Annotated in this window: 188 protein-coding genes, 1 pseudogene and 1 riboswitch (1 of these 190 only partly in view); of the genes and pseudogenes, 26 read left to right on the forward strand and 163 right to left on the reverse strand. The window is 48.3% G+C overall.

From position 1 onward, the window contains the following. Positions 1-818, forward strand: partial view of a sugar phosphate isomerase/epimerase family protein gene (locus tag QQK89_RS11550; protein ID WP_284238720.1) — the 3' portion only. It extends 16 nt beyond the left edge of the window; the window shows 818 of its 834 coding nt (coding positions 17-834); its start codon lies off the left edge, out of view; it ends in the stop codon at positions 816-818. 48 nt (positions 819-866) lie between these two features. Here the strand turns inward: QQK89_RS11550 and QQK89_RS11555 are convergent, their stop codons facing one another. Together QQK89_RS11555 and QQK89_RS11560 are read right to left on the reverse strand one after the other, a co-directional pair. Continuing rightward, positions 867-2,216, reverse strand: coding sequence for a YheC/YheD family protein (locus tag QQK89_RS11555; RefSeq protein WP_284238721.1), 1,350 nt, complete (start codon positions 2,214-2,216; stop codon positions 867-869). 131 nt (positions 2,217-2,347) lie between these two features. Next, positions 2,348-3,358 carry an SDR family oxidoreductase gene (locus QQK89_RS11560; protein ID WP_284238722.1) on the reverse strand — a complete coding sequence of 337 codons (1,011 nt, stop codon included), beginning with the start codon at positions 3,356-3,358 and terminating at the stop codon, positions 2,348-2,350. Positions 3,359-3,482: 124 nt separating this feature from the next. Between QQK89_RS11560 and QQK89_RS11565 the strand changes: the two genes are divergently transcribed. Next, positions 3,483-4,499, forward strand: a complete 1,017-nt coding sequence (locus QQK89_RS11565) for a ParB/RepB/Spo0J family partition protein (protein ID WP_284238723.1) — start codon at positions 3,483-3,485, stop codon at positions 4,497-4,499. A 2-nt stretch (positions 4,500-4,501) separates the two neighbouring features. On the opposite strand, the gene QQK89_RS11570 is transcribed toward QQK89_RS11565, so the two are convergent. From QQK89_RS11570 to QQK89_RS11590, 5 genes are read right to left on the reverse strand one after another with little or no spacing between them, the layout of a single operon-like run. Continuing rightward, positions 4,502-5,596, reverse strand: a complete 1,095-nt coding sequence (locus QQK89_RS11570; RefSeq protein ID WP_284238724.1) for a GerAB/ArcD/ProY family transporter — start codon at positions 5,594-5,596, stop codon at positions 4,502-4,504. 34 nt (positions 5,597-5,630) lie between these two features. Continuing rightward, a complete protein-coding gene (locus QQK89_RS11575) occupies positions 5,631-5,861 on the reverse strand; it encodes a hypothetical protein (protein ID WP_284238725.1) in 231 nt (76 codons plus the stop codon). 36 nt (positions 5,862-5,897) lie between these two features. Continuing rightward, positions 5,898-7,106 (reverse strand): Ger(x)C family spore germination protein, encoded by a 1,209-nt coding sequence (locus tag QQK89_RS11580; RefSeq protein ID WP_284238726.1) that lies wholly within the window; start codon positions 7,104-7,106, stop codon positions 5,898-5,900. After that, on the reverse strand, positions 7,103-8,548 hold the full coding sequence (locus QQK89_RS11585) for a spore germination protein (protein ID WP_284238727.1): 1,446 nt from the start codon (positions 8,546-8,548) through the stop codon (positions 7,103-7,105). The genes QQK89_RS11580 and QQK89_RS11585 overlap by 4 nt, the downstream gene beginning before the upstream one ends. Positions 8,549-8,575: 27 nt before the next feature. Beyond that, positions 8,576-9,799 carry an MFS transporter gene (locus tag QQK89_RS11590; protein WP_284238728.1) on the reverse strand — a complete coding sequence of 408 codons (1,224 nt, stop codon included), beginning with the start codon at positions 9,797-9,799 and terminating at the stop codon, positions 8,576-8,578. A 134-nt stretch (positions 9,800-9,933) separates the two neighbouring features. Here QQK89_RS11590 and QQK89_RS11595 point away from each other — a divergent pair, with 134 nt between their 5' ends. Next, the gene (locus tag QQK89_RS11595) at positions 9,934-10,134 is read left to right on the forward strand and encodes a hypothetical protein (RefSeq protein WP_284238729.1); all 201 of its coding nucleotides are present in this window, start codon (positions 9,934-9,936) and stop codon (positions 10,132-10,134) included. Here QQK89_RS11595 and QQK89_RS11600 read toward each other — a convergent pair. From QQK89_RS11600 to QQK89_RS11650, 11 genes are all read right to left on the reverse strand, one after another. Continuing rightward, on the reverse strand, positions 10,131-11,066 hold the full coding sequence (locus QQK89_RS11600) for a glycerophosphodiester phosphodiesterase (RefSeq protein WP_284238730.1): 936 nt from the start codon (positions 11,064-11,066) through the stop codon (positions 10,131-10,133). The genes QQK89_RS11595 and QQK89_RS11600 overlap by 4 nt on opposite strands. A gap of 133 nt (positions 11,067-11,199) precedes the next feature. After that, entirely contained in the window at positions 11,200-12,867 is a 1,668-nt protein-coding gene (locus tag QQK89_RS11605; protein ID WP_284238731.1) for a thiamine pyrophosphate-binding protein, read from the reverse strand. A gap of 22 nt (positions 12,868-12,889) precedes the next feature. Further along, positions 12,890-14,680 (reverse strand): GAF domain-containing sensor histidine kinase, encoded by a 1,791-nt coding sequence (locus QQK89_RS11610; protein WP_284238732.1) that lies wholly within the window; start codon positions 14,678-14,680, stop codon positions 12,890-12,892. A gap of 22 nt (positions 14,681-14,702) precedes the next feature. After that, a complete protein-coding gene (locus QQK89_RS11615) occupies positions 14,703-15,584 on the reverse strand; it encodes a GGDEF domain-containing response regulator (RefSeq protein WP_284238733.1) in 882 nt (293 codons plus the stop codon). A 21-nt stretch (positions 15,585-15,605) separates the two neighbouring features. Continuing rightward, positions 15,606-16,652 carry an HD-GYP domain-containing protein gene (locus QQK89_RS11620; RefSeq protein WP_284238734.1) on the reverse strand — a complete coding sequence of 349 codons (1,047 nt, stop codon included), beginning with the start codon at positions 16,650-16,652 and terminating at the stop codon, positions 15,606-15,608. A gap of 123 nt (positions 16,653-16,775) precedes the next feature. Further along, positions 16,776-17,450 (reverse strand): DUF4166 domain-containing protein, encoded by a 675-nt coding sequence (locus tag QQK89_RS11625; RefSeq protein WP_284238735.1) that lies wholly within the window; start codon positions 17,448-17,450, stop codon positions 16,776-16,778. After that, positions 17,447-18,382 carry a DoxX-like family protein gene (locus QQK89_RS11630; protein ID WP_284238736.1) on the reverse strand — a complete coding sequence of 312 codons (936 nt, stop codon included), beginning with the start codon at positions 18,380-18,382 and terminating at the stop codon, positions 17,447-17,449. Before QQK89_RS11630 ends, QQK89_RS11625 begins: the two co-directional genes overlap by 4 nt. Positions 18,383-18,667: 285 nt before the next feature. Next, a complete protein-coding gene (locus QQK89_RS11635; protein WP_284238737.1) occupies positions 18,668-19,297 on the reverse strand; it encodes a response regulator transcription factor in 630 nt (209 codons plus the stop codon). A 9-nt stretch (positions 19,298-19,306) separates the two neighbouring features. Next, positions 19,307-20,638 (reverse strand): sensor histidine kinase, encoded by a 1,332-nt coding sequence (locus QQK89_RS11640; RefSeq protein ID WP_284238738.1) that lies wholly within the window; start codon positions 20,636-20,638, stop codon positions 19,307-19,309. Continuing rightward, positions 20,639-21,700, reverse strand: a complete 1,062-nt coding sequence (locus tag QQK89_RS11645; RefSeq protein ID WP_284238739.1) for a M42 family metallopeptidase — start codon at positions 21,698-21,700, stop codon at positions 20,639-20,641. It abuts the gene before it with no gap. Between the two features lie 15 nt (positions 21,701-21,715). After that, positions 21,716-22,267, reverse strand: coding sequence for a GNAT family N-acetyltransferase (locus tag QQK89_RS11650; RefSeq protein WP_284238740.1), 552 nt, complete (start codon positions 22,265-22,267; stop codon positions 21,716-21,718). Between the two features lie 130 nt (positions 22,268-22,397). Here QQK89_RS11650 and QQK89_RS11655 point away from each other — a divergent pair, with 130 nt between their 5' ends. Then, positions 22,398-23,615, forward strand: a complete 1,218-nt coding sequence (locus tag QQK89_RS11655) for a chloride channel protein (protein ID WP_284238741.1) — start codon at positions 22,398-22,400, stop codon at positions 23,613-23,615. A gap of 114 nt (positions 23,616-23,729) precedes the next feature. On the opposite strand, the gene QQK89_RS11660 is transcribed toward QQK89_RS11655, so the two are convergent. After that, the gene (locus tag QQK89_RS11660) at positions 23,730-24,608 is read right to left on the reverse strand and encodes a radical SAM/SPASM domain-containing protein (RefSeq protein WP_284238742.1); all 879 of its coding nucleotides are present in this window, start codon (positions 24,606-24,608) and stop codon (positions 23,730-23,732) included. Positions 24,609-24,706: 98 nt separating this feature from the next. Here QQK89_RS11660 and QQK89_RS11665 point away from each other — a divergent pair, with 98 nt between their 5' ends. Then, positions 24,707-24,910 (forward strand): hypothetical protein, encoded by a 204-nt coding sequence (locus QQK89_RS11665; protein ID WP_284238899.1) that lies wholly within the window; start codon positions 24,707-24,709, stop codon positions 24,908-24,910. Between the two features lie 52 nt (positions 24,911-24,962). Here QQK89_RS11665 and QQK89_RS11670 read toward each other — a convergent pair whose 3' ends face one another. From QQK89_RS11670 to QQK89_RS11690, 5 genes are all read right to left on the reverse strand, one after another. Continuing rightward, entirely contained in the window at positions 24,963-25,172 is a 210-nt protein-coding gene (locus QQK89_RS11670) for a hypothetical protein (RefSeq protein ID WP_284238743.1), read from the reverse strand. A gap of 130 nt (positions 25,173-25,302) precedes the next feature. Further along, positions 25,303-26,610, reverse strand: coding sequence for a stalk domain-containing protein (locus QQK89_RS11675; protein ID WP_284238744.1), 1,308 nt, complete (start codon positions 26,608-26,610; stop codon positions 25,303-25,305). Between the two features lie 179 nt (positions 26,611-26,789). Next, a complete protein-coding gene (locus QQK89_RS11680; RefSeq protein ID WP_434481663.1) occupies positions 26,790-28,637 on the reverse strand; it encodes an ABC transporter ATP-binding protein in 1,848 nt (615 codons plus the stop codon). Then, complete coding sequence (locus tag QQK89_RS11685) at positions 28,624-30,366, reverse strand: ABC transporter ATP-binding protein (RefSeq protein WP_284238745.1); 1,743 nt, start codon at positions 30,364-30,366, stop codon at positions 28,624-28,626. Before QQK89_RS11685 ends, QQK89_RS11680 begins: the two co-directional genes overlap by 14 nt. 61 nt (positions 30,367-30,427) lie before the next feature. Further along, on the reverse strand, positions 30,428-34,810 hold the full coding sequence (locus tag QQK89_RS11690) for a DEAD/DEAH box helicase (protein ID WP_434481671.1): 4,383 nt from the start codon (positions 34,808-34,810) through the stop codon (positions 30,428-30,430). A 205-nt stretch (positions 34,811-35,015) separates the two neighbouring features. On the opposite strand from QQK89_RS11690, the gene QQK89_RS11695 reads away from it, so the two are divergent. Further along, on the forward strand, positions 35,016-35,348 hold the full coding sequence (locus QQK89_RS11695) for a DUF5658 family protein (protein ID WP_284238747.1): 333 nt from the start codon (positions 35,016-35,018) through the stop codon (positions 35,346-35,348). Here the strand turns inward: QQK89_RS11695 and QQK89_RS11700 are convergent. The 12 genes and pseudogenes from QQK89_RS11700 to QQK89_RS11750 all read right to left on the reverse strand — a co-directional run bounded on the left by QQK89_RS11700 (position 35,339) and on the right by QQK89_RS11750 (position 42,266). Continuing rightward, positions 35,339-37,453, reverse strand: a complete 2,115-nt coding sequence (locus tag QQK89_RS11700) for a WG repeat-containing protein (RefSeq protein WP_284238748.1) — start codon at positions 37,451-37,453, stop codon at positions 35,339-35,341. The genes QQK89_RS11695 and QQK89_RS11700 overlap by 10 nt on opposite strands. Positions 37,454-37,585: 132 nt before the next feature. Beyond that, positions 37,586-37,786, reverse strand: coding sequence for a DUF6954 family protein (locus QQK89_RS29725; protein WP_434481672.1), 201 nt, complete (start codon positions 37,784-37,786; stop codon positions 37,586-37,588). Then, positions 37,786-38,154, reverse strand: a complete 369-nt coding sequence (locus QQK89_RS11705) for a glyoxalase superfamily protein (protein WP_284238749.1) — start codon at positions 38,152-38,154, stop codon at positions 37,786-37,788. Before QQK89_RS11705 ends, QQK89_RS29725 begins: the two co-directional genes overlap by 1 nt. Beyond that, complete coding sequence (locus QQK89_RS11710; RefSeq protein ID WP_284238750.1) at positions 38,144-38,638, reverse strand: VOC family protein; 495 nt, start codon at positions 38,636-38,638, stop codon at positions 38,144-38,146. Before QQK89_RS11710 ends, QQK89_RS11705 begins: the two co-directional genes overlap by 11 nt. A gap of 29 nt (positions 38,639-38,667) precedes the next feature. Then, the gene (locus QQK89_RS11715; protein ID WP_284238751.1) at positions 38,668-39,135 is read right to left on the reverse strand and encodes a pentapeptide repeat-containing protein; all 468 of its coding nucleotides are present in this window, start codon (positions 39,133-39,135) and stop codon (positions 38,668-38,670) included. A gap of 59 nt (positions 39,136-39,194) precedes the next feature. Beyond that, positions 39,195-39,527: a hypothetical protein gene (locus QQK89_RS11720; RefSeq protein WP_284238752.1), complete on the reverse strand. Its 333-nt coding sequence runs from the start codon at positions 39,525-39,527 to the stop codon at positions 39,195-39,197. Between the two features lie 45 nt (positions 39,528-39,572). Next, positions 39,573-39,785, reverse strand: a pseudogene (locus QQK89_RS29655) (class I SAM-dependent methyltransferase); the annotation flags it as partial. Further along, positions 39,755-40,003: a hypothetical protein gene (locus QQK89_RS11730; RefSeq protein ID WP_284238753.1), complete on the reverse strand. Its 249-nt coding sequence runs from the start codon at positions 40,001-40,003 to the stop codon at positions 39,755-39,757. The pseudogene QQK89_RS29655 and the gene QQK89_RS11730, both read right to left, overlap by 31 nt. Next, on the reverse strand, positions 40,003-40,890 hold the full coding sequence (locus QQK89_RS11735; RefSeq protein WP_284238754.1) for a class I SAM-dependent methyltransferase: 888 nt from the start codon (positions 40,888-40,890) through the stop codon (positions 40,003-40,005). Before QQK89_RS11735 ends, QQK89_RS11730 begins: the two co-directional genes overlap by 1 nt. Before the next feature lie 14 nt (positions 40,891-40,904). Beyond that, the gene (locus tag QQK89_RS11740) at positions 40,905-41,636 is read right to left on the reverse strand and encodes an SDR family NAD(P)-dependent oxidoreductase (RefSeq protein ID WP_284238755.1); all 732 of its coding nucleotides are present in this window, start codon (positions 41,634-41,636) and stop codon (positions 40,905-40,907) included. 5 nt (positions 41,637-41,641) lie between these two features. Beyond that, positions 41,642-41,845, reverse strand: coding sequence for a hypothetical protein (locus QQK89_RS11745; RefSeq protein WP_284238756.1), 204 nt, complete (start codon positions 41,843-41,845; stop codon positions 41,642-41,644). Positions 41,846-41,867: 22 nt separating this feature from the next. Further along, positions 41,868-42,266: a hypothetical protein gene (locus QQK89_RS11750; RefSeq protein WP_284238757.1), complete on the reverse strand. Its 399-nt coding sequence runs from the start codon at positions 42,264-42,266 to the stop codon at positions 41,868-41,870. Positions 42,267-42,417: 151 nt separating this feature from the next. Here QQK89_RS11750 and QQK89_RS11755 point away from each other — a divergent pair, with 151 nt between their 5' ends. After that, a complete protein-coding gene (locus tag QQK89_RS11755) occupies positions 42,418-42,975 on the forward strand; it encodes a hypothetical protein (protein ID WP_284238758.1) in 558 nt (185 codons plus the stop codon). A gap of 40 nt (positions 42,976-43,015) precedes the next feature. Here the strand turns inward: QQK89_RS11755 and QQK89_RS11760 are convergent, their stop codons facing one another. From QQK89_RS11760 to chrA, 6 genes are all read right to left on the reverse strand, one after another. Next, positions 43,016-43,549: a GNAT family N-acetyltransferase gene (locus QQK89_RS11760; protein WP_284238759.1), complete on the reverse strand. Its 534-nt coding sequence runs from the start codon at positions 43,547-43,549 to the stop codon at positions 43,016-43,018. 24 nt (positions 43,550-43,573) lie between these two features. Beyond that, a complete protein-coding gene (locus QQK89_RS11765; protein WP_284238760.1) occupies positions 43,574-44,488 on the reverse strand; it encodes a serine hydrolase domain-containing protein in 915 nt (304 codons plus the stop codon). A 23-nt stretch (positions 44,489-44,511) separates the two neighbouring features. Beyond that, positions 44,512-44,979, reverse strand: a complete 468-nt coding sequence (locus QQK89_RS11770; protein ID WP_284238901.1) for a DinB family protein — start codon at positions 44,977-44,979, stop codon at positions 44,512-44,514. Positions 44,980-45,152: 173 nt separating this feature from the next. Further along, entirely contained in the window at positions 45,153-46,160 is a 1,008-nt protein-coding gene (locus QQK89_RS11775) for a phosphotransferase enzyme family protein (protein WP_284238761.1), read from the reverse strand. Between the two features lie 11 nt (positions 46,161-46,171). Continuing rightward, entirely contained in the window at positions 46,172-47,101 is a 930-nt protein-coding gene (locus QQK89_RS11780) for a phosphotransferase family protein (protein ID WP_284238762.1), read from the reverse strand. Positions 47,102-47,182: 81 nt separating this feature from the next. Then, complete coding sequence (chrA, locus tag QQK89_RS11785) at positions 47,183-48,361, reverse strand: chromate efflux transporter (RefSeq protein ID WP_284238902.1); 1,179 nt, start codon at positions 48,359-48,361, stop codon at positions 47,183-47,185. 106 nt (positions 48,362-48,467) lie between these two features. Here chrA and QQK89_RS11790 point away from each other — a divergent pair, with 106 nt between their 5' ends. Then, positions 48,468-49,085 (forward strand): NUDIX hydrolase, encoded by a 618-nt coding sequence (locus tag QQK89_RS11790; protein WP_284238763.1) that lies wholly within the window; start codon positions 48,468-48,470, stop codon positions 49,083-49,085. Positions 49,086-49,217: 132 nt separating this feature from the next. On the opposite strand, the gene QQK89_RS11795 is transcribed toward QQK89_RS11790, so the two are convergent. The 10 genes from QQK89_RS11795 to QQK89_RS11840 all read right to left on the reverse strand — a co-directional run bounded on the left by QQK89_RS11795 (position 49,218) and on the right by QQK89_RS11840 (position 55,252). Further along, complete coding sequence (locus QQK89_RS11795) at positions 49,218-49,868, reverse strand: Holliday junction resolvase-like protein (protein WP_284238764.1); 651 nt, start codon at positions 49,866-49,868, stop codon at positions 49,218-49,220. A gap of 202 nt (positions 49,869-50,070) precedes the next feature. Further along, the gene (locus tag QQK89_RS11800; RefSeq protein WP_284238765.1) at positions 50,071-50,706 is read right to left on the reverse strand and encodes a DUF4304 domain-containing protein; all 636 of its coding nucleotides are present in this window, start codon (positions 50,704-50,706) and stop codon (positions 50,071-50,073) included. 112 nt (positions 50,707-50,818) lie between these two features. Then, positions 50,819-51,277, reverse strand: a complete 459-nt coding sequence (locus tag QQK89_RS11805; protein ID WP_284238766.1) for a hypothetical protein — start codon at positions 51,275-51,277, stop codon at positions 50,819-50,821. 44 nt (positions 51,278-51,321) lie between these two features. Then, positions 51,322-51,954: a hypothetical protein gene (locus QQK89_RS11810; RefSeq protein ID WP_284238767.1), complete on the reverse strand. Its 633-nt coding sequence runs from the start codon at positions 51,952-51,954 to the stop codon at positions 51,322-51,324. Positions 51,955-52,063: 109 nt separating this feature from the next. After that, complete coding sequence (locus tag QQK89_RS11815; protein ID WP_284238768.1) at positions 52,064-52,786, reverse strand: class I SAM-dependent methyltransferase; 723 nt, start codon at positions 52,784-52,786, stop codon at positions 52,064-52,066. Between the two features lie 85 nt (positions 52,787-52,871). Then, the gene (locus tag QQK89_RS11820; protein ID WP_284238769.1) at positions 52,872-53,378 is read right to left on the reverse strand and encodes a hypothetical protein; all 507 of its coding nucleotides are present in this window, start codon (positions 53,376-53,378) and stop codon (positions 52,872-52,874) included. Then, the gene (locus QQK89_RS11825; RefSeq protein WP_284238770.1) at positions 53,375-53,758 is read right to left on the reverse strand and encodes a hypothetical protein; all 384 of its coding nucleotides are present in this window, start codon (positions 53,756-53,758) and stop codon (positions 53,375-53,377) included. Before QQK89_RS11825 ends, QQK89_RS11820 begins: the two co-directional genes overlap by 4 nt. Before the next feature lie 40 nt (positions 53,759-53,798). Beyond that, positions 53,799-54,236, reverse strand: a complete 438-nt coding sequence (locus QQK89_RS11830) for a hypothetical protein (RefSeq protein WP_284238771.1) — start codon at positions 54,234-54,236, stop codon at positions 53,799-53,801. 18 nt (positions 54,237-54,254) lie between these two features. Next, the gene (locus tag QQK89_RS11835) at positions 54,255-54,764 is read right to left on the reverse strand and encodes a hypothetical protein (RefSeq protein WP_284238772.1); all 510 of its coding nucleotides are present in this window, start codon (positions 54,762-54,764) and stop codon (positions 54,255-54,257) included. 32 nt (positions 54,765-54,796) lie between these two features. After that, positions 54,797-55,252 carry a hypothetical protein gene (locus tag QQK89_RS11840; protein WP_284238773.1) on the reverse strand — a complete coding sequence of 152 codons (456 nt, stop codon included), beginning with the start codon at positions 55,250-55,252 and terminating at the stop codon, positions 54,797-54,799. A gap of 143 nt (positions 55,253-55,395) precedes the next feature. Between QQK89_RS11840 and QQK89_RS11845 the strand changes: the two genes are divergently transcribed. Both QQK89_RS11845 and QQK89_RS11850 read left to right on the forward strand, forming a co-directional pair. Next, positions 55,396-56,217, forward strand: a complete 822-nt coding sequence (locus tag QQK89_RS11845) for a stalk domain-containing protein (RefSeq protein ID WP_284238774.1) — start codon at positions 55,396-55,398, stop codon at positions 56,215-56,217. Between the two features lie 488 nt (positions 56,218-56,705). Further along, complete coding sequence (locus QQK89_RS11850) at positions 56,706-57,200, forward strand: DUF2716 domain-containing protein (protein WP_284238775.1); 495 nt, start codon at positions 56,706-56,708, stop codon at positions 57,198-57,200. A 173-nt stretch (positions 57,201-57,373) separates the two neighbouring features. On the opposite strand, the gene QQK89_RS11855 is transcribed toward QQK89_RS11850, so the two are convergent. The 3 genes from QQK89_RS11855 to QQK89_RS11865 form a co-directional block, all read right to left on the reverse strand. Next, positions 57,374-57,652 (reverse strand): hypothetical protein, encoded by a 279-nt coding sequence (locus tag QQK89_RS11855; RefSeq protein ID WP_284238776.1) that lies wholly within the window; start codon positions 57,650-57,652, stop codon positions 57,374-57,376. A gap of 168 nt (positions 57,653-57,820) precedes the next feature. Next, a complete protein-coding gene (locus tag QQK89_RS11860) occupies positions 57,821-60,871 on the reverse strand; it encodes a DEAD/DEAH box helicase (RefSeq protein WP_284238777.1) in 3,051 nt (1,016 codons plus the stop codon). Next, the gene (locus QQK89_RS11865) at positions 60,868-62,298 is read right to left on the reverse strand and encodes a hypothetical protein (RefSeq protein ID WP_284238778.1); all 1,431 of its coding nucleotides are present in this window, start codon (positions 62,296-62,298) and stop codon (positions 60,868-60,870) included. Before QQK89_RS11865 ends, QQK89_RS11860 begins: the two co-directional genes overlap by 4 nt. A 30-nt stretch (positions 62,299-62,328) precedes the next feature. Between QQK89_RS11865 and QQK89_RS11870 the strand changes: the two genes are divergently transcribed. Beyond that, positions 62,329-62,460 carry a hypothetical protein gene (locus QQK89_RS11870; protein WP_284238779.1) on the forward strand — a complete coding sequence of 44 codons (132 nt, stop codon included), beginning with the start codon at positions 62,329-62,331 and terminating at the stop codon, positions 62,458-62,460. A 304-nt stretch (positions 62,461-62,764) separates the two neighbouring features. Here QQK89_RS11870 and QQK89_RS11875 read toward each other — a convergent pair whose 3' ends face one another. The 4 genes from QQK89_RS11875 to QQK89_RS11890 form a co-directional block, all read right to left on the reverse strand. Next, on the reverse strand, positions 62,765-63,580 hold the full coding sequence (locus tag QQK89_RS11875; RefSeq protein WP_284238780.1) for a hypothetical protein: 816 nt from the start codon (positions 63,578-63,580) through the stop codon (positions 62,765-62,767). A gap of 881 nt (positions 63,581-64,461) precedes the next feature. Beyond that, complete coding sequence (locus QQK89_RS11880; protein ID WP_284238781.1) at positions 64,462-64,728, reverse strand: hypothetical protein; 267 nt, start codon at positions 64,726-64,728, stop codon at positions 64,462-64,464. Positions 64,729-64,868: 140 nt separating this feature from the next. Next, positions 64,869-65,282 (reverse strand): GNAT family N-acetyltransferase, encoded by a 414-nt coding sequence (locus QQK89_RS11885; RefSeq protein WP_284238782.1) that lies wholly within the window; start codon positions 65,280-65,282, stop codon positions 64,869-64,871. Positions 65,283-65,373: 91 nt separating this feature from the next. Continuing rightward, positions 65,374-65,853: a hypothetical protein gene (locus QQK89_RS11890; RefSeq protein WP_284238783.1), complete on the reverse strand. Its 480-nt coding sequence runs from the start codon at positions 65,851-65,853 to the stop codon at positions 65,374-65,376. A gap of 595 nt (positions 65,854-66,448) precedes the next feature. Between QQK89_RS11890 and QQK89_RS11900 the strand changes: the two genes are divergently transcribed. Continuing rightward, on the forward strand, positions 66,449-67,228 hold the full coding sequence (locus tag QQK89_RS11900) for an alpha/beta fold hydrolase (RefSeq protein WP_284238784.1): 780 nt from the start codon (positions 66,449-66,451) through the stop codon (positions 67,226-67,228). 155 nt (positions 67,229-67,383) lie between these two features. On the opposite strand, the gene QQK89_RS11905 is transcribed toward QQK89_RS11900, so the two are convergent. The 19 genes from QQK89_RS11905 to zwf form a co-directional block, all read right to left on the reverse strand. Beyond that, on the reverse strand, positions 67,384-67,644 hold the full coding sequence (locus QQK89_RS11905; RefSeq protein ID WP_284238785.1) for a DUF4190 domain-containing protein: 261 nt from the start codon (positions 67,642-67,644) through the stop codon (positions 67,384-67,386). Positions 67,645-67,718: 74 nt separating this feature from the next. Next, positions 67,719-68,153, reverse strand: a complete 435-nt coding sequence (locus QQK89_RS11910) for a hypothetical protein (RefSeq protein ID WP_284238786.1) — start codon at positions 68,151-68,153, stop codon at positions 67,719-67,721. 171 nt (positions 68,154-68,324) lie between these two features. Beyond that, positions 68,325-68,663 carry a hypothetical protein gene (locus tag QQK89_RS11915; protein ID WP_284238787.1) on the reverse strand — a complete coding sequence of 113 codons (339 nt, stop codon included), beginning with the start codon at positions 68,661-68,663 and terminating at the stop codon, positions 68,325-68,327. A gap of 604 nt (positions 68,664-69,267) precedes the next feature. Beyond that, positions 69,268-69,789: an AAA family ATPase gene (locus QQK89_RS11920; RefSeq protein ID WP_284238788.1), complete on the reverse strand. Its 522-nt coding sequence runs from the start codon at positions 69,787-69,789 to the stop codon at positions 69,268-69,270. Between the two features lie 412 nt (positions 69,790-70,201). Continuing rightward, positions 70,202-70,753, reverse strand: a complete 552-nt coding sequence (locus QQK89_RS11925) for an NADAR family protein (RefSeq protein WP_284238789.1) — start codon at positions 70,751-70,753, stop codon at positions 70,202-70,204. Between the two features lie 111 nt (positions 70,754-70,864). After that, positions 70,865-71,848: a phosphotransferase enzyme family protein gene (locus QQK89_RS11930; protein WP_284238790.1), complete on the reverse strand. Its 984-nt coding sequence runs from the start codon at positions 71,846-71,848 to the stop codon at positions 70,865-70,867. A gap of 206 nt (positions 71,849-72,054) precedes the next feature. Beyond that, positions 72,055-72,537: an NUDIX hydrolase gene (locus QQK89_RS11935; RefSeq protein ID WP_284238791.1), complete on the reverse strand. Its 483-nt coding sequence runs from the start codon at positions 72,535-72,537 to the stop codon at positions 72,055-72,057. A gap of 22 nt (positions 72,538-72,559) precedes the next feature. Beyond that, positions 72,560-73,060, reverse strand: a complete 501-nt coding sequence (locus QQK89_RS11940; RefSeq protein WP_284238792.1) for a GNAT family N-acetyltransferase — start codon at positions 73,058-73,060, stop codon at positions 72,560-72,562. 15 nt (positions 73,061-73,075) lie between these two features. After that, positions 73,076-74,086: an aminoglycoside phosphotransferase family protein gene (locus QQK89_RS11945; protein WP_434481664.1), complete on the reverse strand. Its 1,011-nt coding sequence runs from the start codon at positions 74,084-74,086 to the stop codon at positions 73,076-73,078. Positions 74,087-74,161: 75 nt separating this feature from the next. Beyond that, a complete protein-coding gene (locus tag QQK89_RS11950) occupies positions 74,162-74,848 on the reverse strand; it encodes a VOC family protein (RefSeq protein WP_284238793.1) in 687 nt (228 codons plus the stop codon). Between the two features lie 609 nt (positions 74,849-75,457). Then, positions 75,458-75,940, reverse strand: coding sequence for an NUDIX hydrolase (locus QQK89_RS11955; RefSeq protein WP_284238794.1), 483 nt, complete (start codon positions 75,938-75,940; stop codon positions 75,458-75,460). Between the two features lie 69 nt (positions 75,941-76,009). After that, entirely contained in the window at positions 76,010-76,444 is a 435-nt protein-coding gene (locus QQK89_RS11960; RefSeq protein ID WP_284238795.1) for a hypothetical protein, read from the reverse strand. Between the two features lie 394 nt (positions 76,445-76,838). Continuing rightward, on the reverse strand, positions 76,839-77,249 hold the full coding sequence (locus tag QQK89_RS11965; protein WP_284238796.1) for a hypothetical protein: 411 nt from the start codon (positions 77,247-77,249) through the stop codon (positions 76,839-76,841). A gap of 46 nt (positions 77,250-77,295) precedes the next feature. Beyond that, positions 77,296-77,811: a GNAT family N-acetyltransferase gene (locus QQK89_RS11970; RefSeq protein ID WP_284238797.1), complete on the reverse strand. Its 516-nt coding sequence runs from the start codon at positions 77,809-77,811 to the stop codon at positions 77,296-77,298. A gap of 27 nt (positions 77,812-77,838) precedes the next feature. Beyond that, on the reverse strand, positions 77,839-78,069 hold the full coding sequence (locus QQK89_RS11975) for a DUF6199 family natural product biosynthesis protein (protein ID WP_284238798.1): 231 nt from the start codon (positions 78,067-78,069) through the stop codon (positions 77,839-77,841). Between the two features lie 33 nt (positions 78,070-78,102). Continuing rightward, positions 78,103-78,645: a hypothetical protein gene (locus tag QQK89_RS11980; protein WP_284238799.1), complete on the reverse strand. Its 543-nt coding sequence runs from the start codon at positions 78,643-78,645 to the stop codon at positions 78,103-78,105. Positions 78,646-78,822: 177 nt separating this feature from the next. Then, positions 78,823-79,491, reverse strand: coding sequence for a fructose-6-phosphate aldolase (gene fsa, locus QQK89_RS11985; RefSeq protein WP_284238800.1), 669 nt, complete (start codon positions 79,489-79,491; stop codon positions 78,823-78,825). Positions 79,492-79,516: 25 nt separating this feature from the next. Beyond that, positions 79,517-81,508: a transketolase gene (gene tkt / locus QQK89_RS11990; protein ID WP_284238801.1), complete on the reverse strand. Its 1,992-nt coding sequence runs from the start codon at positions 81,506-81,508 to the stop codon at positions 79,517-79,519. After that, a complete protein-coding gene (gene zwf / locus QQK89_RS11995) occupies positions 81,486-82,997 on the reverse strand; it encodes a glucose-6-phosphate dehydrogenase (RefSeq protein WP_284238802.1) in 1,512 nt (503 codons plus the stop codon). Before zwf ends, tkt begins: the two co-directional genes overlap by 23 nt. A 125-nt stretch (positions 82,998-83,122) precedes the next feature. Between zwf and QQK89_RS12000 the strand changes: the two genes are divergently transcribed. Then, the gene (locus QQK89_RS12000; RefSeq protein ID WP_284238803.1) at positions 83,123-84,001 is read left to right on the forward strand and encodes a LysR family transcriptional regulator; all 879 of its coding nucleotides are present in this window, start codon (positions 83,123-83,125) and stop codon (positions 83,999-84,001) included. Positions 84,002-84,055: 54 nt separating this feature from the next. Here QQK89_RS12000 and QQK89_RS12005 read toward each other — a convergent pair whose 3' ends face one another. The 6 genes from QQK89_RS12005 to QQK89_RS12030 form a co-directional block, all read right to left on the reverse strand. After that, on the reverse strand, positions 84,056-84,511 hold the full coding sequence (locus QQK89_RS12005) for a GNAT family N-acetyltransferase (RefSeq protein WP_284238804.1): 456 nt from the start codon (positions 84,509-84,511) through the stop codon (positions 84,056-84,058). Positions 84,512-84,586: 75 nt separating this feature from the next. Next, on the reverse strand, positions 84,587-86,545 hold the full coding sequence (locus tag QQK89_RS12010; protein WP_284238805.1) for an ATP-dependent DNA helicase: 1,959 nt from the start codon (positions 86,543-86,545) through the stop codon (positions 84,587-84,589). 80 nt (positions 86,546-86,625) lie between these two features. Further along, positions 86,626-86,850 carry a cold-inducible protein YdjO-related protein gene (locus tag QQK89_RS12015; protein WP_284238806.1) on the reverse strand — a complete coding sequence of 75 codons (225 nt, stop codon included), beginning with the start codon at positions 86,848-86,850 and terminating at the stop codon, positions 86,626-86,628. A 149-nt stretch (positions 86,851-86,999) separates the two neighbouring features. Further along, complete coding sequence (locus tag QQK89_RS12020) at positions 87,000-87,533, reverse strand: YceI family protein (protein WP_284238807.1); 534 nt, start codon at positions 87,531-87,533, stop codon at positions 87,000-87,002. Positions 87,534-87,636: 103 nt separating this feature from the next. Continuing rightward, entirely contained in the window at positions 87,637-88,251 is a 615-nt protein-coding gene (locus tag QQK89_RS12025) for a LysE family translocator (RefSeq protein WP_284238808.1), read from the reverse strand. A 22-nt stretch (positions 88,252-88,273) separates the two neighbouring features. Continuing rightward, positions 88,274-88,744: a GNAT family N-acetyltransferase gene (locus QQK89_RS12030; protein WP_284238809.1), complete on the reverse strand. Its 471-nt coding sequence runs from the start codon at positions 88,742-88,744 to the stop codon at positions 88,274-88,276. Positions 88,745-88,903: 159 nt separating this feature from the next. Here QQK89_RS12030 and QQK89_RS12035 point away from each other — a divergent pair, with 159 nt between their 5' ends. After that, positions 88,904-89,887, forward strand: coding sequence for a YpdA family putative bacillithiol disulfide reductase (locus QQK89_RS12035; RefSeq protein ID WP_284238810.1), 984 nt, complete (start codon positions 88,904-88,906; stop codon positions 89,885-89,887). 59 nt (positions 89,888-89,946) lie between these two features. Here QQK89_RS12035 and QQK89_RS12040 read toward each other — a convergent pair whose 3' ends face one another. From QQK89_RS12040 to QQK89_RS12075, 8 genes are all read right to left on the reverse strand, one after another. Further along, positions 89,947-94,377: an S-layer homology domain-containing protein gene (locus tag QQK89_RS12040; RefSeq protein ID WP_284238811.1), complete on the reverse strand. Its 4,431-nt coding sequence runs from the start codon at positions 94,375-94,377 to the stop codon at positions 89,947-89,949. Between the two features lie 30 nt (positions 94,378-94,407). Next, positions 94,408-96,897 (reverse strand): energy-coupling factor transporter ATPase, encoded by a 2,490-nt coding sequence (locus tag QQK89_RS12045; protein WP_284238812.1) that lies wholly within the window; start codon positions 96,895-96,897, stop codon positions 94,408-94,410. Next, entirely contained in the window at positions 96,870-97,760 is an 891-nt protein-coding gene (locus QQK89_RS12050; protein WP_284238813.1) for an energy-coupling factor transporter transmembrane component T, read from the reverse strand. The genes QQK89_RS12045 and QQK89_RS12050 overlap by 28 nt, the downstream gene beginning before the upstream one ends. Then, positions 97,757-98,674 (reverse strand): DUF4430 domain-containing protein, encoded by a 918-nt coding sequence (locus QQK89_RS12055; protein ID WP_284238814.1) that lies wholly within the window; start codon positions 98,672-98,674, stop codon positions 97,757-97,759. Before QQK89_RS12055 ends, QQK89_RS12050 begins: the two co-directional genes overlap by 4 nt. A 12-nt stretch (positions 98,675-98,686) precedes the next feature. Further along, a complete protein-coding gene (locus QQK89_RS12060; RefSeq protein ID WP_284238815.1) occupies positions 98,687-100,324 on the reverse strand; it encodes an S-layer homology domain-containing protein in 1,638 nt (545 codons plus the stop codon). A 144-nt stretch (positions 100,325-100,468) separates the two neighbouring features. Next, positions 100,469-100,660, reverse strand: a riboswitch (cobalamin riboswitch). A gap of 59 nt (positions 100,661-100,719) precedes the next feature. Then, complete coding sequence (locus tag QQK89_RS12065; RefSeq protein ID WP_284238816.1) at positions 100,720-101,472, reverse strand: metallophosphoesterase family protein; 753 nt, start codon at positions 101,470-101,472, stop codon at positions 100,720-100,722. 40 nt (positions 101,473-101,512) lie between these two features. Next, the gene (gene rpiA, locus QQK89_RS12070; protein WP_284238817.1) at positions 101,513-102,184 is read right to left on the reverse strand and encodes a ribose-5-phosphate isomerase RpiA; all 672 of its coding nucleotides are present in this window, start codon (positions 102,182-102,184) and stop codon (positions 101,513-101,515) included. Between the two features lie 202 nt (positions 102,185-102,386). Continuing rightward, entirely contained in the window at positions 102,387-103,067 is a 681-nt protein-coding gene (locus QQK89_RS12075; RefSeq protein ID WP_434481673.1) for a cell wall hydrolase, read from the reverse strand. Positions 103,068-103,284: 217 nt separating this feature from the next. On the opposite strand from QQK89_RS12075, the gene xerS reads away from it, so the two are divergent. Continuing rightward, entirely contained in the window at positions 103,285-104,382 is a 1,098-nt protein-coding gene (gene xerS / locus QQK89_RS12080; RefSeq protein ID WP_284238818.1) for a tyrosine recombinase XerS, read from the forward strand. Positions 104,383-104,390: 8 nt separating this feature from the next. Here xerS and QQK89_RS12085 read toward each other — a convergent pair whose 3' ends face one another. From QQK89_RS12085 to QQK89_RS12095, 3 genes are all read right to left on the reverse strand, one after another. After that, on the reverse strand, positions 104,391-106,199 hold the full coding sequence (locus tag QQK89_RS12085) for an ABC transporter ATP-binding protein (RefSeq protein WP_284238819.1): 1,809 nt from the start codon (positions 106,197-106,199) through the stop codon (positions 104,391-104,393). Between the two features lie 18 nt (positions 106,200-106,217). Further along, the gene (locus QQK89_RS12090) at positions 106,218-107,963 is read right to left on the reverse strand and encodes an ABC transporter ATP-binding protein (protein WP_284238820.1); all 1,746 of its coding nucleotides are present in this window, start codon (positions 107,961-107,963) and stop codon (positions 106,218-106,220) included. Between the two features lie 307 nt (positions 107,964-108,270). Next, a complete protein-coding gene (locus tag QQK89_RS12095) occupies positions 108,271-108,804 on the reverse strand; it encodes an ADP-heptose synthase (RefSeq protein ID WP_284238821.1) in 534 nt (177 codons plus the stop codon). Positions 108,805-109,026: 222 nt separating this feature from the next. On the opposite strand from QQK89_RS12095, the gene QQK89_RS12100 reads away from it, so the two are divergent. Next, positions 109,027-110,004, forward strand: a complete 978-nt coding sequence (locus QQK89_RS12100; protein ID WP_284238822.1) for a YpdA family putative bacillithiol disulfide reductase — start codon at positions 109,027-109,029, stop codon at positions 110,002-110,004. Here QQK89_RS12100 and QQK89_RS12105 read toward each other — a convergent pair whose 3' ends face one another. The 11 genes from QQK89_RS12105 to QQK89_RS12155 all read right to left on the reverse strand — a co-directional run bounded on the left by QQK89_RS12105 (position 110,005) and on the right by QQK89_RS12155 (position 120,408). Continuing rightward, the gene (locus QQK89_RS12105) at positions 110,005-111,339 is read right to left on the reverse strand and encodes a DUF4129 domain-containing protein (RefSeq protein ID WP_284238823.1); all 1,335 of its coding nucleotides are present in this window, start codon (positions 111,337-111,339) and stop codon (positions 110,005-110,007) included. It lies immediately after the preceding gene. Further along, positions 111,336-112,454: a DUF58 domain-containing protein gene (locus QQK89_RS12110; protein ID WP_284238824.1), complete on the reverse strand. Its 1,119-nt coding sequence runs from the start codon at positions 112,452-112,454 to the stop codon at positions 111,336-111,338. Before QQK89_RS12110 ends, QQK89_RS12105 begins: the two co-directional genes overlap by 4 nt. A gap of 10 nt (positions 112,455-112,464) precedes the next feature. Beyond that, on the reverse strand, positions 112,465-113,424 hold the full coding sequence (locus QQK89_RS12115) for an AAA family ATPase (RefSeq protein WP_284238825.1): 960 nt from the start codon (positions 113,422-113,424) through the stop codon (positions 112,465-112,467). 66 nt (positions 113,425-113,490) lie between these two features. Then, positions 113,491-114,411, reverse strand: coding sequence for a polysaccharide deacetylase family protein (locus tag QQK89_RS12120; protein ID WP_284238826.1), 921 nt, complete (start codon positions 114,409-114,411; stop codon positions 113,491-113,493). Positions 114,412-114,458: 47 nt separating this feature from the next. Further along, entirely contained in the window at positions 114,459-115,460 is a 1,002-nt protein-coding gene (locus tag QQK89_RS12125) for a phosphotransferase (RefSeq protein ID WP_284238827.1), read from the reverse strand. After that, positions 115,457-116,146: an MOSC domain-containing protein gene (locus tag QQK89_RS12130; RefSeq protein WP_284238828.1), complete on the reverse strand. Its 690-nt coding sequence runs from the start codon at positions 116,144-116,146 to the stop codon at positions 115,457-115,459. The genes QQK89_RS12125 and QQK89_RS12130 overlap by 4 nt, the downstream gene beginning before the upstream one ends. 296 nt (positions 116,147-116,442) lie before the next feature. After that, positions 116,443-118,074 carry an amino acid permease gene (locus QQK89_RS12135; protein ID WP_284238829.1) on the reverse strand — a complete coding sequence of 544 codons (1,632 nt, stop codon included), beginning with the start codon at positions 118,072-118,074 and terminating at the stop codon, positions 116,443-116,445. 122 nt (positions 118,075-118,196) lie between these two features. Next, positions 118,197-118,493: a hypothetical protein gene (locus QQK89_RS12140; RefSeq protein ID WP_284238830.1), complete on the reverse strand. Its 297-nt coding sequence runs from the start codon at positions 118,491-118,493 to the stop codon at positions 118,197-118,199. A 52-nt stretch (positions 118,494-118,545) separates the two neighbouring features. Next, positions 118,546-119,157 carry a DUF3298 and DUF4163 domain-containing protein gene (locus QQK89_RS12145; protein ID WP_284238831.1) on the reverse strand — a complete coding sequence of 204 codons (612 nt, stop codon included), beginning with the start codon at positions 119,155-119,157 and terminating at the stop codon, positions 118,546-118,548. Positions 119,158-119,173: 16 nt separating this feature from the next. Next, positions 119,174-119,686 carry a GNAT family N-acetyltransferase gene (locus tag QQK89_RS12150; RefSeq protein ID WP_284238832.1) on the reverse strand — a complete coding sequence of 171 codons (513 nt, stop codon included), beginning with the start codon at positions 119,684-119,686 and terminating at the stop codon, positions 119,174-119,176. Then, a complete protein-coding gene (locus QQK89_RS12155; RefSeq protein ID WP_284238833.1) occupies positions 119,683-120,408 on the reverse strand; it encodes a phosphonate ABC transporter ATP-binding protein in 726 nt (241 codons plus the stop codon). The genes QQK89_RS12150 and QQK89_RS12155 overlap by 4 nt, the downstream gene beginning before the upstream one ends. Positions 120,409-120,569: 161 nt before the next feature. Here QQK89_RS12155 and QQK89_RS12160 point away from each other — a divergent pair, with 161 nt between their 5' ends. Then, positions 120,570-120,794 carry a hypothetical protein gene (locus tag QQK89_RS12160; protein WP_284238834.1) on the forward strand — a complete coding sequence of 75 codons (225 nt, stop codon included), beginning with the start codon at positions 120,570-120,572 and terminating at the stop codon, positions 120,792-120,794. A gap of 77 nt (positions 120,795-120,871) precedes the next feature. On the opposite strand, the gene QQK89_RS12165 is transcribed toward QQK89_RS12160, so the two are convergent. Continuing rightward, positions 120,872-121,009, reverse strand: coding sequence for a hypothetical protein (locus QQK89_RS12165; protein ID WP_284238835.1), 138 nt, complete (start codon positions 121,007-121,009; stop codon positions 120,872-120,874). A 143-nt stretch (positions 121,010-121,152) separates the two neighbouring features. Between QQK89_RS12165 and QQK89_RS12170 the strand changes: the two genes are divergently transcribed. Next, complete coding sequence (locus QQK89_RS12170; protein WP_284238836.1) at positions 121,153-121,896, forward strand: HAD family hydrolase; 744 nt, start codon at positions 121,153-121,155, stop codon at positions 121,894-121,896. A gap of 73 nt (positions 121,897-121,969) precedes the next feature. On the opposite strand, the gene QQK89_RS12175 is transcribed toward QQK89_RS12170, so the two are convergent. The 11 genes from QQK89_RS12175 to pdhA all read right to left on the reverse strand — a co-directional run bounded on the left by QQK89_RS12175 (position 121,970) and on the right by pdhA (position 134,738). Then, positions 121,970-124,288, reverse strand: coding sequence for a type IA DNA topoisomerase (locus tag QQK89_RS12175; RefSeq protein ID WP_284238837.1), 2,319 nt, complete (start codon positions 124,286-124,288; stop codon positions 121,970-121,972). A gap of 18 nt (positions 124,289-124,306) precedes the next feature. Beyond that, positions 124,307-125,434, reverse strand: a complete 1,128-nt coding sequence (locus QQK89_RS12180) for a hypothetical protein (RefSeq protein ID WP_284238838.1) — start codon at positions 125,432-125,434, stop codon at positions 124,307-124,309. 50 nt (positions 125,435-125,484) lie between these two features. Further along, positions 125,485-125,805, reverse strand: coding sequence for a hypothetical protein (locus QQK89_RS12185; protein ID WP_284238839.1), 321 nt, complete (start codon positions 125,803-125,805; stop codon positions 125,485-125,487). Between the two features lie 89 nt (positions 125,806-125,894). Continuing rightward, on the reverse strand, positions 125,895-127,385 hold the full coding sequence (locus QQK89_RS12190; protein ID WP_284238840.1) for a glutamate synthase subunit beta: 1,491 nt from the start codon (positions 127,383-127,385) through the stop codon (positions 125,895-125,897). Between the two features lie 219 nt (positions 127,386-127,604). Then, on the reverse strand, positions 127,605-128,099 hold the full coding sequence (locus tag QQK89_RS12195) for a dihydrofolate reductase (RefSeq protein ID WP_284238841.1): 495 nt from the start codon (positions 128,097-128,099) through the stop codon (positions 127,605-127,607). Positions 128,100-128,117: 18 nt separating this feature from the next. Beyond that, the gene (locus QQK89_RS12200) at positions 128,118-129,080 is read right to left on the reverse strand and encodes a thymidylate synthase (protein WP_284238842.1); all 963 of its coding nucleotides are present in this window, start codon (positions 129,078-129,080) and stop codon (positions 128,118-128,120) included. A gap of 75 nt (positions 129,081-129,155) precedes the next feature. Further along, the gene (locus tag QQK89_RS12205; protein ID WP_284238843.1) at positions 129,156-129,644 is read right to left on the reverse strand and encodes an acyl-CoA thioesterase; all 489 of its coding nucleotides are present in this window, start codon (positions 129,642-129,644) and stop codon (positions 129,156-129,158) included. Positions 129,645-129,746: 102 nt separating this feature from the next. Continuing rightward, positions 129,747-131,162, reverse strand: coding sequence for a dihydrolipoyl dehydrogenase (gene lpdA, locus QQK89_RS12210; RefSeq protein ID WP_284238844.1), 1,416 nt, complete (start codon positions 131,160-131,162; stop codon positions 129,747-129,749). Between the two features lie 5 nt (positions 131,163-131,167). Further along, entirely contained in the window at positions 131,168-132,454 is a 1,287-nt protein-coding gene (locus tag QQK89_RS12215) for a dihydrolipoamide acetyltransferase family protein (protein WP_284238845.1), read from the reverse strand. A gap of 168 nt (positions 132,455-132,622) precedes the next feature. Beyond that, on the reverse strand, positions 132,623-133,600 hold the full coding sequence (locus QQK89_RS12220; protein WP_284238846.1) for an alpha-ketoacid dehydrogenase subunit beta: 978 nt from the start codon (positions 133,598-133,600) through the stop codon (positions 132,623-132,625). Between the two features lie 58 nt (positions 133,601-133,658). Next, complete coding sequence (pdhA, locus tag QQK89_RS12225) at positions 133,659-134,738, reverse strand: pyruvate dehydrogenase (acetyl-transferring) E1 component subunit alpha (RefSeq protein ID WP_284238847.1); 1,080 nt, start codon at positions 134,736-134,738, stop codon at positions 133,659-133,661. Positions 134,739-135,009: 271 nt separating this feature from the next. Here pdhA and QQK89_RS12230 point away from each other — a divergent pair, with 271 nt between their 5' ends. Beyond that, entirely contained in the window at positions 135,010-135,747 is a 738-nt protein-coding gene (locus tag QQK89_RS12230; RefSeq protein WP_284238848.1) for an alpha/beta hydrolase, read from the forward strand. Positions 135,748-135,800: 53 nt separating this feature from the next. On the opposite strand, the gene QQK89_RS12235 is transcribed toward QQK89_RS12230, so the two are convergent. Both QQK89_RS12235 and QQK89_RS12240 read right to left on the reverse strand, forming a co-directional pair. After that, complete coding sequence (locus QQK89_RS12235; RefSeq protein WP_284238849.1) at positions 135,801-136,274, reverse strand: low molecular weight protein-tyrosine-phosphatase; 474 nt, start codon at positions 136,272-136,274, stop codon at positions 135,801-135,803. Further along, positions 136,271-136,894, reverse strand: coding sequence for a trimeric intracellular cation channel family protein (locus QQK89_RS12240; protein WP_284238850.1), 624 nt, complete (start codon positions 136,892-136,894; stop codon positions 136,271-136,273). The genes QQK89_RS12235 and QQK89_RS12240 overlap by 4 nt, the downstream gene beginning before the upstream one ends. A gap of 217 nt (positions 136,895-137,111) precedes the next feature. Between QQK89_RS12240 and QQK89_RS12245 the strand changes: the two genes are divergently transcribed. Continuing rightward, a complete protein-coding gene (locus tag QQK89_RS12245; protein WP_284238851.1) occupies positions 137,112-137,753 on the forward strand; it encodes a thiamine diphosphokinase in 642 nt (213 codons plus the stop codon). 21 nt (positions 137,754-137,774) lie between these two features. Here the strand turns inward: QQK89_RS12245 and QQK89_RS12250 are convergent, their stop codons facing one another. The 18 genes from QQK89_RS12250 to metH all read right to left on the reverse strand — a co-directional run bounded on the left by QQK89_RS12250 (position 137,775) and on the right by metH (position 160,423). After that, positions 137,775-139,718, reverse strand: a complete 1,944-nt coding sequence (locus tag QQK89_RS12250; protein ID WP_284238852.1) for an endonuclease MutS2 — start codon at positions 139,716-139,718, stop codon at positions 137,775-137,777. Between the two features lie 430 nt (positions 139,719-140,148). Continuing rightward, positions 140,149-140,931, reverse strand: a complete 783-nt coding sequence (locus QQK89_RS12255) for an MBL fold metallo-hydrolase (RefSeq protein ID WP_284238853.1) — start codon at positions 140,929-140,931, stop codon at positions 140,149-140,151. Then, positions 140,928-141,599: a GNAT family N-acetyltransferase gene (locus tag QQK89_RS12260; RefSeq protein ID WP_284238854.1), complete on the reverse strand. Its 672-nt coding sequence runs from the start codon at positions 141,597-141,599 to the stop codon at positions 140,928-140,930. The genes QQK89_RS12255 and QQK89_RS12260 overlap by 4 nt, the downstream gene beginning before the upstream one ends. A 166-nt stretch (positions 141,600-141,765) precedes the next feature. Further along, entirely contained in the window at positions 141,766-142,425 is a 660-nt protein-coding gene (locus QQK89_RS12265) for a GNAT family N-acetyltransferase (RefSeq protein ID WP_284238855.1), read from the reverse strand. Positions 142,426-142,454: 29 nt separating this feature from the next. Continuing rightward, the gene (locus tag QQK89_RS12270; protein ID WP_284238856.1) at positions 142,455-143,315 is read right to left on the reverse strand and encodes a carbon-nitrogen hydrolase family protein; all 861 of its coding nucleotides are present in this window, start codon (positions 143,313-143,315) and stop codon (positions 142,455-142,457) included. 24 nt (positions 143,316-143,339) lie between these two features. After that, a complete protein-coding gene (locus QQK89_RS12275) occupies positions 143,340-144,695 on the reverse strand; it encodes a HAMP domain-containing sensor histidine kinase (protein ID WP_284238857.1) in 1,356 nt (451 codons plus the stop codon). Further along, positions 144,692-145,390, reverse strand: coding sequence for a response regulator transcription factor (locus QQK89_RS12280; protein ID WP_284238858.1), 699 nt, complete (start codon positions 145,388-145,390; stop codon positions 144,692-144,694). The genes QQK89_RS12275 and QQK89_RS12280 overlap by 4 nt, the downstream gene beginning before the upstream one ends. 110 nt (positions 145,391-145,500) lie before the next feature. After that, positions 145,501-147,066, reverse strand: coding sequence for a serine/threonine-protein kinase (locus QQK89_RS12285; protein WP_284238859.1), 1,566 nt, complete (start codon positions 147,064-147,066; stop codon positions 145,501-145,503). A gap of 150 nt (positions 147,067-147,216) precedes the next feature. Further along, entirely contained in the window at positions 147,217-148,236 is a 1,020-nt protein-coding gene (locus QQK89_RS12290) for an SAM-dependent methyltransferase (RefSeq protein ID WP_284238860.1), read from the reverse strand. Positions 148,237-148,277: 41 nt separating this feature from the next. Then, the gene (locus QQK89_RS12295; RefSeq protein ID WP_434481667.1) at positions 148,278-148,616 is read right to left on the reverse strand and encodes a cyclic-phosphate processing receiver domain-containing protein; all 339 of its coding nucleotides are present in this window, start codon (positions 148,614-148,616) and stop codon (positions 148,278-148,280) included. Beyond that, the gene (locus QQK89_RS12300; protein ID WP_284238861.1) at positions 148,613-149,446 is read right to left on the reverse strand and encodes a deoxyribonuclease IV; all 834 of its coding nucleotides are present in this window, start codon (positions 149,444-149,446) and stop codon (positions 148,613-148,615) included. Before QQK89_RS12300 ends, QQK89_RS12295 begins: the two co-directional genes overlap by 4 nt. Positions 149,447-149,449: 3 nt before the next feature. Continuing rightward, positions 149,450-150,265 carry a DNA-formamidopyrimidine glycosylase gene (gene mutM / locus QQK89_RS12305; RefSeq protein ID WP_284238862.1) on the reverse strand — a complete coding sequence of 272 codons (816 nt, stop codon included), beginning with the start codon at positions 150,263-150,265 and terminating at the stop codon, positions 149,450-149,452. A gap of 44 nt (positions 150,266-150,309) precedes the next feature. After that, on the reverse strand, positions 150,310-151,122 hold the full coding sequence (locus QQK89_RS12310; RefSeq protein ID WP_284238863.1) for a TIGR01457 family HAD-type hydrolase: 813 nt from the start codon (positions 151,120-151,122) through the stop codon (positions 150,310-150,312). Next, the gene (locus tag QQK89_RS12315; protein ID WP_284238864.1) at positions 151,119-152,447 is read right to left on the reverse strand and encodes a ribonuclease H-like domain-containing protein; all 1,329 of its coding nucleotides are present in this window, start codon (positions 152,445-152,447) and stop codon (positions 151,119-151,121) included. The genes QQK89_RS12310 and QQK89_RS12315 overlap by 4 nt, the downstream gene beginning before the upstream one ends. 45 nt (positions 152,448-152,492) lie before the next feature. After that, complete coding sequence (locus QQK89_RS12320; RefSeq protein ID WP_284238865.1) at positions 152,493-154,742, reverse strand: DEAD/DEAH box helicase; 2,250 nt, start codon at positions 154,740-154,742, stop codon at positions 152,493-152,495. 125 nt (positions 154,743-154,867) lie between these two features. Further along, positions 154,868-155,839, reverse strand: a complete 972-nt coding sequence (locus QQK89_RS12325) for a metal-dependent hydrolase (RefSeq protein WP_284238866.1) — start codon at positions 155,837-155,839, stop codon at positions 154,868-154,870. Between the two features lie 100 nt (positions 155,840-155,939). Beyond that, complete coding sequence (rnz, locus tag QQK89_RS12330) at positions 155,940-156,869, reverse strand: ribonuclease Z (RefSeq protein ID WP_284238867.1); 930 nt, start codon at positions 156,867-156,869, stop codon at positions 155,940-155,942. A 110-nt stretch (positions 156,870-156,979) separates the two neighbouring features. Continuing rightward, the gene (metH, locus tag QQK89_RS12335; protein ID WP_284238868.1) at positions 156,980-160,423 is read right to left on the reverse strand and encodes a methionine synthase; all 3,444 of its coding nucleotides are present in this window, start codon (positions 160,421-160,423) and stop codon (positions 156,980-156,982) included. A gap of 146 nt (positions 160,424-160,569) precedes the next feature. On the opposite strand from metH, the gene QQK89_RS12340 reads away from it, so the two are divergent. Continuing rightward, positions 160,570-161,109 carry a 1,2-dihydroxy-3-keto-5-methylthiopentene dioxygenase gene (locus QQK89_RS12340; RefSeq protein ID WP_284238869.1) on the forward strand — a complete coding sequence of 180 codons (540 nt, stop codon included), beginning with the start codon at positions 160,570-160,572 and terminating at the stop codon, positions 161,107-161,109. Between the two features lie 98 nt (positions 161,110-161,207). Here QQK89_RS12340 and QQK89_RS12345 read toward each other — a convergent pair whose 3' ends face one another. The 4 genes from QQK89_RS12345 to QQK89_RS12360 all read right to left on the reverse strand — a co-directional run bounded on the left by QQK89_RS12345 (position 161,208) and on the right by QQK89_RS12360 (position 163,317). Further along, positions 161,208-161,996: an HAD family hydrolase gene (locus QQK89_RS12345; protein ID WP_284238870.1), complete on the reverse strand. Its 789-nt coding sequence runs from the start codon at positions 161,994-161,996 to the stop codon at positions 161,208-161,210. Positions 161,997-162,023: 27 nt separating this feature from the next. Further along, on the reverse strand, positions 162,024-162,533 hold the full coding sequence (locus QQK89_RS12350) for a hypothetical protein (protein WP_284238871.1): 510 nt from the start codon (positions 162,531-162,533) through the stop codon (positions 162,024-162,026). A gap of 76 nt (positions 162,534-162,609) precedes the next feature. Further along, positions 162,610-162,801 carry a DUF896 domain-containing protein gene (locus tag QQK89_RS12355; RefSeq protein ID WP_284238872.1) on the reverse strand — a complete coding sequence of 64 codons (192 nt, stop codon included), beginning with the start codon at positions 162,799-162,801 and terminating at the stop codon, positions 162,610-162,612. A 153-nt stretch (positions 162,802-162,954) separates the two neighbouring features. Beyond that, entirely contained in the window at positions 162,955-163,317 is a 363-nt protein-coding gene (locus QQK89_RS12360; RefSeq protein ID WP_284238873.1) for a LysM peptidoglycan-binding domain-containing protein, read from the reverse strand. 168 nt (positions 163,318-163,485) lie between these two features. Between QQK89_RS12360 and lexA the strand changes: the two genes are divergently transcribed. After that, positions 163,486-164,106, forward strand: a complete 621-nt coding sequence (gene lexA / locus QQK89_RS12365) for a transcriptional repressor LexA (RefSeq protein WP_284238874.1) — start codon at positions 163,486-163,488, stop codon at positions 164,104-164,106. A gap of 81 nt (positions 164,107-164,187) precedes the next feature. Here the strand turns inward: lexA and QQK89_RS12370 are convergent, their stop codons facing one another. After that, a complete protein-coding gene (locus QQK89_RS12370; protein WP_284238875.1) occupies positions 164,188-164,760 on the reverse strand; it encodes a hypothetical protein in 573 nt (190 codons plus the stop codon). Positions 164,761-164,942: 182 nt separating this feature from the next. On the opposite strand from QQK89_RS12370, the gene QQK89_RS12375 reads away from it, so the two are divergent. After that, on the forward strand, positions 164,943-165,503 hold the full coding sequence (locus QQK89_RS12375; RefSeq protein WP_284238876.1) for a C39 family peptidase: 561 nt from the start codon (positions 164,943-164,945) through the stop codon (positions 165,501-165,503). A gap of 49 nt (positions 165,504-165,552) precedes the next feature. Beyond that, complete coding sequence (locus QQK89_RS12380) at positions 165,553-165,747, forward strand: PspC domain-containing protein (protein ID WP_284238877.1); 195 nt, start codon at positions 165,553-165,555, stop codon at positions 165,745-165,747. A gap of 57 nt (positions 165,748-165,804) precedes the next feature. Here QQK89_RS12380 and glnA read toward each other — a convergent pair whose 3' ends face one another. From glnA to mutS, 14 genes are all read right to left on the reverse strand, one after another. Continuing rightward, the gene (gene glnA / locus QQK89_RS12385) at positions 165,805-167,133 is read right to left on the reverse strand and encodes a type I glutamate--ammonia ligase (RefSeq protein WP_284238878.1); all 1,329 of its coding nucleotides are present in this window, start codon (positions 167,131-167,133) and stop codon (positions 165,805-165,807) included. Between the two features lie 41 nt (positions 167,134-167,174). Beyond that, positions 167,175-167,585, reverse strand: coding sequence for a MerR family transcriptional regulator (locus tag QQK89_RS12390; protein ID WP_015844216.1), 411 nt, complete (start codon positions 167,583-167,585; stop codon positions 167,175-167,177). A 77-nt stretch (positions 167,586-167,662) separates the two neighbouring features. Beyond that, a complete protein-coding gene (locus tag QQK89_RS12395; protein ID WP_284238879.1) occupies positions 167,663-168,955 on the reverse strand; it encodes an aminotransferase class I/II-fold pyridoxal phosphate-dependent enzyme in 1,293 nt (430 codons plus the stop codon). Between the two features lie 43 nt (positions 168,956-168,998). Further along, positions 168,999-170,288 (reverse strand): GTPase HflX, encoded by a 1,290-nt coding sequence (gene hflX / locus QQK89_RS12400; protein WP_284238880.1) that lies wholly within the window; start codon positions 170,286-170,288, stop codon positions 168,999-169,001. Positions 170,289-170,322: 34 nt separating this feature from the next. After that, the gene (locus tag QQK89_RS12405; protein ID WP_284238881.1) at positions 170,323-171,303 is read right to left on the reverse strand and encodes an AAA family ATPase; all 981 of its coding nucleotides are present in this window, start codon (positions 171,301-171,303) and stop codon (positions 170,323-170,325) included. Positions 171,304-171,422: 119 nt separating this feature from the next. Beyond that, a complete protein-coding gene (locus QQK89_RS12410; RefSeq protein ID WP_284238882.1) occupies positions 171,423-172,082 on the reverse strand; it encodes a YdcF family protein in 660 nt (219 codons plus the stop codon). Then, a complete protein-coding gene (locus tag QQK89_RS12415) occupies positions 172,079-172,630 on the reverse strand; it encodes a DUF402 domain-containing protein (protein WP_284238883.1) in 552 nt (183 codons plus the stop codon). The genes QQK89_RS12410 and QQK89_RS12415 overlap by 4 nt, the downstream gene beginning before the upstream one ends. A 194-nt stretch (positions 172,631-172,824) precedes the next feature. Then, positions 172,825-173,442 (reverse strand): peptidylprolyl isomerase, encoded by a 618-nt coding sequence (locus tag QQK89_RS12420; protein WP_284238884.1) that lies wholly within the window; start codon positions 173,440-173,442, stop codon positions 172,825-172,827. A 69-nt stretch (positions 173,443-173,511) separates the two neighbouring features. Continuing rightward, the gene (locus QQK89_RS12425) at positions 173,512-176,043 is read right to left on the reverse strand and encodes a penicillin-binding protein 1A (protein WP_284238885.1); all 2,532 of its coding nucleotides are present in this window, start codon (positions 176,041-176,043) and stop codon (positions 173,512-173,514) included. A gap of 154 nt (positions 176,044-176,197) precedes the next feature. Beyond that, positions 176,198-176,440 carry an RNA chaperone Hfq gene (gene hfq, locus QQK89_RS12430; RefSeq protein WP_015844208.1) on the reverse strand — a complete coding sequence of 81 codons (243 nt, stop codon included), beginning with the start codon at positions 176,438-176,440 and terminating at the stop codon, positions 176,198-176,200. After that, positions 176,437-177,444 (reverse strand): tRNA (adenosine(37)-N6)-dimethylallyltransferase MiaA, encoded by a 1,008-nt coding sequence (gene miaA, locus QQK89_RS12435; protein ID WP_284238886.1) that lies wholly within the window; start codon positions 177,442-177,444, stop codon positions 176,437-176,439. Before miaA ends, hfq begins: the two co-directional genes overlap by 4 nt. Continuing rightward, on the reverse strand, positions 177,425-178,216 hold the full coding sequence (locus QQK89_RS12440; RefSeq protein WP_284238887.1) for a class I SAM-dependent methyltransferase: 792 nt from the start codon (positions 178,214-178,216) through the stop codon (positions 177,425-177,427). The genes miaA and QQK89_RS12440 overlap by 20 nt, the downstream gene beginning before the upstream one ends. Further along, a complete protein-coding gene (mutL, locus tag QQK89_RS12445; RefSeq protein WP_284238888.1) occupies positions 178,213-180,285 on the reverse strand; it encodes a DNA mismatch repair endonuclease MutL in 2,073 nt (690 codons plus the stop codon). The genes QQK89_RS12440 and mutL overlap by 4 nt, the downstream gene beginning before the upstream one ends. A gap of 33 nt (positions 180,286-180,318) precedes the next feature. Continuing rightward, positions 180,319-183,018 (reverse strand): DNA mismatch repair protein MutS, encoded by a 2,700-nt coding sequence (gene mutS / locus QQK89_RS12450; protein WP_284238889.1) that lies wholly within the window; start codon positions 183,016-183,018, stop codon positions 180,319-180,321. A 210-nt stretch (positions 183,019-183,228) separates the two neighbouring features. Here mutS and QQK89_RS12455 point away from each other — a divergent pair, with 210 nt between their 5' ends. Continuing rightward, positions 183,229-184,230: a CgeB family protein gene (locus QQK89_RS12455; protein WP_284238890.1), complete on the forward strand. Its 1,002-nt coding sequence runs from the start codon at positions 183,229-183,231 to the stop codon at positions 184,228-184,230. A 51-nt stretch (positions 184,231-184,281) separates the two neighbouring features. Beyond that, positions 184,282-185,280: a CgeB family protein gene (locus QQK89_RS12460; RefSeq protein ID WP_284238891.1), complete on the forward strand. Its 999-nt coding sequence runs from the start codon at positions 184,282-184,284 to the stop codon at positions 185,278-185,280. Between the two features lie 27 nt (positions 185,281-185,307). On the opposite strand, the gene QQK89_RS12465 is transcribed toward QQK89_RS12460, so the two are convergent. The 6 genes from QQK89_RS12465 to QQK89_RS12490 all read right to left on the reverse strand — a co-directional run bounded on the left by QQK89_RS12465 (position 185,308) and on the right by QQK89_RS12490 (position 191,010). Then, on the reverse strand, positions 185,308-186,513 hold the full coding sequence (locus QQK89_RS12465; RefSeq protein WP_284238892.1) for a putative amidoligase domain-containing protein: 1,206 nt from the start codon (positions 186,511-186,513) through the stop codon (positions 185,308-185,310). Between the two features lie 146 nt (positions 186,514-186,659). Continuing rightward, on the reverse strand, positions 186,660-187,217 hold the full coding sequence (locus QQK89_RS12470) for an outer spore coat protein CotE (RefSeq protein ID WP_284238893.1): 558 nt from the start codon (positions 187,215-187,217) through the stop codon (positions 186,660-186,662). Between the two features lie 107 nt (positions 187,218-187,324). After that, positions 187,325-188,293 (reverse strand): aromatic acid exporter family protein, encoded by a 969-nt coding sequence (locus QQK89_RS12475; RefSeq protein WP_284238894.1) that lies wholly within the window; start codon positions 188,291-188,293, stop codon positions 187,325-187,327. A 38-nt stretch (positions 188,294-188,331) separates the two neighbouring features. Then, positions 188,332-189,198, reverse strand: a complete 867-nt coding sequence (locus tag QQK89_RS12480) for an ABC transporter permease (RefSeq protein WP_434481669.1) — start codon at positions 189,196-189,198, stop codon at positions 188,332-188,334. Then, a complete protein-coding gene (locus QQK89_RS12485) occupies positions 189,191-189,985 on the reverse strand; it encodes an ABC transporter ATP-binding protein (protein ID WP_284238895.1) in 795 nt (264 codons plus the stop codon). The genes QQK89_RS12480 and QQK89_RS12485 overlap by 8 nt, the downstream gene beginning before the upstream one ends. 14 nt (positions 189,986-189,999) lie before the next feature. Beyond that, positions 190,000-191,010 carry an ABC transporter substrate-binding protein gene (locus QQK89_RS12490; protein ID WP_284238896.1) on the reverse strand — a complete coding sequence of 337 codons (1,011 nt, stop codon included), beginning with the start codon at positions 191,008-191,010 and terminating at the stop codon, positions 190,000-190,002. Between the last annotated feature and the right edge of the window lie 401 nt (positions 191,011-191,411).

Genomic DNA, 191,411 nt, shown 5'->3' on the forward strand with positions numbered 1-191,411 from the left:
TAAGTACATGGAGCCTGCACCGGAACTTGGGACCGCTTCGCTGGACCGTCTGGGACGAACAATCCGGCGAGCATCAAACCAATGTGCAAGAGCAGCCTCAGATTCATTCTTTGCTTGAGCTTCCTGCCGAAGCCGCAAGACGGGGATACCAAGCCGTTGAAGTCTGCCACTTCCATTTCCCGTCTACGGAACCTGATTATCTGGCTCAAGTGAAACTGGCCTTCCGGGAAGCCGGCTTGTCGTTGGATACGCTGCTGCTTGATTATGGCGATATCACTTCCGCCAGCTCGCGCAGGACTGACGCAGATGTTGAATATATCCGCAATTGGATCGATATCGCCGCTTTGTGCGGAGCTAAGCAAATCCGGGTTGTTGCGGGAGAAGCAGCGCCTTCTGATGAAGCGGCAATTTTTGCTTCCGCGAATAGCTTGTCCGAACTGTCGGCATACGGCCGCACCGTAGGCGTTACGGTCGTAACGGAAAACTTCAAAGCATTGACGTCAACAGGCGCAAGCTGCAAGAAGCTGCTAGACGCATGGGGCGAACAAGCCCGTACGATTACGGACTTTGGCAATTTCCACGGGCCGCTTAAATACGAAGAGATTGCCCTCACGACTCCACAGAGCGTATCCGTACACGTGAAGCCGCAATACGATACGAACGGATATCCGGATGAAGCGGAGCTGCGCAAATGTCTGGATACCGTCTCCGAGGCAGGCTTTAACGGCGCATTTGTATTAATCTACGATGGACCGGGCGATATGTGGGAAGGCCTGGACCGCGTGAAACGGATCGCTGCCGATTATATCTCCGCTTAATTCCGGGGGATGTTCCAAAGCCATCATCTAGGCATACGGAACATCCCTTTACTTTGTAAAATAGTTCTCGTTTTGCTTCCGGAATAAATAATGGCAATACGCCATCATCGTCTGATCCGATACCCGCTGCATTGGTTTTAACAAGCGATGCTTGAAAATATGTCTGCCCGGCGCGCTGTTAGCCTCGAATATCCACACCCGGCCATCCCGGTCCACCCCTAAATCAATGCCCAGATCGCCAAGCTCATGTCCATACCCTTTCTCTAGCACGTATCCGATTCGTTTGGAAACCGACAATACTTTAGATTCAATATCCGGTGCTCGCTCTTGGAACGCCTCATTTAATACATAAGTTCCCGTCTTGACCCATCCGCCATGCGTTGTGATTTTACTAGGATGATTTATGTTTGCGCCGATGGCAGTTACGACCCAATCATTTTCACCGTTTTTATTCAGCTGTACGCGCAAATCGAACAGATCGGGCCCATAACGCATCAGATCAACGCCTTGTTGTACCAGGTAGGACGAGAGCTTCTGGATATGATGGCTTAACAATAGAGATAACGATGCGTAGGATTTTCGAATATGAACATTCCCGAATTTCGCTTCGCAAAGATAAGGCGCAGTACCGATTTTTTTGCTTACTTTATATATCCCCCTGCCCCCGCTCCCCTTAAGCGGTTTTAGGAATACGGATGGCGTTATTCGCAATAGTTCCTCAATCTGATCGATTCCTGGCGAGACATAAGAAAGCGGCAAATACGCCTTCAACTGCGAGTCATTGGAGATAAGTTCGTACATTTCGCCTTTATCGAAATAGTTATGGTTGAACATTTTGGTGTCCAAGCTGTCCATGTATTTGAAAAAACGCTTATATAAAGGTGTCTGATAAGCTTTTCTGGATTTGATTTGGTTGAAAATGACGTCCGGGAACGGAACCAACGCTTTGCGCCATTGGTTCTTCTTGCGCGCGAGCAACGTTCCGTTCACTTTGCGGCTCGCCCATTTGATATCGGAGGGAATGAATTTATATAATAGCATCGGAAGCTTGGGCGTTTGCGAACGGAGAAAATGATTGCCGATTGATTGGATTTTGCTGCTATTCATAACAACGCCAACTACTGGGCCCAATCTGATCATGTCGTCTTGGCGGTACGCATAAAGCGTACATCGCCCTGTTATGCCGAGCTTGCTATTATGGAGTTTGGATAAGATGATTTGGGGTTTTCCGCTATCAAGCATCGCAACTTCAGCCCAAACCGCAAGCGGACCAATCCCGATCTTAACTTTCGCCTGTGGCTCTAATCGCCAGTCTTCCATCAAACCGCGGCTAATCGCTACTTGATCCTTCAACTGCTTATTGCTGAATGTTACCTCGACAAGCGATTCTTGGTACATGTTAAAGCTCCCCCTCTATCCTGCTTCTATAAACTATGGGGCAAATGTCCGGGGGAACACGGGCAAACGCCTAACGGCCCACAACAAAAACAGCATTCTCCGCTAGGAAAATGCTGTTGCAAAGTCAAAGTTTACTCCGGTTTCATCCCGGATGCATGCGCGGCAATGATGCGATCCATCTGTTCATTCCAAGCCTCATCTTCTCCGCAACGTTCGGGATGGGCTTCAAACCAGTTAACCGTCCGCTTAATTCCTTCTGCAAAAGGAACCGTTGCCGTAAACTCCGGCACTAACTTCTTAATCTTGCTGTTATCGAACACCGCGCTTACCGCTTTATCGCCAAGCAGACCGCCTTCAAGTTCCGGATCATAAGTGATCAAGAAGTCCGAAGAAATATGGACAAGATTTGGCTGTACGCCGGCGGCCGCTCCAATCGCTTCGTAGATTTGATTCCAAGTCAACACTTCGTCGGAAGTAATATGATACGCTTCACCAATTGCTGCAGGGTTGCCGAGCAGTCCAACAAACCCTTTGGCAAAGTCTGAATTATGCGTCATCGTCCAGAGCGACATTCCGTCGCCATGGACAATAATCGGTTTGCCTTGCCGCATACGTTCAACAAGCGACCACGGATGCGACCAGCTATTCATCGAAGCCGGGATCATCGTATCCCCATACGTGAACGAGGGACGCACAATCGTGACCGGGAACCCGGAAGCCTCGTATTCCTTCATCAAGAGCTGCTCGCAGGCGATTTTGTCCCGGGAATATTGCCAATAAGGATTTTCTAGCGGCGTAGCATGCTCGGTTATGATATAATGCGCAAGCGGCTTCTGATAGGCAGAGGCCGAACTAATAAAGATGAACTGCTTGGTCCGACCGCGGAAAAGCTCCAAATCGCTATGTATATGCTCAGGCGTAAAAGCGATCCAATCTACAACAACGTCAAATTCATAACCTTCCAGCGCCGCAGCTGCAGCCTTAGGATCACGGATGTCACCGGCAATGGTTCGTGCGCCTTTCGGAACCAATCCATCTCGGTTGCCCCGGTTGAACAAATACAGCTCAACGCCTTCTTCCATGGCCAGCTTTGACACGGCTTGACTGATCAGTCCCGTACCGCCGATAAACAATACTTTCATTTGAATCGCTCCTCTACCCTATGATTTGCCTCGCTTTGACATTAACAGTTTAAAGCTTAAACGCAACGGGAGCAATTGTTTAAGGTATAATAGAGAAACAGAACAATAGAATAGGAGAATCGTGATGGATATTACACAACTACCCTTAACCTTAATTGACGAGGATACGGACCAGCCCCGCTACCAGTTTGACGAAGAGGCTTTGGCCGAGCTGATGCGTAATATTGAGGAAATCGGCCTTCTCTCCCCTATTAAAGTCAGAACCATCGAAGGCGGAAGATATAAGATCATTTATGGCAACCGCCGTTATAAAGCCTGCAAGCGACTTGGCCTCGCTACAATTCCGTGCATCGTAACGAACATGACTGACGAACAGGACATTTATTTAGAGCAAATTGCCGAGAACTTGACCCGGGAAGGATTCTCTCCCATTGAAGAAGCCGAAGCTTTCAACAAGCTGATGACCGATCCAAAGTTTAGCCGCTCCGTGAAATTTCTCGCCAGCAAATTTGGCAAGCCGGAATCGTACATAAAGAACAAATGCGAGCTTCTTAAATTCGGTGCAGCGGTCCGCAGACTGATCATTGGCGGTACGGAGATCAAGAAAGACCGTTTGACCGAAGATCAGCTTCTTCCGCTCAAGGATTTGCCGATGGAACACCGGGATCCGCTCGCGCTTATTATGGCAAGGGATGAAATGCCAGCCACCGATGTGAAGAAAATCGCCAAGCTGTTCAAGGACAAAGACATCTCTGCTTCCACCAAGGACAAGCTATTGTACAAATCCGGACCGGGGCTGCTCGAGACATGGTCGATCCAACAGCATAACAAAGCGGAGAAAGCGAAGCCGGTCGAACCTAAATCGCCAAAAGCATCCAAGGTTAAAGATGAACCTTCGGCAGAGGAATCCGTGACGCATGCGGCTGCTCCAACAAGCCCTTATGACAGGATGGAACAAAAGCTCGAGCAATTATCGAAGGACATTATTCCTGCCCTTTCAATCTTTACCCTTGAGTCTCTGCAGCAACTTCCGCCGGTAGAACGAAATGCCATTATCAAACGCATGGATGTCTTGCTTGAACAGCTGCGCACGCATGTCGACGAGATCGACAAACTCAAAGCGCTAGCTCACGCGGAATAGAATCACGGCTGCGATACCCTTTGCTTAAATAGCCCCGTAAGCCAAATCAGAATAGGGAAAATAATCCCAAAAAACATCGAATAGAAAGGCCAAGCACGGTAAGTTGTGATCAATATCGCCGTGTTTGGCCATAATATCCCCGCGATCACGAACGTAATTAACCCAAATGGAATTAATAACGAACGATAATCCTTCAATTGAAATACCGCCGCAATCCCCTTCGCGCTCACATACATCAGCAAGGACATTCGGAAAAAAATCGCAATAAACCAAATGACAGACACCGCAATTTCAAACCGTTCAAAAAACTCGCTATAACTAATCGTTCTGACCACAAAGTAGCTCGGGAAGTTTAAACTTGTAACCACTTGTTGGCTAAGCACGGCTATGACGATAAGGGTAACGCACATAAACAGAAACCCTGAAATCAACGAGCTTTTGATAACGACTGCTCTCCACTTCTCAGGTCTGTTTGTCTGGGACACGAAATATAAGAACAAGACGCTTTCGATATAGGGGAAGGCAATATTGGTGAAGGAAGCATGAACAATAGGCTTCCAGCCAAACTCGAATACCGGCAGCAAGTTCGTAAAGTTTGCCGATGGAATCAAAGGCAAATAACCTAATGCAAGCAGTCCCATCACAATAAAAAACAACAACTCCGCTGCCCGTCCAATTGTACTCACTCCGCAATAAAGAACGTAAATTACGACTCCAAGCATAAGCACAAATATAACTTCCATCGGCGTCTCCGGCAAGATAACCGTTGTAATGTAATCGCCAAGATCGCGCAATACCAAGCTCAAGATGAGAAAAGGATACATAAGCGTAAACAGCAGCAATAACAGCTTGCCGAGCCATTGCCCTAGCAGCGTCTGCAAATGCTGGTCGAATGAAGCGCCATTGAGCTGTTTCGCAATCCCCCCGTACACGAGGATCATCAGCAGCTGTACAGCCAATACAAGGCACAAGGAAATCCATGCATCCTGCTTCGCAATCGAAGCCAGATTAGAGGGCAGAACGAGGAATGCGCTGCCAAGCTGGTACAAAATAAACCACATGGTCATCTGGCGAATGGTCAGCTTGCTTGTATCCATCGTTGTTCTCCTTCCCTCTACTCTTCATGAATTGTCATCCCAACAACCTGGTCATAAATAGATCCACCGGATGAAACAGCAGATTGATTCCTGACACCGGACTTGGTATTTTCACATGGAACTCGCGGAGGAGCACAAGACAAACTCCAACCGCCATGAAGGAGATGCTCACGACAACTTGCCGGACCTCCCGCTTCTTAAGCAAAGACCGGTATTGGACATAAGCGGCCAGCAGGAACAAAAGCAATATGATCATATTTTGCAACCGAGCATCCTCCCTACAATGAATGTAAGCAACAGCCTAAGGTTGTTTGGCAATGGAGTTGAGTATTTTTCCCGTTTTATGCAATTCGCTTTTGACAATAACATCAACCTCCAGCTCGTTTTTGAAAATTTCCGGCCATCTCTTCTTCCAACTCTGCCATAACTTCGGATATTTCCGGTGAAAAGCTTCGCCAAAACCGTAAATATCCGACCCGTATTTGTGCTGGACTTGCTTAATACCGTTTTCGAGCGTCATCTTTTGTTCCATTCTCGCTTGCTCTTGAAGCTGGCTAAATACTTTTTCGTCTGCCAGATCCGCCTTGCATTGATATTCTCCGATATTGGCTTCGCTGCGCAATACGACCGTTATTTTCGGTTTTCCGTTCCGTATGGAAGGGGTAATATCCGCATGCGAGCTATACACCTCAATAACGAAATTCTCCTTAGAATCCGGGCATTTCACATGGCCAACCGTACTGTCCACATTGTTTGTTATGTAACTGTAGCCTTTACTGTCTTGTTCATTCAGCCAACCTACAATTCGGTCATCCAGCAGCACGCCAATGCCTGTATATTTGTATTCCGAATACGCCCTTGGCTGCTTCACATTATCGATCTTCATCCCTTTTTCCCTGTTCCCGATCAATGTAATTCCCGTTAGGACAGGCTCAACGCCGTCTTTTGTCACCATCTGCATCAGGTCAACGACGTTGACGGCGGAGGTTGGCGCCCAAGCATGCTCGGATACGCTTAACGATTTATATAAATCCATAGCAGGCAATACTTCCATCGGCGTGACCATGGCTAGAACATCTTTTGCGTCGCAACCCTTGGCTACCGCCATATAGAAATCCGGGCGGACTTCATGATCTCTGAACAGAAAATCCAACGGCATCCGTATTCCCCGATTTGCAATCTCTTCATTAATAATGACGATCCGCATATGGGATAAATACATCCGCCTGGACGCTTTAGTCGTTATTTTTCGCAAGGCTTCAAAGATGGTTGGCGCTTTCTCCGTAAAAACAATCGATGGGGATCGTTGCCCGACCGAGCGGTTCATCGACATCTGGGAAGGATCCGAGACTTGTACCGTCAATTGATACTGATCGTCCACCCAATCAATGCCCATAGCCAGTACAACAGAAATCGCATTCAACTCGCGCCGGTTCCAACAACCCGTCAAGCACATCAGCATCATCATGCAAGCCGTTAACGCTAGAATGATTCTTTGGCCTCGGTTCATGACGATCTGCCTTGCTTCGTTTGCCCTTGCGTAGATTTCCAATAAGGCATGCGAAATATCGCATCGCTTTGCTGGCTGGCATGAAACGGAGCGCTTGGGCTGAGATACGGTAAGCCAAAAGAGCGCAAGTGGCATAAATGCACGACAAGAATAATAATGCCAATCGTTAAGCCGTAGACGCCAAAGGATGCCGCCAAGGCCATAAATACGAACCGGATTATACGGATGGGAATAGACATCACGTACGCCGGAATAACAAAGCTGGATATCGCAGTGATCGATACAATAATGACCATCGCTGCCGATACGATGCTGGCTTCCACGGCGGCTTGACCAATGACTATCGTACCTACAATCGAGACGGCTTGACCAATCGTTCGAGGCATGCGAATCCCAGCCTCCCTCAATATTTCGAACGTAGCTTCCATGAGCAGTGCCTCAATAAATGCCGGGAGCGGAACTCCCTCCCTCTGCGCGGCGAGACTTAATAGAAGTTGTGTCGGCAGCATATCCTGATGAAATGTCGTCAAGGCGATATAGACCGAGGGGGCTAGCAAGCAAATGGACAACGCAACGTATCGAAGCAACCGAATAAGATTGCTATAGAAAGGCCGTTGATAATAATCCTCCGCAGACTGGATGAAATCAACAAATAACGCCGGCGTCAGCATGACAAAGGGGGTGCCGTCCACGAATAAGGCAACCTTTCCTTCCATAATGCCCGCAGCGATCGTATCCGGCCGATCCGTATTGTAGATCGTAGGAAATATCGTCAGTTGCTTCCGTTCATGAAGCATTTCCTCCAAATATTCCCCTTCCAAGACCCGGTCCTGTTTGCTGTCCCGCAGACGCCCAATAAGCTTGCGAAGCTGCTTCTCATCGGCTAAACCGTCCATATACATAACCGTGACGTCGGTTTTCGTCATTTGGCCGACCTTCAGCGTAATGAGCCTTAACCTCGTATCCTTCACCCGGCGCCTGACCAGCGTCGTGTTGGTTCTTAAAGTCTCCGTGAAGGAGTCCTGCGGTCCGCGGACAACGGACTGGGTTTTGGATTCCGTAATGGCTCGGTCCTCCCATCCGGGAATCGCGACGCTTAACCCATCAACTACGCCATCGAGCATAAGAAATAAGCTGCCGGAGAAGATTTGCTCCAATGCAGCTTCCACGGTTCGGATCACGCACACATCGCCTGTATCCAGAACCTGATCCTTCAGCATCTCTAGATTGACGGATTCCACGGGCGTACGATCAAGCAAAGCGGAGATGACGCTATCCTGTAGCTCCGTTTTGTCCACCATGCCATCTAGGTAAAAAAGGGCCGTTCTCCTATTGCCCGCAATAACAAGCTCGCGAACGATAAAGTCCGAGCTATAGCCCATTAGCAGCTTCATTCTCTCAATATTGGCGTGTAATAAGGGTGAAAAACCATCCGCTGTCATGCGCGCTCCTCCTTTCAACCCCCTGGATTATAGCCGGTCCGGATCTATTCCTTTTGTTTCCCGCCCAAATATCATAACCGTAAGAGCACCGATTACGATCGCGACAAAAAAGACAATAAATACTGAGGTAATCGATGTGCCCTTATCAATCAGCAGACCTACCAGATACGGTCCAATAATGCCGCCAATCCGGCCAAACGCTGCCGCAAAGCCAACCCCGGTGGAACGTACGTTTGTCGGATACACCTCAGGCGTATAAGCGTACATAGCCCCCCAAGCCCCCAGGTTGAAAAACGAGAGAAACATGCCCGCCGTAAGCAACATGCCTGCGGTAACGGCATTGCCAAACCAAATCGCGCACGCTGCAGTCATTAGCAAATACACGCCAAGAACGGCTTTACGACCTATTTTCTCGATCAAATAAGCAGCCGTGAAATAGCCCGGCAACTGGGCCAATGTAATGATCAATACATATTGGAAGCTCTTAACCAGCGTAAAACCTTTCATGACCATAACCGTCGGAAGCCACAAGAACATCCCGTAATACGAGAACACAACGGTAAACCATAAGATCCATAACGTAAGGGTTGCCCTCTGATAACGCCCCGACCAGATCGATGCCATTCTTTCCCTAAAGCCAAGCCTCGTTCTCTCTGCCTGCTCTTTGTAACGCGGAGAATCTTCAATCGCTTGGCGGAGGAATAAAGCATAAACCGCCGGCAAAGCGCCAATGACAAGCGCCATCCTCCATCCGTAATGAGGAATGAAGAAATAGGAGATGAGCGCAGCCAGAATCCAGCCCCCCGCCCAAAAGCTTTCCAGCAATACAATCGCTTTGCCTCTCACGTTTACCGGCACCGATTCCGAGACTAGCGTAGAAGCAACGGGAAGCTCACCCCCCAGACCAAATCCGGCAACAAAACGGAGGATAGACAACACAAGCAAATTAGGAGCAAGCGCAGATAGTCCGCTGGCAACGGAAAACAATAACAAAGTCCAGAGTAAAACGGCTTTTCTGCCATAACGATCCGCAAGCGAACCGGATACCGCGGCCCCAAATGCCATTCCGGTAGAATTAATGGCAGCCAATAAGCCAATTTGTTGCGCATTAAGATTCCAATCCACGCTTAATGCCGCAGCAATAAAGGAGACAAGTCCCACGTCCATGGCGTCAAACAACCAGCTGAAGCCGGCACTTAATAGCAATTTCCGGTTCCGCGGCTCGCTCAATAAGGAAGTTTCGCTCTTCATGACAGTTCCTCCAGCCTTAACCATATCGTTATTTACAATTTGCCCGGAAATGAATGCCATTATGTAACGAGTCATGGGACAAAGAGGATCGGAAATAGGATGAGAAATAGAGCGTATTAGAGCGGAGGATGGGAATGGGAAATAAACAGGAGGTTATCGTTGTCGTAATCCCGATAGCGGAGGTAAAAAAATTCATTCTCATTGATGTGGTCATCAGCACGGCCGTGTACTATGCCCTCGTTATTCCGTTTCATTCCTTCCTTGCGGCAACAGCCGGAAGCATGGCGCTGCCCATGGTGATCCGGCGAACGTTAAAGCATCGCAACCGCCGCTAGTTGCGACTCCACTGTTCAAAGGCATGGCGGAGCAAATAAACATAGCTGTTGTTATGCTTCAACACTTCCCGAAGCTTGTCCGGATAGTCAGTAAATATGCCGTCAACTCCAAAGTCCAGCGCCCGATCCATGGTAAGTTGGTAATTAACCGTGTAGGGATAGATTTGAAGACCGGCTTTTTGTACCTTGCGAACATAAGCTCGATTAAGCTTCGGAAAATTAGGGCTGATGCCTTGCGCGTATCTTTTAATTTTTCGCAGGGAGGAATCCGTAATTCGTGCCGGCGTGTTATACCATATAAGTTGCAAGAGGATAATCCGGTCATTCATTCGGTGGATCTTCTTCAAGCTCCTCGCGTCAAACGCTTGAATGATGACATGATCTTCCAGTTGGAAACGGCGAATCAAAGCGAGCAGTTTGTCTTCGATTCCTGGGTTGTATGCCGTATCCTTAATCTCCAGTACATAATGAATGTTTCGGCCAAAAGCTCTGAATATTTCCTCAAGCGAAGGCACTTGCTGATTCGCGTACTCCCCCTTCGCGTACATCGGATGATGCTTATTGAACCAAGAGCCTGCATCAAGCTGTTTAATGGCTTCTAAGCTCATTGAAGCAACCTTCCCCTTGGCATTGGTCGTCCGATTCACCGTATGGTCATGCATCGCAATAATGTGTCCGTCTTTGGTCAACTGCAGATCGATCTCAATATAATCCGCGCCGGATGCCACGGCTTGACGGAATGCCGCAAGCGTATGCTCGGGAGCATACGCGGATGCTCCTCTGTGGGCAATAACAGATACGTCTTTGCGAGCACGCTGACCAGCGGACGCGGAAGGCTGATCGGCGACCGTCATGATCAGAATGAGGACAATGGCAACAAGCGTTCCGTGCAGCAAATAGTTATAAAAGGACGATAATTCTTTCCTTCCCATGGTTGGAAGCCTCCCTTCCTTCTATTGCCCTTAACGTGTCTCAGCCATTTTCTTTTTATGCGATTTCCACATAAATGAATGAAAAAAAGCCGCCTCCGCATGATGCGGAAAGCAGCTTCTTCTGTATATGGAATTAATACGTAGCGCCTTGCAAAAACTTAACCCGCTCCCCCATTGGCGGAACTTCGTTGCCTTCGACATTGATCTCGATCACAATAGGTCCTCTCGATTGGTCGAACCATTCCTTCGCTAGCTCAGGCCGGAGCTCGTCCAAGGAGTTGGCCTGCGCGTAACGGATGCCAAGCGCTTTGGCCACATCCGCGATTTGGGTCCGCTCTTGAGAGAAGTCTTCCAGACAACGTTTGTACTGAAGCAAATGTCCGTGGTAGACCATGCCAAGCCGGGCATTGTTAATGACGACAAACACAATCGGCAAGTTGTATTCTTTGGCTGTCAGCACTTCCATGCCGTGCATAAAGAAGCAGCCGTCACCGGTAATGCTGATGACGGGACGATCCGGTTCAGCAAGCTGAGCGCCTAGTGCTCCGCTGATCCCCGATCCCATTCCGCCAAAGTTGATATTGATATCGAAAGCCTGATTCTCGCGGACCTTAATATTCTGAATCGAGTAGGTCATGAACTCGCCGATATCCACGTAATACCGGGCATTGTCGGGAGCAATCAGATTCAGCTGGCGGATCGCCGCTTTCGTATTCCAATCCTCTGTCTCCGGTCCTGCCGATTCCGCCGTAGTTGCCGCTTCAAGATAACCCTTCGAAATCTCCTGAAGCTGCTCTTCTTGGATCCCTTGGGTAAGGCGGTCAATGATCGTCCACATTGCAAGTTCGATATCTCCATGCACCGGATAAGCCGTATCGAAGCATTTGCCAAGCTCACGCTTGTCATGGTCAATATGAATGATCTGCTTGCCGTCCACCAGCCGTTCATCCCAGCTGCTTGTAGCGGATTCCCCTAATGCGGAACCAACTATCATTAACAAGTCATGATTGTCGCCGCGCAAATATTCTACCGCGGAATCATTGCTCGCTAGTCCATAGACGCCAAGAGCTAGAGGATGATTTTCCGGGAATGCTCCTTTGCCGCGAGGCGTGGTTGCCACAGGCCAACCGGTTAGTTCGGCGAAATGCAGCATGGTTTCTTTGAAAGCCTTTGAGCCATGCCCCAGCAGCAAAGCTCCGCGTCGTCCCGCTGACACAACGGCAGCCGCAGCCGCTTCAATCTCGGCTTCATCCGGCGTAACGGGCATTGCCGCCACAGCCTTTAATTCTTCGGGCTCGCCAATCTCCGTCATTTGGATGTTGATTGGAATCGTAATATGTACCGGTCCGGGAGTACCGCTAATCGCGGTATTATAAGCTTCCGCCAGTACGCGCGGCAGTTCCATTGGATCGGTAACCGTGATGCTCAGCTTCGTAATGGAGGCGAAGATCGGATCGGCGTTTAACTCTTGTCCGCCGCCTCTACCGAATTTTGTCGTTGGGATGGCACCTGTCAGAAAAATGACCGGAAGCTTCTCGCGCCATGCATTTGCTGCAGGGGTTACCAGATTGGTTGCGCCGGGACCGCTGGAACCGACGCAAACAGATGGTATTCCTGTAATTCTCGTATAGGCTGCCGCCATATAACCTGAACTTGACTCATGCTTGGCTACAATGGATGTTAATTCTGGAAGTTCATGCAAGCAATCATACAATGCGTTAATCGAGCCCGCCGGGACTCCGAAAATGTACTTGACCCCTTGACTAACCAAAAATCTTAATCCAGCTTCGATCGCTCTCATCTTTATCCCCTTCTTCTCTCTCTTATTTCTTGACGGTAAATTTAAATACCGAACCTTCTCCTTCCGTAGAATCGAATGAAATCGTGCCCCCGTGCATCTCAATCAATTGCTTCGAAATGGCAAGGCCAAGGCCCGTGCCGTTAATTTGATTATTAACCTGATAGAATTTCGTGAAAATATTTTTCTGTTTCTCTACCGGAATGCCAATTCCGGTATCAATCACTTCAATCGTCATTGCGCCTGCTTCCATGTAAGCCTTAATCGTAATTCTCCCTCTCTCGGGAGTAAACTTAATGGAGTTGGACAAAAGGTTCAGCAATATTTGCAAAATCCGCTCACGGTCCGCGCGCATCGTTGTGTCTACGCCGGCACTGATCTCAACGTCAAGTTCAAGCTTCTTCTTGTTCACGAGAGAATCCACGATATGTATGGCTTCCTGGATCAATTCCTCGAAATCAAACTCGGAATACATAAGCTCGAACTTCCCGTTCTCCATCTTTGCAAAGTCCAGCAATTCATTCACTTGGTTAAGCAATCGCTCGATCGATTTCCCTGCCGTCTCCAGCAGATCGTGCTGGGAGTCGTTCAGTTTGCCAAGCACTTCCTTGCGCAAAATATCAACGGTTCCTTTGACCGCCGTGATTGGGGTTCTAAGCTCATGCGACAGCGTAGCGATAAAATCGCTCTTCAGCTCATTCAAGTATTCGAGCTCTTTCACAAGCCCTTCCAGCTTGAAGTTCGCTTGCTGCAGCTCCATAGAACGAACATTCACCGAATAGTCGAGATGTTCCGTATGGATCGCATTGGCCAATGCCGTTGCTGTAACGTCTGCGATCGATTGGCAGAATTCCATCTCACCTTGCTCGTATTCACGGCAGATATGCATCGTTGGAATAACAACATCGCCAAACACGCGGTCTTTCGCAACTAGCGGAATTACCAGCAAGCTCTTAATGCCAAACATTTCGCAAGCCCGGTGATCCGGTCGCGAATCGGCGTACACGTCAGAAATGGCAATCGCTTTTTTCTCCGTTACGACCTCATAGAACAGCTTGTCTTTATCGATGCTCAGCTTAATTTGTTCGCGGTGCCTATTCTTCCATTCCTCTTCCGTAACGCTAACCGAGGAAATATGATAAGGCTCAATCGTACGGTCCTTTTCATTGTACAGATGGATTCCGACCTCGTCGGAGCCTGTTGCGCGTTTCATGTAATGGAAGCAGGTTTTTAATACTTCGCGGACAGAAAGCGATTTGGACAAGGCTTTTGTCGCATCAAGCAACAGTTGCTGCTTGTCCACCAGATTTTTCGTATTCTCGAACATCTGGATGTTATGAATCGCTACGCTAACCATATTGACGAACGCTTCCGTTACTTCGATCTGTTCGCGCGTCAAATTCATTGGCTTGCCGAAATCGTGGACGAATACGACGCCAAAGATCGAATCGTTCACAATAACCGGAATGCCGAGAATGGACTGGATTTTCATGAGCAGCTTTTTGTCATCGTCAATCCGTTCGTCAAGACTGGTATCGCCGATGTAATCACTGGCTCTTCTCTCCAGAATATCGCGGACAAAGCGGTCTTTTTGCGGGTCGATCAACAGCTCGGTAATATCGATGGACATCTTATTTCCTTTGTAACCAATGAAGGTGCCGTCAGGCTGCTTAAGGAAAAAGCCGACCAGATCAGCCTGCGTAATTTCGCTAGCGATGGCATCTACGAATACTTGCAAAATATCGGAGAGCTCAAACTGCGAGTTAATTACCTTCGTCATCAGAAACAATTTCTTGAAGCTTTTTAATTCCATCATAATTATTCACCTATCCATCCGTTTAATAGATCGTGATCTGATTTTTGCCGCTTTGTTTGGAGCGCATTAAGGCTTGATCGGCGAAGCCTATGATCTGTTCAAAGGAATACTGTTCAAAACTCGTTGCCACTCCGATACTTACGGAAGCGATATCTTTTTGCTCGATGATAGAACCGATGGCCAGTTCATTAACCGTCCGGATAATTTCCTGCGCCGTTTCGACCGCGCCATCTTCTTCATGCAGCAGCACGAGAAACTCATCTCCGCCGAATCGGAATGCCAAATCGTTATCGGGCTTAATGGTCTTCTGAATGATCGAGGCGATAGCCTTCAACACTTGATCGCCTATGAGATGGCCGTAAGTGTCGTTAATGGCTTTGAAATTATCCATATCGATCATCAGCATGGCGCCGTAATCCGTTAAGTTATCGACTTCGCTTAAGTACATCCGGTTATACAAACCGGTTAAAGCGTCGGTATTGGCTTTTTCGGACAGTTTTTCTGTAACACTAAGCAGACGCTGGAGCTTCTTCTTCTGACCAAGAGCATAATTCACCTTCATCTCAAGCAGATCAAGATCGTAAGGCTTGGTCAGATAATCGAAAGCGCCTAGCTGCAGCCCTTGCAAAATATCTTTCTTCTGCACGTTGGCTGACAGGAAAATGATAGGGGTATCAAATCCGCCTTGGCTCATCCAATGCTTGCAGACATCAAACCCGGACATATCCGGCATCATCACGTCTAGAAGGATGAGATCGGGTCGAATTTCATCGTACACTGCTAATGCCTCTGTTCCGCATTCTGCCGTATGTATGCTGTAATTTAAAGAGTTCAAAAATATACGAAGAATTTGTACATTATGCGGTTCATCGTCTACGATGAGTATCTTTTCACGCAATGACATATGCCAACTCTCTTTCCGATTTCATTCGCCTTTTGTTAAGGGGCTCATCGTCATTTGCTCATCGATGATGTCAAGAAACAGCTTGACGAGTTGTTCGTCAAACTGCGTATTCGCATTCGTTATTAATTGCTTCCTTACCTCATCCACATGCAAGGAACTTCTGTATACCCGGGTTGACGTCATCGCGTCGAACGCATCGGCAATGCTGACGATTCGGACTAGAAACGGAATTTCGTTCCCGTGAAGACCATCCGGGTAACCTCTTCCGTCCACGCGCTCATGATGCCATCTGACGATTGGAAGAATCTCCTTCACTTCCGGAAGATCCTTCAGCAGCTCATATCCAATGGCAGGATGTTGCCGGATCACATCAAATTCCTCATCCGACAGCCTGCCCGGCTTCATGAGAATATGATCCGGAATAGCCAGCTTGCCAATATCGTGCAGGAGCGCCGCCACCTTCAGAAGTTCAAGTTCCGACGGATTTAGCCCGATTCTCTCTCCCAGCAAGGAGGAGTAAAAGGCAACGTTGTAACAATGGTCCACCGTAAAGCTATCCTTCATCCGCAGCGTATTGAACAGGCTTTCATAAGATTGTTCTTTCAAAAACTGCTTGCGGAAATAGATCTTGTCGATGAGCTGGTCCATATGCAATTTGTTAATTCGGCAAATTTGAAGCTCTTCGGATGTTAATGATCGCTGAGATTGGAAACAAAGCAGGAGTGTTCCGTTTGTTGCATTGCGTTTAATATGGAAGGGATATATGGTGTGGAAAGACGTCTCTGCAATTGAGATTCCGTCTATCTTATCATCTTGTCGAAGTGGCCTTCCATCAGGAATGCGTTCAAAGAAATCAGCTTGCACAGCCAGCTCTTGAAGCTGGTTGCTATCAACTTGAAGCATATTGTAAGAATACGCCACTGGCTCCTGTCGCTGTGTATCTTCCATTAGAACCAAGCAGATTTGCTCGCAGCCGATCGATTCTTTTAAAAAATGGCCAAGAAGCCCCATTGAATCAAATATGGAGTTTGAGTTAATGACGCTCTTGAAAAATACCGAATTTTGCATGCTTCAACCTCTATTTCTCAATATTACATGAAGCTTTAATCCTTAGTTCATTCGACATATAGTCTTTTTTTCCTCTATTTGCAAAGAAAAAAATGTCGTTTTATTGGGTAAATCATCTAATTGTTATTCTCTGCTCTCCACCCTTAACGGCTTTGCGTCGATTGGAATATGTTTAATCGGTATAAACTGGGATTCAAAGCTGCCTTCATAATGAAATACAAGGCCAAACAACGGATTATTAATATTTACGCGGATGCGGAATTTATCTAGCTGATCGTCGTACCATTCGATGACGTCCGCCGTAGCGGTCAGCGGCGTGGGGAAAGCAAATTGAATGAACCCTTCGTAGAAACGCTGCGCGCCCGAACGGATCCGGATTCCGCCGTTAGCAGCGGCGCTCACCTCCAAATCTACGGCTAGGTGCTGCTTATTGCCTAAATAATCGACGATTCTGTTCCGCTCCGAGCTGTAAATCATCGTCGCGTCAAAATGCCGGACCGCGTGTTTGAATTGAAACTTGCGAATCCAAGTGACGGTCTCCCGGCCTAAGCTGTCGCAATAAGCATAATTTTCAATCGTAAACGGGATGTTCCGCCCGCCTTGCGGAAACATAATATGCCTAGAAGCTCCGAGGATCAGCGGCAAAGCAGCCCACTTGGCGAACCAGATCCGCTCCATCACGCCTGAACCGATGGATGCGACCTGATCCATGCTGCTGTAGCCAAACCGCTCTTGAATGCGCGGATGCAGCTTGTAAAATTCCGTCCCCAATGCTTGCTCGTAGATTGATTTACTCATCTCTTCCACTCCCCTTGAGTTCGAATGCAGCGCCCCGCGTCCGGCAAATCCCGGCAAGTCCATAACCCTGCCAGATTCAACCCAACCATAGCAGCGCTTAGGACAAGCGGATTAAAAGGGTGAGTAAGCAATAATGGCGCGTTAATAAGCGCCCCTGCCGATAGAACTACTAATCCGAATAACTGCAAGCCATAAATATGCGCCGACCGGTGATAGAGGAGCTGAATAAACCCAAGTACAATCTCCGCGCCACCAAGCCACTTCAAAGCGAGCAGCTCCGTCCCGGGGAACAAATGAATGCCCTGCATAATCGCCAGCTCACCGGCTTCGGGGAATAGCCATTTCGGAACGAGACCTTCATACAACCACAGAAAACTGAGTAACAAGACGCACATATAGTGAAGAACGGTACGCTGCAAGCTGACTGCCGGCGGAATCTGCTTCTCCAGCCATAACCTTAAGACATCAAAGCTGAAGGCAGTAGCCCATCCGAACAAGGGGCGAAAGAGCAGCCGGTCAAACCATTGCCCCCAAACGCCAAACCGCGTTGCATAATCGTATTTCGTCAAGAAAGTAATAGAGTCCGCATTGGGTTTGGGCCGGTATTGCCAATATCCCGCTCCGTGACGGATTAACGATATCGGCTGTTCCGAACCAAAAGCAAGCGTGGACAAGCGGACACCCGTCACCCGGTGAATGGCCGATTTGGTTCGTCCGGTTCCGCTTATGCGAAGTCCAAAGCCGATGCGGGTCTCATAGCGGAAATGTTGCGGACTGCCTTCTGACTTCCGCGGTAAATACGCAATATTTGAAAACCTCAAATCCCATTGCTCGTGCAGCTCTGCGGTTTGGGTATACGCCCACAGCTTATCCATATCGGTATGAATATCCAGTTCTACGTAAATCGGCCGACTTTTCGAATTTCGTCTCATCTTGTATCCGCTCCCCTCCCTTTCATTCTAGGATTGGAGGTTGTAATCTGGCAGTTCTAACTTTTGTAGTACCCGGGGCACTCAGATTAATAAGCAGACTGCGCATTCAAATGTTCTTCCGATCGCCATTGCTCGGGGATTCCTTCGGAACTATTCCAATAGAATTGGAATCCCCTTACAAAAGCGAACGTTTCACTTCTCCAGAATCATTTGAATGCTCCGTCTGCGATTAATCTTCATTTTTGACCGAAAAAAATGGTGCAGGATTAACCCCTGCACCATTTTTTATTTTGGCGGAAGAAGTCCTTTCCGCCGTACTTTTTCTACCGCTTCTTTGCGGCTTGTTACGCCTAGCTTTTTGAGCATTTTGTTTACTTGATTTTTGAGCGTGCTTTCCGCCTTGTACAGCTTTTTCTCCATCTGGGGCTGCGTATAACCTTGCTCGATCAATTCAAACACTTCGCGTTCGGCTTGGGTCAGCTGCTTGAGCTGCTCTTCCCGCTTCAATCGGGCGTAATCCTTCAGCAGCGCGTCCATCGCCCTCGGATGCTGATGGGCGCTTCGAATAATAGGAGGCAGCTCCTTGTAGTTTGTTTTCTCCACGAAGTTAACCGCTCCAGCCGTAAAAGCCTGCATAATGATCGATTCATCCTTCATAGACGTCAACATGATAATCCTCGCCGGATGGATGTCGTTTAGCTCAATGGCCGTATAGATACCTTCTTCATTGTAATCCGTCAGCTGAATATCTAGCAGCACAACGTCAAAGGCCAGCTGTTTCGCTTTCTCCAATGCCTCATTGGATGAAGTTGCCGAGCCTACGACTTCAAAGTCAGGTTCGCTGCTCAAATAAGCGGTCATCGCCCGGATCCAGTCCGGGTCATCTTCCACGAGAAAGATTTTGATCGTGGTCATGTTAGGATCTCATCCTCCTGTTACCCGCGGGCGAAATCTTTTTGCAGGGAAATGAAAAATAACCGCCGTCCCCTCATCCACTCGGCTAAGGACTTCCACTGAACCGCCGCTTTTCTTCATCACGTTATACACGTAAGAAAGCCCCAACCCAAAGTTGCCGGACCGTCCTTTCGTGCTGAAAAACGGCTCAAACACCCGCTCCAGCCGATCGGCCGGAATCCCCGTCCCATTGTCGCATATCGTAAGCTGCATGTTTTTTTTGACGCGCTCCAACCGAATCGTCAACAGTCCGCCGACTTCCATTGCTTCAATCGCATTCGTCAACACGTTGCCAAACGCCTCGGACAGATGAACCGGATCGCCATTGACAATCAGTGCATCCTTATAATCGGCCAGCACCTGGATCCGTTTCCGGTCTAATAATCCCTGATGCAGCTGGATGCAGTCCTCGAGGAGCTGATCCAGCCTGACTGACTTCTCTTCCAGGACAATATCCCTAAGCTGGCTGTGAATCCGGTTCACCATGCCAAGCATATGCCCCGAGGCCGCTTCAATAATAGCCAAATGGCCTAACGAGTCAGGAGAAAGAGTAGACAATTCGCGCTTTAAGTTATCCGAACTGATCGCGATTTTGCCGATTTCATTCTTAATCGAATGATTAAGCTGAACCGCGCCGGAACTAACCGCCTTCATCGCGCCTTCAAAAGGGTCTTGCTCGAAACGGAGTTTGACGCCAAGCACCCCATATATAAACGTACAAATGAGAGCAACCGAAAACGAATAAATAATAAAAAACGATACATAGCGGAAGCTATCCCTATCCGGAACAAACACGGCTGCCACATTAATAAACAAAAGAGCCGCGATAATCGTTGGCACTATGATAATGGTAGCAATAAACCGGTTCCTGCGTTTGCGGCGGTTCGTCTCCTTCCACAAAGAAACAATCAGGATCGTACATGCCGCCAAATAATAAGGCGCCGCCCAGCCCAGCAAGAAACGGAAATCCATGCGGAATTCGGGCTGGACGGGAGTCGCAAACACCGTGCCGAGTGGAAGCAGAAACAGAAGCAGCTTGAGAACCATTCTAGCCTTGATGCTTGTTACCAGCTCGGAGTACACCAGGCTGAATATCAAGATCCCGTAAGGGGTAAGCGTATGGTTGAGCAGCTGCTCGATATTCGCCAAATGACCATACCCGTGTTGGTTAAGCATATCCGTCAAGCCGCCAATCGCCGCAGCACTCAGGAAAAAAGCCGCCCAACGGTTCATCTCGCCGCGGGGATTGTTCGCCAGCAAAACAATCCCCGCGGTTAGCAGCGTAAAGAAATAATAAATCATCTAGGAAACGGATAACCCCAAATAAGCGAGCAATAAGGCGGCGGTATTTACAATAGCTTCGGAATGCGTGCGCTCCATGGCATGCGAAGCATGAACTCCCGGTCCGATTAAGGCGGCGCGAATATTGCTTCCTCCCCGCAGCGCCGCAGAAGCGTCGGAGCCATATTGCGGATAAATATCCACGGCATGCGGCAACTGGTGTTGCTTCGCCAGCTCGATCAGCTTCGAAGTCATCTCGTAATCGTAGGGTCCCGATGAGTCTTTCGCGCAAATCGACACATCGTATTCGGTCGTGGACAAATCATCGCCTATTGCCCCCATATCAACCGCAATCAACTCGGTAATGTCTGCCGGCATATACGAGTTGCCATGTCCAACCTCTTCATAAGTGGAAAAAATCAGCTTGAGCGTCCGTTCCGGCCGTTTGCCGGCCCGGTTCATCCACTCCAGCAGACCAAACAAAGCGGCGACGCTTGCTTTATCATCCAGGTGACGGGATTTCACCCAGCCGGTAGGATGCATGCGAACCCTCGGATCCCAGGATACGATGTCGCCAACGGCTATCCCCAGCTTCTCCGTTTCTTCCTTGCTGGAGGTTCGTTCATCGATACGAATCTCCATATTGGCTTCCTCGCGCTTCCAGTCTCTTGCATCGGGATAGACGTGGACGGAGGTTTTGGTAGAAAGCACGGTACCTTCGTATTGCCTTCCGTCTCTAGTGTGGATCAGGCAATACTCGCCTTCAATGGTATGCATGTTATATCCGCCGATTGGCGTAATTCGCAGCATCCCATTAGGTTTGATCGCACGAACCATAGCGCCGAGCGTATCGACATGTGCCGTATAAGCAATTGCGTCTTTGGATGACCCGCTTCCCTCTACGGTGATCATGCCGTTTCCTTTTGGCGTGCGTTCCATCTTGTAACCCAGCTTCTCCGCTTCTTCCTCGAGCCGCTTCATTATGTTCATGCAATAACCGCTTGGGCTAGGCGTATTCAGCAGTTCCTCCAGAAATTTCAATATATATTTACGATTTAAAGTTTTGTTTAGCGGGTTTTCCATATGTCCAGCTCCTTCTTATTTCTTGGAATAGGCTTTTTCATGAAAGCCGGTTATGTAACGAAACAGCTTTTTACCGCTTTTGTCCCCGAGCCAGCCCGATTCCTCATTCAGCTGTTTGTACATGGCACGGTATGGTTCCGGTACCCAAATGTAGGGATGCTCATAATCGGTTAAGGTGAAACCGTTCTTCTCCCAGAATTTGATCCGCTGCTCGTTCTCCTTCTTGCGCTCCGATTCCACCTCGATTAACAACCCGTCAAGCTTCTCCTGCCTAGCCCACTCCGTTATCGCCTGAATCAACCGCGAGCCGATCCCCTCGCCTCTGCGCCCGTTATGGACCGCAATATAATCAATGAGCAGAATCCTGCCGCTGCCTGTGAGACCAGTCAAAGCCATTGCTTGAACTTCATCGTCTTCGTATAGGATATGCAGGAAACAGTCCATCTTCCTAAACATCCCGGCAATGACGGAATCCGGCTTGCGTCCTTCCTTTGGAAATGACTGCTCGTACAGCTTTTTGGCTAGTGGCCAAAACCGGTCATCCAGCACGTCTAAAGTCTTGAACATGTCTGACTCCTTTTATACTCGTTAGCTCTTAAACCTAGTGTACCACTTCTCCCGGTTATTGACGTTATTTTCAAAATATACGATAGTAAATAAATATCTTGAATGCTTAAGATGAGGAGAAACGCTACCTATGACTCATTTATTAAAAACAATCTCCTTCCGGCTCCTTCTTGCCGCGATTGTCGGCATTTGCGCCGGATCAGCATCCGCGTTATTCCTGACCAGCTTGGAATGGGCAACCGACACGTCCCTTCACCATACCTGGTTGCTATGGTTGCTGCCTTTGGGAGGAGCGCTTGTAAGCTGGTTATATCTCCAATACGGAAAAGACGCGGCAAAAGGGAATAACCTGCTGCTCGATCGGATTTATGGCGGAGAATCTGCCGTCCCGCTGAGGATGGCGCCGCTAGTATTATTCGGTACGCTTGTTACCCATCTGTTCAGCGGCTCAGCCGGCCGGGAAGGCACCGCCGTTCAGATGGGAGGAAGCTTGGCCGAGCTCATTAGCAAGAAGTTCCGGCTGGCACATGCCGAGCGAACCATTATCCTCTTGTGCGGGATCAGCAGCGGCTTTGGCTCCGTATTCGGAACTCCGGCTGCCGGAGCGGTGTTTGCGCTTGAAGTTGCGGCGATTGGAGCGATCTCCTTAAATGCCGTTTTGCCTGTTCTGCTAGCTAGTTACGCAGGTCATTTCATGACGTTAGCCTGGGGCGTGCATCATCTTCATTATTCCATGGGGCCAGTTCCTCATCCGAACGTCATGCTCCTGCTCAAAATCGCCGCAGCCGCTATTATGTTTGGTCTGACCGCCTTCTTGTTCGTCACCTTAACCCATCGCCTAAAGGCATGGTTTACGAAGCTTCTGCCCAATCCAATCATCAAAAGCTTTATAGGCGGGTTAATTATCATTGCGCTAGTCTATATAGTCGGAACCCGCGACTACCTTGGCCTTGGCTTGCCTTTGTTGCAACACTCATTCCAGGAAACGGCCGCACCGCTTGCCTTCTTGTGGAAGACCCTCTTCACTTCCATTACGCTAGGAGCCGGATATCAAGGCGGTGAAGTTACACCGTTATTCGTTATTGGCTCTACGCTTGGCAGCGCGTTAGCCCATCTATTCGCTATTTCCGTGCCGATGCTCGCCGGAATCGGCTTAATCTCTGTATTTAGCGGGGCGACGAATACGCCTGTTGCCAGCTTCATCCTCGGCATCGAGCTGTTTGGTCTTCATGGCTACGGCTGGCTGTATATGTTGATCGGCTGCGCGATTGCCTATCTCTGCTCCGGCATGCCGGCGATTTATTCAGCCCAACGTTCCCGCCGCTACTTCAAAGAATTATGGGACTAAGTACCCTTAGGCTTCTCACGTCATAGGATGGAGAAGCAGATACACGATTTGCTAACGCAAAAAAGCCGCCCACGGCGGCTATCGTCCGTAAACGGCTGATTACACAAGTGTTGTTTATTTGCCAAAGCGCTGACGATAGCCGCATTTGCGGCAAAGCTCCTCAACGGCTTCGCGTCTGGAGAACCCGTCAATTAGATTAGTCGCCCGCTGCCCTTCAATAATCTCGGCAAATGGCTGTACATTCACGTTGCCCAGATCGATTACCCCTTCGCCGTCCAGACAACAAGGCACCACCGTTCCGTCGATCAGAATTCCCGCTTGATTTCGCATTCCATAGCAGAAACCTTTCCCGTCATCCTCTTTCGCTTTCAAATCCGGCCATTCGAATTCGTAATCCTGGTTCAAATAGACGCGATCGGCGATCTTGACCCCACTGCCCGGAACGACCTTCTCTTCGATTAAATAATCGAGCTCGAATTCCTTCTCAATCAAGGACAAAATTTCGCGGTTCCGCTGTCTCTCGGCATTGGTCATATTATCTTGGGTCAAGTTCCAGAGCCGGAATGACGTAATCATGTCCGTCTGCTCTCTGGCCTCCCGGACGAAAGACAACACATTGCCGATATAACCTTCTTTATCCGTGGAGCCCGCATGACCGTCAAAGCTATGCAGCGAGAAGTTCATTTGCCTAATCGCCGGTTTGGATAACAGCTTATGTTTATTTTTCTGAAGTAACGTGCCATTTGTCGTAATATTGACCTTAAAACCTTTCTCGTGGCTAATATCGAGCAGCTCGTCAATCTTCGGATGGAGCAGCGGTTCGCCCTTCAGATGAAAATAAATATAGTCCGTAAACGGCTTAATCTGGTCTAATCGGCTGGTGAAATCTTCTATGCTAATGAATCCTTTCGCACGTTCCGTCGGCGGACAGAAGTGGCAGGACAGATTACAAATGCTCGTAATTTCAATATAAAATTTCTTGAATCTCTTCATGCTTCAAAGCTCCATTCTTCACGATGCTAACCAAGTCTATCCCCCATTATACCACTAAAATCATTCAGGAGGTTGATTCGTTTATGTTTATGCAAGGAATGTCCGTTCAGCAAAAAGCCATGATGTTAATTGGTCGCCCGGTTGGCATTTCCCTTCGCAACGGTCAAGGCGTATCCGGCGTTATCTGTACCGTGCAAGGCAACGAAGTGTATATCATGCAATATATGTACCAAAGCCAGTTCGCTACCCATCACTACAATTTCAACATGATTGCGGATATTACTCCATTCCCTCCTTGCTAAGGCCATACCATCAAAAAAACCGCGGAACCAATCCCGCGGTTTTTTGTTGCTATTATCGTACAATAATAGCTGTCACTTTGTTAAGCGCCACGTAAATCTTGGATTTAAACGCTTTAAGCACGACAACTCCCTTTTTCACGCGCAAAACGTAACCAACAATTTCTTCGCCTGATACGGTTTTCAGTACAACCAATTGATTTTTCGCTTTTGCCGCTTCCAATACTCTTACATATTCAATAGGGAACGGAATTATAACTGCCATGAGGATCCCCCCTTTCCGATCTGCTAATCTACTAATATGAGATTGCTAGAATAGCGTTCGGGCTATTTGCAAAAAAAAAAACAAAGGCAGAGCAGGACCCAATCGTCCTTCTCTGCCTCTTACATTCTGCTTATTGTTTAATGACGGATTTATTAATGGCTGAAATCATATCTTGCGAATACTGGCGGTACAAGCCAAGACGCCAAAGCGCAGCGCCTTTCAATTGATATCGTTTGGCAAGGCCAAGCTTATCGTCAATCGACTCCGGTGTTTCTGCCCTCAGATCGATCCCAAGCAGCAGCTTGGATTTCGGAACGCCGGCATTAATAGCCTGCTGAATAGCTTCATTCACTTTGTTGTTTGGCTCCGGCACTTGCGGCGCGGTTCCCGAAGGATTGTATTTGTAAGCCATCAGAATAAGATCATCGGCGAGTGATGCAAGCGTCTTGTAATCGTAACCTTTATAGGCGCTGTTAGGCGCATGGACTACAAGAGACAAGGCAATCCCTTCCGGGAGTGCTTCCTTCAGCTGCTTCACGTAAGCATTTAAGAGCTTCTGCTGTTCGATCTTGTCCAGTTGAAAACCTAGACCTTCGAAATCGAGAACAACCCCGCCAAAGCCGTAATCTCCAATGGCTTTCGTAATGCCGCTAATGGAATTCGCGCGGAGCGTGTCGCTGCTCATCATGTTCGTCAATTCGTTTTGTCCGTCCAAGGAATACACCATCAGATAAGGCTTAATCGACTTGGCAGCGGCATCACCGACAAGCGACTGAGGCGTAACCTCGCCGTTTGGCTGCGGAACGCGGTACTCCGAACCTTCAAGCGTAAAGTTGCCGTTGCGGTCAATCCGGCTCCAGCCGAAAGCTACCGAGTTGGCGTTATCGACAAGATCGCGTTCGGCATACGAAGACAAAGCGTAAAACGTACGCAGATGCATCGCTTTTTGCGGCGATTTGATGGATACGGTATTGGTTGATTGGCTCCAGCCGACTTGCGCGCCAAATTGCGTGCTGAAAAAGCTCAGCGGAATCAGTACCCGGTTATTTCTCATCATTGGAGCTGCCGGCAACTTCACGTTATCGCCGTTCACAACGGCCATGCTGCTGCCGATCTTCATCGATAGCGTAATCGCCTTGCCCTGCTTGGTACCCTCTGCGGTTACCGTCTGCGTCTGCTCGCTCCATACCACCTTCTGCAGACCAAGCGCTTCGCCAATCGTACGGAACGGCACAAAGGTAACGCCTTTGACAATAATAGGCGGACTGTCAAAAGGCAGCTCTACATCATCTAATAGAATAGTTGTTTTGGCAGGAACAGCCGTTGTTGATGCCGTCGTCACGACAGCTGCCGCGTCCGCTTGGCTTTCCTGTATGCCGCTTGTTAACAAGGCAAGCGCTAGAACAGCTGCGGCTGATTTAATTCCCCATTGGTTCATCTCGTTATGTCCTCCCATGCTTCCTCCTAATCTACTAACAAGTGGAAGTTCAGCACTGTCCTAGTATATCAATGTTTACTAGAGATCACAAATGATAGAACAGTCACGAGAGAATGACGGATTGGAAAAAAAGAGGTGCCCCTCCGTCATTTTCATGACTTATGGGACACCTTCAAGTTTCATACATTCAAATTTCGGTGCATGTTGTAATAGATGCCTTCCAGTTGCATTAAATCTTGATGCGATCCTTGTTCGGCAACCATCCCTTTGTCAATAACGAGAATCGTATCCGCATTCTGAATCGTCGACAGCCGGTGAGCAATGACAAAGCTGGTTCGACCTTCCATCATTTGCAGCATCGCTTCTTGAATCCGGAGCTCGGTTCGAGTATCGATGCTGCTAGTTGCTTCATCGAGGATGAGGATCGAAGGCTCCGCAAGAATCGCCCTGGCAATCGCAAGCAGCTGCCGCTGGCCTTGGCTGAGATTGCCGCCGTTCTCCGTAAGCGGGGTATCGTACTGCTGGGGAAGCCGCCGGATGAATCCATCCGCTCCTGCCATCCGCGCCGCTCTACGCACCTCTTCGTCGGATGCTTCCGGCTTGCCGTATTTCAAATTATCTTTCACCGTGCCGGAGAATAGATACGTATCCTGCAAGACGATGCCAAAAGTCCGGCGAAGGCTGTCTCTTGTATATTGGCGTATATCCCTGCCGTCAATTAGAATCCGCCCGCCTGTAACATCATAGAATCGGCTAAGCATATTAATGACGGTCGTCTTGCCCGCGCCTGTTGGTCCAACTAAAGCCGTGCTGCTGCCCGCTTCAGCCGTGAAGCTGATTCCTTTCAGAATCTGCACGTCGCTGCGGTAGCCGAACTGAACATTGTCGAACACAACCTCGCCTTTCGGATGGATCAGCTCGACCGCATCCGGCGCATCCTCGGGCTCTTCTTTCTCGTCCAGCACTTCAAATACACGCTCCGCGCCCGCGATCCCGGATTGAAGAATGTTGTACGTATTGGCCAAATCCATCAGCGGCCGTACAAATTGCCTGGAATAGCTGAGAAAGCTGGCAATGACGCCAACGGTGATCATTCCTTTTACCGCCATCATTCCTCCGCAAATCGCTACCGCCGCAAAGCCGATATTGTTAATTACCGCGAGCAGCGGCATCATAAAGCCGGACCAGATTTGCGCGTTGGTGCTGACTTTGCACAATTCATCGTTATCCTTGCGGAAATCAGCGATCGAGGTCGCTTCATAGTTGAACGCTTTAACGACCTGGAACCCGGTAATGGTCTCTTCAATCTGGCCGTTCAGCCGGCCAAGCTGAGCTTGCTGATTCTTAAACAACGCACTTGTGCGCTTCGTAATCGTTCTGGCTAGCATATACACTAGGGGGACGGTAATCAAGCTGGCTAACGTAAGCAGCGGACTGAGCACAAGCATCATAATAAGCGAACCAAGCAAAGCAATGGATCCGCTCATCAGCTGGGCTGCCGTCTGAGAGACTGACGTACTGACGTTATCGATGTCATTGGACAAACGGCTCATCAATTCTCCGTGCCTGCGGGTGTCGAAATAGACGAGCGGCAGCTTCTGCAGCTTCGCGAATAACGAGCGCCGCAAATGGCTAACGATTCGCTGGGAGATGCCTGCCATCAACCATCCCTGCAGGAAGGACAGAGACGCATCAGACATATACGCGGCTAATAGCGCAATTAATACGATATGCAGCAGTTTGAAATCAACGGCACCTGGGCCTCCCGCCATTGCGTTGACTGCTACGCCAATTAAATAAGGTCCTAACAGCATAATGGCCGAATCAATGAGAATAAACCCAAATACGATGGCAAGATGCTTCCGTTCTCCGCTTAAGTAACCCCATAACCGCATCATGGTAGCTTTGAAGTTTTTGGGCTTTTGCTTGGGTCCCCCGCGGCCGCCAAACCCGCCGCCTGGACGACCCGCCATCGGCATCGCCACTTCGGGGCGCGCGTTTCCGCTTGTTCCGTTAGGCTGAGGCATGACTGTCCACCTCCTTGCCGATTTGCGAGCGATAGATCTCCTGATAGACCTGGCATTCTTGAAGCAGACTGTCATGGCTGCCCATTCCGACGATTTCACCGTCATCCATAACGATGATCGTACCCGCGTCCTTCACGGACGAGATTCTCTGCGCAATGAGCAGCGTGGTCACTCCTATCGCGAATTGGCTGATCGCCTGCTTAATATTCGCTTCCGTCGCGCTGTCCAGCGCGCTGGTACTGTCATCTAGAATGAGAATATCCGGCTTGCGGACAAGCGCCCTTGCAATGGAGACCCGTTGCTTCTGACCGCCGGAGAAGTTAACGCCGCCTTGTCCAATCATCGTATCGTACTGTTCCGGCAGTTCGGAAATAAAAGCGTGCGCGGAAGCCATTCGAGCTGCTTCCACCACTTCGTCCAGCGTTGCATCCTGTTTGCCAATCCGGATATTGTCGATGACGGGACCGGTAAACAAAATGGATTTTTGCGGGACGATGGCGATTTTCTCTCTAAGCTCGTGCATGTCCAGCTCCCTGACGTCGATGCCGCTAATCTTGATCGAACCGCTCGTTACGTCATAGAAACGCGGGATCAGATTAACGAGCGTGCTTTTGCCGGAGCCGGTAGAACCGATGATGGCGACTGTCTCGCCAGGCTGGCAGCTGAAGCTGACCGATTTGAGAACAGGTTCCCCTCCCAAACCCTCGTAGGAGAAACTAACCTTGTCGAATTCGATCGAACCTTTCTCTTTAAGCACTTTCACCGGTTTCTTAAAATCCGTCATCGGATTGGTCTCGGCAAGCACCTGAATAATCCGTCCGCCCGAAGCTTTCGCCCGCACGAACATGTTGAAGATCATCGTCATTGTCGTCAGCGAGAACAAAATCTGCGTCATGTAATTAACGAAAGCGATAATATGGCCCACTTGCGTATGACCGTTGTCCACACGGATCCCGCCAAGCCAAATAACCGCCACGATCCCGATGTTCATCGTTAATGTAACCGTCGGGCTAAATACCGCCATGACGCGCTGGGCAGAGATTGAACGGGCCTCATATTGCTTGTTGATGCCGTTAAACTTATCGACCTCGAGATCGAAGCGATTGAAGGCTTTGACAACCCGCACTCCCGACAAATATTCGCGCATGACGCCATTAAGCCGGTCGAGGGCGTTCTGTACCTTTACGAACAAAGGTAAACCTACTCTCATATTGAGTACGATCATTAAGCCAACGAGCGGAATGGCACACATCAAGACGATCGATAAATACGGATTTAGCCGGAAGGCCATAATAAAGCCCCCGATGCAAAGCATCGGTGCTTTAACAAAAATCCGCATCATGCCGTTCACGAAGTTCTGCACCTGCGTGACGTCGTTCGTCAATCTGGTAACAAGCGACGCCCGGTCGAAGCGGTCAACGCTTTCGAAGCTTAAACCTTGAATTTTCTCGTATAAATCCTGTCTAAGCTCGGCGCCAAAACGCTGCGATACGATGCTTGAGACGATATTGCGGCCCGATGCCGCAAGCGCGCCTCCGAGCGTAATAAGAAGCATCCAACCTCCGAAGTGGAGCACCTTATCCATCTGCTTGCTCGCAACGCCTTCGTCAACGATATGCGACATCATCGTTGGCTGCAGCAAGTCCGCTAAAGCTTCGACGCTGACCAGCAGGACGGAAACGGTGAACAGGAGGCCGTATTTCCGAACGTATTTCATCATGTGCTGCACGTACAGATCCCCTTTCCCATAAGCAATAACGACAACCATATTGGGTTAGCGATAGATAGCCTCACTTCAACTGGCTCTGCCATAATACAAGCGACTTCTGATCGGCTTCCGCGCCAATGGTCTTCAGAAGTTCACCTTCTTGCGTAGACGCCACTGCCAAGCCGTTCCACTTCTCCACCACGATTTTGGACAGCTGCTGGCGACGCAGCAACGTAACAAAAATCCATTTGAGGTCTTCCGCCGAAGCTCCTCGCTCAGAATCTTCGACCGGTTCCATCGTATGGATTCGTTTCCCGTTGTTCTCAATCCAGTAAAGCCATTGGTCGCCCCGCAAGACAAGAAAATGCCCCGCTTTGCGCGCAAAGCCGCATTCCTGCCCGGAAGGCCAGTCGAGCAGAAGGCCAAACGGATTGGCCGGATCTACAGCCGATAGCAGCGTCAGCGTATCTTGTATGCCTGACCCGGCAAGAAACGGCTTGCGGATGGCGTCCGCCATGTCAGGCGTCGTAAATTGCATCGTAATCGAGCCGTCGATGAACAAACCGCGGGTGAGCGTCCCCCATTCCTCCAGCCTCCGCAATACCGGCTGCAGTTGGTCCCAGCCGTATGGCGTGACGGAAGAGGTCAGCTCTTTTGTGATAATTCCGTACGTATCCAGCAAATGGCGGATCCAATACATTTCCGGAGGATCCGATGCTTGTTGATCCGAAGCCTCCTCTGCCAGGCTACCGGTCCAATACCATCTGCCAAGCCCCGAGCCGGTCTTGGCGTAGTCCTTGCCCTTCTTCATCGTTAACAGACGGAGCGGTGCGAACTGGTCATTGGATGCATGGCCTTCCCACGCCAAATCAAGCAGCGCAGATAACAGTTCCGTCGGCAGCTTGCCGGTATCGCGCGATAGCCGGGTCAGGAAGCTGGCGCCGCTGCGCTTCAGCAGCTCCAGGAGTTCGGGATGCGAAGGCGGTTTGGCCTGGATGTCCGCGAGAAGAGGCTCGTAGATGGAACGGCTTCCGGCGAGGAAGAAAGCGACTTTGCCTTCTTTTTCTTCCGGTTGCTTCTTGCCAAGCCATAAAATTTCTCCGGTAGCACAGAGCTGATCAAGATCTTCCTTCCGGTAATCCGCGATACGCGTCCGGAATATAATCGATTCCCAATGCGATATCGGCAGAAAAAGCCCTTGGAGACGTTCGATGACCAGCTTCAATCCTTCGCTGCCGCGGAGCTGTGCTCCTTGCAGCGCATGTTGCCGAAGCGCGATCTGCGCGCACCACCGTATAGGGGAAGCCGCCTGCACCTGCTTGCGCGCTTCGCCTATGGACAACCGGATCATGCGCTCGGCGGCACGACGGCTTGACCAAATCCGCTCGTCCTGCGTTGCAGCGAATGGGGCTTGCTCAAGACTGCCCTCTTCTCTCAGCTTGTCGATCAGCCTTCTCGCTTCGAGCAGCGTAAGCTGCGGATAACGTTCGCATAGTTCCAGCTCCGTGAAGGAAAGCCGGTTATCCGCAAACCGCCGGATAATAAAGGATGCCGCTTCATCCGATTGAGGGAAGCCTTCATAGATTTCCAGTTCATCGCGGCAGATCCATCTCGATTCCTCTTCCGGAGTGTCCGCCGAAGGCCGGAATACCGCGAGTTCTCCAGCTCGAAGGAGCTCTTCGGCCCATCCTACGGCTCGCGTATCCGACAGCTGAATCAATTCATCCGCCGCCAGATCGCCGCGTCGCTTGAGCAGACGAACCACGTCACCCGCTTCGCGAAGCTCGGCGAATGGCTCCGATAATCGCTGCTTCTCCGCTTCGATTACCTGCTCGGGTATGGCACTCCGAAGCGCCTGCTCGCCAAATAACCGGCCGGCCAACTCCTTGCTGACGTTCATAAGCTGCATCTGAATGGCCGGATCAAGCCCGTCACCTTCATAGATGCGCATATTGACATAATCGGCGAGAAACTGGGTAGCCATCGGGGAGGGGAATTCCGTCTCTTTCACTACGACCTGAATTTCACCCGTTTGAATGGCGGTTAAGAGTGAACGAACTTCTTCGAGCGATAAATACTCGTGCAGGCAAACCTTCATCGCTTCCGTCAAATAGGGAAAATGCTCCGCGTAAGGCAGTGCCGAACGCAGCAGCTCTTCGCTTCTTAGCCGTTTCTGCCATAACGGCGTTCGGCCGAAGTTTCGGGATAATAGCAGCGAAGTTTCGGCAATATGCCGGAAGGCAATCGCAAGCAGCGGCGATCCCGTAATCGCTTCGGTAAGCAGAGCTTCGACATTCGCCGGCGTGACTTGCCAAATCGTTTGCAGCCAGGAGGAATCCCATTCCGGCAGAACAAATTCAATGCCGTTGTCTTTGGCATTGCCATATAGCCGGTAAGGAAGCAGCAGCTCGAACTGCCGTTCAATCGCTAGCAGCCAAGTCCGGTTAACCCGTCTGCCAAACGGATTATGCATAATAACATGCGTCTGGTTCATCAGATCGCGGTACGTCTCGATCACGATCCGTTTATCCGTCGGCAACTCGCATGCCGATTGTTGGGAACGAATGAGCGACAACAGCTGCTCTGCCGTGTAATCATCCATCCGGTATTGCCCGGTTAACCAATCGATCAACTGTTCTTCTTCCCCCTGTTGAAGGCGCTGGTCAATCTCCGCGATAAATGCCCCGACCTTCATGCCCAGCGAATAGGTTCTTCCTATCCCTTCAGCACGCCAAAACGGGATCTCGCTAAAGCGATTGCCAGCTTCGGAGACGTAGACCCGGTCCTTGTCGATCCGTCGGATCATCCAGCCGTTCATGCCGAGCTGGAATACATCGCCCACCCGGCTTTCCTGTACAAACTCCTCGTCCAGCTCTCCCAGATGGACGCGGCTGTCTACATGATGCACCGGGTATGCGGAGCTTGACGGGATTGTTCCGGCGCCGGTTAACGCGCCGATCATCGTGTTCCGCCGCTTCACGAGTTGATCCGTGTCGCGGTTCCAATCCAGCAGCGGCCGCATAAACGGGTAGAACCCGGCCAGCACCTGCAGCATGGCCCGAAGCTGACCGATCGGGAAGCTTCGGTAGCTGTCGCTTCGGGCGATCAGCCGATGCAGATCGCCCACCGCGATGTCCCCCGCCGCAACGATGGATATCGTCTGCTGCGAGAGGACATCCAGCCGATCCCGCGGGATCCGGATCGGCTCAATATCCCGCTCGGCAATCAACTTGCCGAGCACCGCCATCTCCGGCAGCACGCCCCGCTGCCGGGCAACCATCGCGCCGCGGCTGGCGCTGCCGACGGCGTGGCCCGCCCGGCCGATCCGCTGAATGCCGGATGCGGCTTCAACGGGCGAATCCAGCTGAATAACCAGCTCGATATGCCCAACATCAATGCCAAGCTCGAGCGATGAAGTAGCCACGATGCAGCGCAGCTCGCCTGCCTTCAGCATCCGTTCCACTTCAAGCCGCCGCTCCTTGGCAATGCTGCCATGATGGGCCCGCGCCATTTCGTAACCGGCATGGTCGTTCAGCCGCAGGCATAACCGCTCGCATAACCGGCGGCTGTTCACGAAAATAATAACCGATCGGCAATCGGACATAAGCGCAAACAGCCTGTCCAGAATCGGCAGCCATACCGCATCGCGGGTCTGCATCGGCTGCGATTGATCGGGCATCGTAAGCGACACTTCGAGCTGCTTGCTCATATGGCTCTCCACGATCGTAACCGGACGCGGCGCATACGCTAGCGGATGAACGAATCCTTCTTCTTTTTCCGCTATGCGGCCATTCGCCAGTTCCTGCCATCCGCCCAAAAATCTGGCCACTCGCTCCAAAGGCTTTTGCGTGGCCGATACGCCGATCCTTTGAATCCGTCTGCCGCACAACACTTCTAGCCGTTCTAACGAAAGGGAAAGATGCGATCCTCTTTTGTCCGCGGCCAGATCATGAATCTCGTCAATGATCGCGTAAGAGACGGTCTTCAGCATGTCTCTGCCCTTCTCGGAGGTCAATAGAATATACAAAGATTCCGGCGTTGTTACGAGAATATCCGGCGGTTTCCGATACATAGCGGATCGAACGGAGCTGGTTGTATCCCCTGTCCGCACGCCGCTCCGTAGCCCCGGCCAGTTATGATCCGCGGAGGCAGCCCGCTTGTCTATCTGCTCGATAAAGGTCACCAGATGATCGTGTATGTCGTTGTTAAGCGCCTTCAGCGGCGTAATATAGAGCAGCCTTACGCCAGATTGGCGTTGCTGCTCTTTCATTCGCGCAATGCCATCCAGGCATGGCAATACGCCCGCTAGCGTTTTGCCTGAGCCGGTCGGAGCGGCAATCAGCGTGTTGTCGCCGGCTGAAATCGCTTTCCAAGCTTGCTTTTGGACATCCGTCGGTTCACCGAACGTTGCCTCGAACCATTCCGCCAGGGACGGGTGAAAAGGAGATAATGACGGGCTTAGCATCACTTTCAGCTCCATCTGATTAAAGTCGCGTTCATTTCTTTTACTACTATATTATATCAGCACAAACAGACATTCGCCAAAACGAAAACAACGCATGGATCGTCCACAGAAACGTGTGGGACTCACCATGCGTTGGCTTGCTTATTCAAGATACAAAATGTATCATAATAATATAATATTCTTCCAAATAAAGGGATGTGCTGGAATGTCCGTTGCAACCCGATTGCCTATTCGCAGCCTATTGATTGGCCTGTTATTATTCAGCCTAACTGATGCCATATTTACCGATATCGGAATACGGCTGGAGCTCATTACCGAACTGAATCCGTTTGTTTCTTGGCTGTATAACTGGCATGCCATCGCCTATTACGGCATAAAGCTGATGTTTCCCGTATTGTTTATGCTTCTCTATCCGCGGTTAAGCTCACGCCTGTGGATCCGCTATTCCGCCGCTTTTCTGTTCCTGCTGTATCTCATCGTGAATCTTTATCACTTGGTGTGGGTAACGCTTGCCCTCGTCCATGGCCATTACGGATGAAATGAACGCCAGAAATCCCCTCGTTCATCTATGATGCTCATAATTTCCGAGAACGGGATTGTAAACGTAGGGAACCCGGCCGCATAGGGCGCAATCTCGTACGGCTCAAAATAAAGATGGAGCGCATCCTGCGTCATGAAAAACGGCTGATCGGGCTTAATCCCCTTGTACGTATCCGGAAATACATAATCGTATTGCGGATCCGTCTTAATTTGCTCGCCAATGATATCACTAAGCACTTTTACATAGTTGCTGTTTGCTTTGAACAAATCCTTCAGCGTGAACATGTCGCCGCTCGTCACATTGATATGCGCATACACTTGAGTTGGCATACCATGCGCGGCTCCGGCCGGGTAATTATAACCGGTCATCTCGATTTCCAGCAGATTTTTGTGGAAGAAAGTCACATCGAAATCCCCGCTATACGTATAACCAAGCTGCTCATCCCCCGGTATCGGCTTCACCTGCGACATGACTTTTAACGTCTCGTTCAGCCTTTCCTGAGCGGCAGGATTGGAGAGGCCTTCAACCGCCGGATAATAGACGACATAGTCTTTATTCGGCTTATACTTATGTTCTCTCACAAAATAAGGCAACCGGAGCGGAATGACCGTATTTGGCTCCCACACAATCCGGCCGCTGCGGCTCGCATATTTAATCCGTTGATCGATGTTGACCTGGATAAGATCGTCTTCCAGCTTGAGCGTGCCGCTACCTTCGAACTGCGGATATCCCGGCGCCGGCTGCCCGTTTGTATTAATGAAGAACGTTTTCTTCCCGTCACTTACCGACGCAAGCCCTTTTCTGAAATGCTGCACATCCGTGTATATGAAATCAGTCAGCCGTTTGCCATCCGAGTCGAATATCGCATACAACGAACCAAGGTACGGCTCATCCGGCTTAATCGCTTTTCCAACCGCATACCGCTGCTGCCCGATGTCCATCAGATCGTTATAGATCGTCTGGATAACCACATTTCCTTTTGTATCGATAAGACCGTACTCCGAGCCAAAATCCGCCGCGTTATTCACAATTGCCCTGCCATTCTGGAACGGAAACGCCGTCGAATACTTCGGCTCAATCTTCACCGTGCCTTTCTCGTTGATGTACCCGTATTTCCCGCCTGCGTCCTGCTGGAAAGGCAATAGCCCATCTCCCAATACCCCTACAAACGGAAAATGATACTCCGCTTCCTTCGAACCGTCATGCCTGATTAAAGCGAACTCGTTATCCTTGATCTTCACGGTTGCATGCCTGTTCGCAAAATCGCTGGCATCCTCATAACGAAGCGGTATAACCTCTTTGCCTGAGCGGTCGATATAACCATATACCGTTTTCCCGTCCGCTTGCTGATTATTGACCATAGCTCTTCCGTCGAGGATATCGGCCATATAGGAATAACCTTTGCTTGTCACAAGGTCTCCCGAATCATTCATTAACCGGTATTTGCCCTTCTCATCAATGACGACGGCTCTGCCTTCCGAGAAAGGAGAGATAAAGTTGTAGATCGGACGCACAAAATAATTGCCCATCGTATTAATCAAGCCATTTCCGTCGCCGTTACTTACAATCGCGAGCCCGTTTGTCTGAAAATCTTGCGCGTAGTCGTACCTCGGAGGGATAACCATCGTTCCAATGCCGTTGATATAGCCGTATTTGGTTCCGCCGATCATTTTCTCCGCGCCAGGATATAACGAAATCGCTCTTGTCTCGAGCTCCTCGTCATCCGGCACAATATTACGGAATCCGATCGTACTCCACTCGTAGACGGCCCGCCTTGAAAGTTCTTCTCCGGTCCGCCACTTAATTATCAAATTGTTAACCATGCGAGTTGTCACCGGTGCGGCGGTCAGCTCCATCACGCCATACCCTTCGCCTTTGGCTGCCGCCGCTATCATCCATCCGATATGTCTGTATTGCAAAATATGGACATACAGCTCATTGTCGAGCCGGTACACAACCGTCAGCTCCGGAATCCCATCCCCGCTCAAATCCTGCGGATAAATCGCATATTCATTGGGAGGATCCTCCATCATGACGAGCTCCGCACCTGGAGGCAGAGAAGATTGTGCCAATCGAATAATCTGATCATTGATCCAGTCCATTCGCCAAAGTCCCCTTTCCCAGCACATTAACTTCAACTCACTATTCGTATGCGGGAACGAGCGCGGACTATGCCTTTGTTTGCAAAAAAAAAAAGCCGGATTCTGCAACAGTGGCAGAATCCGGCAAAGCAATTATTTTCCTTTGCGTCTGAATACGAAATACGTCAAGGTTGCAAGAGCCAGATAGATTAGAATGACCACGCCTAAAGTGACCATTCTCTCCGTAAAGCTGCCATCCGCAAACAAGACGGGACCTAGCCCAAACATCGTAATGAGCAGAAATGCTATAACTAAAATAACGCCATACAGTATTTTTATAGCAATCGCCTCTATTAGTCAGATGTAGATTCGCTAAATACAACCCGGTTGCCAAACGGATCGCCGATTCTAAGCTCCAGGGTGTTCCAAGGCGTCTCCTCGAGTCCGGGCCTTGCATACTTATATTTTTTATTCAATAATGCCTTATGCCATTCTTTAATGCCGGTCATTTCGATTCGCACGGACGAACCGGGGCTGGCATCTCCGTGATGCTCGCTTAAGTGGAGCCTGACAGGGCCTTTGGATATCTGCATGTATAACGGCGTGTTTGGTTCAAACCGATGCTCCCAATCCACCGTAAATTCAAGAAAGTCCATATAAAACTCTCTAGCTTTTGCTTCATCAAAGATGCGCAGTATAGGTACAAGCTGTTCAAAGTTCATCTGTTTGGCCTCCGGTTTCCGTCCAAATCTGCTCCACTCTCCGCATCGCGCCTAATACGATGTTATATTGGTCGGGATCAAGGATATGGGCATTCTTAAATTGCCACCCTCCGTGTTCATCCATAAAAGGCTCGATTCCAATATGGCCACCACAAGCTCGAACTTCTTCCACATATTCATCAAACTCATCCCAAGCCATATGAATGTAGGTGTCCCAACCATCTTCAGGCCCTTGCCATTCGCTAGGATAACTTGAACGTTTCGCCGATACCGCATTGGGTTTGACATCTTGATCCGACACTGCTTGCTGAAGAATGAAACAAACCTCATCGCGTTCAGCGTGACCCCAATTATCGATCGTAAACCCTAGGCAATCACGGTAATAAATTTGCGAAGCCTGCAAATCCGATACAAGCCGCACCTGAATTGATTTACCAAGCTTAATGATTGACTTCGTTTGTTCATTAATTGTTTGTTCACTCATTTGCGCTTTCCCCCATTCCTTCGCAAGAATTATTGGGCTTTCAGCAAATCCGAGATCAATATACCATTTATTCGAAGACCCGTAATGTCGCAATCCGTGATTTCCACATTCGTTAGATTACAGTTATTCAATTGCGCATTCGAGAGATTGCAGTTGTGGAACCGAGTAGGCTGATAGCCTTCCGCCTTATAATGCGGTTCGCCTTCCTGCGGCAGGACAACATTCCGGAACTCGGTTCCGTGCAAGTAAACGGTATCAATTACGGAATTAGTGAAATTAGCAAGTTTAATATGGATGCCGGACATGTTCGCATCCGTAATTTGGATCTCGCTCATATTCACATCGTTAAGCTTCATCGCGTTCATATTCACATTATTGATGGACGTGCGCGCCAAACTGACGTTATCGATCTCCAGTTCCTCTGCGCGTACCTCTTGCCACTTCGCTCCTGTAATATCCGTCTTCTGCAGATCATACGGTCCCACGGTTAGACTCATCTCTTGATCTCCTCCGAACTCGAATTAGTTGCCTATGTAACTTCGACGCGACGGGAACATTACCCTTTAACGGCCCGAACCGATAACCATTGAGGAAGTGCAGCCATCGGATTCTGATGCCAATCACAATTACGTTGTACTTCTTCATCCGTTAATTGCGCGCCTTCATCCGTAGAATCGTCAACCCAGAACCAGCCGTCTTGCGCATACATTTCCTCGATCCGCTGTACGCGCAGATTAGATGTGATCATGGCATTCATAATGTCCTGCATCCGCCATTTATAAGTAGGCACTTCGCCAAATGGCCCCGTCAAATCATAAGGTTTGACGACCGTTGCGGCTTCACCGGCTTGCACGCCAAAAGGACGCATAAACGGATGGATATCATACATGAGGCATGTGCCTCCCGGCTTTAATACTCTCTGGATCTGACCGTACATAGCCGTTAAATTGTTGATCCAGACATGTACGCCATTAGAGGTGAAAACCAGATCGTATTCATTGCTGTGAATATTAGCTAATTCCATAGTGTCATCGTTAATGAAGGAAATATCCCAACCATAATGCTGCGCGATTATGAAAGCGTTCTCGATTTGTCTCTCCGAAATATCGCAGGAAGTTACTTTTGCCCCATCAAATGAAAAGCAAATACCGCGTGGTTATCACCGCTGGATGGAACGAGAACCCGAATCCCATTGAAATCCGGGAAAGATTCCTGCAGCATGGCGAACACCGTCGGATGAAAAGCGGTAGCTGGCGATTGAATGATTGTAGCTATAGCTTGCTCGGTCCTATATTTCGTGTACCAGGTGTCGGACCACTCATTCCAGCTATCACGAACCGGATTATTGCGACTTACCTTACTCATTAGGACCCGCCTCTCTCAACAATTCCCGAAGTTATTTTCATAGTAGGGGCATACACGAGAGATGAATGAAGCTGAAATGCTTTCGATAGGGACAATTCCGTGTCAAACTCCCGCTTCGCTTCTTCATACGTTGCGCCGCGGTCTATCAGTCCGGCAATAAAAGCATCTTCATCCGATGGTGCCGCCCCAAATCCATCTGCTTTGATCGATTGATAGAGATCTCTCTTCTCGTCTTCATCAATGTTTGCGTCCAGAAAATTAACTTTATCGCTTAATCTGCAATCGATTTGTTTGACTCCAAGCGCACTCAAATAAACGGGTAGTTTAATGCCGATGTTCCCATCACTACCGCTGCCGGCCGCGTCTCTCTCAAACAACTTCTGCAGGAATCCAAGCTGTACAATGTCAGAATGCGGATTACCCTCCAGATGATAGTTCGCCATCCCGGATATCCAATGAGGCTCAAAACAAATGATTCGTCCGCCTTGAACGAGAGAATCCAGCATTTTTTGCAATATAGCGTTAGGATTAGGGACATGCAGCAGGAAAGCGTGACAAACGGCAAGATCATAAGTTTGCTCGATCTCGATGGTCTGGATATCCCCTTGCATGAACCGGGTTTCAAACGGGGCATCTTGAAACAGTTCTTCACCCCGCGCTATTAATTGATCTCCGGCATCAATCCCTGTGTACGTTGACCCGGCAGGAAGCAAAGGCATCAGCTTTAACCCCATGTAACCATACCCGCAGCCGAAATCCACCATGCGCACAGGCGTCGATATTTTCCAAACTTTCTGCACTAGAAACTCTAAATAATCGTCATTGTACAAAAGCCATCTGGTCTTGCTGAGATATTCAATCTGGCTATTCCAGTAGTACTCGCTCATTGTCGGACACTCCCCTACACTTTCTGTAGTTCACCTTTTATGAGATGCTGAGAACTTATTAGGTCTATAATTTTTTGCGCGACGCTTGCCGGTTCAACCAGATTGCCTTCCTCATGCTGTGCCGCGAAATACGCCGATAAGGCCATGTCGGACTCCCTCGCCGTACGTTGCATAGCCGTATCCATCATCCCTGGGTCAATCGAAAAAACTTGAACGGGATTATTCGATTGTTCTTGCTCCATGCCTACACATCGGGAGAACATATTAATCGCCGCTTTGCCCGAACAATACAAGCTCATCTCAGGAGCAGGGTAACTACCGGAACCGGATGATATATTTACGACTCTTCTAACCGTGGGCCATTCCGCCGTAAGCCGGATAAAAGCCGAAATGAGCAACATCGGAGCCGTTATGTTTAATTGGATATTCGCTAGAATTTGCTCGTCCGTGCAATCTTCGATCCGATTAAGCGGAGTTACGGAAGCTGCATTGTTTATGAGCGTGATAGATTCTGGAGGGCTTGTCTGTAAGGCAGATATGATTTCATGAAGCACAGACGTATCTGCCTGGGTAAGGTCTATCGGGTAAAAAGAATATTGTCCCGCACCCGTAAGTTGTTCTAACACCGGATGATCCGTTCGGGATAATCCTATCACGTCGTTCCCTTCACTCAATAGCTGTGTTGCCAGCTCTGCGCCTAATCCGCCGGACACGCCCGTGATGATATACACCTGTTTCTTCGGCATCTGTATTATCCTCCATTTCGTTTCCTTAACTTGATGGTATAGTAATTAACGGTGCTGCCGATTCCAAGAACAAAAAAAGCAATGGAGAAGAACATGAGTCCGCTGATGTAATTGCTGTTCTTGTCGGCCTGAATGAGATACAACAAGGGAAGTACGGATAAAACAAATGCCGCGTTTAATACAATACTAATCGTTCTTCTCCGTTTCATAGACTATCCCTCCCGCTTATGGTTATGGAGCTATATGGATTTCCGAAGCATACCAGCGGCCATGCTTCAGCTTTGTCGTCATCTTCACGACTTCCGTTCCCCCGAACGAAACGGATTTATTCTGAAATTCAAAGCTCTGCTTGGTTGAAGTCTTCGCCACAACAAAGAAATGGAATAGAAACACCGGGCCAATATGATGATTTTCTGACTGGTACGTGTAAGTGGAATTTGTCATTCCATTACGGATAGGATTCAGTCTGTGATAAGCTTGCTCGCTCATGTAGTTATCATAACTGGAATCTGGTTGCATCCCGATCGTCAGAATAGTTCGCACATCCTTCGCAATCCACAATCCGTAAGTCACGTAGACGAGCAGGAATAAGGATACGCCTGCCAGAATCGTTAATTTTCGTTTGCTCAATCTTTATCCCTCTCAACTCTTCATTATATTTCCAGCACATACAAGACTACCACATCTTCGTTACGGCTGTATGACATTTCTGTTAGATTTTCCAAAAAGTAGGTAAATGCTATACTATTGAAAAGGATTAAAGATTCAGGAGGGCAGCGAAATGAATTTATTTAGAACTACCGTACTTCTTACTGTAGCCATCGTTATCGGGAGCTTTCTCCTGTGGAATCACGAACATAAACAGGCTGACTATGCAAACGCACGATTGGGAGGCCTTGTTGGGAGCGCAATCTATCAAATATGGCACAACTACGACGAATTCGCGAACTACCCGCCGGATGATATCAGCGTGGAACGTTTAGCTGCGATGAATGAGAAACTAATTGCCATTAGCGCCTATTCCCAGCTTGTGGACCAAGCGAAAGGAACAAATCTGCTGCTACCCGTCTCCAACCATCTGCAGACTATTTCCCGGTATTTGAATTCGCAACTTTCGAAGCAACAAACCTTGTCTCAAGAAGATCAACAAGTATACGGCTACATGCTCCAAACCGTTGCCGAAATCGAGCCTCAGATTGGATTAGTCTATTATGCTCCAGGTGTGCATGAAGGGCCCAAAGTAGCTCTCAAGCCCAACCGCTCCGCCGTACAAAAAATGGCGGCCACGAGGGACCGCCTGAAAGACTATGTTGTTCAGTTGAATGATAAAAAGCAGTAGATTTAGGATCCCATTACTGTATTGCAAGCAGCTTGTAACCCTAATCCAAAAAAGCTTGCGGGTAACGTAACTCGCCTTTGATTCCAGCGTTTGGAGATAGGATCTTCACCATAAACACCTCATTTGGCACCTCGAACTGCTTTAACTCAAAGCCGTACGGACGCGCCGGTTCGAATCCGAATTTGGGATAATATGCCGGATGCCCGATGAGAAACACATGCGAGTTACCGCGCTTGTCCGCAAGCCGCAAACCTTCGCGGATAAGCGCTCCCCCTATGCCCTGGTTCTGATAGCCCGGTTTAACTGCAATCGGCGCTAAAACGATCACTTCGTGCCTTATGTCTTCGTCCACGACTTCCGCTTGACTGAACAATGCATGACCGATTACACTACCGTTTCTATCAGTCGCAATAAGAGACAGTTCGGGAATATACCCTTTAGATGCGCGAACACGCTCGGCCATCTTAGATTCCTCTTCCCGTTCTCCAAATGCTTCATAATGAATACGATACACGCTTTCTGCGTCATTCGGTTGTTCTGCTCTTATATGGAATTCAATTTCATCATGGTTCAATGTATTTCACTCCTTGTATTTCTCTTAACGCTTACCTTTAATACAATCCAACAATAACTTATTAAATGTTAGCTGGTCATCTTTATAATCATCCGTATATTTATTTAACATCCTAACTCCAACGGTATTGTACTCAGGTAGAATAACGCAATGGCAACCCGTTGCCCCCGTGGCATAATACCAATCCTCTTGATAGTACCAGCCAAATATTCGTTTTTCAGTCTTATCATTCTTAACGTTCTCCATTAATTCGAATATGCTACTATTCAAAATCTGCTTCTCATTGAGAAAACCTTTATTTAAATGCAATTGCCCCCAAACAGCCAAATCTTTGGCACTGCAATAAAGATTACGTTCATGACCTTCATCCGATTCGATCCTAACGGAAGCATAGCCATCTGATGCTTGATAATCACAGACTAGATTCTCCTTTGGTTTAGACACCCACTCTGTATTTGCCAACTGCAAGGGATGTAATACTTTTTCTGTTATTAACTGATTAATCGTAAAGCCTGTTATTCTTTCAATTACTTTTGCCGCCAGTTCCTCACGCTCTATTTGAAGAGGTCCAAAATACTTTGGTCCTGACTTTGTAGCTAAATCGCGAAGAGTCACATCCGCTAAATATTCCTTTGGAAAATCTTCAAGCAAGTCGCTAACTAACGTGTCAATGTCAATTCCAGCCTCTACGATAGCAATAGCCGTTGCTAATCCAACGTATGTTTTCCTTGTTGAATAAATATTAAATAATGAATCGGATGTTACTTTTTGGGCACCTTTTTTGTGATGATGATATCCGTCGTACCACTCCGTTACAATTTCTTGATCTTGAATGATAACAAGAGCGCCTGCCGAAGAACCTACCCGATTCTGCGTTTGCTGCACATTATCAATCAAAGAATCAAAATGGCTATTATTCGCAATCAGAATATCCTTCATTTTCTCACCTCATATGGTCGTTTTTATTTGCCTTCTTCATCGGCTGTGGGACCGTAGAGGCCGGGCAATGGAATATCGAGTAGCCGCAAATAAACCCCAAGCTGCGCGCGGTGGTGAACCATGTGGTTTAATCCGAAGGTGCGAAGCGCGAGCGCCCGCGGTTGGCGCAGGATGATATGGTCGCCGTTACGCAAGGTCCAATCCTCGCCAAGCGTTGTCTCGTCGCATTCGTCTATAAGCTTGTTGAGCTTGATGACGTTCGCATCGAATTCCTCCAGTACGGCTTCGCGTGATTCCAGAGCTTCCCGCCGCAGCGGGACGGTCGAGAGATCAAATTCAGGGTAAAGAACAATGGCAATTTGCCAATTCAGCAGGTTGATCAGATGCGTGGACAGCCCACCTAACGTCATCGATTTCACGTGCGGCTTCCACGTCATATGCTCGTCGGGCAAGCGCTCCAGAATGCGGCGAGTATTGTTCAGTTCATGCATGACATCTCCAACGATCAGTTGTTTCACCTTCGATTCCCTCGTTTCCCTAATGTAATATGTACTCCAATTCTACTGCCGGCAATTTTCTGATGGAATTCAGCGCAGTCTGGCTAAACGCATACCATTGCCCCTCCGCAACATCATAAAACAGCAATTTCACCGCTTAATGTAAATCAATACTCATCAAATTCCCGAAATAAGAAAGGCTCTCCATTCATGAATGCTCTCAATATGGACTGAGCATACGGTTGCTCTTCAATCAGACCCTCAGTCTCCTGCTCATTCTCAGCATGGAAACTATAGGCTTCAATGATTGCCATGATGAAGAAGCACTCCAGCATCGAAATCGTATTATTGCTCAATTGTCTGACCTTCTCATAGCCTTCAATAAATAGTTTTCGTTGATGTGGCCGAAGGCCCATGACCGCTTGCGCAATATCGTAAATATGATAGCCAAAGCCGCATCTACCAAAATCAATGGCATACGGAAGATCATCGCAAAACACGATATTCCCATTATGGAGGTCTGCATGAATGATCCCGTAATTTTGTGCATGAGGTGTGTAAGTTTGAAGTTGATCCGCAACTTTAGCAGAAGCTTCTGTATACAATTTGAAAGCTTCTTTCGTTATAAAATGATTATGATGCTTCTGTAAATGTTTCCAATCCAGTGCAAAACTCTCGCTCCCCCAAATTGTGCGGGAAAAAGCGTTTCCGGGAACAAAATCAACGCTCGCCCCGTGAAGGTCCGCCATCAGTTTTCCCATCGCTCGTATATGATCCTCGTTAAGAGCATTTTTATCTAACCGATCACCCTCGATCCACCTCATCAAGGTTGCATAATATTCCGCCTTATCCTCTTTTGAAACAACGGTAATAAATTCACCATTTCGATTTAGTACGCCATCAGGTACAACAAGTCCCTTACTTCTTAAATGGGCTAACCACCTTAGTTCCGAATTTACTTCGACATAAGATTTATTCAATGCATGAACTCGCAGTAAATAGGATTCTCCCGTAATACTGTGAATGCGAAAGGTCGCATGTTCTGAAACTTGGATGAAATGTATGGAGCTCCAGTCAACATCGTATTTTTGCAAAGCATATAATGCTGCTTGTTTCGTTTGCTTAAGCGTAAGTCGGCGATTGATATCCGTATCCATTTGAAAACCGCTGTTCATGAAGTATCCCCTTAGTAGCTCTTCAAATTCAATAGAAACGCCCGTGTCTCGTCATATGCGTCTTTCCAGCCCATTTTGGCATAAAAGCGAAGACCGTCGAGCCCTTTGTAATAATAGGCACCGATTAATCTCTCCCTCAAATAAGGAATAACGATGTTTTCCTTCGCCAAATAATTCTCATAGGTTTCGATCATTCCCATCCATGGCATATGACGATCGAGAACGGCAAGATCCACGACAGGATCGCCATACATGCAATTCCCGTCAATAATGCCCGTAATCCTAGTCCCATCGGATAGCACATTCCATTGGTGAAAATCCCCGTGAACAAAACTCCTGTTCGACTCGTTATAGGTCAACCAAGACATTAATCGATTATAGACTTCTTCAAAAATGTCTCTCTCTAGGAAAGTTGTCTGAAACAGATCATGCCAGTTCTCCCAGAACGTCCCCGTCTGGTCTTCCGCATAAGCCGCCGCTACGAAGTCCCGCCAAGAACCATACGCTCCATTCCCGTCGGAACCAATCCAACCATAACCGTTGGTAGAACGGATATCCACATTTGCTAGATTCGTTAATAGACGGAACAACTCCGGCAGTTGTTGCTCCTGTTCTTCCATTGAACATTCAGATAGATTATGTCCTTGCATCCGCTCCATAATGATGTAATTTAAGAGACCGAATTGGCCACTCGCCAGACATCTTGGGAATGGAATATCATGACCGGATAGCAAATTAGAGACAAACTGATCGGTTGCATAGGCGCCATCAAGATCGCTGAATTTCACAACAAATCCTTGATCTGCGATTCGGAAGGAATATACATTGCTCATGTTACCGCCATCCATCGGCGTGATCTCAACCGCTCCAGGACCTAACTGACTTCTTAAAAGGGATTCGATATCGTTCATGGCTACTTCTGGTTTCTCATAAGCGGTCATGAAATCACCTCCAACTTCGTTGATAGATTAGGAGAACACCCAACTATTTTAGCACATATTGGAATTATTTCGCGGTCAATTTCAAGTTAATATAAACATTCCGGCAATGCCTCCGGCCGCTCCTGCCGCAACAACGAGCCACGGCGGCAGCTTCCAGTACACGAGTAGACCAAATAGCACAAGAGCAAGCACAAAATCCGCCGGCTCCCGAATAGCCGTTATCCATAACGGATTATAAAGAGCCGCAAGCAAGATGCCCACTACGGCTGCGTTGATTCCAATCAGAACTCCCTGTACGTTGGGGTTTTGTCTTAAGGTATTCCAGAAGGGCAGTGCTCCTGCCATTAGCAAATAGGCCGGAAGAAAAATCGCAATAGTGGCCGTAACCGCTCCCTTCACTCCACTGATCATCGTGCCGAGATAAGCAGCAATCGTAAACAATGGACCCGGCACAGCCTGCGCCACGCCGTAACCGGTCAGAAAATCCGCTTTGCTCATCCAATCTGCCCCTACCACTTCCCGTTCTAGCAGCGGCAATACGACATGACCTCCGCCAAACACAAGAGATCCAGAGCGATACATGCTCTCGAATAAAGCCAGCAAGCCTTCATCTCCTGCAAGTTGCCTCAATAACGGCAAGCCGACCAGCAGAAGCAGAGACAAACCGAAACAGACCACTCCCGCACGTTTACTAATGGCTACGGTTAGTCGATAATAATCTCCCGGTTGTTGTGACTGCTTGTACATAAAGTAGCCTGCTACTCCGGCAATTACCAAAACAACAATCTGACTTACAGCGGTTTGCCATAATAGAGTTATGGCTGCCGCTAGAATAGCTAGAGTTGCCCGGCTTCGATCCGGCGCTAGCTTCTGTCCCATGCTAAGAACGGCTTGTGCTACGATGGCAACGGCTACGATTTTTAAACCATGAATCCATCCGGATTGGCTAACATCGAACGCTTGCATGAATAACGCAAACAGCACGAGAAGAATAACCGACGGCAATGTAAAACCCAACCAAGCGATCGCCCCTCCAAGCCAACCTGCACGCATTAGTCCAATTCCAATTCCAACTTGGCTGCTAGCCGGTCCTGGAAGAAACTGTGCCAAGGCAACCAGATCCGCATAACTTCGTTCATCGATCCATCTTCGACGCTCGACATATTCATGATGGAAATACCCCAGATGAGCCGTTGGACCGCCAAAAGAGGTGCAACCCAGCTTGAATGAAACGGCAAATATTTCAATTAGAGTCTTCAGATATTTGTACCTCCACGGAAGTTTCCCTTATTATATTAATAGACAAGCTACACGTTAATCCCCTTTACGATTTCTTAAAGAACAAGATGAAAGAAGGTACGCCCTCATGGAATTTAAATGGTTAGACTGGGCCAAGCAGATGCAAGCCATTGCCCAAACCGGATTAACGTATGCGACAGATGTATACGATATTGAACGTTACGAAGCTTTACGGCAGATGAGTGTTGAAATTATGGCGGAATATACGTCTGTAAGCCATGAGCAAATCGCCCTTACTTTTGCCAGCGACAATGGTTATACCACGCCTAAGACGGATATTCGGGCGGTTATTTTCCGTGACGATAAGATTTTATTGGTCCGCGAGAAGATTGACGGAGGTTGGTCGATGCCCGGGGGCTGGAGCGATATCGGATATTCCCCGAAAGAGGTTGCAGTGAAGGAAACACAAGAAGAAGCCGGGTTCGACACCACGGCAGTCCGGCTGCTAGCCGTTCTGGACAAGAAGTTTCATAACCATCCGCCTAGCCCCTACCATGTCTACAAAATGTTTATTTTATGCGAGATCACGGGCGGCGAAGCAACAGCAGGCGTGGAGACAAGCGAAGTCGGATTTTTTGGCATAGACGAATTGCCCGAGCTGTCTATCGAACGAAACACTGTCGAGCAAGTACAATTGATGTTCGAGTATCTGCATGATCCAAGCAAAGAAGTTGTATTGGACTAGTTCATTGCCATAACAAAAAAACAGCGATAGCCCCTGTTTGGGACGATCGCTGTTTTTTTGCTGACAACCAATCTCTCTGTTTCAATAAAAACAAGCTCTCTATCTCCCATTAGCATCCTCCTTAACTTGTGTTTAATCTTCCTTGATGATTATCCACTTCCCATTTTCTCTAGCCATGGCATAGTTTGGATCAATTATAGTTCCGTCCTTCATAAAATACAAAACTCTTAACAATTGAACTTCCGACTTAATGTCTAACCATTCTTTTACCGCTTCGGCTCTATCATCGGGGTCATTTTGTATCCATAATATTTTCTCAACCCTATCTCGCTGATTATAAAAAGAGGTGAGAACATTCCTCTTATCCAGTTCTGCGAATTTCACCGCGTCATTCTTCTGCATTGCCTCAAACAACTCGATAATGATCGTTGAAATATCTGATGGGATAGAACGGTCAATCACAGGCCCGCCATCTCCGAACAACTGTGATACATTAGCATGCACGATTGAGTCCGATCTTTGTATGGCTTCGTTTAGCACTTTATTTTGTTCTTCATATGACTTTCTCTCCAGATCTAAATTGTACGTTAACTTGAGGAGTTCTTTCTTTTTAGCTTCCATTTCGCTCTCGATTGAACCGATTTTATCCGTCTTCTCTTCTAACTCTAGGTTCGTTTCCTTTAATTGTGACCGCAGCGATTCGATTTTTTTGTTCTGTGCCAAAAACACGGTAAGCATCACGGCAACAATTATAGCCGGAATTGTCCATCGTTTTATATGCATGACTACACCTCTAGATTGACGAAATTGGTTTATCGCTCTTAACCTCCTTATTATTTCCAGCTGAATCAACTTGAATCAAGATGTTGGTGTTACCTAATAACACCCATGAAAATAGCAGCCGCTAACTGGCGGCTGCCTGATCGTTACAGTTCATTAATAACTGTTGTTACTCTATAGATTACATATATATCTGTGCTTACGTTTATTTTTGAGTGTTGATATTAATATGAAGTTTATCTGCATAATTAACTAAATTTTCAATCGAATGCTTAGTTTTTTTACGCTTGTTATAATATTCGATGAATAGTTGTTCACCTTTTCCTCTTTTTCCTTGTGAGATTAGAATTGTACATAATTGCATCTCATGAAAAATTCTCTCTCCAGACTTTAGTGATTCTATTGAAATATCTATTATATTATCAACAGAATTAAATTTATTATAAAATGGAAAAACATAGCTCAATAAATCCTGTTCAATTTCTTGTTTTATTATTGATATATCTGTCATCTCATTAATTTCATACCAATTGTCACCTATACCTTTTAAGAACCCTATTCTTAATGGATTTAAACAATCTATAGTTTTAGGTCTCTTTGGTGGATCCTCACCTCTGTTTAACCGGTAGGCAGAGGGAATAAATATGCCGATGTTAAAAGTGAACCTAACAGAATCCTTTGTGTTAAATTGGCTTGATTGAATATTAAAGGTAAATCCGAAATCATCATACAGCTTAAAATAATTCCTACCTACTTTTTTGAAATTTTTTTCTTTGAAAAATGGTGAAATAATATCTCTAATAATTATATCAATCTGATCTTGAATTCGAATGATTATCACCTCTCCCGCTTCTACTGTTAGTTTAAACCCAACTTTTTCATAATAATGTTTATAATTTCAGATTTACATATTTGCCAAAACGATTTTTCATCTATACTTCACTATAAAAACATTAGTCTTCATACACCGTAATAAAGAGTTGCTCGTCGTATTCTACATAAATCTCTACAATAATATTTTTATCAGGAAATCTGTTGATAAAACTCATTGACCAAAATAACTTCAATGCGTCACCTAATGCAGCGATTTGCCCCTTTATATCCTCTCCCTCATCAAATGAGGTATTGATATGAAAGAAATCCGCAACTTCATATAGATTCATCATCTGTTCTATGCACTTCTTATTATCATGACAGGCATCTCTCCAGTCTTGAAAACATTGTTCATTATATTTATCCTTTAATAAAAAACATCCATTAACTTGAATAATTTCAGGGTAAAAGAACTTCGCAAATGCAAGTGCCGTTTGTAAATCAGATTTTAAATTCACAAAACTCCACCAAGTAAAATTAGTTGGATTTATTTCTTTGAATTCAGAAAATTCTTTGATCAAATCATCTCCGAAATCCAAATAGATCACCTCAAAAGTAGAACTGATCAACGAAATCATAAGTTTTAGATATAAATGAATTCATCAGCAATATTTTCTAAATTAGAAGTTTCGTCCGATGGAATGATCGTAATTGTCTTTTGCGTTTTTAATACATTTGAGCAAAGACTTAGCCTCGCACGATTTATTTCTTTAAAATCAGCATTAAACCAAGGAAAACAATAAGCAACCTTTTGGTGAGCCAAGCCAATCCCAACGGACGCATTCCATCTTTCGTTACTGATTTGTTTAATCGTTCGATCTAGTCTAGAAGGTGACAGCTCTAACAGTTCCACGATTTCCCCAACAGTGTAACTACTACTCCCATCCATTAATTGTTGCCGAATTGTTCTATTGCTTCCTCTTAACCATCGATTACGAGGTAACTCTTCGCCGATATACATACTGTTTGACTCTAACCATTGAGGGTTAACAATAGTCTCGTCTGCCAATATCTTTCCGCTATATCTTTTAATTTGACCAGTCAATAAATATGATAACGCCCAAGCACCTTGACCTGGTTGGCCAATAATCCCGTAAACACAACCTGACTTAAATGTATAACTAAAATCTTTGATCTCATCTCGAAACGAGCCGATATTAAACGATGAAGGAGTACACCTAGCAGAGATATTCTGAACAGAAAGTTCTCTAATCATTTCCAGTGTTTCACCTCTATTACCAGTCTTGCTCTTCAATAAACACAACGGCCATCTGGAATGGTGTTATGCCTGAGGATGGGAAGGAATACTCCGTTGTTCTTAAACATTAAGAATCGCAACTTCTCTTATTATTAAATAGGCCAGTTAATAATGAATTAGACCCAAATACCGATGCCGGTTGTTCGATTTCCTTCATCTCGCGAAGTTCAATAAGATCGAAATCATGGAAGATCGCAGCTAATTTTTCTTTGGTATACCCTAGACCGCCTCTTAAAGATTTCTGCCTATACACTTCCCAGTCCGAAAGATCAGAACCGCCATATTTCCCTCCAACTTTAAAGCACGTGATAGCATAAGCTCCATCTGGTTTTAACGCTTTCTTTATTATGTTTAAATAGCTCATTCTTCGGTGTGGAGGCACATAATGAAAACAACCCGAATCATAGATCAGATCATAAGACTCAGGCTCTAAATCCAAATCAAATAAATCCTTTTGAATAAAGTTAACTTGAACATTTGATTCGTATGCCCGATCGTTTGCCCATCCTATTGCTTCTGCAGATATATCCACAGCGTCGACGTTCCATCCTTCTTTCGCTAGAAAAATGGCATTTCGCCCAGGTCCACATCCTAAATCAAGAGCTCTGCCTGGTCTCAACAGGTTAGTTTGCACATATTGAACTAAATTCTCGTCGGGGGTATTTGCGAAGAAAGGTATTGGTTTCTCTCGATCGGAGTAAAAAGCGTCCCAGTTGAACGTTGATTGCTCTTTCAATAATGCATCCAGCATGGTAAGAACATCTTCAATACTCTGAATCGTTTCTTCCATAACAACCCTCCAGAGTTAAATCAATTATTTATTACTTATTTTACCATAATCAAACTTTGTCTTGCTTGATTTTCCCAACCAGCTCTTATAGCCATTCTTCGAACTCATGACACTTCCAATTTTCTTCTGATAACGATTGTTCATACTCTTTCACTGTTTGTAAGGCTATTTCAATTCCTTCTTGTCCTTGATAAGTATCGCCCTCTTGCTCGTCAATAAGTAAACCCTGATATCTCTTCGTTATAACCGCGGCCCAATACCAAGCTAATCTCATCTCAAAAGGATCTTGAGAGCTGATCGAAATGATTAATTGTTGTTTGTACCTCTTCTTTGTTCTAAATAACTTCTCAATCCATGTGTTCTTGATTGTTTCTATAGACATCTCAAATCCGGATAAAAGCATTCTTTGATTCAGAGACTCATTCGGACAATCTGTGACTATTAATTTAAAAGGTAAAAATCCAGATTGGTTCTCAAATGAGAAATCTGGATGTATTTCAACTTCTGTATTCAGTTTCTTCATATCCTCGATACATTGAATAATTGAAATTGTCCTGGCATCAGGAACATATACGGACAAAACATAACTCATTTTGATTCACTCGTCTCTAACAGCAATTGATAGACCTCTCCAGCCGATTTCTTTGATAAAGTGTAAGTAACATTTGTATTGTTCACGTTCTCTATTGTTCCCGCTTCATCAGTTAACCAAAGAAAATAAGTTTCTTTGCCCATCTCAACTTTATATTGAGGATCTGCCATATCGGCAATGCCTGAGTTCTTTGTTGCATGTTTAAAAGCTTTGCTAAAAACGGATATATCAGATGAATCCCTAAATACTTTAACCGAAATCTGATCCGTCTCTTGAAAACTAATCATTTTATATACTATGATCTGTTGGATTTTTTCAGATGTGCAGCCTGTCATAGCAAAAACAATTGCAAAAAGTAAAACAAACACACGAAACTTCATTAAGTAATCCCTTCCCTCAATCCGCGCTGTTACGATCTTCTTAATTAGTCCAGGGGAAACCAAATCCACCTAGCCCTAATGTGCTCGTTATTTGTTCAACATAACTTTCTTTATCAAAATGGAACTGTTTGCGAGAATCAAGCAATTCCCCTCCACCCTCAAGGCATGACCACGTTACGATATCATCGTCCATTTCAATAATTACCGATACAGCTCCACATCCCAGATCAGCACATGCAGGACATATGTATATTGAATTCTTTCCGTTCTCGAAATCTGGTTTACCCTGCAGAATTAACCTTCCAATATGCTCTTGTTGAAATTTCTCACTTCCCCATCCTAAGCAAGATACGAAGTCGAACTCCTTTACATACCTATCATATAAAGATTGTCCGTCAATTTTAAAATCTGCAAAATGTATCGGTCCCGGATACCCTTCCCTTAAGCGCAGTTGGATTTCAAATTTCGATTTTTTCAAGTTTAACTCCCCACTCTTTTAACAAATTTTGAATACGCCGGCCTCTTCAAAAACCAATGCGAACTCCATATTTCTTTCCTGATTTTCAATACTTAATATAAATGTTATAAAGTTTCTGAGTTTTTGTTGATCGACATACAAAAATGTAGCAATTATATCCTCACTTGAAATAAGATTCTGTAAGGCAGAAATAATTGAACTATATATGTGAGGAAACTCTCCCTTAATTGTAATTTGGTGTTGCATAAAAGCGTCCATATATTTCTCAAAATCATGGCTATCGTGAAGCTCTTTTCTTATTCTATAAAAGGGAAATCCACTTCCATCTAGCCAATCCATTAATAACCCTAAAAATGCAAGCAAAGATGCGGACCTATATCTATTAATGACATCGTCAAAGTGAAGATAGTACGGGTACAATAGCCATGTGCACCATGCAAAATCAATAAAGTCTCCTTCTTCCCGAATGCATTCATACAGCAGGCTAATTTTAGCCTCAAATTCAGTATAATTTTTTATGCTAATCACCTCAGTTGGAAACCTCTTTATTCACCCACAACTTAATAATATTTTTCTTTTATTATCTGTAATGCGCCAGGGAGAATTCCAGTGATAGTGGAGATCTTTCCAATCTCAATTCCTTCTCTTATCGCACTCCGAGCAACTCTTAGATTATGTTGTATTTTCATCATCTTTTCTCTTAGTAAAACAGCATTGAAATCGAGATAGTCATCGCCAATATCTCCATCTAATGAGAACTCAATGTCATATGTGCCGATTAGTTCCTCCAAATACAAAATATGAACAGAGCAGAAAATAACGGCTTCCTCGACTCCAAATGTATATTTCAGGTAAAGTACACGAATAAAATCTTCATATAACTTCCCTTGAAAAGTACTATGATATTCGTCTTTCTCTTCTGTACGCCATTGTCTAAAACATTTCCAAAATCCATCAATCGTAGTATTTATCGCATCATGGTTATTTTCCCATTCCAGCAAGGTTTGTTTATTCAAGCTCCCACTTCCTAGCAGCTATTTCTAATTATTCATTGGAATAAATTACAATCATGCGATTATTCGTAGTTCGCAACATAACGTTACGCTTATCGTCTATAATGACATACATAAATTTAAAGACTATCTTAGGAGAGATACTGATGAAAAGCAAGATTGTAACTAGTATTATCTTTGCTTTGCTGCTTTCTTTGACAACTACTTCATTATGGAGTAGTGCAGCCGAAGCTTACGATAAGGTTGTACAAATAAAAGCTGCCAAAATGCAAAATAATCGTATACTTATTCCATTGAGAAGTGTATCCGAAAATATGGGTGCAACGGTACAATGGGATCAAGCAGAACAAGCGATTACAATAACTAAAGGCAATACTAATATTAATTTATCTATTAATTCCCAAAAGGTAAGAGTCAATGAGACTGAATTTGAAATGGATGTATCGCCTCAACTTACATATGGTGTTACCTATGTCCCTGCACGTTTTGTAAGCGAAGCGTTTGGGGCAGATGTGAAATGGAATCAACAAACACAACAAGCTACAATAACACTGGATAGACTTCAAATGATTCTAACCTTAGAAAAGCAAAGAGTTGTGCCTCCTTCTTCCATTCGGATTACAGACCAACGATTAAAGTTATTGGTTGATCAATTAAATGAGGCAACAGATCTTTCTGCTATTAAGCAAATTCGCTCTTACTTCAGCCCTTATTTTACGGATCGATTTATTAATTCCATCATCCAAAATAAAGGTCTGAAATATAACTATAAATTTAAAATTATATTCCAATCAGGCACTAGCTATATCGATTATAATACAGCTATTGTGAATCAAGCTTCAGATAACGATTCGGAATATGGCAGCACTCAAACGTTATATCGCACCGCCACAATTGTCCGCACGGAAAGTGGTTGGAAGGTCGATGCAGTTTCTTTTGAGCTTGTGAATGAAGTAATGAATCCATAAGAAATAGCTTGGAATCTATACAAACTATTAGTGCCATAAACGTGGCAAAAATAAATATAATGATTGGCGTGACTTACAATTTTAACTTTATCGGATAAAATTACTTTATCATCATCGGATCACTCATCGAAACTGGTACTATCCACCAGACTTTTAGTTGAAATTAACTTTACTTTTGACATGCAAGGGACATCAAAATACATATCGCATACTTCCCATTTTTGCGTGAGAAAAGAGCAGATTGAGGAGTTTGTAATACGTATAGAGCAACGACGCGAGACAATACTTGATGACAATGATTCTGATGGATATATAAACATTCGATTCATCCATGATCATAATCTTATCCAGGCACAAATTGGCGGTTCACACGAAAAGAATGTTTATATCGTGTTCCTCACAAACAGTAGTGCACTATTCAAATTTACAGCAGGACTTAGAAAACTGCTTAGCTATGAGGATAAATAATATTGTCAGGAGAGAAATGAGTGAATGGCTGGACTGAACTAGATAATGATGAGCAAGAGGAAATATGGTCACGGTTCTATAAAACATTTGATTTCAAACCTAGTACTACTACTTTCCCAGCCTTTAGAATCCCCACTCCTTTTATTAAGTTCGACATCTCTAACTGCAATGCAGATGATCTGATTAGGGACTTTGAAGTCAAATTGGTTAAGGTATTCCAACTATGCACTCAACCTGGGGAATTCATCTATGCGTTAGATTGGCAACATGAGTGCTATAAAGTTGATCCTCGCTTAGAGTTTCCAAGATATGCTCCTTGGAGAGATGATAATCGTGATTGGATAATATCCATTTATCCAGATGGTGACTATCATTTCTTCTTAGCTGCAGATTTCTCATGGGGGATATTAGGTCACCCCTGGGAAAATACCATTGCTGTCTTCGGTAAGAAATTTATTGAAGGTTTATTAATTAATCCGCCTCTTATGCTTCATAATGTACTTCAACAAGGATAACCTAATGACTGGTGCAGACTTTCGAAGTGCAAAACCGTCAGGCATATTAAATTTAGCATTAAGACTGGCCCCTTGAAACGAAACAGCAGCAGTCATGGACGTCAAAATAAAGTCCTAGACTGCTGCTGTATTGTTGAATTATCGTTTTCCATCGTTTTATCACTCGATTTGTTTTATTCTATAGGAACTGGACGAAGAGTCTTATCCCCAATTCTGTTCCACCAACGCGAAGACATTCCATAATAAATGTCATAAGCCCAAAACTCAGCTGTTTCATGAAATACGATACTCTCCTCATTAATTTCATCCACATGAGACCAATGCCGATTAATCCTTTCAATGGATTCGTCATAAGTAACATTAAAATCTTCCATCATTTTTTTAGAAATATCTAAACATAACTTTAAAGCATGTTCATCCGTTACAAACATAAATGGTGACTTCAAAATCATCCCTCGCTTCCTATACAAATACCGTTCCAATATAACCCTTCAATTATCATGTTTCCACTTGCAGGTGGCGGCTGCCAAAAAATAATCGCACTTACATTCTACGCTCTTAATCATAAAGGAGCAGTCGCCGTTCCGGCAGACTGCTCCTTCGCATTTCCAAGCAAGCCGTTATTCCGACCAGTCGCGACGCAGCGTGAACAGGTCGCGCAGCGCATCCGTCGACAGTTCCGTGATCCAGCCTTCCGAGCTCGTGATGACGTCATCGCTCAACTGTTGCTTGCTCTCGAGCATTTCGTCGATTCGCTCCTCCAGCGTACCGAGCGAGATGAACTTATGCACCTGCACGTCGCGCGTCTGGCCCATTCGGTAGGCGCGGTCTGTCGCTTGATTCTCCACGGCGGGGTTCCACCAGCGGTCGAAATGGAACACGTGGTTCGCCGCGGTCAAGTTGAGTCCGACCCCGCCTGCCTTGATCGATAGGATGAACACGTTTGGCTGTTCCGCTTCCGGCAACTCCCTGGACTGGAACTGCTCAATCATCCGGTCTCGCGCTATCTTCGACGAGCCGCCATGCAAGTATAGGACAGGCTCGTCTAACTCTCGGCCGAGCACTCGCTGCAGCATTTCGCCCATCCCGATATACTGTGTGAAGATGAGACAACGCTCGCCTTCTTCGCGAAGTTCCTTCACAAGATCAAGTAGCCGTTCGAGCTTGGCTGAGCGGCTGATGAGCATGGCCGACTCAGCGGCGGCTTCGCGCTCGTCCTCCGGAACCGGAATGGCTTCCTTCGTCAGCAGAACCGGATGGTCGCACAACTGCTTTAGCCGCGTCAATGCAGAAAGGATCGCGCCTTTGCGCTGAATCCCCTCCAACTTTTTGACATCTTCCATTAGTTCCTTCACGGTCTGCTCGTAGAGCGCGCTCTGCTCGCCGGTGAGATGGATGTACGTCTTCATTTCATTTTTCTCTGGCAGATCTAGCATGATGTTCGGATCCTTCTTCTTGCGCCGGAGCATGAACGGTTTCACGAGTCGCTGCAGCTCCTGCGTTCGCTTCTCATCACGCTCGCGCTCGATCGCTTGGCCGAACCGTTCCGCGAACATACGAGCATTGCCAAGATAGCCAGGGTTGGTGAAATCGTAGATCGACCATAGCTCTGCAAGCTTGTTCTCGATTGGCGTTCCCGTCAGCGCAATACGGTGCCGGGCAGGGAAGCTCTTCACCGCCATCGCCTGTTTCGTGCCGGCATTTTTAATGTTCTGTGCCTCGTCGAGACAGATTGCCGACCATGTATAGCCGCTAATCAGTTCTTGGTCAAGCGTCGAAGTCGCATACGAGGTCAATACAAGATCGGCATTCGTCGCTTCCTCGTAGAATGCGTCACCGCTAAGTCTCTTGCTTCCGTAATGGAGCATAATGCGGAGCGACGGCGCGAATCGTTGCACTTCTTTCTGCCAGTTTCCTAGCACCGAGGTCGGACAAATCAGCAAGGCAGGACGCCGTCCTCCGTTCCCAGTCGCTTCCTCGGCGACATGCAGCAAATAGGTAATGAATTGAATCGTCTTGCCTAGCCCCATATCGTCGGCAAGAACGGCACCGAGTCCAAACTGGCGTAGAAACGCTAGCCAGGAGAAGCCGGCTTGCTGATAACTGCGCAGCTCCGCATGTAACGACAGCGGCACCGGGATCGACGGCCAGTCCGTCTGTTGCGTCAACTGCCCTATAATCTTCGTGAGGTGATCGTTTAACTCAACGTCCACCTCCAGCTCGCCAGCATCTTCGCGGTTCTCCGAAGCATCGCTTTCGGCGTCTTTGCCCGCGGAAGCCGGCATCTGAAAGCCGCTGTTGCGGCGCAAGTGCATCTGCAGGACGTCCTGGAAGGACAAACCCTGTCGCGGACCAATGTCCGCCATCGCCTTGCGGATCTGCGCGAGCAGGATAGGGTCAAGCGGCACCCATTGGCCTCGGAACTGTACGAGCCGCTCGCCGCGGGCGACCAACTCTCGGAACTCTTCCTCACTTAGATCAGCATCGCCAATAGATAGCCGCCAGTCGAAATCGATCAGCGCGTCGAGGCCGAAGAAGGATCGGCTACCGCCCGCCTTCTCGCCTTCGTTATCGCCGGTGCGCACTTTCGCGCGCAAGCGTGGCTTCTTGCGGCTCGCCTCCTCCCACCAGCCGGGCAGCAATACCTGCCAACCGGCGGCAAGAAGACGCTGGCTGTCCATGGTCAGGAACCGCCACGCTTCTTCGTCAGACATTGGAGCGTTCATCACGTCCGCTGGACTGCCAGCCAGTCTGTCCTCCGATAGGCTCGCACGCAGATGCGTAAGCCAGGCCGCGGAGCGTTCATGCACGTGCGGCATCCATCCGGAAGGCCATGTCCCGGAAGCTTTGCCGTCCGAGGTCAGACGAATCGGAGCGAGTTTCGCCGGTTCAAGCTTATCCTGTAGCAGTAGCGTGAGGCGCCAACCACCAGACTCGGCATCCTCCGGCTCAAGCAGTTGCAAGAGCGGCCGGAATGGCAGCGTGTCGGATTTCCAACCAGTAGCGACGAGCCAACCGCGCTCATCGAGCCCAGCAGCCACAGCGGCGCGATCGCGCGCGAACAGCACAGGGAAGTCTCGGCGCAGGTCGGCGGCAGCTTCTTCCGTGCCGTAATAACGCTGAAACACCGCCGCGGAGAAAGCGGCACCTAGCCCGTCCAAAAAGGCAGTGTCCTCCGCTTCCGTGTTTTGGGTTTCTTCAATCCAACCGTTTAGATCGTTGCCTCCGACCGCAAGTGCCCCAAGCGCCCGGCGAGTCTTCGCGTCGAGCACCTCTGCGTCCCACTTCCATCGTAGCTTGCCAGCTTTATAGGCCTCGAAGCTTGGAATGAAGCCCCTCTCCGCAACGACGCGCTCCATGGCTGGCGATAGCTCGGCAAGTCGCGCTGCGTCTCCTTCGAGTCTCCACGTCATGTGTATCGGCAGCAACCGGGGATCGGCGAAGAACGGCACCGCCATCTCCGCAGGCAACACAATGAGTTCCAGTTCATCCCGCAGTCGCTCAATCTCTAACTCCGTACCGTAAAATGACGGCTCATGTCGCGCGAACAGACGCTGCTTGACAAGCAGTCCCGGCACGTAGTTGCCGGATGCATCCACGCCAAAGATAAGAGCATCGCCCTGTTCGGTCAAACTCGCTTGTATCGTAAGGGTATCGGTGTACGTGTTCATGACAGCAGGCCTCCTTTGCGCAGTTCTTCCTGCAGCGCCCGCAGCCTGCTGTTCCGACTTACAAACGCGGCGAGAAACTGCTCCCACCGTTCCGCCTTCTTCAGGCGCGCGTATAGCTTGGCGAGACGTTTCAATAGCTTCGTCGCTGCTTTGTAGCCATCACGGTTCTTCTGCAAGACGTACCTTTCCACTGCTTGATGGTAGAAGGGCAGCAATAGTTCCGGCGCATCTTTCTCGACCGGCTTCAGCACGGTCACGCGGAACAACAGCGGTTCCTGGCCCATGCACATCTGCAGGTCGATCCATCTGTCCCACCTGCCATGCGCCGCCAGTGCGTCCTCGTAAATGGCGCGGGAGAACGGCAACATCGCATGGAGCGTAGGCCACATGACCGATTCTGCGTCCGGCAGATGCGTTACGACCGTCGCCCAATAGTCACCGTAAGGCGTTAGATCCTCTCCCCGAAAACCTGAGAGCAGCGGACCGATCGCCGCGAGCCAGTCGCGCAGCCGTCCCCATTGCTCCGAGCGCTCGAGAACGCCGAGTAGCGGCGTGAGATGCTCCGGCTTCAGCATTAACTTGCCACCGCTCTGGGCGAGCAGAGTCTGTGCTTCTTCATCGCGCGTCAGGTAGAGTAGGAGCAAGCATTGGGCAAGCGTCCATGGCAATCGTGATAGTGCTATGCCAAGTTCCGCTTCCGCTGTCTTCAGTTTGCGCAGCTCCTCCGCGTACAGTTGCGTATTTCCAGCCGAACTTGGACCGAGCCAATTCAACCACAACGAAGTATAGAGCGCCGAGAAGCAGTCGAGCGTCTTATCTTCGGTCAACATTTTCTTCCTAAGGAAATCCGCCGTCTCCATCAGCCGTTCCCAATACGCCGAACTGTCGTCCGTAAGTGCCAGCTTATCCTCTAGCAAGCTTCGCGCCTGGCCGCGCACCCCTTCTACCGCAAGTCGTGTATGGTAGCCCATAAACAAGCTTGATTGGTGAGAATGAGACTGGGTAGGTTTAACCATCCGCTCTAGTACGAACAGTAGTGCATGGAGCGTGAACAACTGTTCGAGCGCCCAGGGCAGTTCGGGCCGCATCGCGTGCAGATCGTCAAGCAAATCGCTGGCCTCCTGCGCCGTGCGAATATGCAAGTGTACGGGTAAGCAGCGCGCCTCGAACTGCTCGTGCCACTTGGCCACTGGAAGTTCAGTCAGTTCCACCTCCGTTAGGGTCGGCCGGACAGTCCGTAGAACTGCCGGTTTGGAAGCACCATTCGGACTTTCGTCACGGTTGTCCACTCGGGACGGCATTTCCGCGGATATTCCAGCGGTACTCGCGCGAGCAACGCCTTGTGCCCCTTTTGGCTTGTCCCCTGCGGACGCGCTCTTTAAGGTACTACGCGCGTTGGCGAGAGCCTGGATCGGTCGACCGCACATCTCCGCATAACGCATCAAGGTGGCAGCCATGTGCGTACAGGCACGGTTAGCGGAGCAACCGCATTCGCTCGCGGTGAGATCATCCAGAGCGACGGCGACGTCGTACATCCGGTTATCCTTGACGCGCGCGTCCACGTGTACGCCATCATCGCGGAGATTTAATTCCTCCACCCGTCCCTGTTTAACATATTGAAAACCTCTAATAATCGTCAGTTCGTCGAAGTACGTGGCAACGCCTTCTAGCAGAAGCCGCCACGCGCCGTCATCCAACATATATTCTATATCCATAGTCCGTTAACTCCCGGTTATCTCATCATGTATTCTGAAAACGTCGTTATCTATTATACCATCTCTTCCGATCACGGGACGACCTGAACATCCCCTAAATATGCGGGTACCGGCTACAGAAATCATCAACAAACCAACATCCAGGGCAACAACCTGCTCCTGATTTATTTGAACGTCTCTAGTGAGCTAATGTTTGCTCCTCTCGGTCATCTATTGAGCATACCATTTTACTGAAGACATCTTCCCAGTCTAGGTGCAAATTCTCAATTATATGGGTTGGAAAATGTAGCGTATCAAGCAACTTCATTTCGATTCGCTTGCGGTTTTCCATAAATTTAATATTTTGTTCCGTAGCGAAGTGAGGCTTGGAACGGATGGATGAAATCCAAACTTGCTGGTCGCGCACGCTAGGTTGGGTTAAATAGATAAAGATCGGATTCATAGCAGCAATTAGACCAGCGATTCCTTGAATATGCTGAGCAATTTGGCTATCGGGGGTTTGATAGTGCCTTAGCAAATCATGAATTTGATGCTGAAAAAACACCGCTTCAAGTACATAAACGGTATCGGTAAGGTTGGCATGATCGGAGAAACGAGCCCAATGCCGTTGAATCAAATTTGTAAATTCTGACAACGTGGCTATAGGCGTATCCGTCCAACATAACTCACGGGATTTCAGCTCTTCATAGAGTCCACTTGGTTCACTGAACTCCTTGACTCCACGATAAGGTATTAGATAATTACTACCATCATTTATGGCTCGTACACTGATCTCATTAGCTTTGTTCGGATAACGTTTCAAAAGTTCACCATATTCCTCTTCTCGAAAAAAAGCATGCCAGTTTAAACTCACCGGATGCCCTTCAGCGCCTTCATCATAAAAAAGAGACTTCTTGCCTTGTTGTATCAGGTAGTGATGCAGCCTTTCGGCAAGTGTTGATTTTCCAGTGCCGCATAAACCTTCAACCAAGATTAATTTACAATCTTTTTGCATGAAATTCCTCCTAATCGTTCAGTCCTACCCAATTGCCAATAAAAAAAGCAGTCGCACTTTTTAAGCCGGCTGCTAAGTCATGTTGGTAAAGGCTGCTGAACCTCAGCCTTACTTTTTTGGCTTTTCATTCTTACCTTTGAACGCCTTATCGTACAGATAGTAGACATAGATTGACAGAGCAATAGCTCCTGCAAACGACAAGATTTTAATAAAAACCATTTCTCTCCCATCTCCTTGTGCAAAATAAACTCGTTTAAAATTAATACATATAAGGTGTACAAAAGTTGCACAGAGTCCATGATTATCTTGCAAATAAACTGTCCCAAACGTTAATGAAACGGCAGCTGACTTGAAGTCCAGCTTCCGTACTTTTGTATAGAGCTAACGTTCTCCGCTGAATAGCAAAAACAAACCAACGATAACTAAGAATCCTCCCATAATGCGATTGACCCATACTGCGAATGAATTAGCTGGTTCAGATTCGAAAACCAATTTGCCTTCTTTTATACGAATCATAAATTGACTGACATACCATATTCTTCTTGGGAAAACAACGAAAAGAAGTCCCCAAAGAATACAGATCATCTCGGCTATCATAAAGATCCTCACTTCATGTTCTAATTAATTACAGTCTATCACTTCGCCAAAGCAAGGTGTAAGAAAATGTTGAACTACACACCCTTTAGTTGAGAAAACGGCAGCTCATCGATTGTGAGCTGCCGTAATATCTTTATTGAGCTAAAATTCTATGCCTTTTGTATTGTTTAACCACGACCACCAAAGAAGGGCATTGTCTGATAAGGGATCTATCCCTGATTTACTATCTTTAATAAAGGGAAGCAGCGTTAGTTTTTGAACTATCATTCCCAGACAGCTTAATACTATTTTTGGTTTTTAAAATGGTACAAAATAATCAGAGTGAAGCTAATTAGAATTAAAGCAATTCCTATAATAAGAAAAGGAATAACCATTACATTGTCATCCAGTTGTATAGTTACAACATCTGTAGCAATAGAGCCATCATGAGTTGCAAAACCATTCTGAATTTCACCAAACATTATTTGTCTACTAAATCTTTCGATCGAGTACATTACTCCGCTACATAAAATGAATAAAGTACCTATTAAGAAAAATATTTTTGAGTTCATCCGTTATCCCCCAAATAAAGAGTGCTATTGTTGAAGTATTTGAGATGAGAATAAACTGTCCTGTCATTTACTTCAACAAAAGCTGCAGCGGATCCATGTTCTGCTGCAGCTTTATCATTTTAATTAATTGTATAATGTGCTTACTTAATTAACCTCATGTAATTGGTGGTTGCTGGAACTTTTTCAAACCCCCATTTTTCGTAGAAAACTACTTTATTATCTTCGCAATATAAATCAACTCGTTCGATACTCTTTATTAATGTACTGTTTACGACCGTTTGGAGAAGCAATCTTCCAAAACCTTTCCCTTGAAATCGTTCCATAACGATAACGTCGTATATTGTTGCTCGGAATACGTAGTCAGTCACAACTCTCGTAAATCCTATTAGTTGATCTGATTCAGAATCACATAAACCAAATATATATGAGTTATCTATCATTGCTCGAACTTCATCAGAAGTTCTTGTCTTTGTCCATGACCTTTCACTGTATAAGTTCAATAAATCTTGAAAATGCTTTTCTGATAGCTGATTCACAATATATGTAGGATTCATTTTGTTTACTTCCTTTTCAATATTTTATTTCAATCTGGATCAACTTCCATTTTTTTGTTTTCTTAACTACGTTCGCAGATGCTCTAATAGCCTAGCTTTTTACTTTTATGATTGTATCAAAAAATCCAGCTATTTTTGGATCATCAACCTTGTAGTAGGTTAGTTTGCCCTCCTTGAACAGATCGTTTCGTGTTACGTAGACCTCGGTTTTAGCATATTGAATGCGAATTTCTCGGTCATTCTTTAATTCAATAGCGATGCCAGCGCTAATTTGTGGGTCAACCCGGTCAATCGCCGTGACTGTGGTTCCTGAACTAGAGTTCAACCATTGAATCAACTGATTTACTTGTTGCTGCGATAAACTGATGTCCTCTTGCATGGCAGTAGCGCCTTCAGCCACCCATTTGCTCATATTGTAATCGACAATGTCACTTGAATTTATCGTCTCATACACCGGACTCTCTGCTTGAATTTCATCTTTTGACTGCTGCTGTTTTTGATTGAGAAGAATGACAGCTACAATGACATTCGCGACAATCCCACTTATCAACCCTGCTTTTTTAAAGTTCATTACACCACTCCCTTCAAACAGTACATATGTGCTGATCACATCAATCCCTTTTATTTCCTTATGCTAAATGAGACGGGGCCAGTTCAAGGATTTAATGCAAGTTGGCTTATGATCTTCTTCATAAGAATTGTTGATATGACTGAATTGTTCCAGTTCCAACTCCAACCAGTAAAAGTCAGAGTCGCAATACGGTTACTAACTCATCTCCCAAAGTCTCTCCGTTGTTACGAAAGCCGAAGCTTTCATAAAGCTTCTTGGCGGCCACATTATCAGACTTATAACAAATCCAGCAATATTGTGCAGAACCAGCCGGAAAGGTGCGGATAAATTCCATGATTTTTTCCATGGCTTCCTTTCTAAGCCCCCGGTATTGGTAAATTTTCGGATAACGGTAATATGGTAACATGTAGCATGAATGAGGGTACAGAACAAATTTTATGTATTATTAAAGCCGTCTTGTACCATTCAACTCAAGCTATTCCTCAGAAATCTCTGCGTATTATCTAAACCCATTTTGATCCCGGATTAGGCACTCACCTAGCCTAGGTCGAATATCTTACTGGGGAAGTACATTTTATAAAATGAGGCGATACACTTGGGATATTTCGTTACTGTGGAACCGGGAGTAAAAGTATTTATAGAGGACATCAATCCGAAGGGAAATAAAACGATACTTTTTATTCATGGATGGCCGCTAAATCATAATCAGTTCGAATATCAGTTCAATGTCCTACCTAAGCTCGGATATCGTTGTATCGGAATGGACTGGAGAGGATACGGCAATTCAGATAAACCATTCGACGGATACAATTTCGATAGATTAGCCGATGATGTCCGCATGGTCATCGAGGCGTTGCAATTAAAAAACATAACACTGGCAGGACACTCTACCGGAGGTGCGATATCAATTCGTTATATGGCTCGTTACAAAGGGTATGGGGTATCCAAACTCGTCCTGATCGACGCTGCCTCTCCATCTAGCGTTCCAAAAGAATTTACAAATAAAATCATCGAAGATACAAATCATGACCGACCGCAAATGCTGCAAGACCAGACGAGAAATTTTTTCTTTCAGTATGTTTCCGAACCGAAATCCGATTGGTTTGTTTCAATGGGATTGCAAGCGGCGAATTGGGCGACTTCTGCCATTATGGTCACACTTAGAGATGAAAATGTTTACAACGATCTCGGTCAGATCGATGTACCCACATTAATTATTCACGGAATTCATGATAAAGTCGTTCCGTTTACCCAAGCTGAGGAAACCAATAAATTGATCAGAAATTCGAAGCTGGTTCCATTCCAATACAGCGGTCATTGCGCTTTTTTAGAGGAACGCGATAGATTCAACCAATTATTATCTTCTTTTGCATAACGATTCGGATTAGCCGCACCATCATGCCCTATGATTGGGGAAATCTGCCCTTTCGTTCAATAAAAAGCAGCCGAAATGCCGGCTGCTTTTTGCTTTGGTTAAGCTATAGTCTCCAGTTAGGTTAATATAATCCCTTTAGGCATTTAATCCACATTTTATGGACCAAAAGAAAAGGTAGAAATAACAAAAACAAACCATAGTATTACTAGTCCATACATCACGGTCCCAATAATTCCGCACACCAAGCCTGCCGTAGCGAAACCATTACCTTGCTCTCCAGATACTTTAATTTCGTTCAATGCTTTTTTTGCAAATACAATTGCAATTATACCTAAAACAAAGCCTACACCTGTTACCAATAAGGACAAAATACCAAGTATTAAGGCTACAATTGATTTATTATTTGTCTTGCTCAAATGAAATCACCTCATAGACAATAGTACCACATATTGGAACTTCACAGCCCTTTAGTTAAGCGAACGACAGCTCATCAACTTGCTTGTGCATCATTTACTGATCCATCTGAATGTATTTCAAAATTCCAAATCTCATTATTATCACCCTTATAAAAATAAGAAAACATAATTGCTTTGTTATTAATTACATTGATGTAAAGCTGATATTCTATATTCCCCTTCTTAATGTCTTCAAAAGCCACCTTTTGCAGATCTGGTTTATAAATAAAGTCATTTTTTACTTTGTCAAAAATCCATACAAAGCTACCGTCACCAAATTCTCTAAAAGCTTCATGCCCAAATAATCGAGTGATTTCAGATTCCGTCATACCGACTTTTGCGTTTTTCAGTAGGAATTCTTTAGTAATTGTTGGATTTTCACTATTAAGATTGTTCTCGGTGCAGCCACTAATAACAGTCTGGATAGTAATCAGTAGGATAAAAATGAAGAAGTATTTCTGATATTTCATAGAGCTCCCCTTTCTGATGAGAATAAAGAATTATGTACGTGGTTTTACATGAATGACAGGCTCGCTCTTAATTTAGGGATTGTTACCGGTAAATATATAGTGCCTACTCTCATTAACTTTGATGACATGTACAAGTCCCCTTCGACAGTTGATCCATCATCAGATGCCGCACTATCGTTCCTTGTTAGTTGAATTCTTGCCGACAACTGTTTTTTTATCCAAATCTATAAACACTATAAGGTTCCCCGAAGAATTAGTTTCAGTGTGATTAAAAGTCACGGAGTAGACTTCTTTCTTACTATAGTTTTTATTTATTACAGCATTTATCTCGTCATTCACGGTTACTTTATTTACAATAGAATCTTTGGGGCTTACAGGTATTAAATTAGCTTCTTCATCGGAGAGAGCACCATATGCTATCATTTCAATAGGGGTTTCATGCTTCGATTCAATTAAACCACAACTCGTCAAGGTTAATACTAAAAAAAGTACTAAAGTAATCTTTCTCAAACTATCCCTCCAGTTAATTTCCATTTTTATTAATGACGCAAAAATTTCTGAAAAGTTACTTTAAACTGTCCGTTTAACTTAATAAAAAAGGAACAGCTGCCGTTGTGGCGAAACTGCTCCTAGTGTGTTCAATCAGTATTTCCCTTATTTACTACATTTCGGACTAACGATACCAGAAAAACCATCCTGGACGTTGTTGTAAATCTAGAATGCTGATATCTAAATTGCAGCCAACACAATAAAAATAATACGTTCGTTGATATAAATCAGCACCATGGTAAGTTGATCCACCTATTTTAAACTTATCTTTCTCCAATATTATATCATGATATTTTTTTATCAATTGTCCATTACATTGAGGACATACCTTCTTATAAAACAATAGTTTAATGAATTCTTCAGGCGTATACGTTCGTCTTGTCACTTTAGGCACTTATTGCTTCCCCACTTTTTACATTAATAATCCTGTTATCATACTAACATAAGAGTGCTAAACAAAAACGTATAACGCCGGCTGCTGTCGTGTTGGTGCACTTTCGTCTCTCAGTAGAGCTCAATGATTCTTAGATAAAACGACGACTACAGATAAATTTTGAATCTAAGATTATGCGTATTGAAGTACCCATTCTTTAATTTGATTTGCTACAACAGTTACATCGGCAACCGTAGTATCGACTATAGGCATTGGCGGGCTATATTTTTCATCTGCATTATCAACTAACCATTTTGCAAATTCCTTATAGTCCTGAATCATTTCTTCTGGCCATTTTCTTTCACGTAGTCGCTTCTCACGGATTTCATCATTACAGTGTAAATTTAGATAATACACATGTTTGAAATACGCGTAATCTACACATTTTTCAATATCCCATGGCATTGCTGTTCCACATATTATTGTCATCCGTCCACTTTCAGCAGTATTTCGTGCAATCCTAAGCCATACGTTTCTTATTTGTTGTTCGTCAGAAATGCCGACTTCGCGGAGATTATCGATATCAAAGATATTGAATTGAGGTAATACTTTTCGAAGCTCATCGATAACAAAAGTTTTTCCAGAACCACTTGACCCTGTCACAATAAATAGTGGTATTTTTTTCTCCATTAGAGAGTTTTGTTCATAGCCCATATATAGTCCACCTTTTCGCGAATGTAATATTTAGAGAATAAAATAGTGAATGGAAATAGAAAAGCAGTGGATGAACAATCGTTCACCCACTGCTTCTTATTCCGTAGATATGCCTAAGAAGAAACGGCTGACGCCGCCCTAGTGCATTTCATACGAAAGCAGTAATGATGATTAGATTCATAACGGAGTACATGAACAACGACATATCAAAGCTTCCCTACAACAATAAGTAGAGTGCTTAGATCACGCTCATGTGCAATTAGGTTAGATTAACCTTTAATTTCCGTCAGAAACACCATCATCATCACTGCACTTATCCCACCATTCAACTATTTGTAATTATTATAATCCATATATTGGAACAGTCAAGTATAAATTTAAGCCTCTTTTCAAAACTAACACACCTCTTAGCTTAATCTTTATTTAACCGATCTCGGACTTCAGTCAATGCAAATCCTAGCAGGTTCTTTCCTTCCCACAATATTGGATTCATCGAATTTGGATGATTTTGTGCGAGACCAATCCCCCATACTCGATCCACTGGACTAGCCTCAACAAATACGCAATTATTATTAGACTTCAAAAAGTCCAACAGTTCCTGATTTTGCTCGAACTTAGCTAGATTGCCTCGAAGCACGATATCATAACAATTGCTTTCCCAAACCTCACTATTGAAGCCTTTTATTGCACGCCCGTATGCTTTCATCTCTTTAGGATGCTTCGAATTCATGATTGCCTCGAGCATTTCTTTATCTCCAAACAGCCTAGCTTTTTCGGCCATCATAAACTGCTCCGCGAAACTATACTGCTCGTTTTCAACTGTAAATTTGCTACCCCACCATTGGCTTAAACAACTGGCGTTAATATGACCATCTGCTGAAGGTGTGTGTCCCCAGAAGAACAGGAATTCCACTTTTTCTCCCGCTTCATAAGCATGTTGTAGATCTTTCAGAGAATAGTACATGATATACCTCCTTCCTATTGAAATAGGTTTACAAAATCCTTCATCTCTAAGCCAGCGCCTCGACTGGTGAATATACTTTGTCAAAACGCAGAGTTTCTCCTATAATTCCATTTATAATTGGATATCACACCCATCAAAAGGCAGGTCTCTTTGAATAAGTGCCACAGCGTTGACGATAGCACTTCTCTGAAATTCTGACAGCTGTCCTTCATCACCGTCCCAATCGCCTAACCACCAGAAGAAGGAACTTATATTTCTGTACTCCATAAACAAAGGAATCTGTTGGACCCAGAACGTGTCAAGGTTATTTTGCTTGAAGTAGCCCGAAAGAAACTCATTCAAAAACTGTTTTGCGAATTCACTTTTCGATTCCCGATCCTGCTTTGGTGAACCCCACCAGACTGCATGGGTAGCTGCGACTCCAATATCCATTGCAAACCAACCGTATATCGCGTCGTCGAAATCAAAAACTGTAAGCTCCCCTTGTTCTATATGGAAATTATATGGATGAAAATCATAATGGATTAGTCCATACGATTGCTGGTCTTTGGGGAGTGATGAAATCTTGCTTTCAAAGGACTGTAATCTATCAAGAAGAATCCGATAATTCCCTTCCTGCAAGTGAGGGTTATCGATTTTTGCTGGTCCCCACTCCGCTCTTCTTAAATTTGGATCACCAGAATGGTAAGATTTCGTGAGTCGATGAATCTTTCCCATTAATTCTCCCCATTGATTAAACAAAGAAGGGCACCACATTTGCGGCTCTCTGTCAAAGAAGACCCCTGGTGCCATCTGAAAGGCTGTCGCAATAACCCATTTCTCATTCTCGTTGTATACGGCGGTTAATTGTCCATCCGTTGTTGTAATTGGCAGCGAAGCTTTTATTCCGTTCTCGGCCAAATAACGCACCCAATGAACTTCCGCTTTAATGTTGTTCGCGTACTCTAATGGCTTTTCAGATAAACGTAAGATATAAGGCGAATCGTTTTTCAAGAATCGGTACACTTCATTTGTGGAATCACTAATAAACGCTAAGGTTCCTACATCAAATCCAAAGGATAAAGCTGCTCTAGATAAAATCTCAGGAGATGCCATGTTAACCCTCCACACTCAATGTTTCCCGGCCAGGTCATAACCTACTTTACATGAATTCCCAATAAAGTTATAGACTTATCTTTTTCACTCAGTTAGACTAATAATTGATCTCGAAGTTATTTTCCCTTTGATAGAACACGAGGCTGCCGGTTTCGGCAGCCTCTATTGTTTATTAAGCAGTTGTTTTCCTATCGTTCTTACGCTAATCAAGTCCCTTCAAAAGCCAATAAATCTTTTGTGCTAATATGTTTAATATCGGATGTATTTCTACTTGTAAGCATCTCATAAAGTCCGTCAGGAACAAGTTTGTATCGGTTACTTTCCTCAAAATCGTTTATATTCTTCCAAACCACTATAAAGTTTTTGTTCCCCTCGATCCCTTTTATTTCACTCTTGTTATAATCTTCCATAAGACTAAATTTTGCTTCATAAATAAAATCAAATTCATGTCCAAGTTCTCCATAACAGTGAAAGATATGTTCGATAATCCCGATCAATTTCGGTTCAATAATGTCGATACTAATTTCCTCTTTTGCTTCTCGTATTACAGCTGATTTACTATCTTCCCCATACTCAATGGTGCCTCCAACGGGGCGGAATGTAATGATTCCGTCTTCTTCTGGGAACTGTTCCAGTAATATTGATTCTCCTTTTTTTATAATGCAAAGAGAACAAGCTCTGTACTGCAATTTAGTTCACTCCTCTTAATCATTATTTCTTCAGTGACGACAACTCGAGAAAATGCGTGTCTATTTCCGAATCAGCCTTATCCAAAAATCCTATGGAGCGATAAAATAAATCAGCAACCGGATTATCAGTCTTTAATACAAGCATTTGATAGTGATTTCTAGCTTCTGCGATAACCGAATTCATGAGCATCCGTCCTACCCCAAATCGACGAGCATTAGGGGAGACATACAATCGACGAACACGACCAACCTTACTGCTATTTGCATGAAGGCCTTGATTCAATCCGCAAACCCCAACAATTTCTCCGTGTTTTATAGCGAGAAAGAGCGCTTCCCCTGCCATATCGAATTTATTTGTTCCAGCTTCATAGTCGCCTACCAATCGTTTGAGATGACGAAATCCTTCACTAGTACTCTCATCAACCAATTGTGTTAAATCATATATATCTAATTGCTTTACTTTTGTGATTATAATAAACTCATTCAGTTTGGGCACCTCCCCGATAAATACTTTGCAAACCATTCAATTTTCTGCAGGTTAGATCTTCATTTCATAAATTTTTTGCAGCGTCTGAACACATTCCTTCTTACTTTCATCCGCTGCTGAATAGAGATACCTTTCCACAAGCTTATAGCCGAAGATGAGAAGGATCATCTCATAGACACAATCATCGGCAATATGGGAGACATCCACATGCTCCGAAAAGCCTTTATAATACGCGGGGACGCATCGCTGGTAGTATTCGACCATATGATTGATGTCCGCTTCATCCGCAATTAAGCTTGCAAGATCCTCACCCATGTAGCCCCGTCCTGTCGTATCCCAGTCGATGAGCGCGATTTTCCCGTCAGCATAAATAATGTTGGTTACCCAAAAGTCTCGGTGGCATAACACGAGAGGCAATTTCTCAATACGGGCGAATATCTCTTCAGCTTGCAGGTCGATGTCGATAAGCATCTGCTGCAAATGCTGGGGAAATTCACAGTCTTTCGATCGTATATAATCGTAGACGACCGGCCAAGATCGGTAATGGAAATAATTATTCTTTATGAAATCCGCCTGACTCAGGTTGGTCAAGTTCTGCAACACAGCGGGCTGCTCTACAAAAAGTTTACCCTGATAGCGCCCTAGCTCCAGCGCAGCCTTTTCATACATGTTACCGGTCAAGTCTAATCCAGATACGCCATCGATATATTCCAGCCACAGCTGGCATTCATTTTCTTCGGCATTAATTTCCGCGTAATAACAGTTCGGCCAGCGGAAGGATTCCGAGAACGTTGCTCCTAATTCCGATGTATAAAGATCATATTCCCGACGCCATGAACCCGGATCGCCATAACGCTCCCACTTGTTTTGGACTTTTTGCACTATGCGATACGGCATTTTTTCTCCGTTCGCAGATTCAGCGATCCCTGTTACCAGATTCACAGTTCCCACCGTTCCGCCCTGCAACAGCAAAGTTTGGTAATCGGCGGCAATGATCTCCGTGTTGAACATTTGGCTTAATGCAAATCTTAAGGTCACGATTTCAATAGTTATTTCTATCATCCTTTCTATGTTCCGCGTCTATTAAATTAATAGCGCTGTTCGGATCTCACTACTATTCATCAATGAATCGTCTCCTTAATTATTAACAACGGAAAGCTTATACGGGTATTGTTCGATATCAAATACTCCTTCATAAGTTCCTTCAACAGAAATTTCTGTTCTAAAAATAGCAGCCTTCTTATCTGAACCAAGCCAGACTCTTTGATTGGCAGACAGAATAAATAAGCCGTCTTCGTCACCTACCGCAGCAAATGAATCATTGCTATCCTTATACCCGATCATAGAATGGTTTGTGCCTAAAAAGTCCTTCGTATCACTAACATGATCAACGACAAGACCGATTTCACTTATATTAATGAGTTCCGTACCTTTAATGGAAGCTTCTATCGCGTTACCAAGACTGTGCCTTGCAATAAATTCAACAATATTACCTGCTGGATCATCAAAATATATAGATGTAGCGTTCCAAGTTGAGGAATACCATTTGTAGAAATTATTGGGTAACAAGTTAACCGAAATACCTAGCGAGTTAAGCCATGTTATTGATTCATCTATTTTGTTTTCAGGGATGTCAAAAGCGAAGTGATAAAAAGGGTTTTCATCGGCAGTTTGTGTTTGTTCGAAAATTAAAGAAGAACGTCCTACTTTTACAGTGAATGTATCATCAGTACTCTCGGTTAGCGGAAGTCCAAGTATCTGCGTATAAAATTCTTTTAATTGAACCAATTGGGACGTGAGTAATTTGATACTATGTATTCTCAAGGTGTTCACTCCTTAGAATCTTTTAAGGACTGGCAGCTGCTACTCATGACTGTATGGGAACTATCTACTTCAAGATCTCAAGAAGATCCAAATTATCTGCTACAGTAATGATCTTTTCTTTATACTCACAATTTTTAATGAAATGGGGTAGCTTTTCCGAATTATATTTTTTATTCCACTCAATAAGGTTCCTTACGCTTTCAAAGGTCTCTCGTTTTGGCCCTATGGTAACTCCCGATACATAATCATCATATCGTTTCCATATTCTTTCCTCTTGGATTGACAGTGCGGGCATTAGAATGATGATCTTATCCGCAGCTAAGAAACTGGCTTCTACCCAAGATCTATATACACCTTCAATGATCCAAGAATCATAATTGATGATCTCATTCAGCCTTTGGTCACGCAGTTCCTCAGGAGCTCGCACACCATATACATCAGCTTCATTGTCCCAATAAATATCATCTAAATCGTAGTGTGGAATGTTGAGCTGTAGACTTAACAGTTCTGATATGTACGACTTACCACTTCCGGCACCACCAATAATATGGATTCTTATGATTATCCCCTCCTGTCTTCACACCAATCGCACTGTCACCCTGTCCACGATCAAATACTCCTATTTACTTTCACTTCAAAATTCGGCTTAGTCACATAATCCATATACTTCGTTGTACCGTCACAATCTAGATAGGCTTGATAGCGTGCGCGAATAGCTGGGGCTGTTATTAAATCCAGCACTTGATCCTTGTCGACCCATCGGCTTTCGGAAGTTTCTTCAGACGTACATAACTGCCCGCCAATGGGCTTGCAGACAAAGTCCAATATCACTTTCGTTGGAACTTCCGTTACGCCATCATGCCATTTGTGTTCTCCGGTATTCGAGAATACTCCAATCAAATGCGAGACCAGCACATCAATACCGCTTTCCTCTTTGATCTCTCTAATTAAAGCATCCATTAGGTTTTCACCTACTTCTACTTGCCCTCCAGGGCACACCCATCCGCCATGTTGAGTTTTCACCAAAAGCACTTGCCCTTGTTCATTTTCCACAATCCCGCTTACAGCAACAATATGTGTTGGCCATGACATAAACATTCCTCCAATAATCATCGAAAAAAAAGTCTGGTTGATGCACAACCAGACCACAGAATTACAATTTTAATCAAAACCGAAATGCTCCTCAATTTGTTGAATAACTTCAACCAAATTGTTACTCTGTCCTGCTCTCTTGAAGGCTTTAAATCTACTTTCAAGAATTTCTTTTTCTTTCTCTTCCTGCTTATAGAACATCGTTTGGAACACATTTTCAAGAGCAGCATCGGGATTCGAGAGTCCCAATATACATTCGTACATATCTCGTTTACACTCTCGATGAAAATAATCTCGCCGTACTACTTCTTCGGAAGAGAGCAAGAAAACGACTCGATTAAACTCAGAAACCTTTTCCAAAACATCTAATGAGAAAAAACCATCTACAATTATTTTTTTATCTCCCGCTGCACCTGACAGCTTTATGAGATGAGCAAGTACCATCTCGGTTTGCTCGCTAAATGTAGCCTCTAGCCATTGTGAATATTGTGCAGGCGGTCGCATGAAGTACTCTTCCCAAGAAGTAAATACAGGACGTTGGCATCAACAAGTCCCTGATACGGTTGCGAATTGTTCATCCCAGTTTAATAGTATTAGATCGTATTTATCGGCAAGATACTTGCTGACAGTGGTTTTTCCAGCACAGGCTTGACCGGTTATAATATAAACATTTTGAAGATGGTGTTTTAGAATGTTATCCGCAATGTTCATCTCTATCATCCCCTATATATTAATGAAATTTGAATAGTTCAGGGGAAAGATATCATGGCATACGTAATCCCTCCTTATAAAAATGTGATCATCGGAGGAAATTGTGTTTCATCATATTAAAGCCTCCCTCTTATTTTCTAGTTGCTATAAGTAATCCAGTTGACCAATTAAGTATTTCAATTAATCCTTAGTCAGGATAAATATCACGAATAGAAGGCAATGTCCCATTAGGTCCAATTGTTAACTTATATAAAGTCCATCTCGGAAAAAGTTTATGAACCATGGATTTGTGATCCTCTTTCATATAGACATGAATTTTACTACCACCCACTGAAGTAACTTTGTAACTAACGTTTTTGTAACCACCTTGAAAGTCAGAAGTGCGACTTACCTTTGAATCGTTTGGCAGTTCAAAAAGGTACTCTACTGTCTCTTGATCGAGTGCTAGCGCCTGAATCGCAGCTTTATCATGATTTTGAATGAGGTTATCTAATTGACTATCCAATGCATGGGTAGAAGATAACGGTCCGATCCGAAGATAAATAAATCCGGCAAACATGATAACAATGACGACCATAATCGCTGAAATTCGTTTCATTTGTCCTCCTATAAAACTTCCCTTGTCTTCCTTCGATTCTGATCAATCAGGCCATACCCGTCTCAAAAGCAAAAACCGGACCATTCCATGTCTCATTTTTCATAAAATCTTCTTGATAACGATTGTTTTGAACCTCGGAAATTACCTGTTTCCAGAACGTATAAGCTGGCAAGTTAGTGGCTGTCTGTCTTACTTCCCAGTGTCCGCTGAACGTTTCGAAGAGCTCGCGCGCAACATGCTTGCCAATCCCTTTACGACGATATTTCCTCATGATAAAAAACTCGCTTATTACGTTCGTTTTCTCAGCCGTACTTAATTGCATATATTCCTTAGGGACATCGAGCTTAACTAAAACAAAACCGGCAATCTCACCATCTGCCTTCACGAGATAGGGGCGCCGGTACTCGTCCGTCCATTGATGATCGAAAAATTTGTATAAGTACAAGCCATGATGATTAAGTACATGACCATCAAACTCACTGCTGTCGTAGCGATATAGCTGCATAAGATGATAAAGGACGGTTTTTTCTTCATAAGGTACAAGTATAAGTTCAATATTCATTTCAAGCCTCCGCAGCGTGGTTCATATTCAATGAATATAGGGTGAAATTAAAATGACAAGTCCAATAGCCGCAAAAATTCCCGATCCGATTCGAGAAAATAAGAAGTAGGCTGGCGAAGGTTCCCTTGTTGCTTTCCAGCCTTGCGTTATACTCCAAAAAGTTCTGGGCTTAATGGCGGCGAACAAAGCAGCTCCTGTCCAAAGTACAAGAAAAATGGTAATAAATATGGATATTGCTTTGACTTCAGGTGGCATCATAACCCCTCCCTAATCTTAACTCGCACTTCCATATCAATTATTTTCATTTATGATTTGCTGAGCAATACTTTGAATACGATCCTCATCCATGCCGTTAAAGTTCATAGTGATCGAACCGTTAGCAACGTTAAACACTTCAAAAGTATGCTCGCTGCTAATCACCTTTTGTACCTGAGTCCCGCTTATTTCAATCATCTCGGCACCATCCAAATTGTTCTGCATGTTGCTATGAGTGATTTCAATGACGGATTCTCCTTGATAAGGACCGTATAAAAATTCTCGCTCATCGGAAGTTTGCTGCTCCTTCGTAACCTTCTCTAACTTCCCTATATGATCGGTATATGTGATTAGAACTTCTTGATTGTTTCCAATAAAGTTGCCTTCCTTGTCCTTGGGAGGGAATGTATGCTGCACGGAACTTACCTCATACCCATCGAGCTTAGAGATCTTAAAAGACGCGGCTAGTTGATCAACATTCTTCTCAGCCTTGGATAATTCGTCGTTAGAGCTTTTTCCTTGACATCCTGATAGCAATAACACAATCGCAGTAAAACATACGAGTCCAAATTTATTCAATATTTTACACCTCACCATTTAATATCCCTAAATATGGAATACCAATGTATACGTTAATGGGAGCCCCTTTGTTGCGCTGAGTAATCCAATTTCTTTGCTAACAGCAAAAACACGCCAATCCCAATGGATTGGCGTGTTAGTTATTGCGTTAGTTATTAATGAGGTTAATATTGCTTCTTACAGCTGCGTTGTTTTTTTCCAGTCAGCCGCAAACTTCTCCATCCCTTGATCCGTCAATGGATGTTTGGAGATTTGTTCAATAACCGAGAACGGAATGGTGGCAATATGTGCGCCAGCCATCGCTACGCGGGTGACATGATCCGGATGGCGAACAGATGCCGCAATAATTTGCGCATCCAGATTGTGAATGCGGAACAGTTCCGCAACCTTCGCAACCAATTGAACGCCGTCTTCCGAAATATCGTCCAAGCGGCCGAGGAACGGAGATACGTAAGTTGCGCCGGCACGTGCGGCAAGAAGTGCTTGGTTAACCGTGAAGATCAGGGTTACGTTTGTTTTAACCCCTTTTTTCGTAAGATAACGGCAAGCTTCCAGGCCAGCCAGCGTCATAGGAAGTTTAATCGTAATGTTCTTATCGTAGTTGTTAATCTTGATCAATTCGTCGGCTTGCGCAATCATTTCTTCTGCAGTCAGAGCATCTGGCGTTACTTCCGCAGATACCGATTCAACCTCAGGAACTTCACGCAAAATCTCAGCAATGCGGTCTTCGAACTTAACGCCTTCTTTGGCAACAAGGGACGGGTTTGTTGTAACGCCGGACAATACGCCAACTTTATAGGCTTTCTTAATATCTTCCAAGTTTGCTGTATCGATGAATAATTTCATAATTAACAACCTCCGAATAATATTATTAGTTAAATTCCTTAGCCAAGCTTACTACATGTTTGGTTGTGAAGCCGAAATACTCGAGGACGTCATTGCCCGAACCGGAAGCGCCAAATGTATCGATCGACATCACTTTGCCGTCTTTGCCGGCATAACGATCCCATCCAAGCGAGATTCCCGCTTCGATGGTAATCCGGTTCGTCACCGAATCCGGCAACACGCTTTGTTTGTAAGCCTCAGGCTGACGATCGAATAATTCGCGGCTAGGCATAGCTACAACGCGAACGGATTTACCGTCTTGCTCGAGCTCTTTTTTCGCGCTAACGGCAAGCGATACTTCAGAGCCTGTACCAATGAGGATCACATCCGGCTGGTTATTTGTTTCTTCGAGAATGTAGGCGCCTTGGGCTATTGCATCCACGTTTGCTTTTGTCTGTTCATAGATCGGCAGGTTCTGTCTGCTTAGAATAAGCGCTACAGGACCTTCCTGCTGTTGCAGGGCATAAGCCCATGCGCTTGCAGTCTCGTTAGCGTCGGTTGGACGAATAACCGTCAGACCGGGAATCGTGCGCAAGGCAGCCAATTGCTCGACAGGCTCATGGGTAGGACCGTCTTCGCCTACCGCAATAGAGTCATGCGTGAACACATAAGTGACAGGCAACTTCTGCAGCGCTGCAAGGCGAATCGACGGACGAAGGTAATCGCTGAACACGAAGAATGTGCTGACGAAAGGTTTTACGCCGCCATGCAAAGCCATACCATTGCCGGCCGCTCCCATCGCATGCTCGCGAACGCCGAAGTATACGTTCCGTCCGGCATAGGAATCAATTGCAAATTTGGCTTCGCCGCGAATATCCGTCATCGTGGAATGCGACAGGTCGGCGCTTCCGCCGAAGATCGAAGGCACGATTTTCACAAAATGATTAATCGCTTCGCCGCTTGCTACGCGTGTAGAGAGTGTTTTCGAAGTATCGAAAGTTAAGATCTCTTCCGCATTCAGCGAAACCTTGCCGTTCACGACTTGCTCGAACTCGCCGCCTTGTGCCGGATATTGCGCTTTATACGAAGCAACCAGCTCATTCCAAGCGGCTTCCTTTGCAGCACCTTCCAGTTTCAACTCCGCGAAATGAGCTTTAACTTCTGCAGGTACCGTAAATTCTTCTTCGTATGTCCAGCCGTAAACGGCTTTTGTTGCGATTGCTTCTTCTTTGCCAAGTGGCGCGCCATGTACTTTATTCGTACCTGCCGCTTTGCTGCCAAACCCGATAACAGTACGAATCTCGATCAGCGTTGGCTGCGATTGATTTTGCTTCGCTTGCGAGATCGCCTTGGTAATGGCAGCGAGGTCATTGCCATCCTCAACCCGCAAATATTCCCATTGAGCGGATTCCGCTCTCTTCTGGATATTTTCCCCGAAGGACAGGTTCAAATCTCCATCCAGCGAAATTTCGTTCGAATCATATAGTACGACTAATTTGCCAAGCTTCATATGGCCGGCCATCGACATCGCTTCATAGGAGATGCCTTCCATCAAGCAGCCGTCCCCAACAAGGGCGTAAGTGTAATGGTCAACGACCGGGAAGCCTTCCTGATTGTACTTCGCAGCCAAATGCGCTTCAGCCATCGCCATACCTACCGCGTTAGCAACCCCTTGACCCAGCGGTCCGGTTGTAGCGTCCACGCCGTCGGTGTGGCCAAATTCAGGATGACCTGGAGTCTTGCTGTTCAGCTTGCGGAATTGCTTCAAATCCTCAATCGATACTTGATAACCCGTCAGGTGCAGTAGGCTGTAGAGCAAGGCAGAACCATGGCCTGCGGACAATACAAAGCGGTCGCGGTTGAACCATTTGGCATTCGCCGGATTGTGGGACAACTGTTTGCCCCATAGCGCGTAGGCCATCGGAGCTGCCCCCATCGGCAGCCCGGGATGACCGGAATTTGCAGCGTTGATTGCATCGATCGATAACGTTCGGATCGTATCGATGGATAATTGATCAATGTCCAATTTGGTAAGCATACTTATCTTCCTTCCCATTTGTTTGTTGTTCTTCCTTCGAATCGAACCACCAATGGTAGCCGTCGGCGGCAAGCAAAGCATCGGCTTCTGCCGGACCATTCGAGCCCGCTTCATAGGAATGGAGCGGAACCGAGTTGTCCCGGAACGCATCCAGGATCGGCTGTACCCAAGACCAAGCTAGCTCAACTTCATCCCAATGCGCGAAGAAGGTCGGATTGCCCGTTAGCGCATCGAAGATCAGGTTCTCGTAAGCCTCGGGAATATCCTTGCTGCTCTCATGCAGCTGGATTTGCACCGGCTTAAGTTCCCCGTTCTCCTTCGTATTGAGCTGCAGCATAATGCCTTCATTCGGATTGATATCGATCAGCAGCAGATTTGGCGCGCCGCCGAGAGCAGCCGTTGAAGGTTGATTCAAAGCTTCCTTGAATTCCACGACAATGCGCGTGGACTTCTCCTTCAGGCGTTTGCCGGTCCGAATATAGAACGGAACTCCGCGCCAGAAGAAATCATCCACTTGCAGCTTCGCCGCAATATAGGTGTCGTTCATCGAAGCAGCGGCAATGCCCGGTTCGGAGCGGTATCCTTTCACCGGATTGCCGCCCATCGAACCGGAAGTATATTGACCGCGAATTACACTCGCGCTTACATCCGATTTCGAGAGCGGAACAAGGGCTTCCATCACTTGTTTCTTATGTTTTCTTACGTCTTCTGGACTGCTGTTGTGAGGAAGATGGATAGCCAGCATCATCAGCATTTGAAGCATATGGTTCTGGAACATATCCCGCACGGCGCCTACATGATCGTAATAGCCCGCGCGTTCTTCAACGCCTACTGTTTCGCTTGCCGTAATTTGTACGTTAGCGATATAACGGTTGCTCCACAGAGCTTGAATGATCGGGTTGGCCTGCTCAAGAACCTCCAGGTTCTGAACCATCGGTTTGCCGAGGTAATGGTCAATGCGATAAATTTCGTCTTCGGCAAACGATTTACTAAGCTGCTCGTTCAAATCGCGTGCCGACTGCAAATCGTGACCGAATGGCTTCTCAATCACAAGCCGCTTCCAGCCATCCGCAGAACCAAGTCCGCTTTCAGCGATATTCGAAGCGATTGTCGTGAAATACTCTGGCCCAACAGACAGATAGAAGAGCCGGTTTGGCGGAAGCTGAAGTTCGCTTTCTCTTTCTTCAATAACCTGCAGAAGCTTTTTATAATCATCTGTACGGCCAATCTCCAGTGCCGTATAGCGGAATTTGCGTACGAAGGATTCCATCTTGCCGTGATCTTGAATCTCGCGTCTGGAGAATTGACGGAGCGACTGCTCCACATTCGATTGGAAGAACTCGTCTGTCCACTCTCTTCTGCCTAGACCAATGAGTGAAAAAGCTTCGGGAAGCTTGCCATCAACAAATAAATTGTATAGAGCGGGATATATTTTTCTTTTGGCTAAATCGCCGGTTGCACCAAATAATACAAACGTTACGGGAACCATGGTTTCTTCTCCCTCCTGTAGAACGGTCTAAAAAGTTCCGTGTTATTTTTCTGTAATTCCACTATAATACGTTTAAGAGCCATATAAGTAATTAATATATTTAACAGGAGCTATCGACCACGTCTATGACCAATAACTATGAATTGTACAAAGTGTTTTATTGGGCTGCCAAAACGGGCAGTTTGACCCAAGCCGCCAAGGTGCTCTACCTCACCCAGCCAAGCGTCAGTCATGCCATTAAACAACTCGAGGAAAGCTTTGGTCTGACGCTGTTTTACCGCAATTCCAAAGGTGTTGCCTTGACTCAGGAAGGTACTGTTCTGTACTCCTATATCGAGCAATCCCAGATTCTGATCAATACGGCCGAAGAGAAGATGAATGCGCTTAAAAATTTGGACAACGGCGAGCTTCGGATCGGGGGAAGCGACTCCTTGTTCAAACATTATCTTCTCCCTTTTTTAGAGGATTTCATCAAACGGTATCCGGGGATCAAGCTGCATTTGAACCATGGCACTACGCCAGAAGTCATTACTTTCTTAAAAGAAGGCAAGATTGATCTAGGCGTTGTCCGAATGCCGATCGTGGATCCTCAGCTTGAGGTGAAGGAGAGCTTTCAACTGCAGGACTGTTTTGTCGCGGGGGCTGTTTATAACGATTTGAAAAATCGAGTACTGTCGCTCAACACCTTGCTGCAGTACCCCATTATTTTGTTCTCCCGCAACAGCCGTGCCCGCATGACGATAACGGAGATTTTTAACAGCTACGGGTATATGATCAAACCGGAAATCGAAGTCGGAAGCGTGGACCTGCTGATCGAATTTGCGAAGAGAGGACTTGGCATCTCGTATGTGACCCGCGAATTTGTAGCAAAGGAATTGGCGGAAGGCTCGTTATTCGAGATTCAGCTCGATATTCCGCTCCCGCCATCCCATATCGGGATGATGAACATGCGGAATATGCCGCTGTCCAGTGCGGCGAAACGGTTCCTTGAGCAGGTCCGTTAATGTTAATAGGCTGTCCGGAAGTCATCAATGATGACTTCCGGACAGCCTTCTTCGTTAAATCAGCGTTTTCCCCATACACACGCTTTCTTCGCTACCGATGTAGGGTTCATAATTCTCAATCTGCACATAACCGAGCTTCTTGTATAGCGCTATCGCTTCTGGCTGACCCGATCCTGTTTCCAGGAGCGCCTTCATATTGCCGGCTTCAATCGCCCATTGCTCCAGCTCTTTGACGATCGATTTCGCGATGCCTTTGCCCCTTGCTTCTTCTTGGACAAACATTCGTTTGATCTCCACCGTTTGTTCGTTGCCATATTCCCTGTAGCAGCCGCAACCAACCGGCTTGCCGTCCAAATACGCCACAACCGCATTCGCATCGAGTTTGACTTTGTTATGTACATCAAAAAACTGCTGCGTATCCGGGTATCTGCGCCACAAATCCTCGTCCAGCAGCTTGATCAGCATTTGGAAATCTTCATTGTCGGCAGATCCTCTTACTAATTGAATCATTCCCTTACTCCCCTCCGCTCTGCTTATAACAACAAGAGACCAAGAATCGTTTTCTTGGTCTCCTTATTCATATCATTAACGAACGATATCTTCCACTCGAACGCCTTCCGGCAAAACGCTTAATACTTGCTTGCGCACCGTATCGTCATTTAATTGTTGGCCAAAAATAACGATGGAACCTTGGTCTTCGCGAGCGCGGATGAGACGTCCGATACCTTGTCTGAGGCGAAGCAGCATGTAAGGCATATCTACGTCCTGGAACGGTTTAGCGGCATCGCTGCGTTTGGCCTCAAAGACCGGATCGCGCGGAGGGAATGGCAGCGACCACATGATCACCTGGGACAAGGATGGTCCTGGGATATCTAGTCCCTCCCACAAAGTCACCGCGCACAGAACGCTGGCCTCGTCATTCTGGAATTCTCCGATCAGGTGGCTGATCTCGGCCGATCCTTCGAATAAGAAGCGATAATTGTCCGTTATTCCTGCGTTTGCCGCTTCTTCCCGGAATCGTTCAAGTTCTTCCATCGACGGGAACAGGAACAGGGTACGACCGCCTGTTTGCTCCAATAGCTTGGCTGATGCCTGCAACTTCTCCGCCCAGCTCAGCTCGGCTTCCGAAATGCGCGGCATAAGCACTTGCATCTGTTCCGAGTATTCATATGGCGAAGGAACGGAGAACGACAAGGACTGTTCGATTCCGAGGCTTTCCTTGATATAGTCGAAGGAACCTCCAACAGATAAAGTTGCTGACGAGAAGATGATCGGCATTTTTTTCGAGAAGACCTGCTCCTTCAGCACTTCCTTCACCCATCTTGGCATGATGACTAACGTAAGTCCGTCCTTGTCTTCCGATGCCCAGCTAATCGGCTTCTCCTCGCGTTTGAACAAGGATAAAGCGAACTGAATCATCTCAATATGTTCTTCGACAATCTTGAGCTGATAGTCGTCAATCGTGAACAGGCCACTCTCGAACACAAGCTCCTCCTCGATCGAGGACAACATGTCCTGCAGGCGGTTAACCTCCCGGACAAGCTCTTCGTCCCACAACACTTCCTTGCGGGAAGAAGCCGGAACATCCTTGCTATGGCTGGCAATTAACGCAAATAAATGATCGTTTTGCACAATCGCATCCTCTACCGCAAGCGCAAGCGTCTCCCGGATCTCGTCTTGCAACAGACGGGTAATGATGCTCTCGAACACGGCGTGGTTCAGCTTGTAGGTCAACGCCTTCTGCGCAGCCGTCTCGAGCAGATGTCCTTCGTCGAATACGACCGAGCTATGTTCCGGCAGAAGCGGAAGCTGGCCTTCCCGCTTGCGCGCTTCGTACGTCCATACATGCTCCATATAAAAGTCATGCGAACAGATAATCAGATCGGCAGCTTTGCGGTAATGATCGCGCGAGATCGTCTGACCGCACCGGTGTCTTCTGTCGCAAACGAGACAATCCTGGAAAACATCCCAGCCTAGTTTAGCCCATTGCCCGTCATTTAATGACGGATAATCTTTGCGGTTGCCGTAAGGCTGAAAGCTCTGCATCGTCTCCGGCTTATGAACGAAGGATGGCAAACCGCGGAATATATCGTCAAACGCTTCCGCATCCTCATCAAACGCGGATCTTGCGTCATCAAGCTTATTCAAGCAAAGATATTGATCAGGCGATTTCCCAAGCCTTGCATCAATGGTAAACTCCAAATATTTAGCCAGCTTGGCAATATCGCCTTCCGGTTTAACAAGCTGCTCAATGAGTGACTCGTCGGCACAAGCGATAATGGCTGGTTTTCTTGTATAACGCGCATAACTGATGGCGTACAGCAGATACGCTAGCGTTTTCCCCGTGCCTACCCCGGCTTCGGCGAAAATCGTTTGCTTCTCGGCATAAGCTCTCTCGAGCTGAAACGCCATGTAGATCTGTTCATCGCGAACTTCAAATCCCGCTTCCGGCAGCTGCTCATAGAACACGTCGGCGATCCAGTCGCTAGCCTGCTGGATGAACGGAAGTTTCGGATCAAATTCAAATGGATAATGATGGCTCATTTAACTTCGTTCCTCCAACTAGCACAAACGGCTGCGCTCCCAGACGCAGCCGTTTGGCTATTCCCCCATAATTTAAAAAACTACAGATCAAATTCGGATTTAGGTTTGCGCGGCTTAGGCTTTGCTTTCTTTTGCAGAGCCGGCAAATGTTTCATGCTTCGACCCATCGGTCCTTTGCACATCGGACACAATTGATCTCCCGAAGACATTTCATCACGAACCCATGCTTTGCAGTCCGGATTTTTGCATTTGAGAATTTTCGTCGGTAATAATTTCGGTTTTGTAATGTCTTCGCTTGTAGCCACTTATCTTGCATCCTTTCCTTAACGCGTAAAAACAAATCCCGATAAATATATCACTTTCAAGGCGCCTAAGTCAAAGGAACTTATTTAGGTATAAAAAAGAAAAAATCCACCCCGGAAACGAGGTGAATTATCAGAAAAATGATTCAATATCAAGCTTGTTTTGCGGCTTCGATCTCGATTGCGATTTTCACTTCGTCGCCGATTAATACGCCGCCTGTCTCGAGTGCCGCGTTATAAGTGAGTCCGTAATCGCTGCGTTTGAAGGAGCCTTTGCCGCTGAATCCCGCTTTCTCGTTGCCCCATGGATCTTTGCCTGCGCCTTCGAAGGTAACGGAGAACGTTTCCGAACGGGTAACGCCGCGCAAGCTGACATCCCCTGTTACTTCATATTCATCTTCATCAATCTTAACGATGTTCGTCGACTGGAAGTTCAGTTCGGGGAACTCGGCAATATCGAAAAAGTCGCCCGTGCGCAGATGATTATCGCGGTCTGCATTACGGGTATCAATGCTGCTCAAATCAATCTTGAAGCTAATTGTCGCCGAAGTCAGATCCGCCGGATCCGCCTCAATTTCGGCTTCGAATTTGTGGAAAGTACCTTTAACCTTTGCAATCATCATGTGCTTGATCGTAAAGTCCACGCTGCTGTGAGAAGCATCTACTACCCATTTCGAATTTGCCATGATAAGTTCCTCCGATTCGTTATCACTTACATTTTTAAATTTAATTAACAATGTATACCTAATAACGATATTATCGGAAAATAAACCCATTGTCAACGATTTCCTATACTCCCATCCGTATAGCCGATAACAGAGACCAGACGCCAAAACCAAACAGCACAAGACCGGACAAAACGTTAATCCACCTCATGATCGAATGGTTAAATGTTTGTCTAAGCGTGCCTACAATTGTTGCCAGGAACAGCCACCACAACATAGAACCAACAAAGATCCCTGCTACCAGCAAGAGAGAATCCACGGTTGTTGCTTCCGCTGTATGCTGTATACCGGCAAAGATCGCCGCAAACGATAAGATCGTCATAGGATTAGTGAGCGTTAGAAAAAACGTCGTCAGATAAGCTTTCGTAAGTCCGTTGTTTAATTGCAGTTCTCTCCCGCCACCGGGCACGGCTCGTATGGATTGATAACCTAAATACAATAGAAATAACCCGCCGATTATCCGAATCCATAGTTGCTGGTCGACAAGAATATTCGTTAACGCCGTAAATCCAATCGCCGCGATTAGCCCGTATACGGCATCGGCGGATGCTGCCCCCAGCCCGGATAAAATGCCGTATCTCCTGCCCTGCGTAATCGTTCTTTTCATGCATAACACACCAATTGGCCCAACCGGGGCCGCGATGGATAGACCTACTATTACTCCGCTCCACATGCTCATGCTGTCTGCTCCATTTCCGAATTTACAGGGTCAACTTCATAACAACGCCCGCGATTTCAACCTTCTCTTCATTCGTCACGATTCTCAAGTCATACGGTTTGAATCCAATTTGATGATAGAGAAGCAACGCTTTCGTGTTCGTATTATGACAGACCAGATGCAGTTCACGAACTCCGAATTGTTCTTTCGCCCGATTGACCATGGTTTCGATCAGATAACGGGCTGCTCCAATACGACGGTGATGCTTGCTTATTATGACGTTGCCAAGCCAGCCGCTGCCTTCCTCCACATCATAGAGCGTGGAATAACCAACGGGTTCTTTGTTGTATTCAATAACCGTCGGCGCTTTCCGAGTTAACGACACTTCGTATAAATGCTGCGAATCCATCGGAAAGCTTCCTCTCGGGAACATATAAAAGGCTTCCGAAGCGCTTGCGGGAAAATCAGCAATTCGCGCAAAATCTTCTCGTGTACTATCGCGGTATGTAAACATAACTGCCCCCTCATTGAATACCAAAGCATCCCTATTATAGCATTCTATCAAAAATATAAACGACGTAAGCACCTTGTCGCCATATAGAAATTATTGTAAAGTAGATCTGCATACTACATGTCAGATTATCTAACATTAGTTTGAAGGGGGAAGGAACAAATGCGTGAAGTCATTATTATTGGAGGAGGCCCTTGCGGACTTGCGACAGGCATGGCTCTGCAAGAAAAAGGAATTGATTATTTGATTCTGGAGAAAGGCGCCATCGCGAATTCGATCCTCTCGTTTCCATCAACGATGAGACTTTATAGTACAAGCGATCGTCTGGAAATTGGAAATATCCCTTTTCTATCCGAAGAAGAACGCCCGCTGCGTCATGAAGTGTTGCGCTACTATCGCACTGTAGCTACACGGATGCAGATGAATATATTAACGTTCCAGCATGTGACCGGTATTGAACGGCAATCCTACGGTTACTTGGTTCGCACAGTGGATCATCTTGGACGAGAAGCTGAGTTCGAAGCTCGTCGAATCGTCATCGCAACCGGCATATTCGATCAGCCTCGTCGTCTTGGCGTTCCTGGCGAAGAACTATCCAAGGTGCAGCATTACTTCACGGAGGGACATTCCTATTCGGGAAGAGAAGTTCTGGTCGCAGGCGGCAAAAACTCCGCCATCGAAGCAGCGATTGACCTGTACCGCAACGGAGCCAAGGTGACGCTCGTTCACCGTGGGACAAGCGTGTACCAAGGCATTAAGCCGACCCTATTGCTGGATATCCGTAACCTGATCGAAAAAGGCCGCATTGCCTTTTATCCCGAATCTACCGTATCGCATATCGAAGAAGATACCGTTTATCTTCAGAATGCAGAAGGATTAATTGCGTTAAAGAACGATTTTGTCTTCTCTCTTATCGGCTATCAGCCTGACCTCAACTTGCTTGAGAACTTAGGAGTCCAAGTAGATTCCGATACGAAGTCCCCTCATTATGATCCGGAGACGTATGAAACAAATGTGTCTGGCATTTATATTGCAGGCGTTATCGCCGGCGGGATTACGAACAAGGTATTTATCGACGATGGCAGGCTGCATGGACCAAAGATTGCTGACGAAATTTACCGCGATCTTCAAGTTTTGAGCAAATAAAAAGAAGCAAGGGCATTTGGCGCCCTTGCTTCTTTACCTTCATCTAATCCTTTCAAGATTCAGGCTGCTTTCGGTTGCGTATGGCTTTCCTTGTATCTAAAAGCGCGCATGGCGACAACAACAGCCATCTCGCGGGTAACGGAAACATGCGGATCAAACGTTCCGCCAAATCCTGTCATTAACCCGCTTTGAACAATCGCGGCGATATCGGATTTGGCCCAGGCAGACGCGATAGATAGGTCATTGATTATCGTCTCCGATTGACCGGCTTTAATGGCTAGCGCCCTGACAATTGTCGATGCCATCTCTTCGCGTGTGATGCTTGCATTGGGATTAAAATGCTGGTTGTAACCATTCATGAATTTTACTTGCGCTACCGCATTGACGTAGGGCGCAAACCAATCATTTGCGTGTACATCTACAAAATCCGCAGCCGGAACCGACACAGGCAAGCCAAGAGCGGTTACGAGCATTTTCGCAAACTCCGCCCGAGTAACCGAAGCTTTCGGATAGAACTTTCCTGCGCTACCTTGAACAAAGCCATGTTGTACCGCATCGGAAATAGACTGAAATGCCCAAGACGAGATAGATTTAGCGTCGGTGAACAGCTTTTTAATATCTGCCGGCAGCCCTTCGCCACTGTCTTCACCATGTTCTCCGTCACCTTCATCCCCATTATCTTCATTCCCCGGATTTTGTCCATTGCCCGCTTCTTCATCTAGATCAGCGCCTAAGTTTGTTGTATAGCGCCATTGAATAACATCGCCATCTTTCAATACATATTGGCTTGCTCCAAAACCTGGATAAACCCCATTGACGTTATACTTCCAGCCGCTTCCTTCACCATGATCGAACTCTCCGTCACCGGCAATGGATTTGACATAGACACTGTTATATTCGGAGTAATAATCATAGTCGTAGGCAATATGCTGGCTGTCCAAGATCCTTTTAAACAGTGTCCAGACGGTATCGCCTTTACGCAGCTCGATGCTTGTTGGCGCGACAACGTAACCTTTGTTAATCGTAAGCTTATCTATGGACATTGTTACTTTCTTTGTTGGCTGCGGAGTTGTCCCTCCCCCGCCGGACGACTGATCTTCTTTTAGAGTATAAACAATGTAATCAGTGAAATGATTGGTTTTGACAATCAAGTCATTGCCGCTGTTATAAGCATACTCATTTCTCCCGCTTGCTTGACCAACTTCATCGCTGGCAACAAGATCAACGACATGCGCTACTCCGTTCTCGATATAAGCAACGGACTTCCCTTTTGATCCGGCAAATGTTAAGGTAACGAATTGGTCAAACGCTACTCTTCCGTTCCCGCCGCCAAATGAAACAGCTTGATCGATTTCTTCCAATTGTTTTCCTTCGGCTATAACTTCGGAAATGCGTTCCGTTAACACTGACTCCGTTACATCCAACGACGTATTTAACTCTATAACAGAAGAGGTTGTACTCGTGATTTGCGTGCCCTTTGGAATAACTAGGGATACATTGCCTTTTACGGCCTCAATTCCCGGAAGATTTACGCCAACCGGTAGATTGGCATACAGTTTGGATTGACTGGTTTCGGGAATATCAATCCTTACTTCCTTCTCCTCCGTTACGCTATTCAATGGCAGCAAATAATCCTGACCGTCCAATGGAATAACCACTCTAGGCTTATCGCCGGAAGGCAATGCCAGTTCTTTGGAGGCAAAGCCGGAAGAAACTTGCAGCGATGATGTTGTATGAACAACTGTAGGAGCATTGTTCGCTACGTACCCCGAGACTGACACGGTATAATTGCCAGCCGGTAAATGTCCAAACACAGCCTTGCCGGACGAGTTCGCGGTTTGAGATGCCACCTGCTCACCTGTGGAACGGTAAATAGAAACTTTGACTCCATCGGCGGCAACAGGCACCAACTTAAACGTGCTGTAATCCATTTCTGTTTTGTTTACGAATACTGTGAACGGAACATCTTCATGCAAAGTGTCCCCTTTTTCCGGGATTACGGTGATCGAATCAATCGGCATTGTCATCCAATTGTTGTAATAGAAAACAACTTCATCCGAAGGCATAAGAATGACCTGATCCATCGAACCGTTGGAGGATGTAAGCCATTCGTTTCCTCTATGAATGGCAAAATCCCAAAATCCGTAATCATTGTCACCGAAATAACCGGATTGAATGTCTTGAATCGTTAAACCAAGTACACCCCAGTTCATAGATTTCTGGATATTTATTTCATTGGCAACAGCAAACTCATCAAGAGCGTTTAATGGAGTAGAACCTTGAACCGTTCCTACCGCAATGCGACTTTCCGGTCCTTCAACCCGCACATGAACCTCAGATGCAGAGATTACTTCTATGCCAGGCAAAGGATTCGTGAAATCATATAAGCGTTCGTTGTTATCTTCTTTATAAAGCTTGTAAGCATCCAAAGCTTGAAGGGCTTGCTCAGTCGCCATGCCATTGGACATTAGATCCATTGTATGGGAGAAGGTTCCGTCCTGCAGTCGGAATTGTAATAACTTATCAATAAGATTGATACCGTTTTTAGTAAAATCAGGGCTTGTCGGGTCCAATTGATTGGCCGTTAGCGCAATAATTGTTTGAGCTACGCTCTCGCTGCTATCAACGCCCCATGACAGGTAACCGCCATTGTCCTGTTGATTCTCGGACAACCATGCCAGGACTTTTTCAATCGTCCCTGCTTCAATTACGTCTTGATTATCGCGATAAGGAGCCAGTGCTGTTAGCGCCATCGCAGTTATATCAGGGTCGCTAGCGCCACCGCTTAATGAGAACCCGCCATCTTCTTTTTGTCTGGATGTAATTTCCCGGATAAGCTTCTCTCTTGTCCATACGCTATCCGCAGAAATCTTATACTTACCGGAATCCATAGCAATTAAGCCAAATATCGGACCATTTAGGCCTTGATTCGTCATCATTGCATGATTGGTCAATTTGTCAATAAGATTAATGCCATCTAAATCGGATGCATCTTCTCCGGCAACGGTAAGACCTAGAATCGTCCTCTCAAGGTCGGTGACAAGGTCGAAGTTGCCTTGGCTATATGCAACGTTATTAATTAAATGTTGAACATACGTTTCGGGAAGTTTCTGGTCCGCTCTTGCAAGACCGATCGCACTCCAATCCGAACCTACTCGCGTTGCGCTGTTTCTGAAATAATCGGAAGCAGTACGAATATATTGGTCAAGTTGTTCCGGTGTCGGGCTATTCTCTTCAGGCTCTTCAGGAGTTTGCGGGTCGGCAAGCTTGATGCGTTTCCATATACTATCACCTGCAATAATGTCGCCTAGAGCAATGATAGCTTGATAAGAAGCAAGATTATCGACCTTGCCTATTTTGAGCTGATACATGAAGCCGCCGTTTTTTGTTTGATACCGGTATAATGCATCAATAGGCGTTTTGCCGTTAACCGTCCATTTGGAGCCTGACAGATCTTCTCCGGCTGCAACAAGTCCGGAAATGACAGTAGCATCTGTATTTCCATTGTCATTTCCCCAACCTGCTACGAAATCTCCCGTTTGTAATTGTTTATCATGCAAATAATTAATTGTCTTCGTTATAGTAGCATCAACGCCGTCAATTTCTTTGGAGCCCGAAAGCGCGATTAAGGCCATACCGGCGTAATCATACGAGAATCCAAAAGAACCGCTGTCGGCCTGCATGCTGATTAGTTTTTGAACGGCAGCAGTTTTGTTATAAGGTACGGAAGGATTTGTCCCATTATAAATCTTATCTGCGTTGGCGGCATTTAGGGCAATAATCGCCCACATTTGCTGATTGCTTAAAGTTGAATAGGCCCCATCAGTTCCTTGCTTAGACGTCACCAATTCCTCTATCAGATTTTGACCGCTAGGCGTCTTATACGGATTCAATCCGACGCTAATCATGCCAAGTATAAGTCCTGCATAATCAGTTGGCTGCTTTGGCGTTAATTGACCGGTATAATCAGGGATCGAATACCCTTCAACAGAACCCCAACCGCCGAGCACAGCGCCAATGTCCCACCAGGAAGCAAGCGTTTTATTCTTATAGACATCATAGTAATATTGCGCTTGGTGCAGCATGTAAGCTGCCGTTACCTTATCGGTCGACGCAATTACCCTTACTTGGAAATTTTTCGTCAGACTTGCTTCGCCTTTCGTTATCGTAGCCGTCAGTATTGCTTGCTTATTCAGCTCTGGATACACCGGACGCGTAACTACTCCGTTCGAGTCAATGGTTGCATCATTCGAAGACCAGGAGATGCTTGAACCGTTCGAACCTGCGGTTGGCAAATTCAGATTCGAGTTGATATAACTTGTATCCCCCAGCGACAAAGCTGCATAATCATTATTTACAATGATCTGATCGTCGCTCTGCCCATCCGTGGCATGGGCTAGATTCATTTGACCCGAGCCTATTGTTTGCGGGGATAACAAAAGCGTTAATGCCATAAATAATGCTATTAATGATTTGAATGAAAATTTCATTTTGATAAATCCTACTTTCAAATTTTATTATTAATCCATCAATCCATACTTCAACTTAATCCGGTCCAGCTTCTCGAGCATGGGCTTGGCAAGAAGCAGCAGGAATATGACGGTCGCTGCGCCATGGATCAAGTCAAACGGCACTCCTCGGAGACATGCGACAATAAACATTTCAAAGGTTGCTTTGTTTTGCGTCATGAGCACAGACGAGACATTCATGATCGTCCCGTACAAAGCAAACGTTGTAATACCGCCAAACAAGCAAAGCGCAATTCTGTTTCGCCGGAGCAGACCTTTCTTGAACAATAACCCCGCCAGAAAACCGATCATGCCAAATGCGAACATCTGCCATGGCGTCCATGGTCCTTGTCCAAAATAATAGTTCGACACAAACCCGGTAACGGCTCCTACAAGAAAGCCGGCCTCCGCTCCAAACGCCACGCCGGATACAATCACGATGGCAACAACCGGCTTGAATTGGGGAATCATGAAGAAGGCCATCCGCCCGGCTACTCCTAGTCCGCACATGACCGCGAGCGTAACCAGCTCCTTCGCCTGCGGTTTTCGGCCCTCGTAGATTAGGGCAAACGGCAAGAGCGTTTCTAAGATAACTAGCATCGATATAAAATAGTACTTCCGGTCATCCAAATAATAGATTCCGAACCAAATCGTAAGCGGGATCAGGAGCAGAATCATCATCATGGCTGACAGGGTACGCTTGGGTAGCGCTCTATGCTCTACGGGCATCTGATCATTTGCGTGATCACCGACCGTAGACGGAAGGCTGTCAGATGTAGTCCTCGGAAATGCGGGAATCACCTTCGGCCGGTCTTCGTGACTTCTTTCTCCTGTATCCTCCTTGCCGCCAAAAGCTTGCACAATATCATCGGCCGTGACCGCCAGAGGAATAAGGTCACGTGCCATGCGGTTGGCCGCAGTCGTATAATAACGGTTGCCCGAGAAGAAATCCCGCGGATTCCCTTCCGATACGATTGTGCCATCAAAAAACATGGAGCACCGGTCCGCATAACTCGCGCAAAAATCGATATCGTGGCTGACCATGACGATGGTCGTGCCCTGCACGGCGAGTCTTCGCAATATCTCCGCAAGCTTTATCTTGTACCCCGCATCCAAACCTTTCGTAGGCTCATCGAGCAATAAAATAGTGGGTTCAAGCAAAAGCACTTTAGCTAACGCTGCCCGCTGCTGCTCTCCGCCGGATAAGTCGTAGGGATGACGGTCCAGCAAATGCTCCAACTCGCATAATTGAGCAATAGACTGAATTCGTTCCTTAATCGTGTCTTTATCCAGCTTACGGCCGGACAACATATCGCGGAGATCCTTTTCAACGGTTTTCCCTACGAATATCGCCTGTGGATTTTGCGGCAGTACGCCAAGTAATCTGCTGAATCGCTCCGAGTCCGAATATTTCTCGGCAGCTTTGCCGTGAAGTTTGATCTTACCTCGATAAGGTTTGCGTATACCGGCTATCAAGGAGATCGCGGTTGTTTTTCCGGTGCCGTTCCCGCCTACGATGGCATGAATCTCACCGGGATAAGCTTTTAGCCGCAATCCTTTGAGTACATCGACGGCATTCCTCTCGTACTTGAACCATATTTCATCAAGTTCGATGGAAGGCTTATTGGCATTGGCCGTATGATCCGAAATCAGGTCCTTGGTATAAGGCAACGTCTCCGCCAACTGGTGCAAGAACTCCCGTCCCTCCCGCACGGTAACTGGGCACTCCAGCTCGTTATCAATCCCTGCGTACACGCGCATCGGCGTAGGCATTGCATTAAACATTTCATGCCGCAGCTCTCTAAGCCGCTTTCCCGCTTCCTTTGGCGTACCTACTGCAATAATTCGGCTCTCGTCCATCACAATGACTCGATCGGACATCGGCAACGCCTCTTCCAACCGGTGTTCGGTAAGGAGAATGGTTACGCCAAGCTCACGATTGATTTTCCCCAGCGTTCCTAGGAATTCGGTTGCCGCAATCGGATCCAACTGGCTGGTCGGTTCGTCCAAGAGAAGCACCTTCGGCTGCATAACCATAACGGATGCTAGATTTAACAATTGTTTCTGTCCTCCCGACAATTCCGTTACTTTCTTGTGGAACCATTGCTGAATGCCGAAAAAGCTTGCCGTCTCCGCTACCCGCCTGCGAATTTCCGATTCGCTGCAGCCTAAACTCTCCAGTCCGAACGCAAGCTCATGCCAAACCTTGTCCGTTACGATCTGATTGTCCGGAGATTGCAAGACATAACCGATTTCCGAGACTTGCACGCGCCGCTCGACTTCTTCAAGCAGCATTCCTCTATATCTGACTTGTCCGCTCCTCTTGCCATGCGGCGCAAGCTCCGTCTTTAACTGCTTCAACAAGGTTGATTTGCCGCATCCGGAGTTGCCGCATAAGGTAATGAACTCGCCTTCCCGAATGGATAGAGAAATATCTTGTATAGCAAATTGATCGGAACCAGGGTAAGCAAAAGTCAAACGTTCGATTGAGAATGCTTCCATATAACTCCCTCCCGAACATTGATCACTAACGGTATTGAACATAATAGAGCGTAAGATAGAAATACGCTTGCGCTATAGGCGGTTAGCTCCACTCCGTTCATGGAAGGAAAATAACGATAATACATCGCATGAGAATACGATCCGATTAACGTATATCCGCCAACAACAGCTATGGCAGTAATGGCATAGCCGTCACGGCGATCGAACCTGAACAACGAGAAAGCCGTCCTGCCGGGCAGCCCGTAACCGCGGCTTCGCATGGACGCCGCGGTTTCTACGGCGTTTTCCAGCATCCAAGTGGTCATGATGGATAAAATCCGCGTTCCGTTCCGGATTCGGAACAATAGGCTTCCGTTAGAGACATCTCTTCCGATACAACGCTGCGCCGTAGTCACGACGGCAAGTTGTGCCTTGAACTTGGGAACAAACCTTAACACCATGGACAACACCAATGAAAGCGCCGGAATGATCCGTCCGAATAAATAAATGAATTTATCGGAAGTCATAACGGCGTTATAACAGGAGAACCAGCAGATGACCGAGATGAACATCGCGGCTGCCGCAACGCCATAAGCGATGGACTCCAACGTTAACGGATTGCCGCTTGGCAGATAGTCCAGAATCGTAATGCCTTCATGATTAAAGGCCGGGTTGATCAGTGCCGTGACAATCAGCATGGGAATCATATAGAGCAGATTAAATTTGACCGCTCTCTTCCCGTTCAGATAGATCGAATAAACAAAGGAGAACAAGATCGATATCGTAAGGCATACAGGATGCATAAACACCATCGAGCAGCCGATGATCAGCGCGAAATAGGCGAAATTAACGACCGGATGAAACCTCGAGAACTCATCCTTCACGAAGCGTCACTTCCCGCGGCGTTATACGCATCCCCGACATCGCGGCCCAGATCGCAGGTATACACCCACTCAATGACATCCCCTTGCTTAAGCTTGTAACGGCTGCTCCCATAGTTCGGAAACCAGCCATTCACCTTGTACATCCAACCGGACAACTCCCCGCAGTCGAATTCATAAAGATTGTTAATTCCTTCGATATAAGCGGAGTTGTACATCGGCGTATTTTCGAATTCCATATGTATCTTGTGCTTCTTCATTTCTCTCTGCAGCACATTAAAGACGGACTCGCCTTCGTAGAAGGCCACCTTCTGTTTGGCAAAAATAATACCGTCTTTCGGTACCAGCTCCAGCTTCTCCGGATCAAGCTTATCCAGATTGTCCAGAATCGTCGCTGCGCTCACCGTAAGGTAAGCCGTCATTTGCTTATCGGTTATGACGGCATCTTGCGGCTCCTCGGGAAGCGGCTTTCCGGAAGGAACCGGATCCGTTAAATAGTGATCCTGGCCCGTATCCGGATCAATCGACATGCTAGGCGCGGGAGACGGAGACTTTTGCGAATCCGGCTTGACCGATGGCTTATTTGTCGTCTCAGGCGTATCCTTTGCCTTATCGGAAGGCTTTGGTGTTGGCGATGGTTCCGGCGAATTGATGGGATCCGGCGATTTAGACGGCTCAGCTTCTTCAGAAGGTTGATCCGTCGGAGGTTCGGATTGGGAAGGAGTATCGCCAGAAGCAACGGAACCATCCGCTTGCGTATCCGGTGTTAATTCTGCTGTTATTGAAGCTGTTGGCTGCGAGGCAGCCGTTTCCGTTGCCTTCTTAAGGCTTCCAATAGGTCCGGTGCCGAAGTAAGCGACAAGCAAAACAGCTATGATTATGACACCTGCAATGAACTTGTTCTTAGTAAACTTCATGTTTATGTTCCTTTACAGCAATTTGGCTGCAGCGAGCAAGCGATAGAGCATTTCAGCAATTTCCGCGCGCTTTACGGCAGTGGCAGGTTCGATCTGAAGCGCATCCTGCGATAGAATATTTTCACGGTAATTGAACGCAAGGGCGTCTCTTGCCCATTCGGCCGATTTCGTGTAATCCCCGAATTGCGCCAACATATCTCTTGTTTCGGCAGGGCTCATTGCCGTATTGAGACCGGTAAGCTTTGCTGCATTCGCAATCATAACGGCCGCTTCCTGCTTCGTAATGGTGTTGTTTGGCGCGAATTTTGTAGCAGATGTTCCGTTCACGATTCCATAAGAATTGGCCGTTCCAATGTAACCCGCATACCAAACCGTGCTTTTGACATCGGCAAACTTGGCCGTAGCTTTCGGAACAAGACCAAGCCCTTTCGTAACGATCGTGGCGAACTCTGCGCGAGTCATCGTTTTGTTAGGGGCAAATGCAGCTTCCGTCATTCCGTTAATAATGCCCCGTGAAGCAAGTGCTTCGATTGCCTTCTTGCTTGGGCTAGCCGATATGTCGCTGAAGGTCTTCGCGGCATCCAACACGGGCATCTTCTTAATGTCCTTATGTTTGTTTGGCAAACCAAACGTATTATTAGTATTCGATGGGGTTACTCTCGTAACATCGGACATTCTGTACAGACCGTTTTTCCCTTCGGCCACTCGTTTGGCGTCTACTAAGCCATACAAAGCCTGCTCTGTGGACATGCCCGTTACGCCGCTGCCGTCCTCCGTATGCTGGAACCCGCTTCCTTGTTCGTAATAGGTCATCAGGTCGTCTAGAACGGTGTGGCCATTTTTTACAAAACGGCTGTCATTCACGGAAATTCCCAGCTCGCATAGCGCTACTAATACTTGAACGGAGCTTTCCGAGTTTCTGACTCCCCAGCTGGCGTAGCCTCCCGAAGCATCCTGCATCTTCGATAACCGATCAAGCGCTTTATCCGTAGCTGCCTTCACAGTCTTCCGATCCTGGTATTTCGCGAGCGCTTGCAGAGCCATTCCCGTTAGATCAGCGTCTGCGCTATTGCCAGAGAGAGCAAATCCGCCATCCTGCAATTGACGGGATAAAATTTCGTTTATGTACAGGTCTCTTGTCGCTTGAACTGTCGCACCGGTATTAATTGGTATTTCATAGTCTCCGCTGTCCAGCGCGATCAGAGCAAATATGGGGCCGTTTAATCCTTGCCAGATCGTTTTGTTGAAATCGCCGAGCGGCATCAACAGATTGTATCCGGCCACATTGGTCGGATCGGCGCCTATTGCCGTTAAAGCCAAAATCAGCCTTGAGTATTCCGTATACTTCTTGTCGTGAAGAACGCCTTTCCGTTCCGTCACGTAATCCTCTATGACCTTGTAATAATTGTCGTAATAACTTTGCGGTACGTTATAATCGGATCGCGCCAGCCCGAGTACCGCCCATTCGCCGCCAATTGAACCTACCTCCGGATGATCTACCGTTGCTAGGACGTAAGCAGCCGTCTCCTTTATGGCAGTATCTAACGCTGCCGCTGGCATTGTCGCTGCTAAGGCAGGGACAATGCCGAATACATTCATCGCCAAACATAGAACGAGTACGGCAACAAATCTTTTCCCGACTCTGAGCATCTCTTCTTCTCCTCCGCAAGAATGTCTTCTGCTGTTATTTCATTGCATCAAAAAAAGCCCTTGATTCCTAAGAATCAAAGGCTGCCGATGTCTAACCTAAATAATAGACAACAAAAAAAGCACCGCCTCCATCATCCGTAGAGTGTGTGAATACAAGTCAAGGCAGGTCTCCTGGCTTTGGATCATCGCTCCTCTGCGCCTTCCCGGCATGAAACCCCAGTGGCTATTACAGATTCGCTCCTCAATTACAGTGGCGGGACCGCGCCGGATTTGCACCGGACTTCCCTTTTAAGCATGATGGAAAACCAAACATGCACCTTAACCAATTTTATTCAATTACATAGATCATATAGGGATCACGCGATTTTGTCTATCTATCCTATCTATCTATCATTCTACTCTCGCAACTGATCCCCGTGAAATACCCGCAAGATAAACTCTCGCTCGGGAACATCCAGCTTCCCATAGGAAGCGAGAAAAGCGGTATTATCATATTCCGCTTCCTTCAGCTCTACGTTGATGCCCTGCTCATTCACCGTAACGATGGCATATCTTGCGGTCGGCTTGTTGTTGCAGCCAAGCGAGCCGGGATTTACAAACACCTGTTTGTCGCTTCGGAAATAATGCACGGGATGATGATGGCCAAAGCCGATGAAGGATTCCCGGTACCCGTCAAATAGCCGTTCCAAATTGGGCAAGCTTGGTTCGACAATCGCACTGAACGGATCCATGCTGATCGGCTTGAACATTTTGTCATCGGCAATATGATAATGCGTGAACAACATACTCTGTCCAACCATATCCGTCTGGATCATCCGGGGCATTTGTTCCAGCATAGGCAAGAAGGTCTTGTCCAATCGTTCCGCAATCCACTCATGATGCCGCTTGGAATGAAAATGGCTTTCCGGGTAGGCCTCGCCCTTGATAATAGCAAGTACGGCTTCATCATGGTTGCCGGATACAAATGACATATGACTCCTTGCAAAAAGAGTGCCAAGCACCTCATTTGTATCCGGACCAATTCCGATCAGATCGCCTAGGCAGTAGATAGAATCGACCTCGTGATCATTGTCGATCTCCTGAAGGGCAGCTCTTAATGCAGGCATATTGCCATGGATATCCGTGATCATCGCAAACGTTCTGCTCATTATCCCTTCACCCTCCCTGCATATTGGCAATCTGCGAATCCTACTTCGAGATGCTGCGGATCGATCCATCGGCGGAACCAACAATAACGAGATTCGCCATATGAATAAATAAGCCGTTATCCACAACGCCAGGAATTCCATTAAGTGTATCGTGCAGCTCCACCGGATTCGCAATCGCATCGAAGTGGCAATCGGCAATATAGTTGCCGTTATCCGTAACATACAACTGATCGCCGTTCATGCGCAGCTTAGGCTCGCAGCCCAGCTTCTTCAACTTCTTAACCGTCAACTCGTATGCAAATGGAACAATCTCCACCGGCAGCGGGAATTTCCCCAGTTGCTTCACGTCTTTGCTCTCATCCACAATGATAATCAGCTGCTTGCTGGCTGCAGCCACAATCTTCTCTCGAAGAAGCGCACCGCCGCCGCCTTTGATGAGATGAAGCTCGGGATCCACTTCATCCGCGCCGTCAATGGTCAAATCCAGCATGTCCACATCGGCAAATGGCATCATCGGAATGCCCAGCTCCTTAGCCAGCTCCTCGGATTGTACCGAAGTAGCAACGGCTTGAACCTGGAGGCCTTCCTCCTTCACCCGCCGGCCAATCGCCTGTATCGCCCAATAAGCGGTTGATCCCGTGCCAAGTCCTACTTTCATTCCGTCTTTTACGAATTCCACTGCTTTTTCGCCTGCTATACGTTTCGATTCCATCAGATCACCTTTGTTATAATGAATTTGTTCAAATGATTTAATTTTTAGTATAACAAAGCTCGGTATGTTAGGAAATATATGCTCTAAATAAAATAAATAAGGCGCATTTCCGCTGCTAAGCGAAAATGCGCCTTTGTCCATCGAAATGAACATAAACCATGCCGATACCGGGCAAACTTTAAACATGCCCCAAATGAATTATTTATACGGCAAAAATGTGATTGCCGATTTGAACGGTTTGCTTGCGGGACCAGATCCATTTCGAAGTAGCGGTCTTTGGATTAAAGTAATACAAAGCGCCGCCTGTTGGATCGTTACCCTTAAGAGCGTCTAATGCCGCCTTATAAGCAGTGGAGTTTGGCGTCAGCTTATACTGACCGTCATTAACGGCCGTAAATGCGCCGCTTTGCTCAATAACCCCTTTAATCGTTTTTGGGAACTCGTCCGAAGCAAGACGGTTAAGCACAACGGCCGCTACCGCAACTTGGCCTTTGTAAGACTCGCCGCGTGCTTCCGCATAAATAATGCGTGCCAGAAGATCAAGCTCCTTCTGATTGGCAGACGATTTTTTAATTTCTGTCCACGTTTTTTCGCCGGTTTTCCCATCCGCCTTAAGGCCATAATCGGCTTGGAACTGACGAACGGCTTCTTCCGTCATTTTTCCGTAAAACGTCGTAATTTGCTCATTATCGAAATACCCCATCGTCTTCAGACGGAATTGCAAATCCGGAACGTCTACGCTGTAATTGCCGTAGCTCAAGTTGGCCGGAGTCGCTGCTTTTGCGGCTTGAAGCGGCATCGCCACCGTCATCACAAATGCCAGTATAATGGTAATACTATATTTATAAATTTGATTATTAATCAATATTTTTTCCCCTCTCATTTTATTAATAATTGTATAAATCATTAATTGGAATTATTTTGTTTTGTAACGGCATGTTTTCAACGAGTTTAACATACACATCGAATTAAGTTAACCCGAATTTAATAATTACATTTATTTGCTAAGCTAACTTTTTCCTCCGCCGATAGTCGTTCTGATTGTTCCCTTTCAGTAGAATTGGTACAATATAGGAAGATTTGAAGCGAGGTGAACAGCATTGAATGTGATCAAAATCAAGGATCGGCAGGAGCTTGATCGGCGTGTTCCGATGATGCCCTGGTATGTGGAGAAATTTATTAACTATAAGCTTCCGGACCTGTCTCCCTCTTCATTGCTGGAGTATATTAGAGACTACGAGACGTTTATGGGCTGGCTTATTGCGGAAGGATTATCAAGCGCGGAGAAGGTAAAAGATGTTCAGCTCATCGAGCTTGAACGGCTGCATATGGACAGCATCGACAGCTTCCGGATGTTCCTGATGACGAATCCGAACCATAGCAATACAAGAACCACCATTACGCGCAAACTATCGTCTCTCCGGTCGCTGTTTCATTATTTGAGCCAGATCGCCGAGGATGAGGAGTTTTACCCGCTGCTCAAGCGGAACGTCATGGCCAAGGTCTCCATCAAACGGACGCACAAGCCGAAGGATACGGCGGCTAAGCTCGAAGGCAAGCTGCTGCAAGAAGAGGAAATCTACGAGTTCCTCGCTTATGTCCATGCCGATTACGAGAAGGATATAGCGGAGAATAAGCAAGCGTTATATTCGTATACGCTCAACAAGACAAGAGACAGCTGCATAATCAGCCTTATTCTGCACTCCGGTCTTCGGGTGTCTGAAATCGTGAACCTGAATGCGGATGATATTGACGTGAAGAAGAAGCTCGCCTATGTGTACCGAAAAGGCAAAAACGACGACACCTTCAAGACGCCCGTCTATTTCCGCCAGGAAGCGGTAGACGACCTTAGCGCGTATTTGCAAATGAGGGACACTCATTATAAGGCGCCTAAACGCGAAAAAGCCCTCTTCCTTGCCATGGCGAATGGCAAAAAAGAAGGCTCTCGAATGACGAAACGCGCCATTCAGGAAATGGTTATCAAATATGCGAAGCGCTTTGGCAAACCTTACTTAAGCGTACATAAGCTTCGCCATTCGTTCGCAACCGATTATTATTTGCGAAATGATATCTATATGACGCAGGAGCAGCTTGGGCACGCCTCTCCCGAGACGACCCAAATTTACGCCCACCTTACGGATAAAACGATGGCCGAAGCCATCGACCGCATTAAGGAAGCAAGCGAAGCTACGAACTAACACGCAGCTTAAGCTTGCACTTGCGATAATACCGCCTCTTGCATGTTAAGCTGCGTGTTGACCAGCTTCGCATACAACCCGCCATGCTTCATTAATTCATTATGCGAGCCTTGCTCGGCGATTCGTCCGTCTTGAACAACAAGGATCAGATCCGCATCGCGTACCGTCGACAACCGGTGCGCGATGATGAAGGCGGTTCTGCCGTTCAGCAAAGTCTCCAGCGCCTCCTGAATATGCTGCTCCGTTTCCGTATCCACACTGGAAGTCGCTTCATCTAGAATAAGAATCCGCGGATCCGATAACAATACCCTGCCGAACGCAAGCAACTGTCTTTGTCCGACAGACAGCTTGGAACCACGCTCTTCTACCTCCGTCTCGTACCCGTCGTTCATTTGCGCCACAACCCGATCTAACCGAACGCTTTCCGCAGCTAGAATCATCTGCTCTCTAGATGCGCCGTCATTTCCGTAGCGGAGGTTCTCCTCAATTGATCCCGAGAAAATGAACGAATCCTGAAGCACGATCCCCATCTGTCTGCGCAATGATTCCAGCGTCACATCCTTAACATCCAATCCGTCAATCGTTACTTTCCCGCCGGTTGCGTCATAGAATCGCATCAACAGGTTAACGATCGTGCTTTTGCCCGCTCCGGTTGGTCCAACAAGGGCGACTCGTTGTCCAGGGCGAACTTTAAAGCTTACGCCGTGCAGCACATCCGGCTTGGTTTCCTCATAGCGGAACGATACGTTCTCAAACGCTACTTCCCCTTGGATCGCCGGCATACGGCGGGCATCCGCAGCATCGGTAACTTCCGCGTCCGTATCGAGAATTTCAAAGATCCGTTCCGCGGAAGCCATCGCTGAGAGCACTTGGCTGTATACTTTGGACAAGGCGCTGAGCGGCCCCCAGAAACGCCACAAATAGTTGATGAAAGCCATAACGAAACCGATCGTAAGAGCTCCGTCCATCACTTGCTTCGCTCCGAACCAGATGACGATACACGTGCCAATCATGCCGACCATCTCGACCAGCGGATAGACGGTTGATTCCAACATAATCGCGCGCATGAAAGCCTGCTTGTTCCGGAAGTTAATGCCCTCGAACCTTGCGCTGTTCTTATGCTGGCGAGAGAAAGCTTGCACGACGCGAATGCCTTGAATCGTTTCATTCAGATGCCCGTTAATGGCGGACATCGTCTTGCGCGAACGTGTCCATGCCCCTTCAATCCGGGGACGCAGCCTGTTCACGATCAAGTACAGCAGCGGCATCATAATAAAGGACAAAAGCGCCAGCTTCCAATCCATCCATAGCAAAATCGCAACAATCCCGACAAGATGCGTCACTTCCATAACGGTTGTGATCAAACCGCCGTTAATAAGCTCGCCGATGGCATTCGTATCATTCGTAATCCGGGACATGATTTTCCCTGCCGGGCGTCCGTCGAAGAATCGGAAAGACAGCTTTTGCAGATGGTTAAACAATTGCTGCCGTAGATCGTAAAGAATTCGCTGGCCGGTAAAGTTAATATATTTGGTATGTACCCAGCCACAGCCCCAGCCGATCAGCTTGATGCCAAGCAAGGTTATGCCAAATAGATGAATAGCGTTGAAATCGCCTTTCGTAATCCCATCATCGATTAGGTACCCCAGTAATAGCGGCTCTGCAAGGCTCAAGATCATATTCAGCACAACAACGACCAAGATGATGCTAAGCGTCTTGCGATAAGGCTTTAAATATCCGACTAGTCTTCGCATATAGACCAGATTAAACGGTTTTTCTTCTATTTCGCTGTCGTCATCCCATTCCACTTGACTCATGTATTCCCCTCCTGCCTGTTAACGTCCTGAGGCGAGCTTCTGCCGTTCGAACAATTGACGGAAAAATCCGTTCCGCTCGCTTAATTCCTTATGAGTACCTTGTTCAATCAGACTACCTTGCTCCAGAACAAGGATACGATCCGCATGCTGAATCGAAGATAACCTTTGCGCGATAATAAAGGTCGTTCTTCCTTTCATAACTTCAAGCAGCGCCTCGTGAATCGCGGATTCCGTTGCCGTATCTACGCTGGCCGTCGCTTCGTCGAGCACTAGAATTGGCGGATTCATTAGAATCGCCCTTGCAAGCGCTACCCTTTGTCTTTGACCGCCGGATAATCCAACGCCGCGTTCGCCAATCAACGTATCGTAGCCATGAGGCATAGTTGTAATAAAATCATGAATTTGGGCTTTTCGCGCCGCATGTTCGATCTGCTCCATCGTCGCATCAGGATATCCGTACGCAATATTATCGCGGATGGAAGCGGAGAACAGGAACGTTTCCTGCGGCACAATGCCTACGCTGCGTCTTAGACCGTCCAGTTCATATTCCCGAACGTCAATGCCGTCGATTAAGACTTGACCGGACGAAGTGTCATAAAATCTGGAGAGCAGCGCAATCAAGCTGCTTTTGCCTGAACCTGTTGCTCCTAAGACAGCAATAACTTCTCCTTGCTTCACCTCGAAGGAGATATCGCTCAGAATCGGCGCATCTTTCGCTTGATCCTGATCGTTGAAGAAGAACCGGATATCGCGGAAGGAGACTTGCCCTTTCATGTTAGCCGTTGTGACGCCATTCTGCGGCGATTCAATATCGCTAGGCGTATCCAGCACTTCAAATACGCGAGGCGCGGCTTTAATCGCCTGCTGCATAATATTGATTTGCCAACCCAACATGTTGAGCGGCCAAATAATTCCCCAAGTGTACCATTGGAAAGCCATGAAAGTACCCAGCGTCATCTCCCCGCGAGCCACGTAGACCGCTCCAAGCCAGATCATGAGGACAAACGTTAGTCCGCCAAATAGACCCATTAGCGGGAAAGCTTTAGCTTCCAGCTTCGCGCGTTCCATGTTCGTCTCGAAGTTTTGCTTGTTGCGTTCCGCAAATTTCTTCTGCTCGACTTCTTCCGTTGCGAACGACTTCACAACGCGAATCCCCGCGATATTTTCCTGAAGCGTAGTTGTAAGACGTCCCGTCTGCTCCCGGATACTCGACCATGCTGGGCCTACCTTGTTGCTGAACCACCATAGAACGAGCAAGATCAGCGGAATCGTTACGGTACTAATCAGGGTCACTTGCCAATTCATCCACAACATAAAGATCATCGTGCCGACGAACGTCAATAGGCCGGTAAGAAGCCCCATGGCGCCAAACCCGACGAAGTTTTTAACGGCATCAATATCCCCCGTCATACGGGACATGAGCTGACCCGTTTGCGCTTTGTCATAATAAGAGAACGATAGACGCTGAAGCTGCGCATACATCTGTTCCCTCAATTTAAATACGACATTTTGCCCGACCAGCTCCTGGGAATAGCCTTGCAGGAACATCCCCGCGCTTTTTAACGCCTGCACTCCAATTAAGAGCAAGGTGAGCCATAAGATAAGGGATACATTTTCTTTCTTGATTCCTTCATCAAATATCTCGCGCAAGATCCAAGGCGCTACGAGGTCAAAGATGGTGGCAAAGATCAACACGACGATAGCGACAGCCGCCCACTTCGCGCTAGGCCTGACATACGCCAATACCCGTAATAGTACTTTCATTTGCTTGCGTGCCTCCCCTCTCTCTTGAAAAAAAAACAAAAAGACCCCAAGCCGCAAATAGGCTCGGGATCCCCGTATCGATGAAAGCGCATTTAAACAGATAGCTATCCGTTCAAAGGAATCTCATCGCGAAGGCGGCCTGTACGGCATGCTTGGCAAAAACGAGCGTAAACAATCATTCCCTGTTGTTGCTTCCGCATACCGGACACCCCTTCCTTCGAATGTATTTCGTATAATCTGTTCGTATCGTAACAGACGGACTCTCTCTCGTGCAATAGCTGATTTTGTCGAATCGCTATTCTTTTTTTCAGGAATCTCCGAACTGGCTTGTATCCTTGATGGAGATGCCTTCTTCAACCGCAAACTCGAAATCCTCGATATCGTATACCTGGACAGGCACTCTTGCTTCGAGCAGCTTATCTTGAAACTCGAACTGATCGGACAGCAGCGGAATTTGCAGCTTCGAACTAGTCAGAAGCAGCTCTGTCTCAATCGGATCGAAATATTCGCCATAATGCGCATTATCAACGGCATGTACGATCGTGAATTGAATCCTGTCATTCAAGATGAGCGGAGAGCTTTCCCGCCATGGCATCTGCATGGCACGCTCGATTTTTTTCCGGTTCAAAGAGTCCTCGAAAAAGATAATTAGCTCCGCAATCACGCTCTTCACATGCGCGTCATCCTCAGGATCGTCCATCACCGGCTCCGTTCCGTCTCTCATATCGTACAGCTCGAGGATGGATGAATAAGGCACGACGTAATCAATCGGACGGCTCGGAATAAGGAGATGTCCATACGTTGCTACCATAACCGCTTCTATAACAAATCGCCGTCGCATATTTGCCCCTCCTTCTCTAACCACGGTTCCACATTATTATACAATAATACATCCCCTGTACAAGATAGCCATTCGCCAAATTTGCAATAAATCCGCAGGTAGCGGTACAATGAACTTTGCTAGATTTTCATCGTTTCGCAAGACGATGCTTACGATGTCTGAATAATTACAATTACGCTATTATTTTGCTATTCGCTTATATTTATTTTAGGAGGTTGCAACATGATCACAGAAGAAGCCATTATCATCGGGGCAGGACCATGCGGCCTCGCTGCCGCGATTGAGCTGGAGAGGATCGGACTTCACCCCGTCATTATCGAGAAGAGCAATATCGCCCACTCCATATCCATGTATCCTACATATATGCACTTTTTCAGTACGCCGGAAAAGCTCGAAATCGGAGAAATTCCTTTCACCACGCCAAACGACAAGCCTTCGAGGCTGGAAGCAATCAACTATTACCGGACAGCGGCTCTCCGCAATAAGGTGCGGGTTAATGCCTACGAGAAGGTCCTTCGGATCGACCGTCAGCCTAACGGGCTTTTCCAACTTATAAGCACGGATCGTTACGGTGTTCAAAAACAATACGAAACGCCTTACGTCGTTGTCGCTACCGGTTATTTCGATCATCCGAATTACCTCGGCATCCCCGGCGAGGATCTGGATAAGGTCACGCATTTCTTCCGCGAAGCCCATCCTTATACCGGTATGGAAGTTGCCATTATCGGCGGCAGCAACTCCGCCATTGATGCCGCGTTGGAATTGGAACGCGTAGGCGCCAAGGTAACCGTGATCTATCGCGGTGCCGGTTATTCTTCCAGCATCAAGCCTTGGGTTCGGCCGGGCTTCGAGAAGAAAGTCGAGAGCGGCTTGATCCGCATGTTATTTGAGTCCCGCGTCGTAGAAATCGATAACCATCATCTCGCGGTAGAAAATCCGGAAGGCCGCCAGACCATCGCCAATGATTTCGTCCTTGCGCTTACCGGGTTCCATCCCGACCGCGAATTCCTTACCAATTCCGGTGTCAGAATCGAAGAAGAAGGCTTCCCTTGCTTCGATGAAACAACAATGGAGACGAACGTACCGGGCCTGTATCTGGCTGGCGTCGTTGCCTCCAAGCATGAAGCGAATGAAATATTTATCGAATCCGGCCGTTTCCACGGCAACAAGATTGCCGCGCATATTGCTTCGTTGCGTTAATTACTTCCCAAGCTCGTCCAGTCTCTTCTTGAGGGATTGGACGAGCTCTTCTTTTGGCTCCTGTCCGCCATACCGGGCTTCATCATATAAACGCGCCAATGCTGCCGTCTCTTCCGGCGACATCGCCTTCTTATTCCACGTCAAAATATCCGTTGTTGTTTCTTTCGCGGTGTAATGAGGCTTATGTTCATAACCTTTGCCTATTGCGGCTGCAACGTACTTGCGGTATACATAACGCATGCGTTCCCCTGCAGTAGACAATTCCTCCCATTTAGCTTCCTTCCGCTTCTTGCCTGTCTTGCGCAGACGATTGCTCCATTTCCCTTTGTCCGCCAGACTCTCTACCTCATCCGTATAGCCATCCGCATTTTCCTTGCCGCTCTCGGCACGTTCCCAGAATCTGCCCAATGCTTTGCTGATGAGCTTATAAAGCTTGCGACCGATAAAAAACAAAAGAACGGCAATTCCGATAATGAGGATTGCAATGCCGATATCTTTTGCCACCAGCTCTAGCCGCTGGAGCCAAGCCGGCGGATCATGATGCTCGACTGGAGGCAATCCGCTCTGGGGCGGCATTGGGTCTGTAGGCGTTTCTTCTACGCGGTCTCCCGATCCTTTCATCCATTCCATGATTTTATCAATAACGGCATGGAAGAAGGAATTAATAGAATGCTCCAGCTGGCGGAACAAACCTGCGATCAGCAGCAAAACGGCCACGATGGTGAGCATAAACCGGTTTTGCCTTTTGAATACCTTTGTTGTTGCCGATTGGATCGCTCCGCCGGATTGCGTCTCGTAACTCAAGAGACGTTCATTCACGAGGTACAACATGAGAATGATCGCTGCTACGCCGCAAATCGTCAGAAACGTAAAATACGGCTGCAGCTTGTCCTGAAGGTGGGCAACAATCGTCAGAACGACGTATAGAAGCACGCCGGCGAACATCACCGTATTCGGAAACGAAATGTACCAGCTCCTCGAAGCTGCTCCCATCCCTCTAGTCGCCGTAAAGGCACTAAGCAGAAACGGTACAACAATCAGAACGCCAGGCAAATCGGCTTGAAATGCAGCCAGCACGCCATATAGCGCTACAGTATGAACGGCGCCAAGCAACATGCCGAGCAGAAACCGATAAATACGGCGATTGGTTGTGATCTTAGTGATCCACAACGCCCCAGCCAAATAGATCAACGGAACGGTTAGCAGCCAAGTAACCATATAGGCATCGGTAGTTGCAAAAAACAAAGCGACAAACCATATAGGCAGTGCAAATAACGTTTCTACGCTACCATGAAATAGATGCAGCCATGACTTGTTCGCGCTTGGTTGACTCATCCGGCTTCACCTGCCTGCTGCTGTTCATCTTGATGCGGTTCATGCAAGGCCAGCATCCAATGGACAACCGCATTGCCGTTTCTCCGCAGCCGGTCCGCCTGAAGCTCCAGCTGTTCATTCCAGAAGCTCGAGATGACAAGTATATCCCGCTGGGAATAACCGCTGTCCGCTTCGCGGGTTAGAAGATCAGCAAACGGCTCCGTACGCACGAGCTCAAGCTTCGCCATCGCTTCGAACAGATCCGACAGCTGCCCGCCACCGCTGCGCGGTTCGACCATTGTGCTGCCAAACTCGCCAACCGTTGGCATATTCGTGCAGAACCCCGCTTCCATGCCGCTTTGAATAACCGCTTGCGCAGCTCCCGCCGCCCATTCGATTCCTTGTTCAATTAAGTCTTCATCATTAACGGAGCGCCACATGCTCTCGTTGTCTTCCACATTCAAATAGATCATTAGTCTGCGGTCCGCGGTGTAATCGTATTGATGAACCTGCAGATGGCCTGCCCTAGCCGTCGCTTTCCAGTTCACCATTTTGTACGTATCGCCGGAACGGTATTCGCGTGTCCCCATTACGACAAACGGATCTTCCACAATCCAGCGTCTGACCGAGAGCTCGCCTTGCCAGCTATGGGAAGGAAGCTGATGCATAGGTACTTCCGCGGGCGTCGGATAGACGATCAGCTCGCCGTCCAATGCAATTTGTTTGGTCTGATGCAGGAAGCCCACTAGATCGCCTGCCGTCATCGTCACCGATTGCAGCTTGTACCAGCCCCGCTTCGTACATACGATGCGATGTCTTCTGGTGACTTTTGTATACGGCATTAGCGTAAAGAAACTTCTATGATTCTGATACAGCTTCCCGCTGCTTACTTCAAGATTATCCTGCCGGTGGAATTTAAGATCCGACGATAATTGCGATTCGACCCGCATCCAAGGTATGGGTAGCCACTTGGCATTCGTCAGCTGCTCGACTAACTCTATCGTTTCGCCGCGATAGCTGAATTTTTTTTGAAACTTCCGTTCGTAACCAACCTGGCGCAAAGCATATCTGTGAAAAATTTTGGCCTGCAGGAAAAAGATAAGCATAGCCGCGACCGCGACCCAGAATATAATCATTCGCTCACCTCTATCGGGAGCCGATTCCAGCTTCCGCAGGCACCGCGGTTTGCCGGATAATATCTTCAATAATGGCTTCCGCATGCTTATGCGAACGTTGCATGCCTTTCAGGGACAACCGATGGGCCAGCACCGGCTTCGCCATTGCCTTGACGTCATCGGGCGTTATATAATCGCGGCCGCGCAGGATCGCATGAACTTGCGATGCCCGAAGGAGAGCTTGGCTGCCTCGCGGACTTGCTCCCACCAAAATATCTTCCCTCGTACGGGTCCGTTCGATCAGTTGAAGCAGGTATTGCAGCACTTCGTCGGAGATCCGCACTTCTGCGTAAGAACGCTGTGCTTCCGCGATATCTGCCGCTGTCGCAACCGCTTCCAGTTCTGCCAGAGGATCGGCGTTATTGAACCGTTTGAGAATCTGGAGCGCCTCTTCCGTTGATGGATAGCCCATTTGAATCTTGAATAAAAACCGGTCAAGCTGCGCTTCCGGCAGCGGGAAAGTTCCCTGATGCTCAACCGGATTCTGGGTAGCAATAACCATAAACGGCTTGTCCAGCCGTTTCGTCTCGCCGTCAATGCTAATCTGGCGCTCCTCCATGCATTCGAGCAGACTGGACTGCGTTCGCGGAGTTGCCCGGTTTATTTCATCGGCGAGAAGCAGATTCGTGAAGAGCGGCCCCGGACGAAACTCGAAGCCGCCCTCCTTTTGATTGTAGAACTGGATGCCGCTGAGGTCGGACGGAAGCAGATCCGGCGTAAATTGCACGCGGCGGAATTGAAGCTTGAGCGATTGGGCCAAGGATTTGGCGAGAAGCGTTTTCCCTGTTCCCGGTACATCCTCCAAGAGAACATGACCCGAAGTAATTAATGCGATAAACAACAGCTCGGTAACGCTTTCTTTTCCAACGATAACTCGGCCGATATTTGCATTCAGCCTCTCTGCTAAGGAACTGATCGATTGATAGGACATAAGTGCGTCTCCTTTATCGTTTATCGGGATGATTGATTTCAGATACAAACGGCGAGATAAAAGCCATTACGGCCGTCCGTATACCGACTTCTGAAGCTGTTGCAGATCTCTCCACCTGATCAAGCGAATGCCTTCCGCCTTCAGCGTTTGTTGGACGTCCGGATCGCGGAACAGCTGAAACTCCATGCCGCGTTTCTCCGGTTGGCCGTGGAAAGCGAGCAATTCGTCGGTTACGAGCGACGGGTGGAATAAAAGCTCCGTTACGCCTGGCTGGAGCTGCTTTAATTGCTGTTTGAGCTCTGCTTTGGCCGTATCGTAGGTATCGCCGGGTTTGAGAGGGAACGGCAGTCCCTGCAAATAATCAAGTACAATAACTCCCATGGCGTGCGCGAGCAGCCCAAGCTGACGCGCCTGCTCCTCCATCTCGGGCGGAACCATCTGCCCATTGGCGGCAGCCATCTTGCGGGGCATTCTGAACGGCAGGCCATACGCCGAACAGACTTCAAATACTTCCTTCAGGAAATGTCTTCCTGTTTCCAGTCCATACAGGCTGCCCATGTGGTTATCCGCATGAGTCGGCTTCATGCCAAGCTGAAGCGCCGCTTCGACTTGCGCGATCATCTCGGCTTTCACTTGATGAGGATCCGCCTGAAGCTCAAGCGTCCGGCAATCCTTCGGGAAATAACCTTCGCCCGTAACCAAAGAGTTTGTGCTCCCGCCTTTAAGAACCGGCCCCCATCGATAGGCATCCCACTCGCTTGTTAAGGTGAAATGTATGCCTACATCGTATTGGGGATGACGGGCACTCCAAAGAGCCGCCTCGCGAGAGGACTTGCATGGCATCATAATCGTAGCCGAGCTCACCGCTTGTTCCGAGAGCAGCTGCTGAATGCCTTTGTTGGTTGACTGGCACAAGCCGTAATCATCCGCGTTAATAATCAATAATCGTTCCTGACTGCCATATCCAAGCGATGCTGCGACGTTCATCCCGGCACATCCTCTCTTTAATTAGCAACATTAACGAAATACCTTGCTTACAGAAGTTCTCGCTCGAACAACTCGAGCAGTTGCCCCTCGCTCCGGTCTACCCATTCGCAAATGCGGTAGGTCTGATCGATAAAACCGGCTAAGGTCGCCTCGTCATCAAGTCCTTCCTTCCGCCGGTTGGCGAAATGAAGAAATACATCAAGCGTTCTAAGTTTAATCAGAACAGGAAGCGCCTCCACTTCAGGCGCCGTAAGCTTATCGATCCGGCCATAACCTTGACAGAACAACCTGAGCCCTTCCCAGATTTGCGAGTCCTCGCCTTTAAAAAAATCGATCAGGGAGACGACCAGCTCCATTGCCCTTACGTCTACGGTACAAAACTCAAAGTCAAGAACACCGATAATACGGTCGCCGTCCGCCACGGAATTGCTAAAATTCAGATCGCCGTGAATCCATTGATGCGGCAATTCCCGAACGGCTTTCAACTTGCCGGATAAAGTGTTCAACTGCTCTTCAATTGCCGCCGTCTTACTCGCCTTCTCTATGAATCTATTTGAAGAACGCATAAGAGCAGGCAGCTCATCTTGAATAAGCGTCCGATACGTTTCTTCCAGCAAATAATAAGGATCGTATTGCGGCTTTTGCATAATCGTGATGGAACGAAGCGCTGCAGACAACTTCGCGGCCATTTCGCCAAGAGGAACGATATGCGCTTTATTCGAAACCGATGGTCTCTTACCCCGAATAAACCGGCAAAGGGTAGCCAAGGCTCCGTCAGCAGTGGCCGAGATGCTCTCTCCATGCCGATTAACGACCGGCACCGGAACCTGAAATTCCGGCTTCTGCTTATAAAGAGCCGCAAGCACTTCATGTTCGAGCTTTACTATTTGAGAATCTCGATGATTGTTGTAGATACGAAGCACAAATCGCTCATCGCCAGCCTTAATCATTCGCGTTGTATTGTTCATCCCGCTCTCGCCCGGTACAATTGTCCAATCTCCATTTAACCGGTACTGGTCCAAGAGCAAGGCGATTTGCTGCTCCTTCAATCCTCGCGGCCTCCCTGCATCGCTTGCTGCAGCCTTTCGATCCGACTGGAGAAGGTCTCTTTCCAACTGGCGGACAGCGCCTCTACCTCAAGTAAAGCAGCCATGCCTTGCAGATCATCTTTTCCTTGATACATCACGCGGTTAGCTTCTGCCAGGGAAATAGCCGCCGGATGACGCTCCACGATCTTCAGAGCATCCCCTGACTCTACGTCGCCCTCTCTCAGAACGCGGAAATAAAACCCCGTATACCCCGTATTTTGCACCTGCATCGTCAATTCCGGACGGTTATGGCGGATTCCCAGCTTAAAACATGGTTGTCTGGGCTGGCTAACCTGGACAATCACATCACCGGCTTGCACAATGTCTCCGATGAATAAATCATGCTCCGTCCAATCGGACAATGTCCAATTCTCGCCAAAAGCACCGTAGCTGAGCTTATCGCCGAGCCATTCTTCCCAATACGGGAAATGACGCTCGAAATACGCGCATACCGCTTTATCCGGCCCGCCGTGATGCACAAGGTCCGCTTGCCCGTCGCCGGCCAAACCCGTTGCGCTTAAATAATGCCTGCCGGCGGATGATGATTTGAAAATCCCCGTCTGAATAGGTTTCTTGCCGTGCATCGCCTCTACCGGAGTTCCTACGTTTAACGAGACAATGCTGCTGTTCATTATTTCCCGACTCATCTGCTTCCCATGGCCTCCCGTCCATTTTATCTTTTCACTATTATAAGCCGAGTAGGGAGAAGATGGCAAAAACATCTTTTTGCAGTCTATTATTAATACGATTAAATAGCCAAAAACGAGTATTATTATGGGCTTTTTTTCGTTTTCAGATAGGCTTCCAATCCTATCCTTCGACACGTTTTGTGGCATTCGAGCCTGCGATGTCGAAATCGTTTTTATTGTGTAGGATTATGCGCTTCCCCGGGAAATAAAAGCCGCTTTTATTTCCTCATTTCCCGAGGGCGATGCCCACCGTTTTAATGTAGATGGAATTTTCGCTCAATTCGGATGATTTCCCCTCTTGGCCGTTTCAGGCGGCTTTGCAGCTTCTCCAAATGCTGCTTCCGGTATTTCCGGTCCATCGCCAAGGCAAGCAATAGAAGCAGCCCCGTACCCGCGGCTCCTCTCCATCCTAGCGCAAAGATAGATAATCCTCCGGACAATAACAGCCACGCCATCGCCGTTCGGTTCACGAATGGACTATAAGAGCCAAGATGCCATGGGGCATCTTCCAGCAGGCGATGCCTGTTATACAGCCGGAGCTTAATCCAGATTGGAATGACATACGCTATTTGCAAGTTCAATATGGCAAAACCCAATACGCTGGGAACTGCCTCCCCTCCCCCATCTGCGAGTCTTCCCGCTCCGAATAATACTATGGACAGTAGAGCCGCCATCCAGATGGCGGCAAGCGGCGTCTGCCGCTCGCGCGACACCTGCGAGAAGGATCCGCTGTAGGGCAATGCCCGGTCTCTCGCCAGACCAAAAAGCGCTCGCGAACAAATGAGCAATTCGCTGTTCCCGCTCCCCCAAATGGCAGCAGCAATTACAAGAACAATAAGGGAATTCCCTTGCCAGCCATCCAGTGCAGCCGCGGCGAACAGGCTATTGCCGCTGCTGAACAAAGCCGTTCCCACAACTGCAGGAAATACTAGCGTCAAGCACATAAGAAGAACAAAACCGCCGATCAGCGTATAGACCGAGGATAGGAATATTGACCACGGCACCCGAATACGCGGATCGCCGGTCTCTTCCGCGGCTTGTGCCGCACCGTCCATGCCGACAAATAGCTTTTGCAAAAGGAGAACTCCCGCAATAAAAGCCCATGGCGAAACATGGCCTTCAAGCGAGAAGTTTTGAAACGTATACAAGAGCTCCGGCGAATAAACGCTTCGTCCGAAGACGATAAACACTCCGCCAATCACCGCGACAAGTACAGCCGCATGCAGCAAAATCCCCGATTCAAGCAGCGCCCCCATCCGCCCCGTACCGAAATGATTCACGGCAACCTGGGATGCGGTGACCAGGCACAGAACCATTCCCGTCGTCAGCCAGGAGGAAGAATAGTTCAGCCACACGGAGAGCAACTGATCGATAATGAACGCACAAGCTCCATTCATAAGCGCCATAAGCGCCAGATGGCCGGCAAGCTGAGTCCAGCCCGCATACCATCCCCAACGTCTGGTCCCAAGAGCGGAAGCCCAGTGATAGACGCCGCCCGCCGTCGGCACGGCCGATGACAGTTCCGCAAGAGAAGCGCTGACGAGCATGCCAAATAATCCGAGGATCGGCAGCCCGATACTTACGACCGAGGGTCCTCCCTTCTCAAGAGCAGGTCCCGCAAACAGAAACAAAGCCCCGATTGCGCCTAGGGATTGAAAAGAGAGTCCAAAAGAAGCTGCAGCCCCGAACCTTCTCCGAAGCTGTTGGGCAAGACCAAACAAGTTCAGGTCATGTTTATCCTGCTGACCTTGCGCGTAGGAGCCATACGCCGACATGCTTATATGTTTCGAAGCTCTTATATTGCGCTGAACCTTGGCTGTCAGAATCAATGCACACCCGCAAACGCAAGCAAACAGTAGCAATCCGATCCATACCGCCAGCATCATAGATCCCTCCCTACGAACAATGTATGAGGAAGCAAGGACGGTCATGTCTGACAGCAAAAAGGCTGCCATACAGGCAGCCTGATTCACATCGGCATGAGCCGATTATTGAATTAATCATAAATTCACGACGAGAACCGAAGCATCGCAAACGACAGGAGGACGGCGCCCGCCCAGATGAAGGTATGAATCATGCCCCACCGCCATTTGGAACGGAAATCGAGCGACCTTAACGTCCATAGGTTCGTCCCCATGATAAGCAAGGCATACACGAGAAGGATAACTAATCCATAAGCTTTCTGAGCTCCCGTTGACGGTGCCATGAATCCGTAGACCAGAACGATGCCGCCGACTAGTACATAAGGAAACAACCATCCAAGCACAAGATGAGCAAGCACGCCGAACCATTTCTTTTTGTCCATGTGAAGGATCAGCTCCTTTGGAAAGCCTTGGCCGGCATGTCCATTGCTATCTTTAATTATTCGGTACCATCACGCCTAGCGGACCGCTCTCGTTCACCAGATCCTGAAGTTCATATGCCGAGATTGGAAAATAAGGGAATCCATACGCATAAGGCGTCAATTCATACAAGGAAAAATAAATGACAATCGACCGGTCCGCAATATAATAATCCTGGTCTGGCCGAATGGTGTGGAATGGCTCCAAGGTGCTGATATCGCGTTCCTTAATCTGTTCGCTGACCATCTCGGAGATACGCTGAACATACGCGCTGCCCGGCTTGAACAACTGCGGCAGGCTGTAGGCGTGTCCGGTTGAGACGCGAAAAGTAAGCGAAACTTGCAGGGTAAGTCCATGCGTGCCACCCGAATAAGTGTAGTTAAATAACGACAGGCTTAATATATCCCTCTCGTTTGTCTTGACCTCGTAGTACCCGCTCATTTCAGCCCGCGGATCGTCAAGCGAGCCCTGCTCGTCTACCAGCTGCTGCGCCGCTTTGCGTATGGATTCATTCATTTGCTTGATTGCATGCTCGTTTGAACCGCCGCTTACGTGGGGAATCCAAAGCTCTGCTTTCGGAAATGCCGCTCTTGCGGATTGGACAATAACCGGAGACTGAAATGCCATATCCAAAGACACCTACCTATTTGGTCAGATGCTCCATTATATGCAGGGTACGTCTCATTTCATGCCATTCAATCCCGCCATGCGACGATGCCGCAAGTCCCGCGTAAGTAAAGCCTGCTTGTTCATAGAAGGAAACGAGATGCTGCTCGCACATAAGCAACACGGCATCATGTCCCATGGCATCGCATACCGCGAGAAGTCTATTCAGCAACATCGCTCCGATCCCCTGGCGTCTTGCTTCTTCCGCCACGGCCACGGTCAGGATGCAAAAGTTGTTGCCTTCTTCCTCATCCTGTTGGCTGCCTTTCATCTCATCTCCGCATGACCAGGCTTTTGTACGAATGCCGTTCGTTATGCCAAGCAGCTTGCCACCTGACCATGCGGACCAGAAGTAGTCCTTGTACTGGTCGAACCGGTAACGGAAGCCTTCCCCCGTTGCGGCCGCTTCCGGCGTATAGCAGCGCTGTTCTAACCGAAGCGCTTCCTCCAGTTCATTCTCCTCGATTAGACGAAGCTCAATGTGGCTCACAGCAACATTTTCTCCCGCTCGGTCAATCTTCTCCCTCTCACGTCAAGCACCAGCTCGCCGTTGTTCAGACCGATAATGCGGTCCGCGAAACGTTCCGCCCAATCTCCCTGGTCGAGAACGGCAATCACCGTTACGCGTTGTTCGGTAGCCAGGCGCTTCAAATCGGATAATACGCGGTCCGCCGTATGAGGATCGAGACCCGCCACCGGCTCATCGGCCGCAATCACCTTTGCCCCGTGCACCAATGCCCGGGCAATCGCAATACGCTGGCGTTCGCCACCGCTTAACGTACTGGCTTTCTGATGAGCTTTGTCGAGCAGGCCCAATTTCTCAATGGTATCCATCGCGCCCATATAATCGTCATTTCTTAACATGCCTGTCCATCTGCGCCATGCAGGGGTTTGGGTAACCGCTCCAATGCTTACGTTCTTTAGGCTCGTTTTATTTTGGTAAAGCGACGGTTTTTCTTCCAGGTAAGCAACCGCGCGCCGGATTTTGAGCTTGCCGGCCAATCCCTGTTTGAAAATATCTTCGCCTTCAAAGTAATAGCTTCCGCCGCTCCACTTATGCTGCAGCGCCAAGCTTTTGAGCAGCATCGACTTGCCGCTCCCGCTGGCCCCTTTAATTGCAATGAATTGGCCAGGTTGGACTTCAAAGCTGATGTTCTTCAAGATCGTTGGTCCCCCGGGAATTTGTACTCTAAGATTCGATATTCTCAACATTCATCCATGCCCCTTTTTTGTAAACGCTTCGCCACTCTATGAATCTAGTTTACGAGAAACAAAAAACAGTTTCCACCCGAACAAATGTTTGCTATAATAAAAACAGAACAAACGTTCTCTTTTCTTGAATCCCACAATCATTTAAAGGAGGCTGAATCACCATGAAAAAAAGCTGCGAAAACTTTCGTTATTTAGAGGAAGAAGGTCCGAACCAGGACCTGACTTTTAAATTTTACTCGGACGGAACGTTAACGATTATCGACAATCGCGCAGAGGAGGTGATTACGCCAAATGATTTGAAGGGGGCCAGCATGGACTTTTATGTACGGCGCCGAATCGCCTTTATTAAGAATAAATTGATTGCTGCACAACAGAAATATGCTTAAACCTACGCTTGCGGTTACGGAAACAGGCGGAATGCGATGCGACTGCAACGTCGCAACAGCATTCCGCCTTCTTTGTTTTATGGCAGTTGTTTATTGATGCCGTTCATGCTTGGAGGTCGGGATGCAAGTTTGTTCAGCTTCAGGCCAACCGCTTCCGATCTGCTGCTGGAATGGTTTTGGCGGTTTTGGGTTTTGTCTGCTTTATTAAAAGGCATGCTCATCACCTCCCTGCTCTTTAAGAGAATGATTAGCATAAATCGCCTGAAATAAACATCTTCATTTGGGCTTCGTTGACGTAGGGCTCTTAATAAGGTAGATTGTTCATACGATGAACTTCACCAAAGGAGCCGTGCTTTATATGAAGCAAAACCTTTTCTTTGACCTAGACGACACCCTCATTCACTGCAATAAATATTTCTACTTTGTCATTGAGCAGTTTGTTGATGCCATGACAACGTGGTTTGCCGGCTATGAGGGCATTAACGCAGATGCGGTGCGCAATAAACAAACGGAGATCGATATTGCCGGCGTAGCGGTGCTTGGTTTCAAGAGCGAGCATTTCCCGCAGTCGTTCCTCGACACATATAACTATTACTGCGACCTTACCGGCCGCAAAAAGTCCAAAACCGAGCAAGACTTTCTGTGGAAGCTTGGTCTAAGCGTATACGAGCATGATACGGAGCCGTATCCGAATATGGAAGCTACGCTGGATAAGCTTGCGGGAGAAGGCCATACGCTGCATCTCTACACAGGCGGGGAGCTTGCCATTCAGCGCCGCAAGATCGAGAAGATGCAGCTCGAGCGCTATTTCGGCCCGCGAGTCTATATCCGTCGGCATAAGAACAGCGAAGCGCTTGAACAAATTCTCGCCGAAGGCGGATTTGACCGCCGCTTGACTTGGATGATCGGCAACTCGATTCGTACGGATGTCGTGCCTGCCCTGACAGCAGGCATTCATGCCATCCATATGAGAACGGAATCCGAATGGCTGTATAACGTCATTAATATCGATGTTGCGCCTAAAGGTGCCTTCTTCACGCTGAATCACCTAGTGGAAGTGCCTCCGGCTATCCATGAGTACGTCAACCGCCCACAACCATAACATAAATTAATGGCATGAACCAAAAAGGAGTAAAGCCGCTCAAGCGGCTTTACTCCTTTTTTCATGAATATAGCTATACCCCTTGCACGGTTACCGTACCCTTGTCCCTGTCTGTCAGCACAAGCTTAGCTTTCGTGCTGCTGCCGTCCTGACGCTTGAAGGTAAGTTGGCTAGTCGCGCCTTTCTCCAGGAGAGACCGGATCATCGGGATCGAGATCGTTTTGCCTTGTTGCTCTTTCCAGATGACAAACGTGCAGCCATCCCGGAAGGCGCTGCAGCCAAAGCCGCGTTTGCCTTCAATAATATGTCCGCTGCAGCCCGCTCTTGGACATGCCGCAATCGGCTCTCTCGTAGATGGTGAGGCTGGACGCTCCGCTGTCTTGGCGGCAGTTGCCGTACTCCTTGCCGAACTTGCAGCGGAAGTAGTGCGGGGCCTTGCAGACGATGCGGCTGTTCTGCTGCCACCGGCCGTTTTGGTTGAGCGGCTCCCTCGCTTAGCCCCCTGTTTGCCGCTATTCTCCCGCTCTTCGAACGTCCCTGGCGCTGCGGGGCGCTGCTGACGCACTTTATCCACAATCATCGCGGCGAACTGCTTCACTTTCATTATAAATTGATCATCCGATGCTTCGCCGCGTGAAATTTGATGCAAACGCTGCTCCCAGCGGCCGGTCATCTCCGGAGAGGCAAGCAAGTCGACACCTGCCCCGCGGATTAATTCGATAGCGGCACAGCCTTTTGAAGTAATCTCCAGCTTCTTGCCGGTCAATCCAACATAACCTACCTGCTTAAGCCGTTCGATCGTAGCAGCGCGTGTTGCAGGAGTACCAAGACCCGTATCTTTCATCGCCTCGCGCAGCTCATCGTCTTCCATGGACTTGCCTGCGCTTTCCATCGCCTTCAGCAAGGTCCCTTCGGTAAATGGCTTTGGCGGCTGCGTCGTTTTCTCCAGCGATTCCGAATTTACGCATGTGACGCCTCGCTGCGGATCAACGGAGAAAGGCTTGTCCGTTAACAGCTCCTCATCATCGCTATCCGCTTCTTCTTTGTCGCTTGCTTTTTTCTTCGATGGTTTTTTCGACGCTTGAGCCTGATCCTGCTGAACCACTTTCCAGCCAAGATCCAGTAACTCCTTCGCCTTCGTCCGGAACGTCTCGCTCTCCACTTCCGTCAGCACCGTATGGTTCTTATAAACGGCCGGTGGATAATATTGCGACAGGAAACGTCTCACGATCATGTCATAAATGTTCTGCTCCTCGGCGCTTAATCCGGAAGGCCGCTTAGGCGTGGGCATGATCGCATGGTGATCCTCGACCTTAGCTGGGTTACAGACCGCTTTATTGCCTTTATGCACCCTGCTCCGATCAGCTCCGTTAGCCAATTCTCGATAAGCGTCGTTGCCTTGCAGCATACTGAGCACTTTATGCATAACAGGAATATTCTCTTCCGTTACATAGTTAGAGTTCGTACGCGGATAAGTAATCGCCTTATGCTTCTCGTATAACGCTTGCGCAATATCAAGCGTCTTCTTGGCCGAGTAACCGTAACGGCCGTTCGCTTCCCGCTGCAAGAGCGTCAAGTCGTGGAGACGGAACGGATATTCCTTGCTCTCTGCCGTCTGGTATTCCTTAATGACGCCAGGCTTGCCTAACGTCTTTGCGGCAAGTGCTTCCGCCTTCGCTTTATCCGTTATCCGATCCCCCTGCCATATGCCGGAATATTGAAATCCGTCTTGATCAAACAAACCTTTCACCACGTAATACATATCCGACTGAAAGGCGGTAATTTCTTTATGCCGGTCGTATAGTAGCGCCAATACCGGCGTTTGTACCCGTCCTACCGAGAGCAAGGCCTTATGGCGGATCGTAAAAGCACGCGAAGCGTTCATCCCGATCAGCCAATCTGCCTCGCTGCGCGCCTTAGCAGCCTTTGTAAGAGGCGTATAATCCTCATCGCTTCTTATGCTGTCAAAGCCCTTGCGAATCGTCTCAGGCGTCAAATCCGAGATCCAGAGACGGTCTGTTGGCTGGGGGAGCTTCAAATATTGCCGGATGAGATGAAAAATAAGCTGCCCCTCGCGCCCGGCGTCACAAGCATTAACGAGACGATCGCATCGTTTGGCAAGATCGCCGATCGTTTTCAGTTGATCCTTTGTCCGGGCATTTGGCCACAGCTTGAATTTATCCGGAATAATCGGCAGATCCTGATCATTCCATCTTTTGTAGCGCGCGTCATATTGGTCAGGCTCAGCTAAAGTAACCAGATGACCGATCGCCCATGTAATAATATAACGGTCGCCTTCCAGGTACGTTCTTTTGTTCGATGCTTTTGGCTCTACAACCGCGGCAATCGTTCGCCCCATATCCGGCTTTTCCGCAATAATTAATGTCTTCAACTAATCGCCTCTCTACTTCTAGCTTTGTACTTCCGTTTGACGCTTTAATGCTGCAAAGATCTTGCGGACTCCGTTCGCCCAGTTCTTGTCTTCCGCGTAATCCTTATTAATCCAGGTAATAGGATCTACGCCTTCCGGACGTCCTTTGCTCATTCTAACGATGGTCTTGGACGCAATTCTCGCGGAGTCGAGTATAGTCGTATTGTATTCTTTCCAGCTATGGAACACATTGAACGGATTATTGGCTATCTTCTCCGCCTGTTTGTTCGACTTGGGTACAAAAGCCTGCTCCTGCCCCGTAATCGCAAACAGCAAGAGCGGATGAATATCATACGTTTTGGCGGCAGCTATAATGGCATCCAAATAGGGCTGATCGGCTAAGATCGAATCTTTGCTCTCCAAATAATTAACCAGCTGAACCTTGTCGACCGTCACAAAACGAAGCTCAGCGGGCAAGCCGTTAGCCGAAGGCTTCATTTGATCGTAGGACTGCAAAGCAACAGGCGGTTGCAGCTTATTAGGAGAAGGCTGCAGCAGCGACCAGCCATACAGAAGCGAAGCACTTACAAGCGATAAGGACAAGGCAAGGTATACGGGCGTTTGCTTCCACCGCATAACCTTAGGAGCCAACTCGATCCGTTGCTCTACCGGCATAGGAATCACTTCCGCAAGCGTAGGCTCAGACTTCGCCTTCTCGTCTATTAACTGCTCGGTTTGAAGCCAAAGCTTCAGCTCTTCCCATGCAGCCGCATCCGTTGTTTCTTGCCGGTTCTTCGCCAGCTTGTCCATTTGGAGGTGAAACATCTCCCACGCTAGCGAAGCCCCTGTCTGTTCTTCAACCCAACGATGCAGCGGAAGCGCTACTTGCGGATTTCCCAGATCTAGCTCCAGGCATGCTTCAAAAATATCGTCCGCGCGTACGGGCATCTGTTTCTCCAGTACGGCTGTGCGAATGAGCTTTGCGGTAACTTCGCGTTTCAGCTCCCCGTCAAATGACGGCAGCTGCTTGCGAATGATTCGCGTAACCGCATCCGCTACAATCTCTGCTTTCTTATCCTGCGGCAATGCCGCATATTTATGTTGAACGTATTGTCTTATGTTGCGAACATCGGTAGGGGTCAACACAAATGCATCATCGGTTGGCATGACGAACTCTCCCTTAACGTCATCTCACACCGATTTTACCACAATTTTCTTTACAAAGGGGAGGTGAGATTTGCAATGCGCCGCTGAATTTCATCGCTATCGATAAAGCTCCGAATCTGCTCTTTCTCGGAAACGGTAAATTGATATTCACAGTCGATATCTTCGTCTTGAGGTACGATTTGCGCGATTGCACCGCTATGCGTGCAAATAACAAGTCCGCTAAAATCAATGATGTCAGACGGTATAGGCGTATTCTCGGACACTTCAAACCGCAATACAATATCGACCCATTGATGATCCCTGCGCTCCATCGTCGCCGAGATCGAATCGAACTTCAATTCAGTTACCGTGTCCAACCCGTATTTGATCATGTCCTTATACCTCCCTATTCGACAAGAAAAGCGCCCGGAGGCGCTTTCTGTTATGAACCATTATCTTAATCGTCATGGCCGCCAAGAACTTATGGCAGCATCGACGATCCCATCAAATATTTATCTACTTCGCGAGCAGCCTCGCGACCTTCGTTGATCGCCCATACAACAAGGCTTTGTCCGCGGCGCATATCGCCAGCTGCGAATACTTTATCAACGTTTGTTTTGTATTTGCCGTAAGCCGCTTTTACGTTCGTGCGGCGATCTTGCTCAAGACCAAACGAATCGATCAGCGTTTTCTCCGGACCTTCGAAACCTACCGCGATAAACACAAGATCTGCCGGCCATACTTTTTCCGTGCCTGGGATGTCTTTGTAAATTCTGCGGCCCGTTTCCGGATCAACCGTACGTTCGATTTGCACCGTGTGCAACTCTTTCAGGTTGCCGTTCGCGTCGCCAACGAATTTCTTCGTAAGCACGGAGAATGCACGCGGGTCTTCGCCGTACAAAGCTTTCGCTTCCTCTTGCGCATAATCAAGCGTGTACACATTCGGGAATTGCGGCCAAGGGTTGTTAATGATATCGCGTTCCAGCGGAGCTTTGCCAACCGTACCGAATTGCGTTACCGACTTGCAACCGTGACGCAGTGCCGTTGCTACGCAGTCAGTACCCGTGTCGCCGCCGCCAATAACGATAACGTCTTTATCTTTAGCGGAGATGTAATTGCCGTCTTCCAGGTTCGAATCCAGGTAGCTCTTGATGGTTCCGTTCAGATAATCCATCGCCAAGTGGATGCCATTAAGCTCGCGACCTTCGATTTCAACTTCGCGTGCTTTCGTTGCGCCGCCGCACATGATGACAGCGTCGAATTCCTTCAGAAGCTCATCTCTTGAAATATCTTTGCCGATTTCCGTATTCGTAACGAATTCGATGCCTTCTTCTCTCATCAGGTTCACGCGGCGATCCACTACGTTTTTCTCAAGCTTCATGGTAGGGATGCCGTAAGTGAGAAGTCCGCCAAGGCGGTCAGCGCGCTCGTATACCGTTACTTTATGACCCGCTTTGTTCAATTGGGCAGCTGCCGCAAGTCCAGCAGGACCGGAGCCAACAACGGCAACTTTTTTACCGGTGCGTACTTTAGGCGGTTGTGCGACAACCCATCCTTCTTCAAAGCCGCGCTCGATAATAGCATGTTCAATCGTCTTAATCGTTACCGGATCGCCGATCAGGCCTACCGTACAAGAGCCTTCGCATGGAGCCGGACATACACGACCGGTAAATTCAGGGAAGTTGTTCGTTTTGTGCAGGCGGTCAAGAGCCTCACGCCACAAACCACGGTAAATCAGGTTATTCCATTCTGGAATCAAGTTATTAACCGGGCAGCCGGATGCCGAACCTGCAAGTTCCATGCCAGTATGGCAATATGGAGTTCCGCAATCCATACAGCGAGCGCCTTGCGTACGCAGCTGTTCATCCGACAAATGCTTATGAAATTCATTCCAATCTTTAATCCGTTCAATAGGATCACGATCGGCCGGCAATTCACGTTGATACTGCATAAATCCTGTAGGTGTAGACATGTGCGAATTTCCTCCATCCAATATTCCCGAAAAGCCTGTATAATTATTCTCTTAAAACTATATCGGGAATCTTAAAATATTTCAACAAAAAACTTCATTTATTACGCAAATATCGTATTAAAAAGCCTATCATTCTTATTTTCTGTCGTTAATGGATTATCCGCACAATCTTTTGCACTTTCTGACATAACGTTCGTTATTTGTACGATCTACTCTATTCTATGCCTTTCGGCGCTTGAAGGTTTGAAAGGTAAACGCATAGGCATTGCGGTCATCGCTCTCCACCCGCTCGGCATCGACGCGCTCCCATTCGTTGTCGTTAAACGAAGGGAAAAAGGCATCTCCGCCTTCAATGTTCGTATCGACTTCCGTAAGGAGCAGTTTGTCCGCAAATGGAAGAAACTGTGCATAAATATCCGCTCCGCCGATTACCATCAGCTCACCGTTATTTCCGTATTGATTAATTGCTTCCTGCACGGAATGAACAACTTCACAACCGTCTTTGACATAATCCGTTTGTCTGGAAATGACGACATTTGTCCGGTCTTTAAGCGGCTTTGGCAGCGACTCGAACGTCTTGCGCCCCATCACGACGGTTTTTCCAACCGTATGGCGAGTAAAATAGGCCATCTCCGCAGGAAGCCGCCAAGGCAGCTTATTCCCGATTCCGATCGTGCGGTTGCGGTCCATGGCTGCGATCATTGTAATCGACATCGTTTGTTCCCTGCTTTCTTATACGGCTACCGGTGCCTTAATTGTAGGATGAGGCTCATAATTCTCAATGGCAATATCTTCAACCTCAATGTCAAAGATCGATTTCGTATCCGGATTAATCTTGAGCGTTGGCAATTCGCGCATCTCTCTTTGCAACTGCAGATCGATCTGGTCCAGATGGTTCAAATAAATATGGGCATCGCCAAGCGTATGAATGAATTCCCCTACTTCCAGTCCGCACTCTTTCGCGATAAGATGCGTTAACAACGCGTAACTCGCAATATTAAACGGAATGCCGAGGAAAATATCGCCGCTGCGCTGATACAGCTGGCAGCTGAGCTTACCGTTAATGACATAAAATTGAAACATCGTATGGCATGGCGGCAGTGCCATCGACGGCACATCCTCTGGATTCCATGCCGAAACAATTAATCGCCGGGAATCCGGGTTTTTCTTGATCGTCTCGATCATTCCCTTAAGCTGATCAATCGTCTCCCCTTGGGTCGTGCGCCATTCGCGCCATTGCTTGCCGTATACATTGCCAAGCTCGCCGTATTTCCCGGCAAAGGCATCATCGGTCAATACAAGATGCGTGAACTTATCCATTTGTTCCTTGTACAGGGCATTAAATTCCTCGTCCGACTGCGAACGCAAACCAAAGTCAGTCATATCCGGCCCGTCATAATCGGCGCTCTCCACCCATTTCTTAAATGCCCATTCATCCCAAATATGATTGTTATGTTTCAGCAGGTATCGAATATTGGTGTCGCCTTTAATAAACCACAGCAATTCGCTGACAATCAGCTTGAAAGGCACTCTCTTAGTGGTCAACAGCGGAAATCCTTTATTTAAGTCGAACCGCATCTGATAGCCAAATGTCGAGATGGTTCCCGTACCGGTGCGATCCTCTTTCTTCACGCCATTCGCAAGCACATGCTTCAGCAATTGTAAATATTCGACTTCCGTCGTTTGTACAGTCACTTTCTTTCAACTCCTTGATTAACGATCCAAGCAACATATTCTTTCTATTTTAACATTTTCATGGCCGGTTTGTCTTCACGTTTTCGCTGCCTCGTGTTGTCTGTCCCGTTTTCGTTTCATGCGTAATTCATGCCGTTCCGGTGCAGTTGCATAGATATGGATTTCTTGTTCGGACTCCGGATAAACTTTGGGCACCATCGTTGGTTTCCCCCGCTCGTTCAACGCCACAAATGTGAAAAACGCCGTAACCGTCGTTGTTCGTTCAGCCGTGTACAAGTTCTCGGACTGGACCGTCACGTAAACTTCCATTGAACTATTATGCGTCCAACTGACATACGCCTCTACCTCGATAACTTCTCCTACCTTGATGGGGGCTACAAAATCGAGACTGTCCGTAGACGCCGTCACCACCTGCATTCGGGCATGACGCATCGCGGCAATCGCTGCCGCCTTGTCCATATATTCCATTAGCTTGCCGCCAAACATCGTATCATGATGGTTCGTATCCAGCGGAAAAATGATCTGCGTCATGACCGTTCTGGATGCACTCGCCGGCTTTTCCATAAGCTTTCGCTCCTTAGGTTATGTACATGTATAATATGCAAAAAGAGGCCCGCATGCTGTTCAAGCTGCGGGACCTCTTTCACTAAATCTCAAATAACTATATTACTTCGCAACCGTGTGGATCGGATGACCAAGCGCTACTTCAGCAGCGTCAAGTACGATCTCGCCAAGCGTTGGATGCGCATGGATTGTCAGTGCGATATCTTCGAGCGTAGCGCCCATTTCGATTGCCAGAGCAAGCTCGGCAATCATGTTGGAAGCTTCAAGACCGATGATTTGAGCGCCCAGAACAAGACCAGTATCCGCATCGGACACAAGCTTCACGAAGCCTTCAGTCGCGTTAAGCGACATTGCGCGGCCATTGATCGCAAATGGGAATTTGCCCACTTTTGTTTTGTAGCCTTTGTCTTTTGCTTCTTTCTCGGACAGGCCAACTGCGGCACATTCCGGATCGGAGAAGCAAACGGCAGGAACGCATTTGTAATCGATGACGCTAGGCAGACCGGAGATTGCTTCTGCTGCAACGCGGCCTTCGTACATTGCTTTGTGAGCAAGCGCAGGACCAGCGATAATGTCGCCGATTGCATAGATATGCGGGTTGCTAGTACGGCATTGTGCGTCAACTTCAACCAGACCGCGCTCGCCAACTTTAACGTTAGCCAGTTCAAGACCAAGGTCTCCGTCTGTGTTAGGACGACGTCCAACTGTTACAAGCAGGTAGTCCGCAGTTACTTTCTCTTCTTTGTCGCCAACTTTGTAAGTCAGTGTAACGTCTTTATCCGTTTGCTCAGCGCCTTGAGCCATTGCGCCAGTAACGATATCCACGTTAGTGCCTTTAAGTTTCTTGGCAACGATCGAACCCATATCTTTATCGAAGCCTGGCAGAATAGCGTCGCCGCCTTCGATGATTGTTACTTTTGTACCGAATTTCGAGTACATTTGGCCAAGCTCGATACCGATGTAGCCACCGCCGATAACGATGATGCTTTTCGGAATTTCAGGCAAGGACAACGCGCCAGTCGACGATACGATACGGCCGCTGAACGGGAATGCTTTCAGCTCGATTGGACGGGAACCAGTTGCGATAATGCAGTTTTTGAAACGGTAGCGCGGTGCTTCTTGATCGTTGAAGACACGTGCTTCGTTCTCGTTGATGAACATAACTTCGCCGTTAAAATATTGCACTTTGTTCGCTTTCAGAAGCGATGCAACGCCGCCGGTCAGTTTCTTAACGATACCGTTTTTGAACTCTTGCACTTTGTTCCATTCCACTTTCACGTCGCCGGCAGTGATGCCAAACGCCGAAGCATGGCTGATGGATTCATATTGGTGCGATGCAGAGATCAGAGCTTTCGAAGGGATACAACCAACGTTTAAGCAAACGCCGCCTACATTTTCCTTCTCCACTACAAGAACGCTTTGACCAAGCTGCGCTGCGCGGATTGCCGCAACATAACCGCCAGGACCAGCACCGATGACTAGAGTATCAATATCTAAAGACGGATCTCCTACTACCATTGTAGTTACACCTCCATGATGAATAATTCTGGTTGACCCAGAAGTTGTTTAATGTAGTTCATAAAGTTTTGAGCCGTTGCGCCGTCGATGAGACGGTGGTCGAAGCTCAGCGACAGTGCCATTACAGGTGCTGCCACGATTTCGCCGTTGCGTACAACCGGTTTCTCGGAGATACGGCCAGTACCCAGAATCGCAACTTCAGGGAAGTTGATTACCGGAGTAAAGAACATACCGCCAGCGGAACCGATGTTGGAAATTGTAATTGTGCTGCCTTTAAGCTCGGCAGCGGACAATTTGCCTTCGCGGCCTTTAACAGCCAGGTCACGGATTTTGTCGGCAACCATGAAAATATTTTTACGGTCAGCGTCTTCGATAACAGGAACGATCAGGCCGTTGTCCGTATCTGTCGCGATACCGATGTTGTAGAACTTCTTGTATACGATCTCTTGGCTAGCTTCATCCAGCGTAGCGTTCATGATCGGGAATTGACGGCATGCTGCAACCAGCGCCTTCACGATGAATGGCAGGTAAGTCAGCTTGGAACCTTTTTTCTCTGCATAAGGTTTGTATTTCGCGCGCAGAGCAACCAGTTCAGTTACGTCAACTTCGTCCATGATTGTAACGTGAGGAGCCGTGTATACCGATTTAACCATCGCGTTAGCGATTGCTTTGCGGATACCTTTGAACGGTACGCGCTCTTCTGGACGGTAAGCATCCGTAGCCGCTGCCGGTTTAGCTGCTGGCGCTGCTTCTGCCGCTGCAGGAGCTGCCGCTTCAGTTGCTGGTGCTGCTGCCGCTGGAGCTGCACCGCCGCTTGTTACATCTTCGCGAGTAATGCGGCCGTTTTTGCCAGTGCCGGTTACCGTAGTCAGGTCAACGCCTTGCTCACGGGCAAATTTACGAACGCTAGGCGTAGCCAGTACTTGGCCGCCAGTTGCTTTTGGTGCTTCAGCTGGAGCTGCAGGAGCTGCCGCTGGTGCCGCAGCAGGTGCTGCCGGAGCCGCTGCCGCTGGCGCTTCAGTTGCAGGAGTATCTTGCTCAGGAATATCGCCTTCCGCGTCAATGATCGCCACAACTTCGCCAACATGGCATACTTGGCCGTCCTTCATGCGTACTTCAAGTACAGTACCGTTAACCGGGCAAGGCACTTCTACAACAGCCTTATCGTTTTGTACTTCCATGATGATATCGTCATCCGTTACTTTGTCGCCGGCTTTAATGTGCACTTTTACGATTTCGCCTTCGTGCAAGCCTTCGCCAAGCTCCGGAAATTTGTATTCAAATTTCGCCACTTGAGTATCCTCCTTAAAAGAATTAACGCGTTCTTTGCGGTGATTCTTACTTCGCAAGCATGTGCTTGAACAATCACTACTTAAGCATGCGCATAATCAATGCCGTCTAATGACGGCTTTGCCCGCTGTTAAGCGGGCAATGTATATCGAGCATCCGGGAAGGATGAATTAGAAAGTCAGAACTTTATTAACCGCATCTACGATACGAGCCGGTGTTGGCAGCCATGTATCTTCGATTTGCGCGAACGGATACACCGTATCCGGACCAGCAACGCGAAGTACTGGAGCTTCCAGGTGCAAGATCGCTTTTTCGTTGATTTGGGCAATAACTTCTGCGGCTACGCCGGAAGTTTTTTGCGCTTCTTGAACAACGATTGCGCGGTTTGTTTTTTTGATCGAAGCAACGATTGTGTCGATATCGAGCGGTACCAGGGAGCGAAGGTCGATAACCTCGGCTTTGATTCCGTTCTTCTCAAGCTCGTCCGCCGCTTTCACAGCTGTGTGAACCATCATGCCGTAAGCGATGATCGTCACGTCGGAACCTTCGCGAACAACGTTTGCTTTGCCGATCTCAACCGTGTACTCGCCTTCCGGCACTTCTGCGCGGAACGCACGGTACAGGTTAAGGTGTTCCATGAAGAATACAGGGTCATTGTCGCGGATTGCAGCGATCATCAGACCTTTTGCATCGTAAGGATTGGATGGAATGACAACTTTGATACCAGGTGTTTGAACAGCCAGGCCTTCCAGGGAATCCGTGTGAAGCTCAGCTGCTTTAACGCCGCCGCCAAATGGCGTACGGAATACGATTGGCGAGTTGTAGCGGCCGCCGGAACGGTAACGCATACGAGCTGCTTGGATGAACATTTGGTCCATCGCTTCATAAATGAAACCTACGAACTGAATTTCGGCAACCGGGCGGAAGCCTTGAATACCCATACCTACAGCCAGACCGCCGATTGCGGACTCGGCAAGAGGCGTATCGAATACGCGCTCCTCGCCGAATTCTTCTTGCAAACCTTCTGTTACGCGGAATACACCGCCGACTTTACCAACGTCCTCACCGAAGATAAGTACGTTCTCATCACGTTTAAGCTCCACACGCATAGCGTCGCGGATTGCTTCCAACATATTCATTTGAGCCATGATCGTCAGATCCTCCTTCATTTTTGCTCGTGCAAAATCCCATCGTCAGGCAAAAGTATTATTGAAAATCAGCCTTTTGTTCTTCCAAATGCTGAGGTGTTTTCTCGAACATGGAATCAATCAAGCCGCCAACTGTCATTTTCTCAGTTGCTTCCGCTTTCTTGATGTTCTCGTTTACAGCTGCTTTCGCTTCCTCTTTCACGCGGTTTGTATCTTCTTCCGTCCAGAGGCCTTTCTTCTCCAGGAACTTGCCGAAACGAATAAGAGGATCCTTGAGCGCCCATTCCGCTTCTTCTTCTTTCGTACGGTATTTCGTCGCATCATCAGACAGGGAATGCGGACGGAAACGGTAAGTCAACATCTCAATAAGAGTTGCGCCTTCGCCGTTACGGCCCCGTTCAGCTGCTTCGGATACGGCTTTAATAACAGCAAGAACGTCCATACCGTCGATTTGAATGCCTTTGATACCCGCAGCAACCGATTTATGAGCAACCGACAGAGCAGCAGTTTGTTTCTCATAAGGCGTTGTGATGGCATAACGGTTGTTTTGTACAACATAAATAACTGGCAGTTTGAATACTCCAGCAAAGTTCATAGATTCGTAGAAGTCGCCCTCAGAAGAACCGCCGTCACCTGTGTAAGTGATCGCTACGCGTTTTTCGCCGCGTTTCTTGAATGCCATTGCTACGCCGGCTGCATGAAGCACTTGCGCGCCGATGATGATTTGCGGCATAAGTACATGTACGTCTTCAGGGATTTGACCGCCATGTTGATGGCCGCGGGAATACAAGAAACCTTGGTACATCGGCAGGCCATGCCATACAAGCTGCGGAATATCGCGATAGCCCGGGCAAATGAAATCATCTTTATTAAGCGCGTATTCGCTGCCAATCATCGAAGCTTCTTGACCGGATACCGGAGCATAGAAACCAAGACGGCCTTGACGGCCAAGATTTACAGCACGCTCATCCCAAGTACGGGTAAATACCATACGGTACATAATTTCTTTCAATTGTTCATCAGTTAGGTCCGGCATAAATTCCGGGTTAACTACTTCGCCTTCGAGCGACAATACGGATATTGGTTTTACAGGTTCCGTTTGAACTTCATATGGCAGTTTGTTAAGCACTTTGCTCATTTTGAACGCTCACCTCGATCATTAATATTTGAAAATCGGAGCTCTCTGTTATAGAATCATAATACACCTGTTTACCGAAGATGGTCAAAGAAAAAAACAAAAAAACCGTTGTTTTTTCGCTAATCTGGCCAATTTAACTGATGAATTGTATGTGTAACAGATTCGAATTTTCTGTATAACAGCATAATACAATCAGGGTGAACGGGCAGATTCACATTACCTTACTATTGTTTACCCACATGCCAACCATTCCATTCAGGGGGATTCACATATGACCGATGAACGATATTTAAAGCGAACCGTAGTTAAAGAAATTGTAAAAAGCAGCTACTTGCCTGAAGGCGAGCGCAATCTGCGCATCTATCTGCCGCCGGGCTATAACGAAGTGTTAAGCTATCCGGTTGTATACTGCCAGGACGGCGAAGATTTCTTTAACTTTGGCCGAATCGCTACAACCGCACACCGTCTGATCCTCGACGAAGGCGTCGAGCCCTTTATTATTGTTGGCGTTGACGTCAACAAAACCTACCGAACGGCGGAATATTCGCCTGATGGTGACCGGCATGAAGCCTACATTCGTTTCTTTGGCCAAGAGCTTATCCCTTTTATTGAAGACAAATATCCGGTCCGCAATAGGCCGGAGCAGCGCTTGCTTGCCGGCGACTCCTTGGGAGGCACCGTCTCCTTCCATCTTGCCGTAACCTATCCGCAATTGTTCACGCGTATTTTGTCGTTGTCCGGTGCCTATTATGACCGTTCGCGCGAAATTATGGAAGCTCAAAAGGACCTATCTTGGCTAGAAATCTATATGATTGCCGGATTCCAGGAAACGGCTTACGACACCGGCCATGGCGTATTCGATTTTCTCGACATTAACCGGACTGCCCGTTCTCTTCTGGAAGAGCGTGGTGCAAAAGTCACGTACGCCGAGAAAGACGGCGGCCATCAATGGGGCTTCTGGCAGCTTGAAATACCGGCTGGCCTGATGCATTTTATCGAAATAGAATAATGCAACAAAAAAAGTCCTTCCCGATTTGCCATTAGGCAAGGGAAGGACTTTTTTTACTTAATATCGCTAACGATTTGATCGAGAAGCTTTTCGCAGCCCTCGGTTACCAATTCATACACATAGTCGAAGTTACCCGTATAATAAGGGTCAGGTACATCATCTTCGGGCACAGCGGGAAGCATGTCCATAAATTTGAAAATTTTCGCCGAATGGGCTGCCTCTCCGATGATCCGTCTTACATCGGCTTCGTTTTTCGAATCCATGCAGACAATATAATCGAACGACTGGTCATTTGACGTGAATTGTCTTGCCTTCATCCCGGCATAGGCGATGCCATGAAGATCAAGCTGCTTGCGGGTACCTTCATGCGGCGGTTTGCCGATATGCCAATCTCCGGTCCCGGCAGAATCGATTTCAACGACTTCAGCGAGTCCTCTCTTCTCTACCTGATTGCGAAACACGGCTTCCGCCATCGGCGAGCGGCAAATGTTGCCAAGACAAACAAACAATACGCGAGCTTTTCTCATAAGATACGTCCTTCCTTCTGTCTGAGCGACCGCCGCGGCAGTCTCCATTTGTAATAAACCGATAACATGCGGAACACGATTACAATAACGAACAGGATCAAAAGCTCAAATGTGGTATGGAACCAGCCTTCACCTACAGCTAGGCCTGCGAGCATCGCCCATACCGCATAGATTTCATCCTTGAGCACGAGCGGCTTCCTTCCGGCGAGCACGTCTCGAATAATACCGCCCCCAATACCGGTTAACATAGCGGCAACAAGCACGGCGCTAATCGGATGATTCATTTCGGTTGCATATAAAGCCCCTTGAATCGCAAATGCGGACAAACCAATCGCATCAAAGAAGGATTCGCTTTTTTTCCACTTGTTAATCCAGGATACAGGCAGCAAAAACGCAATCGTCATCGCAATAACCGCAATCTCAAGCAGGTTCCCCTGGTTCCATAACGTCGTAACCGGCCGGCCGATCAATAGATTCCGGATTACCCCGCCCCCAAACGCGGTCACAAGGCCAAGTACAAATACGCCGAGAATATCGTATTCTTCTTCCATAGCTACGATCGCGCCGCTGACTGCAAAAGCAACCGTTCCGATAATGCTGAAAACGCCAAAGATGTCCAACTCCCAAACTCCTCCGCATCCAATATAACCGCACATTCGCGTAAATTCCGCAACGCCTGTCGGTATGTCCTACATCATTTTAGCCGCGCAGACCCGGTTTGACAATCGCTACTTTTGCCACTTCTTCTTTCTTTTTTCTTTAAGACCTAGTTTTAGACCTCACATTCGAATTATACTGACTTCAGCAACGTTTCTAAGAACGAAAGGAAGAGAAAACATGAACAACCGGATCATCATTTGTACAGGCGGACGTTTGGGGGACTGGATTCACTCTTGCATTAGCCCCGGCGATCGGTTAATCGGCGCTGACCGCGGTGCATTGTTCCTTGTTCAGCAAGGGTACAAACCCGATCTCGCGCTTGGCGATTTTGATTCCGTTACGTCTGATGAACTAGCGCTTATACAGGCGAACAGCGGGGAGACGATTACCTATGATCCGATTGATAAGGATTATACGGATACGGAACTTGCCTTCCGCTATGCGTTAGATAAAAACCCCGCTGAGATCAGAATGCTTGGCGCATTGGGAACCCGGTTCGATCACTCGCTTGCGAATGTGCATTTACTTAAACTCGCATTGGAGAAAGGGATCCCCGCTTCGATCACCGATGCGCATAACACGATCTCGCTTGCCGAAGAAGGCGTCACCAGCTTACAGCATAACGATTACAGTCATGTCTCTTTGCTACCGCTCTCCGAAGAGGTAACCGGAATTACGCTTCGCGGATTCGCTTATCCGCTTCATGAAGCGACGCTGCGGATCGGTCAATCCCTTGGCATTAGCAATATTCTTGCAGAACCAGTAGGCACCATTACCGTCCGCACGGGTACGCTTCTTGTGATCCAGAGCAAAGATTAACAAACTGCGGGACGAAGCCCCTTATTCGCCGGCAATATCCGGCTTCGTCTCGATCGTTAACCCCTCCACGTATTTGCGGCTCATCAGTTTTCTTTTTTTCCGGTTTTCCTTCGTGTCGAATACAATATCCATGTCGTATTCTGCCCCCGGATATAACTCCTCCCTGCTAATATAAGGCTTTAACCGTTTACGGTTGAAGGCCATCTTCTTCCCTTGAACCTGCACGATCACTTCCCCCCGCTCATCCGCGGGCTGAAACACGATGCCTGACCGTTTCAGCGGATAAATCCAAACCGCATCCCCCGAATTGAAGGTGAGGACCGGACCTTTTTCTTTATGATCGGCGGGACTTTGGAATCGTTTGTTAACCTCCTTAACCTTCATTGGTTCATCACTTATATCTGCTTGCTTAACATCCGCGGTTTCAAGCCTAATCTCCGTTCTGCCTTCAGCAAGCTTCTCCGCCCGTTGCATGACATGCTCAGGCAATCCGAACCTTCTCGCAATGGCAAAGGCATGGCTGTCGCCCGCTTCTCCGATCTCCAGGCGATATAACGGCCTCAACGTCTCGGAATCAAAAGCCATTCGAGCATTCATGCAACCAGAAGTCCTCGACGCGAACTTTTTGATCTCGTTGAAATGGGTAGTAGCCGCAGTTAACGCTTTGCGCTTCAGCAATTCCTCCAGCACCGCAATCGACAAAGCAATCCCCTCCCCGGGATCGGTTCCTGCCGCCAATTCATCAAGCAAAATAACGGTATGCTCATCGGCAACTCGAAGCATCTCCTTCAGTACCGCAATATGCGAGGAAAAGGTACTTAGCGACTGTTCCAGACTTTGCCCATCCCCTACATCGGCCAGGATATGGCGGAACACGCCAAACCGGCTTTGCGGTGAAGCAGGTACCAATAGTCCCGATTGAACAAGAAGCGCTAGCAACCCAATCGTCTTGAGCGCGACGGTTTTCCCTCCCGTATTAGGTCCCGTAATGATGAGCTGTTTCCATCCGATTCCGAGTTCGACGTTAATAGGTTCGGCAGTCCCGCCGAGCAGAGGATGACGGGCATCAATCAGCTTGATCACAGGTTCATCGCTAAGCGTTACCGGCTTCCCGTCATACGATAAGGACAACTTTCCTCTCGCCAGCATGAAATCAAACGATGCCATCGCTTCCCGGTTCTGAAGCAGCTCCCACTTATAATGTTCTGCCTCGTCAGACAATCTGGACAAAATGATCGTCCGCTCCCGTTCTTCTTCTGCAGACCATTCTTGCCACTCTTGCTGGAGCTCTGCTACGTCGATCGGCTCAATAAAGAGGGTTTGGCCGCTAGCCGATTCATCCCATACCGTACCCGGGACCAGCTTCCGGTGTTCCCTTTTGACGGAAATGACAGACTTGCCTCTTCGTTTGCTAATAATCGGATCCTGCAATGCCGATTTGTATTTCGAAAGCGAGGCTTCAAGTTTCTTATGAATACGATCCTCGAGGGCGATAAGATGGCGGCGAATCGTCCCCAGGTCCGGACTAGCTTGATCCGTAAGCCGGCCATACCGAATACACCGGTCAAGCTCCTGTCTGAGATTCGGACAGTCGTTCATCGAATCCGCATAGGAAGCAATGGTAGGGGCAATGCCGCGTTTATTGTTCATATAACGTTTCATTTGGGAGATCGATACCAGCCAGGCGAGAAGCTGGTCTAGCTCCGTTTCCGTATAGATCCTCCCTTTGCCGAGCAAAGACAGGAATGGGTCAATGCCATCCATAGCCGACAACGGTACGCTTGCGCCGCTCGAAAGCAAAGCCGAAGCCTCCTCTGTCTCGCTCAGCCAAGCCTTGATCTGATTCCGGTTTGAGCTTGGCATATGGCGTTCAGCCAGAAGACGTCCAGCTGGGGACACCGTCAAACCGATCATTTTTTCTTTCAATTTGTCATATTCCAATCTTTGAAATACGGTTTCGTTCATCGTTGTACATGCTCCTTTATTTGTTTTTGGGTACAAAAAAACAGGAACAGAACGCAGAAGCGTTCCGTTCCTGTTCACGGATCGGCATACACCAATCCCGTTGTATGCTCAAAACAGCGCGCAAAAAAACCGTGCTGCAAGAGCACGGTGATTGGCCGCTGCCGAATAGCATTCAGGCGGAAATCCTCATGTTCTTAACTCATGGTTTCGGCCCCTGTTATTAGACGTCGCAATAGAAGCATGCGTTAAGATGCATTTTCTGCATACGCAAGCCGTTAAGCGAAGTTAACAAGTCCGAAATATCCAATTAGGAGTTAAGAACACCAGCAAACATTAAAATTTCCCCTTCCGAAATGAAGAAAAATGCTATTAAATAGCTAATCCGTTAGCTATACACACAATGTACGCTAACGGATCGGTATTTGTCAATCTATTTGCCTACTGTTATTGCCATGCCAGCATGAGCGAAACCAGCATGCTGAGGCAACACATAAGAGGCACGAAGATCAATATCATGCGACATATGAGTAAATAGCGTTTGCTCTGGCTTCCAAACCGGAAGCATGGCAAGAGCTTCTGTTACATCATACACAGAACGCGTCTCGTACGGGAAGTTTTCCTTGAAAAAGCTAGTGCCAAGCACCAGCAGGTCCAGTTGGTAGAGCGGCTTCTGCTGCTCTTCCGTTAGCCCGATCGAATCGGAGCAATACGCCCAAGCAATGCCGGTATCCTTCTGATCGAACCGAAAAGCGTAGGCGTAACCGTTTTTCCCATGGTTGACTTTCCACGCGGACACTTTCCAATCCCCAAACGCGCATGGCTGATCGATTGGGATGAACGTCAAGTTACGACTGAGCCACGGGAACCTTTGTATAATCTCATTGATTACTTCAGCCGGAGCATAAGCTTCCCCTTTGACGCCAAGCCAGCGGCAGGCATCGGCCCATTCGGGCAAACCGCCGATGTGATCGAAATGGGCATGAGTGATCAGAATGCGATTAACAAATCGTAGTCCCGCTGCCTCCATCTGCTTCCCCCAATCGGGTCCGCAGTCGATCATCATCGTTCCAAAGTCAGCCGAATCAAGCTGTACGGTTGAGCGGTAACGGCGGTTAACACCGCCGGAACGCGCTTCGTTGCATACTTCGCAGTCGCAGTAGACGCGGGGAACTCCCATGGCGTCTCCCGTACCGCGAAACGTAACGGTCATCATATCGGCAGCAACTCAAGCTGATTGCGTCCGCGCAAACCATCCACCATCTCCAGCCATTGCTTCGGCTTATTCGGAAGCGCTGAATAATAGCCTTCTAGAAAATGAACGACAAGCGAAGCCGGAATAGATGACATCTCTTCATCGGCTGGCAGGAAGCAAAGGTTTAATCCTTCTACGGCTTCACCCGTATGTTCCCAAGACGGATGAACATACGGAAAGTTGATCATTTTGTAACCCAAATGGGATAATACTTCGCGCCTTACGAACGGATTCATTGGCGTAACGCCGCCAAAATCATGTTCACCCGTCTCATACGGGTTATAAATTTCGGCAAACATGCCGATTGGCGCTGTACCGGACTCGCGTGCCAGTCTAGCCAAATCCTTCTCGCGGCTGCGCATAAGAAAACGGCCAATCCCTTTGTTTGCAACTCCGATAATCGTGAAATCCGTCATGGCTACACGAAGATCCGGATAATAGCGGTATTCGGTCGAACCAACGACCTCTCCATGATCCACCGCAACATAGACATGGATGCTTGGATCTTCAAGAGGCTCTTTCCAGAGCTCGTAAGCCAATACCTCTTCAGGCGGGAAAATTCGTTCTAGCAATGCGTGCAGCGAAGCGAAATAAGGATCATTAATGGAATGAATGCGATGAAATTGCATGATCGTTCTCCTTTCGATGTGGAGTCGTGGATGCAGGGCACTACGAGAAAGCTTGGGCTTGAGGCCGACGCTCCCGCTCCGAAAGCTCCAAGCTTTCTCTCCGTGCCCAGCACGGACAATTAAATTCGAAGTCAAAAAGAATGAATAACATCGATTTAAAGAAGGACTAAAGGAACGGGTTACGCCATTCCATTAGAGCGGCGTAATTGCAAGATTCTTCGTCGTCCAGATAGTCGGATGCGATACCAACCGGAGTTCTGCCGCAGCGCAGCAGGAAAGTGATAACCGGATCCTGATAGATCCCATTCATGACTTTCTCCAAATATTGCTCCGGCGACTCCTCCGCCGCGTATTTATGGTAGTACGGCATTCTGCCGGCTCCAAGCAAGCGCTTGAGCTGGAGGTGAACGACCGTCTCATACATAGATTGCAGCAGCCATTTGCCGATGCCGGCTTTTCGGTATGCCGGAATGACGGCTATGTCCGCAACGTATAACGTATCCCCATTCGGATTATGATTGCGGATATAACCGCTGTCGGTAATCTGTTCCCAGCTATGCGATCCATGATACTGGTTCATATCCACGATAAGTCCGGTCATTGAGCCAATGACTCTGCCGCCAAGTTCACAGCACAACGCTCCCTCCGGGAAGCGTGTAATATGTTCCGTCAATTGCTCCTTGCTCCACCATAGTTCCTCTGGATACGGCGGAGGAAAACATTCGCTTTGTACGGCTATTAATCCCGTGAAGTCTTCCGAAGTATAGGAACGAATAGTAACTTCCGTCGGTTTCCCGTCATGAATAATATATAATTGCTTGCGCATCTAGCAACGCCTCCCCGCTCCTATGGGACTCAAGCCCAATCGGTATACAGATCCGTACGGCGGTCTCTCCATGTCGTTACCGAACCAGCGGCGCGGACATCCTCCAAGAGCTTAAGGTCAAGATCCGCTACGATCAGCATGTCATCATTAATAACGCCTTCGCTCATGATTCCCGCAGGCGGGAACGGAATATCGTTAGGCGTGATAACAGCTGCCTGGCCGTAGTTTGCGCGCATGAAATCAACCTTGCGCAATGACCCTACCGTTCCCGTCGTAACGATATAGACTTGATTCTCGACGGCTCTGGCATGGCAGCAGTAGCGTACGCGGTAGAAGCCGTGACGATCGTCGGTACAGGATGGGCAGAAAATAACGTCCGCGCCTTTGGCGCGCGCCATCCGGACGATCTCCGGGAACTCGATATCATAGCAGGTCAGCATGGCAATGGTGCCAAACTTGGTTTCGAATACCTGCAAGCCATCTCCCGGCGACATGTTCCACTCGCTGACTTCCGTCGGCGTCAAGTGGATTTTGGCTTGGCGGTCGATCTTGCCGTCCGGATGGAATAAATGCGCCGTATTTTGGCGTTTTCCATTTCCCGCATCCACGACATGCGTACCGCCTACAATGTACATGTCGTATTCCGACGCCAGGGAGCTGAACAATCCTTCATATTGCTCCGTGAAATCAGGCAGACGTTCAATCGGCAATGCCTCTCCGGAACCGTCGCCTATCGAGAGCAGCTGCGTCGTTAGAAACTCCGGGAACAATAGAAACTGCGTCCCGTATTCGGACGCATTACGAACGTAATGCGTCACTTGAGCGGCAAAATCTTCAAACCATTCGATATCTTCCAGCTTATACTGCACGGAAGCAACCCGGTATTTCAACAGACCTCTCCCCTTTACTCTCCGTTACTTTCTTTGTTTGAACTGAATTGTAATGGTCGTCCCCAAATCTGGCAAACTGAATACGTCGATTTTGCCCTCGTGCAGATCAACAATACGTTTGGCGATCGACAATCCGAGTCCAGCTCCGCCGGTCGCCCGGCTTCTTGCTCCGTCCACGCGGTAGAACCGCTCGAACATATGCGGAATCTCGTTCTCCGGAATGCCAATGCCCTTATCTTTCACTTCGATCTTAACGATGTTTCTGGATAAGCTGACCGAGACATCAATCGGTTCTTTGCTGTATTTAATTGCATTATCCAGCAAAATCACGAGAAGCTGCTGAATTTTATCCTTATCCCCGTACATGCGCACGGAACGGGTTAAAGCCTTCACCCGGATCGGACGCTGGAAGGTCGTCTGGAGCATAACCGCCAGCTCCTCCACAACCAACACGACGTCAAACATCCCCTGATTCAGCCAATCTTCCTGCTCGGCTTCCGCCAGCATCAGCATGGATTTCGTCAGATTCTGCAGACGGCTTGCTTCCTTGTCAATCGCTTCGATCGCTTCATCCCGGATACTCGCATCGTCGCGTCCCCATCGCTTCAGCATGCCGGCATAACTGCTTATGACGGTTAGAGGCGTCTTAAGCTCATGCGAGGCATCGGCAACAAACTGCTTCTGCCTTGCAAACGTCCGGTCAAGCCGGTCAATCATCTGATTGAACGCCCGTACCAGCTGTTGCAACTCGGCAGATTCCTCGTGGCTGGAAGTTTCAATCTTGCGCAACTTCCCGCTTCGGTCGATCTCGCGCATCGTATTAATCATCTGCTGCATCGGTGAAGTCAGACGCGAAGTGAACCAATACGTCCCGAAGATGGCAAATAGAATCGCACCTGCGCTCGTTACGGATAAAGCTGCGACGAGAATTTGCAAATAATCGTCAAGTTCATTTAGTACGCGGTTAATTTCCAGCATTGCAACCACAGTAGCACCGTTATAAATCGGCACGCGCATATACATGATACGCTCGTTGCCTTTTTTGATCATGCCCGTATCGTGATGGGTCTGAAAAGTTGCCGGCAGATTCAATAGAATAGGATCCGAACCGGTAATATTGACGATTTTGTTATCCGGTCTAATAATTCGTATCATTTCATTCACATTGTAATATTCACTCAGCAGATCGGGATCATAGATCCCCTTACCGTCCTGAATCAACGGATTCTCCAGCATGAGATTCACTTTATTGCCGATAACCCGCTCTTCGCTTTCTGTCGTAATCTTTATGACGTAGAAATAAACAAAGATATTAAACAGGATAAGAATAAAGATCAGCCAGAAAATCGTAAAAAGCGTGAAGCGTTTGCGAAGCGTCATGCGTCCGGCTCCTTAATCATATAGCCGACTCCCCTTACGGTATGAATCAGCTTATGACGGTAACCTTTGTCCAGCTTTTGACGCAAATAACGGATGTAGACGTCTACCAGGTTGGTTTCCCCGATAAAGTCATAACCCCATACCTCGGATAAAATATCTTCTCTCGACTTCTCTTCGTTCTTGTTCTCCACCAGATAGACCAGAAGCTCGAACTCGCGCGGCGTCAGCTCGATCACGATATCCTTGCGGTAAACTTTGCGAGTGCGAAGCTCAATCGTCAAATCTCCAACCTTGATCAGGTCGGAGCCTTCGGATTCCTTCGGATATTGCTGGAATATGCGCAAAATGTTGCGAACGCGGGCCAAAAGCTCCTCCATCGCAAACGGTTTAGTAATATAGTCATTGGCTCCATGCTCAAATCCGCTCACCTTGTCGGGAACGGTGTCCCGTGCCGTAAGCAATATAACGGGAACCGGATTGCCGGCCTGCCTCAAACGTCGCAGTACTTCTATCCCGTTTAGTTCAGGGAGCATCACATCAAGCAGAATAAGCTCCCATTCGCCTGTTGAAGCCATCTCGTATCCCGTGCGTCCGTCGGCTGCTGTACCGACCGTATAACCTTCGTGTTCTAATTCAAGCTGTAATACGCGGGAAATACCCGCCTCGTCTTCTACTACCAGAACTCTCTCGTTCATATAGGGATATTCACCTGCTTCCAAATATGCTTATAGACTCGTATTCATCATAAAGAAGGTTTATTTCAATTGCAAGCAAGGCGGGCGTCCAAAGCTGACATGAACCGCATTTATCGTGCTGCCTTCAGGATATATTCGATCAAAGGCCTAAAAGCCTTCTCAAGCGTTGTACCCATGCCGTTTACTTCCGTTACCCATTTGCCTCTCCACAAAATATCCAGCCATTCCGCTGCCGGAAGCATTGGGATCGCGGCAATTGGAGGGGCTGGCAGCAAACTGAGCCATTCGTTCCTGCCTTGGAACTTGGCATCCTTATTGGTTACCCATACCATGGCACTTCCGTTGGCAGAAAGTTCCTTGCTGAGCTGCGCTAATTCCATTAGCTCGTCCGTCCTCCATCTCGACGGATAAGGATCCGCAACCGCAATCACGATATCCGACTCAAGAATCCATTCCTTGCGGTGTTGCGCCATCCCGGCGGGCAAATCCGTAATCGCGACTACTGGCCCTTTACGTCCTAAGCGCAACTCCAGCTTATCCATCTCCGTCCTCTGGTCCTGCATGATCGGATGCTGCTGGGCATGCCACCATACCCCATGCTCGTTCCAACTATGATACCTGTCTTCCAGCTGATCTCGTCCTCTCATATCTCTTCGCAACAATACGGCCCATTCAGGCCGTTCACGCGGAAATTCAGCTGCCGAACATGGCAATCCACGTGCCGCAAGCAGTCTCGCAAGCGTAATGGCAACAAAAGTTGCCCCTGCGCCTGGCGATGCGGATAATATGGCTACTCTTAACCCGCCCCTCTCCAAGGAAACCGTGCGATTCGTACCGGAAGTCCCGTTAGCTACCGGGTATTTGTCAGACCAAGAGCCGGCAAAGGTTCTCAATTCTTTTTCGACATCAGCCATCGAAGGATAGCGGTTCTCCACTCTCGGCTGCACCATTCTAAGCAACATATCCGCAAACCGACTTGGTACATCGGCCTGGAGTTGTCTAGAGAAATGGCTGATCTGACCTGTCATATCCGCGTTGTTCAGATAGCGGCCTTCACTAAGCAAATAATAGAGCAAAGCCCCAAATCCATATATATCCGACCTCGCTTCGCTTCGCCCCATATGCTGTTCCGGAGCGGCAAAACCCGGCGTCCCTAGCTTCATCGTGGTTTGCGTCTGCATTGCAATTCTTGATTTGGCTATGCCAAAATCGATTAGCCGGACATGCCCGTTATGTTCTACCATGATATTGGACGGCTTAAGGTCCCGGTGGATAATTGGCGGGGACTGACTATGCAAATAGACAAGCGCCGAGCAGACCGGAACGGCAATTCTGAGCACATCTTTGAATGTGAACATTTGGCGTTTAAACAACTCTCCTACGGTCAATCCGTGAATATAGTCCATTACAATCGCTTCCGTTCCATAACCCGTGAGCGGGAAGCTGTCTATAATATGAGGCAGATTGGGATGGCTAAGCCGCATCAACATGCGAGATTCTTCAGTTGCAATTTCCGAATCCGTCACTTTGACGGCACGAAGTTTTCCCTGAAGCTTAAGATCCTCTGCCGCGTAAACGTCTCCCATCCCACCGCTACCAAGCTTCCCAACTATGCTGTATCTCTCTCCAATAATCATTCCGGATTCCAGTCCTGCCGAGTTGCCATCTTGTCTCATGTCAATAACTCCTTATAAGAATATTGGGCATAAAAAAATCCCGGCTTGAAACAGGAATCCATAAGGACTCCTGATCAAGCCGGGATGCTTTCCCGTTCCGATCTCGCATATGCAACTATGCTAAGTTTAGCATACATGCCAATATTGCGACTATTGTTTCTTCTCTAAACAAAGCGTAATTTCCTCACGATTGTGGAAAAGCTGCTTCGCCCGTTTAATTCGGAATGCCGTAGAGAAACGTTCCTTGACTTCACGGATGGTCTGAAGCGGTTTTTTGTGCATCAGTTTGATCGTAATGATCGCTGTGGCATGAGGGGCAAGCGCTTCTTCCAGATCAAGCACCAAACGGCACATTTGCATCGGGCTCCAGCTCATATCGCATACGAGCAGATCAAATGAACCCGGTTTGAACTTCACTTCCGAAGCGTTGCGTTTCAAGTATGTCAGTGCCGGATGCCCGGATAACGTAGGATGCAGATCTCCCGGATCAATAGCGGTAACACGGAGTCCCCGCTCGAGGAGCAAGGATGTCCATCCGCCTGGCGCCGCTCCTATGTCCATCGCATTCTTGAAAGTGGAATAGTCAAGTCCAAACTCCCGTTCCGCTTCAAGCAGCTTGAATTTGGCACGGGAAATTTGACCCTCCTCGCGCTGGAATCGGACCGCTCCGCCAGGCCAGTCGGACAACATATCCTCCGGTCTGCCAAAACCGACATACAATTCGTCTGCCGCCGCGTATATCGCAATAATAATATCAGGTTGTTGTACGACCGGTGTAGCATCGAGTTCTTCCAACACTGCATCCAAGACGGCCTTCGTATCCGAAGCCGAATAAGGGAAGGTCGTTTTGTTCATTCGGCGCACATGGATCGCCACCTGCTTGTCCTCAAACAATAGACGGGCTCGTCTAATCGTCTCCGATAGCTCCTGCAAATCATCCGCGTTGCCTTGAATCTGGGCGATCCGGTCGACAGGCTGCAAATGCCGCAGAAAAATCGGCTTGTCCTCCACAACCGTAGCTATGACTTCTTCTGCCGATAGCTCACTGTCAAATAAGAAAGTTTCTCCGGCGGCTAACTGCGTTACTTTCACGCCGTTTAACAGCCGCCGAAGTTCTTCAATTGCATAAGGGGAATACCCCTGATTAGCCGTACCAATCCATCGGCTCACTTCAACACCTCCGTAACTTGCAACAAAACCAAAACTTTATATTAGCCATTCTCCGCAATTTCATCCAGCAGCGAATCGGGCATTGGTCCGTTCATAATCTTCATATCCAGCGGAGCATGGGAGGATAACATATGGTACATATGCATGCGTCCCGACGTGCTCGAGGTATGCAGGTAGACCTTTTTCGGATAACGGGCTGACTCCACCAGATGGCGGACAACCTCATATCCGGTAGGCTCATTCCAGCCCAGGTCATAATCCAGCGATAATATATCAATCGATTCGGAATCGATTAGCAGCTTGCATTCCTCTGCATTCCGAGCGAGCACGAAGCCTTTTGGACAAGGACGGTAATCATCCAAATACACATGAATCATCATAATGTCCCCCATTCGCGCATCAGATTTAATTGCCGATCGTAGGTACCGTCTTCATCTGAAGGCGTTTCCAGTATAAAAGGAACCTTGCGCAGCTCAGGCACTGACATCAGCCACTTAAGCCCAGCCTCTCCGATATGACCGCTGCCAAGTGCCGCATGCCGGTCCCGGCGAGCGCCTGCCGCAAACATCGAATCATTGAAATGTACGGCCGCCACCTGTTCCAGTACGCCTAGATCTGCCGCTTTATTCAACCATTCGGCATCGGCTTCGCCATGCCATAATCCGCTTGCGAACATATGGCAGGTATCCAAACAAAACGCCAACTTGGATGGCTCCGCGCATAACCCCCGAATCTGGGCCAGCTCCTCAATCGTTGTTCCCATAAACGTGTGCTCGCCCGATTGAATCTCAATGAGCAGCTTCGCTTTTCCGTTCCACCGTCCCGTCACTTCGTTCAAGGACTGGATGATCGATTGGTATCCGGTAAGAGGTTCTTTCCCCTTGTACACGCCAAAATGAACGACAACGCCAAGGGAACCGCAGCTGTTTGCAATATCCAGATCATTCAGCAGCGATTCGATTGTACGCTCCCTAACTTCTTCGCGTTCCGATGCTAGATTCGTTGGATAAGGGGTATGCGCAATGCTCACAATGCCATATTCTTCACACAGCTGTGCACAACGCTCGGCATCGCGCCGGTCAAAGTCTTTAATGCCAAGGCTGCGGGGATTTTTCGGGAAATACTGAAACGCATGAATGCCGCCTGCGCAGGCGGCTTTGGCTACGGCGGCGTAACCTTGTTTGATGCTGAGATGACGGCCGATGTACATGTTTTATTGTTCCTTCTGACAGACCGGACAAGCAAATGCTTTACGCGACGAAACCTCAAATTGTTCGATTGCGGTTCCGCAAGCAAGACATGGTTCTCCACCGCGATCATACACCTTGCAATGCTCGTTGTAACCGCCGGTCAATGTATCTCCCGCTGTTAAAGGCTGCTCCATGTAGCCGCCTTTTGCAAACGCTTCCCTTAACACACTATGCATCGAGCCATAGAGTCGTGCCCATGTTTCGTCTGTCAAGGAAGGAATTTTTGCATCGGGCCGAACTTTTGCATCGAAGGCAATCTCATCCGCGTAACAATTGCCGATTCCGGACAACACATGCTGATCCACAAGCGCGGTCTTAAGAGCTCCCCGCTTCTTCTTGAACAGCTCTTTGAAACGCTCCTGCGTCAGCCGTTTATCGAACGGATCAGGTCCAAGCTCCGACAGCTTCGCATCCGCTTCCTTCACGGACATTAGATGAAGATAACCAAGCCGCAGCCCGATGAAATATAAATTCCCGGCCCCAAACCGGATGGTTACTTGAACCGTACGGTCAGGCCGTTCTTCTTCGCTGCCGTAAAATAACGTGCCGCCAAGCATAAGATGAAGAACCAGGCGTTTGCCGTTATCCAAATGGAATAACAGATGTTTGCCTCTGCGTTCTACGAACCAGATTGTCCGGCCCACAAGCTCGGCTTCAAATTGCTCGGGAGCAATATTAATTGATTTGTCCCGCGTTACTTCCGTTGCCGTAATCGGCGAGCCGATTATCAGCTCCGATAATCGTAATCGGTAATGTTCCATTTCCGGCAGTTCCGGCATACAAGCTCGCTTCCTTCCTCTGCATCAATCTCTTATATCACACTCTATATCCCGATTGCGTCCGAAATATACGAGATCAGCTTATGTAAATCATCACAAACGACATGAGGCCGGCAGCCGGCGCGTTCCGCATAATACTCGAGGTTCTCTTTTGTCGTTAGACCGGTTAAGACTAGTATAGTTCCACAACCCGACGCATGTCCGGCCGCGATATCGGTTGCCAGATTATCGCCGATCACCCAGGTCGCTTCAGCAGGCAGACCGATCTGACGAAGCGAGTAATCCATTAATATTTGGGACGGTTTGCCGATTAGCGTAGGTTCCTTGCCTCCAGCTGCCGTCAGCATCGCTCCAATGGAGCCGGCGCCCGGGAATAAACCGCCCTCGCCGGGCAACAACAGATCCGGATTCGTAAGGACGAACTCGGCGCCCGCATGAATGGCACGAGCCGCTCTAGTAATCTGGTCATAAGATAATCGCCGGTCCAAGCCTTGCAGGACAAACTCAGGCTGATCCTCCGTCAGCTGCAGACCTGCGCCTTCAACTGCTTCTATCAATCCGCTTTCGCCAATGACAAGCACGGATGCTCCGGGTTTCATTCTTGCTATGTATTCCGCCGAAGCCTGGGCCGAGGTACATACCTCGCCGGGCTCAGCGTCTATCCCCATCCCTTGCAGACGGGACGCAACCGTTTCAGGTGATACCGTTGAATTATTGGTGACAAACCGGTAAGGCAGCTTCCACTCCCGGAGCTGCCTTATCAGCCGATCCGCGCCTTCAATTCGCTGGGATCCATGATATAAAGTACCGTCCAAATCAAGGAGTAAGCCTTTCATCTTTGCATTTGGTTCATTCATATTTCCGCAAGATTCCTTCCTGTTTTGCGCAGAAGCCGCTCCTTCCGCTTACGAAGGGCTTCGATTTCGGCGCGGCGCTTTGCGTCCTTTCTCCCGAGAGGATGGCCAAGCGACAGTTCCAATGCTTCCGACACGTATGATAGAGCTGAATCGTAATCTTTCAGCTTATGTTCATAATACATCGCCAGTTCAACGCTGGCATTCATTCCGGCCGATCCGTGGTGGACCGACTGCGCTAGAGCCTTCTGCCACAATAACACAGCTCGCTGCCAATTGCCAGCCTTCTTGTCTCTGGCAGCAAGCATATTAAGCGTAGCGGCAGCCCCTTGTTCCAATCTGATCGCCGCCTCGAACATCTGCTCCGCACGGTCCCCATGTCCCATTTTCTCCAGCCATAAACCTGTCCGGATGAGCTCCTCCGGTTCCTCGGGCATCGGAAGCTCAAACTCCCCTGTCCCGATGCCGTTCAGCAAATGGCCGAATCGAATGGACAGGCAGACAAGCGACAACATATCGATCTCGTTATGCTGGTAGACGCCTCTAAGAGGTTCGGGATTGCCGTCTGCAAGAAACTGAAAATACAACTGAGGAGCAAGCGATCCCGGTACATCGTCGATCCGTTCGATGCCCAGCCTCTCCTCTTCGACATGGCTTAAACGCAGCGATACCAGCGTGTTTTTCCATATGCTGCGGGAAGGATGTAGAAAGTCCAGATGGAGTGGCTCCCACAATTTACGGTTATACCCGTTCATGATGAACCGGGTCTGCATAACCGGCCAGTCAAAGGATTTACCATTATAGCTGACCAGATAGCGGTAGTTCGCCAGCTTCTTGTGCAAATAATACAACATGGCCCGTTCCTCTGCCGGATGCCGGATGACCGCTTGTTCCACAATCAACTCCGATCCGGCCCAATAGGCCAGACCAACCATAAACGGCACGTTGCCCGTTCCGGCGCCAAGTCCCGTCGTCTCAAGATCGAGAAAGAGCAGTTCTTCGGCTGCTACGGCGCTCTCATGGAAAGCCGATAAGCCCGACACGGCTGCGGACAACTCCCCAATGCAATGCGTACCATGTCTGTGATTGGCAGGGTAAACAAGTCTTCGAATGAGAAAACTTCCGCCTTCATTATGAAGCAGCTTGACGCCCATGGACGACCATTCCTCAGACAAGGTCTCCAGATCATCCGCTTGAGCGGTAGCCTGCTGCGATTCTATAGTAAGTTCCGGCTCTGCCACGGCCGCTGCAGCAACCGGCTCTTCGGACGAGGGCACCGTGCTGGCGGCCCCGCGCAGGCGGTTCATTTTGTCACGCAGACTGCTCATTGTTCTCCCTCCTTTCCTTTAGATCAGTACCATTAGAAGCCAATACTATAAACTCAATAAGAGTTGCACGCTTTTTTGCTTTGCATGGATTCCTTCTATCTCGTTGCCGATACATGATGGACACCCATCCTTACAAGAGCATTTTCTAATGAGATTGGCAGCGGCTTCCTTGACTTCGTCAAATCGTTTGTATACGTCATCCGCAAGTCCGATCCCGCCTGGGTAATGATCATAAATAAATATCGTTGGCAGCCCTGTATGGGCGGCTTTAATCTGTGAAGTGACATGAACGTCGCTCCGGTCGCACATGACCATAACCGGCACGATATGCTGAATCACGTTCGCAATGCCGAGCAGCAGCTGTTCGAGTATCTTTGCGCCAAGCTCAGGATCCGTATCTTTCAGCTCCAGCCATGTCGCGCGCGTATGAAGCTCCTGCTCCGGCAAATGTATGGGACCTGATCCAATGTTCTCGAACGTAGTGAGCTTGATTTTCTTGAAAATAGTCGGGATCATCGTTACCGCCACATCCCCTTGATGAACGGCTCCATGACCCGAATTTCGGGATTTGTCAATCTCCAGAACCTTCAGATTAACCGCGAGGTTGGCATCCGTGTAATACTCGACATCCACTTCCCGCACGTAAGCTTTCTTGTGATCCCAGTCGAGCTTCTCGACTTGGAACTGTACCCCTTCATGCAAATAAATCGCTTCATCATGCAGCAAGGTCATTGCGCTGAAGCGGTCCATCTCGCCAATGATCCTTACATCCGCAACATTCGACTGGTCAACGATCACAACATTTTCCTGAGAGGCGGAACGCAAGCTGATCTCGCTGGCCGGAAACGCCTGGTTCGCCCAATAAAAGGTATCTCCGCTCTTGTGCAGAACGCGTTCCTCCTGCAGATATTCAAGGATTTCAGTAATTTCGAGCGGACCAAACTCTTCCGTATTCTTAAATGGAAGTTCATAAGCAGCGCAGCGGATATGATCCACGAGAATAATCAGATTCTCCGGGTTGATCCGCGCGAATTCCGGATTGCGGTCGAAGAAATATTCCGGGTTCGACACGATGTACTGGTCGATAGGCGTCGAGCTCGCGACCATCAGGATAAGGGCTTCGCCATGCCTTCTCCCGGCCCGGCCTGCTTGCTGCCAGGTGCTTGCAATGCTGCCGGGGTATCCGGTCATGACGCAAACCTGCAGCTGTCCGATATCCACGCCAAGCTCGAGGGCATTGGTGCTCACAACGCCGAGAATCTCGCCATCGCGCAGCCCTCTCTCAATCTCCCTGCGCTGCTTCGGCAAATAACCGCCCCGGTAACCGCGAATCGACTTTGTTCCGATCTCGTTTTTGACAAGCTCCTGAATGTGGCTGAGAATAATCTCTACCCTCACGCGGCTGCGAGCAAATACAATCGTCTGGATCTTGTTCCTCAGAAATTCCTTGGCCAAATGATTGACTTCTACCGTGGCGCTCTTCCGGATGTTAAGCGGCACGTTCACGATCGGAGGGTTATAAAACACAAAATGCTTCCGACCCCGTGGCGCACCGTTATCGTCAATTAACCGCATTGGACTGCCGGTCAGTTGCTCCGCCAATTCTTTCGGGTTCGCAATAGTAGCCGAGGTACAGATGAAGGTCGGATTGCTGCCGTAAAACTTGCAGATCCGCTTCAGCCTGCGAATGACGTTCGCAACATGGCTGCCAAACACGCCGCGGTACGTATGCAGCTCGTCAACGACGATAAATTTCAAATTCTCGAACAGACTTACCCATTTCGTATGATGAGGCAGAATCGCGGAATGAAGCATATCGGGGTTTGTAATAACGATATGGCCGGCTTTGCGCACAATCTGGCGTATGGCAGGCGAAGTATCGCCATCGTAGGTATAACTCTTGATATCGATTCCCATCTCGCTAATAATCTCGTTCAGTTCGCTTTTCTGATCCTGAGCGAGCGCCTTGGTCGGGAACAAATATAACGCGCGGCTTGTCTCGTCAGCCGCAATCGCCTGAAGGACGGGCAAGTTATAACATAACGTTTTGCCGGATGCCGTTGGCGTAACCGCCACAATGTTTTCTCCTCTGGAAGCAAGCCTATAGGCCGATCCCTGGTGGGTGTACAGCTCGGAGATGCCGCGTTTCTGCAGCGCCGCGCGGATTCGCGGATCTACGCTGTCTTCGAAAGGCGTTGTTTTTGCTTCTATCGGCTGCATTTCATGCCAATTCACTATATTTTCATTTGAGCGTAATTCCTCAATTAAATCGGGCAAAGTTTTCTTCTTGAACATATACGGTCGTCACCCCTTGATACCAACAGTTTAGCGAATATTTGTTCGCTTGACTAGAGGTGCCGCCAAACACATATTTTCCAGGGCAAAAAAATAATCCCGCCCTCTGACGGGGCGGGATCTGCTTATACGTGAGGCGATTCCCAGGATCTTTTATTCCAGCCGATATGCTGCCCCAGTACATTCATATTCCGGTCAAGCGTAACCAGAGCGCCAAATGCCATTTGGTTATCTCGCCAGAACCGCACATCCTTCCAGGAGACTTCATAGCCGTCGTGCTTCTGCTCAACCTGCAGATGCACCTGCTCCGCAAATCCAAGAAAAGCTCTCACCCCGTCGGCTTCCATCGCTGCTTTTACAACAGGCACATGTTGATTTGCGCGCAACTTCTTAACCGTTGAATCGACGGTGATCAAACCTCGTTTGACCGTACCCGCGCGGTAGCAATCACCGCAATCGGCGGTAAACTGCCAGCTGTTTCCCAATAAACTAGGAACAAGCGTAATGCCAACCGCACCGCCTAGGAAACGGTTGAGTCTTCTTCTTACCCGCCATCTCAGTCTCAGGCGCAATGCTATATACACAACAGTGCCTCCGTACAGCGCCGCAAACATCGGGCCTGCCGGCAGAATATGAAACATCCACATTGATAAACACGCGGCATGGGCAGCGAACAGATAAGGATCAAATAAACAAAGCGCGTCCAAATGCCACCATCTGCTGGAGACGGGGCGGAAACATTGTACCCCGTAAGCATTAAAGAGATCGAGAATCACATGGAAAAGGGCTGCAGCCAGCGTCCACAACATAACAAGCAGCACATGCTCCATCACGCCGAATATCATAGCGCTTGGTATGCCGATTACAGCAGCCCAAACAAGCGGAGCCGGCAAGGAATGCGTTATTCCCCGGTGATGCCGGATATAAGCCGCTCTCCCTTTCAATCTGGCGAACACGTCAAAATCCGGGGCATGACTGCCAATGACCGTTCCCGCTAGAACCGCATACATGAGCTCCGGTTGAATCGATACGGCCGGACTGAGCATAGCCAGACCGCCAAGCGTTGCGCCAAACAGCAAATGACTTCCCGTATCCACCTGTCCCCATCCCTTCACTTGCAGAATTAAGGTCAGCATAATACGGCTATATTAACGGATTATTTGCGAGGCATGATGATTTTGTAAGGAACAGCATGGACTATTCTCTGACCCGCGGAATTTCCGTGTGATATAGGTCATGGGCAGCGACAGCATTGGGAAAAATCGCCTTAGCTTCCGCTTCCAAAGCGGACAACTCTTCATCGCCAAAGCGAGTGCTGAAATGCGTCATAATCAGCCGTTTGGCATTGGCATCCCGCGCGATTGCCGCCGCTTCAACGGTAGTGGAATGGCCATACAGATGGGCCTTCTCTTCTTGTCCGGCCGCGAAGGTAGCTTCATGCACGAGCAGGTCCGCATTCTGAGCCAGCCGATAGGCATTGTCGCATGGCTTGGTATCGCCTGCAATTGCGATGATCCTTCCGCAAAGCGGCGTACCCGCTACATCCGCAGCGCGAATGGTCGTCCCGTCCGGAAGGGAAACGTCTTCGCCTTTTTTGATTCTCCCAAACAGCGGTCCCGCAGGAACGCCTAATTGCCGTAACAGCTCCACATTAAGTTTACCCGGACTTTCACACTCCGTTATCCGGTAGCCAAAGCAAGGGACGCGGTGCTCCAGCGGCAATGCTTCTACCGTGTAACGTTCCGTCTTATAGATTACCCCTTCAGACACTTCGTGATAGGTAATTTCATAATCAAGGCGCGTGCTGCTTAAGGTTAAGGCGGTCTCAATCATCTCGCGGATTCCCGGAGGACCAAACAATTGGAGCGGACTGTTGCCACCGACATAAGAACGGGTACTTAACAAACCGGGAATACCGTAGGTATGGTCGCCATGCAGGTGTGTAACAAACAAAGCTTCCAGCTTATTCAGCTTCAGCGGCGTGTGCATGAGCTGATGTTGGGTACCTTCTCCCGCGTCAAACATCCAAAGCGCGCAGTCCGGATCCGGCAGCCTAAGCGCGATGGACGTGACATTGCGATGCTTCATCGGGCGGCCAGCGCCCGTTCCGAGAAACCAAAGTTCCATTGTGCAGTCACCTCGTATGGATAGCGGCTGTATCTCCGCTTGATAGGATGAAAGCCCCCGAGAGCGGAAGCTGGCGGACCAGCTGGCGCTTACGGAGGCTTAACTTGCATCTATCGTTCTACTTTTTCAACATTGAAGTATTGTGCTTCCGGATGGGCGAATACCATCGCAGACACGGACGCTTCCGGCTCCATCATGAAGCCTTCCGTCAATTCTACGCCGATATCTTCCGGCTTCATCAATTCGAACAGCGGCCCCTGATCTTCCAGATTCGGACACGCCGGATATCCAAAGGATACGCGAATACCTTGATAACGAGCGCCAAAACGCTGCTTCATCGTCATCGATGCCGGATCCGGATAACCCCAAACGTCGCGCATCATATGATGGACTCGTTCCGCCATCGCCTCGGCGACTTCAAGCGCTACCGATTGCAGAGCATGCGAGCGGAGGTAATCTCCTTTATCCTTCCACTCCGTTGCAAGCTCCCGAATGCCTTGACCAGCCGTTACGACTAAGAAGCCGACATAATCCATCACTCCGCTCTCTACGGGCTTCAGATAGTCCGCGAGACAGAGGAACGGCTCAACTTGCTGGCGAGGGAACGTGAAGCGTTTGATCTCTTTCGAGTGATCCTGCGGATCATAGATGATGATATCATTGCCTGACGACTGTGCCGGGAAGAACCGATACATACCGTGAGCTTTTAGAATTCCGTTTGTTGTGCCTTCCTGCAAGATAGCGTCAACCGTTTCTTTTAAGTGTACGGCCTTATCGTTGCCTTCCTGCAGAAGGTTGTCAACGTTGCCTTTCAAGCCAAGATGATGACCGAGCAACATCTGCATGTTCACATATGGAATGATATGCGGAATCGGAACGTCGCGCAAAATATGTCTGTCCGTGTCCGGCGGAATATAGACAGGCGCATCCACCGAAATTTTCGAACGTTCTACGCGGGTAAGCTGCGGTTGCGCTTTTTTCTCTTCCGTCTCGCCGCCGGACTCCTTGTAAAGACGCATTTCTTCTTCCAATTTGCCCCGATGCTCGCTGTTCATCAGTTTATTGGCAAGATCCAGCCCGTCCATTGCGTCTTTCGCATACAAGGCAAGACCATCGTATTCAGGGCCGATTCTGGTCTTCGTGAATTTACGCGTTAATGCTGCACCTCCGACCATAATCGGAGCGGAAATGCCTGCGTTGCGCAAATCCTGGGCGGTAACGACCATTTGCTGAGCGGACTTAACAAGCAAGCCGGACAACCCGATAATATCGGCGTTTTCCTTCCGTTGCGCTTCAATCAACTGCTCAGGCGGCACTTTGATGCCAAGGTTTATGATTTGATAACCGTTGTTCGATAAAATAATTTCAACCAGGTTTTTACCGATATCATGCACATCGCCTTTAACCGTTGCGAGAATGATTTTACCTTTAACGGACGTTTCGTCTTTCTCCATGAACTGTTCGAGATGGGCAACCGATGCTTTCATTACCTCGGCGCTCTGCAGCACCTCTGCCACGATCAGCTCGTTATTGTTGAACAGCCGTCCAACCTCTTCCATCCCGCGCATGAGAGGACCGTTAATGACTTCCAGCGCCGTATATTTCTTCAGCGCCAGGTCGAGATCGGGAATAAGGCCTTCCTTCGTCCCTTCCACAATGTAGGACGCAAGGCGTTCTTCCAAAGAAAGATTCGACACCTTCTCCTTCTTCACGACTTTCTTCTCACGGAAAGCCGCCACAAACGCAGCTAAAGTATCATCGTTCGTGTTATAGATGAGATCTTCCGCCAGCTTGCGCTCTTCCTCCGGAATAGAGGCATACCGTTCCAGTTTTTCCGTATTTACGATTGCGTAGTCAAGCCCCGCCTTCGTGCAATGGTACAGATATACCGAGTTCAGCACTTCGCGGCCGGCATCCGGCAGGCCAAACGAAATATTGCTAAGGCCAAGGATCGTCTTCGCTTTCGGGAATTTCTCCTTGATCATCCGGATTCCTTCAATGGTCTCCACGGCCGAACCGATGTATTGCGGATCGCCGGAGCCAACCGGGAACATATTCGGGTCAAAAATGATATCTTCCGGATTCATGCCGTATTTATTAACAAGCAAGTTATAAGAACGCTCCGCCACTTCCATCTTCGCTTCACGGGATACCGCTTGTCCCCGCTCATCGATCAGGATCATAACGACAGCCGCGCCGTATTGATGAATCAGCGGCAGAATTTTCTCGAATTTGGATTCGCCGTCTTCCAGGTTGATGGAGTTGATTATTGCTTTACCTTGAGAATAACGAAGACCCAGCTCGATAATATGGTCATAAGTCGAGTCAAGCATAAGAGGCACTTTAATCTTCTTCACAACCTGCGGCAGAAATTCATGAACCGCATATGCCTCGTCAATATCGGTGTCCTGCAGGTTGATATCGATAATATGCGCTCCGCCTTTAACTTGGGCGCGGGCAATTTCCGACGCTTCGTCGAACTTGCCTTCCTTAATCAGACGTTTGAATTTACGCGAACCGGAAATATTGGTCCGTTCACCAATCATAATCGGACGGTTCTCGTCTTCGATATACACCGTCTCGATGCCGGATACGGCAGCAGGATGCGTCCCGAACTGCGTACGCGGTGCATAATTAGCCATCGTCTCAGCCAAGGCCTTAATATGCGCGGGAGTTGTTCCGCAGCAGCCGCCGGCAATGTTCAGCCAACCCTGCTCGGCAAACGCCGACATTTTTCGCGCTAACGACTCGGGAGATTCATGATAATGGCCGTTCTCGTCCGGCAGACCGGCGTTTGGATAACAGCTTACTGCCGAATCGGCAATTTCGCTCAACGAACGGATATGATCCCGCATGAACTCGGGACCCGTGGCGCAGTTAAGACCGATTGAGATCGGTTTCAAATGCTCCAGAGAAATGTAGAAGGAATCAATCGATTGGCCGGCGAGGGTTGTACCCATCGGTTCAATCGTTCCCGAAATCATGATCGGCAGTTCGCGGTTCATCGTTTCAAACGCTTTGCGGATCCCGATACTGCCTGCTTTTACGTTCAGCGTATCTTGGGATGTCTCGAGCAGAATCGCATCCACGTTGCCTTCAATCAAGGCAAGAGTCTGCTCATAATAGCTGTCTACCAGCTCTTCGAATGTAACGCCGCCCGTAACCGACAATGTTTTGGTTGTTGGTCCTAAAGCACCCGCTACATAACGAGGGCGGTCAGGTGTCGAATATTTATCAGCCGCATCTCTCGCCAGCTTAGCGGCAGCGAGGTTAATCTCGCGGGCTTTCTCCGGGATGTCGTATTCGGCCAATACGACGCTTGTCGCGCCAAATGTATTGGTCTCCAGGATATCGGCGCCGGCTTCCAGGTACTTCTCATGGATAGTCGCAATAACATCCGGTCGCGTTAATACTAGCATTTCATTACAGCCGTCAAGCTCTTCTCCGCCGAAGTCGTCAGCCGTGAGATCAGCTTGCTGAATCATCGTGCCCATCGCTCCGTCCAGGATGAGTATCCGTTGCTGCATCAATTCTTGTATGGTCGGTTTCAACAAAATTCGTACACCCTTCCTCCGAAAATCATTAACAAATAGTGTAACAGAATAGCCGCTTTGTGAAAAGGCAATCCATCGACATTTGACTACATTTGCTTTATAATTAGGCTTATCGGTTAATTTCTATAGGGAAAGAGGGATTGAGAATGGCTGAAATCCGTATTCGCAATACGAACGAGCGTATCTCCGGCGAACAAAACGTCCGTGAATTTCTAGAAAAACAAGAAGTCCTGTATGAACATTGGGATGCGAGCAAGCTCCCTGCCCATTTGCAAGAAAAATTTATACTATCCGATGAAGAGAAGGCAGAAGTTTTGTCTACTTTCAACTCCGATATTACGGATCTCGCCGCTCGCCGCGGTTATAAAACTTGGGACATCATTACATTATCCGATGCAACTCCTAATCTTGACGAACTGCTCAAAAAATTCGAATCCGTTCATACCCATACGGAAGACGAAGTTCGCGCGATTACAGCTGGCAAAGGCATCTTTATTATTAAAGGTTCCGATGAAGTTGGTTACTTCGACGTTGAGCTCGAAGCTGGCGACGTAATCTCCGTTCCGGAGAGATTCCCTCACTTCTTCACCTTGATGGATAACCGCCAAATCGTAGCGGTACGTCTGTTCATCGAAACAGAAGGCTGGATCGCTCATCCATTCGAAGACCCTGCATTCGTAAAATAAGAAAACCTATATCGAAGTCACTCGGATAATGAGCGACGGTGAATACAACAAAGCCCCTCGTTCCATCTTCCGATGGCGAGGGGCTTTATCTTGTCCAATTATTGTTCCAGCAAGAGAAGCAATTCTTCCAAATGTACGATCTCATGCGTTGGGACAATATCGTCGTTGCGAACCATGCCGTGGCGGTTCACCCAAACGGATGTCATGCCAATAGTGTTCGCTCCGAGAATATCCGTCGTCAGTTTGTCTCCTACCATGATGCCATGCACCGGTTCGATCCCGAGACGTTCAAGAGCATGACGGAAGATTGAAGCAGCGGGCTTGCCTTCGCCGAACTCACCGGAAATAATGATGTGATCGAAATAAGGAACCAACTGGGGAACGCCAGCCAGCTTCTCGCGTTGTAGATCCGGCGAACCGTTCGTCAGCAATAATAGCTTGTACTTTCCTTTGAGCGCATCCAATACACGGAAGGTTTCATCGTATACGATCGGGCGGCTGCGTCGTTCTGCAGGGAATTGCTCGGCCAGCTTTGCGCCAAGTTCCTCATTATCAACGCCAAGAGAACGAAGACCACGCGTCCAGGCTTCTTTGCGATAACCAGGGGCCAGCTTCTCCAGCTTACGGAATTCTTCTTGTTCTCCTTCACGGAAGTTCGCCCAGAGACCTTCAAACGGATTAATACCGATCATCTTCGTGAACGGGAACGTTTCATAGGATTCGTACAATGCGCGCGCTGCGCTGCGTACTGCCTCTTCCAGTTGCTCAGGATCAACGCCAGCAGCCTCTGCTCCGGCTTGACAAGTTGCTTCAAATGCTTCCTTTACGCTGCGGTCATCCCACAGTAACGTATCATCTAGATCAAATAGAACCGCTTGCTTCCCCATAATTCGCATAACTCTCCTACTCTTCTGCTATTTTTCTTCGAAAGGCAAATTGTTTGTCTTCGCAAAGTCAGCCAGCTTTCGGCCGATTTCTTCCGTTGGATAACGGTTAAGAAGTTTCGAGAAGACCCAGTTTGCGCCTTTAATCTGCATGATGACTACCGCGCCTTTTTGAACGCTGATGCCTTTAATATTGGATACGTATAGCTTCTTGTCGCCTGTCATTTTGCGTGTTTGAATGTAATCCTTGCCAACGATAATGTAAGGACGACGCAAGAAGAAGATCAGCGCAAGGAAAATATAACAGCCAATGGTTACCCAGAACATGGACGAAGGCTCGAATTCCGGATCTGTTGTAACAAATACCGTATACATGCTGATTAGCAAGATGAGCACAATCGGAAATATGTAATTACGCCCGGTATAACGATCTACCTTTGGTGCTGTTGACGTGCCGATTTGCGAAACGCCATGCTTTTTACGCGCTTTATTGATTTGACTCGTATTTTTGCGCACTTTGCGCTCCCACGTGCGTGACAAGCTTATTCCTCCTAATATATATTGCAGACGCCGTTCTTGGAACGGCGTCATTGCTTGCTATATGGTTGTTGACGAATTAATGGGTAATATCTTTTGGATCTTCTTCGTCTACAATTTCAATGGAGTCCAGTTGTTGACGGAAATTTCTTTTAAAGTTATCCAAATATTGCTGACGCAATACGGCGCGTTCTGCAATTTCTTCTTCCGTCAAACCAATGGTCTTATTTTTGCGGGATAATTCATTAATTCGTGCGATGATTTTTTCCACTGCTTTCACCTCATTTACTCGTTACTCATCCTTCTTACCTATTTTGACTTTTAACGCGCGCAATTGTCAAGGTAATGATAGAAGAATAGCAAATGGACAGGGAAGTTTCGAACATCTCGTGTCCGTACTCCCTGTCCATATGACGGTTATTGTCTATTCTGGAATAATCAAGACTTGCCCCGGTTGTAGTTCCACTGAACTTAATTGATTACGTTCCTTGATCTTATATATGTATTCGCGAATGTCTTTGGAATTATCAACAAACCGATCAGCAATCCCCCATAAGGTATCCCCTGACGAGACGATAACCGTTTGCTCGTTCAATGCCGCTTCTGCCACATGCTCGGATGAAGCATTCGTACTCATCATTAGAAAGCTTGTAAAAAGTAGAACAAACACTGCTGCACTAACAATTAATTTAAAAGCATGGCGAGTAACGAAATGGCCTCGAGATTTAAACGGTTTAACAGCTTCTTCCTTATGGATACTATTATAAAACGTTGGATTCATGATCATTAATATCGCACCCCAAACATTTGTTCTGTTTTCTTGTGTTCTCAGAATAACACGAACAAATGTTTGGTGTCAACAAAAATGCGAACTTTTGTTTTTAAGAACTTATGTTTGTACGAACTCCGGTTCTATGTTATAATTTTGATCAAATATTATATTGGAGTGATTCGTGTGTCTAAGATTTCGAACCGCCAACAGTCGATTCTTGAATTTATTAAGAATGAGGTTCGGGACAAAGGATACCCGCCTTCTGTTCGCGAAATCGGCGAAGCGGTTGGCCTTGCATCGAGCTCCACCGTTCATGGCCATTTGGATCGGCTTGAGAAGAAAGGCTTGATCCGACGCGACCCGACTAAACCGCGGGCGATCGAAATTTTGGATCAAGAAGGTGTTGACGGCATTATCCTCCCCTCTGTTGCGCAAGTACCGATCGTCGGCAAAGTTACGGCAGGCATGCCGATTACGGCAACTGAAAATATTGAGGACTATTTCCCGATTGCCGCTCATTTTGTCGGGGACGATGAAGTGTTTATCTTGAATGTCGTTGGCGACAGTATGATTGAAGCCGGTATACATAACGGCGACTACGTGATGGTTCGCCAGCAACAGACCGCTAACAATGGCGACATCGTCGTTGCCATGACAGAAGATGACGAAGCAACCGTTAAGACGTTCTACAAGGAGAAGGATCATATTCGCCTTCAACCGGAGAATTCCACAATGGAGCCGATCCGCTTGAACAACGTTACGATTCTTGGCAAAGTGGTTGGCCTGTTCAGGGATTTCCACTAATTAACCATTTAAAGAGGCTGTTCTTACATGTCCGATTCATTCGGATAGTGAGAACAGCCTCTTTTACGTTCTTTCTGCCTATTACGACAGCTGTACGATAGTGAAGGAAGGATTGCGATAAGTCGGAGCAGGTGAACCGGACACAAAATCAGGAATAACTCTAACTATGTCCCCTGCTGTTAAGCTAACAATGGTAGATACTCCGGTTCTCATAATGGTGTCGGCAACTGGGCTCGATGCCGTAAAAATCGGAAATAGCGGCGTACTATCGTTAATGAATAAACTAAACTCGGTTTCCCCGCCTTCGCCATTAATCAATACATCAAGACTAAATGAAAGCTCGTACACGCCGCTTGTTGTAATAATAAAACCATTATCAGCGAGGCTTGGAACTATTCCCAATGAAATATTTGCTACCACAAAAGCAATTGGCGTACCATCCTCAACAGCAGTATCTTCACCGCTGCCATACATTGAACTGTAGCCCAACACCGTCCCTGCCGGACCTTGCGGCCCCGGAGGACCTGCAGGTCCGGTTTGACCCGTTAGACCTGTCGGACCCGTTAATCCAGTCAGTCCAGTTGGACCAATTGGACCCGTTGGTCCCGTTGGTCCGGTAGGTCCAGTCAGGCCGGTTAAACCTGTCTCACACATATCTATCACTCCTTATGCATTATGTAGACAGCATATGCTAGTCCCCTCACAAAGGTGATAGATTAATAGATTCAGGAATCAAATAAATAGTCATATGCCGGGGCTAATTTTATTCCATGACGGCATAACATGATTGGGAACAAGCTTCATTTTCCACAACTTCCATAAGGGAGGGGTTATATTTGGCAGCTAAACTGGTCTACTATAGTCAAAAAGACAAACGTTGGTCCAAAGTTCCTTTCAGCATAATTGGCAGCAGGAAGCAGACCATCGGGACAAGCGCTTGCGGACCTACATCCTACGCTATGGCTGCAAGTTATTTTCTTAAACGGACCATACTTCCAACAGAGTTAGCGAAATTTGCTTTGGAAAAGGGATACCGCACTCGAAATGACGGTACGGATTGGGGATTTTTTGCGGCCGCTTCAACATATTATCATCTGAGGTGTATCCAGACCGACTCGCTAGAAACTGTGCTTAAGGCGCTCCCGGCAGGTGCCCTTGTCATTGCATCGATGGGACCAGGCCATTTGACAGGCGGCGGTCATTATATACTTTTGGTGCGTGTCTCGGAGATGTGGATAGATGTGTTTGATCCCAATCACAACAATAAGAGGTATGGCAATGATGGCCTGATTAAACATGGCGGAAGACAAAATGGCAAAATCTCCGTTCATCTCTCCGTTTTTCAACAAGAAGCGAAGCAGTATTGGATTCTTAAGAAGGAGGAGGCAACAAATTAATTATGGTATACTCATTCCATATGTTGCCAAATATACGGGGTGATTGAAATTGACCAAGAAATTAACCAGATCTTCTATCGATAAGTCCATATCCGGAGTTTGCGGAGGGATTGCGGCTTACTTCAATTTGTCCTCTTTATTCGTGAGACTATTGTTTCTCTTCTTCATCCCCTTCAATCTGATCATCTACATGATTCTTGCGAATGTCATGCCTGCTAGCCCTACATCGCTGTATCAAAAATAGTTAATGCCCACAAAAAGAAAAATCCCCGGACGCTTAGAGCGCCAAGGGATTTCCATTCTAGTACAGCGTCAAATACTGATCGCGTTCCCATTGATGAACTTGTGTTTTGTACATGTCCCACTCGATTTCTTTGAGCTCGTAGAAGTGAGCCAGGGCGTGTTCGCCAAGCGCATCGCAGATCACATCGCTGCGGAGCAGCTCGTCCAACGCTTCCTTCAGATCGGATGGAAGGCTCGGCACGCCGGATTCCAGACGCTCTTCTTCCGTCATGATGTAGATGTTGCGGTCAACCGGTGCAGGAAGCGCCGTTTTGTTCTTGATACCGTCAAGTCCTGCTTTCAGCATAACAGCCAGAGCCAAGTAAGGGTTAGCCGCCGGATCCGGGTTACGAACCTCAATCCGAGTGCTGAGGCCGCGTGATGCCGGGATACGAATCATTGGCGAGCGGTTGCTTGCGGACCATGCTACATAACAAGGCGCTTCATAACCTGGCACCATCCGTTTGTACGAGTTGATCGTCGGGTTCGTAATGGCAGCCATAGCGCGTGCATGTTCCAGAATGCCGGCCATATAGTAACGAGCGGTTTGGCTGAGGCCAAGACGGTCGCTCTCATCATAAAAGACGTTTGTGTTGCCTTGGAACAACGATTGGTGACAGTGCATGCCGGAACCATTTACGCCAAACAGCGGTTTAGGCATAAACGTTGCATGCAGGCCATGTTGTCTTGCAACTGTCTTAACAACCAGCTTGAACGTTTGGATCTGATCAGCAGCTTTGATTGCGTCTGCGTATTTAAAGTCGATTTCATGCTGGCCAGGAGCAACCTCATGGTGAGAAGCTTCAATCTCGAAGCCCATTTCTTCCAGCGTAAGCACGATTTCGCGGCGGCAGTTCTCGCCCATGTCCATAGGAGCAAGGTCAAAGTATCCGCCTTGGTCATTCAGTTCTGTTGTTGGCTCGCCTTTTTCATCGGTTTTGAACAGGAAAAACTCCGGTTCCGGACCTACGTTCATTGCCGTAAAGCCCATTTCTTCCGCTTCCAGAAGCGCGCGCTTCAGAATACCGCGAGGATCGCCGGCAAACGGCGTACCGTCCGGCATATAAATATCGCAGATCAAACGGGCAACGCGATCTTGCGCAACCCAAGGGAAGACAACCCAAGTATCCAGATCAGGGTATAAGTACATGTCAGATTCTTCGATACGAACATAACCTTCAATGGAAGATCCGTCGAACATCATTTTATTGTCCAATGCTTTATCCAGCTGGCTTACCGGAATTTCAACGTTTTTGATCGTACCAAGCAAATCGGTAAATTGAAGACGGATAAATCGAACGTTCTGTTCCTCGGCAATACGTTTAATATCCTCTTTTGTGAAGCTCATTCGTTTCATCTCCTTTTGCTTGTTCAAGAAATAGGTTTACGCTAGCGCTTGTTCAAGAAACGGGACAGCTGGCCTTGAATAAGCGAGGCTTGGCCCGGACGTTTCTCGAGCAATTGCTGTTTAAGAAGGCGGTGCAGCTGAGCGTCGGATAGTTCCTTACGCTTCACTTCGGATTGCTCGCTAACAATCGTAGCGTCATCCGATTCTTTTGAAACCGGATTCATGACTTGCTTAATGCCGGCGATGTTAACTCCTTTTTCAATTAACGCTTTAATCTCCAATAGCCGCTCTACATCATTAAAGGAGAACAGTCGCTGGTTACCAGCCGTTCTGGCTGGAACAATCAATTCGTGCTGTTCATAATAACGAATTTGTCGAGCCGTTAGATCCGTCAGCTTCATTACGATACCGATCGGAAATAGGGCCATGTTTCTACGAATATCGTCACCCATGTCGCATCAACCTTCCAGTCGCTCATTTATACGTATATCATAACGCCCTACCAAAAACGTGTCAAGTTGTGTTAGGTTTAATTACGTTTAATTGTGATAAGACCGTTTTGTATGAGTCGACGTAACGCTGTAAGTACACCAAACTTCGCATGGGCAAACGTCAATCCGCCTTGCATATAAGCGATGTAGGGCTCACGGATCGGCGCATCGGCCGACAATTCCAAGCTACCGCCTTGAATGAACGTACCTGCCGCCATAATGACAGGATGCTCGTATCCCGGCATGTCCCATGGTTCGGGCACCACATGCGCATCAACCGCAGCTGCCTGCTGAATACCTTGCACGAAAGCAATCAGCTGCTCGGCACCGCCGAATTTAACCGCCTGAATAAGATCTGTACGCGGCTCGGACCAATGAGGTTTCGTCTCAAAGCCAAGTTGCTCGAACATAGCCGAAGCAAATACGCTTCCTTTCACCGCTTGTCCAACCAAATGCGGCGCCAGGAATAACCCTTGATAAATGCCGCGAAGAGTGTCCAGCATTGCGCCTACCTCGCCGCCAATGCCCGGCGCTGTCAAACGAAAAGCCGCCTGCTCCACTGCAGCGGCAGTCCCGGCAATATATCCTCCCGTGGAAGCAAGACCTCCTCCGGGGTTTTTGATCAGAGAACCTGCCATCAGATCTACTCCCACTTGCGTTGGCTCACGCAATTCGGTAAATTCCCCATAGCAGTTGTCTACGAATACAAGAACATCCGGTTTGATCTGCTTGACCCGCTGAACCATATCGCCAATCTGGGCAACCGTAAAGGATGATCTCCAGCTGTAGCCTCTTGAACGTTGAATGCCAATGACCTTCGTGCGTTCGTTGATGCTAGCTTCGATGCCAGCCCAATCCAGGCTTCCGTCCTCTTGCAGCGCTACTTCGTTATAGCGGATTCCCCAATCCTGCAAAGAGCCTGTCCCATCACCGGGTTTGCCAATGACTTTATGAAGCGTATCGTATGGCTTTCCTGTGATGTACAGCAATTCGTCCCCAGGTCGAAGCACGCCAAAGAGCGCGCAGCCGATCGTGTGCGTCCCCGAGACGAAATGAGGGCGAACAAGAGCTGCCTCCGCTCCAAATACATCCGCATAAACAAGATCAATCACTTCGCGGCCCCGGTCGTTATAGCCATAACCGGTTGAACCCGTGAAGTGAAAATCGCTTACTTTATGACGCTGAAACGCGCGGATTACTTTCCATTGATTTTTTTCTGCAATCCGATCAATGGAGCGGAGTTGGCCGGTGGCCATCTCCTCCGCTTCATCCGCCAATTTCTCAAGTTCGTTCCAAATCGATTGATTATCCTCTTGCTGATTATGATTCATTACTAAATCTGTCTCTCCCTTAAGTTAGCGTAACCTATTTCGATTATTCTAAATATGGCTGAAGTTTATAGCCATGTAATTCATAAGCCTGGCGGCTGACTTGCACGGTTAGGCGGAGCGATTCGCCATCCTCGCTAACCTCATTGCCAGTTACCTCTCCGCTACGATAAGCAAGCGCAATTAAATCTCCGCGGTCGGCAGGCAGTGTAATAATAACCGTGTCACCGGTTAGTTTATCCTGGATTTTGTTGCTGACGAGCGCAAGATCTTCTTCCTTATATGCACTAATAACGAGCGTATCGTTGCTTGGAATCGGCAGCTCTACGTTATTCTCTTCGCACAAGTCTTTTTTATTATAAATCGTTAAACTCGGCGTGCCCGCTGCTCCCAAATCTCCAAGGATTTGCTCGACAACCGCCATCTGCTCATCGCGCATCGGCGAACTGCCGTCTACTACATGCAGCACCAAATCGGCTTCCAGCACTTCCTCTAGAGTCGCACGGAAAGCAGCGACAAGATCATGCGGCAAATTTTGAATAAAACCAACCGTATCCGTCAGCACCACTTCGCGGCCATTCGGCAGCTCAAGCGTCCTGGAAGTCGGATCTAGCGTCGCAAACAATTGATTCTCCACATAAACGTCTGCGCTAGTCAGCTCCCGAAGAAGCGTGGATTTACCCGCGTTCGTATATCCTACCAGCGCGACCTGAATCACGCCGGACTTCTTGCGTCTCTCGCGATGCAGCTTCCGGTGGCGAACCACTTCATCCAGTTGCGCCTTCAGATCGGAAATCCTGCCCCGGATATGCCGGCGGTCTGTCTCCAGCTTGGACTCGCCGGGACCTCTTGTACCGATCCCGCCGCCAAGCCGCGACAAATTTTTGCCATGGCCGGACAAGCGGGGAAGCAAGTAGCTAAGCTGCGCAAGTTCAACTTGGATGATCCCTTCGCGCGTTTTGGCGCGTTGCGCGAATATATCCAAGATGAGCTGCGTCCGGTCCACAATTTTCAGATCCAAAGTCTCTTCCAGATTCCGAACCTGCGCACCGGACAGCTCCTGGTCAAAAATCGCCGTCGTTGCTCCCAGTTCATCGGCGATCGCCCGGAGTTCTTCCACTTTGCCCTTGCCAATGAACCATTTGGTATCGGGCGCTTCTTTATTTTGTACCATCGTGGTCAGCACTTCCGTCCCCGCCGTCTCGGCAAGGGCAACCAGCTCCTCGAGCGAATGCTCCGGATCGCTTATTCCCCGCTTGATGCTCGGGGTGACCAAACTGACCAATACGGCACGTTCTTGCATCGTTGAAGTTGTATTAAATGTATTTTCTCGCATTGTTGCTCCTTATAGAGTGGAATTATTAATAGTACTACTTGATTTCCCACTTGAAATCTTCCGGCTTAATCGACATCAGTTCCTGTTTCGGAGGAATACTGTTGGCATAAGTATTCAATAACCTAACCGCCTGATAACGGATCGCCTTCTCGATTAGATTCCTAACGTACCGGGCATTGCTGAAAGAGAATAAATCATTCATCTTCTCTTGGATCAGATGTTGCCTTAGTTTAAATATGGACTGCGGCAACAAATTATAATCCCGATCCTTCGCCATCAGCTCGGAAATTTGGATTAATTGGTCAATTGAATAATCCGGGAAATCGATCTGGATAGGAAAGCGTGAAGGCAATCCGGGATTAGTTAACAGAAAATGATCAATCTCAGCCGGATAACCCGCAAGGATCAGCACAAATTGATTGCGGTGATCCTCCATCGCTTTGACTAGCGTATCGATCGCTTCTTTGCCGAAATCTTTCTCTCCGCCGCGGGCAAGGCTGTACGCTTCGTCCACGAACAGGACGCCGCCAATTGCCTTGCGTACCATATCCCGCGTTTTCTGTGCCGTATGACCGATATATTCGCCTACAAGATCCGCGCGTTCCACTTCAATCAGATGTCCCTTGGACAACACGCCCATCTTTTGGAACAGCTTCGCTACTATTCTAGCTATTGTCGTTTTGCCAGTCCCAGGATTCCCTTTGAAGATCATATGATAAACATGGGAACCGCCGGTAAGACCGGCTTCCGAACGCATTCGGGTTATATATAAAAGCGCATATACTTCATAAATAAGAGCCTTCACCGAGTCCATCCCGACCATAGGCTCCAATTCCTTCTGAATCTCGGCGAAATGATCACCCGGCGGGAGCGGCTTAACGGCTGGCAATGGCTCATGGTCAACCACAGGCGCGGAAGCCGTCATCTGAACCGGCTCCTGGCTCCTTAATACCACATTGATCTGACGGGACGGCCTCGCTCCGTTATTCGATCCCGATATGACATGTCCGTTCATCTATCGCATCACCTATCCTTCGCACCGTCACTAGCGTTTCCATGCCGATTAGATAAGCCCGGCATATCCCGCTTCTAACAAGTGTATTCTATCGGATTCGGTCATATTAACAGTTTTTGTTACGGATAGTCAGGAGAACGGTAGCCGAAATGGAGAAGGACGGCATCCACCTTCCACTTGGCGAACGCAAGTACTTCGCGCGATTGATTCTTAAGCGGGCTCAGCACTTCGGAATGAAAGGCTGCGGCCTGCACGTTCTTATAGTCCAAATATCGAGCCATCTCCATCGCTCTTGGCGCATGATAATCATGCGTCACAATCAGGAGCTTGTCCAAATGATGCTCTGCGGCTATCACTTGGCTGTTCAGCAGGTTCTCGTATGTACTTCTTGCAGCGTTGTCGAGCAGCATCTTCTCGGAAGGAATCCCTTTCGCAAGCAAATAGACCCGCATGCCTTCTGCTTCCGTCAACTTTGAACCGTTATGATCAAGCCCGCCGCTTAAGATCAGCATGCCCACCTTGCCGTCCTTGTACAGCTCGTCCGCATAATCAAGCCGTTCTTTCAGCGCTGGGCTTGGCTTGTCCGACCAAAGCGACGCGCCAAGAACGATTGCGGCATCAGCTTGTTCAATCGGCTTGGATTCGTCATAACTATTAATGAGCCACAGCAGATACCCTAGGCAAAACAAGCCTATCAGACATAATCCGATGAAGAGACGAAACAGGAGCAACCCGCGGCGTTTGCGTGACTTGCTCCTCGTTTGAACATTACTTTTCATGATTCTCTAAGCTCTCTCTCCGTCAAGCTTTTGCGATGCTTCAAGCTGAGCGTGAAATACCGGAACCGGCCGTTCCGGATGCTGGACAACAATCTTCCTGCCGTCTTGCGGGCTAATGCCGCTTCTTTCCCAGTAACCTCTCCATCGCGGAGAGCTTCCTCCAGCTCATCTTCATCGAGTAAAAACACTTCTCCTGTCGGCAATACAACCACGTCCAGGTACAAGTCGTCAAACCAAGGCACATGCTGATCCGTCAGTCCCTGTGTCTTGCAAATATCAATGTACCATTGCACAACACGGCCCTTATCGTCAAACATCGTCGTTACGACAAAATGCTCTCCCCGCGGAAAATGCTGCATCCACAAATAACCGCGGTCCGCCAGACATAAACGCCGCCCGTTATATTCCTTCCACAGCGGCTCGCGCAACTCATGAATCCTGTAAAACGTAACGAGACCTTTGAACTCATCACTGTCGAGCGTCAGACAATTGTAGCTTTTGCGTATAATGCGACGCCAGTTTGCCCGGTCCGAAAATTTTCGTTTCATACGGAACGTACCTTTCCGCTTGAGATAAGCCTTTGATACTTGGCTTTCGATGATGATGGATAGCGTTGTAAAAAGCTTACCATAACTTAACGCTCTTCTCCAGCACGCATGAAAAATAAACCAAGCCCCACCCTTGTTTTTCGCAAAAAAGAAGGGATAAAGCAGACGTTCTGCTTTATCCCTTTGCTTGTTCCTTACGATTCCTGAATGGTCACCGCATTAATAATGACTTTATCCTTCGGTACATGCTTGTCGTTCACCGGTGTTTTGGCGATCGCGAGCACCGTGTCCATACCGCTGTCGACCTTCCCGAAGATCGAGTACGTAGGCGTCTGATTCAAATTGACGGAATCAGGTCCGGTACAGATAAAAAATTGACTGCCTCCCGAGTTCGGCTTCCCGCTATTCATCATCGCCACAACTCCGGGTTCGAACTTGATGCTCGTATCGAACTCGTCGGGAATCGAATAGCCCGGATTACCCGTGCCGTTGCCTTTGGGATCGCCGCCTTGAATCATATACGACTCGATAATGCTGTTGAACGTTAAGCCGTCATAATAATGGTTACGTGCCAGGAACACGAAATTGTTAACCGTTACCGGCGATTCCGCTGCGTACAGCTTTACGGTGAAATCGCCCTGGTTGGTCGTAAATTTCGCTGTATATTGTTTATTTAAATCAATCGACATTTCCGGCATCTTATCCCATTTCAATTCAGATGAATTCCCGGATGAACCGCAGCCGGTTAACCATACCGCCATTACCGCAAATAGAATGATGGTGCTCCAGCCTAATTTCCCCCGCTTGCCCATGTGTAACGTCCAGCTCCTTACGCTTTGCCGCCTGCACTCCCGGCTTTGTAGTTATCAGTGGTCCCTCTGCTAGTTAGCGTTGCTGTTACCCGCGCCAGGATCGGCCGATTCGATCGGCCCTCCCGCGCCTTGGTCGGGACCAGCAGTTCCGTTGCCATTGCCGTTTCCGTTGTTGCCTCCCGGATTAGGTGACACGGTGCCGCCATTTCCTGGCGTCTCCGTCTCAACGGGCTGATTAGGATCTCCGGATGGAGGCGGCGATACTTCGCCGCCGTTCGTACCGTCATCCGGCAATCCCGGAATTTCGCCGTCATCCGGCTTATCCGGTTCCATCGGTTGCTCCGGAATATCCACTTCGGTCTCCGGTATTTCAACCGTAATCGATTCGGAAGGTTTGCTTTCTTTGTCCTCTTCGGCATTATAAGCCACAACGTAATATTGATAGGTCATGCCCGGGAATACGCTCATATCGTCAACCGAAGTTGTTGCCGCGTCTACGAATACCGAGAAATCGGATTCGGACTTCTCCTTGCGGTATACCCGGTATGTGATTCCTTCGCTATTCTCCGGCGCAGCCCAGGACAGCTGAACCTTCGCCTGTTCCGGAATATACACCGCATTAAAGTTAGTAGGCGATACCTGTTCCTTCACTTCATGCTTAACGCCGCTTGGCTCTTTAAACGAAGATTTCGGCACGTTTTTCATCGCTTGCTTCATAACCTTGCCGAACATCGCTGCAGCCTGCGAGCTGCTCTTCTTAATGACATGCTGTTTATCGGTAATATCGTAACCCATCCAGACGGCCGCCGTCCATTCCGGCGTATAGCCAACGAACCATGCATCCCTGTTCGCGCTTGAATTGAAGTTCGGGATACCATGCTGGGATGTGCCTGTCTTGCCTGCTACCGGACGGTCGATACGCGCGCCCGTGCCCGTTCCGCCGCTTTCCAGGACGGTCTGCATCATCTCCGTCATGTACCAAGCCGTCTCCTTCTTCATCAACTGCTTCGATGGCGGAGCCTTGTACGTATACACCTTCTTGTTTTCCGCGTTCTCGATCTTCGTAATGCTGTGAGGATCGACGGATTTGCCTCCGTTGGCAAACACGCTATAGGCTTCGGCCATCTGAAGCGGCGTTACCCCTTCCGTCAAACCGCCAAGCGCAATCGCCAGGTTGCGGTCTTCCGAAGTGAGCTCCATGCCAAGCTTCTTGGCAAAAGCGACACCGTTGCCGACGCCTACCTGGTTAAGCGTCCATACCGCCGCCAAGTTGCGGGATTCTTTGATCGCTTGCTGCATCGTCACAGGGCTTGCTCCATGAGGGTCTCTCGGACAATAGTCGCCAAAACATTTCTGCGAGTCCGGATTAAGTACCGTCCATGGTAAATAGTCTCCTGTTTCCAGCGCCGGCCCATAGGAAACAATCGGCTTGAATGCCGATCCCGGCTGACGTTTCACTTCTACGCGATTAAGACCTTTTCGGACATAATCCCGGCCTCCGGCCATCGCCTGAATGGTGCCGTCGCGGTGATCCATGATGATCATCGCGCCTTGCGCTTTTTGATCATCCGGACTTTTCTCGAAATTATCGTCATCGTTGAATTCTTTCTCCACCGCCTGTTGAGCGGTTTGGTTGAGAGAAGTGTAGATTCGGTAACCGCCGATTCGCAGCTCCTCCTCGGTCATTCCCGGCATTACTTTTAGCGCTTCTTCGATGACATAATCGATATAAGCTTTGTATGGATCCGTTTCTTTCTCTTCCAGATCCGCCGGCGCCTCATAAGCAACCGCCTTCGCCTCATCCATCTCTTGTTCGGAGATGTACTTCTGATCGTACATCAGCTTGAGAACTACGCTGCGGCGGGTCATAGAAGACTCGGGATCGTTAATTGGGTTATAACGGTTAGGCGCCTTAGGCATCCCTGCCAGCGTCGCCATCTGCCATAGCTTCAGATCCTTCAAATCCGTATCGAAATAATATTCGGCTGCCGCCTTGATTCCGTGAACCCCTTTACCGAAATAAATCCGGTTTAAGTACATTGTTATGATTTCTTCTTTGGTATATTTATTTTCAAGCGCGACGGCAATAGAGGCTTCCGTTGCTTTCCGGAAGAAGGTTTTGTCCGCCGTCAGGAATATGTTCTTGGCAAGCTGTTGCGTAATCGTACTGCCGCCCTCTACCTTGCTCCTTGCAATAACGTCTTTCACTACCGCACGTCCGACTGAGAAGAAGTCGATCCCGGAGTGCTGGAAGAACCTCTGGTCTTCCGTGGCGACAAAAGCGTTAATCAATTGTTTTGGAATTTCATTGTATTCGGCGTTTTCCCGGTTCGCGTTAGCGTCGTAGAGCTTCGTTACTTCTTTGCCGTTAGCGTCATAGATGATAGACGCTTCGCCGAGCTCTAGCATATCCGCCTTTTCCGTTAAGATCCGCTCGCCGTTCAACGTAATAAACAAATATCCGATGATGCCGCAGACGATAGCAATAACCACCGTGAAGAAGGCTGCAAAAAACCATTTGCGCGGCGTCATTCTTTTCTTTTTCTTCGTCGTCCCGCGCGGCTTCTCCTTTGGTTTGCTCCGTCTTGGTTGTTCAGCCATATGGCTCCCTCCTGTAATTCCAAAATCTGTGTCTCTATCCTACAATATACCCCGGAATGAAAAGAACAACCCTGCTGGAGCGGGTTGTTCTTGCGTTCCGCTATCAAGTTAAACGTTACATGTGAATGGAAAGTTTCACATCTAACTTTACGTTCTATGCTTCCGAAGCACTGTTGTCTTGCATCAAAGATACGTTACGCTGCGGAGTAAACGTCGAAATCGCATGCTTGTACACCATTTGCTGACGGCCTTCGCTGTCAATAATAATCGTGAAGTTATCGAACGCTTTAATAACGCCCCTGATTTGAAAGCCATTCATTAAGAAAACCGTAACCGGAATGTTGTCTTTGCGCAGTTGGTTCAAGAACGTATCTTGAATGTTGATCGATTTGTTCATTGGACGTTACCCCCGTCTAAAAAAGATTGATTAGAAGTATATTCAAGATTGACTTGAAACTTTCCTGCTATTATACCATGAATCCGTTGCAAATTGTTGTGAAAATTTTCCCCCATGTCGATCCACTCGATATCCTTCATCCGGCGGAACCATGAAAGCTGGCGTTTGGCATAATGCCTTGTATCCCGTTTAAGCAGCGTTACGGCTGCTTCCAGCGTACATTCTCCGCGCAGGTACATCATAATTTCCTTGTAGCCCAGCCCTTGCATGGCAACTGCATCGGCCGGTATACCGCGGGCAAGCAGCCCTTTCACTTCCTCGACCAGACCATCTTCCAGCATGATATCAATCCGCTGCTCGATTCGCGAATAGAGCACTCCCCTGTCCATCGTGAGGCCTAATAGACATAATTCGTACGGAGATTCTTTTTTCTGTCTTTCCAATTGGGCCGACATCATCTCGCCGGATAGATGGTAGATTTCAAGCGCGCGGATTATGCGGCGCACATCATTCGGATGAAGACGATCCGCCGACCGCGGGTCGACTAGCGCCAGCTTTGCGTGCAAGGCTTCCGCGCCGTGTTCATCCGCGAATTGTTGCTGCTCGTCCCGGAATGCCTGATCAGAACCGTTCTCGGCAAACTCGAAGCTATAACAGACCGACTCGATATAAAGCCCCGTCCCTCCGACGATAAAAGGCAATTTGCCTCTGGCCGCAATATCCGCAATCTCCGTCTTGCAATGCTGCTGGAAATCCGCAACGGAATAAGCTTCCTCCGGCTGGCAAATATCGATCAGATGATGGACGATCCCTTGCCGCTCGGCAAGCGGCAGCTTCGCCGTGCCGATATCCATCCCTTTATAGATTTGCATGGAGTCTCCCGATATAATTTCTGCGTTCCATGCTTTGGCGAGATCAAGGCTGAGCTGCGTCTTCCCGACGGCAGTCGGCCCAAGCAATACCAAGAGCGGCTGCTTCCGTTTGTTACTTGATGCTTCTTGCAACCTCTATCACTCCATATGCAATTTTCGATGTGTTCACATGCCGCCGTTCAAAACCCAGCCTGCTAAATTCTCCGCTCTCGCGGTGCTCTTTCATAACGACCGTCTTCCGCGCAACCCTGATAGCCTGTTGAACGGCCTCTTGGGTCAAGGCACTGTCGTTAGCGAGATTTCGGAGCGGTTCCAAGGCGTTTGATTCGTGAATCGGCCGGCGGAACATCGGATCGAAATAGACAATATCAACGCTATTGTCCGGTAGACCGGCTAAATAATCAGCGTGATTCACGCATTTCATGTCAATGCGGCGCATGGCAGCATCCACATCCGGCAAGCCGGATTGATACCCAGCCAGCCCTTCGCGTACAACCGCGCATAGAATCGGCTCGCTCTCGATCGAAGTTACCGCCCCCGATTCGCCTGCTGCGTACGAGAGAACAAGGGAATCCGCCGCAAGCCCCGCCGTACAGTCAATGATGCGGTCTCCCGGCTCGCAGCCCGTTAGTTCGACGAGCGGATCGGTTTCCCCGCGGCGAAGCCGCTTCACTCTTACAAACGCCATGCTGGGATGAAAATAGAGCGGAGACTCCGTCTGCCCGTCGTAAAAACGGACTTCCTTCTCGGTCACGACGACCATTCGGATCGGCTCCATCTTCTCCGCCAGCTGGCGAAGCGTCTGTCTGCCTCGTACCACGTACTTGGCAGACAGCTCTTCCGCAAGCCGTTTGGCAGTGGCGAGCGCCTTCTGCGACGGCTTGTCGGCGGTTGTTACAATCATGACATCACCCGTTTAAACATTTTTTCCAACTGATAAGTAGAAATATGAACGACGATCGGACGTCCATGCGGACAAGTGTAAGGCTGAACGCATGCCGCAAGACGGGCAAGCAGCGCCTCCCCTTCCTCGCGGGTTTTCCGGTCGTTCGCTTTAATTGAAGCCTTGCAGGAGCACATAATGGCCGCTTTTTCTCTCAGCTTCGCAATGTTAATGGACTTGCGCTCGTTAAGCAGCAAATCGGCCATCTCTTCAATGATCGCTTGCTCTTCGCCTTGCGGGAACCACTCCGGATAAGCACGTACAAGGAAGGTCTGCTGCCCGAACGGCTCCAGCTCCACGCCAGCCTCTTGGAATAAACCAAGCATGCCGCGAAGCTGCTCCGATTCGCTCGAAGTGAATTCAAGTGTTAGAGGCACAAGCAGCTGTTGGCTTGCGGCCTCCGGATTGCCGAATTTCTCATAGTAATATTCATAATTAATCCGTTCATGCGCCGCATGCTGATCAATTAGATATAACCCTTCTTCCGCCTGTGCAACGATATAAGTACCATGGAGCTGGCCAATCCAATATAGCTCGGGAAAAGTAGGAGTGCTTTCCTGCTGCTGATCCTGCGCAAGATGGTCTTGCGGCCCGCTAGATGGCTGTTCCCCGACTTCCTGAACCGGATCCTGCGGAAGCGGTACATCGGCCGTTTCCTCCGCTTGCTGAAGTGTAGGGGCTGCCTGCTCCCATGGCGCCGCAACCTCGCGAACCGAAACATCGTGCTGCTCGGCTGGTTTGTATAACCGTTCCGTCGCGTCCTTTGGCACATAGTCGCGCTTTGGAGGCTGCGGGTAGGCGGAATTGTAGCTGGAACCGCCTGTGTTGGAAGAGTAGGACGGCCGAACTGATCCCCCGCCGCTCGATACAGCCGTAGAACCGCTAGCTGACGCACTGCCTCCGTTATTGTTGCTGCTAGGCAACGCGCTGCGCTCCGGCGCCCACGGCATGCTGAGCGCATCCGGGCGATGGAACGAAATCGCATCCTGGACAAATAACGGCTTCTCCCGTTCCTTTTTCTCCGCCGGTCCCGGAATATGGCGCACCTGTCCAAGCGCTTCCTTCACGGCTTGCTCTACTAAGGCGCGCAGTTCAGTCTCCTTGCTGAACCGAACCTCCATCTTGGATGGATGCACGTTCACGTCAAGGAGACTCGGGTGCATGCCGATCTCCAGCACCACAATCGGGTACCTGTTAATAGGCAGTAAAGTATGATAAGCCTGCAAAATCGCCTGATTCACGGCGTGGCTGCGGATATAGCGGCCGTTCACGATAACCGTCATGCCGTTGCGGTTCGCCCGCGTCAGCTCCGGCTTCGAAATATAGCCGCGCAAATCATAATCCGAAGTCTCGCCTTCCACCTTCAGCATCGCCTTCGCCGTGTTTGTTCCATACACGGCGGCGATCACTTGCAACCGATCCCCCGTTCCTAGCGTGCGAAGCAGAACCGAACCGTTATGCTTCAGCGTAATGGCTATGCCCGGATGCGCCAGGGCAATCCGGTACACGTAATCGGTAATATGGCCTAGCTCCGTCTGGATGGCTTTCATATACTTAAGCCTTGCCGGCGTATTATAAAATAAATCCCGCACGGACATATCCGTGCCTTGAGGGGCGTTAGCCGGTTCATTCGCCGTTACGGAACCGCCTTCGATAACAAGCCGCTGGGCTAGCCCGGACGAGTCAATCGAAGATACGCATTCGAGCCGCGACACGGCCGCGATACTCGGCAACGCCTCGCCGCGGAAGCCAAGGCTTGCGATTCTGAACAAATCGCTGCTCGAAGAAATTTTGCTCGTGGCATGGCGCTGAAACGCGGTTTCCATATCCGCAGGCTCGATGCCGGAGCCGTTATCGGTCACCCGGATGAACGACAATCCGCCTTCTTCAATCGTAATATCAATCACGGAGCTGCCGGCATCAATGGCGTTCTCGACCAATTCCTTAATGACCGAAGCTGGTCGTTCCACGACCTCGCCAGCTGCGATCTGATTGGCAAGCTGCTCGTCCAGCACCTGAATTTTCCCCATGCGGATCCCTCCTTTCCGTTACCATCTTCTATCCTAATCGTTTATCTTCTGCTTCATCTCGTTAAGCCATTGCATAGCCTGCATTGGCGTCATATTAAACAAATCAAGCTTCCGAAGCTGTTCCGCGAGCTGCTCGGCTTTAGGCGTTGCTTTGCGGCGCCCTTGCTCCTGCGGCTGCGGGACGGGTTCGTCAAAGATCGAGAGCTGTACGGCTGCAGCGGTTTCTTTGAATACCAGTTCCGGTTCATTAACCGCCGCATAGAACGGAGCTGCCGGCGTCTCGGCTACCTTGCTTACAGTAGCGGCAGGAGCAACGGCAGAACCCGCTGCTTGTTTCTCTGAAGCGACCTCTTCCAGATCCTCCAGCAGCATGTACGCCCGGTCAATAATCGAATTCGGAAGTCCGGCAAGTCTAGCGCAATAAACCCCGTAACTTGTGCTTGCAGCGCCTGGAATCAGCTTGCGGAGGAAGGTTACGTGATCCCCGCTTTCCTGAACTGCCATACACGCGTTCGCAAGCTTCGGCAACGTTGCTTCCAGATGCGACAACTCGTGGAAATGCGTCGAGACAAGCGCTTTGCAGCCGATATGGTGATGCACGAACTCGATCACCGCTTGCGCGATTGCCATTCCTTCGCTTGTTGACGTCCCTCGTCCAAGCTCGTCGATAATAACGAGACTGCTTGCGGTCGCTTTTTCCGTCATAAGCTGAATATCCTTCATCTCGACCATAAACGTACTTTGACCGCCGATCAGATCGTCCGCGGCTCCGATCCGCGTAAAGATCCGGTCGATCATCGGAATTTCAGCAGCCTTCGCAGGCACGAAACATCCGATTTGCGCCATGATGCAAATCAGGGCAACCTGGCGCATATAGGTGCTTTTACCCGCCATATTAGGGCCGGTAATTAGCAGCATCGACTGTTCATCCTCGCGAAGCGCAGTTGCGTTGGAGATAAACGGAACTCCTTCCATCACCGCTTCTACGACCGGATGGCGGCCATCTTCAATAACAAGGTTATACTGATCCGTAATGAATGGCCGAACGAACCTTCTCTCCGCGCTAACCGTTGCGAGCGACTGGTATACGTCCAGTTCGGCAACCACTTCGGCAAGACGCTGGAGCCGGTGCAGCTGCAGCGCAAGATGATCGCGGAGTTCGATGAAACGCGCGTATTCCAGATCGACCATTTTGTCCTCGGCCTCCAGAATTAGCCGCTCCTTCTCCTTCAGCTCCGGCGTGACAAACCGCTCGGCGTTCGCCAGCGTTTGTTTGCGCTCGTATCGTCCTTCCGGCAGCATAGCCAAAGCGCCTTTGGATACCTCGAGATAATAGCCAAACACTTTATTGAAACCAATCTTAATCGTCTTGATCCCGGTTGCTTCGCGTTCCTGCCGTTCCAGTTCGGCAAGCCAACGCTTGCCGTTCGTGCTGGCCTCGCGCAGCTGATCCAGATAATCATCGTAACCGGCGCGAACGAGTCCGCCTTCCCGAATGGACACTGGCGGTTCATCGACAATCACCGTTTCAATTAGCTCCGCAAGATCGGCGCAGTCGTCGAGGCCGTCAACCAGCATCCGCAGCCGGTCGGAACCGGCGCTGCGCGCAAGCTCTACAAGCTGAGGCGCCCGGCGGACGGAGTTTTTCAGCGCATTCATGTCACGGCCGTTTGCGCTGCCGAAGGCAACACGCCCCACCAGACGTTCAAGATCATAGATTTGATTCAATTCTCCGCGGATATCGTCACGCGCAATCAAATTCCGGTAAAGCGCGTCAACCGCTTCGTAACGTTCTTCAATCTTGGCACGGTTAAGCAGCGGCTTATCGATCCAACGCCGCAACAGTCGCGCTCCCATGGACGTTTGCGTCCGGTCGAGCAGCCACAGGAGCGAGCCTTTTTTGCTCCGGTCGCGAACGGTTTCCGTGAGCTCCAGATTGCGGCGCGTGTAGTGGTCCAGAATCATGTATTGATTGGGTTCGTACGAGCGAATGGTGCGCACATGCCCCAGAGAACGCTTCTGCGTCTCTTCGAGATAACCCGTGAGCAGGCTGACGGCGCGGTGGCGCGTTTCGTTCAATCCCTCCAGCTGCGCCGACTCAAACTGCCCGCGAAGCTTGTCCTCTGCCATAGGCTCGCGTGCGGTCAGCAGCACCGGACGGTTCCATACCGCATGTTCGCGAAGTTGTGCCAATAACGGTTCGTCGCCCACGATTTCAGCCGGCTGATAAACGTTGATCTCATCGATTAACGTATCGAGGTTGAACGCAAGCGAAGTCACGTACAGCTCGCCGGTTGACAAATCGCATGCGGCCATGCCGATTGCGGCCGTAGATACCGATCCGACGGAAACGATAAAGTTATTGGATTTATCGGATAGCGATTTGGATTCCATCACGGTACCCGGCGTAATGGTGCGGACGATCTCCCGGCGCACGACGCCTTTGGCCGCGGACGGATCTTCAACCTGCTCGCAGACCGCAACCTTATAGCCTTTTTCTACAAGCCTTGCAATATAATTCTCGGCAGAGTGATAAGGTACGCCGCACATCGGAATTTTGTCCGTAGCGCCGCCCTCTCTGCCCGTTAATGTAATTTCAAGTTCGCGCGACGCGTTAACCGCATCGTCAAAAAACATCTCGTAAAAATCGCCGAGACGGAAAAATAGAAAAGCGTCTTTCGCTTGTTCTTTTATTGCAAGATATTGTTGAATCATCGGGGTGTAACCAGCCACTGTTGCCCCTCCCAGGTTAATAGCGTTGTATGTTCCATAAAAACATCATCATGCTATTATACCAAGCCGATTGCGGCAAGCCAACCTGAACGGACTTTGCCGCGGGCAGCAGCCGTAGAAAAAGCCCGGCGATTATGGGAGAAAGCCTATACCACGGCTTGCGAAGTGAATACAATGACCAGTAACTAGAGCCGAAATCGAGGGAGACGCATGAGCAAAAGCAAGCTTTGCATCCTGTTCCTGGAAAACCATCCGATGTGGATTTACGGCCTGCCAAACGGATTCCGGAAACTCGGACATGAAGTCGTGACCCGCTTGCCGCAAAAGCTGACGTACCGCGCCATTGATAATATTAGGCCGGATCTCATCATCGCGATCGGCTGGACGCCGTCAAATGACAGCATAAAAAAACAAGAGCGAATCGCTTCGCTCGTTCGATATGCAAAAAAACCGTTTATTTATTGGTCGACGGAAGATCCCGGTTATACGAACCGGTTATCCCTGCCTTTGATCAAGCGCACCAAACCGGACTTTGTGTTTTCCATTCATCGGCCGACCGTTGAGAAATTCAAACAAGCAGGAATCCGGGCTGCCCATCTGGACTTTGGAAGCGATTCAAGCGTTCACCGGAGAGTACCTGCCGTTCGGAAATATGCGGGAACGGCCGCGCTTGTGGCGAACGGGTATCCCCGGCTATACCGGAAAAACCCCCTTAACTACAGGTTCCAATCGCTTCGGAATCTCGTCAATCCTTTTCTCGCTTCCGGCAACAAGACCGACTTGTACGGCCGCTCCTGGAGCAGGATGAAACGGATCTTCAGCAAAGCGATTCCTTCCGCGCGGATTCACGACTACCTGCCCTATCAAGAGGCATGCAAAGTTTATAGCTCCGTGGATTACGTGCTTGGCCCGCAAAATTCACCGGATCGCCTTACACAGCGGACATACGAAATATTGGCTTCAGGCGGCTTGTTGATTACCGACGATACGCCCGAAGTGCGGAAATGGTTCACGCCTGGCCGCGATCTTCTCGTGACGGGCTCCGAGCAAGAAACGGCCCGGCTTATTGCCCATTACGATAAACAGCCCAAACTTAGGGAGCAGATCAGGACCAATGCCGTCAAAGCGGCAGCCGCATACTCCTATACCGTTCGGGCCGAGTATCTTCTTCGCACGCTGAGCGAGGAAGGGATTATTGACGTTCAATTATAGACCAATAAAGGCAGGCAATTAGGATCGCCATCCGAAAGAAGGTTGCTTAAGATGAGAGTACTGTTTCTGGAACGCGGAGGGATATGGCGGTACGGTCTACCGGATGGCCTGCGGGATTTAGGGCATGAGGTCGAGATGTCAGGGCCGGTCGTCCAAACATCGGTCATTCGTCAAATCAATGCTTTTAAGCCCGATCTGCTTATTTATGTCGGCTGGGGTTATGATCATACTCCCGCCAAGCAGAGGCTTGTTCGGCGTCTGGCGGACGACTACAACCTGCCCCTTGTCTATTGGTCGACGGAAGATCCTAACTTCACGAAGGCATTTACCATTCCATTATTAAAAAGAGTGAACCCGGACTACGTGTTTACGATCTCGCCCAATACCGTCTCCGAATTCAGACAGCTGGGTTATCCTTGCGAGTATATGGACTTTGCTTTTCACCCCGGCATTCATCATGCGGTTCGCCCCGTTCCGAAATATAAGGCGGATATCGCGGTTGTCGCCAACGCCTATCCCGATGTCCTGAAGCGTTACCCCCGCCATTATCGCCGCCAAGCCATAGATATCCTAATTAAGCCGCTCCTCAAGGCAGGCTACCGCATTCATTTCTACGGACGCAATTGGCACTTAATGAAGCCGTTTCTCGGCCGTTCCCTGCCTGCCAGCTGGATCAAGAAGCCGATCGCTTACAAAGATGCCAACAAAGTGTACAGCTCCGCCAAAATTATGCTGGGGCTGCAAAACTACAAAAACATGGCGACGCAGCGTACGTACGAGATCGTTGGTTCTGGCGGTTTTCTGCTCACTTGCAACACAGGCGGCGTCAGAAAACTTCTGCAGCACGGCCGCGATGCCGCGCTGTCTTCTACGCCGCAGGAGACTTTAAAGCTGGTCCGGCATTATCTCGCAAATGCGAAAGAACGGGAACAGGTGAGGCAGAGCGGCCGCAAAGCCATCGACACCCATTCGTATACGGAACGGGCTAAGAGCATGCTCGAAACGCTGAAGAAACATGGGGTTATAAGCGACAAAGACATCGGTGAATAAAAAAGTACGAACGCTTCATGGAAAAGATTATTCGCGCGGAATGCGCCATTTGACGCGGATATCAGCCCGCTCATCCCAGGTGGCGCCGCGCCTTGCCGCATCGAGCAGAGGCTCGATGTACGGCGCTAGCGCGGCATAGCTTTCCGTCGCCGCCATCGATGCGGCGACACGGTCGAGGCAGCCGGCGAGCTCCGCGCGGTCGCCGGCGTAATACGCTGCGACATACCGCTCGTCAAGAGCCGGTATGTAGGCCAGCGCATCCGCCTCGCACGCGCAGAGAAGCGCAAGCGCGAAGGCGGCTTTGGCCGCGGCCGGCGACACGAGCCAGCTCGGCAGCGTGCGGTATTCGAAACCGCCATGCGGCTGCTGGCGGTAATCCCCGAGGACGCCGTAGCGGGGGCGACGCCCGCGGCCGGCGGGATCCTCGACAAGAGCCAGCGGGAACGCCGCGTAGCTGTCGAGCAGCCTTAAGAGGCGAGGCGTCAGCCGCACGCCGCTGAGATGAATATGCCCGCCGAGCGCAAGCCCCGGCACGGGCATCGCTCCCGCGGCCCAGCGGAGCCCCTTGTCGCGGACAAGCCCGGCGGCGCGAAGCAGCAGCCGGCGAATGCCCGCCGCAAGCGCGGCCGGGTCCGCGGCCGGATCGGGCCGTAGCTCGGCGATGGGGTACATCAGCCGCCGCCTGATCAGCATCGAATCGCTGCCCGCAGCGCCTCGCGGGCCGCCTAAATACCGGGAAGCATGGGCAACCTTGCCGTCCGGCTTGATGAGCACAAATTCCGGATCGGCGCCAATAAGCAACGACGCAGCTTCCGGTACGGGCCTTGTAGCTGGATACAGCTGATTTCTCAGCCTCCTCACCGCTCTCATCGACACTCGCCCGTCAACGTGAAGCGCAACATCCGCCTCGCCTATATCGATCCCAACCGCATACAACCCGGCTATTGCCCTCCGAATTACACGGCGCAGCACCGGGTCAGTAGGCCATATCGCCTCTTCCCCGTCAACGGCTGCCGTAATGGGCTCGCCAGTGCCTATTGGCCTGCCGGCCTTGTTGATCCGCTCCACCTGAAGAAGCACCAATTCGGCTACGCTTACCCGGTACAGCCGCTCATCCTCCTGCGGCGCGCGGTAAATACCGGCGCGAAGCCATCTTGCCTGCATGTCAGCTTCTGACAAAGCCGGCCTTTTCCGTTCTGCCTCATCCGGCCGGTTCAGCCGATTGCCCGCCATACCGCCACCTTCTTTTTCCGGTTATCGTCAACCATGTCGAATCAGAAGCCTAAAGCCCAAATTAAATGAATTCAACAAAAAGAGGGCTTTCGCCCTCGAATTTGCCGCCGAAGCGGCATATCTTACAGTACAGAAGCGGATCTGACTTACAGTTCGTCGTCCAGTAAGTCTGGATCCAGATCCTCGTAATCCCCGTCGCCGAGACCGAACTCAAGCTCTTTGCCGTCATCGTAGCCGCCCGGGAAGCAGGCTACCCAAACTTTTGTCTCGGCGACCATTTCAACCGTAAACTCGCGTTCTACGCGGACTACAACACCGGAACCGCTTGAAGAAATATTAGCTTCAATGCAGTTAGGCTCTTGAATGCAGTCAGAGGAAACTTCCTCCGTAGAGGAACGGTGCTTAGGATCCAAATAAGAAAGAGGCACATGTTCTACATAATGAACGGTTTCTTTTGCTACGTCTGTTTGTGAGTTTTTGCTGTAAGAATACCAAATGTTGAGATCGTAAGTACCTATTACCTCTATTCCGTCGCCCGATCGAACCGCTTCATACTGGTGGTTGATAACCCACGCACCCAATATGCTGGTCGGGTGATGAGGCGGTGTTACGGTATGAGAGACAGTGGAAAACTTACGACCTTTCCCGCAGACAGCTTTCGTTATAATCTCTCTACCTTGTAGCTGTTTATCTGCAAATGTCATCGATTTAACCTCCTCCATACAATCATTCATTTAAAGTGTATGCAGGTCATTCGTCTAGGGTGACTGAATCTTTTCCCGCGCCGCCACGAATTTTATCCCTCTTTATTTTATGGCATCGCTTTGTCTAACATGACATCTCTTTTCTTTAATCGTTTGGCAATTGCCAAATATCTTTCGAGATCCAGCGTCATCTTCAAAATAGCGGCGCGTACTTCGAACTCATCGCGCGTGCGCGGCAGCTCCATCGCCTTGAACATCTGTCTCAATTCGGACAAGCGTTTCTCCGTAACGCCGCGGTATACTTCGGATTTCACTTCCCCGGAGAGCAGCTCCAGCAGCTCCGCGAGCGGTTCATTCTGCGGCAGCTTCTCGTAGACGAGAGCCAGTTCTTCTAACATAGCCTGCAAAATTTCAAGCTGAAGGCGCCGCATCTCGAAATAAGTGGACCAATAATGCTCCTGTCCAAATAAGCGATTCTCCTTGTTCAGCACCGCGCGCCGGGCACCTTCTTCTATAATCCTATGACCCTCTAGAAGCTCGCTGCCGTTCCAAATATGGATTGGATTGCGAAGCGTTAATGCCATCTCGGTAAAAATAGCTCCAAACAAATCTTCAACGTTGCCTTTGAGCGATTCAAGCAAATGCTGATCCTTCGGCATGTAGATAAAATTAATTACCGTCGCCCAGCCTAGACCCACGAGCATGAGCAGCACTTCGTTCTCCAGCACATCCACAGTAACCTCGCCGTGCGCGAACAGCTGGAACACGATTACCGCGCTCGTCACAATCCCGTCTTTCAGTTGGAACCGTGCCAAGATCGGAAAGGTTATCATAATGAATAAAGCCACAACCCAAATATGAAAACCAAAGATTGTAAACACCAAAGAAGCAAAAAAAAGTCCCAGCGAAGAAGCAACGAAACGCTGGACAGCGCTTCTCAGCCCTTTCATGCGGCTGACTTCAACACCGAGAATAGCAAGAATACCCGCGCCAAGAGGCGGATCCAATTTCAAATAGACGGCCGTATAAATGGCGATAATGGCTGCTAACGCTGTTTTGATAATGCGAATACCCACTTATTTCCCTCACGTTCGGATAGATTGATACGACTATCCTAACGCTCCCGCCAGCCTGACGTCAACTTTCTTTCCAATATCGCCACAAGCTGGTACATGATCGTTGCGACGACGGCAATGACAATCAACGTTGACAATACGAGGGTAAAGTTGAACACTTGGAACCCGTAGATCATAAGGTAGCCGAGTCCAAGCTTCGCCACCAGAAACTCGCCGACGATAACCCCGATCCAGGCAAGCCCGACATTGACTTTAAGCGCCGAGATAATAACCGGAAAAGAGGCGGGCAGGATGACCAGCCTGAACAGTTGCGTTCTGCTCGCGCCAAACAAACGGACTACCTTGATATATCCGGCTTCGATCTCTTTAAACCTGTTGTATATATTAATCGTTGTAATGATAACCGTGATCGACAAAGTCACTGCCACAATCGAAGTAAAACCCGGTCCAAGACTTACGATAAAGAGCGGACCAAGCGCAACTTTCGGCAAGCTGTTCAAGACTACCAGATACGGATCCAATACTCTCGAGAGGAAAGGAAACCACCATAACAGGGCCGCCAACCCCGTTCCTACCAAGGTACCCAGCAAAAATCCGATGATCGTCTCGGATACCGTCATGCCGACATGCGGCCAGATGGAACCGTCGGCCATGGAACTCCATAGCTGATTGAGAATTTTGGTCGGGTAGCTGAACAGAAGCGGATCAATCCACTTTTGTCTGCCTGCCGCTTCCCATAACGCGATAAATAATAGAAGAATGGCAAGCTGAGTCGCGCCAACTGCCGCTGTTACGCGCCTTGCCTTTTGTTTATATTGCGTATGGAGTTTCTTAAGTCCGCTCTCGCGGTCTTCTTCGACGCCGGACAGCATAGCTTCTTGGTCGCGATATTGTTTCTCAGGCATGCGCTTCGCCTCCTTCCGCCCGGTTCAGTTCAGCCCACAGCTGATCAAATACGTCTTGGAAGCCAGGCAGCTTGCGTGCCTCCATCGGCGTCGCCTGCCGGATCTCCTCCGGCACGACAAGTTCCTTCACAATCCTGCCCGGATTTGCGGCGAGCACAATAACCCTGTCGCTCATAGCCGCGGCTTCAGCCAAGTCATGGGTAACCAGCACGGCTGTTTTGCCTAGACGCTTCAACGTTTCGTCGACCAGATCCTCCAGTTGCAGCTTAATGTGCAGATCAAGTGCGGAAAAAGGCTCGTCAAGGAGCATCACTTCCGGATTCGTAGCCAACATTCGCGCCAGTGCAACACGCTGCCGCATCCCTCCGGAGAGCTCATGCGGATATTTGCCGCCCGAACCTGGCAGCCCCAGCTCCGATAGCAGCCGGTCTACTTCCATTAGCGATTGTTTTGTTTTGACGCCTGTAATTTCAAGACCAATCGCCGCGTTATCCCGGATCGTCCGCCACGGAAACAAGAAATCCTGCTGCAGCATATAGCCGACCAGCTTAGACGGACCAAGGACAGGCGTTCCCGCCAGAAGCACCTGTCCTCCGCTTGGAGGAAATAAGCCCGCAAGCATGCTAAGAATGGTCGTTTTGCCGCAGCCGCTTGGACCGACGAGGCTGACGAACTCACCGCGCCGAACCGTCAAATTCAAATTCTCGACGGCCAAGGAAGCTCCTTTGTCATTGACATAGACATGGGAAACATCCTTAAGCTCCAGCCGATTATCATCGCCAGCCATCGCACAAGTCCCCCTTATTTTTTCACGTCTTCAATCGCCTTTTCAGCAAAGCTGTTATCCACGATTTTGCTGTACTCCGTACGTTCTTTCAGCTCGCCGGCCGATGTCATAACGTCAAGCAGGTTATTCCATTCGCCTTCGTCAATAATCGGATCCGTTGCATAGGAGCCTTGTTGTTTGTAACGGTCAATGGAGCTGATCAGAATTTCTTTGTCCACATTATCGAAATATGGAGCAACGACTTCGGCGATTGCCGCGGCGTCATTCTCCTGAACCCACAGCTGCGCACGGTGCAGAGCATCGGTAAACGATTGGATTACCGCCGTGTTTTTCTTGATGTAGCTTTGCTTAGCCATAAATACGGTGTAAGGCAAGTGGCCGCTCTCAACGCCAAACGATGCTACGACTTTGCCCGTGCCTTCCTTCTCGAATACGGAAGCCGTTGGTTCAAACAGCTGTACATAATCGCCTGTACCGGAAGCAAACGCAGGAGCGATATTCGCAAAATCGACGTTTTGGATGAGCTCCAAATCCGCGTGAGGATCGATATTATGCTTTTTCAGCGTGAACTCGCCGGCCATTTGCGGCATGCCGCCTTTTCTTTGGCCAAGGAAGGTAGAACCTTTCAGGTTGTTCCAGTCGAAGTTGGCGTCATTGCGGGCAACGAGGAACGTGCCGTCGGTTTGCGTGACTTGGGCAAAGTTGATGACCGGGTCATCCGAACCTTGCTGATACACGTAGATGGACGTTTCCGAACCGACCAGTGCCACGTCGATCGTGTTGGACAGCAAAGCTGTCATCGTTTTGTCTCCGCCGGCCGTTGTCGTTAGCGTAACGTCCAGTCCTTCATCGGCAAAAAAGCCTTTCGCTAGAGCTACGTACTCCGGCGCATAAAATACCGATCTGGTTACTTCGCCGATCGTAAGCTTTGTTTTCTCTGAACTGCTTTTGCCGCAGCCGGCAAGCGCAGCCATCGTCGTCAGCACCACAACTAGGAGCAGCGACAGCCATACCTTTCTTTTCATCAGTAAACCTCCCGTTATTACTCAAATTAAGTAAGTACAATAGCCTATGCAGCAGATAAATAGACGGTGAATTCCGAACATTCCCATAAATAACCAATTATGAGAATGTTATAGCAATTGGGTTGCCCCACTAGCCAAATTGGCGCCCCCTCCCTAGTAGCAGGCTTTTTGCCTGCTACAGCCCGCTTCAAAGTACGCTGACCGCTTTCTTCCGACGAGTAGCAGGCTTTTTGCCTGCTACAGCCGCTTCAAGGTACACTGTCCGCTTTCTTCCGACGAGTAGCAGGCTTTTTGCAACTAGAATGAAAAGTGGACAACAGTTAAGAGAATTAACATAATGGTCTTAACAGGAGTTGTTCACATGGGTGAGCAACGGCAAAGGTATACAGAGGAGTTCAAAC

The sequence above is a fragment of the Paenibacillus glycanilyticus genome (assembly GCF_030161375.1).
Taxonomy (GTDB): domain Bacteria; phylum Bacillota; class Bacilli; order Paenibacillales; family Paenibacillaceae; genus Pristimantibacillus; species Pristimantibacillus glycanilyticus_B.

Coding starts and splice junctions, on each gene's coding strand:
- QQK89_RS11555 (WP_284238721.1), bottom strand. CDS start 2,216: ATGTACCAAGAATCGCTTGTCGAGGTAACATTCAGCAATAAGCAGTTG.
- QQK89_RS11560 (WP_284238722.1), bottom strand. CDS start 3,358: ATGAAAGTATTGTTTATCGGCGGTACGGGACTGATCAGTCAAGCCGTG.
- QQK89_RS11565 (WP_284238723.1), top strand. CDS start 3,483: ATGGATATTACACAACTACCCTTAACCTTAATTGACGAGGATACGGAC.
- QQK89_RS11570 (WP_284238724.1), bottom strand. CDS start 5,596: ATGGATACAAGCAAGCTGACCATTCGCCAGATGACCATGTGGTTTATT.
- QQK89_RS11580 (WP_284238726.1), bottom strand. CDS start 7,106: ATGAACCGAGGCCAAAGAATCATTCTAGCGTTAACGGCTTGCATGATG.
- QQK89_RS11585 (WP_284238727.1), bottom strand. CDS start 8,548: ATGACAGCGGATGGTTTTTCACCCTTATTACACGCCAATATTGAGAGA.
- QQK89_RS11590 (WP_284238728.1), bottom strand. CDS start 9,799: ATGAAGAGCGAAACTTCCTTATTGAGCGAGCCGCGGAACCGGAAATTG.
- QQK89_RS11595 (WP_284238729.1), top strand. CDS start 9,934: ATGGGAAATAAACAGGAGGTTATCGTTGTCGTAATCCCGATAGCGGAG.
- QQK89_RS11600 (WP_284238730.1), bottom strand. CDS start 11,066: ATGGGAAGGAAAGAATTATCGTCCTTTTATAACTATTTGCTGCACGGA.
- QQK89_RS11605 (WP_284238731.1), bottom strand. CDS start 12,867: ATGAGAGCGATCGAAGCTGGATTAAGATTTTTGGTTAGTCAAGGGGTC.
- QQK89_RS11610 (WP_284238732.1), bottom strand. CDS start 14,680: ATGATGGAATTAAAAAGCTTCAAGAAATTGTTTCTGATGACGAAGGTA.
- QQK89_RS11615 (WP_284238733.1), bottom strand. CDS start 15,584: ATGTCATTGCGTGAAAAGATACTCATCGTAGACGATGAACCGCATAAT.
- QQK89_RS11620 (WP_284238734.1), bottom strand. CDS start 16,652: ATGCAAAATTCGGTATTTTTCAAGAGCGTCATTAACTCAAACTCCATA.
- QQK89_RS11625 (WP_284238735.1), bottom strand. CDS start 17,450: ATGAGTAAATCAATCTACGAGCAAGCATTGGGGACGGAATTTTACAAG.
- QQK89_RS11630 (WP_284238736.1), bottom strand. CDS start 18,382: ATGAGACGAAATTCGAAAAGTCGGCCGATTTACGTAGAACTGGATATT.
- QQK89_RS11635 (WP_284238737.1), bottom strand. CDS start 19,297: ATGACCACGATCAAAATCTTTCTCGTGGAAGATGACCCGGACTGGATC.
- QQK89_RS11640 (WP_284238738.1), bottom strand. CDS start 20,638: ATGATTTATTATTTCTTTACGCTGCTAACCGCGGGGATTGTTTTGCTG.
- QQK89_RS11645 (WP_284238739.1), bottom strand. CDS start 21,700: ATGGAAAACCCGCTAAACAAAACTTTAAATCGTAAATATATATTGAAA.
- QQK89_RS11650 (WP_284238740.1), bottom strand. CDS start 22,267: ATGTTCAAGACTTTAGACGTGCTGGATGACCGGTTTTGGCCACTAGCC.
- QQK89_RS11655 (WP_284238741.1), top strand. CDS start 22,398: ATGACTCATTTATTAAAAACAATCTCCTTCCGGCTCCTTCTTGCCGCG.
- QQK89_RS11660 (WP_284238742.1), bottom strand. CDS start 24,608: ATGAAGAGATTCAAGAAATTTTATATTGAAATTACGAGCATTTGTAAT.
- QQK89_RS11665 (WP_284238899.1), top strand. CDS start 24,707: ATGTCCGTTCAGCAAAAAGCCATGATGTTAATTGGTCGCCCGGTTGGC.
- QQK89_RS11670 (WP_284238743.1), bottom strand. CDS start 25,172: ATGGCAGTTATAATTCCGTTCCCTATTGAATATGTAAGAGTATTGGAA.
- QQK89_RS11675 (WP_284238744.1), bottom strand. CDS start 26,610: ATGAACCAATGGGGAATTAAATCAGCCGCAGCTGTTCTAGCGCTTGCC.
- QQK89_RS11680 (WP_434481663.1), bottom strand. CDS start 28,637: ATGCCTCAGCCTAACGGAACAAGCGGAAACGCGCGCCCCGAAGTGGCG.
- QQK89_RS11690 (WP_434481671.1), bottom strand. CDS start 34,810: ATGCTAAGCCCGTCATTATCTCCTTTTCACCCGTCCCTGGCGGAATGG.
- QQK89_RS11695 (WP_284238747.1), top strand. CDS start 35,016: ATGTCCGTTGCAACCCGATTGCCTATTCGCAGCCTATTGATTGGCCTG.
- QQK89_RS11700 (WP_284238748.1), bottom strand. CDS start 37,453: ATGGACTGGATCAATGATCAGATTATTCGATTGGCACAATCTTCTCTG.
- QQK89_RS11705 (WP_284238749.1), bottom strand. CDS start 38,154: ATGAACTTTGAACAGCTTGTACCTATACTGCGCATCTTTGATGAAGCA.
- QQK89_RS11710 (WP_284238750.1), bottom strand. CDS start 38,638: ATGAGTGAACAAACAATTAATGAACAAACGAAGTCAATCATTAAGCTT.
- QQK89_RS11715 (WP_284238751.1), bottom strand. CDS start 39,135: ATGAGTCTAACCGTGGGACCGTATGATCTGCAGAAGACGGATATTACA.
- QQK89_RS11720 (WP_284238752.1), bottom strand. CDS start 39,527: ATGTATGATATCCATCCGTTTATGCGTCCTTTTGGCGTGCAAGCCGGT.
- QQK89_RS11730 (WP_284238753.1), bottom strand. CDS start 40,003: ATGAGTAAGGTAAGTCGCAATAATCCGGTTCGTGATAGCTGGAATGAG.
- QQK89_RS11735 (WP_284238754.1), bottom strand. CDS start 40,890: ATGAGCGAGTACTACTGGAATAGCCAGATTGAATATCTCAGCAAGACC.
- QQK89_RS11740 (WP_284238755.1), bottom strand. CDS start 41,636: ATGCCGAAGAAACAGGTGTATATCATCACGGGCGTGTCCGGCGGATTA.
- QQK89_RS11745 (WP_284238756.1), bottom strand. CDS start 41,845: ATGAAACGGAGAAGAACGATTAGTATTGTATTAAACGCGGCATTTGTT.
- QQK89_RS11755 (WP_284238758.1), top strand. CDS start 42,418: ATGAATTTATTTAGAACTACCGTACTTCTTACTGTAGCCATCGTTATC.
- QQK89_RS11765 (WP_284238760.1), bottom strand. CDS start 44,488: ATGAAGGATATTCTGATTGCGAATAATAGCCATTTTGATTCTTTGATT.
- QQK89_RS11770 (WP_284238901.1), bottom strand. CDS start 44,979: ATGCATGAACTGAACAATACTCGCCGCATTCTGGAGCGCTTGCCCGAC.
- QQK89_RS11775 (WP_284238761.1), bottom strand. CDS start 46,160: ATGAACAGCGGTTTTCAAATGGATACGGATATCAATCGCCGACTTACG.
- QQK89_RS11780 (WP_284238762.1), bottom strand. CDS start 47,101: ATGACCGCTTATGAGAAACCAGAAGTAGCCATGAACGATATCGAATCC.
- QQK89_RS11790 (WP_284238763.1), top strand. CDS start 48,468: ATGGAATTTAAATGGTTAGACTGGGCCAAGCAGATGCAAGCCATTGCC.
- QQK89_RS11795 (WP_284238764.1), bottom strand. CDS start 49,868: ATGCATATAAAACGATGGACAATTCCGGCTATAATTGTTGCCGTGATG.
- QQK89_RS11810 (WP_284238767.1), bottom strand. CDS start 51,954: ATGATTAGAGAACTTTCTGTTCAGAATATCTCTGCTAGGTGTACTCCT.
- QQK89_RS11815 (WP_284238768.1), bottom strand. CDS start 52,786: ATGGAAGAAACGATTCAGAGTATTGAAGATGTTCTTACCATGCTGGAT.
- QQK89_RS11820 (WP_284238769.1), bottom strand. CDS start 53,378: ATGAGTTATGTTTTGTCCGTATATGTTCCTGATGCCAGGACAATTTCA.
- QQK89_RS11825 (WP_284238770.1), bottom strand. CDS start 53,758: ATGAAGTTTCGTGTGTTTGTTTTACTTTTTGCAATTGTTTTTGCTATG.
- QQK89_RS11845 (WP_284238774.1), top strand. CDS start 55,396: ATGAAAAGCAAGATTGTAACTAGTATTATCTTTGCTTTGCTGCTTTCT.
- QQK89_RS11855 (WP_284238776.1), bottom strand. CDS start 57,652: ATGATTTTGAAGTCACCATTTATGTTTGTAACGGATGAACATGCTTTA.
- QQK89_RS11860 (WP_284238777.1), bottom strand. CDS start 60,871: ATGAACACGTACACCGATACCCTTACGATACAAGCGAGTTTGACCGAA.
- QQK89_RS11865 (WP_284238778.1), bottom strand. CDS start 62,298: ATGTGCGGTCGACCGATCCAGGCTCTCGCCAACGCGCGTAGTACCTTA.
- QQK89_RS11875 (WP_284238780.1), bottom strand. CDS start 63,580: ATGCAAAAAGATTGTAAATTAATCTTGGTTGAAGGTTTATGCGGCACT.
- QQK89_RS11880 (WP_284238781.1), bottom strand. CDS start 64,728: ATGAACTCAAAAATATTTTTCTTAATAGGTACTTTATTCATTTTATGT.
- QQK89_RS11885 (WP_284238782.1), bottom strand. CDS start 65,282: ATGAATCCTACATATATTGTGAATCAGCTATCAGAAAAGCATTTTCAA.
- QQK89_RS11890 (WP_284238783.1), bottom strand. CDS start 65,853: ATGAACTTTAAAAAAGCAGGGTTGATAAGTGGGATTGTCGCGAATGTC.
- QQK89_RS11910 (WP_284238786.1), bottom strand. CDS start 68,153: ATGAAATATCAGAAATACTTCTTCATTTTTATCCTACTGATTACTATC.
- QQK89_RS11920 (WP_284238788.1), bottom strand. CDS start 69,789: ATGGGCTATGAACAAAACTCTCTAATGGAGAAAAAAATACCACTATTT.
- QQK89_RS11925 (WP_284238789.1), bottom strand. CDS start 70,753: ATGTACTATTCTCTGAAAGATCTACAACATGCTTATGAAGCGGGAGAA.
- QQK89_RS11930 (WP_284238790.1), bottom strand. CDS start 71,848: ATGGCATCTCCTGAGATTTTATCTAGAGCAGCTTTATCCTTTGGATTT.
- QQK89_RS11940 (WP_284238792.1), bottom strand. CDS start 73,060: ATGGTTTGCAAAGTATTTATCGGGGAGGTGCCCAAACTGAATGAGTTT.
- QQK89_RS11945 (WP_434481664.1), bottom strand. CDS start 74,086: ATGATAGAAATAACTATTGAAATCGTGACCTTAAGATTTGCATTAAGC.
- QQK89_RS11955 (WP_284238794.1), bottom strand. CDS start 75,940: ATGTCATGGCCAACACATATTGTTGCTGTAAGCGGGATTGTGGAAAAT.
- QQK89_RS11960 (WP_284238795.1), bottom strand. CDS start 76,444: ATGCGACCGCCTGCACAATATTCACAATGGCTAGAGGCTACATTTAGC.
- QQK89_RS11965 (WP_284238796.1), bottom strand. CDS start 77,249: ATGAAACGAATTTCAGCGATTATGGTCGTCATTGTTATCATGTTTGCC.
- QQK89_RS11970 (WP_284238797.1), bottom strand. CDS start 77,811: ATGAATATTGAACTTATACTTGTACCTTATGAAGAAAAAACCGTCCTT.
- QQK89_RS11975 (WP_284238798.1), bottom strand. CDS start 78,069: ATGATGCCACCTGAAGTCAAAGCAATATCCATATTTATTACCATTTTT.
- fsa (WP_284238800.1), bottom strand. CDS start 79,491: ATGAAATTATTCATCGATACAGCAAACTTGGAAGATATTAAGAAAGCC.
- tkt (WP_284238801.1), bottom strand. CDS start 81,508: ATGCTTACCAAATTGGACATTGATCAATTATCCATCGATACGATCCGA.
- zwf (WP_284238802.1), bottom strand. CDS start 82,997: ATGGTTCCCGTAACGTTTGTATTATTTGGTGCAACCGGCGATTTAGCC.
- QQK89_RS12000 (WP_284238803.1), top strand. CDS start 83,123: ATGACCAATAACTATGAATTGTACAAAGTGTTTTATTGGGCTGCCAAA.
- QQK89_RS12005 (WP_284238804.1), bottom strand. CDS start 84,511: ATGATTCAATTAGTAAGAGGATCTGCCGACAATGAAGATTTCCAAATG.
- QQK89_RS12010 (WP_284238805.1), bottom strand. CDS start 86,545: ATGAGCCATCATTATCCATTTGAATTTGATCCGAAACTTCCGTTCATC.
- QQK89_RS12020 (WP_284238807.1), bottom strand. CDS start 87,533: ATGGCAAATTCGAAATGGGTAGTAGATGCTTCTCACAGCAGCGTGGAC.
- QQK89_RS12025 (WP_284238808.1), bottom strand. CDS start 88,251: ATGAGCATGTGGAGCGGAGTAATAGTAGGTCTATCCATCGCGGCCCCG.
- QQK89_RS12030 (WP_284238809.1), bottom strand. CDS start 88,744: ATGTTTACATACCGCGATAGTACACGAGAAGATTTTGCGCGAATTGCT.
- QQK89_RS12035 (WP_284238810.1), top strand. CDS start 88,904: ATGCGTGAAGTCATTATTATTGGAGGAGGCCCTTGCGGACTTGCGACA.
- QQK89_RS12040 (WP_284238811.1), bottom strand. CDS start 94,377: ATGAAATTTTCATTCAAATCATTAATAGCATTATTTATGGCATTAACG.
- QQK89_RS12045 (WP_284238812.1), bottom strand. CDS start 96,897: ATGGAAGCATTCTCAATCGAACGTTTGACTTTTGCTTACCCTGGTTCC.
- QQK89_RS12055 (WP_284238814.1), bottom strand. CDS start 98,674: ATGAAGTTTACTAAGAACAAGTTCATTGCAGGTGTCATAATCATAGCT.
- QQK89_RS12060 (WP_284238815.1), bottom strand. CDS start 100,324: ATGCTCAGAGTCGGGAAAAGATTTGTTGCCGTACTCGTTCTATGTTTG.
- QQK89_RS12065 (WP_284238816.1), bottom strand. CDS start 101,472: ATGAGCAGAACGTTTGCGATGATCACGGATATCCATGGCAATATGCCT.
- rpiA (WP_284238817.1), bottom strand. CDS start 102,184: ATGGAATCGAAACGTATAGCAGGCGAAAAAGCAGTGGAATTCGTAAAA.
- QQK89_RS12075 (WP_434481673.1), bottom strand. CDS start 103,067: ATGAGAGGGGAAAAAATATTGATTAATAATCAAATTTATAAATATAGT.
- QQK89_RS12085 (WP_284238819.1), bottom strand. CDS start 106,199: ATGAGTCAAGTGGAATGGGATGACGACAGCGAAATAGAAGAAAAACCG.
- QQK89_RS12090 (WP_284238820.1), bottom strand. CDS start 107,963: ATGAAAGTACTATTACGGGTATTGGCGTATGTCAGGCCTAGCGCGAAG.
- QQK89_RS12095 (WP_284238821.1), bottom strand. CDS start 108,804: ATGCGACGGCGATTTGTTATAGAAGCGGTTATGGTAGCAACGTATGGA.
- QQK89_RS12100 (WP_284238822.1), top strand. CDS start 109,027: ATGATCACAGAAGAAGCCATTATCATCGGGGCAGGACCATGCGGCCTC.
- QQK89_RS12105 (WP_284238823.1), bottom strand. CDS start 111,339: ATGAGTCAACCAAGCGCGAACAAGTCATGGCTGCATCTATTTCATGGT.
- QQK89_RS12110 (WP_284238824.1), bottom strand. CDS start 112,454: ATGATTATATTCTGGGTCGCGGTCGCGGCTATGCTTATCTTTTTCCTG.
- QQK89_RS12115 (WP_284238825.1), bottom strand. CDS start 113,424: ATGTCCTATCAATCGATCAGTTCCTTAGCAGAGAGGCTGAATGCAAAT.
- QQK89_RS12120 (WP_284238826.1), bottom strand. CDS start 114,411: ATGAACGTCGCAGCATCGCTTGGATATGGCAGTCAGGAACGATTATTG.
- QQK89_RS12130 (WP_284238828.1), bottom strand. CDS start 116,146: ATGAGTCGGGAAATAATGAACAGCAGCATTGTCTCGTTAAACGTAGGA.
- QQK89_RS12135 (WP_284238829.1), bottom strand. CDS start 118,074: ATGATGCTGGCGGTATGGATCGGATTGCTACTGTTTGCTTGCGTTTGC.
- QQK89_RS12140 (WP_284238830.1), bottom strand. CDS start 118,493: ATGGACAAAAAGAAATGGTTCGGCGTGCTTGCTCATCTTGTGCTTGGA.
- QQK89_RS12145 (WP_284238831.1), bottom strand. CDS start 119,157: ATGGCATTTCAGTCTCCGGTTATTGTCCAATCCGCAAGAGCGGCATTT.
- QQK89_RS12155 (WP_284238833.1), bottom strand. CDS start 120,408: ATGTTGAGAATATCGAATCTTAGAGTACAAATTCCCGGGGGACCAACG.
- QQK89_RS12160 (WP_284238834.1), top strand. CDS start 120,570: ATGAAAAAAAGCTGCGAAAACTTTCGTTATTTAGAGGAAGAAGGTCCG.
- QQK89_RS12165 (WP_284238835.1), bottom strand. CDS start 121,009: ATGCCTTTTAATAAAGCAGACAAAACCCAAAACCGCCAAAACCATTCC.
- QQK89_RS12170 (WP_284238836.1), top strand. CDS start 121,153: ATGAAGCAAAACCTTTTCTTTGACCTAGACGACACCCTCATTCACTGC.
- QQK89_RS12180 (WP_284238838.1), bottom strand. CDS start 125,434: ATGCCAACCGATGATGCATTTGTGTTGACCCCTACCGATGTTCGCAAC.
- QQK89_RS12185 (WP_284238839.1), bottom strand. CDS start 125,805: ATGATCAAATACGGGTTGGACACGGTAACTGAATTGAAGTTCGATTCG.
- QQK89_RS12190 (WP_284238840.1), bottom strand. CDS start 127,385: ATGTCTACACCTACAGGATTTATGCAGTATCAACGTGAATTGCCGGCC.
- QQK89_RS12195 (WP_284238841.1), bottom strand. CDS start 128,099: ATGTCGATTACAATGATCGCAGCCATGGACCGCAACCGCACGATCGGA.
- QQK89_RS12205 (WP_284238843.1), bottom strand. CDS start 129,644: ATGGAAAAGCCGGCGAGTGCATCCAGAACGGTCATGACGCAGATCATT.
- lpdA (WP_284238844.1), bottom strand. CDS start 131,162: ATGGTAGTAGGAGATCCGTCTTTAGATATTGATACTCTAGTCATCGGT.
- QQK89_RS12220 (WP_284238846.1), bottom strand. CDS start 133,600: ATGGCTCAAATGAATATGTTGGAAGCAATCCGCGACGCTATGCGTGTG.
- pdhA (WP_284238847.1), bottom strand. CDS start 134,738: ATGAGCAAAGTGCTTAACAAACTGCCATATGAAGTTCAAACGGAACCT.
- QQK89_RS12230 (WP_284238848.1), top strand. CDS start 135,010: ATGACCGATGAACGATATTTAAAGCGAACCGTAGTTAAAGAAATTGTA.
- QQK89_RS12235 (WP_284238849.1), bottom strand. CDS start 136,274: ATGAGAAAAGCTCGCGTATTGTTTGTTTGTCTTGGCAACATTTGCCGC.
- QQK89_RS12245 (WP_284238851.1), top strand. CDS start 137,112: ATGAACAACCGGATCATCATTTGTACAGGCGGACGTTTGGGGGACTGG.
- QQK89_RS12250 (WP_284238852.1), bottom strand. CDS start 139,718: ATGAACGAAACCGTATTTCAAAGATTGGAATATGACAAATTGAAAGAA.
- QQK89_RS12255 (WP_284238853.1), bottom strand. CDS start 140,931: ATGATGACCGTTACGTTTCGCGGTACGGGAGACGCCATGGGAGTTCCC.
- QQK89_RS12260 (WP_284238854.1), bottom strand. CDS start 141,599: ATGCAATTTCATCGCATTCATTCCATTAATGATCCTTATTTCGCTTCG.
- QQK89_RS12265 (WP_284238855.1), bottom strand. CDS start 142,425: ATGCGCAAGCAATTATATATTATTCATGACGGGAAACCGACGGAAGTT.
- QQK89_RS12275 (WP_284238857.1), bottom strand. CDS start 144,695: ATGACGCTTCGCAAACGCTTCACGCTTTTTACGATTTTCTGGCTGATC.
- QQK89_RS12280 (WP_284238858.1), bottom strand. CDS start 145,390: ATGAACGAGAGAGTTCTGGTAGTAGAAGACGAGGCGGGTATTTCCCGC.
- QQK89_RS12285 (WP_284238859.1), bottom strand. CDS start 147,066: ATGAGACAAGATGGCAACTCGGCAGGACTGGAATCCGGAATGATTATT.
- QQK89_RS12295 (WP_434481667.1), bottom strand. CDS start 148,616: ATGATGATTCATGTGTATTTGGATGATTACCGTCCTTGTCCAAAAGGC.
- QQK89_RS12300 (WP_284238861.1), bottom strand. CDS start 149,446: ATGTACATCGGCCGTCATCTCAGCATCAAACAAGGTTACGCCGCCGTA.
- mutM (WP_284238862.1), bottom strand. CDS start 150,265: ATGCCGGAACTGCCGGAAATGGAACATTACCGATTACGATTATCGGAG.
- QQK89_RS12310 (WP_284238863.1), bottom strand. CDS start 151,122: ATGAATGAACCAAATGCAAAGATGAAAGGCTTACTCCTTGATTTGGAC.
- QQK89_RS12315 (WP_284238864.1), bottom strand. CDS start 152,447: ATGAGCAGTCTGCGTGACAAAATGAACCGCCTGCGCGGGGCCGCCAGC.
- QQK89_RS12320 (WP_284238865.1), bottom strand. CDS start 154,742: ATGTTCAAGAAGAAAACTTTGCCCGATTTAATTGAGGAATTACGCTCA.
- rnz (WP_284238867.1), bottom strand. CDS start 156,869: ATGGAACTTTGGTTTCTCGGAACGGGCGCTGGCCGCCCGATGAAGCAT.
- QQK89_RS12340 (WP_284238869.1), top strand. CDS start 160,570: ATGGCTGAAATCCGTATTCGCAATACGAACGAGCGTATCTCCGGCGAA.
- QQK89_RS12345 (WP_284238870.1), bottom strand. CDS start 161,996: ATGGGGAAGCAAGCGGTTCTATTTGATCTAGATGATACGTTACTGTGG.
- QQK89_RS12360 (WP_284238873.1), bottom strand. CDS start 163,317: ATGATCATGAATCCAACGTTTTATAATAGTATCCATAAGGAAGAAGCT.
- QQK89_RS12370 (WP_284238875.1), bottom strand. CDS start 164,760: ATGTGTGAGACAGGTTTAACCGGCCTGACTGGACCTACCGGACCAACG.
- glnA (WP_284238878.1), bottom strand. CDS start 167,133: ATGAGCTTCACAAAAGAGGATATTAAACGTATTGCCGAGGAACAGAAC.
- QQK89_RS12390 (WP_015844216.1), bottom strand. CDS start 167,585: ATGGGTGACGATATTCGTAGAAACATGGCCCTATTTCCGATCGGTATC.
- QQK89_RS12395 (WP_284238879.1), bottom strand. CDS start 168,955: ATGAATCATAATCAGCAAGAGGATAATCAATCGATTTGGAACGAACTT.
- hflX (WP_284238880.1), bottom strand. CDS start 170,288: ATGCGAGAAAATACATTTAATACAACTTCAACGATGCAAGAACGTGCC.
- QQK89_RS12405 (WP_284238881.1), bottom strand. CDS start 171,303: ATGAACGGACATGTCATATCGGGATCGAATAACGGAGCGAGGCCGTCC.
- QQK89_RS12410 (WP_284238882.1), bottom strand. CDS start 172,082: ATGAAAAGTAATGTTCAAACGAGGAGCAAGTCACGCAAACGCCGCGGG.
- QQK89_RS12415 (WP_284238883.1), bottom strand. CDS start 172,630: ATGAAACGAAAATTTTCGGACCGGGCAAACTGGCGTCGCATTATACGC.
- QQK89_RS12420 (WP_284238884.1), bottom strand. CDS start 173,442: ATGGGCAAGCGGGGGAAATTAGGCTGGAGCACCATCATTCTATTTGCG.
- QQK89_RS12425 (WP_284238885.1), bottom strand. CDS start 176,043: ATGGCTGAACAACCAAGACGGAGCAAACCAAAGGAGAAGCCGCGCGGG.
- hfq (WP_015844208.1), bottom strand. CDS start 176,440: ATGAACAAATCGATCAACATTCAAGATACGTTCTTGAACCAACTGCGC.
- QQK89_RS12440 (WP_284238887.1), bottom strand. CDS start 178,216: ATGATTGTAACAACCGCCGACAAGCCGTCGCAGAAGGCGCTCGCCACT.
- mutL (WP_284238888.1), bottom strand. CDS start 180,285: ATGGGGAAAATTCAGGTGCTGGACGAGCAGCTTGCCAATCAGATCGCA.
- QQK89_RS12455 (WP_284238890.1), top strand. CDS start 183,229: ATGAGCAAAAGCAAGCTTTGCATCCTGTTCCTGGAAAACCATCCGATG.
- QQK89_RS12460 (WP_284238891.1), top strand. CDS start 184,282: ATGAGAGTACTGTTTCTGGAACGCGGAGGGATATGGCGGTACGGTCTA.
- QQK89_RS12465 (WP_284238892.1), bottom strand. CDS start 186,513: ATGGCGGGCAATCGGCTGAACCGGCCGGATGAGGCAGAACGGAAAAGG.
- QQK89_RS12470 (WP_284238893.1), bottom strand. CDS start 187,217: ATGACATTTGCAGATAAACAGCTACAAGGTAGAGAGATTATAACGAAA.
- QQK89_RS12480 (WP_434481669.1), bottom strand. CDS start 189,198: ATGCCTGAGAAACAATATCGCGACCAAGAAGCTATGCTGTCCGGCGTC.
- QQK89_RS12485 (WP_284238895.1), bottom strand. CDS start 189,985: ATGGCTGGCGATGATAATCGGCTGGAGCTTAAGGATGTTTCCCATGTC.
- QQK89_RS12490 (WP_284238896.1), bottom strand. CDS start 191,010: ATGAAAAGAAAGGTATGGCTGTCGCTGCTCCTAGTTGTGGTGCTGACG.